The 181,335-nt window shown below is 71.1% G+C and carries 167 protein-coding genes and 1 pseudogene (1 of these 168 running past the window's edge); 68 read left to right on the top strand and 100 right to left on the bottom strand.

Annotation, left to right across the window (positions count from 1 at the left end; genetic code table 11):
• The 3 genes from AB0H56_RS20145 to dmpG form a co-directional block, all read left to right on the top strand.
• The coding region (locus AB0H56_RS20145) for a fumarylacetoacetate hydrolase family protein (RefSeq protein ID WP_357165223.1) at window positions 1-445 on the top strand (445 nt) is incomplete at its 5' end.
• Between the two features lie 22 nt (window positions 446-467).
• Window positions 468-1,373, top strand: a complete 906-nt coding sequence (locus tag AB0H56_RS20140; protein ID WP_357165220.1) for an acetaldehyde dehydrogenase (acetylating) — start codon at window positions 468-470, stop codon at window positions 1,371-1,373.
• Window positions 1,374-1,385: 12 nt separating this feature from the next.
• Window positions 1,386-2,420, top strand: coding sequence for a 4-hydroxy-2-oxovalerate aldolase (gene dmpG, locus AB0H56_RS20135; RefSeq protein ID WP_357165217.1), 1,035 nt, complete (start codon window positions 1,386-1,388; stop codon window positions 2,418-2,420).
• 51 nt (window positions 2,421-2,471) lie between these two features.
• Here the strand turns inward: dmpG and AB0H56_RS20130 are convergent, their stop codons facing one another.
• Complete coding sequence (locus tag AB0H56_RS20130; RefSeq protein ID WP_357165214.1) at window positions 2,472-3,254, bottom strand: SDR family oxidoreductase; 783 nt, start codon at window positions 3,252-3,254, stop codon at window positions 2,472-2,474.
• 45 nt (window positions 3,255-3,299) lie between these two features.
• Here AB0H56_RS20130 and AB0H56_RS20125 point away from each other — a divergent pair, with 45 nt between their 5' ends.
• Both AB0H56_RS20125 and AB0H56_RS20120 read left to right on the top strand, forming a co-directional pair.
• A complete protein-coding gene (locus tag AB0H56_RS20125) occupies window positions 3,300-3,650 on the top strand; it encodes a helix-turn-helix domain-containing protein (protein ID WP_357165211.1) in 351 nt (116 codons plus the stop codon).
• A 96-nt stretch (window positions 3,651-3,746) separates the two neighbouring features.
• The gene (locus AB0H56_RS20120) at window positions 3,747-4,610 is read left to right on the top strand and encodes a LysR family transcriptional regulator (protein ID WP_357165208.1); all 864 of its coding nucleotides are present in this window, start codon (window positions 3,747-3,749) and stop codon (window positions 4,608-4,610) included.
• 8 nt (window positions 4,611-4,618) lie between these two features.
• Here AB0H56_RS20120 and AB0H56_RS20115 read toward each other — a convergent pair whose 3' ends face one another.
• A complete protein-coding gene (locus AB0H56_RS20115) occupies window positions 4,619-4,807 on the bottom strand; it encodes a hypothetical protein (protein ID WP_357165205.1) in 189 nt (62 codons plus the stop codon).
• Window positions 4,808-5,046: 239 nt separating this feature from the next.
• Between AB0H56_RS20115 and AB0H56_RS20110 the strand changes: the two genes are divergently transcribed.
• On the top strand, window positions 5,047-5,592 hold the full coding sequence (locus AB0H56_RS20110; protein ID WP_357165202.1) for a hypothetical protein: 546 nt from the start codon (window positions 5,047-5,049) through the stop codon (window positions 5,590-5,592).
• Between the two features lies 1 nt (window position 5,593).
• Here AB0H56_RS20110 and AB0H56_RS20105 read toward each other — a convergent pair whose 3' ends face one another.
• The 3 genes from AB0H56_RS20105 to AB0H56_RS20095 all read right to left on the bottom strand — a co-directional run bounded on the left by AB0H56_RS20105 (window position 5,594) and on the right by AB0H56_RS20095 (window position 9,422).
• The gene (locus AB0H56_RS20105; protein ID WP_357165199.1) at window positions 5,594-8,002 is read right to left on the bottom strand and encodes an MFS transporter; all 2,409 of its coding nucleotides are present in this window, start codon (window positions 8,000-8,002) and stop codon (window positions 5,594-5,596) included.
• A 176-nt stretch (window positions 8,003-8,178) separates the two neighbouring features.
• On the bottom strand, window positions 8,179-8,556 hold the full coding sequence (locus tag AB0H56_RS20100; RefSeq protein ID WP_357165196.1) for a DUF5655 domain-containing protein: 378 nt from the start codon (window positions 8,554-8,556) through the stop codon (window positions 8,179-8,181).
• Window positions 8,553-9,422: an NAD-dependent protein deacetylase gene (locus AB0H56_RS20095; RefSeq protein WP_357165193.1), complete on the bottom strand. Its 870-nt coding sequence runs from the start codon at window positions 9,420-9,422 to the stop codon at window positions 8,553-8,555. Before AB0H56_RS20095 ends, AB0H56_RS20100 begins: the two co-directional genes overlap by 4 nt.
• A 131-nt stretch (window positions 9,423-9,553) precedes the next feature.
• Between AB0H56_RS20095 and AB0H56_RS20090 the strand changes: the two genes are divergently transcribed.
• Window positions 9,554-10,009: a hypothetical protein gene (locus AB0H56_RS20090; RefSeq protein WP_357165191.1), complete on the top strand. Its 456-nt coding sequence runs from the start codon at window positions 9,554-9,556 to the stop codon at window positions 10,007-10,009.
• Between the two features lie 3 nt (window positions 10,010-10,012).
• Here the strand turns inward: AB0H56_RS20090 and AB0H56_RS20085 are convergent, their stop codons facing one another.
• Window positions 10,013-11,245, bottom strand: coding sequence for an MFS transporter (locus AB0H56_RS20085; protein ID WP_357165188.1), 1,233 nt, complete (start codon window positions 11,243-11,245; stop codon window positions 10,013-10,015).
• Between the two features lie 394 nt (window positions 11,246-11,639).
• On the opposite strand from AB0H56_RS20085, the gene AB0H56_RS20080 reads away from it, so the two are divergent.
• Window positions 11,640-11,942, top strand: a complete 303-nt coding sequence (locus tag AB0H56_RS20080; RefSeq protein ID WP_357165185.1) for a hypothetical protein — start codon at window positions 11,640-11,642, stop codon at window positions 11,940-11,942.
• Between the two features lie 9 nt (window positions 11,943-11,951).
• Here AB0H56_RS20080 and AB0H56_RS20075 read toward each other — a convergent pair whose 3' ends face one another.
• Window positions 11,952-12,806 carry an acyl-CoA thioesterase domain-containing protein gene (locus AB0H56_RS20075; RefSeq protein WP_357165183.1) on the bottom strand — a complete coding sequence of 285 codons (855 nt, stop codon included), beginning with the start codon at window positions 12,804-12,806 and terminating at the stop codon, window positions 11,952-11,954.
• Window positions 12,807-12,887: 81 nt separating this feature from the next.
• Window positions 12,888-16,532, bottom strand: coding sequence for a cobaltochelatase subunit CobN (cobN, locus tag AB0H56_RS20070; RefSeq protein ID WP_357165180.1), 3,645 nt, complete (start codon window positions 16,530-16,532; stop codon window positions 12,888-12,890).
• Window positions 16,533-16,877: 345 nt separating this feature from the next.
• Between cobN and AB0H56_RS20065 the strand changes: the two genes are divergently transcribed.
• Complete coding sequence (locus tag AB0H56_RS20065; RefSeq protein ID WP_357165177.1) at window positions 16,878-17,093, top strand: ester cyclase; 216 nt, start codon at window positions 16,878-16,880, stop codon at window positions 17,091-17,093.
• A gap of 30 nt (window positions 17,094-17,123) precedes the next feature.
• Here the strand turns inward: AB0H56_RS20065 and AB0H56_RS20060 are convergent, their stop codons facing one another.
• The 3 genes from AB0H56_RS20060 to AB0H56_RS20050 all read right to left on the bottom strand — a co-directional run bounded on the left by AB0H56_RS20060 (window position 17,124) and on the right by AB0H56_RS20050 (window position 20,016).
• Complete coding sequence (locus AB0H56_RS20060) at window positions 17,124-17,612, bottom strand: hypothetical protein (protein WP_357165174.1); 489 nt, start codon at window positions 17,610-17,612, stop codon at window positions 17,124-17,126.
• 383 nt (window positions 17,613-17,995) lie between these two features.
• Complete coding sequence (locus AB0H56_RS20055; protein ID WP_357165171.1) at window positions 17,996-19,309, bottom strand: MerR family transcriptional regulator; 1,314 nt, start codon at window positions 19,307-19,309, stop codon at window positions 17,996-17,998.
• Between the two features lie 38 nt (window positions 19,310-19,347).
• A complete protein-coding gene (locus AB0H56_RS20050) occupies window positions 19,348-20,016 on the bottom strand; it encodes a hypothetical protein (protein WP_357165168.1) in 669 nt (222 codons plus the stop codon).
• 175 nt (window positions 20,017-20,191) lie between these two features.
• On the opposite strand from AB0H56_RS20050, the gene cobG reads away from it, so the two are divergent.
• Window positions 20,192-21,388: a precorrin-3B synthase gene (gene cobG, locus AB0H56_RS20045; RefSeq protein WP_357165165.1), complete on the top strand. Its 1,197-nt coding sequence runs from the start codon at window positions 20,192-20,194 to the stop codon at window positions 21,386-21,388.
• An 83-nt stretch (window positions 21,389-21,471) separates the two neighbouring features.
• Complete coding sequence (locus tag AB0H56_RS20040) at window positions 21,472-22,563, top strand: RNA ligase (ATP) (RefSeq protein WP_357165162.1); 1,092 nt, start codon at window positions 21,472-21,474, stop codon at window positions 22,561-22,563.
• Between the two features lie 40 nt (window positions 22,564-22,603).
• Here the strand turns inward: AB0H56_RS20040 and AB0H56_RS20035 are convergent, their stop codons facing one another.
• Both AB0H56_RS20035 and ddaH read right to left on the bottom strand, forming a co-directional pair.
• The gene (locus AB0H56_RS20035; RefSeq protein WP_357165159.1) at window positions 22,604-23,644 is read right to left on the bottom strand and encodes a low temperature requirement protein A; all 1,041 of its coding nucleotides are present in this window, start codon (window positions 23,642-23,644) and stop codon (window positions 22,604-22,606) included.
• A 36-nt stretch (window positions 23,645-23,680) separates the two neighbouring features.
• Window positions 23,681-24,562 carry a dimethylargininase gene (gene ddaH / locus AB0H56_RS20030; RefSeq protein WP_357165156.1) on the bottom strand — a complete coding sequence of 294 codons (882 nt, stop codon included), beginning with the start codon at window positions 24,560-24,562 and terminating at the stop codon, window positions 23,681-23,683.
• Window positions 24,563-24,699: 137 nt separating this feature from the next.
• On the opposite strand from ddaH, the gene AB0H56_RS20025 reads away from it, so the two are divergent.
• From AB0H56_RS20025 to AB0H56_RS20010, 4 genes are all read left to right on the top strand, one after another.
• The gene (locus tag AB0H56_RS20025; protein WP_110041299.1) at window positions 24,700-25,137 is read left to right on the top strand and encodes an Lrp/AsnC family transcriptional regulator; all 438 of its coding nucleotides are present in this window, start codon (window positions 24,700-24,702) and stop codon (window positions 25,135-25,137) included.
• 49 nt (window positions 25,138-25,186) lie between these two features.
• Window positions 25,187-25,822, top strand: a complete 636-nt coding sequence (locus tag AB0H56_RS20020; protein WP_357165153.1) for a precorrin-8X methylmutase — start codon at window positions 25,187-25,189, stop codon at window positions 25,820-25,822.
• Window positions 25,819-27,549 (top strand): precorrin-3B C(17)-methyltransferase, encoded by a 1,731-nt coding sequence (cobJ, locus tag AB0H56_RS20015; protein WP_357165150.1) that lies wholly within the window; start codon window positions 25,819-25,821, stop codon window positions 27,547-27,549. Before AB0H56_RS20020 ends, cobJ begins: the two co-directional genes overlap by 4 nt.
• 90 nt (window positions 27,550-27,639) lie before the next feature.
• Window positions 27,640-28,182: a PadR family transcriptional regulator gene (locus AB0H56_RS20010; protein WP_110041297.1), complete on the top strand. Its 543-nt coding sequence runs from the start codon at window positions 27,640-27,642 to the stop codon at window positions 28,180-28,182.
• 15 nt (window positions 28,183-28,197) lie between these two features.
• On the opposite strand, the gene AB0H56_RS20005 is transcribed toward AB0H56_RS20010, so the two are convergent.
• From AB0H56_RS20005 to AB0H56_RS19990, 4 genes are all read right to left on the bottom strand, one after another.
• A complete protein-coding gene (locus tag AB0H56_RS20005) occupies window positions 28,198-28,950 on the bottom strand; it encodes a cobalt-precorrin-6A reductase (protein ID WP_357165256.1) in 753 nt (250 codons plus the stop codon).
• On the bottom strand, window positions 28,947-29,543 hold the full coding sequence (locus tag AB0H56_RS20000) for a hypothetical protein (protein ID WP_357165147.1): 597 nt from the start codon (window positions 29,541-29,543) through the stop codon (window positions 28,947-28,949). Before AB0H56_RS20000 ends, AB0H56_RS20005 begins: the two co-directional genes overlap by 4 nt.
• Before the next feature lie 171 nt (window positions 29,544-29,714).
• The gene (gene cbiE / locus AB0H56_RS19995; protein WP_357165253.1) at window positions 29,715-30,950 is read right to left on the bottom strand and encodes a precorrin-6y C5,15-methyltransferase (decarboxylating) subunit CbiE; all 1,236 of its coding nucleotides are present in this window, start codon (window positions 30,948-30,950) and stop codon (window positions 29,715-29,717) included.
• 245 nt (window positions 30,951-31,195) lie between these two features.
• The gene (locus AB0H56_RS19990) at window positions 31,196-31,948 is read right to left on the bottom strand and encodes an SDR family NAD(P)-dependent oxidoreductase (RefSeq protein WP_357165144.1); all 753 of its coding nucleotides are present in this window, start codon (window positions 31,946-31,948) and stop codon (window positions 31,196-31,198) included.
• Between the two features lie 306 nt (window positions 31,949-32,254).
• On the opposite strand from AB0H56_RS19990, the gene AB0H56_RS19985 reads away from it, so the two are divergent.
• Complete coding sequence (locus AB0H56_RS19985; RefSeq protein ID WP_357165141.1) at window positions 32,255-32,653, top strand: PPOX class F420-dependent oxidoreductase; 399 nt, start codon at window positions 32,255-32,257, stop codon at window positions 32,651-32,653.
• Window positions 32,654-32,668: 15 nt separating this feature from the next.
• On the opposite strand, the gene AB0H56_RS19980 is transcribed toward AB0H56_RS19985, so the two are convergent.
• The gene (locus tag AB0H56_RS19980; RefSeq protein ID WP_357165138.1) at window positions 32,669-33,796 is read right to left on the bottom strand and encodes a Xaa-Pro peptidase family protein; all 1,128 of its coding nucleotides are present in this window, start codon (window positions 33,794-33,796) and stop codon (window positions 32,669-32,671) included.
• A 131-nt stretch (window positions 33,797-33,927) separates the two neighbouring features.
• On the opposite strand from AB0H56_RS19980, the gene AB0H56_RS19975 reads away from it, so the two are divergent.
• Window positions 33,928-34,902, top strand: a complete 975-nt coding sequence (locus AB0H56_RS19975; protein ID WP_357165135.1) for a 5'-3' exonuclease — start codon at window positions 33,928-33,930, stop codon at window positions 34,900-34,902.
• Window positions 34,903-34,959: 57 nt separating this feature from the next.
• Here the strand turns inward: AB0H56_RS19975 and AB0H56_RS19970 are convergent, their stop codons facing one another.
• From AB0H56_RS19970 to AB0H56_RS19920, 11 genes are all read right to left on the bottom strand, one after another.
• Window positions 34,960-35,685 carry a DUF4333 domain-containing protein gene (locus AB0H56_RS19970; protein WP_357165132.1) on the bottom strand — a complete coding sequence of 242 codons (726 nt, stop codon included), beginning with the start codon at window positions 35,683-35,685 and terminating at the stop codon, window positions 34,960-34,962.
• A 119-nt stretch (window positions 35,686-35,804) separates the two neighbouring features.
• Window positions 35,805-38,501 (bottom strand): RNA helicase, encoded by a 2,697-nt coding sequence (locus AB0H56_RS19965; RefSeq protein WP_357165129.1) that lies wholly within the window; start codon window positions 38,499-38,501, stop codon window positions 35,805-35,807.
• 3 nt (window positions 38,502-38,504) lie between these two features.
• Window positions 38,505-39,458, bottom strand: coding sequence for a twin-arginine translocase subunit TatC (gene tatC / locus AB0H56_RS19960; protein ID WP_357165126.1), 954 nt, complete (start codon window positions 39,456-39,458; stop codon window positions 38,505-38,507).
• Between the two features lie 99 nt (window positions 39,459-39,557).
• Complete coding sequence (tatA, locus tag AB0H56_RS19955) at window positions 39,558-39,821, bottom strand: Sec-independent protein translocase subunit TatA (protein ID WP_110041288.1); 264 nt, start codon at window positions 39,819-39,821, stop codon at window positions 39,558-39,560.
• 92 nt (window positions 39,822-39,913) lie between these two features.
• Window positions 39,914-40,942, bottom strand: a complete 1,029-nt coding sequence (locus AB0H56_RS19950) for a 2-dehydropantoate 2-reductase (protein ID WP_280302912.1) — start codon at window positions 40,940-40,942, stop codon at window positions 39,914-39,916.
• Entirely contained in the window at window positions 40,939-41,922 is a 984-nt protein-coding gene (locus tag AB0H56_RS19945; RefSeq protein WP_357165122.1) for a YafY family protein, read from the bottom strand. Before AB0H56_RS19945 ends, AB0H56_RS19950 begins: the two co-directional genes overlap by 4 nt.
• The gene (locus tag AB0H56_RS19940; protein ID WP_110041285.1) at window positions 41,919-42,914 is read right to left on the bottom strand and encodes a YafY family protein; all 996 of its coding nucleotides are present in this window, start codon (window positions 42,912-42,914) and stop codon (window positions 41,919-41,921) included. The genes AB0H56_RS19945 and AB0H56_RS19940 overlap by 4 nt, the downstream gene beginning before the upstream one ends.
• A 112-nt stretch (window positions 42,915-43,026) precedes the next feature.
• Complete coding sequence (locus AB0H56_RS19935; RefSeq protein WP_357165119.1) at window positions 43,027-44,520, bottom strand: long-chain fatty acid--CoA ligase; 1,494 nt, start codon at window positions 44,518-44,520, stop codon at window positions 43,027-43,029.
• A gap of 11 nt (window positions 44,521-44,531) precedes the next feature.
• A complete protein-coding gene (locus AB0H56_RS19930) occupies window positions 44,532-45,689 on the bottom strand; it encodes an acyl-CoA dehydrogenase family protein (RefSeq protein ID WP_357165116.1) in 1,158 nt (385 codons plus the stop codon).
• Between the two features lie 16 nt (window positions 45,690-45,705).
• Entirely contained in the window at window positions 45,706-46,458 is a 753-nt protein-coding gene (gene fabG / locus AB0H56_RS19925; protein WP_357165113.1) for a 3-oxoacyl-ACP reductase FabG, read from the bottom strand.
• A 16-nt stretch (window positions 46,459-46,474) separates the two neighbouring features.
• The gene (locus tag AB0H56_RS19920; RefSeq protein ID WP_357165110.1) at window positions 46,475-47,626 is read right to left on the bottom strand and encodes an acyl-CoA dehydrogenase family protein; all 1,152 of its coding nucleotides are present in this window, start codon (window positions 47,624-47,626) and stop codon (window positions 46,475-46,477) included.
• Between the two features lie 140 nt (window positions 47,627-47,766).
• Here AB0H56_RS19920 and AB0H56_RS19915 point away from each other — a divergent pair, with 140 nt between their 5' ends.
• Window positions 47,767-48,402, top strand: coding sequence for a TetR family transcriptional regulator (locus AB0H56_RS19915; RefSeq protein WP_357165107.1), 636 nt, complete (start codon window positions 47,767-47,769; stop codon window positions 48,400-48,402).
• Window positions 48,403-48,494: 92 nt separating this feature from the next.
• Here the strand turns inward: AB0H56_RS19915 and pafA are convergent, their stop codons facing one another.
• The 5 genes from pafA to dop all read right to left on the bottom strand — a co-directional run bounded on the left by pafA (window position 48,495) and on the right by dop (window position 53,437).
• On the bottom strand, window positions 48,495-49,853 hold the full coding sequence (pafA, locus tag AB0H56_RS19910; RefSeq protein WP_186817494.1) for a Pup--protein ligase: 1,359 nt from the start codon (window positions 49,851-49,853) through the stop codon (window positions 48,495-48,497).
• Window positions 49,854-50,019: 166 nt separating this feature from the next.
• The gene (gene prcA, locus AB0H56_RS19905) at window positions 50,020-50,787 is read right to left on the bottom strand and encodes a proteasome subunit alpha (RefSeq protein ID WP_357165103.1); all 768 of its coding nucleotides are present in this window, start codon (window positions 50,785-50,787) and stop codon (window positions 50,020-50,022) included.
• Complete coding sequence (gene prcB / locus AB0H56_RS19900; protein WP_357165100.1) at window positions 50,784-51,629, bottom strand: proteasome subunit beta; 846 nt, start codon at window positions 51,627-51,629, stop codon at window positions 50,784-50,786. The genes prcA and prcB overlap by 4 nt, the downstream gene beginning before the upstream one ends.
• Window positions 51,626-51,820 carry a ubiquitin-like protein Pup gene (locus tag AB0H56_RS19895; protein WP_067492090.1) on the bottom strand — a complete coding sequence of 65 codons (195 nt, stop codon included), beginning with the start codon at window positions 51,818-51,820 and terminating at the stop codon, window positions 51,626-51,628. The genes prcB and AB0H56_RS19895 overlap by 4 nt, the downstream gene beginning before the upstream one ends.
• 117 nt (window positions 51,821-51,937) lie before the next feature.
• The gene (gene dop, locus AB0H56_RS19890) at window positions 51,938-53,437 is read right to left on the bottom strand and encodes a depupylase/deamidase Dop (protein ID WP_110041276.1); all 1,500 of its coding nucleotides are present in this window, start codon (window positions 53,435-53,437) and stop codon (window positions 51,938-51,940) included.
• Between the two features lie 135 nt (window positions 53,438-53,572).
• Here dop and AB0H56_RS19885 point away from each other — a divergent pair, with 135 nt between their 5' ends.
• Window positions 53,573-54,751: a DUF418 domain-containing protein gene (locus tag AB0H56_RS19885; RefSeq protein ID WP_357165096.1), complete on the top strand. Its 1,179-nt coding sequence runs from the start codon at window positions 53,573-53,575 to the stop codon at window positions 54,749-54,751.
• A 1-nt stretch (window position 54,752) separates the two neighbouring features.
• On the opposite strand, the gene AB0H56_RS19880 is transcribed toward AB0H56_RS19885, so the two are convergent.
• On the bottom strand, window positions 54,753-55,481 hold the full coding sequence (locus AB0H56_RS19880) for a TetR/AcrR family transcriptional regulator (RefSeq protein ID WP_357165093.1): 729 nt from the start codon (window positions 55,479-55,481) through the stop codon (window positions 54,753-54,755).
• A 74-nt stretch (window positions 55,482-55,555) separates the two neighbouring features.
• Here AB0H56_RS19880 and AB0H56_RS19875 point away from each other — a divergent pair, with 74 nt between their 5' ends.
• The 3 genes from AB0H56_RS19875 (at window position 55,556) to AB0H56_RS19865 (ending at window position 57,372) form a co-directional block, all read left to right on the top strand.
• Window positions 55,556-55,855 carry a DUF6412 domain-containing protein gene (locus AB0H56_RS19875; RefSeq protein ID WP_357165091.1) on the top strand — a complete coding sequence of 100 codons (300 nt, stop codon included), beginning with the start codon at window positions 55,556-55,558 and terminating at the stop codon, window positions 55,853-55,855.
• Between the two features lie 82 nt (window positions 55,856-55,937).
• Window positions 55,938-56,813 (top strand): membrane protein insertase YidC, encoded by an 876-nt coding sequence (yidC, locus tag AB0H56_RS19870; protein ID WP_357165088.1) that lies wholly within the window; start codon window positions 55,938-55,940, stop codon window positions 56,811-56,813.
• Between the two features lie 28 nt (window positions 56,814-56,841).
• Complete coding sequence (locus AB0H56_RS19865; protein WP_357165085.1) at window positions 56,842-57,372, top strand: NUDIX domain-containing protein; 531 nt, start codon at window positions 56,842-56,844, stop codon at window positions 57,370-57,372.
• Between the two features lies 1 nt (window position 57,373).
• Here the strand turns inward: AB0H56_RS19865 and AB0H56_RS19860 are convergent, their stop codons facing one another.
• Complete coding sequence (locus AB0H56_RS19860) at window positions 57,374-57,682, bottom strand: hypothetical protein (RefSeq protein WP_110041270.1); 309 nt, start codon at window positions 57,680-57,682, stop codon at window positions 57,374-57,376.
• Window positions 57,683-57,778: 96 nt separating this feature from the next.
• Complete coding sequence (locus AB0H56_RS19855) at window positions 57,779-58,147, bottom strand: arsenate reductase family protein (protein WP_357165082.1); 369 nt, start codon at window positions 58,145-58,147, stop codon at window positions 57,779-57,781.
• Between the two features lie 69 nt (window positions 58,148-58,216).
• Between AB0H56_RS19855 and AB0H56_RS19850 the strand changes: the two genes are divergently transcribed.
• Together AB0H56_RS19850 and AB0H56_RS19845 are read left to right on the top strand one after the other, a co-directional pair.
• Entirely contained in the window at window positions 58,217-58,714 is a 498-nt protein-coding gene (locus AB0H56_RS19850; RefSeq protein WP_357165079.1) for a hypothetical protein, read from the top strand.
• 123 nt (window positions 58,715-58,837) lie between these two features.
• Window positions 58,838-59,527 carry a peptidylprolyl isomerase gene (locus tag AB0H56_RS19845; protein WP_357165076.1) on the top strand — a complete coding sequence of 230 codons (690 nt, stop codon included), beginning with the start codon at window positions 58,838-58,840 and terminating at the stop codon, window positions 59,525-59,527.
• 314 nt (window positions 59,528-59,841) lie between these two features.
• Here AB0H56_RS19845 and arc read toward each other — a convergent pair whose 3' ends face one another.
• Window positions 59,842-61,602 carry a proteasome ATPase gene (arc, locus tag AB0H56_RS19840; RefSeq protein WP_280346864.1) on the bottom strand — a complete coding sequence of 587 codons (1,761 nt, stop codon included), beginning with the start codon at window positions 61,600-61,602 and terminating at the stop codon, window positions 59,842-59,844.
• Between the two features lie 187 nt (window positions 61,603-61,789).
• On the opposite strand from arc, the gene AB0H56_RS19835 reads away from it, so the two are divergent.
• The gene (locus AB0H56_RS19835) at window positions 61,790-62,320 is read left to right on the top strand and encodes a hypothetical protein (protein WP_280216560.1); all 531 of its coding nucleotides are present in this window, start codon (window positions 61,790-61,792) and stop codon (window positions 62,318-62,320) included.
• Window positions 62,321-62,412: 92 nt separating this feature from the next.
• A complete protein-coding gene (locus tag AB0H56_RS19830) occupies window positions 62,413-63,693 on the top strand; it encodes an acyltransferase family protein (protein WP_357165072.1) in 1,281 nt (426 codons plus the stop codon).
• A gap of 33 nt (window positions 63,694-63,726) precedes the next feature.
• Here AB0H56_RS19830 and AB0H56_RS19825 read toward each other — a convergent pair whose 3' ends face one another.
• Window positions 63,727-64,560, bottom strand: coding sequence for a tRNA (adenine-N1)-methyltransferase (locus AB0H56_RS19825; protein ID WP_280216562.1), 834 nt, complete (start codon window positions 64,558-64,560; stop codon window positions 63,727-63,729).
• A 117-nt stretch (window positions 64,561-64,677) separates the two neighbouring features.
• Here AB0H56_RS19825 and AB0H56_RS19820 point away from each other — a divergent pair, with 117 nt between their 5' ends.
• Complete coding sequence (locus tag AB0H56_RS19820) at window positions 64,678-65,583, top strand: RecB family exonuclease (RefSeq protein ID WP_357165068.1); 906 nt, start codon at window positions 64,678-64,680, stop codon at window positions 65,581-65,583.
• A gap of 36 nt (window positions 65,584-65,619) precedes the next feature.
• Here AB0H56_RS19820 and AB0H56_RS19815 read toward each other — a convergent pair whose 3' ends face one another.
• The 10 genes from AB0H56_RS19815 to metH all read right to left on the bottom strand — a co-directional run bounded on the left by AB0H56_RS19815 (window position 65,620) and on the right by metH (window position 78,370).
• Complete coding sequence (locus AB0H56_RS19815) at window positions 65,620-66,747, bottom strand: putative sulfate exporter family transporter (RefSeq protein ID WP_357165065.1); 1,128 nt, start codon at window positions 66,745-66,747, stop codon at window positions 65,620-65,622.
• A complete protein-coding gene (locus AB0H56_RS19810) occupies window positions 66,747-66,881 on the bottom strand; it encodes a hypothetical protein (protein WP_357165062.1) in 135 nt (44 codons plus the stop codon). The genes AB0H56_RS19815 and AB0H56_RS19810 overlap by 1 nt, the downstream gene beginning before the upstream one ends.
• A 181-nt stretch (window positions 66,882-67,062) precedes the next feature.
• Window positions 67,063-67,914 carry an ATP phosphoribosyltransferase gene (gene hisG / locus AB0H56_RS19805; protein WP_357165059.1) on the bottom strand — a complete coding sequence of 284 codons (852 nt, stop codon included), beginning with the start codon at window positions 67,912-67,914 and terminating at the stop codon, window positions 67,063-67,065.
• Window positions 67,915-67,975: 61 nt separating this feature from the next.
• Complete coding sequence (locus AB0H56_RS19800; protein ID WP_110041330.1) at window positions 67,976-68,239, bottom strand: phosphoribosyl-ATP diphosphatase; 264 nt, start codon at window positions 68,237-68,239, stop codon at window positions 67,976-67,978.
• Window positions 68,240-68,319: 80 nt separating this feature from the next.
• Window positions 68,320-70,140 carry a choline/carnitine O-acyltransferase gene (locus AB0H56_RS19795; RefSeq protein WP_357165055.1) on the bottom strand — a complete coding sequence of 607 codons (1,821 nt, stop codon included), beginning with the start codon at window positions 70,138-70,140 and terminating at the stop codon, window positions 68,320-68,322.
• A gap of 9 nt (window positions 70,141-70,149) precedes the next feature.
• Window positions 70,150-70,965, bottom strand: coding sequence for a class I SAM-dependent methyltransferase (locus AB0H56_RS19790; protein ID WP_357165052.1), 816 nt, complete (start codon window positions 70,963-70,965; stop codon window positions 70,150-70,152).
• Window positions 70,966-70,977: 12 nt separating this feature from the next.
• Entirely contained in the window at window positions 70,978-71,841 is an 864-nt protein-coding gene (locus AB0H56_RS19785; RefSeq protein WP_357165049.1) for an arpA protein, read from the bottom strand.
• Window positions 71,842-71,995: 154 nt separating this feature from the next.
• On the bottom strand, window positions 71,996-72,691 hold the full coding sequence (locus tag AB0H56_RS19780; RefSeq protein ID WP_357165046.1) for an HAD family phosphatase: 696 nt from the start codon (window positions 72,689-72,691) through the stop codon (window positions 71,996-71,998).
• A 75-nt stretch (window positions 72,692-72,766) separates the two neighbouring features.
• Window positions 72,767-74,560, bottom strand: coding sequence for a serine/threonine-protein kinase (locus AB0H56_RS19775; protein WP_357165044.1), 1,794 nt, complete (start codon window positions 74,558-74,560; stop codon window positions 72,767-72,769).
• Window positions 74,561-74,773: 213 nt separating this feature from the next.
• Window positions 74,774-78,370 (bottom strand): methionine synthase, encoded by a 3,597-nt coding sequence (metH, locus tag AB0H56_RS19770; RefSeq protein ID WP_357165041.1) that lies wholly within the window; start codon window positions 78,368-78,370, stop codon window positions 74,774-74,776.
• 138 nt (window positions 78,371-78,508) lie between these two features.
• Between metH and AB0H56_RS19765 the strand changes: the two genes are divergently transcribed.
• Window positions 78,509-79,393: a PAC2 family protein gene (locus AB0H56_RS19765; protein WP_232999327.1), complete on the top strand. Its 885-nt coding sequence runs from the start codon at window positions 78,509-78,511 to the stop codon at window positions 79,391-79,393.
• A 152-nt stretch (window positions 79,394-79,545) separates the two neighbouring features.
• Here AB0H56_RS19765 and AB0H56_RS19760 read toward each other — a convergent pair whose 3' ends face one another.
• Entirely contained in the window at window positions 79,546-79,851 is a 306-nt protein-coding gene (locus AB0H56_RS19760) for a hypothetical protein (protein ID WP_110041252.1), read from the bottom strand.
• A gap of 333 nt (window positions 79,852-80,184) precedes the next feature.
• On the opposite strand from AB0H56_RS19760, the gene AB0H56_RS19755 reads away from it, so the two are divergent.
• The 4 genes from AB0H56_RS19755 (at window position 80,185) to AB0H56_RS19740 (ending at window position 88,736) form a co-directional block, all read left to right on the top strand.
• Window positions 80,185-81,324 (top strand): XRE family transcriptional regulator, encoded by a 1,140-nt coding sequence (locus AB0H56_RS19755; RefSeq protein WP_357165037.1) that lies wholly within the window; start codon window positions 80,185-80,187, stop codon window positions 81,322-81,324.
• A gap of 140 nt (window positions 81,325-81,464) precedes the next feature.
• The gene (locus tag AB0H56_RS19750) at window positions 81,465-82,964 is read left to right on the top strand and encodes a TIGR02677 family protein (RefSeq protein ID WP_357165250.1); all 1,500 of its coding nucleotides are present in this window, start codon (window positions 81,465-81,467) and stop codon (window positions 82,962-82,964) included.
• On the top strand, window positions 82,961-84,328 hold the full coding sequence (locus AB0H56_RS19745) for a TIGR02678 family protein (RefSeq protein ID WP_357165034.1): 1,368 nt from the start codon (window positions 82,961-82,963) through the stop codon (window positions 84,326-84,328). The genes AB0H56_RS19750 and AB0H56_RS19745 overlap by 4 nt, the downstream gene beginning before the upstream one ends.
• 4 nt (window positions 84,329-84,332) lie before the next feature.
• Entirely contained in the window at window positions 84,333-88,736 is a 4,404-nt protein-coding gene (locus AB0H56_RS19740; protein WP_357165031.1) for a TIGR02680 family protein, read from the top strand.
• Window positions 88,737-88,749: 13 nt separating this feature from the next.
• Here the strand turns inward: AB0H56_RS19740 and AB0H56_RS19735 are convergent, their stop codons facing one another.
• Both AB0H56_RS19735 and AB0H56_RS19730 read right to left on the bottom strand, forming a co-directional pair.
• The gene (locus AB0H56_RS19735) at window positions 88,750-89,466 is read right to left on the bottom strand and encodes a hypothetical protein (RefSeq protein WP_357165028.1); all 717 of its coding nucleotides are present in this window, start codon (window positions 89,464-89,466) and stop codon (window positions 88,750-88,752) included.
• 345 nt (window positions 89,467-89,811) lie between these two features.
• Window positions 89,812-90,774 carry a YafY family protein gene (locus AB0H56_RS19730; RefSeq protein ID WP_357165025.1) on the bottom strand — a complete coding sequence of 321 codons (963 nt, stop codon included), beginning with the start codon at window positions 90,772-90,774 and terminating at the stop codon, window positions 89,812-89,814.
• An 84-nt stretch (window positions 90,775-90,858) separates the two neighbouring features.
• On the opposite strand from AB0H56_RS19730, the gene AB0H56_RS19725 reads away from it, so the two are divergent.
• On the top strand, window positions 90,859-91,992 hold the full coding sequence (locus tag AB0H56_RS19725) for an epoxide hydrolase (RefSeq protein WP_357165022.1): 1,134 nt from the start codon (window positions 90,859-90,861) through the stop codon (window positions 91,990-91,992).
• Between the two features lie 16 nt (window positions 91,993-92,008).
• Here AB0H56_RS19725 and AB0H56_RS19720 read toward each other — a convergent pair whose 3' ends face one another.
• From AB0H56_RS19720 to AB0H56_RS19695, 6 genes are all read right to left on the bottom strand, one after another.
• Window positions 92,009-92,527, bottom strand: coding sequence for a M15 family metallopeptidase (locus AB0H56_RS19720; protein WP_357165019.1), 519 nt, complete (start codon window positions 92,525-92,527; stop codon window positions 92,009-92,011).
• Between the two features lie 67 nt (window positions 92,528-92,594).
• Window positions 92,595-93,881 carry an MFS transporter gene (locus AB0H56_RS19715; RefSeq protein ID WP_357165247.1) on the bottom strand — a complete coding sequence of 429 codons (1,287 nt, stop codon included), beginning with the start codon at window positions 93,879-93,881 and terminating at the stop codon, window positions 92,595-92,597.
• 47 nt (window positions 93,882-93,928) lie between these two features.
• Window positions 93,929-95,032, bottom strand: a complete 1,104-nt coding sequence (locus tag AB0H56_RS19710; protein WP_357165016.1) for a PLP-dependent cysteine synthase family protein — start codon at window positions 95,030-95,032, stop codon at window positions 93,929-93,931.
• A 99-nt stretch (window positions 95,033-95,131) separates the two neighbouring features.
• Window positions 95,132-95,518: a hypothetical protein gene (locus AB0H56_RS19705; protein ID WP_357165013.1), complete on the bottom strand. Its 387-nt coding sequence runs from the start codon at window positions 95,516-95,518 to the stop codon at window positions 95,132-95,134.
• Window positions 95,519-95,617: 99 nt separating this feature from the next.
• Complete coding sequence (locus AB0H56_RS19700; protein WP_357165010.1) at window positions 95,618-96,991, bottom strand: AarF/UbiB family protein; 1,374 nt, start codon at window positions 96,989-96,991, stop codon at window positions 95,618-95,620.
• Between the two features lie 121 nt (window positions 96,992-97,112).
• Window positions 97,113-98,789 (bottom strand): fumarate hydratase, encoded by a 1,677-nt coding sequence (locus tag AB0H56_RS19695; protein ID WP_167456474.1) that lies wholly within the window; start codon window positions 98,787-98,789, stop codon window positions 97,113-97,115.
• Between the two features lie 219 nt (window positions 98,790-99,008).
• On the opposite strand from AB0H56_RS19695, the gene AB0H56_RS19690 reads away from it, so the two are divergent.
• Complete coding sequence (locus tag AB0H56_RS19690; RefSeq protein WP_357165007.1) at window positions 99,009-99,548, top strand: MarR family winged helix-turn-helix transcriptional regulator; 540 nt, start codon at window positions 99,009-99,011, stop codon at window positions 99,546-99,548.
• Window positions 99,549-99,817: 269 nt separating this feature from the next.
• Here AB0H56_RS19690 and mftD read toward each other — a convergent pair whose 3' ends face one another.
• Both mftD and mftE read right to left on the bottom strand, forming a co-directional pair.
• Window positions 99,818-101,032, bottom strand: coding sequence for a pre-mycofactocin synthase MftD (gene mftD, locus AB0H56_RS19685; protein WP_357165004.1), 1,215 nt, complete (start codon window positions 101,030-101,032; stop codon window positions 99,818-99,820).
• Window positions 101,029-101,733 carry a mycofactocin biosynthesis peptidyl-dipeptidase MftE gene (gene mftE / locus AB0H56_RS19680; protein WP_357165001.1) on the bottom strand — a complete coding sequence of 235 codons (705 nt, stop codon included), beginning with the start codon at window positions 101,731-101,733 and terminating at the stop codon, window positions 101,029-101,031. Before mftE ends, mftD begins: the two co-directional genes overlap by 4 nt.
• Window positions 101,734-101,796: 63 nt before the next feature.
• Here mftE and mftR point away from each other — a divergent pair, with 63 nt between their 5' ends.
• The 6 genes from mftR to AB0H56_RS19650 all read left to right on the top strand — a co-directional run bounded on the left by mftR (window position 101,797) and on the right by AB0H56_RS19650 (window position 107,167).
• On the top strand, window positions 101,797-102,396 hold the full coding sequence (mftR, locus tag AB0H56_RS19675; protein ID WP_357164998.1) for a mycofactocin system transcriptional regulator: 600 nt from the start codon (window positions 101,797-101,799) through the stop codon (window positions 102,394-102,396).
• Between the two features lie 119 nt (window positions 102,397-102,515).
• The gene (locus AB0H56_RS19670; RefSeq protein WP_110041241.1) at window positions 102,516-103,421 is read left to right on the top strand and encodes an STAS domain-containing protein; all 906 of its coding nucleotides are present in this window, start codon (window positions 102,516-102,518) and stop codon (window positions 103,419-103,421) included.
• Window positions 103,422-103,432: 11 nt separating this feature from the next.
• Window positions 103,433-103,816, top strand: coding sequence for an STAS domain-containing protein (locus AB0H56_RS19665; protein ID WP_110041240.1), 384 nt, complete (start codon window positions 103,433-103,435; stop codon window positions 103,814-103,816).
• Window positions 103,806-104,219 carry an ATP-binding protein gene (locus AB0H56_RS19660; protein WP_280344165.1) on the top strand — a complete coding sequence of 138 codons (414 nt, stop codon included), beginning with the start codon at window positions 103,806-103,808 and terminating at the stop codon, window positions 104,217-104,219. Before AB0H56_RS19665 ends, AB0H56_RS19660 begins: the two co-directional genes overlap by 11 nt.
• Entirely contained in the window at window positions 104,212-104,835 is a 624-nt protein-coding gene (locus AB0H56_RS19655; protein ID WP_110041238.1) for a SpoIIE family protein phosphatase, read from the top strand. The genes AB0H56_RS19660 and AB0H56_RS19655 overlap by 8 nt, the downstream gene beginning before the upstream one ends.
• Before the next feature lie 10 nt (window positions 104,836-104,845).
• Window positions 104,846-107,167: a SpoIIE family protein phosphatase gene (locus tag AB0H56_RS19650; protein WP_357164993.1), complete on the top strand. Its 2,322-nt coding sequence runs from the start codon at window positions 104,846-104,848 to the stop codon at window positions 107,165-107,167.
• Window positions 107,168-107,182: 15 nt separating this feature from the next.
• Here the strand turns inward: AB0H56_RS19650 and AB0H56_RS19645 are convergent, their stop codons facing one another.
• The 15 genes from AB0H56_RS19645 to hutC form a co-directional block, all read right to left on the bottom strand.
• Window positions 107,183-108,646: an NAD(P)/FAD-dependent oxidoreductase gene (locus AB0H56_RS19645; RefSeq protein ID WP_357164990.1), complete on the bottom strand. Its 1,464-nt coding sequence runs from the start codon at window positions 108,644-108,646 to the stop codon at window positions 107,183-107,185.
• Window positions 108,643-110,142: an NAD(P)/FAD-dependent oxidoreductase gene (locus AB0H56_RS19640; RefSeq protein WP_357164987.1), complete on the bottom strand. Its 1,500-nt coding sequence runs from the start codon at window positions 110,140-110,142 to the stop codon at window positions 108,643-108,645. Before AB0H56_RS19640 ends, AB0H56_RS19645 begins: the two co-directional genes overlap by 4 nt.
• Window positions 110,143-110,151: 9 nt before the next feature.
• Window positions 110,152-111,324, bottom strand: a complete 1,173-nt coding sequence (locus AB0H56_RS19635) for a hydroxymethylglutaryl-CoA synthase (RefSeq protein ID WP_357164984.1) — start codon at window positions 111,322-111,324, stop codon at window positions 110,152-110,154.
• Window positions 111,321-112,370 carry a hydroxymethylglutaryl-CoA reductase gene (locus tag AB0H56_RS19630; protein WP_357165244.1) on the bottom strand — a complete coding sequence of 350 codons (1,050 nt, stop codon included), beginning with the start codon at window positions 112,368-112,370 and terminating at the stop codon, window positions 111,321-111,323. Before AB0H56_RS19630 ends, AB0H56_RS19635 begins: the two co-directional genes overlap by 4 nt.
• A 1-nt stretch (window position 112,371) precedes the next feature.
• Window positions 112,372-113,469, bottom strand: coding sequence for a type 2 isopentenyl-diphosphate Delta-isomerase (fni, locus tag AB0H56_RS19625; RefSeq protein WP_357164981.1), 1,098 nt, complete (start codon window positions 113,467-113,469; stop codon window positions 112,372-112,374).
• A complete protein-coding gene (locus AB0H56_RS19620; protein WP_357164978.1) occupies window positions 113,466-114,776 on the bottom strand; it encodes a phosphomevalonate kinase in 1,311 nt (436 codons plus the stop codon). Before AB0H56_RS19620 ends, fni begins: the two co-directional genes overlap by 4 nt.
• Before the next feature lie 278 nt (window positions 114,777-115,054).
• A complete protein-coding gene (mvaD, locus tag AB0H56_RS19615) occupies window positions 115,055-116,089 on the bottom strand; it encodes a diphosphomevalonate decarboxylase (RefSeq protein WP_357164975.1) in 1,035 nt (344 codons plus the stop codon).
• Complete coding sequence (gene mvk, locus AB0H56_RS19610) at window positions 116,086-117,135, bottom strand: mevalonate kinase (RefSeq protein ID WP_357164972.1); 1,050 nt, start codon at window positions 117,133-117,135, stop codon at window positions 116,086-116,088. Before mvk ends, mvaD begins: the two co-directional genes overlap by 4 nt.
• A gap of 76 nt (window positions 117,136-117,211) precedes the next feature.
• On the bottom strand, window positions 117,212-118,015 hold the full coding sequence (locus AB0H56_RS19605; protein WP_357164969.1) for an isoprenylcysteine carboxylmethyltransferase family protein: 804 nt from the start codon (window positions 118,013-118,015) through the stop codon (window positions 117,212-117,214).
• Complete coding sequence (locus tag AB0H56_RS19600; protein WP_357164966.1) at window positions 118,006-118,998, bottom strand: fatty acid desaturase; 993 nt, start codon at window positions 118,996-118,998, stop codon at window positions 118,006-118,008. Before AB0H56_RS19600 ends, AB0H56_RS19605 begins: the two co-directional genes overlap by 10 nt.
• 58 nt (window positions 118,999-119,056) lie before the next feature.
• A complete protein-coding gene (locus AB0H56_RS19595) occupies window positions 119,057-120,328 on the bottom strand; it encodes a hypothetical protein (protein WP_357164963.1) in 1,272 nt (423 codons plus the stop codon).
• On the bottom strand, window positions 120,325-121,302 hold the full coding sequence (locus AB0H56_RS19590) for a polyprenyl synthetase family protein (protein WP_357164960.1): 978 nt from the start codon (window positions 121,300-121,302) through the stop codon (window positions 120,325-120,327). The genes AB0H56_RS19595 and AB0H56_RS19590 overlap by 4 nt, the downstream gene beginning before the upstream one ends.
• Window positions 121,303-122,015: 713 nt before the next feature.
• On the bottom strand, window positions 122,016-122,618 hold the full coding sequence (locus AB0H56_RS19585) for a hypothetical protein (protein ID WP_357164957.1): 603 nt from the start codon (window positions 122,616-122,618) through the stop codon (window positions 122,016-122,018).
• A 9-nt stretch (window positions 122,619-122,627) separates the two neighbouring features.
• A complete protein-coding gene (locus AB0H56_RS19580) occupies window positions 122,628-122,951 on the bottom strand; it encodes a hypothetical protein (protein ID WP_357164954.1) in 324 nt (107 codons plus the stop codon).
• A gap of 282 nt (window positions 122,952-123,233) precedes the next feature.
• Window positions 123,234-124,013 (bottom strand): histidine utilization repressor, encoded by a 780-nt coding sequence (gene hutC, locus AB0H56_RS19575; protein WP_357165241.1) that lies wholly within the window; start codon window positions 124,011-124,013, stop codon window positions 123,234-123,236.
• Window positions 124,014-124,154: 141 nt separating this feature from the next.
• Here hutC and hutU point away from each other — a divergent pair, with 141 nt between their 5' ends.
• The 3 genes from hutU (at window position 124,155) to AB0H56_RS19560 (ending at window position 127,025) form a co-directional block, all read left to right on the top strand.
• Window positions 124,155-125,834, top strand: coding sequence for a urocanate hydratase (gene hutU / locus AB0H56_RS19570; RefSeq protein WP_357164951.1), 1,680 nt, complete (start codon window positions 124,155-124,157; stop codon window positions 125,832-125,834).
• Between the two features lie 94 nt (window positions 125,835-125,928).
• On the top strand, window positions 125,929-126,498 hold the full coding sequence (locus AB0H56_RS19565; RefSeq protein WP_357164948.1) for a TetR/AcrR family transcriptional regulator: 570 nt from the start codon (window positions 125,929-125,931) through the stop codon (window positions 126,496-126,498).
• Window positions 126,495-127,025: a hypothetical protein gene (locus AB0H56_RS19560; RefSeq protein WP_357164945.1), complete on the top strand. Its 531-nt coding sequence runs from the start codon at window positions 126,495-126,497 to the stop codon at window positions 127,023-127,025. The genes AB0H56_RS19565 and AB0H56_RS19560 overlap by 4 nt, the downstream gene beginning before the upstream one ends.
• 288 nt (window positions 127,026-127,313) lie before the next feature.
• On the opposite strand, the gene AB0H56_RS19555 is transcribed toward AB0H56_RS19560, so the two are convergent.
• Window positions 127,314-127,838: a GNAT family N-acetyltransferase gene (locus tag AB0H56_RS19555; protein WP_357164942.1), complete on the bottom strand. Its 525-nt coding sequence runs from the start codon at window positions 127,836-127,838 to the stop codon at window positions 127,314-127,316.
• A gap of 69 nt (window positions 127,839-127,907) precedes the next feature.
• On the opposite strand from AB0H56_RS19555, the gene AB0H56_RS19550 reads away from it, so the two are divergent.
• Window positions 127,908-128,477 (top strand): TetR/AcrR family transcriptional regulator, encoded by a 570-nt coding sequence (locus tag AB0H56_RS19550; RefSeq protein ID WP_357164940.1) that lies wholly within the window; start codon window positions 127,908-127,910, stop codon window positions 128,475-128,477.
• 20 nt (window positions 128,478-128,497) lie between these two features.
• Here AB0H56_RS19550 and AB0H56_RS19545 read toward each other — a convergent pair whose 3' ends face one another.
• The 3 genes from AB0H56_RS19545 to AB0H56_RS19535 form a co-directional block, all read right to left on the bottom strand.
• Window positions 128,498-129,109, bottom strand: a complete 612-nt coding sequence (locus AB0H56_RS19545; RefSeq protein ID WP_357164937.1) for a dihydrofolate reductase family protein — start codon at window positions 129,107-129,109, stop codon at window positions 128,498-128,500.
• Between the two features lie 161 nt (window positions 129,110-129,270).
• The gene (gene hutH, locus AB0H56_RS19540; RefSeq protein ID WP_357164934.1) at window positions 129,271-130,836 is read right to left on the bottom strand and encodes a histidine ammonia-lyase; all 1,566 of its coding nucleotides are present in this window, start codon (window positions 130,834-130,836) and stop codon (window positions 129,271-129,273) included.
• A complete protein-coding gene (locus AB0H56_RS19535; RefSeq protein WP_357165238.1) occupies window positions 130,833-132,272 on the bottom strand; it encodes an amino acid permease in 1,440 nt (479 codons plus the stop codon). The genes hutH and AB0H56_RS19535 overlap by 4 nt, the downstream gene beginning before the upstream one ends.
• A 235-nt stretch (window positions 132,273-132,507) precedes the next feature.
• Here AB0H56_RS19535 and AB0H56_RS19530 point away from each other — a divergent pair, with 235 nt between their 5' ends.
• The 3 genes from AB0H56_RS19530 to hutG are packed head-to-tail and all read left to right on the top strand — an operon-like array spanning window position 132,508 to window position 136,063.
• Window positions 132,508-133,944 carry a cytosine permease gene (locus AB0H56_RS19530; protein ID WP_357164931.1) on the top strand — a complete coding sequence of 479 codons (1,437 nt, stop codon included), beginning with the start codon at window positions 132,508-132,510 and terminating at the stop codon, window positions 133,942-133,944.
• A gap of 12 nt (window positions 133,945-133,956) precedes the next feature.
• On the top strand, window positions 133,957-135,132 hold the full coding sequence (hutI, locus tag AB0H56_RS19525; protein ID WP_357164928.1) for an imidazolonepropionase: 1,176 nt from the start codon (window positions 133,957-133,959) through the stop codon (window positions 135,130-135,132).
• 1 nt (window position 135,133) lies between these two features.
• Complete coding sequence (hutG, locus tag AB0H56_RS19520; RefSeq protein WP_357164925.1) at window positions 135,134-136,063, top strand: formimidoylglutamase; 930 nt, start codon at window positions 135,134-135,136, stop codon at window positions 136,061-136,063.
• Here hutG and AB0H56_RS19515 read toward each other — a convergent pair.
• The 3 genes from AB0H56_RS19515 to AB0H56_RS19505 are packed head-to-tail and all read right to left on the bottom strand — an operon-like array spanning window position 136,054 to window position 138,073.
• Window positions 136,054-137,337, bottom strand: coding sequence for an ArsB/NhaD family transporter (locus AB0H56_RS19515; protein ID WP_357164922.1), 1,284 nt, complete (start codon window positions 137,335-137,337; stop codon window positions 136,054-136,056). The genes hutG and AB0H56_RS19515 overlap by 10 nt on opposite strands.
• 10 nt (window positions 137,338-137,347) lie before the next feature.
• Window positions 137,348-137,806, bottom strand: coding sequence for a CBS domain-containing protein (locus AB0H56_RS19510; RefSeq protein WP_357164920.1), 459 nt, complete (start codon window positions 137,804-137,806; stop codon window positions 137,348-137,350).
• Window positions 137,807-137,812: 6 nt separating this feature from the next.
• The gene (locus AB0H56_RS19505) at window positions 137,813-138,073 is read right to left on the bottom strand and encodes a hypothetical protein (protein ID WP_357164917.1); all 261 of its coding nucleotides are present in this window, start codon (window positions 138,071-138,073) and stop codon (window positions 137,813-137,815) included.
• Window positions 138,074-138,249: 176 nt separating this feature from the next.
• Here AB0H56_RS19505 and AB0H56_RS19500 point away from each other — a divergent pair, with 176 nt between their 5' ends.
• The 6 genes from AB0H56_RS19500 to AB0H56_RS19475 all read left to right on the top strand — a co-directional run bounded on the left by AB0H56_RS19500 (window position 138,250) and on the right by AB0H56_RS19475 (window position 143,985).
• A complete protein-coding gene (locus AB0H56_RS19500) occupies window positions 138,250-139,236 on the top strand; it encodes a sensor histidine kinase (protein WP_357164914.1) in 987 nt (328 codons plus the stop codon).
• The gene (locus AB0H56_RS19495) at window positions 139,233-139,886 is read left to right on the top strand and encodes a response regulator transcription factor (RefSeq protein WP_357164911.1); all 654 of its coding nucleotides are present in this window, start codon (window positions 139,233-139,235) and stop codon (window positions 139,884-139,886) included. Before AB0H56_RS19500 ends, AB0H56_RS19495 begins: the two co-directional genes overlap by 4 nt.
• Window positions 139,887-140,091: 205 nt before the next feature.
• The gene (locus AB0H56_RS19490) at window positions 140,092-141,102 is read left to right on the top strand and encodes an iron ABC transporter permease (protein WP_357164908.1); all 1,011 of its coding nucleotides are present in this window, start codon (window positions 140,092-140,094) and stop codon (window positions 141,100-141,102) included.
• A complete protein-coding gene (locus tag AB0H56_RS19485) occupies window positions 141,099-142,130 on the top strand; it encodes an iron ABC transporter permease (protein WP_357164905.1) in 1,032 nt (343 codons plus the stop codon). The genes AB0H56_RS19490 and AB0H56_RS19485 overlap by 4 nt, the downstream gene beginning before the upstream one ends.
• Entirely contained in the window at window positions 142,127-142,942 is an 816-nt protein-coding gene (locus AB0H56_RS19480) for an ABC transporter ATP-binding protein (RefSeq protein WP_357164902.1), read from the top strand. The genes AB0H56_RS19485 and AB0H56_RS19480 overlap by 4 nt, the downstream gene beginning before the upstream one ends.
• Before the next feature lie 38 nt (window positions 142,943-142,980).
• The gene (locus AB0H56_RS19475; RefSeq protein WP_357164899.1) at window positions 142,981-143,985 is read left to right on the top strand and encodes an iron-siderophore ABC transporter substrate-binding protein; all 1,005 of its coding nucleotides are present in this window, start codon (window positions 142,981-142,983) and stop codon (window positions 143,983-143,985) included.
• Between the two features lie 53 nt (window positions 143,986-144,038).
• On the opposite strand, the gene AB0H56_RS19470 is transcribed toward AB0H56_RS19475, so the two are convergent.
• The 3 genes from AB0H56_RS19470 to AB0H56_RS19460 form a co-directional block, all read right to left on the bottom strand.
• On the bottom strand, window positions 144,039-145,232 hold the full coding sequence (locus tag AB0H56_RS19470; RefSeq protein WP_357165235.1) for a cation:proton antiporter: 1,194 nt from the start codon (window positions 145,230-145,232) through the stop codon (window positions 144,039-144,041).
• A 10-nt stretch (window positions 145,233-145,242) separates the two neighbouring features.
• Window positions 145,243-145,725 (bottom strand): TrkA C-terminal domain-containing protein, encoded by a 483-nt coding sequence (locus tag AB0H56_RS19465; protein ID WP_357164896.1) that lies wholly within the window; start codon window positions 145,723-145,725, stop codon window positions 145,243-145,245.
• A 64-nt stretch (window positions 145,726-145,789) separates the two neighbouring features.
• Complete coding sequence (locus AB0H56_RS19460) at window positions 145,790-146,269, bottom strand: TrkA C-terminal domain-containing protein (protein WP_167456116.1); 480 nt, start codon at window positions 146,267-146,269, stop codon at window positions 145,790-145,792.
• A gap of 271 nt (window positions 146,270-146,540) precedes the next feature.
• Here AB0H56_RS19460 and AB0H56_RS19455 point away from each other — a divergent pair, with 271 nt between their 5' ends.
• A complete protein-coding gene (locus AB0H56_RS19455) occupies window positions 146,541-148,196 on the top strand; it encodes an ABC-F family ATP-binding cassette domain-containing protein (protein WP_357164893.1) in 1,656 nt (551 codons plus the stop codon).
• Here the strand turns inward: AB0H56_RS19455 and AB0H56_RS19450 are convergent.
• Window positions 148,193-148,717 carry a pyridoxamine 5'-phosphate oxidase family protein gene (locus AB0H56_RS19450; protein ID WP_280344158.1) on the bottom strand — a complete coding sequence of 175 codons (525 nt, stop codon included), beginning with the start codon at window positions 148,715-148,717 and terminating at the stop codon, window positions 148,193-148,195. The two genes, AB0H56_RS19455 and AB0H56_RS19450, sit on opposite strands and share 4 nt — an antisense overlap.
• A gap of 188 nt (window positions 148,718-148,905) precedes the next feature.
• Between AB0H56_RS19450 and AB0H56_RS19445 the strand changes: the two genes are divergently transcribed.
• Window positions 148,906-149,241 (top strand): STAS domain-containing protein, encoded by a 336-nt coding sequence (locus AB0H56_RS19445; protein WP_357164890.1) that lies wholly within the window; start codon window positions 148,906-148,908, stop codon window positions 149,239-149,241.
• A gap of 60 nt (window positions 149,242-149,301) precedes the next feature.
• On the opposite strand, the gene AB0H56_RS19440 is transcribed toward AB0H56_RS19445, so the two are convergent.
• Entirely contained in the window at window positions 149,302-150,339 is a 1,038-nt protein-coding gene (locus tag AB0H56_RS19440; RefSeq protein WP_357164887.1) for an LLM class F420-dependent oxidoreductase, read from the bottom strand.
• A 150-nt stretch (window positions 150,340-150,489) separates the two neighbouring features.
• Between AB0H56_RS19440 and AB0H56_RS19435 the strand changes: the two genes are divergently transcribed.
• The 3 genes and pseudogenes from AB0H56_RS19435 to AB0H56_RS19425 all read left to right on the top strand — a co-directional run bounded on the left by AB0H56_RS19435 (window position 150,490) and on the right by AB0H56_RS19425 (window position 153,055).
• Window positions 150,490-151,149, top strand: a complete 660-nt coding sequence (locus tag AB0H56_RS19435) for a cyclodeaminase/cyclohydrolase family protein (RefSeq protein WP_357164884.1) — start codon at window positions 150,490-150,492, stop codon at window positions 151,147-151,149.
• Window positions 151,150-151,455: 306 nt separating this feature from the next.
• Window positions 151,456-151,833, top strand: a pseudogene (locus tag AB0H56_RS19430) (L,D-transpeptidase); the annotation flags it as partial.
• A 235-nt stretch (window positions 151,834-152,068) separates the two neighbouring features.
• Window positions 152,069-153,055 carry a hypothetical protein gene (locus tag AB0H56_RS19425; protein WP_357164881.1) on the top strand — a complete coding sequence of 329 codons (987 nt, stop codon included), beginning with the start codon at window positions 152,069-152,071 and terminating at the stop codon, window positions 153,053-153,055.
• Between the two features lie 25 nt (window positions 153,056-153,080).
• Here AB0H56_RS19425 and AB0H56_RS19420 read toward each other — a convergent pair whose 3' ends face one another.
• A complete protein-coding gene (locus AB0H56_RS19420; RefSeq protein ID WP_357164878.1) occupies window positions 153,081-153,932 on the bottom strand; it encodes a bifunctional 5,10-methylenetetrahydrofolate dehydrogenase/5,10-methenyltetrahydrofolate cyclohydrolase in 852 nt (283 codons plus the stop codon).
• A 170-nt stretch (window positions 153,933-154,102) separates the two neighbouring features.
• On the opposite strand from AB0H56_RS19420, the gene AB0H56_RS19415 reads away from it, so the two are divergent.
• Window positions 154,103-154,975 carry a YdcF family protein gene (locus tag AB0H56_RS19415; RefSeq protein ID WP_357164875.1) on the top strand — a complete coding sequence of 291 codons (873 nt, stop codon included), beginning with the start codon at window positions 154,103-154,105 and terminating at the stop codon, window positions 154,973-154,975.
• A gap of 34 nt (window positions 154,976-155,009) precedes the next feature.
• Window positions 155,010-155,816 carry a putative protein N(5)-glutamine methyltransferase gene (locus tag AB0H56_RS19410; protein ID WP_357164872.1) on the top strand — a complete coding sequence of 269 codons (807 nt, stop codon included), beginning with the start codon at window positions 155,010-155,012 and terminating at the stop codon, window positions 155,814-155,816.
• Between the two features lie 97 nt (window positions 155,817-155,913).
• On the opposite strand, the gene AB0H56_RS19405 is transcribed toward AB0H56_RS19410, so the two are convergent.
• On the bottom strand, window positions 155,914-156,741 hold the full coding sequence (locus AB0H56_RS19405) for an SDR family NAD(P)-dependent oxidoreductase (RefSeq protein WP_357164869.1): 828 nt from the start codon (window positions 156,739-156,741) through the stop codon (window positions 155,914-155,916).
• A gap of 34 nt (window positions 156,742-156,775) precedes the next feature.
• Window positions 156,776-158,350, bottom strand: coding sequence for a succinic semialdehyde dehydrogenase (locus AB0H56_RS19400; RefSeq protein ID WP_357164866.1), 1,575 nt, complete (start codon window positions 158,348-158,350; stop codon window positions 156,776-156,778).
• A gap of 135 nt (window positions 158,351-158,485) precedes the next feature.
• Here AB0H56_RS19400 and AB0H56_RS19395 point away from each other — a divergent pair, with 135 nt between their 5' ends.
• Window positions 158,486-159,166, top strand: coding sequence for a TetR/AcrR family transcriptional regulator (locus tag AB0H56_RS19395; RefSeq protein ID WP_357164864.1), 681 nt, complete (start codon window positions 158,486-158,488; stop codon window positions 159,164-159,166).
• A gap of 4 nt (window positions 159,167-159,170) precedes the next feature.
• Here AB0H56_RS19395 and AB0H56_RS19390 read toward each other — a convergent pair whose 3' ends face one another.
• Both AB0H56_RS19390 and AB0H56_RS19385 read right to left on the bottom strand, forming a co-directional pair.
• Entirely contained in the window at window positions 159,171-159,455 is a 285-nt protein-coding gene (locus tag AB0H56_RS19390) for a hypothetical protein (RefSeq protein WP_357164861.1), read from the bottom strand.
• On the bottom strand, window positions 159,452-160,372 hold the full coding sequence (locus AB0H56_RS19385; RefSeq protein ID WP_357164858.1) for an EamA family transporter: 921 nt from the start codon (window positions 160,370-160,372) through the stop codon (window positions 159,452-159,454). Before AB0H56_RS19385 ends, AB0H56_RS19390 begins: the two co-directional genes overlap by 4 nt.
• A gap of 262 nt (window positions 160,373-160,634) precedes the next feature.
• Between AB0H56_RS19385 and AB0H56_RS19380 the strand changes: the two genes are divergently transcribed.
• Both AB0H56_RS19380 and AB0H56_RS19375 read left to right on the top strand, forming a co-directional pair.
• Entirely contained in the window at window positions 160,635-161,333 is a 699-nt protein-coding gene (locus AB0H56_RS19380; RefSeq protein ID WP_357164855.1) for a response regulator transcription factor, read from the top strand.
• Window positions 161,330-162,349, top strand: a complete 1,020-nt coding sequence (locus tag AB0H56_RS19375) for a HAMP domain-containing sensor histidine kinase (protein ID WP_357164853.1) — start codon at window positions 161,330-161,332, stop codon at window positions 162,347-162,349. Before AB0H56_RS19380 ends, AB0H56_RS19375 begins: the two co-directional genes overlap by 4 nt.
• Before the next feature lie 863 nt (window positions 162,350-163,212).
• On the opposite strand, the gene AB0H56_RS19370 is transcribed toward AB0H56_RS19375, so the two are convergent.
• A complete protein-coding gene (locus AB0H56_RS19370; protein WP_357164850.1) occupies window positions 163,213-163,602 on the bottom strand; it encodes a hypothetical protein in 390 nt (129 codons plus the stop codon).
• A gap of 259 nt (window positions 163,603-163,861) precedes the next feature.
• Here AB0H56_RS19370 and AB0H56_RS19365 point away from each other — a divergent pair, with 259 nt between their 5' ends.
• Window positions 163,862-165,031 carry a DUF4173 domain-containing protein gene (locus AB0H56_RS19365; RefSeq protein WP_357164847.1) on the top strand — a complete coding sequence of 390 codons (1,170 nt, stop codon included), beginning with the start codon at window positions 163,862-163,864 and terminating at the stop codon, window positions 165,029-165,031.
• A gap of 1 nt (window position 165,032) precedes the next feature.
• Here AB0H56_RS19365 and AB0H56_RS19360 read toward each other — a convergent pair whose 3' ends face one another.
• The 3 genes from AB0H56_RS19360 to recC form a co-directional block, all read right to left on the bottom strand.
• A complete protein-coding gene (locus AB0H56_RS19360; protein ID WP_357164844.1) occupies window positions 165,033-167,030 on the bottom strand; it encodes an AAA family ATPase in 1,998 nt (665 codons plus the stop codon).
• Window positions 167,031-167,172: 142 nt separating this feature from the next.
• Window positions 167,173-170,538 carry a UvrD-helicase domain-containing protein gene (locus AB0H56_RS19355; RefSeq protein WP_357164841.1) on the bottom strand — a complete coding sequence of 1,122 codons (3,366 nt, stop codon included), beginning with the start codon at window positions 170,536-170,538 and terminating at the stop codon, window positions 167,173-167,175.
• Window positions 170,535-174,122, bottom strand: a complete 3,588-nt coding sequence (gene recC, locus AB0H56_RS19350; RefSeq protein WP_357164838.1) for an exodeoxyribonuclease V subunit gamma — start codon at window positions 174,120-174,122, stop codon at window positions 170,535-170,537. The genes AB0H56_RS19355 and recC overlap by 4 nt, the downstream gene beginning before the upstream one ends.
• 190 nt (window positions 174,123-174,312) lie before the next feature.
• Between recC and AB0H56_RS19345 the strand changes: the two genes are divergently transcribed.
• The 4 genes from AB0H56_RS19345 to AB0H56_RS19330 all read left to right on the top strand — a co-directional run bounded on the left by AB0H56_RS19345 (window position 174,313) and on the right by AB0H56_RS19330 (window position 178,020).
• Window positions 174,313-174,519: a hypothetical protein gene (locus tag AB0H56_RS19345; protein WP_357164835.1), complete on the top strand. Its 207-nt coding sequence runs from the start codon at window positions 174,313-174,315 to the stop codon at window positions 174,517-174,519.
• Window positions 174,520-174,609: 90 nt separating this feature from the next.
• A complete protein-coding gene (locus AB0H56_RS19340; RefSeq protein WP_357164832.1) occupies window positions 174,610-175,488 on the top strand; it encodes a tat pathway signal sequence in 879 nt (292 codons plus the stop codon).
• Window positions 175,489-175,620: 132 nt separating this feature from the next.
• The gene (locus AB0H56_RS19335) at window positions 175,621-177,045 is read left to right on the top strand and encodes an NAD(P)/FAD-dependent oxidoreductase (protein WP_357164829.1); all 1,425 of its coding nucleotides are present in this window, start codon (window positions 175,621-175,623) and stop codon (window positions 177,043-177,045) included.
• 165 nt (window positions 177,046-177,210) lie between these two features.
• On the top strand, window positions 177,211-178,020 hold the full coding sequence (locus AB0H56_RS19330) for a hypothetical protein (RefSeq protein WP_357164826.1): 810 nt from the start codon (window positions 177,211-177,213) through the stop codon (window positions 178,018-178,020).
• A gap of 57 nt (window positions 178,021-178,077) precedes the next feature.
• Here the strand turns inward: AB0H56_RS19330 and AB0H56_RS19325 are convergent, their stop codons facing one another.
• The 4 genes in view from AB0H56_RS19325 to AB0H56_RS19310 are tightly spaced (at most 47 nt apart) and all read right to left on the bottom strand, a layout consistent with a single transcriptional unit that may run on beyond the window.
• Window positions 178,078-178,767 (bottom strand): urease accessory protein UreD, encoded by a 690-nt coding sequence (locus tag AB0H56_RS19325; protein WP_357164823.1) that lies wholly within the window; start codon window positions 178,765-178,767, stop codon window positions 178,078-178,080.
• Complete coding sequence (gene ureG, locus AB0H56_RS19320; protein WP_357164820.1) at window positions 178,757-179,464, bottom strand: urease accessory protein UreG; 708 nt, start codon at window positions 179,462-179,464, stop codon at window positions 178,757-178,759. Before ureG ends, AB0H56_RS19325 begins: the two co-directional genes overlap by 11 nt.
• Before the next feature lie 36 nt (window positions 179,465-179,500).
• Window positions 179,501-180,148, bottom strand: a complete 648-nt coding sequence (locus AB0H56_RS19315; RefSeq protein WP_357164817.1) for an urease accessory UreF family protein — start codon at window positions 180,146-180,148, stop codon at window positions 179,501-179,503.
• Window positions 180,149-180,195: 47 nt separating this feature from the next.
• Window positions 180,196-181,335 carry the 3' portion of an MFS transporter gene (locus AB0H56_RS19310; protein ID WP_357164814.1) on the bottom strand. The gene runs 366 nt beyond the window's last position, so only the last 1,140 of its 1,506 coding nucleotides appear in the window; its start codon lies off the right edge, out of view; it ends in the stop codon at window positions 180,196-180,198.

Genomic DNA, 181,335 nt, shown 5'->3' with positions numbered 1-181,335 from the left:
CGCCGACCTGCCCGGCGAAGACTGCACCGAAGCCGACGTGCTCGCCGCGACCGTGGCCTATGCCCCCTCGATCGAGTTGATCGATTCCCGGATCAAGGACTGGAAGATCGGTTTGGCCGACACCATCTCCGACAACGCGTCCTCGGCCGGGTTCGTCCTCGGTAAGGAACGCGTCGCCCCGGACGATATCGACATCAAAGCCATCGACGCCGTGCTCACCCGCAACGGCGAAGTCATCGCCGAGGGCCGCAGCGACGCCGTGCTCGGTGATCCGGTGATCGCGGTCGCGTGGCTGGCCCGCAAGGTCGCCACCTTCGGAGTGCGGCTGCGTGAAGGCGACATCGTGTTGCCCGGTTCCTGCACCCGGGCGATCGATGCCCGTCCCGGTGACGACTTCCATGCCGAGTTCTCCGGGCTCGGTTCCGTCCGCCTGAGTTTCCGCTGACCTTCCCCCTAGGAGAACCACTGTGACCAGCAAAGTCACCGCCGCGATCGTGGGGTCCGGCAACATCAGCACCGACCTGCTCTACAAGCTGCTGCGCTCGGACAAGATCGAACCGCGTTGGATGATCGGCATCGACCCCGACAGCGAAGGGTTGAAGCGGGCCCGTGGACTGGGTCTGGAGACCTCGGCCGAGGGCGCGGACTGGCTACTGGCCTTGGACGAGAAGCCGGATCTGTTGTTCGAGGCCACCTCGGCCTACGTGCATCGCGAATACGCGCCGAAGTACGAGGCCGCCGGGATCCGTGCGGTCGATCTGACCCCGGCCGCGGTCGGTCCGGCGGTGATCCCGCCGGTGAATCTGGATTCGTTGCGGGACGCGATGAACGTCAACATGATCACCTGTGGTGGCCAGGCCACCATCCCGATGGTCGCGGCCGTATCCCGGGTTGTTCCGGTGGCTTACGCCGAGATCGTGGCGTCGGTGTCGTCGGTGTCGGCCGGACCGGGTACCCGCGCCAATATCGACGAGTTCACCAAGACCACCTCCAAGGGTGTGGAGACCATCGGTGGGGCGCAGCGGGGTAAGGCGATCATCATCTTGAATCCGGCCGAGCCGCCGATGATCATGCGCGACACCATCTTCTGCTCGATCCCCGAAGACGCCGATCGGGACGCGATCGCGGCGAGCATTGTGGCGATGGAGAAGTCGATCCAGGAATACGTGCCCGGTTACCGGCTGCTCAACGATCCGCAGTTCGATGATCCGTCGGTGGTTTCCGGGGGTATGGCGAAGGTGTCGATCTTCGTCGAGGTCGAAGGCGCCGGCGATTTCCTGCCCCCGTACGCGGGCAACCTCGACATCATGACCGCCGCCGCCACCCGTGTGGGTGACGTGCTGGCCGACCAGATCATCTCGGCTCGGGTGTAAGGAGCGCACATCATGGTCTACTCAGCAGAACTCGACATCCGGATCACCGATACTTCGCTGCGCGACGGATCGCATCACAAGCGTCACCAGTTCACCGCCACCGAGGTGCGCGACATCGTGACCGCCCTCGACGCCGCCGGTGTGCCGGTCATCGAAGTCACCCACGGCGACGGCCTCGGTGGTTCCTCGTTCAACTACGGTTTCTCGAAAACCCCTGAGCAGGAACTGATCACGATCGCCGCGCAGACCGCGCGCAACGCCAAGATCGCCTTCCTCATGCTGCCTGGTGTCGGCGTCAAGGAAGACATCAAGATCTCCCAGGACAACGGCGCGTCCATCTGCCGCATCGCCACCCACTGCACCGAAGCCGACGTCTCCATCCAGCACTTCGGCTACGCACGCGACCTCGGCCTGGAAACCGTCGGCTTCCTGATGATGTCGCACACCCAGCCGCCCGAGGCGCTGGCGAAGCAGGCGCGCATCATGGCCGACGCGGGCTGCCAGTGCGTGTACATCGTCGACTCGGCCGGCGCCCTTGTCCTGGAACAGGTTTCCGATCGCGTCGCCGCCGTTGTCGCCGAACTCGGGGCCGACGCCCAGGTCGGTTTCCACGGCCACGAGAATCTGGGCCTCGCCGTGGCGAATTCGGTCTACGCGGTGCGCGCGGGCGCGACCCAGATCGACGGCTCCACCCGCCGCTTCGGCGCGGGCGCGGGCAACACTCCCGTCGAGGCGTTCATCGGTGTCGCCGACAAGCTCGGCATCAAGACCGGCGTCGACTTCTTCGCCATCGCCGACGCCGCGGAAGATGTCGTCCGCCCCGTCATGCCGAGCGAATGCCTGCTCGACCGCCAGTCGCTGATGATGGGCTACGCCGGCGTCTACTCCAGCTTCCTCAAACACGCCGAACGCCAAGCCGAGCGCTACAACGTCTCCGCCGCCGAAATGCTCGTCCGCGCGGGCCGACGCAAGCTCGTCGGCGGCCAGGAAGACCAGCTCATCGACATCGCCCTCGAACTCCAACGCGAAACCAAGGCCTCAGCCTGACCCCCCAACGGCGTGACCCCACCGGGTCACGCCGTTGCCGTTTCCAGGCCCCTACCTCGTCGCTGCCTGCACCAGGTAGTCGTCCCCACCGACGAAATACGTGTGCCCGTCGGCGACCCGGTCGGTTCCGGCCCGCACGATCACCCGCGCGAAATCCTCGACCGTGGGCAACGGCCCAGCGGCACGCCGTGATTCGACACTGGCCGGATCACGGCGTTCCAACAGCCGGACGATGATCGTCCCGTCGATCATGTCCCCGGAGACCACCGTGAATCCCACGCCACGCTCCCGGAATTCGGGAATCATCGCGCGCAGCGCGTCCTCGCCCGCCCGCTTACTCAGGGCGATCGGAACGTAGCCGGGCGGCACGTCGTCCTGCTCGTGAATGAAATGCGCCTGATGGCTGGTGACGAACACGATCCGGCCACCCCTGGGAACGATCGGCAGCACCGCTGCCGCGAGCTGCACCTGCGCATCCCGGTTGATCCGCATCGCGTACCCGGCATCGGCATCCCGCTCCAACCCGCCGGAAGCATTGAGCACCACCACATCCAGCCGTCCGAAGGTCTCGGCGATCTCGTCCACCATCACCCGCACCGCGGCCGCATCGGACACGTCCGCGCCGAGCGTCGAGGCGCTACCGCCCGCCGCGACGATCGCGTCGACCACCGCCTGCGCCCGCTTGCGCTTCTCGCGGTAGTTCACGACGACGTGCGCCCCGTCCGCCGCGAACCGCGCCGCCGTCTCCGCACCGATTCCGCGAGACGCGCCGGTCACCAGCACGATTCGTCGTTCCCGCTCCCCTACCGGATTCACCCTCGACCTCCCGGCCATCGCCCCACGCCGCTTCTGATTCAGAAGCAACTATGGTGCTTCTGAATGAGAAGCGCAACAGGCGACGGCCAACCCCCGGGCACGATCCTCGACGCGATCGATTTGCTCGGTCAGCGATGGATGCTGCGCGTGATCTGGGAGCTCGAACCGGGCGCTCTCGGATTCCTCGACCTGCGTCGCCGCATGGGCAACTGCTCGTCGAGCATGCTGTCCGACCGCCTTCAACAGCTCCAGTCGGCCGGCCTGATCCGCAAGAACGGCCCCCGCGGCGCCTACGAACTCACCACCGAGGGCGCGCTGCTCGCCGAAGCGCTCCAGCCCCTGTGGGACTGGTCCGAACAGTGGACCCCCACCGGCGACGGCAACGGCCGAATTCCCTGGCGGCCCGCCCGCTGACCACGACGCCCGCGGGCCGGCGCGGTCTGGTGAGCGAATGCCTAGGAGCGGTCGGTTCCGGTGTGTCGAGCCTGAACCCTCGCCTAGGATCGTGCGATGGAGTTCCGTCAGGTGGAGCATTTTCTGGCGGTGGCGCGGGCGGGGAGTTTCACTGCCGCGGCTCGGGAGGTGCACATCGTGCAGTCGGCGTTGAGCGCGTCGGTGCGGCGGCTCGAGCGCGAGCTGGGGGCGCCGCTGTTCGAGCGGACGACGCGGCGGCTGCGGCTCACCGAGGCCGGGCAGACGTTCCTGCCGCGCGCGCAGCGGCTGCTGGCCGACGCGGAGATCGCGCGCGACGAGGTCGCCGCGCTGGCCGAACTCACGCGGGGGCGGGTCGCGATCGGCACCATTCAGACCTTGACCATGATCGACCTGCCCGGCCTGCTCGGCCGATTCCGTGTCCGCTACCCGGGCATCCACCTCTACGTGCGGGACGGGACCGTACCCGCGCTCGCCACCGCGGTACGCGACGGCGAACTGGACCTGGCGTTTCTGGCGGGTGATCAGCCACTCGCCGACGGGCTCGTCAGCTTCGCCGAGTGGACCCAGCACCTGGTGTTGCTCTGCCCGCCCGGGCACCGGCTAGGCGACTGGCGGACCGTCCCCCTCGCCGCACTCGATGACGAGCCCTTTCTGGTGTTCAGCCGCAGCGGCATCCAGGCCATGGTCGACCGGCACGCCGACGCGGCGGGGGTGCGCCCGCGTCGCGTCTGCGAAGCGACCCATGTCCCCTTGCTCGTCGAGCTCGTCGCGGCCGGGCTCGGGGTGACGGTCCTGCCGCGCGATGTCGCCGAACACTCCGGCCTCCCCTTCGCCGAGTTCGAGCATCCCGGTCTCCACCGCCGGGTCCATCTTGCGGGCCGCGAACGCGTCCCCGCCAACCCGGCGGCCGTCGCCCTGCTGACCCACCTGCTCCCCTGACGGCGCGTTCACGCCACCCGGAATCGCGCCGCCCACACCCCGAGGCCCACCAGCGCCAGACATCCCGCCACCGTGGCCTCGCCACCGAGCCACATCACGACGGCGAGGACCATCGCGTAGGTCCCGAACCGCCCCAGCAGCCGGGCGACGGCATCGTCGTCGCGAGGGTCCGGCCGCGTGGCCCCGGGGTGTTCCACCGACCCGTCAACCAGCCCAGCCCCCAGGCGCTCGCTCGGATACCAGTGCACACCCCCATGGTCGACGGTGCATTTCCCCGCGTCCAACACCGATAATCGCTGCGATTCAGCTGTCACAGCGATGAATCGACCGCGCCGTTCTCCGGGAACGCCCCCGACCCGATTCAGGGCTGACGCCGGATGTGCCGCGTTCCGCTCCGCCCTACATTCAGGGAATTCCAACGACACAGGGGGCTCCCATGCGGAAACTCACCACCTCACTGACCGCCTCGACCGTATACGCGGTCCTCGCGACCTTCTTGTTCTGCACCATGGTCGCGGAGACGGTCTTCCTGTACCCCAACTATTTTCACGACATTCCGCACTCGCTGGCCGCGGGTGAGGAATTCACCGTGGCGGTGTCGGTCGGCGATGTGATGCGCCCGCTCGGCATGGTCCTCACCCTGAGCGCGATCGTGGCGACCGCGGCGAGCCTGTGGTCGCGCACCGCCCGGGGCTGGCTCGCGGCCTCGCTGGCGGCGTTCGTGCCGGGGATGTTCCTGCTGTCGCCGCTGTACCTGTGGGAACGCTGGACGATCCTGTTCGACGACCGCGACCGCTACACCCTCGCGGAACTCGAACGCACCGTCCGCGAGATCGAGATCGCCCACTCGATCCGTATCCTGACGGGCGCGCTGACCGCCGTGTTCGCCGTGATCGCGGCCCTGCGCACCTACCGCCGCCGCATCCTCCTCGACGCCGAACTCACGACCCGAGCGGCCGCCGGGGAGAAGATCGCCGCCTGACTCACCGGTGGTGCACCGACTCCTCCGAGTCGTAGCCGAGGGTCACATCGTGGGTGATCTCGCCGCGGGTCACCGAGACCCGGCTCGACACCGGCGGATAGCCCCGCGCGACCACCGTGTACTCCCCCTCGGGGAGGTCGGGCACCAAGTAATGGCCCTTCTCGTCGGTGCGGGTGGTGGCCGCCGGGTCGCCGCCCGCGTCCAGGACGGTGATCTGGACGTCGGCGACGGGCCGGTCGCCGTCGACCCAGGCGGAACCGACCAGGATGGCCATCGGTTCGAGGTCGATGTCGTGGTGCAGCGACCCGGTCTCCGGGATGGTGAGCGCGAACGCCGCCGGTCGCATGTGATCGGCGACCGCGACCAGCGTGTAGGTGCCGCTCACCACGTCGCGGCACACGTAGGCGCCGTCCTCGCCGGTGATCGCCGCACCGACCACGTCGCCGCCGGGGTCGGTGAGGGTCACCGTGGCGCCGAGCAGCGGTTCGCCGCGCCGGGCCGAGCGCACGATGCCGGTGAGCTCGCCCGCGCCGGCGAGCATCAGGTCCACGTGCAGCGCCCGCTCCCCCAACGACACGCTCACCGCCTCCGGCTGATGACCGGCCGCGGCGGCGATGAGGACGTAGTTGCCCGGCTCCGGCGCCTCGATGACGTAGGCGCCGTCGGCGTCGCCGTTGCCGCGCGCCACCTGGTGCCCGTGCTGGTCGATGAGGGTGAGCGTGGCGGCGGGGACCGGGCGGTCGTCGTCGCGGCGCAGCAGTCCCGCGATCACCCGGCCGGTGGCCGCGGGGTGCAGCCGGTCGGCCATCTCGTGCGCGTCGTGCAGGCTCACGTCCCGCAGCAGCGTGCCGTCGGCGGCCTCCTCCGGCGCCGGATCATCGCGCAGCGGAATCTCTTTCATGAAGACCAGGACCAGGCAGGCGACGATCGCCAGGTCGGCGGCAAGCAGGAACACCCCTTGCATGGCGTCGGTGAAGCCCGCCAGAATCGGGATCCGCAGCTCGTCGGCCAGGCCGGCGATGCCGGAGGTGTTCTGTTGCAGCGCGGCCAATCCCGCCTCGTCGAGGCCCGGGGGCAGTGTGCCCCCGAACGCGGCCAAGATCGAACCGGGCAACCGGTCGAACAGGACCGTGAGGAAGACCGCGACCCCCAGGGTGCCGCCGAGCTGCCGGAAGAAGGTGGCCGAGGCCGTCGACACGCCCATCTCCGAGTTCGGCACCGCGTTCTGCGCGGCGATCACCAGCGTCTGCATGCAGCCGCCGAGGCCGAAACCCATGATCGCGCTGTAGGCCAGCGGCTGCCACAGCGGCCCTTCGAAGCTCACGTGCGCGAACAGGCCGCAGCCGATCGCCAGGATGAGCGCCCCGAGCACGGGCAGCACCTTGTAGCGCCCGGTGGCCTTGGTGATCAGGCCAGACAGCTGCGCGCCGACCATGATCCCGAGGACCAGCGGCAACATCAGCAGTCCCGCCTCGGTCGGCGAGAAACCGCGCACGACCTGCAGGTACTGCGGAACCATGGTGATCGCGCCGAACATCGCGACACCGACGAGGAAGCCGCCCAGGATCGCGATGCTGAACGTCGAGCTGCGGAACAGGCGCAGCGGGATCAGCGCGGCGTCCTTCATCACGAACTCCACCACGAGGAACAGCAGCAGCCCGCCCGCGCAGATTCCGTAGCACAGCAACGCCTTCGATGAGGTCCAGCCCCACATCCGGCCCTGCTCGGCCACCAGCAGCAGCGGCACCACCCCGACGACGAGGGTGAGCGCGCCGAACCAGTCGATCCGGCTCGGTCGCCGCACATGCGCCACGTCGAGCACCTTGGCGACGACGAGGAACGCCAGGACCCCGACCGGCACGTTCACCAGGAACACCCAGCGCCAGCCCTCGATGCCGCCGAGGCTCTCGTACTCGGACAAGAATCCGCCGACCACCGGGCCGAGTACCGTCGCGATGCCGAAGACCATCAGGAAGTAGCCCTGGTAGCGGACCCGTTCGCGGGCGGGCACGATGTCGCCGACGATGGTGAACGCCAACGACATCAGCCCGCCGGCGCCCAGGCCCTGGAAGGCGCGGAAGGCGGCGAGTTCGTACATGGTGGTCGCGAAGCAGCAGGCGGCCGAGCCGAGCACGAACAGGGCGATCGCCAGCAGATAGAACGGTTTGCGCCCGTAGATGTCGGCGAGCTTGCCGTAGAGCGGCGTGGTGACGGTCGCGGTGATCAGGTACGCCGTTGTCGCCCACGCCTGTTCGTCGAACCCGTCGAGACTGTTCGCGATCCGGACGATCGCGACACTGACGATGTTCTGGTCGAGCGCGGCGAGGAACACCCCGAGTAACAGGCCGGACAGGATCGTGAGCGTCTGGCGATGCGTGAGGCGTGGTTCGGCGACAACGGTATCGGTCATGGAAAAGCCCTGGTTCTGATCGGCTGGCAAGTGGGGGTCGATCATGCGGCCCACACGAGGGCCGACAACCCCGCTGCGAGGAAAACTTTGCGCCGCGGGTGGAACTCTTCATGCACTGGTGCGCCGAGCTTACCCACGTCGAATCCGGCGCCGTCACCGAGGGATCAAGTGACCGATCATTTCGCACCGAAACGAGAGGCGGCGGCGATCAGCACTGCCAGTTCCGGAGCGCGCGCTTCGGCCAGGGAATGCACCACGACCAGGTGATTCCATCGCGATCGGCCCACCTGGGTCACCCGGTACACCGGGTCGCCCGCCATTTCCTCGTCGATGGCGAGCATGATTTGCACGGTGCCTTCCGGATTGCGTCCGGTGACGTTGTAGAGCGATACCCACGCGAACTTCCTGGCGTTGCCGAAGCTGATCTGGGAGGCCACCGTGACGCGGGCCGGGCCGCACGCGTCGATCAATTCCCGGAGCACGGTGAAGATCTCGCGGGAATGCGGTTTGCCCGCGAACCAGGCGTCGATCGCGGCGTCGGCGGAATCGTTCATCGCGCGGGTACCGCGTCGGCGGTGACGAGCCGATCGGCCAAGGCGCACAGCACATCCGAGCAGCCCGCGTCGATCCGGAGTTCGGCCACGTCGTCGCCGCGGGTGCGGCCCCGGTTGACGATCACCACCGGCACACCGTTCTTCGCCGCGCGGCGCACGAAACGCAGTCCGGACATGACCGTCAGCGAGGACCCGGCGACGAGCACCGCCCCGGCGTCCTCGACCAGCTCGAAGGCGGCCGTGACCCGGTCGGCCGGGACGGTCTCACCGAAGTAGACGATGTCGGGTTTGAGCAGGCCGCCGCAGTGCGCGCAGTCGACCATGCGGAAGCTTCCGGTGTCGGCGACCACGGCGTCCGCGTCGGGCGCGACTTCGATGCCGGTGGCCGAAACCTGCTCGGCGAAACCGGGATTGGCGGCCTCCAGCCGGTCGGCCAGGGTCATGCGGGAGATCAGCGCGTGACAGCGCAGGCAGCAGACCCTGGCATAGGTGCCGTGCAGGTCGATCACGCGGCGCGCGCCCGCCTTGGTGTGCAGCAGGTCGACGTTCTGGGTGATCACGCCGGTGACGACCCCGCCGCGTTCGAGGCGGGCTACCGCCCGGTGACCGGCGTTGGGGCGGGCGGCGTCCATCCGCCGCCAGCCGACGTGGTTGCGCGCCCAGTAGCGCTGCCGGAACGCGGCGTCGCCGACGAACTGCTGATAGGTCATCGGATTGCGCGGCGGCGAGCCGGGGCCGCGATAGTCGGGGATGCCGCTGTCGGTGCTCAGCCCGGCGCCGGAGATCACCACGACGCGGCGTCCGGCCAGCAGGTCGGCCGCGCGCGTGACCGCGTGGGCGGTGTCGTCCGTGGTGGTGTCCACCATGGATCCACTGTACGAGCGGCGGGCGGGCGCGGTGCCGCGGGGGCGGACACGCCGGGTGGAGTTGCGTGGCGTCGCGGTGCGGCGACATGATTGCTCATCCGCCCGGAGATCGATCGTCCAGAGGAAATCCTGTGTCCGACAACGACGAGTACGGCCGTACCGCGCTCAACGCCGCCGTCGACGCGACGATCGTCGCCGTCCGCCGGATGTTCTACGTCCTCGGCGACGACGTCGACCGCTCCGAGGGGCCCATCGAGTTCACCTTCCACGACGGTTCGACGCTGCTGCTCGATGCCGGGGTCGACGGCGCGGAGCTGCGGATCGGCGCGACGCCGTGGCGTGATCCGTTCGAGCCGCTCGTCGATCCGGTGAACATCGAGTATGTCGCCGATTCGGGCAAGTACACCGCGTTCGACGTCACCGACGAACCACCCTACGACGCCCTCGCCGGGCGCCGCGTCGACGCCGTGTCGGTGCTGCCGCTGCCCGACGGCAGGCCCAGGGCCGCGACGCTGTATCTGGGTGAGGGCATGGTGAAGGCGGAGTCGATCGCCGACGAACTGATCGTGACGCTCGTGTCCGCGTGACCGCTACGCCACGTTCCGGTCCCCGCGGTACGGTCGGGAGTCCTTGTCCCGGTGCGGTTTCGCCGCGTCCGGCACCAGATGATCGAGGAATGCGCCGACGACGGTGAGGGCAAGGGCGACCAGGCCGCACACGACGAACGCGCCCGCCGCTCCGCGCGCGGCGGCGGTCACCCCGGCCACCGCGGCGCCGAGTCCGGCTCCGGCATTGCACGCCACACTCGCGAGGATGGCGCCGTGCGTGCGGTCGGCGCCTGCGACGAGCTGGTCGGCGAGCAGGTAGCCCGTCATCACCGCGGGGCCGAGCGCGAGGCCGATGGCGACGAGCATCGCGAGCGCGGCGAGGGTGCCAGCGCCGAGGCCCGCGGCCGCCGTCGTCACCGCGAGCACCGCCGCCACCGCGCGGAATCGGGTCTGCGCGGACCTACGCCAACCGATCCGGCCGTAGATCAGTGCCGAGCTCGCGCTGGCGAAGGCCATGAGCGCGAACAGCAGACCCGCCGCGTCGGGATGTCCGGCCGCCGCGGCGGCGGCCGGGATGCCCACTTCGAGTCCGCCGATGGTGAAGCCGACGCCGGTGAACGTCGCCAGCAGCCACGCGAGCCGCCGCCCGACCGACCGCACCGAGGAGGCCGCGGCCTGCCGGTCCGGGCGGGCGGGGCCAGCCGCGCGCGCTATCACCAGACCGCCTGCGAGACAGATGATTCCGGTCGCGACCACCACCTGCGCCGCGCCCGTCGCCCAGAGGGCGAGGGCGGCCAGCGCCGGACCGAGGACGAAGGCCGATTCCTCCATAACGGCGTCCAGGCCGAAGGCCCGGGGTACCCACTCCGGCGGAATCCGTTGCGCCCAGCCCACTCTCAGCAGCGCGCCGAAGGGTGGCACCGCGAGTCCGGCGACGGCGGCGGGCAGGATCGCCCACACGGGCCCGGCCCGATCCGCCATCGCGGGCAGCACCACCAGTGCCGCGCCGCTGATCAGCGCGAAGGTAAGGACCGCGCGGCCGTGCCCGACCCGGACGGTCCACCAGGACCTGGCCGGTCCCGAGACCACCGAACCGAACGCGTAGGCCCCCATCGCCACCCCGGCCACCCCGAACGCGCCGTGCGTCACCCCCAGCAGCGTGACCACCCCGATCGGCCCCATCCCGAACGAGACCCTGCCGAGCGCGGACCCCGCGAACAGTAGTCGTACCCCGGAGGGAGCAAGGAGCGCACGGTAGCTCGGCGGGCTGGTCATCGCAGCAGTCAACCCGCTCCACACCGGTCACGCCACGGGATTTCGACCCCGAAGCCCAACAGCCGCCCACCAAGGTGTGGGGCTTCGGCAGACAGGGTTGATGACGGCCGACCATCGCCTGGGGTTCGCGCGAGGGCGAGGCGACAATCGGTGACGGCGAGCGTGTTCCACTTCGGGGGTCGCTGACCAGCGAGGACGGTGGGGCGAGGTCGCCTGGCCGAGTCGGGAGCCGGTGAGAGTCGCTCGACGTGCGCTGCCCCGGGACACGGCCTCGTGGTTGGCCGGTGGTGGGGCTTGCTCGAGGCAGCATGGGGCGGGGTCGAATCGGGTCGGGAAGGTGGGTGGGCAGGTGGCGGCGGTGCCGGGGCAGGTCAGGTGGCGAGCGGGTTGGGGTGTGGCGGCGGGTTTGTTCGTAGCGGTGTTCGTGCTGGTGCCCGCCACGTTCGCGGTGCAGAACGCGTGGGAGGTGCCGGTGCCGCGCACCATCTCGTTCGCGCGGATCGAACCGATCCCGACCTCGTACTGGCTCAGCTGGGCGCTCACGCTGGCCGCCCTGCTGACCCCCACCCTGTTGCTCGCGGTACTCCCCGCCGCCCGGCTGATCGCCGTCGGCTATCTGCTGACCACCACCGCCGCCGGCGCTCTACTGTGCGCCACGACCGTCGGCCTGGCGTTCACCGGCCTCGACCCGGCCTGACGGCCTGCGTCAGCGCTCTCGGTCCACGGTGGCCGCGACGAACTCGTCGGTCTTGCGGTCGATGGCGGTGCCGCTGAGCTGGCGGTGCTCGTTGGCCAGCGCGGTGGTCGTGCAGATGCCGAAGGCGCCCTCGGCGTCGTAGAGGACCGCGGCGCCGGCGGCGATACCGTCGTCGCTCAGGTGTGACTCCGCCTCGATGCCCATCTCGACGCTGATCGGCATGCGCGAGAACGTGATCGAGACATCGGTGTTGATGAACCCGATGCCCTCGGTGCCCCAGTTGGTGACCAGGCTGGTCTGCTCGCCGGTCATGGCCGCGAAGCAGAACGGCGACGACTCCTCCCCGGCCACCACGGGGATGTTGCGCATCCACTTGCGCTTGCGGGTGTCGTTCTGATGCTCGGTCATCCGCACCGACCAGCCCTGCGCGTGACCGTCGCTGCCGAACAGGTGCAGCGCGTCCTCGACCGTGGCCAGCGCCTCCGGCGGCGGCAGCGGGCGGTCCCGGTCCGGCCGCCACACCTCGCCCGGCGGCTGGGTGGAGCGCTTGAGCAGCAGCGCGCTCCCCCGCGCGACAACCTCGCCGCCGGAACGCAGCACCAGGGCGACCGCGCGGACCCGCTTCCCGTCGCGGGTCACCGAGCTCTCGGCGGTCAGGGGCACGGCGGGGACCGCGCGATGCAGGTCGACGGTCAGGCGCGAGGGCACGAACCCGTCGGTGCAGTAGTGCGCCTCGACCTCGCGGGCCATCAGCCCGCACACGGGCGGCCCGGACAGCGTGTTGGGCGCCCACAGGCTCAGCGCGAATTCGGTGGGCTGGAAGACCCCGTCCGCCTGCGTGAAGTACGCCGGTTCGGTATTCATGACAACCCTTTCCTGCCCTGCCGCGCCGGGACGCGCGCCCGGCACCCCTGAGATTAGAACCTGTTCTAGTTTCTCGGCAAGCTATTCCAGCTCGCCCTCGGTCTCCAGATAGACCTGCCGCAGCTTGTCCAGCGTCGCGGGCTCGGGATGCTCCCAGAGCTTGCGCTCGGCCGCCTCGAGCAGCCGTTCGGCGATGCCGTGCAGCGCCCACGGGTTGGACTGCTCCATGAACTTGCGGTTCACCTCGTCGAACACGTAGCTCTCGGACAGCTTCTCGTACATCCAGTCGGCGACGACGTTGGTGGTCGCGTCGTAGCCGAACAGGTAGTCGACGGTGGCGGCCATCTCGAAGGCGCCCTTGTAGCCGTGCCTGCGCATCGCCTCGAGCCAGCGCGGATTCACCACGCGGGCACGGAAGACGCGGGCGGTCTCCTCCGAGAGGGTGCGGGTGCGCACGGCGTCGGGCCGGGTGGAGTCGCCGATGTAGGCCTCGGGGTTCTTGCCGGTGAGCGCGCGCACGGTGGCGACCATGCCGCCGTGGTACTGGAAGTAGTCGTCGGAGTCGGCGATGTCGTGTTCGCGGGTGTCGGTGTTCTTGGCGGCCACCGCGATCCGCCGGTACGCGGTGCGCATGTCGTCGGCGGCGGGGGCGCCGTCGAGATCGCGCCCGTAGGCGTAGCCGCCCCAGGTGGTGTAGACCTGCGCCAGGTCGTCGTCGGTGCGCCAGCTCTTGGAGTCGATCAGCTGCAGCAGGCCGGCGCCGTAGGTGCCCGGCTTGGAACCGAAGATGCGGGTGGTCGCGCGGCGGGCGTCGCCGTGCGCGGCCAGATCCGACTGGCTGTGCGCGCGCACGTAATTCGACTCGGCGGGCTCGTCGAGGTCGGCGACGAGGCGGACCGCGTCGTCGAGCAGGGCGAGCACGTGCGGGAAGGCGTCACGGAAGAACCCGGAGATCCGGACGGTGACGTCCACGCGCGGCCTGCCGAGTTCGGCGAGGGAGACGACCTCGAGCGAGGTGACGCGGCGGCTGGCCTCATCCCAGACCGGTCGCACGCCCAGCAGCGCGAGCACTTCGGCGATGTCGTCGCCGGAGGTGCGCATGGCCGAGGTGCCCCACACCGACAGGCCGACGGACTTCGGGTACTCGCCGTGATCGGCCAGGTACCGGGCCAGCAGCGATTCCGCCATGGCCTGGCCGGTCTCCCAGGCCAGCCGCGAGGGCACGGCCTTGGGGTCGACGGAGTAGAAGTTGCGGCCGGTGGGCAGCACGTTGATCAGGCCGCGCAGCGGGGAGCCGCTGGGGCCCGCGGGGACGAACCCGCCGTCGAGGGCGTGCAGGACGCGGGCGATCTCGACGCCGGTCTCGCGCAGCCGGGGCACGACCTCGGTGGCGGCGAACCGCAGGATCGCGGCGACCTTCGCCAGGCGCTCGGCGTCGGCGACCGGCACGTCCTGGGCGCGGTGCCCGTCGAGGATCGCGGTCGCGAAATCGGCGACGAGACGCTCGACCACCTCGGCGGACCAGTCCTCGGCCTGCAGCGCGGCCAGCAGCTCGCGGGCGCGGGCCTCGACCACGTCGACACGCTCGCGGGCCTCGTCGCCCGCCTCGCTGAGACCGAGGGCCTCGCGCAGGCCGGGCACGTTCTGCTCGCCGCCCCAGAGCTGGCGGGCACGCAGCATGGCCAGCACGAGATCCAGTTCCGTCTCGCCCGCGGGGGCCTGGCCCAGGATGTGCAGGCCGTCGCGGATCTGCACGTCCTTGATCTCGCACAGCCAGCCGTCGACGTGCAGGAGCATGTCGTCGAAGACGTCCTCCTCCGGACGTTCGGCCAGGCCCAGATCGTGGTCCATCTTGGCGGCGCGCATCAGCGTCCAGATCTGCTGGCGGATGGCGGGCAGCTTGGCCGGGTCGAGCGCGGAGATGTTGGCGTGCTCGTCGAGCAGCTGCTCGAGCCGGGAGATGTCGCCGTAGGTCTCGGCGCGTGCCATCGGCGGGATCAGGTGGTCGACCAGGGTGGCGTGCGCGCGGCGCTTGGCCTGGGTGCCCTCGCCCGGGTCGTTGACCAGGAACGGGTAGATCAGCGGAAGGTCGCCGAGAGCGGCGTCGGTGCCGCAGGAGGCGGACATGCCGAGGGTCTTGCCGGGCAGCCATTCCAGGTTGCCGTGCTTGCCGAGGTGCACCATCGCGTCGGCGCCGAACCCGTCGGGGGCCGACAGCCAGCGGTAGGCGGCCAGGTAGTGGTGGCTGGGCGGCAGGTCGGGGTCGTGATAGATGGCGACGGGGTTCTCGCCGAAGCCGCGCGGCGGCTGGACCATCAGCACGACGTTGCCGAAACGCAGTGCGGCGATGACGATCTCGCCCTTCGGGTCCGCGGAGCGGTCGACGTAGAGCTCGCCGGGCGGCGGGCCCCATGCCTCGACGACGGCCTCGAGCAGATCCTCGGGCAGCGACTCGAACCAGCGGGTGTAGGTGGCGGCGCCGATGCGGATCGGGTTGCCCTCGAGCTGTTCGGCGGTGAGCCAGTCCGGGTCCTGCCCGCCCGCGGCGATCAACGCGTGGATGAGGGCATCACCGTCGCCTTCCTCGAGTCCGGGGATCTCGCCGGGAGCGCCGAGATCGTAACCGGCGGCGCGCAATTCGATGAGGAGCCGGATCGCGCTCGCGGGGGTGTCGAGGCCGACGGCGTTGCCGATGCGGGCGTGCTTGGTGGGGTACGCGGAGAGCATGATCGCGATCCGCTTGTCGGCGGCGGGGATGTGGCGCAGCCGCGCGTGCCGCACCGCGATCCCGGCGACGCGGGCGGCGCGCTCGGGGTCGGGCACATAGGTGGACAGGCCGTCGGCGTCGAACTCCTTGAACGAGAACGGCACCGTGATGATGCGCCCGTCGAACTCGGGCACCGCGACCTGGGTGGCGACGTCGAGGGGCGAGAGGCCGTCTTCGTTGGCCTCCCACTGCGCGCGACCGCTGGTCAGGCACAGGCCCTGCAGGATCGGCACGTCCAGGGCGGCCAGCGCGGCCACGTCCCAGGCCTCGTCGTCGCCGCCTGCCGCGGCCGTCGCAGGCTTGCTGCCGCCCGCCGCGAGGACGGTCACCACGAGCGCGTCGGCCCGGCCGAGCAGGGCGAGCAGCTCGGGTTCGGCGGTGCGCAGCGAGGCGCAGTACACCGGCAGGGCCCTGGCGCCCTTGGCCTCGATCGCGGTGCACAGCGCGTCGATGTAGCCGGTGTTGCCCGCCAGGTGCTGGGCGCGGTAGTAGACCACGGCGACGGTCGGGGCGTGCGGTTCGAGGATGCGCGCGGACCGCTCGAGTTCACCCCAGGACGGCAGTTCCACCGGCGAGGCGAAGCCGTGGCCGGTGAGCAGCACCGTGTCGGAGAGGAAGTGGTGCAGTTCGCGCAGGTTGTCGGCGCCACCTGCGGCGAGGTAGTTGTGCGCGTCGGCCGCCACGCCCACCGGCACCGTGGAGCACTCCATGAGCTCGGCGTCGGGCGCGATCTCGCCGCCGAGCGCCACCATCGGCACCCCGCTGGCCCGCACCGCGTCCAGGCCCGCCTCCCAGGCCCGCTTGCCGCCGAGGATCCGCACGATCACCAGATCGGCGCCGTCGAGCAGCTCCGGCAGATCGTCGACCAGCAGCCGGGCGGGGTTGCCCCACCGGTAGTCGGCGCCGCTGGCGCGGGCGCTGAGCAGATCGGTGTCGGAGGTGGACAGCAGCAGGATCACAGGGTGTGGCCTTCCTCGGGTGACGCGCCCATCGGGGGTGGTGGTGCTCGCCGGAGAGGGTCTGGCTGTTCACAGTGGCGCGACCGCACCGGATTTCCACCGGTTTCCTCGACGCCCGCCGAGCATCCCGATCGTACTGTCCGCCCGGAGCCCGCAACTTTCCAGCCCACATCCCTGTGACCGGGTGGCCGGGTCTCAGGTGAGCGCGGCGACGAGCGTGCGCGCCACCCAGTCCGCGTAGCGCTGCACCGACCAGCCCCTGGCCAGCACCAGCCGCTCGTAGGTGTCGATCGCCAGGAAGTTCCACAGCACGTCGCGGACCTCGTCGAGCTCGATCCCGGGGCGGTGGACAATGCCTTCCCGCCGACCGGCCGGACCTTCGCCATGACCGAATCGCACTGGTTCCGGATGCGCGAGGGGAAGATCTTCGAGCACTGGGCCAACCGCGACGATCTGGGCATGGCCAGGCAGCTCGGCTGGTTGCCGCCCTCGCCGTGGTATCTGCTGCGGTCGATGCGGCTCAAGGGTCGTGCGGTCCGCGAAGTGCGTTCGGGCCGTTGACCTTTCCCGACGACAGGCGTCTCCGCGCGGTCAATGGGTGGGGCGCCGGGTGGTGTCGTGGGCGGCGATCATGGTGGCGAGTTCGGTGACCGCGGTGCGGATCAGGGTGCCGTACTCGTCGTCGGGCAGGATCGAGAGGTGATCGCGCGCGGCGTCGAGATGACGGGTGGCGGCGGGGAACGCGCCGAGGCGACGGAAGTTGTCGGCGAGATTGAGGTGCAGCGACGGGTAGAAGCCCGCGACCCGCAGGTTCGCGTAGTCGTCGCGCAGGCGGGCATCGGTGAGGGCGTCGGCCGCGTCGAGGGCGCGCACATCCCAGACGAGCGCTTCGGCGGGGTCGTCGTAGGCGTCGGCGAGGTAGTGGGCGAGGGTGCAGCGGTGCAGGGGGTCGCCGGTGACACCGATCTCGGACCACAGCGCGAGCAGCGCGGTGCGGGCGGAATCGGCGTCGCCCGCACGGAATTCGGTGACGGCGTCGGTGATGCGGATCATGGTGGGATCGGCGGGTGGGGTGGTCATCGGGGTTCCTTTCACAGGGCGGTGGTGCGTTTTCGCGGCGACTGGGCGAGCCGAGTGACGCGCGTTCGCCGGCCCCCACCGAAAAGGTGCGATCGAGGGTCTCTGTCAGGTCATCGGCCGATTGGCCTCAGCCAGGCGCCTTCAGTTGGCGGTGGTCAGGACAGCCGGTCGGTCGCAGGTGCGCGGTTCCGGCCTGGCCAGCGCGAGCCAGGCACGGTCGCTCCACGTTGCGGAACTGCGCGGGCTCGGATCCGAGGTGCGCAGGTGGCAATACCCGCTCGCGGATCGGGGTCGGCACATGCGGCAAGACCAGGGTGAGCAGGTGACAGGATCAGTCCGCTCGCGGATCGAGGCCGGCATGACCAGGGCGAGCAGTTGGTGGATCAGTCCGCTCGCGGATCGGGTTCGGCGCGGCGCGGCATGACCAGGGTGAGCAGGGTGCCCTCGTCGGCGGCGCGCAAGAGGGCCGGTTGGTCCGCGGCGCTGAGGTCGAGGAGGAGATCGGGCCCGAAGGAACACGCGACGGCGGGATAGAGCGTCGTCACGGCGAAGTGGATCGTGTGGGCGGGACCGGTCGCGGTCGCGGGTAGCCGCCAGGTTTCGGAGCCGAACGTCGCCCGCACCGCCCCTGTCGGCTCGACGTGCAGAGTGATCGTCGGCGCGCCGGAGCGCTCGAGGACGTCGAGCAGCACGGCCCGGGGCACCACGACGCGGGTGGTGACGGCGGGCAGGGCGGCGAGCATCGCGCGGTGGTCCGGGAACGGCTCGGTCGAGCGACGGCACCGCCCCGAGGACGATCCCGCGTCGTACGGGTCGGGGCGATCGTGGGGAGTGTCAACGGATTCCACGGCGGTGCACTCGAGGTGAGTGGCGGTCGGCCGGAGGGCGACGGTGTGTTCGCGGCGAAGCCACGAGGCGAGGGCGCGGAGGTCGTCGGCGTCGATGGTGGCGGACCAGGGGGTGCCGGACGGGCGCGCGGGACGCAGGGTGCGGGTGGCGAGGCGGTAGCGATCGGTGGCGGTGAGGATCAGGTCCGTCTCGGTCGATTCGAGGTGAATGCTGTTGAGTACCGGCAGATTCGGGTCCGCCACCGTCGCCGTCGCGATCTGGTCGATCGCCGCGGCGAGGTGCGGGCCGCGCACCCACACGACCTCCTCACCACGCGGCTGGGCCGGGGACGTGGAAAGACCGGGATCGTGCTCGCGGCCCGGCGATTCCGCCCGCGAGAAGCCGGCGGCATCGGCTCCGCGAGCCGCTCGCACCACACGATCGAAACCCTTCGCCGTCGTCGGCGCCCGATCGGCCGGTGGCTTCGCGAGGTCCTCGGCGCCGGGCTCGACGCGCGAGGGGGCCTGCGGTGCCTGGAAGGCGGCGCGGGCCGCCGTCGCGGCGGCACGGACCGTGTCCAGGTGGCGATCCAGCTCGGCCAGGTGGGCCTCGACCAGGGCCAGGGCGCGGGCGGAATCGGGTTCGGCGAGGACGGCGGCCACCAGGGGCAACGGCATGTCCACGGCGCGGAGGTGGCGGAGCAGACCGGCGGTGACGGCCTGCGCGGGCGCGTAGTACCGGTAGCCGGTGCTCTCGTCGACGAGGGCAGGCACGAGCACGCCCGCGTCGGCGTAGAAGCGCAGCGCGCTGGCGCTCAGTCCGCAGGAACGGGCGAACGCGCCGATGGTGAGGAGGTCGGATTCGGGCACCGGCTCATCCTCGGGGTTCCAGCGACTCGAAGGTCAAGTCAGTCGCGCACGGTGCCCGCGGCGACCATCTCGGGCGAACCGGTGCCCAGGTTGCGGTACACGTTGGCCACCACCATCCGGCCGAGCGCGTTGTTGCCCGCACCGCCGATCACCGCGCCGATCCCGGCGGGGATCAGGGTGCCGAACAGCAACAGCGTCCGTTTGACCAGGTAGTTGACGATGAACCGCTTGGCCGGGGAGTCGGGCATGCTCGCCAGGCCGGGGATGTGGTCGGTCACCACGCCCAGCCACTGGCCGGTCTTGTGCCCCGCCGTCTCGTCGAGCAGCTTGGTGCCCGCCTCACCGAGGACCACCTTCGACACCAGCTGCGCGCGGCGCGGATCGTCGTCGTCCACGTCGTAGGCGGCCGCCGCGCCGACCGACAGCACCGACGACGCCTCCAGGAACACCACGGTGTCCACACCGGTCGCCGCCAGGCCGAGCAGGGTGCCGACGCCGGGGACCGCGGCGGTCAGCCCGACCAGCACACCGCTGGAGGTGACGACCACCAGATACTGCCTGGACAGCCGCCGCAGCGTGTCCACCGGCGCGTCGTCGGGGTGCCTGCGCTCGAGCCAGTCCACGTATTTGCCGACCACGCCGGTCTGCGCGAGCGCGACCTTGTCGAGCGCGGGAACTACTCGCTTGTCCACGAATTCACGCAGCATGCGGCGATCTCTCCTGTCGTCGAGCGGGCCGGGCGAACAGCACCGCCCAGCCTAGGCGACGAACGACGACCCCGCCTCCGGCGCATCCGGCGGCGCGCCGGAGCCCCCGCCTGCGGCCGGACCACCACGGCCGGGTCAGCGCGAAGTGCGGCGCGGGTCGTAGGCTGGTCGGATCATGACCAGGAGTGCTCCCGACGCGTGCCCCGGCGTGCTGCGATTGCATCAGGCGGCAGACGGTCCGCTGGCACGGATTCGCGTGCCGGGCGGACGGCTGGCACCGGCCCAGGTCCAGGCGCTGGCCGAGGCGGCGCGCGAGCTGGGCAACGGCGATCTCGAACTCACCTCGCGCGGCAACATCCAGCTGCGGCAGGTCCACGACGCCGCGGCGCTCGCCACGCGGCTGGGCGCGGCGGGCCTGCTGCCGAGCCCGACCCACGAGCGGGTGCGCAACATCATCGCCTCGCCGCTGTCCGGGCGGATCGGCGGCTGGGCGGAGGTGCACGAGCTGGCCGCCGGGCTCGACGCCGGACTGCGCGCCGACCCGCGCCTGGCCGAGTTGCCGGGACGGGTGCTGTTCACCCTCGACGACGGGCGCGGCGACGTCAGCACCCTGCGCGGGGACATCGGCATCCACGCCCTCGGCGCCGACACCTTCGCGCTGCTGCTGACCGGCGCCGACACCGGACTTCGCGTCTCGGCGAGCGAGGCGGTCGAGGTGATGCTCGACGCGGCTCGCGGCTTCCTCGACCTGCGCGGCGCGGGCGCGGACGGCCAGTGGCGCCTGCACGAGATCCCGGGCGGGGTCGAGCGGGTCACCGAGATCCTGGAGCGCTCCCCCGCCGGCGCGCCGCTGGAACTCGGTGCGACACACGATATCCCGATCGGCTGGCTCGACCAGGACAACGGCCTGGTGAGCCTCGGCGCCGGGGTGCCGCTGGGTATCCTGCCCGCGCGGACCGCCGAATTCCTCGCCGCCGTCGACCATCCCGTCTTCCTCACGCCGTGGCGCAGCCTGGTGATCGCCGACCTCGACGAGGGTCCCGCCGAAACGGTCGTGCGGGTGCTGGCGCCGATGGGACTGATCTTCGACGCTTCCTCGCCGTGGCTGCGAGTCAGCGCCTGCGCGGGCAGGCCGGGGTGCGCCAAGTCGCTGACCGATGTCCGCGCCGATCTCGCCGCCGCCGTCGACACCGGGCGGGTCCTGCCGGGCGACCAGCACGCGGGCGAGGCGGTGGTCCGGGCCGAGGACGTGACGGTCGCGGGCCGCCAGCACTGGTCGGGCTGCGAACGCCGCTGCGGGCGGCCCACCGCGCCCGTCACCGACGTCGTCGCCACCCCGGACGGCTACCGCGTCACCCCGCCCGCGCCGTAGCGTTCGCCTGTCCCGCACCGAAATTCGATCGACGCTGCCGGTGGGCGCTCGTACGCTGAGCTCCTCACTACGAGGGGGATCTCATGTCGACTCTGCGGGTGACGGCCGAACAGCTGGTCGTCCTTCCACATCCGAACGCCGACCGGCTCGAGCTGGCCCAGGTCGGCCTGTACCGGGCCGTCGTCGCCAAGGGCCAGTTCCGCACCGGTGTGCACGCGCTCTACATTCCGGAGCAGGCGGTGCTGCCCGAGGCGCTGATCGGCGAACTCGGCCTGACCGGGAAACTGGCGGGGTCCCGGCACGACCGGGTGAAGGCGGTGCGGCTGCGCGGTGCGGTGTCGCAAGGGATCGTCTGCGTGCCCGCCGCGGTGGCCGGGGTGGATCTCGCGGCGGCGGCCCGGGAACGCACCGATTTCGCTGAGCTGCTCGGGATCGTCAAATGGGTTCCGCCCGTACCGGTCTCGATGTCGGGTCAGGTCGAGCCGGCGCCGGAGCTGCTGCCCTGGATCGACGTCGAGAACATCAAACGGTTCCCGGACATCTTCGCCGCCGGGGAGCCGGTGGTGGCCACGGAGAAGATCCACGGCACCGCCTTCCTGCTCACCCACGTGCGCGCCGAGGACCGGATCCTGGTGTCGTCCAAGGGCGTCGGCGGCAAGTCGCTGTCGCTGACCTTCGCCGAGGGCAACCTGTACTGGCGGGCGATGCGCGCGCACGGGGTGGACGAGGCCGCCAGGAAGATCGCCACCGCACTCGGCGCCGACCGGGTCGGGCTCTTCGGCGAGGTCTACGGCGCGGGGGTGCAGGATCTGCACTACGGCGCGTCGGCCGCCCACGACGCCGCGCTCGGTTTCGGCCTGTTCGACATCGCCGTGGACCGCGACGGCGAGCCGGTGCGCTGGCTGGACCATCACGAGATCGGCGCCCTGCTCACCGATCTCGGCCTGACGGTGCCGCGCGTGCCGGTCCTCTACGAAGGACCCTACGACGCCGACCGGCTGGTGGCCCTGGCCGAGGGCACCGAAACCGTCAGCGGCACCGGCGCGAACATCCGGGAGGGCCTGGTGGTGCGTCCCCTCGCCGAGCGGCACGCGCCGGTCCTCGGCGGACGGGCGATCGGCAAGATCGTCTCGAACGCGTACCTGCTGCGCGACGGCGGCACCGAATTCGAATGAGTGCCGCAGGTCTGCGCGCGCCACCACGACGCGCGCAGACCTACCGCTCGCCCGCGGTCCGGGCGCGGACAGTTTCCGAGACGACCGCGGCGGCCAGCAGCGTTACGCCGATCACCAGCCACACGCCGCCCAGCCGCGGCGCCGCCCAGGCCAGCGCCACCGCGACCACCAGGCACGGCACCGGCCGCCGCAGCAGCCAGCGCGCGCCCGCGCTCGGCAGCCCACCGAGCCCGCACACCAGGAAGAACGCCGCCGCGCCACCACCGAGCACCCAGCCGATCCCGGCGGGCAGATGGCCCGACGGGTGCGCGGCCACCAGGCCGAGACCCGCCGCCACGGTCGCGACCGTCCCGCTCAACGCGCAGTGCGTGCCCATCACCCGATGCCGGCCGACCTCGACGCTGTCGGCTCGCGCCGACATCATCCGGGGCACGAAACCGAAATGCGCGGGATCGGCGCGCACCGCCCGCACCCGTGGTGCCGCGCTCGGCTCTCGCCTGCCTCGTGCGGAGCCGGCGCGCCGACGGCGCAAGCGGGCGCGGACCCGCCGTTCGGCGTCGGCCAGCAGGCGATCGGCGTCGACGGCGAACATCACCCACAGATCGAGCCCGAGGCCCACCGCCCACAGCACGAACTTCCAGGGCGCGGGCACCCACAGCGAGACGATCCAGGGCAGCGTCCCCGCGCCCAGCTGCGCCCGCGGCCAGTCGACCAGTACCTGGCCGCGCCCCCACGCTGCCGACGACGCCACCCGCACCAGCACGTAGATCGCCGCGAACACCGTCGCGTGCTCGTCGGGCATCCCGGCGACGGCTGCCATCATCACGCACAGCCCGAACATGCAGCCGAACACCAGCGTCGTGCGCGCCTGCTCGCCTGCGACGTTGCTGTACACGGTCACGCAGGCCCATAGCACCCAGAACGCCAGGTAGAGCACGACATACAAGCCGAACTCGCCGAGCGAGGGACCGCGATGCAGCAGGTGGGTGAGCTGACCGATCCCGGCGACGGCGACGAGGTCGAAGAACAGCTCGGTCCAGCTGGCGCGGCGTTCCTCGGTGCTCTCCTGCGTGGCGGCCATCCGCCGAGTATGCGGTCGGCAGGCTACCGGTCCCGGCTAACCTTTGGTCGTGTCGCTGCGGTGGTGCAGTTCCAGGACACAGCACTTCACGCCGCCACCGCCCTTGCGCAACTCGGACATGTCGACCGGGACGGGCGCGAAGCCGCGGGTGCGCAGTGCCTCGATCAGGCCGGTCGCCCCGGGGTCGAGGAAGACGTGGTGACCGTCGCTCACGCCGTTGAGCCCGAACGCGAGCGCGTCGTTCTCGTCGGCCAGGATCGCGTCGGGGTACAGGGCCGCCAGCACGTCGCGGGCGGCGGGACCGAACGCCGGCGGGTAGTAGGCGATGGTGGCCTCGTCGAGCACCATCAGCGCGGTGTCGAGGTGGTAGAAGCGCGGGTCGACCAGTTCCAGCGACACCACCGGCAGGTCGAAGTACCGCTCGACCTCGGCGTGCGCCGCCGGCGAGCACCGGAAGCCGACGCCGGCCAGGATCCGCTGCCCGGCGAAGGTGAAATCGCCCTCGCCCTCGTTGGTTTCGTTCGCCGCGGCCAGCGACCGCAACTCCCTGGCCGCGAACCAGCGGTGGAAGGCCGGACCCTCGGCGGCGCGTTCGGGGTGGGCGAAGCGCGCCGAGAGCGCGTGCCCGCCGATCACGATGCCGCTGTTCGCGGCGAACACCATGTCGGGCAGGCCGGGCTCGCCGGGGACCGTCTCCACCGAGTGGCCGTGTTCCTCGAGCACCGCGCGCAGGATCTCCCACTGGGCCAGCGCCCGCGCCCGGTCGACCGGGGCGGCGGGGTCCATCCACGGGTTGATCGCGTAGGTGACGTCGAAATGGTCGGGCCTGCACATCACATAGCGGCGCGGCGTCGCCGCGCGCGCCGGCGCCGGGGCCGCGAGCGGAGTGGTGGCACGAAGAGGGGCTGCGGCGGTCATCAGGGCTCCCGGTGGCTGCGCGAGAAATGTGTTCCTACGACGGTAAATGCCCGTCCGTTGCACCAGGAACACCGATCTGTTGCGCATATCGATGCAAGAATGGCGAATCATTGCGTGACTACGACAAGGGGCACGACATGGACGACATCGATCGGCGCATCCTGGCCGAACTGCTCACCCACGCCAGGGCCTCGTTCCAGGACATCGGCACCGTGGTCGGGTTGTCGGCGCCCGCGGTGAAACGGCGCGTCGACAAGATGGTGGCCAGCGGGCAGATCACCGGCTTCACCGCCCAGGTCAATCCGGCGGCGCTGGGCTGGACCACCGAGGCGTACGTGGAGGTGTACTACCGCGACAACATCTCCCCCGCCGAACTGCGCCGCACGCTCGAACCGATCCCGCAGATCGTGGGCGTGTGGACGATCGCGGGCGAGGCCGACGCGCTGGTCCACGTGATGGCCACCGACATGGCCGAGATCGAGGTCACCGTCGAGCGGATCAGGGAGAACGCGCGGGTCGGCCGCACCCGCAGTTCACTGGTGATGTCACGCATCCTCGAGCGCCCACGCACCTGAGCCACCCGCGACGGCGGCCACGTCGGGCACAGGTTCTAGGGTTGACCGCATGTCCGACGTGCGTGCCAGCTACCTCACCGACGGGGCCGAGATCTATCGGCGCTCCTTCGCGACGATCCGCGCCGAAGCCGATCTCGCCGGTTTCCCCGCCGATGTCGAGCGGGTGGCCGTGCGGATGATCCACGGCTGCGGGCAGGTCGACCTGGCCGGCGACATCGCCTACTCGCCCGGCGTGGTCGCCGCCGCGCGCGCCGCGCTGCACGCGGGCAAGCCGATCCTGTGCGACGCGAACATGGTCGCCTCCGGCGTGACCCGCAAGCGCCTGCCCGCCGACAACCCGGTGCTGTGCAACCTGGCCGACCCGCGTGTGCCCGAACTGGCCGCGCGCCTGGGCAACACCAGGTCGGTGGCGGCGCTGGATCTGCTGCGCGATCAGCTCGACGGCGCCGTCGTCGCGATCGGCAACGCCCCGACCGCGCTGTTCCACCTGCTCGACATGCTCGACGCGGGCGCGCCACGACCGGCCGCGATCATCGGCATCCCCGTCGGCTTCATCGGTGCCGCCGAATCCAAGCAGGCGCTGATCGACTTCGGTGGGGTCGAATACCTGACCGTCCGCGGCAGGCGCGGCGGCAGCGCGATCACCGCGTCGGCGCTCAACGCGATCGCGAGTGAACAGGAGTGAGTGAGATCAGCACCGGCAAACTGTGGGGCATCGGCCTCGGCCCCGGCGACCCGGAACTGGTGACGGTGAAGGCGGCCCGGCTCATCACCGCCGCCGACGTGGTCGCCTTCCACAGCGCCCGGCACGGCCGCAGCATCTCGCGCGGCATCGCGGCACCGTACCTGCGGGCAGGCCAGATCGAGGAACACCTCGTCTACCCGGTGACCACCGAAACGACCGATCACCCCGGCGGATACCAGGGCGCGATCGACGAGTTCTACGAGCAGGCCGCCGCCCGGCTCGCCGTCCACCTGGCCGCCGGGCGCAGCGTCGCGCTGCTCGCGGCCGGTGATCCGCTGTTCTACAGCTCCTACATGCACATGCACCGGCGGCTGGCCGATCGGTTCGAGGCCGAGATCGTCCCCGGCATCACATCGGTGAGCGCGGCCTCGGCGGCGCTGGGCACCCCGCTCGTCGAGGGCGAGCAGGTGCTCACCGTGCTGCCGGGCACCATGCCGGTCGAAGAGCTCACCGAGCGGCTGCGCACCACCGACGCCGCGGCGATCATGAAACTGGGACGTACGTATCCCGGTGTGCGCCAAGCGCTCTCGGATTCCGGACGGCTCGCCGACGCCTACTACGTCGAGCGCGCGAGCAGCACCCGTCAGCGCGTGCTGACCGCCGCCGAGGTCGACGACGCGGACGTGCCCTACTTCGCTATCACCATCGTTCCCGGTCCGGAACCGACCACTCCGATCGTCACCACCACCGGAGAGCGCGACGCCGCTCGCCGAGTCGACAGCGACGCCGTACCCAGCGTCACCGAATCGGCCGCGGGGAGCGTCGCGGAGAACCGCGGGCCCGTCGCAGCCCCGGCGACGATCGGCGCGCAGACACCTCCGATGGACCGCGCCGGAGCCGAATCATCCGACGCCACACAGGGTCCCGATCATCTTACCGAGGGCACGACCCCGGCATCGCCCGGGCGGTCCACACCCCCGGGAGGCGAGGTCGTCGTCGTCGGACTCGGCCCCGGCGACACCGCCTGGACCACCCCCCAGGTCACCGCGGCACTGGCCGAGGCGACCGACCTGGTCGGCTACACCACTTACATCGACCGGGTGCCCGCCCGCCCCGGCCAGCGCAGGCACGCCAGCGACAACAAGGTCGAATCGGAGCGTGCCGCGATGGCGCTCGACCTGGCCCGGCGCGGCGCCAGGGTCGCGGTGATCTCCTCCGGTGATCCGGGTGTGTTCGCCATGGCCGCCGCGGTGCTCGAGGTCTCGGCCGAACCGCAGTTCAAGGACGTACCGGTGCGGGTGCTGCCCGGGCTGACCGCGGCCAATGCCGTCGCCAGCCGGGTGGGCGCGCCACTGGGCCACGACTACGCGATGATCTCGCTCTCGGACCGGCTCAAGCCGTGGGACGTCGTGGCGCGGCGGCTGGCGGCCGTCGCCGCGGCGGACATGGCGATCGCGATCTACAACCCGGCCTCCTCCCAGCGCCGCTGGCAGGTGGGCGCCATGCGAGAGGTCCTGCTCGAGCACCGCGATCCGGAGACTCCGGTGGTGCTCGGCCGCGATGTCGGCGGGCCGACCGAAACCGTCCGGGTCACCACCCTCGGTGAGCTCGATCCGGAGCAAGTCGACATGCGGACACTGCTGATCATCGGCGCCTCCACCACCACCGCGTTCGACACCCCCGAGGGCACCCGCGTGTTCACCGCGCGCCGCTACGGCACCGACTAGCGGACACGCCGCGACGGCCACGGTCCTGGTCGACGACACACCCCGGGCGTAACATTCCACTTAGGAATGTAGTTCGAAGGGAGTTGACCGTTGACCGACACCGTGACTCGACGCCGCCCGCTGAACTCCACCGCGGCCTCGCTTCTGGGGTTCCTGCACGAGGGTCCGATGTCGGGCTGGGACCTGGCGACCCAGGCCCAGCAGCGCATCGGCGACTTCTGGACCATCACCCAGAGCCAGGTGTACCGCGAACTGTCCGCCATGGACGCGGCGGGACTGGTGACCAAGGGCGAGCGTGGCGCCAGGGAACGCACGCCCTATCGGATCACCGACATCGGCCGGGACGCGTTCGCCGAGTGGATCGCCCGTGATCCGGGCGTCGAGACCATCCGGGTCCCCCTGCTGCTCACCCTGTCGTTCGGCGAGCATCTCGAGCCCGCGCACCGCGACCGGATCATTGCCGCCAACCGCAACATCCATCAGGACCGGCTCGACCGCTATCTCGACGAGGATCCGACCGCGCTCGCGCCCAACCAGCGCGCCACGCTCGAATTCGGCATCGCCTACGAACGCGCGGTGCTGGACTGGTTCGATCAGCTGCCGCGCATCTTCGCGGGGCCGCGACCGGGGTGACGCGTGCCGGGCGGGTCAGCGCACGCGGTGCGCGGCAGCGTCGTGCAGCCACTCCAGGGCGGCGCCGACCTCGTCGACCGCGACCGCGTCGACGGGCAGCGGTGGCCGATCGATCATCACGACCGGCAGCCCGGCGGTGCGGGCGGCGAAGATCTTGGCCTCGGTCTGCTCGCCGCCGCTGTTCTTGGTGACGAGCACATCGATGCGGTGCCGCGACATGAGCACCAGCTCGTCGTCGAAGGTGAACGGTCCGCGGGCGAGCAGCAGTTCGTACCGCGACGGCAGTGGCGCGGTGGGCGCGTCGATGGCGCGGATGACGAAACGGTGCCGGTCGCAGCCGGCGAACACGCCGACGCCCTGGCGGCCGATGGTCAGCAGCACCTGTTCGTCGTGCGCGGCCAGCGCCTCGGCGGCCGCGGCCAGGTCGGGGACGCGGGTCCACAGGTCACCGGGACGCTGGATCCATTCCGGTCGCCGCAGGTGGACCGCGGGAATGCCGAGATCGGCCGCGGCGGTGGCCGCGTGGGCGCTGACCTGCGCCGCGAAGGGGTGGGTGGCGTCCACGACGGCGTCGATCGCGTTCTCGCGCAGCCAGGTTCGGAGGCCCTCGACACCACCGAACCCGCCTATGCGTACCGGACCGACGGGCAGGCGCGGATGCGCGACGCGTCCGGCGAGCGAGGACACGATGTCGAGTCCGCGCTCGCCCGACGCGATCCGGGCCAGCTCCCTGGCCTCACCCGTGCCGCCGAGGATCAGGACTCTCAGGGCTGCCCACTGAAATAGGCCGTGCCCGCGTCGATCAGCGACGGGCCACCGGCGATGAGCAGACCGATCACGCCACCGATGATGGCGCCGGGAATGATGGTGACGATGCCGATCGCGCCGAGCAGGGCGCCGATGATCGCGCCGACGAGCGCGCCGGTGGAGGCCCGCTGCAGCTCGGCCATGAACCACTGCTGCGAGCTGATCGCCTCGGCGGCGGCGACCGTCTTCGGGGTGAGGGTCAGGCGCGAGCCGTCGGCCTCGACGGCGGCCGCGATCTCGGTGGGGGCTCCGTTCACCGTGCCCGCCAGCGGCAACTGGGCGACGACGGCGCCTGCCTCATTGGTCAGGGTCACCGACTTCTGGTCGGCGGCGAGCGCGAAGCGACCGCCGGTGACCGAGGTCACCACGGACTTGCCCGCGTCGGCGATCTGCGCGAGATAGGTCACGCCACGGTCGGTACCACGCACCGCGGGCGCGTCCTGGCCCGCGACGGCGGGGGCGGGAGCGGCGGGGTCGGCGGCCACCGGGGCGGCGGCGATGCCGGTCGCGGCGATGGCCAGCAGCGCGGGGGCGGTGAACTTCGAGAACTTCATGTAACTCCCCATCATGGATACATCGAACCGGGGGATCACCCGGAACGGCCCCGACCATACCCCCGAGTCACTCGTTTTACACGTTCGGTTCGTAACGATCGCGAAATCGCACGTGCTGCGTGGACGGATTTGTCGTGATTTGCGCGTGATCTTTCCGTGATCGGCGCGGCGTCAACCAGCGGGTTTTCGGACGATCCATTGCGCGACCGGCAGATGGGGGCGCCACGCGGTGAAGCCACCGAGCGGTTCACCCCGGTAGATCTGGAATTTCCGCAGCGTGCCGCCGTGCCGCGCGGCCCAGTGCAGCAGCTGCGCTTCCGATTCCGCGGTGACGGCGTTGGCGACGAGACGCCCGCCGGGGCGCAGGCGTTGCCAGCACTCGGCGAAGACACCGTCCTGGGTGAGGCCGCCACCGAGAAATATCGCGTCCGGCGCGGAGAATTCTCGCTCGGCAAACTCCGAGCGCACTTCCCCGCGAATCGTAATTCCCGGGACGCCGAGCGCGGCGGCATTGGCCGCGATCTGCGCGCGGCGCGCGGGCAGGCGTTCGAACGTGACGGCGCGACAGCGTGGATGCGTGCGGCACCATTCGATGGCGACACTGCCCGAGCCGCCGCCGACGTCCCAGAGCAGCTCACCAGGCGCCGGGGCCAGCGCGGTGACGGTGAGGGCCCGGACCTCGGATTTGGTCAGCTGACCATCGCCGGTGAAGGCGGTGTCGGCCAGACCGGGCAGGCGGGTGTCGCGGCGGGCGCCGGGGTCGGCGACGCACTCGATCGCGACGATGTTGAGCGGGTCGCCCTGTGGATACGCCCAGGTCGCGGCGGTGCCGGTCCGCCGGTCTTCGGCCGGGCCGCCGAGCTGTTCGAGGACGGTCAGCGTGGAGGCGCCGAACCCGTGGTCGCGCAGCAGCGCGGCCAGCAGCGCCGGGGTCCGCTCGTCCTCGCTGAGGACGAGCACCCGGCGACCGTCGGCCAGCTCGGGCAGGACGGTGGGCAATGGCCGGGCAACCACGCTCACGACCGGGGTCTCGGCCAGCGGCCAGCCCAGCCGCGCGCACGCCAGCGACGCCGACGACGGCTGCGGGAACACGCGCAGCGCCTGTGCGCCGAACCGGCGGGCCAGGGTCGCGCCGATGCCGTAGAACATCGGGTCGCCGCTGGCCAGGACGCCGATCCGGCGCTCGGCGTTGCGCGCGAACAATGCGGGCAGGGCGGGCAGCAGCGGGCTCGGCCACGTCACCCGCTCGGCCGCTCCCGGCGGCAGCAGGTCCAGCTGCCGCGGTGATCCGAAGACGACCTCGCACTCCCCGATCGCCGCCCGGGCGGACTCCCCGAGCCCGGCCCACCCGTCGGCCCCGATCCCGAGCACCACGATCGGCGCGCCCCTCCAGGGGGATTCCTCGATACCCGGCCCGCCCGCCGCGCCAGGCGCCGCACCGTGCTCGGCCACCACCCGCGGCGGGGACGGCTCGGCCCTGGACGCGCCCCGGGTCCCCTCATCCCCCCGCGAGCCGTCTTCGGGCACCACAGCGGCGGACGCGGTCGTGCCACGCCCAGCCGACGCTACGGTCGCGGCTGTCGTGCGCGCTGCGGTCACCGACGCCCCATGACCGGCTGACGTCCCGATTGCAGACTCCGTGCGCGGTGTCGTCACCGGGGCATCCGGCGCCAAATGAACTGCGGGATAAGGCGCATCACGACGAAGGCCGCGTTCAGGCGGCCGGGGACCGCGACTCGGGTGGCGCCCTTGCCGAGGGCACGGACGACGGCGTCGGCGACCTGGCCGGGTGTGCTGGACATGGGCGCCGGGTCCATGCCGGTGGTCATTCGGCCGATCACGAAGCCGGGGCGCACCAGCAGGAGCTGGACGCCGGTGCCGTGCAGGGCGTCACCGAGGCCCGCGGCGAAACCGTGCAAGCCTGCCTTCGCGGAACCGTAGACGTAGTTGGCCCGCCGCACGCGCACGCCGGCGATGGAGCCGAACACGACGATCTGGCCCGACCCTTGCGCGCGCAGCAGGGTGGCCAGTGTCGTCAGGACGCTCACCTGGGCGACGTAGTCGGTGTGCACGACCGCGACCGCGTGCGCCGGGTCGGTCTCGGCCCGGTCCTGATCGCCGAGCACACCGAAGGCCAGCACCGCGGTCCCGATACCACCGTGCTCGGCGGCGAGCTTCTCCAGCAGCGGCGCGTGGGTCGCGGTGTCGTCGGCGTCGAATTCCACGGTGTGGACGGCGGTCGCGCCCGCGGCGCGCACCTGCTCGCTCTCGGCGTCCAGTGCGTTCGCGCGGCGGGCGGCCAGGATCACCACCCGTCCGGGCGCCAGCCTGCGCGCCACCTCCAGGCCGATCTCGCTGCGCCCACCCAGGACCAGGACCGGTCCCTCACTCGTCTGCGTACCCATGCGCCCAGTCTGTCACCCCGGTCACCCCCGAGATCGCCGTCCCCGGCGCCGGGCCGGGGCGACCCTGCGCGACCGCTGTGTCCGCCGCCTCTGTGCCGCGGGCTGTCGCCTGGCGACCGGCCATGGGTGTCGCTCGGTCGGGCGCGATGCACAGTTCTGCCCGGGGGCGCTCCACGGCTCGGCGGCGGCACGTACCGACCACCGCGGCGGTCACCCCCGGCCTGCACCGCACGGCGCACCGGCACCTGGTCGGGCTCGGGTGACCTCGGCAGCGATGGCACTCGACGCGGCGGCTAGCGTCGACGCATGCCGACCACCACCGCCTCGCTGTCCCCCGCCGCGCTCGACTTCGTCACCGAGCGGCACCTGGCCACCCTCACGACCCTGCGCGCGGACGGGACCCCGCATGTGGTCGCGGTGGGCTTCACCTGGGATCCCGAGGCCGGAATCGCGCGCGTGATCACCGACGGCGCGTCGGTGAAGGCGCGCAACGCGGCACGGGGCGGGTACGCCGCGGTGAGCCAGGTCGACGGACCCCGCTGGTTGACCCTCGAGGGCCCCGCCACGGTGCTCGCCGACAGCGACGACGTCGCCGAGGCGGTCCGCCGCTACACCGAGCGCTACCGGGTGCCCCGGGAGAACCCGACGCGCGTCGTCGTGGCGATCCAGGTGCGCCGGGTCCTGTCGTCGAGCACGCTGAAGTAGCTGCCCGCGAACGGCTTACAGCGGCGTGAGACCGTGCGGCCGGTTGTTCATCGACTCCACGCCGTCGGCGGTGACCACGACGATGTCCTCGATGCGGGCACCCCACTCGCCGCGGAAGTAGATGCCCGGTTCGATGCTGAACGCCATGCCGGGCTCGAGCACGAGGTCGTTGCCCGCCACGATGTAGGGCTCCTCGTGCACCGACAGACCGATGCCGTGGCCGGTGCGGTGCACGAAGGCGTCGCCGAGGCCCGCGTCGGCCAGCAGGGTGCGCGCAGCGGCGTCGATGGACTCCGCGGTCACCCCGGGGCGCACGGCGGCGACAGCGGCGGCCTGGGCCGCCTCCAGCAGCGCCATCCGCTCGGCCACCCGCTCGCTCGGCGCGCCGAGCACGTAGGTGCGGGTGGAGTCGGAGAAGTAGCCGGGTTCCACGGGGCCGCCGATGTCGATGACCACCACATCGCCCGGCTCGATGACGCGGTCGGACACGGCGTGGTGCGGATCGGCGCCGTGCGGCCCGCTGCCGACGATGACGAAGGCCGCCTCCGTGTGGCCCTCCTCGATGATGGCGGCGGTGATGTCGGCGGCCACGTCGGCCTCGGTGCGGCCCGCCCGCAGGAAATCGCCCATCCGCGCGTGCACGCGGTCGATCGCCGCGCCCGCCCGCCGCAGGGCGTCGATCTCGGCCTCGTCCTTGATCATTCGCGACTGCCGCAACACCGGGGTCGCCGACGCGGGCAGACCGGTGGTCGATTCCGCGAGCGGGATCAGGTGCAGCGCGGGCATGGCGTCGGCGACGGCGATCCGCGATCCGGCGTGCAACGTCGACCGCACCAGCTGGTACGGGTCGACGCCGTCGACCCAGTCCAGGATCTGCAGGCCGAGTTCGCCCGCGGCCGAGCCCTCCAGGGCGGCCAGTTCGAGTTTCGGGATCACGACCGACGGCGTCGCCCCGTCGGCGGGGATCACCAGGCAGGTGAGCCGTTCGAAGGACTCCGCGGCCGAACCGATCAGGTACCGCAGATCGGGACCGGGAGTGATCAGCAGGGCGTCCAGATGCGCTGCGCGCATCAACTCCACCGCCCGCTCCAGCCGCTGACCGTAGACCTCCGCCGAAAACCTGGCATCCGTGTGCGCGCTCATAGGATCCGACGTTACCCGGCAGGACGCGGCCCGCGCAGGAACGGTTGCCCGATCGTGGCCTTCCGCGACATCGGCGGGCACCGCCGCGGCGCTCGGGCGCGGCGTCGGTGGCACGGGGCACAATCGAGCCCGTGACCGATGACCAGAATCCCCGTGGCCCCCTGCTGATCCTCGACGGCGCCAGCCTCTGGTTCCGCGCCTACTACGCGATCCCCGACAAGCTCAGGGCCGCCGACGGGCGCTCGGTGAACGCGCTGCGCGGCTTCACCGACATGGTGGCCTCGCTGATCACCAAGCACCGGCCGAGCAGGCTCGTGGTCGGCCTCGACCTGGACTGGCGGCCGCCGTTCCGGGTCGCGCTCGTGCCCTCCTACAAGGCGCACCGTCTCGACACCAGCGTCGGTGCCGCGCCCGGCGCCGAGGAGGTGCCCGACACGCTCACCCCGCAGGTCGAGATGATCATCGAGGTCCTCGCGGCCGCGGGCATCGCCACCGGCGGCGCCGAGAGGCTCGAGGCCGACGACGTGCTGGGCACCCTCGCCAGCCGGGAACGCCGCGATCCGGTGGTTGTGGTCAGCGGTGACCGCGATCTGCTGCAGCTGGTGCGCGACGACCCGGCCCCGCCGGTGCGCGTGCTCTACGCGGGCCGCGGGCTGGCCAAGGCCGAACTGTTCGGGCCCGCCGAGGTCTCGGCGAAATACGGTGTGCCGCAACAGAACGCGGGCCCCGCCTACGCCGACATGGCGACCTTGCGCGGCGACGCCTCCGACGGGCTGCCCGGCGTCGCCGGAATCGGGGACAAGTCGGCGGCGCAACTCATCTCGAAGTTCGGTTCCCTCGGCGCGCTGATGACGGCCGTCGACGATCCGGACGCCGACCTCGCCAAGGGTCTGCGGGCGAAACTCGTGGCGGCACAGGACTATCTGAAGGCCGCGGCGCCGGTGGTGCAGGTGGTACGCGACGCGGAGGTGATCCTGTCCGGACCCGACACGCTGCCGATCACCCCGGCCGACCCGGACCGGTTGCTCGCGCTGGCCACCGCCTACAACGCGGAGAGCCCGATCACCCGCCTGGTCACCGCGCTCACCGCGGTGCACCGCGCCTGAAACGACGCCGGGCCGCCCGCGAGTACGCGGGCGGCCCGGAACAGCTACGGCCCCAGCCTAGTTCGGGCGACCGACCTCGTAGGTGCCGTCGTCCTTGGTGATCTTGATGCTGACCTTCTTGGCCTCACCGCTGACCTTAAGGTCGCAGGTGAAGGTCGCGTCGACCTCGACCTTCTGACCCGACGGGCACGACACGTCGGAGACGTCGGCGATGCCGTAGGAGTCCTTCAGCACGCGCGAGACGCCGTCCTGGACCGCGGTGTTGTCGAGTTCGTCGGAGGAGAACACGACGAGCAGCAGGCCGATCACGGCGGCGAGCACCAGCACACCGGCCACGACGAGGCCGATCACCAGCCCCTTGCCCTTCTTGGCGCCGGGCGCCTGCTGGGGCTGCTGGCCCCACTGCTGCTGCGGCTGCTGCCCCCACTGCTGCTGGGGCTGCTGGCCCCACTGCTGGGCGCCGGCCTGCTGGGCGTTCCAGTCCTGCGGCGGCGGCTGGGTCTGACCCCACTGCTGCTGCGGTCCGGTCGGCTGCTGCGGCGGCTGCTGACCCCACTGCGGCTGCTGGGCGGGCTGCTGCGGCTGCTGTCCCCACTGCTGCTGCGGCTGCTGGCCACCCCAGTGCTGGGTGGGTTGTGCCTGTTGCGGGTCCTGCGGCGGTTGCGCCGCACCGCCCCAGTGCTGCGTGGGTCCGGCACCGCCGGCCCCCTGCTGACCTCCCCAGTGCTGGGTGGGATCGTTGCTTCCCTCCCCTGGGCCATTCGGTCCGTACGGGCCGCTCATCCACTCGCCTCCACTCGCATCGTTGTACATACGGTAGCCCCCCGCGCCAGGCCAGCCGCTTTCGCACGACTCCGCCATCACGGTCGGTACGCCAGGAAATCAAATCACAGACGAATCCACTACGCGGCGTCCACTGCGACGACACCCCGCCGCACCGCGCGTACGGCCTTGGCCGCGGTACCCGCGATCTCGGTGTCGTCGGCGGTGTTGTGGATCTGGTCGAGCAGGTCGATGACCTGTCGGCACCAGCGCACGAAGTCGCCCGCCGACAGCGGCGTGCCCTGATCGCCACTGGCCAGCAACGCCTCGGCCAATGCGTCGCCACGCGCCCACTTGTAGACGCCGGTGACGAAACCGAGGTCGGGTTCGCGGGTCGGCGGCAGCTTGTGCCGCGCCTCGTCGGCACGCAGTTGCGACCACACCTCGATGGTGGCGCCGACGGCCCGCCGGATGGGTTCGGTGGGCCCGGACGCGGTGAGGAACCCGCCCTCGGAGCGGGATTCGTACACCAGCGTGGACACCACGGCCGCGAGTTCGGCCGGGCCGAGGCCGCGCCAGATCCCCTGCCGCAGCGCCTCGGCGACGACCAGATCGCTCTCGGCGTAGATCCGGGCGAGCCTGCGGCCGTCGGCGGTGACCTCACCGTGCTCGACGAACCCGCGCTCCTCGAGCAGGCCGACGATGCGGTCGAAGGTGCGCGCCAGCGAATTCGTCGTCGCGGCAACCTTCTGGCGCATCGACTCGGTCTCGCGGGCCAGGCGCGCGTAGCGTTCGCCGGTGCGGCTCATCTGCTCGCGGTCGGGGCGGCTGTGCGCCGGATGCGAGCGCAGACTGCGCCGCAGCGTCGACAGTTCGCGGTCCTCGCCCCCGCGGGTGTGATCGTTGCGCCTGCGCCTGCCCGGCGCGGAGATGCCGGTGCTGCGCAGGGCCGAGGCCAGATCTCGGCGGATGCGCGCGGTGCGGTGGTCGACGCGGCGCGGCAGCCGCATGTGCCCGAGCGCCTCGGCGGGCACCGGGAAGTCGGCCGCGGAGATCCGGCCCGCCCAGTGGTCCTCGGTGAGCACCAGGGGCCGCGGATCGCCGGGCGTCTGATCGGGTTCCAGGATGACGGCCAGACCGGCGCGGCGGCCCGACGGGATGGCCACCACGTCGCCCCGGCGCAGCCCGATCAACGCCTTGACCGCCGCGCCGCGCCGGTCGGCCCGCCCCTGCTGCTGGATCTCACGCTCGCGCTGCTTGATCCGGTCGCGCAACGACAGATACTCCATGAAGCCGCCGTCGACACCGCCGAGCTGGCTCTCCAGCTTGCGCAGCGCGCCCTGGTTGCGTTCGATGCCGCGGACCAGGCCGACGACCGAGCGGTCGGCCTGGAACTGGGCGAAGGAGCGCTCGAGCAGGCCGCGCGCCTCTTCCGCGCCCAACCGGTCGATCAGGTTGATCGACATGTTGTAACCGGGCCGGAAGGAACTGCGCAGCGGGTAGGTCCTGGTGGAGGCCAGGCCGGCGACGGCGCTGGTGTCGACCTCGGGCTGCCACAGCACCACGGCGTGGCCCTCGACATCGATGCCGCGCCTGCCCGCGCGGCCGGTGAGCTGGGTGTACTCCCCCGGTGTGAGCTCGGCATGCGATTCGCCGTTGAACTTGACGAGGCGCTCGAGCACCACGGTCCGGGCGGGCATGTTGATGCCGAGGGCCAGGGTCTCGGTGGCGAACACCGCGCGGACCAGGCCCTGGACGAACAGTTCCTCGACGGTGTGCCGGAAGGCGGGCAGCATGCCCGCGTGGTGGGCGGCCAGGCCACGGTGCAGCGCCTCGCGCCACTCCCAGTAGCCGAGCACCTCGAGATCGCCCTTGGGCAGATCGCCGGTGTGCTTCTCGATGATCTCGTCGATCCGTTCGGCCTCGCCCGGCCTGCTCAGATCGAGCCGGGCGCGCAGGCACTGGGCCAGCGCGCCGTCGCAGCCCGCGCGGCTGAAGATGAAGGTGATCGCCGGGAGCAGGCCCTCCTCGTCGAGGCGGGCCAGCACCTCCGGACGCGGCAGCGGCCGGAAGTTGCCGCGACCGCCGCGACCGCGCGGACCGCCGTAGCTCTGCATGCGGTCGGCGGCCTCGCGCTGACGGATGAACCGCACCAGGTCCTCGTCGACGAGGACCTTCTGGTCGCTGGATTTCGTGTCGAACAGATCGAACATCCGCTTGCCGACCATCACGTGCTGCCACAGCGGCACCGGCCTGGTCTCGTCGACGACGACCGCGGTGTCGCCGCGCACGGTCTCCATCCACGCGCCGAACTCCTCGGCATTGGACACCGTCGCCGACAGGCTCACCAGCCGCACGTCCGGGGACAGGTGCAGGATGACTTCTTCCCACACCGCGCCGCGGAACCGATCGGCCAGGTAGTGCACCTCGTCCATCACGACGTAGGACAGACCGCGCAGCGCGTCGGAGGACGCGTAGAGCATGTTGCGCAGGACCTCGGTGGTCATCACGACGACCGGCGCGTCGGGGTTGATCGACTGGTCACCGGTGAGCAGGCCGACGCTGTCGCGGCCGTAGCGCGCGGTCAGGTCGGCGAACTTCTGATTCGACAGCGCCTTGATCGGGGTGGTGTAGAAGCATTTGCCGCCCGAGGCCAGCGCCATGTGCACCGCGAACTCGCCCACGATCGTCTTGCCCGCGCCGGTGGGCGCGCACACGAGCACGCTGTGCCCGTCCTCCAGGGCCGCGCAGGCGGTCCGCTGGAAGGGGTCGAGTTCGAAGGAGATTTCGCTGGCGAACTGCGCCAACTCGTTGGCCCGCGCGGGAGAATCGGTCACCCGTCAGAGGGTATCGGAGTAGTCCGACACCGGGCGGGTGGTTTTCTCCGGGGGCGCGACCGGGTCGGCGGGGGCCACCGGGTCCGGCGTGTCCAGCGGCGAGGCCTCCTCGTCGGAGAGCGCGCCCCAGCCCTCGGCGGCCGCGCGACGGGCCCGGCGCGCGTCGTTGAACCGGGCGAACTGCACCGCCAGTTCGAACAGCACCGTCAGCGCGAGCGCCAGCGCGAGCATCGAGAACGGGTCCTGCGGCGTCACGACGGCCGCGAAGACGAACAGGCCGAAGATGAGCCCGCGCCGCCACGCCTTGAGCTTCTCGTAGGGCAGCACGCCCACCAGGTTCAGCCCGATGATCACCAGTGGCGTCTCGAAGCTGACGCCGAAGATGATCAGCAGCTGGATGATGAAGCCGAAGTACTGGGAACCGCTCAGCGCGGTGATCTGGACGTTGTCACCGATGGTCAACAGGAACGACAACGCGTGCGAGACCACCACGTAGGCCAGCACCGCACCCGCCACGAAGAGCACGCTGCCCGCGGTGACGAACCCGACCGCGTACCGGCGTTCCTTGGCGTAGAGGCCCGGGGTGATGAACGCCCACAACTGGTAGAGCCAGAACGGCGCCGCCAGCACGACGCCCGCGGTGAAGCCGACCTTCAGGCGCAGCATGAACTGCTCGAACGGCGCGGTCGCCAGCAGGCGACAGGCGCCGTCGGGGCTCAGGCTGGCGCGGGCCGACTCGGGCAGCGCGCAGTAGGGGCCGCGCAGGATCTCGCCGAGGCTCTCGATGCCGAGGAACGAATGCGCGTACCAGAAGAAGCCGATCAGCGTGGTGACCGCGATGGCGGCCAGCGCGAGCAACAGCCGCGTGCGCAGTTCCTGCAGGTGCTCGACCAACGACATGGTGCCGTCGGGATTCGTCCTGCGCTTGCTGCGCCGTGGATCGAACGGAATACGCATGGTGGGTGGTGGCCTCTAACCCTCGGTCCGGCGGATGCTCGACGAAACAGCACTCAGCCCCGGAGCTCCTTCGTCCGCGCTCCGGGGTGCACGCCGGGGTCAGACCGACTTCTGGCCCTGCTGCGGGTCGGCGATCGGCGCCTGCGCCTGCGGCGCCGAGGCGGACAGCTGCTGCTGCGGCGCCGGCGCGGCGGGCTGGGCGGCCGGTGCGGCCGACTCCGACTGCATCTGGCCGACCTCACTCTTGAAGATCCGCAGCGACCGGCCGAGCCCGCGCGCCGCGTCCGGCAGCCGCTTCGCGCCGAAGAGCAGGACGAACAGCACAGCGATGATCAGCAGGTGCGTCCAGCTGAAAGCGCCCATTTTCAGATACCTCCAAAGACCGTGGTGACTACCGATGCTACCTGCCGACCGCGCGTCGCGGTCCCGCGCCCGAGGCGGTGTTCGCCACGCGTTCAACCACGGACGGCGGCCGCCGCCGCGGTGAGTTCGGCGAACAACCGGCTGCCGCTGAAGCGGCGCGCGTCCCCGGACTCCGCCTCGCGGATCAGCTCCGTGAGCCGTCGATTGACCGGCGTCGGGTGGCCGACCATCTCGCCCAGACGCACGATTTCGCCGCACAACCACGCGATTTCGGTGCGCCGGCCCAGCGCGAGGTCGTCGGCCATCGACGAGCGCGCCAGTGGGTCGATAGCCAGCACCTTGCCGAACACCCGGCGGAAGATCGGGTCGGGCACCCGCAGCAGATGCACCATCAGTTCGGGGGGCACCGGCGTCAGCTGGGCGGGCCGAATTCGCGCAGTGTTCATCACCGCGAGCGCTTCGGCCTGCGCCAGCGCGAGGCAGCGCCGGTAGTCACGCTCGGCGAGTTCCTCCCGCAGCGGGCGCCCCGATAGCGCGTTGATGGGGTTGTTCAGGTTGAGCAGCAGCTTGGCCCACTGCACCGGGCGCAGGTCACGGTGCCTGCGCAGCGGCAGCCCGGCGGCGCGGAAGCGCTCGGCGAACCGGTCGACCACCGGATCGTCCTGCACGGCGACGACACCGTCGCTGGCCCGGTGGAACCGGCCGTTGCCGTTGTGCACGACGTTGAACATGACCATGCCCGCCAGCACGATGCTGGTGGGCAGGATCTCCCGGATCAGGGTGTCGTTGCCGATGCCGTTCTGCAGGCTCACCACCGGTGTGCCCGGTCGTAGCCTGCCCGCGACCGTGCGGACCGCGGCGGCGGTGGCCGCCGACTTCACGGTGACCAGCACGAGGTCGGCCAGTTCGGGCTCGTCGGGCTCGAGCGCCAGCCCGAACCGGTCGGGTGTGACCTCGGTCGATCCGCCGTCGAGGTCGCTCAGGCGCAGGCCGTGTTCGGCGATGTCGTCGAGGATGCGCTGACGGCCGACGAAGATGACGTCCATGCCCGCGGCGGCCAGGTGACCGCCGATGAAGACCCCGATGCTGCCCGCACCGAGGACCAGTACTCGCTGGTTCACGCCGGTTCGGTCTCCCCTGACAAGCCCGCGGCCGCGTAGGCGGCCAGTGCCGCGTCGGCGCGATCACGCACCGCGGCGACCAGTTCCGTCGGGCCGAGCGCGCTCACGCCCGTCCCGAAGCCGAGCAGCAGCCGCGCCATCCAGTCCGCCGACGCGAACCGCATGCCCGCCTCGATGCTGCCGTCGGGGCGCGATTCGATGCGGTGCATCGGGTACTGGTCGAGCACCCAGGCGTAGTCGGCGCGGATGCGCAGCCGGGCCAGCGGCACGTCGGGGTCGTCCTGGAACAGGTCGAGGGCGGCCGCGTCGGCGGCGGCGTGGCTCGGCGGCCGGGCCGGTTCGTCGAGTTCGGTGGCGTCCTCGATCCGGTCGAACCGGAACAGCCGCACGCCCTCGGCCTGCCTGCACCAGCCCTGCAGGTAGCTGTTGTTGTCGACGAGGATCACCCGGATGGGGTCGACGATGCGCTCGGACACCTCGTCGCGGCTGGCCGAGTAATACACCAGCCGCACGGCGCGCCCGTCGGCGAGCGCGGCGCGCACGGTGGCCACGACCGGCTGTTCGACGGGCACGGTCATCGGCCTGCCGGTGATCTCGGTGTCGCTGCTGGCGATGGCGGATTCGATCTTCGCGATGGCGGAGTGCGCGGCGGTCGGGTCGACCATGCCCGGCATCTCCACGATCGAGCGCAGCGCCACCAGCAGGGCGGTGGCCTCGGTGGAGGTCAGCCGCAGCGGCCGGTCGATGCCGGCGGAGAAGGTGACCTCGATGCTCTCCTCGGAGAACGACAGGTCGATCAGATCGCCGGGGCCGTAGCCGGGCAGCCCGCACATCCACAGCTGGTTGAGGTCGCTCATCAGCTGCTTGGTGGTCACCCCGAGTTCGGCGGCGGCCTCGGCGGCGCTGATGCCCGGATGCGCGAGCAGGTACGGCACCATGTTGAGCAGGCGCGAAAGGCGCAGGGACAGGCGCGAACTCACGACGTCACCTCCGTGTGGTCGAGTACCGACCGTAGCCGGTTCATCACGTCGGCGCGCAGTTCCGGTGGATCGAGCACGAGCACGTCGGGTCCCAGACCCGTGATCAGCCGGGCGACCCAGTCGCGCGAGCGCACCGGAACCTCGACCACATCGCCCGGCCTGCCGCCGAGTTCCCTGGTCTCGAGCTCGGTGCCGATCCGGCGCAGCTCCCGGCCACGGCCCTTGGCGACCCACACCGTCGCCGAGCCGGTGACGGGCGCGTCGCCGGTGACGCGGTCGACGATGGCGCGCAGGTCCGCGTCGGCCGGTTTGCGGACGGCGTTGTGCGGCCCGTACGGGACCACCTCGCCGCCGATGCGCGAGAGCCGGAAGGTGCGCACGGCGTCGCGTTCGCGGTCGTGCCCGACCAGGTACCAGCGCCCGTGCCGGGTCACCACGCCCCAGGGCTCCACGTCACGGGTGACGAACGGGTCGGTGACGGCGCTGTGGTGCCCGAAGCGCACGGCCTGGCCCGCGTCGATCGCCGCGAGCAGTTCGCGCAGCACGGGTTCGGAGCCGCGGGTGCGGGCGGGCACCGCGGGCACCGACACCCCGACGTTCTCGGTTTCGACCGTGACCCCGGCGGCGCGCAGCTTCAGCAGCGCGCCTTCGGCCGCACTCGCGAGCTCAGGGGAGGCCCACATCTGCACAGCGACGGCGACCGCGGCCGCCTCCTCGCTGGACAGGTCGATATCGGGCAGTTCGTAGGCGTCCCGGTTGATCCGGTAGCCCTCGAGCGTCGAGAACCGCCCGACCGGACCCACTTCCAGCGGAATGCCCAAATCGCGCAGTTCGTTCTTGTCGCGCTCGAACATCCGGCTGAACGCCTCGTCGGTCGCGGAGTCCTCGTAACCGGCCACGCTGGCGCGAATGCGCTCCGCGCTCAGGAACTGCCGGGTCGACAGCAGCGCGATGACCAGATTCATCAGCCGCTCGACCTTGGATATCGCCACCCGATAGAGGGTAATGGGCGCGGTACGGTCGCGGCGCGTCGGCGCACGGTTGGGCGAGGAGCGCGACACCGCCGCACCGCGACCCATCACCGGGCGCGTCGGACGGTGACGGTCAGCCCGCCGCGCCGAAGCGTGCGCGCAGTTCCCGCTTGAGCACCTTGTGCGTGGGACCGAGCGGGAGCTCGGTGACGAACTCGACCCGGCGCGGGTACTTGTACCTGGCCACCTGCTGCTTGCCGAACTCGATCACCTCCGCGGCGGTGAGCTCGCCGTCGGGCACCACCACGGCCAGGATCTCCTCGCCGTAGTGCTCGTCGGGCACGCCGATCACCGCGACCTGCGCGATCCGCGGATGCCGCAGCAGCGCGCCCTCCACCTCGGTGGGATACACGTTGAATCCGCCGCGCAGGATCATCTCCTTGACCCGGTCGACGATGCGGATCCGGCCGGTCTCGTCGCGGGTGCCCAGGTCGCCGGTGCGGAACCAGCCGTCGATGACGGCCGCCGCGGTGGCTTCGGGCCTGCCGGTGTAACCGCTGAACACGTTGTGCCCGCGCACCACCACCTCGCCGGTCGCGCCGACGGGCAGCAGCTCGATGCGGTCGGGGATGTCGGGATCGGCGATCTCGACGTCGACTCCCCACACCGGATGCCCCACCGAGCCCGCCACCGCGCCGTAGGCAGGCTGGTTGACCGCCGCGGTCGGCGAGGTCTCCGACAAGCCGTAGCCCTCCAGGACCTGGGCGCCGAACGCGCGCTCGAAGTCTTCCAGCACGGTCGCGGGCAGGGCGGCGCCGCCGCTGATGCACAACTTCAGCGCGGGCAGCGCGGGCGCGTCGGCGGCCGCGGCGATCAGCGCGTGGTACATCGTCGGCACGCCGTGGAAGACGTTCACCCGTTCCGCCGTCATGAGCGAGATCGCGGTGGCGGCGTCGAATCTCGGCATCAGGACCAGGGTGGCGCCGATGCGCCAGTGCGAGTTCATCGACACCGTCTGCCCGAAGACGTGGAACAGCGGCAGCGCGCCGAGCGCGATGTCGTCGGGCCGGATCTCGTTGGCGTCGAAGGTGTTCACGGTCGCGCACATCACCATGTTCAGGTGGCTCAGCTCGGCGCCCTTGGGCGTGCCGGTGGTCCCGCTGGTGTAGAAGACGACGGCGGTGTCGAGGGGACCGCGGGAGACGAAGGCGGGGATCGCCTCGCCGGCCAGCGCGGCAGGCTCGACGCTGTCGATACCGGCGGCGCGGGCGGCCGCGGCCCCGGTGTCGGCCACCACGGGGTGGCAGATCAGCAGGGACGCGCCGCTGTCGCGCAGCACGTACTCCATTTCCGGCGCGGTCAACAGCAGGTGCACCGGCACGACCGTCGCGCCCGCGGCGAGGATCGCGAAGTAGGCCCGGGGGAAGTCGGCGGTGTTCGGGCAAAGCAGTGCCACCCGGTCACCGGGCCGGACACCACGGGCGATCAGCGCGCCCGCCTGTTCGCGGGCCTGGCGCCACAACTCGGCGAAGGTGATGCGGGTCTCGCCCTCGACCAGGGCGAGATGGTGCGGACGGCGGCGGGCGGGTTCGGCGAGGATGCTCGCCAGGGACAGCGTGGCGTTCATAGTGATTCCCTTCAGAGCCCCATGTTCTTGGCGATGATCATCTTCATGACCTCGCTGGTGCCGCCGTAGATGCGGTTGACCCGGTTGTCGGCGTACAGGCGGGCCACCGGATATTCGGTGATGTAGCCGTAGCCGCCGTGCAACTGCAGGCAGCGGTCGATCACCCGGGACGCGACCTCGGTGCAGAACAGCTTCGCCGAGGCGGCGTCGGCGGCGGTGAGGACACCGTTGTCGAGGGCGTCCAGGGCCCGGTCGACGACCGCCTCGGCGGCGTCGACCTCGGCCTGGCAGGCGGCCAGCTCGAACTTGGTGTTCTGGAAGTTCGCGACCGGCTGCCCGAAAACGGTGCGGCCCCTGGTGTATTCGAGGGCGAACCGGATCGCCGACTTGGCCTGGGCGTAGGCGCCGACCGCGATCGAGAGCCGTTCCTGGGGCAGGTTCTGGCCCAGGTAGTCGAAGCCGCGGTGCGCTTCGCCGAGCAGGTCGGTGACCGGGACGCGCACGTCGGTGAAGGACAGCTCGGCGGTGTCGGAGACCTTCAGCCCGAGCTTGTCGAGCTTGCGGCCGACGGCGTACCCGGGCGCGGCGGTGTCGACCACGAGCAGCGAGATGCCGTGGCGGCGATCGGTGTCCGAGGGCGGCGCGGTCCGCGCGCACACGATCACCCGGTCCGCGTGCACGCCGCCGGTGATGAAGGTCTTCGCGCCGTTGAGCACGTAGTGGGTGCCGTCCTCGGACAGCTGCGCGGTGGTGCGCATGCCCGCCAGGTCCGAGCCGGTGCCGGGTTCGGTCATGGCGATCGCGAACATCGTCTCCCCGGTGACGAAGCCGGGCAGCCAGCGCCGCTTCTGCTCCTCGGTCGCCAGCTTCTTCAGGTACGGCAGGCACAGGCCCACGTGCACACCCGAACCACCGAAGGACACACCGGCGCGGGCGGTTTCCTCCATCAGCACGGCCTGGAACTTGAACGAGTCGATCCCGGCGCCGCCGTACTCCTCGGGCACCTCGATGCCGAAGACACCCAGCTCGGCCAGGCTGCGATAGAACTCCCTCGGCACGATCCCCGCCTCGTACCACTGGTCGTACACCGGGACGACCTGGCTCTCGATGAAGGCACGCGCGGTCTTGCGGAACGCGTCGTGCTCGTCGGTGAAAACTGTGCGCTGCATGTGTTGTGCTCCGAAATCAGAGACGGCGTCCGCCGTCGACGTACAGGGTCTGGCCGGTGACGAAACCGGCCTGGTCGGAGGCCAGGAAGGCCACCACGTTCGCGATGTCGTCGGGGGTGCCGACCCGGCGCAGCGGCGTGATCGCGGCCGTCTTCGCCTGCAGCTCTTCGGCACTCACCCCGACGCGCGCCGCGGTGGCTGCCGTCATCTCGGTGGCGATGAAGCCGGGCGCCACCGCGTTGACGCGGATGCCGAACGGGCCGAGCTCCATGGCCAGCGTGCGGGTGAGTCCCTGGATGCCCGCCTTCGCGGCGGCGTAGTTGGCCTGGCCCCGGTTGCCCAGCGCCGACACGCTCGAGGTGTTGACGATCGCGCCGCCGCCGTGGTCGACCATGTGTTTCTGCGCGGCCCGGCTGCACAGGAACGCGCCGCGCAGGTGCACCGCCATGACGGTGTCCCAGTCGTCCACCGACATCTTGTACAGCAGGTTGTCGCGCAGCACGCCCGCGTTGTTCACGAGCACGTCGAGCGCGCCGAGATCGGTGACCGCGCGCGCGACCGCCGCGGCGACCGAATCCTCGTCGGCGACATCGCAACCGATGCCGACGGCGGTGCCGCCCGCCGCGGTGATCCGGCCCGCGGTGAGCACCGCGGCATCGGTGTCGCGATCGACGACGGCCACGGCACAGCCGTCGGCGGCCAACCGGGCGGCGGTGGCGGCGCCGATGCCGCGGGCGGCGCCGGTGACGAAGGCGGTTCTCCTGGTCATGCGGGTACTCCTGGGGTCAGACAAGGGCGTTCACGCCGGTGAGGGCGCGGCCGATGAGCAGTTTCTGGATCTGGGTGGTGCCCTCGTAGAGGGTCAGCACGCGCGCGTCGCGCAGATACTTGGCGACCGGGTACTCGTCGATGTAGCCGTAGCCGCCGAACACCTGGATCGCGTTGTTGGCGGCCTTCACCGCGGCCTCGGAGGCGAACAGCTTCGCCATCGAGGCCGCCGTGCCGAACGGTTCCCCGCGATCGACGAGATCGGCGGCGCGCCAGGCCAGCAGCCGGGCGGCCTCGGTGTCGACGGCGATGTCGGCGAGCAGTTCCTGCACCAGCTGGTAGCCCGCGATCGGCTTGCCGAACTGCTCGCGCTCCCCCGCGTACCGCACGGACGCCTCGAGGCAGGCGCGCGCCACCCCGACGCACCCCGCGGCCACGCCGATCCGACCCTTGTCCAGGGCCGCCATCGCGATCCGGAAGCCCTCGCCCTCCGCGCCGAGGCGCAGGGCGTCGGGGATTCGCACCTTGTCCAGGACCAGTTCGGCGGTGGCCTGGCCACGCAGCCCGAGCTTGCCCTTGATCTCGGTCCGGCCGAATCCCGGAGTCTCGGTGGGCACCAGGAACGCGGTGACCCCCCGCGGTCCGGGGCCGCCGGTCCTGGCGAAAACCAGCGCGACATCGGCCCAGGTCCCGTTGGTGATGAAGATCTTGGTGCCGTCGATGACCCAGTCCGAGCCGTCGCGCGTCGCGCGGGTGGTCAGGTTCGCGGCGTCGGAGCCGGTCCCCGGCTCGGTGAGCGCGAAGCAGCCCAGCTGCTCGCCCGCGCACAGGCCGGGCAGGAAGCGGTTCTTCTGTTCCACGCTGCCGTAGCGGGCGATCGACTTGCCGACGAGGCCGAGCGACACCGACACGACGCCGCGCACCGCGCTGTCACCGCGCCCGAGCTCCTCGAGCAGCACGCAGTAGGCGAGCATGTCGCCGCCGGAGCCGCCGTACTCCTCGTCGATCCCGATGCCGAGGAAGCCCAGCGCGCCGAGCTTGCCGACGATGGCCGGGTCGACCGATTCGTCGCGATCCCAGCCCGCGGCGAACGGGACGACTTCCTTGTCCACCCAGGTGCGGGCGAGCTCGCGCAGGTCGCGATGCGCTGGCGTGAGTTGGAGATCCACGGGACCACTCCTGAACCGAACGTTGTTAGGTTTACTCGGGCACCGTATCCTAACGCCGTTCGGTTAATCAAGAGCCGAATCGGAGATCGGTGATAGCGTTCGAACCCGCACCGACCCCACCGACCAGACAGGAGTGGCGCATGGCCAGGCCCCGCGTGCCGCTGTTGAGCCGCGAGCGCATTCGCGAGGCCGCGCTGACCCTGATCGACCGGGACGGCCTGGCCGAGGTCTCCATGCGCAAGCTGGCCGCCGAACTCGGCGTGCAAGCGGCCTCGCTCTACGGCCACTACCCCACCAAGGACGACCTGTTCGACGACATCGCCACCGGCATCATGAGCCACGTGGACACCTCGGCGTTCGACACCGCGCGCTGGGACATCGCCCTGGCGGACTGGGCGCGCAGCTACCGATCGGCGCTGGTCGCGCACCCGAACTTCGTCCCCTATCTGGCCGCGGGCCCCGGCCGGCGCGCGGAGAACCTGCGCGCCGCCGACGCCGTGCACGGCGGGCTGGTCGGCGCGGGCTGGCCGCCGCGCTACGCCACGATGATCGGCGCGGCGACGCGCTATCTGGTGATGGGCTCGACCGTCGGCTCGTTCGCGAGCGGTTTCGCCGACGACGTGCAGGTCTACCGCGACCGCTACCCGCACCTGAACCAGGCGCACCTGCTGCGCGCGGTCGCCGACGAGATCGACGACGACAGCTTCGAGCTGGCGCTGAGCGCGTTCATCGCCGGGCTGGGCGCCACCTACGCGACGGTCGTCGGCGCCGGCTGAGTCCGCGAACGACGACGGGACCGGTGGCGCCTACGCCTTCGCTCCCATGCGCCGCCGGTCCCGTCATCTGTCCCCCCGTCCGGGGGTGTCGCCTACATCGAGGCGATCAGGCGGTCGACGCGCTCGTCGACCGACCGGAACGGATCTTTGCACAACACGGTGCGCTGCGCTTGATCGTTCAACTTCAAATGCACCCAGTCGACCGTGAAATCGCGCCCGGCCTCCTGGGCGGCGGTGATGAAATCGCCGCGCAGCTTGGCCCTGGTGGTCTGCGGCGGGGTCTCCACCGCGGCGTCGACGGCCTCGTCCTCGGTGATCCGCTTGGCCAGGCCCTTGCGCTGCAGCAGGTCGAACACGCCGCGGCCGCGCTTGATGTCGTGGTAGGCCAGGTCGAGCTGGGCGATCTTCGGGTCCGACAGCTCCATGCTGTAGCGGTCCTGGTAGCGCTGGAACAGCTTGCGCTTGATCACCCAGTCGATCTCGGTGTCGACCTTGGCGAAGTCCTGCGCCTCGACCGCGTCGAGGGTGCGGCCCCACAGGTCCACCACCGCGTCCACCTGCGGATCGCGGTCGCGGTTGCGCAGGTGCTCCACCGCGCGGGCGTAGTACTCGCGCTGGATCTCGAGCGCGCTGGCCTGCCGCCCGCCCGCCAGCCGCACGGGACGGCGGCCGGTCAGATCGTGGCTCACCTCGCGGATCGCGCGGATCGGGTTGTCCAGGGCGAAGTCGCGGAAGGACACGCCCGCCTCGATCATCTCCAGCACCAGCGACGCCGTGCCCACCTTGAGCATGGTGGTCGGCTCGGCCATGTTGGAGTCACCGACGATCACGTGCAGGCGCCGGTACTTCTCGGCGTCGGCGTGCGGCTCGTCGCGGGTGTTGATGATCGGGCGCGAGCGGGTGGTCGCCGAGGAGACGCCCTCCCAGATGTGCTCGGCGCGCTGCGACAGGCAGAACGTGGCCGCCTTCGGTGTCTGCAGCACCTTGCCCGCGCCGCAGATGAGCTGGCGGGTGACCAGGAACGGCAGCAACACGTCGGAGATCCGGGAGAACTCGCCCGCGCGGACCACGAGGAAGTTCTCGTGGCAGCCGTAGGAGTTGCCCGCGGAGTCGGTGTTGTTCTTGAACAGGTAGATGTCGCCGCCGATGCCCTCCTCGGCGAGCCGCTGCTCGGCGTCTATCAGCAGGTCCTCGAGGACCCGTTCACCGGCCCGGTCGTGGGTGACCAGCTGCACCAGGCTGTCGCATTCGGCCGTCGCGTACTCGGGATGCGATCCGACGTCGAGGTACAACCTGGCACCGTTGCGAAGGAAGACATTAGAGCTACGGCCCCAGGACACCACCCGGCGGAACAGGTACCGGGCCACCTCGTCGGGGGACAGCCGACGGTGACCGTGGAAGGTGCATGTCACACCGAACTCGGTCTCGATCCCCATGATTCGTCGCTGCACACTATCGACACTACAGCCATGACCAGTGCCCGCGCGGCGCTCCGGACAACCCATTCGCATACGTGTTCACAACGATTCGGACAGCGAACGACCCGGTGACCTGCACGCGGAAGGGCCCGCGAACCGTGCTGGTTCGCGGGCCCGACCATGATCGTGACGGCGGTGTCTACTCCCCCGCGCCGTCCTCGGGTTCGGGCAGCGTCACCTCGGTGACCTGCTGGCCCGCGGATCCGGCCAGCGCCTGCTCGAGCGGGGCGCCCTGCAGCCTGCGGAACGCCCGGCGCGGGCGGGACTGCTCCAGGGTGGCGACCTCGAGCGAGGCGACACCGAGGGTGCGCTTGTCCTTGTCGGCCTCCGGCTGCCCGGCCTGCAGGGCCCCGATCGCCACCTTCAGCGCCTCGTCCAGGCTCAGGCCCGGCTTGTAGGCCGCCTTGAGCGCGGTCAGGATCGGCTCGGTGGTGCCACCCATGACGACGTACTCGCGTTCGTCGACGATGGACCCGTCGAAGGTGATCCGGTACAGCACCGCGGCCGGCGCCTGTTCCGGATACCCGACCTCGGCGACGCACAGCTCCACCTCGTAGGGCTTGAGCTGATCGGTGAAGATCGAGCCCAGGCTCTGCGCGTACAGATTCGCCAGCGAACGACCGGTGACATCGCGCCGGTCGTACTGGTAGCCCTTGAGGTCGGCCTGCAGGATGCCGCCCCGGCGCAGGGCCTCGAACTCGTTGTACTTGCCGACCGCGGCGAAACCGATGCGGTCGTAGAGTTCGCTGATCTTGTGCAGGGTCGCCGACGGGTTCTCCGCGACGAACAGCACACCCTTGTCGTACACCAGCACCACCACGCTGCGGCCACGGCCGATGCCCTTGCGGGCGAGCTCGGTCTTGTCCCGCATGATCTGCTCGGCGGACGCGTAATACGGCAGCGTCATGCGCTGGCACCCCCGTTCTGCGCGGCGCTCCGGTCGGCCGCGATGGCCGTGGCGACCGCACCGAGTCGTTCCTCGTCCACCTCGATCGCGCCCTCGGCGTCGATCAGCACCACCGTCGGGTAGATCCCGCGCAGCGGGTCGGGCCCACCGGTGGCGGTGTCGTCGTCGGCGGCGTCGACCAGCGATTCGACCGCGATCCGCAGGGCGAGATCCTGGTCGAGGCCGGGGCGGTAGGTCTTCTTGAGCGAGGACTTGGCGAACATCGAGCCCGACCCCACCGCGGTGTAGCCGAACCGTTCCTCACTGCGCGACCCGACGACGTCGAACGAGACGATCCGTCCGGCCTTGTCGGGGTCGGTGACCTGGTCGTCGTACCCGACGATCAGCGGCACCACCGCCAGTCCCTGCATCGCGGCGGGCAGGTTGTCCCTGACCATCTTCGACAGCTTGTTCGCCTTGCCGTCGAAGGTGAGCGGAACGCCCTCGATCTTCTCGTAGTACTCCAGTTCGACCGCGAACAACCGCACCATCTCCACGGCCAGCCCGGCCGTGCCCGCGATGCCCGCGGCGGAGAAGGTGTCGGTGATGTACACCTTCTCCATGTCGCGCGAGGCCACCAGGTTGCCCTGGGTGGCGCGGCGATCGCCCGCGATCAGCACACCGCCGCGGTAGCTGACCGCGACGATGGTGGTGCCGTGCGGCGCGAAGTCCGCGCCGGCGGTGAGATCGCCCGCGCCGAACCTGTTGGCGGGCAACAGGTCCGGCGCGTGCATACGGAGATGTTCGGTGAACGAGGACAGCGCCTGTCCGGCATGGAGGCGCAACGGGTCACCTGAGGTCACTGGCCGCCCTTCTGCACATAGGCCCGCACGAAGTCCTCGGCGTTCTCCTCGAGCACGTCATCGATCTCGTCGAGCAGGTCGTCGGTCTCCTCCGCGAGCTTCTCGCGGCGCTCCTGTCCCGCCGCGCCGTCGCCCTCGGGCCCCTCGTCCTCGTCGCCACCCCCGGCGCGCTTGGTCTGCTCTTGTGCCATGGCAGCCGACCTCCTCTTCCACTCAATGATCGTGCTCGTCCTTCAACCCTACCGAGCGGATCCGACAACATGGTCGATTAGCGATCGGATTGTCGCCCGGTCGTGCCGGTATCCGCGTCAGTGGGTGAGCTGGTCGACCAGCTCGGCCGCCGACTCCGCGGCGTCGAGCAGCTTGCCGACGTGGGCTTTCGTGCCCCGGCGCGGCTCGAGTGTGGGGATGCGCACCAGCGAGTCTCCGCCGAGGTCGAAGATCACCGAATCCCAACTGGCGGCGGCGATGTCGGCGCCGAACCGGCGCAGGCACTCGCCACGGAAGTACGCGCGGGTGTCGGTGGGCGGGTTGGTCATGGCGTCGAGCACGTCCTGCTCGCTGACCAGCCGCTTCATCGATCCCCGCGCCACCAGGCGGTTGTAGAGGCCCTTGTCCAGGCGCACGTCGGAGTACTGCAGGTCCATCAGGTGCAGCTTGGGCGCGGCCCAGCCGAGGCCCTCCCGGCTGCGCATGCCTTCGAGCAGGCGCAGTTTGGCGGGCCAGTCGAGCAGGTTGGCGCACTCCATCGGATCGCGCTCGAGCAGGTCGAGGACCATGGCCCAGTTGTCGACGATGTCGCGCACGCGCGGGTCGTCGTTGCCCTCGCGGTCGACGAACTTCGCGACCCGCTCGTGGTAGAGCCGTTGCAGCGCAAGGCCGGTCAGCTCCCGGCCGTCGGCCAGGGCGACGGTGGCGCGCAGCGACGGGTCGTGGCTGATCTGGTGCACGGCGGTGACGGGACGGGCCAGCTGGAACTCCGAGAGGTCCTCGCCCGCCTCGATCAGGTCGAGCACCAGCGCGGTGGTGCCGACCTTGAGGTAGGTCGACATCTCGGCCAGGTTGGCGTCGCCGATGATCACGTGCAGGCGCCGGTACTTGTCGGCGTCGGCGTGCGGCTCGTCGCGGGTGTTGATGATGCCGCGCTTGAGCGTGGTCTCGAGACCGACCTCGACCTCGATGTAATCGGCGCGCTGGGACAGCTGGAAGCCGGCGTGGTCACCGGACTGGCCGATGCCGACCCGACCGGAACCACAGATGACCTGGCGGGAGACGAAGAACGGGGTCAGGCCCGCGATGATGTGGCTGAACGGGGTGTCGCGGTTCATCAGGTAGTTCTCGTGGGTGCCGTAGGAGGCGCCCTTGCCGTCGACGTTGTTCTTGTACAGCTGCAGGCGCGGGGCGCCGGGCACGCTGGAGGCGTGCCGGGCGGCGGCCTCCATCACCCGCTCGCCCGCCTTGTCCCAGATGACGGCGTCGAGCGGGTCGACGACCTCGGGCGCGGAGTACTCCGGATGGGCGTGGTCGACGTAGAGCCGGGCGCCGTTGGTGAGGATCATGTTCGCCGCGCCGACCTCGTCGGCGTCGATGACCGGGGCGGGCCCGCTCATCCGGCTCAGATCGAAACCGCGCGCGTCACGCAGCGGGGATTCCACCTCGTAGTCCCAGCGGGTCCGCTTGGCCCGCGGCACCCCCTCGGCGGCCGCGTAGGCGAGCACGGCCTGGGTGGAGGTCAGGATCGGGTTGGCCGTCGGCTCCGTGGGGGTCGAGATGCCGTACTCGACCTCGATTCCGATGATGCGCTGCATGCCGTCGAGCCTAGGCGACGCGTCCGACCCGCACCCGCATCTCCGTCCAGTGGACCCCGGGTCCCCCTCCCGGCGGACCCGGGATGGTCCTCGCGGGCGATCCGGCCGCGCCCCCGCGGTCGCGATACTCGGTCCATGAGCGAATCCGTGCAGCAACTGGCCACCGGAACCGCCGCGCGAGGGGGCCGATTGATCGCGCTGGACGTCCTGCGCGGTATCGCCATCCTGGGCACGCTCGGCACGAACATCTGGATCTTCACCGATCCCGCCGGGTTGGTCGGCTACATCGAGCATCTGGGTGGGGCAGCCGAGAACGGCTGGGCGTGGACCGAGCGGGTCTTGCAGCAGCTGGCCCAGGGCAAGTTCCTCGGCTTGCTGACGGTGATGTTCGGCATCGGCCTGGCCATCCAGCAGTCCTCGGCCCGCCGTGGCGGCCGCGCCTGGCCGGGGAAGTACCCGTGGCGAGCGGGACTGCTGTTCCTGGACGGCGTGCTGAACTTCCTGCTCGTCGCCGAGTTCGACGTGCTGATGGGCTACGCGGTGACCGGCCTGGTGGTCGCCTACCTGCTGGCGACGAGCGAACGGGCCCAGCGGCGCTGGCTGATCGTGGCCACCTCGATCCACGTCACGATGCTCACCCTGATCGCGGCCGCGCTGGCCTTCGCGCCCGAGGGCGAGCGGGCCGCCTCGGCGCCGCTGGATCCGAATCCCTACGCCGACGGCTCGTTCTGGGATCTGGTGCTGTTCCGGCTCGACCATGTGGCGGCGTTCCGGCTCGAGGCGCTGCTGGTGTTCCCGATGTCGGTGGCGCTGTTCCTGCTCGGCGCGCGGCTCTACCACGCCGGGGTGTTCCGGCCCGAGGGCGCGCGAATCCGGCAGCGGCTCATGGTGATCGGTTTCGCCGTCGCCGCGCCGCTGGACTTCGCGGTCGGCGTCTTCGGCGGCGGTGGCCTGATCATGCTCACCCGCTACGGGACCGCGCCGTTCGTGGCGCTGGGCATCCTGGCCGCGGTCGCGGAGTTCTATCTGCGCCGACCGCGCGTCGGGTTCGCGGGCGCGCGGCTCGGCGAGGTCGGCCGAACCGCGCTCAGTTGCTACATCCTGCAGAACCTGATCGCCGGAATCCTGTGCTACGGCTGGGGCTTCGGGCTGGCGGCACGGACCTCCGAAGCCGCGCGTGTCCCGTTCACGATCGGGATCTACCTGCTGGTGGTCGCCCTGATCACGCTGTTCGCGCACCTGTGGCTGCGCCGCTTCCAGCGCGGGCCGGTGGAGTGGCTGTGGCACCGCACCTATCAGCTGGTGGCGGGCTGAGTCAGCGGAACCGCTCCGCGGGCGGCGGAGCGGCGTCCGGCGCGACGAGCAGGTCCGACACCAGCGAATCCCGTTGCAGCGGAACACCGAGACTGCGGGCGTTGCCTTCGAACAGCGACAGCACCGATTCGGTCAGGATGCCCTGGATCTGTTCGGTGGACAGCACCGGCTGCGCGTCGGCCCGCCAGCTGGCCACCACCCCGTCGACGAGGCCGACCATCCCGAAGGCCATCGGCCTGGCCCGGGCGGAATCGATACCGAAGCGGGCCAGACTCGCCGCGAACATGTCGGCCAGCTGTCCACCGACCTCGCGGCCCGCGCCACCGAGACTGGCGCCGCTGCCCTCGGGCGCGGCGTCACCGAGGAAGCGGTGCAGATTGGGATGCCGGTCGATCCAGCCGAGATAGGTACCGATGGCACCGCGCACCGCGTCCTTGAGGGTGCCGTCGGGGCGCAGCGCGGGCAGCAGCTCCGCGAGCAGCAGTTCCAGGATGCGCTGCCGGGCCAGCGCGTCGAGCTCGGCGCGGCCGCCGACGTGGCGGTACACCACCGGTCGCGGCAGGGCCAGGTGCTCGGCGATCAACTGCACCGAGATCTCGACGCCGTGTTCCTCGATCACCTCGACCGCCGCGTCGATCATCTCCGCACGGCGTTTGGCCTTGTGTCCCTGCCAACGGGTGGCGCGCCCGTCGCCGACGGGCTGCGGGTGCTGAGCGGATGGTGCGGTCACAGTGGTCACGATACGCGTGCCGCAGGTGCGCGAGACACATCGTCGCAGTTACCGGGCTCGGTATGCTCGTCGGCATGCGGTCTCCGGCGATGGTCACGGTCTACGCGGTTCTCGCGTACCTGCTGCCCGCCGTCGTGCTCGTCAGCACCCCCGGCGGGGAGACCGCGCATCTCGTCGCCGCGGGCGCGATCGCCGCGACCATGGCCTGCGCGCTGGTCGCGCTCACCGGCCACCGGCTGGTCCCCGTCCGGGTGGCCGCGGTGGGCCCACCGCGCTCGGCGCAGCGCCGTCTGCGCGGCGCCTTTCTGCCCCAGAGCAATCCGGACGCCGCGGGGCGGCCACGACCTCGAGCACCGGGAGACGACCACCTCTGACGGGCCGCGCGCCTGTCGGATCCGGTGATCCCCTTCCTCTCTCGTGCGTTCGCGCACGCCCTTCCGGACAGGTCGTTCCGTCATGCTCGATATCGTCTATTTCCCGGTGTCCGCCGCGCTCTGGTGCTGGCACCGGCTCTTCGCCCTCCCCCTCGGTCCCGCCGACGGGCTCGCGTGGCTGCTGGCCGTGGTCGCGCTCGTCGTCACCGTGCGGGCACTGCTGATCGGGCCCGCCCTGCGCCAGGCCCGCTCCCAGGCGCTGCTGCGCTCCCTGCAACCCGAGATCGACAAGATCCGCCGCCGCCATGCCGACGACCAGCGCGCGCAGGCCGAGCATCTCCGGGCCCTGCACCGCGAACACGGCGTCCGCCTGTTCGCCGGCCTGGTCCCGCTGTTCGCCCAGGCGCTGGTCTTCCTCGGCCTCTTCCACGTGCTGCGTTCGTTCGACCGCACCGGCGCGCACGCGGTCGGCCCGTTCACCTCGACCGACACGCCCCTGTCGGCGGAGGTGAATCGGGAGACTGCGAACTATCTGCTCGGCGTCCCCGAGGTGCACGCCTTCCTCGACGCCCGGAACTTCGGCGCACCGCTGTCGGCGACCATCACCGCCGCCGGCGACCACCTCGCGGTGGTGGCCGCGCTGGCCGTCCCGCTGGTGCTGCTCACCGCGCTGGCGACCCACCTCACCGCGCGGCTCACGCCCCCGGCCGCGGACGGCACCGCGGCGATCATGCGGCGGCTGTCGCTGTGGGTGTTCCCGGCGGGCGCGCTGGTCAGCGGCGCGATCCTGCCGATCGCGGTGCTGGTCTACTTCGCCACCAACGCGGCATGGACCTGCGGCCAGCAGTACCTGATCCGCCGCAAGCTCGACGGCGAGGCCGCCCTCGCCGCGGCCGCGGCCGCCGCACGGGCGAGCGCGTCGGCGCCGCGTCCGGGGGCGAAGCCACGGCGGCGGTGAGGGGCGCCGCCCGGGTTACCCTCGGGCGGTGACCGCGAATCCCGAGTCGGAACTGCTCGCCGTCTACGATGCCGCGGGCCGGGTCGTCGGCGCGGCCGAGCGCGGCCTCGTCTACCGCGACGGACTCTGGCACGCCAGCGCCGGGGTGCTGGTGCGCTCGGGCGATGGCGCCCGGATCTACGTGCACCGGCGTACCGACAGCAAACTCGTCTTCGCGGGGATGCACGACTGCCTGGCCGGCGGCGTGGTCGACGCGGGCGAGGACCCCGCCGAGACCGCGGTGCGGGAACTGCGCGAGGAGCTCGGCATCGACGGTGTGGCACCGGTTCTGCGCGCCACCGTGTCCTGGGACGGGGTCTGGGCCGGAAAACCGTTGCGCTGCCACCTGTTCGGTTACGAGGTCCGCTACGACGGGCCGATCCGGCACCAGCCGTCCGAGATCGCGGACGGCTGGTGGTGGCGCGATGACGAACTGCGGGCCCACCTGCGCGATCCGGCCTGGCCGTTCGTCCCCGACACCCGCGTCCTCCTCGACGGCCTGCTCGACGGCCGCGGCTGACTCAGTAGACGATCACCTGCCAGGTCTGCATGCTGAACGGCAGGTCACAGGCTGTTTCGGAGTGGAATCCACCGAAGGCGGGCTGACCGTACCGCTCGTAGCTGCTGAACCAGTTCCACCAGGCCCAGCAGGTGACCCGCACCTGGTGCCAGACCGGATCGCCGCACTGGGAGAACGCGCCGGTGCCCGCGATGGGATTCACCGAGCAGTGCCCCGGCGGCTGGGCCTGGGCGGGTGCGGCGAGCAGGGTCGAGGCACCGATGAGTCCGGCGGCGGTCACGCCGACGGCGAGCTTGCGAAGCGATTTCATGTCAACCTCCCATGTCCCGATGATGTGATCTACATCATGGGAATCGCTTCGCCCGTTACGGCCGTGCCCGAATAGTTACCGGCGAGCTATCGCGGATCAGCCCAGTTCGCGCAGGGATTCGTCGTCGCGGGCCACGACCGCGCCACCGTCGGCGGTGAGCACGATGGGCCGCTGGATCAGCTGGGGATGCTCGGCGAGCGCGGCCAGCCACCGGTCCTCATCGGCGTCGGTGCGCCCCCAGCCCGGGATCCCGAGTTCCTTGGCGATCGCCTCACCGGTGCGGGTGATGTCCCACGGTCGCGCGTCGAGCCGGGCCAGCACGGCGCGCAGTTCGGCGACCGTGGGCGGGTCGTCGAGGTAGCGGCGCACGGTGTAGGCGACCCCGGCGGCGTCCAGGTGCGCGGTGGCGTTGCGACTCTTCGAGCATCGCGGGTTGTGCCAGATCTCGGTCGGTTCGGAAGTCATCGTCCCAGCGTAATGGGTTCGCGATCGGCGGCAGTGGCGCCCGCGCGGCGACGGGCTGATACTGGAGACATGACCTCCACTTCGGAAAACCCTTACGGCACACCGACAACCACCGGCCCCGAACCGCTGCGGCCCTATCAGCACAGGGTCAACAGCGTCGTGCGCGGACTGCTGAAAGTGCCGGTGCTGTCCGGCATCGTCGGCAAGCGGCTCGCGACGCTGCACGTCACCGGACGCAAGTCCGGCAAGGTCTACGACGTTCCCGTGGCCTACACGAAGCACCAGGGCACGCTGCTCGTCGGCACGGCGCTGCGGCCCTGGGTCAAGAATCTGACCGGCGGCGCCGAGGTGACCCTCACCCGCGGCGGCGCGCCCGAGACCTTCCGCGCCACCGTGCATTCCGACGAACAGGCCGTCCTCGAGCTCTACGCCGTCATCGCGCGGGACAACAAGCAGAACGCCAAGTTCAACGGCATCGGCTACACCCCCGACGGCGAGCCCGCCAAGGCCGACATCTACCAGACCTGGCAGCAGGGCGGCGTCGTGGTGCAGCTGACCCCGCGCTGAATCCCCACCGCCACAACCACCTCCGGCCGCGGGAGTGCCGGGGTCTGGCTCCCGGCGCCCGCGACTGGCAGGATGCGCGATACATCGTCCGGCAGCACCCCATCTCGAGGAGACACCGTCCAGGTGAGCAGTCACACGCAGGACCGATCCATCGTCGCCACCGCCCGCCGCGCGGCCTTCGGCCTCACCGCCGCCGTGGCCGCCGTGGTGGCGCTCGCGCCCACCGCGCCCGCCGCGCCCGTCCATCAGACAGTGCCCGGCTGCGCCCCGGCGCTCGCGGGCGCCCCCAACGGCAAGCAGTGGCCCGTCGAGCCCGCCCTCACGATCGACCAGGCCGCCACGCACACCGCGACGCTGGAGACCACCTGCGGCACCATCTCGATCGCGCTCGACGCCGCCGCAGCGCCGCGCACGGTCAACTCGTTCGCCTTCCTCGCCGGTGAGGGCTACTTCGACCACACCCGCTGTCATCGCCTCACCACCGACGGCATCTACGTGCTGCAGTGCGGCGATCCCACCGGCACCGGCACCGGCGGCCCCGGCTACCGCTTCGGCGACGAGAATCTCGCCGGCGCGGTCTACCCGGCGGGCACCGTCGCGATGGCCAACGCGGGCCCCGGCACCAACGGCAGCCAGTTCTTCCTGGTCCACCACGACACCCCGCTGCCGCCGAACTACACCCCGTTCGGCCGGGTGACCGCCGGGCTGGACGTGCTCACCACCGTCGCCGGCGCGGGTGTCGTCGGCGGCGGCCCCGACGGCAAGCCGGTCGCCGACGTCGTCCTCAACGCCGTGACGGTCGCCCAGGGCTGACCCCCGACGAGCGAGGGCCGCGTCTCCCGGGTGGGAGACGCGGCCCTCGCCGTGCGGGTGGGTGGATCAGCCCGCGCTGATCGAGCTGAACAGATTCTGGATCGTCTGCAGGATCACTTCGGTCAAGAACTCAGCAGCTGAACCGGCCATGGGGCACACTCCTCGGTTACGCGTCCTCATCAGGTGTGACGAACAAGTGAAGCATGCCCTATTCACTCTTTGTCGCGCGGCGTTTTCGCGAAAAACCCGCACCGAACCCCGCGACGCGCGGAGGCCGCGTCCCCAGGGAACGCGGCCTCCGCCCGGACGTGGACCTACAGGTACTGACCGGTGTTGGACTCGGTGTCGATCGCGCGGCTGGCCGAGGCGTTCTTGCCTGTGACCAGGGTGCGGATGTAGACGATCCGCTCGCCCTTCTTGCCCGAGATCCGTGCCCAGTCATCGGGGTTGGTGGTGTTGGGCAGGTCCTCGTTCTCGGCGAACTCGTCGACGATCGAGTCGAACAGATGCTGTATCCGCAGACCCGGGTTGCCGGTGTCGAGCACGGACTTGATCGCGTACTTCTTCGCCCGGTCCACGATGTTCTGGATCATCGCGCCGGAGTTGAAGTCCTTGAAGTACAGGACCTCCTTGTCACCGTTGGCGTAGGTGACCTCCAGGAACCGGTTGTCGTCGCTCTCGGCGTACATCCGCTCGACGACCTTCTCGATCATCGCCTCCACGCACGCGGCCTTGTCGCCGTCGAACTCGCGCAGATCGCTCTCGTGCAGCGGCAGCGTCTCGGTGAGGTACTTGGAGAAGATGTCCTGCGCCGACTCCGCGTCCGGCCGCTCGATCTTGATCTTCACGTCCAGGCGGCCGGGCCGCAGGATCGCGGGGTCGATCATGTCCTCGCGGTTGGAGGCGCCGATCACGATGACGTTCTCGAGGCCCTCCACGCCGTCGATCTCCGAAAGCAGCTGCGGCACAACGGTGGTCTCCACGTCGGAGGAGACACCCGACCCACGGGTGCGGAAGATCGAGTCCATCTCGTCGAAGAACACGATCACCGGGGTGCCCTCGGAGGCCTTCTCGCGCGCCCGCTGGAAGATGATCCGGATGTGGCGCTCGGTCTCGCCGACGAACTTGTTGAGCAGCTCGGGGCCCTTGATGTTGAGGAAGAAGGACTTGGCCTCCTTGGCGTCCTCACCACGGGCTTCGGCGATCTTCTTGGCCAGCGAGTTGGCGACGGCCTTGGCGATCAGCGTCTTACCGCAGCCGGGCGGACCGTAGAGCAGCACGCCCTTGGGCGGGCGCAGCGCGTACTCGCGGAACAGATCCTTGTGCAGGAAGGGCAGTTCCACCGCGTCGCGGATCTGCTCGATCTGCCTGCCGAGACCACCGATGTCGGTGTAGTCGACGTCGGGAACCTCTTCCAGGACAAGGTCTTCGACCTCGGCCTTGGGGATGCGTTCGAAGGCGAAGCCGGCCTTGGTGTCGACCAGCAGCGAATCACCGGGGCGCAGACGGCGAATCGGGGCGTCCGGGTCGTCGAGGTCGTCGAACTCGGCCAGCTTGCTCAGCGGGCCGGACAGCCACACCACGCGCTCCTCGTCGGCGTGGCCGACCACCAGGGCGCGACGGTTGTCGTCGAGAATCTCGCGCAGCGTGCCGATTTCACCGATGGCGTCGAAGGTGCCCGCCTCGACGACGGTGAGCGCCTCGTTGAGGCGAACGGTCTGGCCGTACTCGAGGGTGGCGACGTCGATGTTGGGCGAGCAGGTGAGGCGCATCTTGCGACCGGAGGTGAAGACGTCGACCGTCTGGTCCTCGTAGGCATGGATGACGATGCCGTAACCGCTGGGCGGCTGCCCGAGCCGATCGACTTCCTCCCGCAGTGCGATCAGCTGCTGACGCGCTTCCTTGAGCGTGTCCATCAGCTTGCCGTTGCGGATGGTGAGCGAATCGATCCGTGCTTCCAATTCGCGTGTGCGATCCGGCGAGTCGGCGAGTTGCCTGCGGAGAGCAGCCGCCTCGGCGCGTACCGCCTCGAGCTCTCGCCAGGCCGCCGAATCCGAATTCTCGTTGGGGCTCATGATGCTGCTCCTCCCAGTCCCGGTCTTTCAACGCTACCGGGCGCGGTCCGTTCTCGCTTTCCGACATGGTTTCGTCGTGATCACATCTTGTACGGTCGGTACGACATCCAGCGACGAATATTCTCCTGTTAGGCTCCCCTAACACCCCGACCGGGGCACTCGCCGTCGAACCGAAAGGTTGCTGAGCATGCTCCTTCCTCCCCGCACGATCCGTGTCACCGTCGCTACCGCCGCAGCGGCGCTCGCCGTTACCGTCGGACTGACCGGTTGCGGCGGCTCCGACGATTCCTCGACGAACGCCACCAGCAGCAGTACCAGTATCTCGGCCGCTCCGTCCAGCATTTCGGCAACTCCGGCTCCGTCCGGTGACAACGCGGGCGCCCCCACTGCCGATTCCCTGAAGGCGACGCTGGTGCAGTTCGCCGATCCGGCGCTGTCGACCGACGAGAAGTCGAAGCTGATCGTCAACGGCGAGGCACGCAAGGCCAACATCGATCAGATGAACGGCATGCTCGCCGGCTACACCCTGTCCTTCGCCGTCGCCAACGTGGTGCCCAGCGGCAACAGCGCCACCGCCGACGTGACCATCACCTCGCCGCACGGCACCGCGCCCGCCTTCCCGGTCACCTGGGAGAACGTCGACGGCACCTGGAAGCTGTCCGACGCGAGCGGCTGCCTGCTGCTCGGCTTCGCGCAGGCGCCCTGCACCCCCGCCTGAGGGCCGGGCACCGGCGCGCCTGAGTAGTTCCCCGCGCCGGACGCGTAGATCCGCGGTGGGCGCGCTGGGCGGGGTCTGCGATGGTCTCCGGTATGAGTGTCGTTCCCGGGGTCGCGGTCGTCGCGGCGAACACCCCCGCCGATCGCGACCGGGTGCTGGATCTGCTGCGGCTGTCCTCGCTGCTGGTCGTCGTGGTCGGCCACTGCCTGATGCTGACGGTCACGGTGCGCGACGGGCAGGCGCAGTTCGGCAACGTCCTCGCCGAGCTGCCCGTCCTGCAGCCGCTGACCTGGCTGTTGCAGGTGCTGCCGCTGTTCTTCTTCGCGGGCGCCGCCGCGGGCGCGCGTGGGCTCGGCCCCGGGACGGCCTGGGGCCCTTGGCTGTTCCGGCGCACTCAGCGACTGGTCCGGCCGCTGGTGTACTTCCTCGCCGCGTCCACGATTCTGGTGCTGATCGCCGGCCGGGTGCTGGGACCGGGCTGGGATCGTCCGCTCGCGGTGACGAGTGTGCAGTTGCTGTGGTTCCTGGGCACATATCTGGTGGTCCTGGCCTGTGTGCCGGCGCTCGCGGCCGTCGTCACCGACGGTCGCCGGTTGTTCGCCACCGTCGCTGTTCTCGTCGGGCTGACGGCGATCGTGGACGGGGTGCGCCTCAACGGCGGCCCGGCCGCGCTCGGGTACCTGAATCTGCTCGCCTGGCTGATCCCGGCCGTGCTCGGCATCGGCTACCTGCGCGGGCTGCTCCCGCGCCGCGTCGCGGCGGCGGTGGCCGTCGCCACGCTGGTCGTGGACGTGCTGCTGGTGGCGCTCGGCCCCTACGAGACGAGCATGGTGACCGTGCCGGGCCAGCGGCTGTCGAATCTGGCGCCGCCGTCGCTGCTGCTGGCCGGGCACGCGGTGGTGCTGTGCTGTGCGGCCGTGGCCGTCGTGCCCTGGCTGCGCCGGCTCGCCCAGCGGCCGCGCGTGTGGTGGGTGACGGTGATCGGCAACACCGGCGCCATGACGCTGTATCTGTGGCACATGCCCGCCCTGCTCACCGTGATCGTGCTCGGGCACCTGGCCGGCGTCGAGCGGTCCGGCCCGGACCACCCCGGATTCTGGGCGCAGACCGCGGTGCAGCTCGGTGCCACGCTCACCCTGACCTGCGTGCTGTTCCTGGCGCTGCGCGGACGCGAGAACGCGCCGCTGCGCTGGTGGGACGGAGCGGTCGCGCCGGTCCGCGGGGCGCGCTCGGCCCTGACCGTGGGCGCTGTCGCGGTGGCCGGGTCGGCGATCCTGCAGGCGACCCGATTCGGCCTGACCGCGGACGGATGGCGCTGGTTCGCCGTGGCCGCGACGGCGCTGGTGGCGGCGCGGCTGCTGACCCGCCCGTGAGCGGTGCGGGCGAACACGCCCGCACCGCCCCGCTCAGCCCTTGGACGGACGGCGCTGCGGCTTGGGGGTGACGGTCCCCTCGGCCAGCCGCCGCGCGCTCACCAGGAACGCCGTGTGCCCCTGCATCCGGTGCTCGGGCCGCACGGCCAGGCCGACCACGTGCCAACCACGGACCATCGACTCCCACGACCGGGGTTCGGTCCAGCACTCCTGCTCGCGCAGCGCCTCGACGACCTTCGACAGCTGAGTGACGGTCGCGACGTAGACGATCAGCACACCGCCGGGCACCAGCGCCTTCGAGACCGCGGGCAGCGCGTCCCACGGCGCGAGCATGTCGAGCACCACCCGATCGACCGGGTCGCCCTCGTACTGCGCGACGTCGGCCACGGTGAGCGACCAGTTCGACGGACGCTCACCGAAGAAGGTCTCCACATTGCGCACCGCGTGCTCGGCGTGATCGTCGCGGATCTCGTACGAGATCACCTCGCCCTCGGGCCCGACCGCGCGCAGCAGCGAACAGGTCAGCGCGCCCGAACCGGCGCCGGCCTCGAGCACCCTGGCGCCGGGGAACACGTCGCCCTCGTGCACGATCTGCGCGGCGTCCTTGGGGTAGATGACGGCGGCGCCGCGCGGCATCGACAGCACGTAGTCGACCAGCAGCGGCCGCAGCGCCAGGTAGGGGGTGCCGTTGGTGGATTTCACGACGCTGCCCTCGTCGGTGCCGATGAGCTCGTCGTGCTTGATGCCGCCGCGGTGGGTGTGGAATTCCTTCCCTTCCTCCAACACCACCGTGTAGAGGCGCCCCTTGGCATCGGTCAGCTGCACCCGGTCCCCGATGGCGAATGGACCGGTCCGTCTGGCCGTCATGGATCTCCGTTCTTCGAATGGACTCCCCAGCCTGCCAGGTCGCCACCGACCACCCGAAACGGGGTGAGTCCCGCCGATTCCCCGGACGTGTCGGTGGCGGCCGATACCCTGCGCAGTATGTCAGTGCCCGTACCCACGCCCCTCGCCGACGACGCCGCCGACGAACCGGTCGCGCGGTCGCGTCCGGCGCTGTCACCTTCGCGGGCAAGCGATTTCAAGCAGTGCCCGCTGAAGTACCGGTTCCGGGCCATCGATCGGATTCCCGAGCCGCCCACACGCGCCGCGGTGCGCGGGACGGTCGTGCACGCGGTGCTCGAGGACCTGTTCGCGCTGCCCGCCGAGCAGCGACATCCCGGGCGGGCGGCCGAGCTGGTGCCCGGCGCGTGGGAGCGGGTGCGCGCGGACCGCGACGGCCTCGACGAGCTGGTCGCCGCAGGCGGTCCGGAGGCGCTGTTCGAGGAGGTGCGCCGCCTGGTCGCGAGCTACTACGAGCTCGAGGATCCGACCGCCTTCGAGCCGCACGCGCTGGAGGAACGGGTCGAGGTCGACCTCGACGGCGCCGTCCCGCTGCGCGGCTTCGTCGACCGCATCGATGTCGCGCCCAACGGCCTGCTCCGGGTGGTCGACTACAAGACCGGCCGCTCCCCCGGCCCGCTGCACGAGGCGCGGGCGCTGTTCCAGCTCAAGTTCTACGCGCTGATGATCCTGCGCACCCGCGACATCGTGCCCGCGCAGCTGCGGCTGATCTACCTGGCCGACAAGGTGCTGCTCACCTACGCCCCCGAGCGCGCGGAACTGGAGCGCTTCGCCCGGATCCTCACCGCGCTGTGGGAGGCCATCCTCGTGGCGGGCCGCACCGGCGACTTCCCCGCCAATCGCAACGCGATGTGCCGGTACTGCGAATTCCAGCACCTGTGCCCGGAGTTCGGCGGCACACCGCCGCCGTATCCGGGCTGGCCGCACGAGGAGCCCGCACCGACCGAGCTGGGTATCCCCGACGTGCGCGCCGACGAGGACGTGTGAGCCGTCGCGCCGTCCGCCCGGCACGACGGCTCACCCTCACACCGTGAAGTCGCGGAACACCAGCACCGAAAGGCCGAGGCCGACAACGAGATTCACCACGACGGCAGCGCCGAACACCGCGATCGGCCGCCACCCCGCCGCGCGCAGGCCGCGCAGGGAGAACTCGAGGCCGATCGAGACGAACGCCAGGATCAGGAACCAGGTCCGCAGGTCGTTGATCACCGCGAGATGGGCGGCGCCGGTCTTCTTGTCGACCGACTGCAGGTAGAGCGTGCCGATGATCGAGGCGGCCAGGAAACCGAGCACGAACTTCGGGAATCTGGACCAGAATTCGCCGAGGCTCGGGCGGGCCGCGTCCGGTGTGCGGTCGACACGGAAGGCGAACCAGGCGGTCAGCGCGATCGCGACGATGCCGATGAGCGCGTTCTGCGTGGTCTTGACGATGGTGGCGATCTTGAGCGCGTCCTCCCCCGCGAGCGCGCCCGCCGCCGCCACCGCCGCCGTGGTGTCGATGTTGCCGCCGATCCACGCCCCCGCGACCGCGGCCGACAGCCCGAGCACGTCGGCGAGCCAGGGCAGCAGGAAGATCGACGGGAGCGCGAAGATGATCACCAGCGAGGCCGCGTAGGCGATCTGCTCCCGGCGGGCCTGCACCGCTCCCGCCGCCGCGATGGCCGCGCTGACGCCGCAGATGGACACCGCCGAGGACAGCAGCGCCCGCAGCTTGTCGTCGAGCCCGAGCAGCCCGCCGAACCACCAGGTGAACCCGAAGACGATCGTGATCAGCGCCAGCGCCTGCACGATCGCCGGCGCGGCGGCCGTCACCAGGATCTTCAGATTGATCGACGCGCCGAGCAGTACCACACCGGTCTTGATGAAGAACTCGGTCCGGAACCCGGCCGAGAGCCGGTCCCGCAGCCCCAGCTTGCCCAGCACGACATTGCCGAGCAGGCCGATCGCGATCGCGTACACCGGGTATTCGACCGTCTTGGCCACCCGCTGGAACGGCGTGCCCTCCGCCCAGCGCGGCGCCTGGGTGTCGAAGAAGCGGGCCAGCGCGCCCAGCGCGAGCACCAGCGCGATCCCGGCCACCACGTCGGTAGCGGTCGGTCTCGGATTGGCTTGCAGCGCGGCGGTTTCGGTGGTGGTCCGAGGTTCGCTCATCACGGCACCAGCCATCCGGGAATCGCGCCGATCAGCACCAGGCCGATCAGCGCGAGGCCGACGACGGTCGCCAGCCAGTCCTCGTTCCAGGTGAACGCGCTACCCGGGCGCGGCTCGGATGGTGTCTGCGACACGGTGACTCCTTGGTTTCCTCATCGAGAAACCGCAAGGTAGCAACGCGCACCCCCGCCCCACACCGATTGCGTTCAGCCTGAGCCGATCTCGTGGATCACGGTGCCGTGAGCGCGACAATGGCCCACGCACGGCGACGGCCCGGCGAGCTGTCGGGCTCGCCGGGCCGCCGGGCGCACCGGATCAGAAGGCGCGGCAGGACCGGATGTCGGTGGCCAGAATGGCCTTGGCGCCGAGGTCGGCGAGGCGGTCCATCAGGTCGTTGCCCTGCTTGCGCGGGACCAGCGCGCGCACCGCGACCCAGTCGGGGTCGGTCAGCGGCGACACCGTGGGCGACTCGAGGCCAGGGGTGATGGCGACGGCCTCGTCGAGCAGCGATTTGGGGCAGTCGTAGTCGAGCATCAGGTACTGCTGGGCGAACACGACGCCCTGGATGCGCGCGACGAGCTGGTTGCGGGCCCGGTCGTCGCGATCGGAGCCGGTGCGCTCGATGAGCACACCTTCCGAGTCGCACAGCGACTCACCGAAGGCGACCAGATTGTGCTGGCGCAGGGTGCGACCGGAGCCGACGACATCGGCGATCGCGTCGGCCACACCGAGCTGGATGGAGATCTCCACGGCGCCGTCGAGCCGGATCACCTCGGCCTCGATGCCGAACCGCGCCAGATCCGCGCGCACCAGGTTCGGGTAGGAGGTGGCGATCCGCTTGCCCGCCAGATCCTCGACCTTCCACTCGTCCCCGGCCGGGGCGGCATAGCGGAACGTCGAGCGGCCGAAGCCGAGCGAGAGCCGCTCGGTCACCGGCGAGCCGGAGTCCAGGGCCAGGTCACGGCCGGTGATGCCGAGGTCGAGCTCACCGGAGCCGACGTAGATGGCGATGTCCTTGGGCCGCAGGAAGAAGAACTCCACCTGGTTGACGGGATCGAGGACGGTGAGCTCGCGGGAATCGGTGCGTTTGCGGTAACCGGCCTCGCTCAGGATGGAGACGGCCGATTCCGACAGCGAACCCTTGTTGGGAACAGCGACGCGCAACATGGGATGGGGACCTTTCGGGGAGAAGCGGAGGGGACGACGTGTCGACGGGACGGATCAGCCGTCACAGATGTCGGTACACGTCCTCGAGCTTCAGCCCGCGACCCACCATCATCACCTGGACCCAGTACAGCAACTGGGAGATCTCCTCGGCGAGGGCTTCGTCGCTCTCGTGCTCGGCGGCCAGCCAGATCTCGCCGGCCTCCTCGAGCACCTTCTTACCCTGGAAATGGACGCCGGCGTCCAGTGCGGCCACGGTGCCGGACCCCTCGGGGCGGGTCTGGGCACGCTCGGTCAGCTCGGCGAACAGGGATTCGAAGTTCTTCACGATGAGTGATTGTTTCACATCGTGTACACCGGTTTTCCCGCGCACCGTGGCCGTCCCCGGCCACGGTGCGCGGGGACCGGTCAGGACGGGTCGGCGAGGAGTTCGCGCAGGTCGGCCACCGCGGTGCGCAGGTGGTCGGCGAAGGCGTACATCTCGTCGGCCACCGACTTCGGGGTGGCCAGGTAGATGTTCCAGCGGTCGGGCAGCAGCACGTAGGCGATGCCGATGCACCGCGGGCTGGTGGACCCGAAGCCGAAGTAGCGGATGTGCACCGACGGCGCCGAGCTGGTGCTCAGGTAGTCGTCGCGCATGATCGTCCAGCCGGGGCTGTCGAACAGCGCGATCCGCTCGTCGGCGAGGCCGAGTTCCGGGCCGCGCCTGCGCTGGATCCACTCCAGCTCCCACAAGTGCTGTTCGGGCGCCTGTCCCGCCTGACACTCCTTGGCCCGGCCGACGTGGGCGCCGGCCGCGGCGCGGGCCGCGGCCAGCTTGGTGTCGCGGTCGGCGGTGTCGTCGACCATCGCGTCGACGAAGGCCACCATCTCCGGAGTCACCACGCGCATGGCCTCGGTGCGGCCGTTGCGGAACTGCCTGGTCGCGATGGACTCGTAGGTGGCGCCGGTCAGGCCCTTGCTGCGCCGGTGGGCGAGCTGGTAGGCCAGCTGGGCGAAGGCGTCGGGCGAGATGCCGAGCTGCTTGGCCGCCGCGGTCCCGAAGTCGTCGAAGGAGACCAGCGAGGTGGCGGTGTCGGCGGCGAAGCGCGCGAAGTCGGCACCCGCCGCGGCGATGTCGGCCCGCGCGGCCGAATCGAGGACGAACTCGATCGGCTCGACCGAGGGCAGCCCCTGGGCCCGCGCGCCGCTGGTGGCGGCGTGGTCCTGCGCGGTCCGCTCGAGCAGCGCGTCCACGAACGACAGCACGGTGGTGCCGTCGAGCCCGCAGTGCTCGATGTTGATGCCGGCCTGGCCGTCGGCGAAGACGATGAACGACACCGACTTGTCGAAGTACCGGTTGGCGCTGTCGCCGTGCAGCAGCTGATCGCAGGCGTGCAGTTCGTCGCGCGGGGCGAAGTCCTCCAGGCACACCGCGAACAGCGCGGTCTCGATCTCGTCGAACGCGGCGATGTTGGCGGGCTCGGTGCGCAACGCGGCCCGGCTGCGCGCCCACTCCGCGCGCGCCTTGGTGGTGAGGTGGCCGACGGCGGTGTCGGTGGCGGCGGGCTTGGTGCCGCCCTTGATCACGGCCCGCAGCCCGTCGACGACGTCGGAGAACGCGTAGGGCGCGCCGTCGGCGCCGATGACGTCCATCCGGAAGGCATTGCCGCGGTAGAAGACCACGATGTGGCGAGCGTCCGAGGGGCCCGGCCATTCCGGGCTGTACGGCTTGCGCACGGAGTCCTGGATCTCGCCCGGGATCCGGGTCTCGGAGAACAGGTACTTGTTCTGCCACATCGACAGCTGCTGACCACGCTGGGTGACCGGCGGGATCTTCTCCTGGTCCAGTGCCAGCTTGTAGTCCACGGCGGCGCCGACGAGTGCCGCGGCCCGCTCGGTCTGCCCGGCCACAGTCGAGGCCGCGAGCGGGGTGTCGTCGCGGAACAGGAACACGAAGTTGGCGTTCAGCGCGATCCGGTCGCGGCGGCCCAGGTAGCGCGAGGGCCAGAACTCGTCGAGCCAGCTGCCGACCCCGGGCGTCGCGTCGTATTCCGCGAGCGCGGCGTGCAGGGTCCGGCCCGCACCGCCGGGCCGCAGCAGCTCGGCTACTGCGGCCTCGGTGGTGGCGAGTTCGTCGGCGTCGAGCAGCGGTCGGCACCACTGCAGGAACCGCGCGCAACTGTCCTCCAGTGTCGGCAGCGGTACCCGGGGCAGGGTGTCTTCGGCGGCGAACGTCGGTTGGTTCAATCCAGATCCTCAGGTCTCGGTGGGATGCGGGCGGGAGACGAACAGGTTGGCGTAGAGCCAGCCCTCGGCTTCGTGGTCGGTGGTGTCGATTCCCTTGGCGGCCAACGCATCCAGCACCTGAGCGCGTTCCTGGTCGGAGGCGAAGCGACGCTGCTGGAACATACCGGGACGTTGCTCGCTGCGATAGCCGAGCGCGGCGAGTTCCTCGGCGATGGGACCGAAATCGAACATCCGCAACACGAAATGCGCCATCCACGGTCGCTTGTGTGGATCCGCTTGGGCGACCCTGGACAGGGTTTTCTCGGTGATGTAGCCGACGCAGCCGGTGGAGATCACCAGATCCGCGGAGGCGAGCACACGGCGTTGCGCCTCGGTCGGCTCGGTGGCCTCGAGGTCGGCGTGCACGTAGTCGTGCAGGAATCCGGCGGCGTGAGCGTAGGCAAGCGCCGGGCGTGCGGCGTCCATCCCGACGAAGCGTACGTCGGGCAGCAGGTCGGTGCGTAACCGCTCCCGGTCCGCCGCGATCAACCCGACCTTGTCGGTCTCGGCGTGGTCGCGATAGTGCCCCGCCAGCTCGTCGACCGTGGTGCCGGTCCGCAGCAGCGCCGCGTTCACCCCGTAGGAGCAACCCAGGTCGAGCACCGTCGGGATCCGGTCCGGCCGGGCGGCGCGCAGCTGGCGCAACTGCTCCTGGAAGTGCGGCTTGGCCAGTTCCGGAATCCGGTAGTCCAGCTCGTTCATCCGCGCGAAGTAGGCACGCGGATCGGGACTTTCGTAGATGTCGTCGAAGGATGCTTTGCCGGTGGTGTGCAACGGAACGGACATGGGCGGTTCCTCTCAGTCGAGCAGTCGGTCACCTCGGACGGCGTCGGCCGCGGCGGCCACGTGGTCGGGCAGGACACGGCCGAACAGCTGCCTGGTGCGTTCGACAGTGCCGATCACCCCTGGCCGGTCCGTGTAGGCGAAGATCGCCGAATGTCGTTGGCCCGCACCGGCCACCTCGGTGACGCGGTGCAGGGAGAAGCGGCCCTTGAACAGCTGCAGATCACCGGGACGCAACTCCAGCGCGCGGATGAACCGCTCGCCGTCGCCGGTGAGCACGGACCGCACGTCGTCGAGATGCTCGGCGCGCGGATCACGGATATTGGGGCAGTACTCGAAGACGCCGCCCGCCTCGGGGCGCCGGGTGAGCATGCTGACGGTGAACTCGTTGGTGTCGAAATGCCACGGGTGCGACATGCCCGGCTCGACGACATTGAGGCACAGCCCGGCCAGCGGGTCGGCGAATTCGTGCAGCTCGTCGAGTTCGAAGCAGTCGGCGACGAAACGCTGGAAGACCGGGTCGGTGTAGAGGCGCTGGATCAGCGCGTCGGCGGGGATGCGGTCGCGGGCGACGAAGGCGTTGCCGCGATCGAGCACGATCCGGGCCGGATGGTCCTCGGGCAGATCGGCGTCGAGCGGGATGTTGTAGGCGTTGACCCGCTCCACCTTGTAGTGGGCGTGCGGGGCGATCTGCTCCCCCTCCACACGCAGCGTGTCCCACAGCTCCGGCCGGATGAATCCGCGCAGGACCGTGCAGCCGTCCTCGGCGAGTTCGGCGCGCGCGGCCGCCACGGCGGCGCGCCTGCCGTCACCACCGAGTTCGGTGAGCGGATACCGTGCGATGTCGACGATTTCGTCAAGCCCCCGCATGCCTGTCATGCGTTCATTTTGCGGGAACTTTCCGCGACACGCCCGCGTTTCGCCGAATCCCGCCTATCCCGAACAGATCACAGTGCGATGAATTCCACTGTGCGGCAAGAGTTTTCGTAAATTCAACCGCGATAGCGGAATTATCACGGTAAGCTATTACGCCCTATCTCGCTGCGCCGCCGAGATGTTCGTCGCGCACCGCCGTCGCGGCCCGCAGATCGTCGACCGACAGACCCACCAGTGTTTCCCGGAATACCCGTCCCGGCACCTCGGGAACCGCGATTTCGCAAGGAACCACGATCAGCGCGCAGCCCGCCCCCTGCGCCGCGAGCGCGCCGGTGGGCGAATCCTCGACGGCCACGCAGTCGCCGGGCGCGAGGCCGAGCAGCTCGGCGGCCCTGCGGTAGATGGCCGGGTCGGGCTTGCCGTGCGCCACCTCGTCCCCGCAGACGGAGATGTCGAAGAAGTCGCGGCCCAGGGTGTCGAGGCCGTACTCGGCGAGCGAGCGCTTGGTGTTGGTCACCAGGGCACAGCGCAGGCCGGCCTCGCGCACCATGGCCAGCGCGTCCTTGGCGCCGGGACGCCACGGAATCGGGCCGAGCATCAGCTCGGTGACCCGCTCCTCGAGGAAGTCCCCGGCCGCGGCGATCACCTCTGGCGTGGCGGGCACGCCGATGCCGTCGAAGAGGATCCGCAGCGCGTTCGGCCCCGCGGCGCCGATCAGCGCGTGGCGGATCTCGTCGGTCAGTTCCCTGCCGTGTTCGCGGGCGAGCTCGCGCACCGCGATGTCCCACAGCTTCTCCGAATCGAGCAGCGTGCCGTCCATGTCCCACAGCACCGCGGCCGGTCGCGCGCTCACCTGGTTCTCGCCTCGTTCTCGTCACGTCGGTTCGGACCGGTGATCACCGGTCCGGTCCAGCGTAGCGGGTGCGGCTCAGACCCCCGACGCGGTGATCTGCAGCCCGCTCCCGGTGCCGCCGACCTGGATCCAGCGATTCTCCGAGGTCACCGAGCCGTTGGTGAGGTGGTAGGTGAGCGAAACGACCGCGCGGTTCTCGCCGCTGGGTGTGATCGCGCCGACACTCACCGAGCGCACGGTCGACCAGAACGACGAGTACTGGCCGAACCCCCCGGTCTGGGCCTGGTAACCCGGGGCGAGCTGCGCCCACGCGCCGCCGACGTTGCCCGGCAGCATCCCGTAATACCCGGCGATGAACTGGCCGATCCGTTCGGGCGTCGGTGGTCCCGCCGGTGTGGTCGTCGCCGTCGTGGTCGGGGCAGGCGTGGAGGTGGGCTTGGCCGAGGTGCTGGTCGCCGGGGCCGTCGTGGCGGCCTGCCCGCTCGGCGTGACGGTGACGGGCACGGTGACCGTCTCCTGGTCGGGCACGATCACCACGGTGCTCACCTCGCCGTCCACCACGGCGGTGACGGTCACAGGGTCCGCGGCCCGCTGACCGGGATCGGCGCCGCGGTCGCGGGTGAGCACGAGGACCACCAGCATCACTGTGAACGCCGCGACGGCCGCGGCGAGCAACAGAATGGCGCGGCTGTTGTTCGCGGACCCGGTCCGCGCGGGCGGATTCGGGCCGACGGGCGGCGGGCCGGCGGGCGTTCCCACGGCGCCCGTGCCGTTCCCCGTGGCCCGTGTGTCCGCCGGTGCCGCGTTCGGCCCGGCGGCACCCTGGTCCCCGTTCGGGGCAGCAGGCAGGCCGGCCGCGCCGGTGCCCGTCGACGACGACCCGCCCGTGATCGCCGATCGGGCCGCCTTGGCCAACGCCAGTCCGCCCCCGAGCAGGCCGGCGGCGCCGGACTTCGCGCCCGCACCCGGCGTGCCCGGCTGCGGCAGCAGGGTGGTGGCCGCATCGCTCAGCGGCAGCACCTTGGTCGCGGTCGCAGGCAGGGCCGGAACACGGCCCGCCGCAACGTCTTCCAGCGCCTTCCTGGCCTGCGCCATGGTCGGGCGCTCCTCGACCGACGCGGTGAGCAGCCACTTCAGCACCGGCCCGAGCGGTCCGGCCCGCTTGGGCTCCGGCACCACGCCACGGGCGACCGCGTGCAGCACGGCCAGGGGGTTGTCGCCCTCGCCGAACGGCGGGGCGCCCTCCACCGCGGCGTAGAGCGTGGAGCCGAGCGCGAACACGTCGGCGGCGGGTTTCGGGTTGTCACCCCGGGCGATCTCGGGCGCCAGATAGGCCGGGGTGCCCGCCAGGAAACCCGTGGCGGTGACGGTGACGTCGCCGGTGGCGTGCGAGATCCCGAAGTCGGTGAGTTTGACCGTGCCGTCGTCGCCGACGAGCAGGTTGGCCGGTTTCACGTCGCGATGCATGATCCCGGCGTCGTGGGCCGCCGACAGCGCCGCGGCGGCCTGCGCGCCGATCCCGGCCACCTCGATCGGCGGCAGGGTCGCGCCGCCCGCCAGTTTCACGGCCAGGCTCGGCGCGTTCATGTATTCCATGACCAGCCACGGCTGGCCGTCTTCCTCGGCGACGTCGAAGACGGTGATCGCGTTCGGATGGTGCAGGCGCGCGGCGATGCGGCCCTCGCGCATGGCGCGCAACTTCGCCTCCAGCGCCTGGGTTCCGGTGAGGCCCGGCGCGAGCAGCAACTGCTTCACGGCCACGGTACGGCGCAACCGGACATCGGTGGCACGCCACACGACCCCCATCGCGCCCGTACCGATCGGGTCGGTGAGCCGATAGCGACCCGCGATCAACCGATCCGATGTCATAGCTTGTGCCCCTCCTGCAATACCGCCGAGTCGTCCAGCCCTCCGCGCCACAGCGGGATGAAACTTTCCGAAAATCCTACGTGCTGAACTGCTTTGCCCTCCGCCGAGGGCGATCCGCTCCAGGCACTCCACACCGCTTCGTGACCGGACTCACAAACGACGCCGGACCGGCCCGCACGGGACCGGTCCGATCAGCCGAGAACTGTCAGTGTGTCAGGCGTTGAAGTACTTCGCCTCCGGATGCAGCAGCACGAACGCGTCGGTGGACTGCTCGGGGTGCAGCTGCAATTCCTCCGACAGCGTCACCCCCACCCGGTGCGCCTCCAGCAGGTCGACCAGCTTGGCCCGGTCCTCGAGTTCCGGGCAGGCGCCGTAGCCGAAGGAGTACCGGGCACCGCGATAGCCGAGCTTGAAGTAGTCCTGGATGTCGGCGGGATCGTCGTCGGCGACCGAGTGGCCCTCCAGGGTCAGCTCCTCGCGTACCCGGCGGTGCCAGTACTCGGCCAGCGCCTCGGTGAGCTGCACGCCCACGCCGTGCACCTCGAGGTAGTCGCGGTAGTTGTCGGCCGCGAACAGGGCGTTGGCGAAGTCGGCGATCGGCTGCCCCATCGTGACCAGCTGGAACGGCAGCACATCGACCTGCCCGGTCTCGCGGGCCTTGTCCCGCGAGCGGATGAAGTCGGCGATGCACAGGAACCGGTCGCGCTGCTGACGCGGGAAGGTGAACCGGTACCGTTCCGGCGCATCGGCGTCCGGCTCGGTGAGCACGATGACCTCGTCGCCCTCCGACACCGCGGGGAAGTACCCGTAGACGACGGCGGCATGCTGCAGCACGCCCTCGGTGGCGAGCCGGTCGAGCCAGGCCCGCAGCCGCGGACGGCCCTCGGTCTCCACCAGTTCCTCGTAGGTGGGTCCGTCGCCGCTGCGCTGGCCGCGCAGGCCCCACTGGCCAAGGAACAGCGCGCGCTCGTCGAGCAGGCCCGAGTACTCCTGCAGCGGAAGGCCTTTCACCACGCGGGTGCCCCAGAACGGCGGCGTCGGCACCGGCAGGTCGGCGGCGACGTCGGAGCGCGCAGGCACCTCGATCGGCACCTCGGCGGCCTTGCGCTCGGCGGCGATCCGCTTGGACCGCTCGTGGCGGGCCTTGCGCTCGGCGGCCTTCTCCCTGGCCGCGATGGCCTCCGGGCTGTCGGGGTCGAGGCCACCGCCGCGCTTGACGGTCATGATCTCGTCCATCAGGCGCAGGCCCTCGAACGCGTCGCGGGCGTAGTGCACCTCGCCGTCGTAGACGGCGGTGAGGTCGTTCTCCACGTAGGCGCGGGTCAGCGCGGCGCCGCCGAGGAGCACGGGGAACTGCTCGGACACGCCCTTGGCGTTGAGTTCCTCGAGGTTCTCCTTCATCACCACGGTCGACTTCACCAGCAGGCCGGACATGCCGATCACGTCGGCCTTCTTGTCCTGCGCGGCGTCGAGGATGGTCGCGATCGGCTGTTTGATGCCGAGGTTGACCACCTCGTAGCCGTTGTTGGACAGGATGATGTCGACGAGGTTCTTGCCGATGTCGTGCACATCGCCCTTCACCGTGGCCAGCACGATCCGGCCCTTGCCGGAGTCGTCGGTGGCCTCCATGTGCGGTTCCAGGTGCGCGACAGCGGTTTTCATCACCTCGGCCGACTGCAGCACGAACGGCAGCTGCATCTGGCCCGAGCCGAACAGCTCGCCGACGGTCTTCATGCCGGACAGCAGGGTCTCGTTGATGATCTGCAGCGGCGGGACCGACTTCATCGCCTCGTCCAGGTCGTCGCCGAGACCGTTGCGCTCGCCGTCGACGATGCGCTGCTCGAGCCGCTCGAACAGCGGCAGCGCGGCCAGTTCCTCGGCGCGCGAGGCCTTGGACGAGGCCGTGGACACGCCCTCGAACAGGGCCATCAGCTTCTGCAGCGGGTCGTAGTCCTCGCTGCGGCGGTCGTAGACCAGGTCGAGGGCGACCTGGCGCTGCTCCTCGGGGATCCGGCTCATCGGCAGGATCTTGGAGGCGTGCACGATCGCCGAATCCAGGCCGGCCTCCACGCATTCGTGCATGAACACCGAGTTCAGCACCTGCCGGGCAGCCGGGTTCAGGCCGAAGGAGATGTTGGACAGGCCGAGGGTGGTCTGCACGTCGGGGTGCTTGCGCTTGAGTTCGCGGATGGCGTTGATGGTCTCGAGACCGTCGCGCCGCGACTCCTCCTGGCCGGTGCCGAGGGTGAAGGTCAGCGTGTCGACGATGATGTCGGACTCGAGCAGGCCCCAGTTGGTGGTGATGTCTTCGATCAACCGTTCGGCGATGGCCACCTTGGCCTCGGCCGTGCGGGCCTGGCCCTCCTCGTCGATGGTCAGCGCGACCACGGCGGCGCCGTGTTCGGACACCAGCCGCATGATCTGCTGGAAGCGGGAATCCGGGCCGGCGCCGTCCTCGTAGTTCACCGAGTTCACCGCGCAGCGGCCACCCAGGTGCTGCAGACCCGCCTGCAGCACGGGCGGTTCGGTGGAGTCGAGCATGATCGGCAGCGTCGAGGAAGTGGCCAGGCGCGAGGCCAGCTCGTTCATGTCGGCGGTGCCGTCGCGGCCGACGTAGTCGACGCACAGGTCGAGCATGTGGGCGCCGTCGCGGGTCTGGTCCTTGGCGATCTCGAGGCAGCGCTGCCAGTCCTCGGCCAGCATCGCCTCGCGGAACGCCTTGGAGCCGTTGGCGTTCGTGCGCTCGCCGATCATCAGGATCGACGCGTCCTGCTCGAACGGGACGGCGGTGTACATGCTCGACACGGCCGGCTCGTGCTCGGGCGCGCGCCGCGCCTCGATCGGCGGCAGCGTGGTCTCCACCGCGCGCACCGCCTCGGCGACCTGGCGGATGTGCTCGGGCGTGGTGCCACAGCAGCCGCCGACCAGCGAGAGCCCGAACTCGGAGACGAACCCGCTCATCGCGGCCGCGAGCTCCTCGGGGGTGAGCGGGTACTCCGCGCCGTTCGCGCCGAGCACCGGCAGACCGGCGTTCGGCATCACCGACACCGGGATCTGCGCGTGCCGCGACAGGTGCCGCAGGTGCTCGCTCATCTCGTCGGGGCCGGTGGCGCAGTTCAGGCCGATCATGTCGATGCCGAGCGGTTCCAGCGCGGTCAGCGCCGCGCCGATCTCGCTGCCGACCAGCATGGTGCCGGTGGTCTCCACGGTGACGTGGGTGATGATCGGGATCCGGCGGCCCGCGGCCAGCATCGCGCGCTTGCTGCCGGTGACCGCGGCCTTCACCTGCAGCAGGTCCTGGCAGGTCTCGATGAGGATCGCGTCGGCGCCGCCGTCGAGCATGCCGAGCGCGGCCTCGGTGTAGGCGTCGCGCAGCGCGGCGAACGGGGCGTGGCCGAGGGTGGGCAGCTTGGTGCCGGGGCCCATCGAGCCGAGAACGTAGCGCGGGGTGCCGTCGGCGGCGGGGCCCATCTCGTCGGCGACCTCGCGGGCCAGGCGGGTACCGCGCTCGGACAGGTCGCGGATGCGGTCGGCGATGTCGTAGTCGGCGAGGTTGGGCAGGTTGCAGCCGAAGGTGTTGGTCTCGACGGCGTCGGCGCCCGCCTCGAAGTAGGCGCGGTGGATCGCGCGCAGCACGTCGGGCCTGGTGTCGTTGAGGATCTCGTTGCAGCCTTCGAGGCCGCGGAAGTCGTCGAGCGTGAGATCCGCGGCCTGCAACATGGTGCCCATCGCGCCGTCGCCGATGACGACACGCCGTCGCAGCGTGTCGAGGAGCGTGGTATCGAACCCGGCGGGCGAGGACGCAGACATGAATCAAGACTAATGGGCGGCACCGACGAACCGGACCACTGTGGGTGATCGGAGTGGCCTGCGACACAGCGCGCGCCGGAAACACGCAACAGCGCCGGTCACCGCAAAACAATTCGCCACAGACACTAGGCTGACCGGGTGGATGCCAGTGAAACCCCCGAGACGGAACTGCCGACGTTGCGCAATCCCGTGCTGGTTGCTGCCTTCGAGGGCTGGAACGACGCCGGTGACGCGGCCAGTGGCGCGGTCGAACATCTGGAGTTGATCTGGGACGCCGAGCCGCTCGCCGAACTCGATTCCGAGGACTACTACGACTACCAGGTGAACCGTCCGACGGTGCGGCAGGTCGACGGGGTGACCAGGGAGATCCAGTGGCCCTCGACCATGCTCTCGGTGTGCTCGCCGCCCGGGAGCGACCGTGACGTGGTGCTGCTGCGCGGCATCGAACCGAACATGCGCTGGCGCAGCTTCTGCAACGACCTGCTCGAGTTCATCGAACAGCTGGGTGTGGAGACCGTCGTGATCCTCGGCGCGCTGCTGGCCGACACTCCGCACACCCGGCCGGTGCCGGTGACCGGTTCGGCCTACAGCCCGGAGGCGGCCGAACGATTCAACCTGGAACAGACCAGGTACGAGGGCCCGACCGGGATCACCGGTGTGCTGCAGGACCAGTGCGTGAAGGCCGGCGTGCCCGCGGTGTCGTTCTGGGCGGCCGTGCCGCACTACGTCTCTCAGCCGCCGAACCCGAAGGCGACCATCGCGCTGCTGCACCGGGTGGAGGACGTCCTCGACATCGAGGTCCCGCTGGGCGAGCTGCCCAAGCAGGCCGAGGAGTGGGAGGCCGCGGTCAACGAGATGACCGTCGGCGACGAGGAGATCAACGAGTACGTGCGCTCGCTCGAGGAGCGGGGCGACGCGGCGATCGACCTCAACGAGACGATGTCGAAGATCGACGGCGACGCCATCGCGGCGGAGTTCGAGAAGTACCTCCGGCGGCGCGGCCCAGGCAGTTTCGGTCTGTAGTTGTCACCGCTGGCCTGAGAGTCTTCGCTCACGCGAGCGAAGGCGACGGCGGTTCGGCAGCGGCAGAGATCGTCAGCGCCGTGCTGCTGACCGGTGGCGGCCGGAGCGCGGCCGCTACCGAGATGGTGGTTCGGATCCGGTACCCGCCATGGTCAGCGCTCCAGGGTGAGCACCTGGGCGGCCGCCTCGTGCGCCAGCTTCGCGATCAGCAGGTCGCGCGGAATCGTCTGGCCCGCAAGGTGATCGAGCGACGGCACCACCACGTGGTGTGCGTCGGCCCGCTTCAATTCCTGGGTGAGCTCGGCGAACGCCGCACCGTCACCCGCGGTCGATTCATGGAACGTCGCGGCGAAACACATCCCCGCGGTACGCGCGAGGCTGCGTAGCGCATCCTCCAATTGGTCGCCCTGGCCTTCGGCCAGATCGTCCCGCAAGTATCCATAGATCAACGCTTCCACCCGAACCTCCGTTGGATTGGGATCGCTGTTCTGTTGTCGGATCCCCCCGCGCCGCGCCGTGCGCCGCGCGGGGGTACTGCGTTGCCCTGCAAGCTCTCCCACAGGGCGGGTGTCCGGTCTGCGGGCCGGGCACCTACTTACAGCATGCGGATTCGGCGCCGTTCGCAGCAGATGTCAAGCCGATGACATCTACATGCCCTATTCGGGACGCCGAACGTTAACTGGTGGGATACTACCGCCGTGACCGCAACTGATGATCGACCCGTCTGGGCTGTCCGGATGCGCTCGGAACGTGACGCGAGGGGGTGGTCGCAAGCCGATGCCGTCCGCGCGATGCGTGCCAAGTCCTCCCACAACCTGCCGACAGACAGTACTCTGCTCCGCAACTGGCGCCGCTGGGAGTCCGGCGAATCGCGCCCCGACGAGTTCTACGCGCCGATCATCGCGGCCGCGTTCGACACCGTCCCGGCCGCGTTCTTCCCCAAGTCCCGGCCCAACCGCGATGACGAGCTGTTATCGGCGACCGGTATGGACACCCTCGAGTTCATCGGCAGGCTCCGGATGTCCGATGTCAACAGCGCGACGCTGGACGCGGTGCGGATCACCGCCGAACGGCTGTGCTGCGAGTACGCCTACGCCGACCCGCACGACCTGCACGCCGAGGGCACCGCCTGGCTGCGCCGGATCACCTCGCTGCTCGACGGCAGGCTCACCCTGAGCCAGCACCGGGAGATCCTGGTGCTCGCGGGCTGGGTGGCGTTGCTGGTGGGTTGCGTCGATTACGACCTCGGACACCGGGCCGGGGCCGAGGCCACCCGGCGGGCCGCCGATTCGCTGGGCCGCGAGGCGGGCAGCGTCGAGATCTCCGCCTGGGCGGCCGAGATGTCGGCCTGGTTCGCGCTCACCCAGGGCAATTTCCGTGGCGCGATCGATGTGTCCGAGAAGGCGATGTCGGGGACCTCCGCGCTGGGCGTCGGCGTGCAGCTGGCCGCGCAGCGCGCCAAGGGCTGGGCCAGGCTCGGCGACCGCAGGGCGGTGCAGACCGCGCTCGACGAGGGCAGGGCGATCCTGTCGCGCACCGGTCATCCGGCGGATCTGGACAACCACTTCGTGGTGGACGCCACCAAGTTCGACTTCTACGCGATGGACTGCTGCCGGGTGGCCGGACAGGACCGGCTCGCCGAGCGCTACGCCAACCAGGTGATCAGCGACTCGACCAGGCCCGACGGCACGATCCGCAATCCGATGCGGGTGTCGGAGGCACGGCTGACGCTGGCGGTGGTCGCGGTGCGCGACCGCGATCTCGAGCGAGCGGTCGAGGAGGGAGTCGCGGCGTTCACCGCGGGCAGGCGTTCGCTGCCGTCACTGGCCTGGATCGCGGGCGAGGCGGCGCGCGAGATCATCGAACGCTACCCAGGAGACCCGCGCACCCAGTCGTTCCTCGAGCAGCTGCGCTCGCTCAACGTCGGGTGAGCGGCGCCTACCAGACGGGCGAGGCACGCCGTCGCGGGACGGGTGCCCCGACCGCGTCGGTCCCCACCACTACCCTCACTCCGGTGACCGACCTCGCCGACGGCCTGCCCAGCGCCGTACCCGCCCTGTGGGACGAGCGGCTGCGGTTGTTCTCGTTCGCGACCGCCGAGAAGCGCGCCGACTACCTGCGGGTGCTGCGCGCCTTCGACAGCGCCCGCGCCGCCTACGTGGTGCTGCTGCACGCCGACGACGTCGCCGAGTGGATCGCCAGGGCCGAGACGGGCACGCACGCCGGGCCTGCCGGGGTGCCGCTGCCCGCCGCCGAGATCGGGCCGCTGCTCGAGCAGCTGCATCGCTGGGGCGTGCTCGAACGCAGCTACGACGGCACCCGCGCGGCCACCCTCGCCGAGTACCGCAACCGGCACTACGTCTACCAGTTCGCGCAGGCCGGTTTCCAGGCCTACCGGGCGGTGGCCGGTGTGCTGACGGCCAGGATGGACGACGCGTCGCTGTCGCGGCTGGTGCTGCCCGAACTGCTCGCCGATCTGGGCACCCTCGCCGCCGCCAATCGCGACGCCGACGCCGAACGCGTCTACACCACGCTGCGCAGGCTCGACGCGGCGCTCACCGACATGGCCGCGCGGGCCGCGCACTTCTACCTGTCGCTGGGCGATCTGGTGCGCACCACCGAGATCACCCCGGAATCCTTTCTGGCGCACAAGGACGCGCTGCTGGCGCACATGCGCGAATTCAGCATGGATCTGGCCCGGTTCGCGCCGCGCCTGGCCGCCGCGATCGGCGAGGTGGAGGACACCGGCGTCGATCGGCTGATCGCGCGCGCGGCGAGCTGTGACGAGCGGGTGCTGCTCAGCACGGTGGAACGCGAGGCGGACTGGCGGGCGCGCTGGGACGGCCTGCGCACCTGGTTCGTGTCGGCGGGCGGGGACGCGCCGGAGACGTGCGAGGCCGATCGGCTGCGCGAGGCGACGATGAGCGCGATCGCCGCGGTGCTGTCGCTGCTGCGGCGGGTCACCGAGACCCGGCGCGGCGGGGTCAGCCGGGAGTCGGCCCTGCGGCACCTGGCCGCCTGGTTCGTCGACACCCCGACCCTCGGCAGCGCGCACGCGCTCTACGACGCGGTGTTCGGCCTCGGCAAGCCGCGCCATCTCGCGCTCGAGCACCCCGACGCCGACCTGATCCCGGCGAGCCGATCCTGGTGGGACGCACCGCCGTTGGAGATCTCGCGCACCCTGGCCGAGACCGGTCGCGCGCCCAGCGCGGGCGCGCCGGCCCGGATCGCGCGCAACGACGCGGGTATCCGACGCCTGCGCGAGGCCCAGCTGGCGGCGCAGCGTGACCGGGCGGCGGCGGCCGCGTCGCTGGCCACCGGCGCGGTGCACGAGCGCGTGCTCGACGCCCGCGAGACCGAGGTCCTGCTGCGCCTGCTCGACGCGGCCTCGACGGCGTGGGTGCCGGTGAGCGGACGGGTCGACGGCACAACGGGTTCCGACAACGGCGTCACCCTGACGGTGCGGCCGTGCGACGGGTCGACGGTGATCCGCACCGCGGCGGGGTTGCTGCATCTGAACAATCGCCGCCTCGAGGTCACCGCGACCACCCGCAGGGGGGCGAAGCGATGAGACAGCGGCGCCGCATCGACGCGCTCGCCCTGGACAGCTATCAGCGCGCCGCCAGGGTGATGCTCGCCAACCACCTGGTGACCAGGGTCTATCCCGACCGGATCGCGCTGCCGCTGGTGCGGCGCTGGGCCACCGAACTGCGCGAGGACCTGGCCGAACTGTTCGGGTACCGGCTCGAGGTCACCGAGACCACGGCCCGGTTGTATCCGGTGCACGACCGGCTCGACGAGACCGTCCCCGCGCGCAGCGTCAACGATCGGGTCTTCGATCGCCGCCGCTACGCCTATCTGTCGCTGGCGCTGGCGGCGCTGGGCCGCGCGGGCGACCAGATCACGCTGTCCGAATTGGCCGAGCACGTGGCCGATTACGCGAGCCGGATCGAGGGCCTCGAGCTGTCGACCGACCGGGCCGCCGATCGCGACGCGTTCGTCGACGCGGTCGGCTGGCTCGGCGCGCGGGGCGCGCTGACCCTGGCCGACGGCGACGCGGGCGGCTGGGCCTCGGACCCCGAGGCCGGTGAGGCGCTCTACGACATCGACCGCCCGGTGGTGTTCGCGCTCTTCCGGCCGCCGCGGGCGCTGCAGCACCTGCACAGCGTGCGCGGCCTGCTCGCCGACGCCGAGCCCTCGCCCGCCGAGTCGGCGCGCCGGCTGCGCCGCGCCCTGGTGGAGCGGCCGGTGGTCTACCTCGAAGACCTGCCGCCCGCCGAGCGCGCGCTGCTCGCGCAGGACCGCCTGGTCGGCGAGGTCGAGTACTGCACCGGTCTGCGCGCCGAGCGCCGAGCCGAGGGCGTGGCGCTCATCGATACCTCGGGCCGGTTGTCCGACACCAGGTTTCCCGGTACCGGCACGCTCGCCCAGGTGGCCCTGCTGCTCATCGGCGAGATCGCCGACATGGTGCTCGACATCGATCACCCGCTCCCCCGGCGCCCCGATCCCGGCCCCGACGACGAGCTGCTCGACCGGCTCGACGAGGCCATTCCGGCGGCAGGCGTGTTCGCCCCGCTCGCCGAGGACGGTGAGGTCCCCGACCTCGACACGGCGGACGCCGAGGACGACGACACCGAGCCCGTCACCTATCCGTTCCTGACCACGGAGTGGGTCCGCGAGACGGTCACCGCGCTCACCGACCGCTACGGCGCGACCTTCGCCGCGCAATGGCAAGCCGATGTCGGCGGCCTCACCATCGAGGTGCTGGCGCTGCTGGCCCGGCTGCGGCTGATCCGGCCGGTCGCGGACGGGCTGCTGGTGCTGCCCGCGCTGGCCAGGTATCGCGGCGCCGTGGTCACCGTCCGGGTGCGCCGCGCCGAGGAATTGTTCGTCACCGCCGCGGAGACCAGCGGCGCCGCAACGGGAGGGAACTGAGCAGATGTCGCTCATTCACGGCGGAGTGCGTTTCGTTCCGACCCGCGCCGGGATCGTCAACCTGTGGGACTACCGCGACCAGGAGTTCTGCTTCGCCGACGGTCGCCTGGTGCTGCGCGGCCCCAACGGCTCGGGCAAGACCAAGGCCCTCGAGGTGCTGTTCCCGTTCGTGCTCGACGGGCGGATCGAGCCGCGCAGGCTCAACCCGTTCGCGGGTGAGGAACGCACGATGAAGTCGAATCTGCTGTATCGCAAGCAGGAGTCGGCGTACTCGTACGTGTGGATGGAGTTCGCGCGCGGCGACTGGGACGATCCCGAGGTCGTGACGGTGGGGATCGGGATGCGCGCCACCCGTTCCTCGGACAAGGTGACGCGCTGGTACTTCGTCGCCGACGGGCGCGCCGGTGTCGACTTCTCGCTCATCGGCCCCGACGACCGGCCGCTGACCCGCAAGCAGCTGGCCGAGCAGATCGGCAGCGACGCCATCGTCGACCGGCCGGTGGAGTACCGGGCCGCCATCGACGCCAGGATGTTCGGGCTCGGCGTGCAACGCTACGACCAGCTGATCAACCTGATCCTCACCCTGCGCAGGCCCCAGCTCGCCAAGAACCTCGACCCGCGTGGGCTCTCGCAAGCGCTGACCGACGGTCTGCGCCCGCTCGACGAGCAGCTGATCCTCGACGCGGCACGCTCGTTCAGCGACATGGAGGAGGTCGGGCGCACGCTCGACGGGCTCGTCCAGGCCGACACCGCCACCCGCCGCTTCGTCGACGTGTACCGCAAATACCTCGCGGTGCAGGCGAAGTCCGATGTCGACCAGGTCAGGACCCGCCTGGACGCGGTGACCAACGCCTCGACCGCGCTGTTCGCGGCGACGGCCCTGCGCACCCGCCGCGAGGCCGACCGGACCGCGGCCGAGACCAGGGCCGAGGAAGCGGACCGCGCCTACGAGCAGGCCATCGCCGACCGGGAGAACCTGCAGCGGTCCAGCGCCTACGAGGGCAAACAGCAGCTCGACGACCTCGCCGACGCCGTGCGCAGGCTGGAGACCTCCGCCGCCGTGCACCGCGACAAGGCCGCGGAGGCGGGCCAGACCCTGCAGCGCCGCGCCGAGGAGGCCGAGCGCGCCGCCGAGGCCGTCCGCACCGCGGCCGCCGCCCTGGTCCGTGGCGAGGACGCGTTGCGCGCGGCCGCCGAGGAGGCGGGCATCGAGTGGGTCGCGCCTGGCACCGACGGCCGCGGCGACCAGATCACCGCCGCCGTGCGTGGGCACGCCGAGGAACGCGACGCCGACGTGCGCGCCGTCCGCAAGGCCGTGAGCCGCTGGGAATCCCTCGCCGCCGAGCGCACACGCGCCCAGCGGCTGGCCGAACGCGCGGTGGAACTGCGCGACGCCGCGGCCGCCGAGGTCGCCCACGCCGAAGCGGCGGTCGCGCTGGCCCGCACGGAATCCACCGCCGCCCTGCGCGCGTGGTGGAAGGACAACGCCGCCGTCTTCACTCCGGCGGCACCCGGTGTCGCTGCCACCGATCGGGAAAGCGCCGCACCGGGTTCCGCGCGAACCCCCGGTGCGTCGGGTCGCGACGGCTCGGCAGCCGGACATGCCACGGCCGGGGCCGACGCGGTGACGACCGCCGCGGACACCGTGCCGAACGGATCGGACAGCGACGGGCCATCGCGGGCCGACAGTTCCGCGACCGGGCACGATCTGTTCGCCGCGCTGGCGGCCGCGGTGACAGCGGCGGGCACCGACGACGCGGCGACCGCCACCGAGGTGCTCACCGAGTACTGCGAGCCACTCCAGGAACAGATCCGGACCAGGCGGCAGGAGGCCAAGGCCAGGGCGGCCACCGCGACCGCCCGCCGCGAAAGCCTGGTCGCCGAACGCCGGCGCGTGGCGGCCGAGCGCGAGGACGCGCCCCCGCCGCACCCGACCGATTCCGGCGAGCACGCCGACCGCCCCGGCGCGCCGCTGTGGCGCCTGGTCCGCTTCGCCGACACCGTGACAGCGGATCAGGCGGCGGGCGTCGAAGCCGCTCTGCAGGCCGCGGGTCTGCTCGACGCCTGGATCAGTGGACCCGACCTGCCTCCGCAGGCCGACGGTGTGCGTTACCTGCTACCACTCGCTCCCGGTGAGCGGCCCACCGGACGCACCCTCGCCGACGTCCTCGCCGTCGAGGACGATTCCGCCGACCTGCCCGTCCCCACCGAGACGGTCGCGGCGGTCCTCGCCTCGATCGCCCTTACTGACGCCGACCCGACCACCGAACCCGTCGTGGCCCTCGGTGCCGACGGAACGTTCCGGCACGGCCTGCAGCGGGGTCGCCACACCAAGGCGGAAGCCGAATTCCTCGGCGCGACGGCACGGGCGCGGCGCCGGACGGCCCGCCTGGCCGAACTGGATGCCGCGATCGACGCCGCCGCGTCCGAGATCGACGCCGCGAAAGCCGAGGAGTCCACCGCCGCAGCCGAATTGACAGCGATCAGCGCTGCCACCAAGACGCTGCCGCGACCCTCGGCCATCACCGCCGCCTTGCGCGCGGTCGCGGAGACGGCGGGGCTCATGCGGTCCAGGACGGAGGCGGTGGCCCAGGCCGAGCGCGAACTCGATCAGGCCGTCGCCGAGGCCACCGCGGCGGACAAGAAGCTGCGCACCACCGCGCAGGCGCACCGCACGCCGACCGAGGCGCGTGAACTCGACGCGCTCGCGGCCGCGATCAGGCACTTCGAGAACACCGGGACCGGCCTGCTGCGATTGCGCGCCGAACACGAGCGCGAACGGGAACGCGAACGCGAGGGCGCGGATCGCCACGACGAGGCCCGCGCGCTGGCGGAGGCGTTCGCCGAGGAGGCCGAGGCCGCCCGGCTCGGGTTCACCGAGCAGCAGCGCAAGCTGGAAACCCTGCGCGAGGCACTGGGCGCGAGCGCCGCCGACATCGACCGCGACCTCGAGGCGGCCCGCGCCGCCATCGAGGCCGCCAAGGCCGAGCAGCGCGCCGCCCGCAAGGCGGCCAACGCGGCGATCGAGGCGGTCGGTGACGCCGAGGCCGCGTATCGCACGGCCAACGAGGCACTCGCCACCGCGCTCGCCGAGGTCCTGGCCGAGGTGCGCTGTCTCGCCCCATACGCCCGGCCCGATCTGCTGAGTCTGCTCGGCGCGTCCGTGGAGCACCGCTGGCCCAGTGCCGACGCCGCCTGGTCGACACCGGAACAGCTGCAGTACCGGATCGTCGCGGCCGGTCCGGAGACCGATCCGGTGGTGCTGCCCGAGGAGGTCGCGGCGCTGTTCGCCGACCTCGACGCCGCCACGGCGTCGGTGAAGGCCACCGAGGCCGGACGCAAGTCGACCCGCTCGGCCGTCACCAGCGCGCTGCAGGAGTTCGACGCGGCGCTCACCGCGTCGGGCCGCGACTACCGGCTGCACTGGGACGCCGCCGACGGACTCACCGTGGTCGCCGTGCACGACGAGAACGGGCAGGCCGCCCTCGCCGACTTCGCTGCCCGTATCGACGCGGCCCGCCGCGATCAGGAACTGCTGCTCACCGACGCCGAGCGCCGCATTCTCGAGGACGCGTTGCTGACCGGACTGGCCCAGCAGATCCACGAGAGAACCACCGACGCACGCGAACTCATCGCCAGGATGGGCGCGGAGATGAAGCAGCGGCGCATGTCCTCGGGCAACACGATCGGTGTGCACTGGGTGCTGGCCGACGGTCTGTCCGAGGCCGCGCGCGCGATGTGCAAACTGCTCGATCGCGACACCGCCGCGCTGAGCCCCGAGGATCTGGGGGCGGTGCGCGCGCATTTCGCCGCCGAGATCCGCGCCGCCCGCACCGCGCACCCGGAACGTTCCTACCCCGAGATCCTCGCCGCCACCCTGGATTACCGCACGTGGCGGGTGTTCTCGTTCACGCTGATCAACGGCGACGGCAGCGAGGACAAGCTCACCGTGGCCAGGCACAGCGCGCTCTCCGGTGGCGAGCAGTCGGTCTCGCTGCATCTGCCGCTGTTCGCCGCCGCGCACGTGATGCTCGACTCCGCCGATCCGCAGGCCCCGCGCCTGCTCGCGCTGGACGAGGCATTCGCCGGCGTCGACGACAACGGCCGCAGCGAATTGCTCGGCCTGAGTGTGCAATTCGACCTCGACCTGTTCATGACCGGCTACGACCTGTGGATCACCTACGCCCACGTCCCCGGCTGCGCCCACTACGACCTCGCGCACTCCACCGCCGAGAACACCGTCAGCGCGACCCTGCTCGTCTGGGACAGCGGCGAACTCCTGGCCGAACACGACGGCGGCGACCTCACCACCGCTCTCGGCTCCCCCAACCGCCGCCGTGTCCCCAACACGATCGAGGGCGGCCTCACCCTGGAGGGCATGCCCGGCGAACCTGCCCCCGTCGGCTGAGCCGGTCCGAGGCCTACTCGGCAGCCGACGGCCGAGCCCCCTCGAGCACGTCGTGTGTCGCGGCGAGCAATTCGAGCGACTCGGCATCGTCGACCCGGTCGAAGGCCGAATTCACCGCAGCCGGGAGACGGCCGAGCCACGCGACCAGTTCGCCATACGTCGCCCACCTCCGATCCCAGTAGGAGTTCCTCGGTACCAGTCCGCCCCCGCGGCGACGGCACCCCCGCACGACGAATTCGTGCAGGTTCCGTATCGACCGCGCGGAATCGAGCCGCTCCCAGGCCACGAGCCGCCCGGCGATCGAGGGCTCGGCAGCGCCCAAGGCGCACAGTACGGTGTCGACACCCGTCCGCGGGGCCGCGGCGGCAAACATGCTGTCCCACAACGCGTCGAACACCTCGGCGAGCGCCGCGGCCTGTGCCCAGGACTGCCAGTCCGCTCGCCGGAGCTTGCCGTACACCACTTCCATGTCCGGCATCCGCTGATCACCCCCATGGACGAGCTGCAGGATGCGCCCGGCGAAATACCGCAGCTCCGCCGCTGAACAGACCGTATTCATGACACGAAAGGCGAAGCTGCCCAGTTCGATTCCGGTGAGCTGATGGCGCGGCGTACGCAGCAGTGCCGCGTAATCGGCAGGTTCCGGACAGCACGGGCACGCCGCGATCGACGCGGGCGAGGCCACCGAGGCGAAGGCGTCGTCGAGGCGCAGGAGCGCGCCGGCGAACACGCTGTCGACTCCGACATAGGTCAGTTCCGCGCGGGGCACCCACCCGTATCGGTGGCGCAGCGACATGCCGGGCCACGTCCCGACTTCCGCGCGATCACCGACGTGGTGGATGAACGCGCGATCGGGCCGGTCGACCCAGATCTCGAATGGTTCCCCGCGCCACCTGCACGGCACCCGCGTTTCGCAGATCACCGGGTGACTACCGAACGCCCAGGTCCGTTACTGGTTCGCACCGGGGGCACGCCGCGCATCGGTCCGGACGTCCAGGTATCGCGGCGGTGACCATGGATCGACTGTAGGCGGCGACGGCACGTTTCGCTCGCGCGTCGTGACCGGCTGCGTGGGTCACTCCTCCAGCGCGTACTCGACGCGTGCCGCCATCTGCCGCAACCGATTCCGCAGCTCGGGGGAGGCGTGGACGCGGAACGGGACGGCCAGGGCGAGGAGTTGGGTGGCGAGCCATTCCGGGTCGTCGTCGCGGGTTTCGACGAGGCGGCAGGCTGTCGGCCCGGTGGCGACGAGGGCGGCCGGGTGGGCGCCGAGTCTGCCGGCGACGCGGCCGATCGGGGCGTGGATCGTCACGTCCACCCGGTATTCCGTTGTGGCCCAGTCGGTTCGGCGGCCCGCGACGTAGTCCGCCGCGTCGGCGGCGGGCAGTGTGCGGGGGAGGCAGCGCGCGCCGGTCGGCTGCGGGGCGGTGATCCGGTCGGCGCGGAAGCTGCGCCAGCCGTCGCGGTCGAGGTCGTAGGCGACCAGATACCAGCGCCGCCCGGACGCGACGACGCCGATCGGCTCGACGTGGCGCCGCGACTCCGCGCCGTCGGCATCGTGGTAGCGCAGCCGCACCCGTTCGCGGTTGGTCACCGCGGCGGCGAGCACGGTGAGGACCTCCGGGTCGACCGTCGGCCCGGAACCGGCCCGCACGGCGACGGCCGCGCCGAAGACCCGGACCCGGCGGCGCAGCTTCGCGGGCAGCACCTGTTCGAGTTTCGTCAGCGCGCGCACCGAGGCGTCCTCGATGCCGGCCACCGACTGCCCGGCCGCCACCCGCAGACCGACCGCGACGGCGACCGCTTCGTCCTCGTCGAGCACCAGCGGCGGCAGCGCCGAGCCGGCGGTGAGCCGGTAGCCCCCGGCCGCGCCCATCACCGCGACCACCGGATAGCCCAGCTCCCGGAGCCGGTCGACATCGCGGCGGACGGTGCGGTCGGTGACCCCGAGCCGGTCGGCGAGCTCGCTGCCCGGCCATTCGCGGGGCAGCTGCAACAGCGAGAGCAGGCGGAGCAGGCGCGCGGCGGTATCGGTCATGTCGTCATCCTGCCGGAGAAGTAGGACCGAATCTGTCCTATATGCCTTCTAGGGTCGAAGACACCACCGACCGAGGAGTTCCCGATGACCGTTCGCCCGTTCCGCATCGACATCCCGCAGGCCGATCTCGACGACCTGCGCGACCGCCTCGCCCGGACGCGCTGGGCCGACCAGCTGCCCGGCGCGGGCTGGGAGCGCGGTGTCCCGGTCGACTACCTGCGGGAGCTCGCGCGCTACTGGGCCGAGGATTTCGATTGGCGCGCACAGGAATCCGCGTTGAACGCCTTCCCGCAGTTCGTCACCGGGATCGACGGCCTCGACGTGCATTTCGTGCACGTCCGCTCCCCCGAACCGGACGCGGTGCCGCTGCTGCTGACCCACGGCTGGCCGAACTCGTTCGTCGAATTCACCCGCACCATCGGCCCGCTCACCGATCCGCGCGCCCACGGGCTCGACCCGGCGCTCGCCTTCCACGTGGTGGTGCCGTCGGTTCCCGGCTTCGCCTTCTCGGCGGCACCGCGCGAGACCGGAATGAGCACGGCCAGGGTCGCGCGGATGTGGACGACGCTGATGGCCCGCCTCGGCTACGACCGCTACGGCACCCAGGGCGGCGACCTCGGCGCCTACATCGCCCCCGAGATGGCCCTTGCCGCACCGGATCACGTGCTCGGTGTCCACCTCGACGGCGGCATCGGGATGCCCACCGAGTCCGATGTGCCGGCCATGTCCGCGCAGGACCTGGCCCAGTGGGAGGAGATGCAGCAGTGGATGACCGGCGGCGTCGACCACCACACCCTGCTGCGCGCGGCACCGCAGACCTTCGCGCTCGGCTGGAACGACTCCCCGGTCGCCCTGCTGGCGTGGATGATCCAGAAGTTCCAGGAGTTCACGCCCATGGCCGAGCTCGCCGAGGACGTGATCGACCGCGATCACCTGCTGACCAATATCGCGATCTACTGGTTCACCCAGACGACGGGCTCGTCGTCGTGGCCGATGTACAACGGCCTGCGTGACGGCGGTTTCGGCTGGCCGACCGGTCAGAACCTGGTGCCGACCGGTGTCTACGGTGGCGGTTCACCGCTGATGCGCACGCTCGCCGACCGCGACAACAAGATCACCCACTGGCCCGCGGGAAACCCCGGCAACCACTTCGTCGCGATGGAGGAACCCGCGGCCCACGTCGCCGACATCCGGACCTTCTTCGGCGCGCTGCGCTGAACCGGCCCGCCCGGCGTCAGCGCAGGCTGGCGTCGGGCACGCGGGGTGGGCAGGGTGCGCCCGGCGCGGTGACCAACTCGAAGTGCCACCACTCGTTGTCGAACGTCCGGCAGAGCCCCCACCGGTTGCCGTTGGCTTCCAGCCACTGGGCGCCGACCTGGGGGCCGACATCGATCGCGTGGCCGGAGACGTGCGTGGACTCCTCCGGGGGCAGCACCCAGCGGCGGGCCTCCTCGGGGCTGCCGTAGGTGGCGAGTCCGTCCTGCCAGAGCAGGTCCTGCTCGGCGTGGGTGCGGTGGCCCGAGGTGATCGACAGCGGCACGTCTTCGGCGTGCGCCTGCTGTTCGGCGAGGGTGTAGGCCAGGGCCAGCGCGGGGTCGAGGCCTTCGGTGCCCGCGGCCGACTGGAACTGTTCGCGCTGGTCGGTCCCGCTCGGCTGGGCGGTGGCGAGGCCGACACCGACGGCGGTCACGGCCGCCGCGGCCGTGACCGTCACCAGCATCCGGTCGGCCACGCGGCCGAGCACAGTAGTCATGCCGGAATACTATCGGCGCCCGGTGCCCGAGCCGACCCACGGTGGCCGGGCTCGGACACCGCCCAGCTCACCGCATGATCCGGTCCGTACCGACGGCCGGTTCGGCCCACGACTCGCCACCGGTGCGGACCGGCCACCGGCCCGGCGGCGCCGTGTAGGGCGCCAGGTCGGCCCGCAGCCGGTGCCGTCCCGACGCGGGCCGGATCGCGCGGTGCACGGCGGCCGCGGTGAGCGCCCCGATCAGCACCAGCCCGGCCCAGACGAACCGGTCCGCCCCGGCCGCTCTGGCAGCGCCGAAGACGGCTCCCGTCGCCAGGTTGCCCGCCAGGATCGCGACGCCGACGATCGTGTTGTAGAACCCGTAGTGGGTCGCGACGAGCTTGCCCTCGGCCATCGAGACGACGGTGTCCATCTCGAACGGGAACACCGCGGCGGTCCCGACCGCCAGCACGGCGGCCGCGAGCAGCAGTGCCACCGCGGCGGCCACCGTACCGAAGGGACCGGAACCCGGCACCAGTACCAGCGGAACGAACGCCGCCGCGAGCACTCCGACCCCGATGACCAGGCCGCGAGCGGTTCCCCAGCGCGCGCGGAACCGGGCGGTGATCCGCACCTGTCCGGCCACCGCGACGACGCCGGACACCACGAACACCAGCGCGGTCAGCGTCTGCGCACCCGCGCCGGAGATGACCTGTGCCTGCAACGGCAGCGCCAGATACACCTGGAACGAGAGCACATACGACCCGCCCATCGCCACCGCGAAAGCCACGAACCGACGGTTCCCGGCGATCGCCCGCCAGTCGCCGAGCACCGACCCCGTCGCGGCGGCGCCACGGCGCTGCGGCAACGCGCACAGCTGCGCCACCGACAGCACCGCGAACACCACGGCGGCCGCGCCCGCGACCCACCGGAAGTCCACGCCGAGCAGGGCGATGCCGACCAGCGGCCCGGCCAGGATGCCCGCCTGATAGAACACGTTGAACACCGCGAACGCCTCGACCCGCCGCTGCTCCCCGGCCTCGGCCGCGAGGTAGGCCCGCACCGCCGGGTTGAACAGTGCTCCGGCGAATCCCGTTGCCGCCGAGGCGATCACCAGCATCGGCAGCGAGGTCGCGAAGATCAGCGCCGCGAACCCGGCCGTGCGCAGCAGACAGCCGGCGACGATGAGCGGCTTGTACCCGAGCCGATCGGCCAGCGTGCCGCCGACCAGGAACATCCCCTGCTGGGAGAAGTTGCGCACACCGAGCACCAGGCCGACGGCCCACGCCGCCAGCCCGAGCGGCCCCGACAGGTAGCCCGCCAGATACGGCATCAGCATGTAGAAGCCGAGATTGATGCCGAACTGGTTGATCATGAGCAGGCGGGCCGGGGTCTCGAAGCCGGCGAAGACCCGCAGTGTCTTCACACGATCACCGGCCCCGGTGCGACGGCGGGCGCCGCCGGATCGACGACCGTCGCGCAGCGGGTCCACGACTCGACCACGCGCTCGGCCGGGTGCGCGATCGTCGCGGGTTCGGCGGGCGGCGGGCCGGTGAGGAGATCGTGCGCACGGCAATAGGAGTCGTTGTAGACGGTGTCGAAGTAGCGGTGCGGTCCGTCCGGGAACACCGCCGCGACCGTCGTTTCCGGCTCGCTGGTGCGCGCGACCCAGCCCGCGACGAGCGCGACCGCGCCGACACTCCACCCACCGGTGGCGTAGTGCGTGGCCGCCAGCGCCCGGCAGGCCCAGACCGCTTCCGCCGGGGCGACCCAGTGGACCTCGTCGAACGCGGCGTAGTCGACATTGGCCGGGTGGATGTTCGACCCGAGCCCCCGCATGAGGCGCGGGCCCGCGGGTTGACCGAAGATCGTCGAGGCGACGGTGTCGACCCCGATCAGGCGCAGCGCCGGGTGGTGGCGCCGCAGGGCGCGGGCGACACCCGCCGAATGCCCGCCGGTGCCGACCGCGCACACCAGCACGTCGACGCGGCCGAGTTGTTCGAGCAGTTCGCCGGCCAGTCCGGCGTAGCCGTCGGAGGCGTCGGGATTGCTGTATTGATCCGGGCACCACGCGGTGGGTTCGGCCGCGAGCAGGGCGGCGACGCGGTCGCGGCGCGCCTGCTGCCAGCCACCGACCGGGTGTGGGCGGTCCACCAGGTCGACCCGCGCGCCGAACGCCGCCAGCATGCGGGCGACGATGGGTTCCAGACCGGGATCGGTGACCACGGTTACCGGGTGGCCGTGCTCGAGACCGGCCAGGGCCAGGCCGAGTCCGAAGGTGCCACTGCTGGATTCGACGATAGCCGCGCCGGGGCGGAGGTCACCGCGTTCCTTCGCGCGCCGCACCATGTGCAGGGCGGGCCGGTCTTTCATCCCGCCGGGATTGAATCCTTCCAGCTTGGCCCAGAAACCCCGGTCGCCGGTGGCCAGCGGCGCACCGACCCACATCACCGGGGTGTTGCCGACCAGCGCGTGTGGCCGGGCGGCGAGCGCGGGCAGGGTCCTGTCGAGCGCGTATTCCTGCATGTCTGTCGCTTCCTGTGGGCTCCGCCGGGCACGGCGGAGCGGACGAGAACGGGCAGCGGACACCGGCCCACCCACGGCGGGCGGCCTGGCGCTGACCGATCAGCGCCGACAGACGCAGAACCGGCAGAGAATGTCGCGGCCCCGGCGACACAGCGGGGCGGAGTGCGGCGGCGCGCGCGGCGCGAGCGCGGGATGGCCGAGGCTCGCCAGCAGCACGAGCACCAGCCCGGCGAACAGGCCGAGCGCGGGCAGGACGAGACCACTGTCGGACACCGCCGTGTCGGCGAGACAGTGGTCGGGCAGCGGGTGGTCGGGGGCGACATGATCGGCCGTGGCGACGACCGCGGCGACGAGCCCGGCGTCGTGGTGCTCGTCGTGATGCACGGTGGTGCAATCGATCACGAGCGCGCACAGCAGGGCGACCACGAGCGTCAGCGCGCGCACGATTCCCGGGTGCGCGGCGGAACGGCCGGTCGACTGTCCCACCGCACCTCCCTTCCGCACACCGACGACGAACTCCGCCGACCAAGCTACTACGTCGATGCGTAGACGCAGGTCAGGGCGCCGTCACGGTGCGCAAAGCGCTCAGTCGCCGCGCCGCCACCGCGCGATCGCCCGGCCGAGGTCGGTGCGCGGCGGCTCGTCGTAGAGCCATTCCCTGGCCAGGTGATGCCAGTTGGCGCTGGCCCGGAGCTGGCCGATGGTCGCGAACGTGAACAGGTCGGCCCGGCGGGAGAAGACGTGTTCGGGTGGGAGCAGCTGGCGGTGCATGCCCTGGAATTCCACCGCGCGCGGGTCGACGGCGAGCAGGACCGCGCTGGTGGCCAGCTCCGGGGTGATCGTCACCTCCTCGTCGAGCAGGTGCCACCCGCAGGCGGCCCACACGTACGCCAGGCATTCCTCGACGGTGACGCCCGCGTCTGGGTCGATGATGCCGCGCCCCACCCAGGCCGCGTACAGATCCTCGGGCCGGTTCTCCCCCGCCGCGCGCAGACAGGACCGCTCGAATTCCACGTGCTCGGGCGCCATCCGGTGGTAGAGCCCGAAATCGACGAAGGCGAGCTTGCCGTCCTCGGCGAGCAGCACATTGCCCGGGTGCGGGTCGCCGCAGAACTCGTTGTCGGTGAACAGGGTGCCCAGATAGAAGCGGTAGATGAGCTCGCCGTAGTGGTCGCGTTCGGCGGCGCCCAGCTCCTGCAGGCGGGAGAACGGATGGCTCGCGACGTATTCGGTCACCAGCACGTGCCGCGAGCAGTATTCCTCGATGGCGTCGGGCACGGTGATGAAGGGGTGGCCCCGGTAGCGCTGTGCCACCCGGTGCTGGGTGCGCGCCTCCCGCGGGTAGTCGAGTTCGCTGCGCAGATTGTCGGCGATCTCTTCCAGCACGCCGGTGTCGGCCATGGACGGCAGCACGGATCTGGCCATCTTGCTGAGGAATTCGAGATTGCCGATATCGGCGTTGACGGCGCGTTCGACCCCCGGGTACTTCACCTTCACCGCGACTTCGCGCCCGTCGCGCAGGCGCGCGCGGTGCACCTGCCCGATGGAGGCGGCCGCGAGCGCGGTCTCGTCGAACTCGGCGAAGACGCTCGACAGCGGTCCCAGATCGTCTTCGACGACCCGGCGCATCGTCGCGAACTCCACGGCGGGCGCGCGATCGCGCAGGGCGGCGAGCTGGCGCGCGAACTGTTCGCGGTGGGACTCGGGCACGAAATCGAGGTCGAGCACCGAGAGCATCTGACCCAGCTTCATCGCCGAGCCCTTCATGCTGCCCAGCACCGCCACGATCTGCTGGGCGGTCTTCATCGCCGACCGTTCGGCCAGCACCTGCCTGGCCTCGTCGGTGCGCGCGAGCATCGACAGCCGCGTGCCGAGACCGCGCACAGTCTGCGCCGCGGCCAGCCGCCCGAGTTCGGCGCCACGGGCCGCGCGTCCCTCTGGCACTCCGCCGGCCGCCATCGCCACCCCCGTCGAGCCGTCCAGCGTCTATCGCGGGTCACCCTACCCCGGGAATCGATCAAGCGCCCAGTAGACGACCGAAGACCCCGGCGGCGCCGGGGTCTTCGGGGGAACTCGGTGGTTACACGCGTTCCTTGGACCGGGTGCGCACCCGCAGGGCGATGGGCTTGGAGGTCTCAGCGAAGAAGTCGTTGCCCTTGTCGTCGACGACGATGAAGGCGGGGAAGTCCTCGACGTCGATCTTCCAGACCGCCTCCATGCCGAGCTCGGGGTATTCCAGGACCTCGACGTTCTTGATGCAGTCCAGGGCGAGGCGGGCCGCGGGGCCGCCGATGGAGCCCAGGTAGAAGCCGCCGTGCTCGTTGCAGGCCTTGGTGACCTGGGCGGAGCGATTGCCCTTGGCCAGCATGACCATCGAGCCGCCCGCCGCCTGGAACTGGTCGACGTAGGAGTCCATCCGGCCCGCGGTGGTGGGGCCGAACGAGCCGGAGGCGTAGCCCTCGGGGGTCTTGGCGGGACCGGCGTAGTAGACGGCCATGTCGCGCAGGTACTGCGGCATCGGCTCGCCCGCGTCGAGACGTTCCTTGATCTTGGCGTGCGCGATGTCGCGGGCGACGACCAGCGGGCCGGTCAGCGAAAGGCGGGTCTTCACCGGGTATTTCGACAGCTCGGCGCGGATCTCGTCCATCGGGCGGTTCAGGTCGATCTTCACCACGTCGCCGCCGAGGATCTCCTCGGTCTGCTCCGGAAGGTACTGGGCCGGTTCGGTTTCCAGTTGCTCCAGGAAGATGCCGTCCTTGGTGATCTTGGCCAGCGCCTGGCGGTCGGCCGAGCAGGACACCGCGATGGCGACCGGGCAGGAGGCGCCGTGGCGGGGCAGGCGGACCACGCGCACGTCGTGGCAGAAGTACTTGCCGCCGAACTGCGCGCCGATGCCGAACTCGCGGGTGAGCTGGAAGACCTCTTCCTCGAGCTCGAGATCCCGGAAGGCGTGGCCGGTGATCGAGCCCTCGGTGGGCAGGTTGTCCAGGTAGTGCGCGGAGGCGTATTTCGCTGTCTTCAGGGCGAATTCGGCGCTGGTGCCGCCGATGACCACCGCGAGGTGGTAGGGCGGGCAGGCCGCGGTGCCCAGCGAACGGATCTTCTCGTCGAGGAACTCGAGCATCCGCTCGGGGTTCAGGACGGCCTTGGTCTCCTGGTACAGGAACGACTTGTTGGCCGAACCGCCGCCCTTGGCCATGAACAGGAACTTGTAGACCGGGTTGTCGGCGTCGCCCTCGGTCGAGTACAGCTCGATCTGGGCGGGCAGGTTGGAGCCGGTGTTCTTCTCGTCCCACATGGTGATCGGGGCGAGCTGGGAGTAACGCAGGTTCAGCGTGGAGTACGCGTCGAAGACGCCGCGGCTGATCCACTCGGCGTCGTCGACCCCGGTCAGCACGCCCTCGCTCTTCTTGCCCATCACGATCGCGGTGCCGGTGTCCTGGCACATCGGCAGCACGCCGCCCGCGGAGATGTTGAGGTTCTTGAGCAGGTCCAGCGCGACGAATCGGTCGTTGCCCGAGGACTCGGGGTCGTCGATGATCTTGCGCAGCTGGCGCAGGTGCGCGGGGCGCAGGTAGTGGCTGATGTCGTGGATCGCCGTCTCGGTGAGCAGCCGCAGCGCCTCGGGCTCGACCTGCAGGAAGGTGCGGCCGTTGTGCTCGAAGGTGCTGACCCCTTCGGTGGTGAGCAAGCGGTACGGCGTGTCGTCGGCGCCGATCGGCAGCAGATCGGAATAGCGGAACTCCGGCGCGGTCACGAATCGCACTCCTCGGGTGGCTGGTCACAAAGCACTCGGAGCCTATCGAGCACCGCCACCCACCCGCTGGTTAGGCAACCCTTTGTGACGCGAAGAACGAAATCCGAACAATGGTCGAGGTTGCACGTTCAACACAAACGGTGCTACCCATTCTCCGGACGGTGGCGGGGTGTGCACCGTTCCAATCCGAAGCCTGCACTTTCAGACTGGAGCTCGATCGTGACCGATCCACAGTGGCTCGATGATGTCGAAATGCGTGCCTGGCTGGGCTATGTCCGGACCCGCGACCTGATCGCCGCGGCGATCGGGCGCGACGCCGTCCGGGCCGCCGACCTCAGCTGGGTGGAGTACTCGGTCCTCGTGTACCTCGCCGACGCTCCGGGCCAACGGCTGACCTTCGCCGATCTGGCCGGCGCGCTCGAATGGTCGCAGAGCAGGCTCTCCCACCAGATCACCCGCATGCAGAAGCGCGGACTGGTGACCAGGGAGACGATGCCGCACGACCAGCGCCGCACGGTGGCCCGGCTGACGCCGGCGGGCGGGCAGTTGCTCACCACGGCGGCGCCCGCGCATGTACGCAGCGTGCGCAAGCACATGATCGACGTACTCGATCGCGGCCAGCTCGCCGCCCTCGCCGAGATCTACGACGTGCTGATCAACCATCACCGCAGTGCGGCAGGGGGATTCGGGCCCACCGGGCGGGGCAGGGCCGCGGACGCGGCGGCCGAGGAGCCCGCCGCCGACATGGCGGGCGGCTAACTCCCCGCGCTGCCGCCACCACCGCCGCTGCCACCCCCACCGCTGCTGTCCGGGCGCTGCCCCAGGCCTCCGCGCAGCACCTTGCCGCCCGCGGCGGGCACACCGAGACGTTCCCGCCGCTGTCTCCCCCACTCACGATTCCCCCTCGGGCACTGCGTCTTTCGACCGGACAAGATCGGTCACCGATGGTAGCGGTATGCCCGGGCACGTGGACGCGAAAACACCCGTGGACCCCGCCTGCGCGGTCCACGGGTGTTCGACGAGAACGGCTACCGGGCGAGATCCGCGGTGGTGAGCGGACGTTCGTAGCCCGCGGGCACGCCGAGGGCGCGCTCGAAACCGGCAGGCACGATGATGTCGCCGCGGTCGAGGTCGGCGATCGAGGTCTTGCGCAGGCCGAGCAGCGCGGAATCGATGCCGCCGCGCAGGATGTCGAGCACGTTCTCCACGCCCGCCTGGCCGTTGGCGGCCAGGCCCCACAGGTAGGCGCGGCCGATGAGCACCGCGCGGGCACCCAGCGCCACGGCCTTGACCACGTCGCTGCCGCGCCGGATCCCGCCGTCGAGGACCACCTCGATCTGCTCGCCCACCGCGTCGGCGAGCACCGGCAGCGCGCGGATGGCGGCCGGGGTGCCGTCGAGGTTGTTGCCGCCGTGGTTGGACACCGAGATGCCCGCCACGCCCGCGTCGACCGCGCGCAGCGCGTCGTCGACCCGCATCACGCCCTTGAGCAGCACCGGACCGTCCCACTGGGCGCAGATCCAGGCGACGTCGTCCCAGTCCGGGGCCGGGGTCTGCATCCACTCGCCGTAGGCGCCGAAGAAGCCGGGCGCCGCGCCGCCGCCGACGGCCATGTTGGGGGCGGTGAGGTCGGGGATGGAGCCCGAGCGCAGGTAGGTGGCCAGCCAGCGCGGCCGGGCCAGGGTCTGCGGCGCGAACTTCATCATGGTGCGCAGGTTCAGCGATTCGGGGATGACCGGGCTGCCCCAGTCGCGCCCGTGCGAGAACGACCAGTCCAGGGTGAGGATGAGGCCCACCGCGCCCGCGGCCTTGGCCCGCGCCATGCGCTCGAGGATCTGGTCGCGGTTGCCACACCAGTACAGCTGGAACAGCGTCGACGGATTGGCCGCGATCACCTCCTCGATCGACTTGCTCGCGAAGGAGCTCAGGCCCATGGCGATCCCGCGCGCGGCCGCGGCCCTCGCGACGGCGACCTCGCCGTCGGGGTGCACGGCCTGCACGCCGGTGGGCGAGATCAGCACGGGCATCGAGACCTGCTGGCCGAGCACGGTGGTCGACTGGTCCCGCTCGCCGATCGGGCCCGCGCAGTGCGGGGCGAAGCCGAGTTCGGTGAACGCGGTCTGATTGTCCTCGATGGTCTGGCCACGTTCCGAGCCCGCGATCAGCGCGCCGTACACCGACTTCGGCAGGCGCTTGCGGGCGCGGCGCTGCGCCTCGGCGACGGTCTCGAACCAGGGGTTCATCGATGTGATCCTTCCTCACGATCCTGCGGCCACCAGCGGCCCAGGTCTGTCCGTAACGCGGTGGTCGACGCGCGCAGCAGCGCGGCGCCTTCGTCGGCGTTCGCCCCGGTGGGGTCGCCGAGAATTCCGTTGGAGCTGACCGCCCGCACGCCGCCCGCACGCAGCAGCGGCAGCAGTTCGGTCAGCGGGCGCCGGTCGCCCGGTTCGGCCAGCTCGGCACGCACCCGGTCGGGAGTGAGCGCGAGCTGGATCGCGGTCTCGGTGCGGCCCGCGTGCGGGTCGCCGCCGTAGCCGGGCGTGAACAGCCGGACATCGCGCGATTCGGTGCGCAGCAACGCGACCGCCCGCCGCAGCGCCTCGACATTGCCGCCGTGCCCGTTGACCAGCACGATCCGCGAGAACGTGTCGGTGGCCGAGCGGCACAGTTCGACGACGAGCAGTTCCAGCGCGGCCTGCCCGATCGACAGGGTGCCCGCGAACCCGGCGTGCTCACCGCTGGCGCCGTAGGGCAACGCGGGCGCGACCAGCACGTCGGCGCGCTCGGCGGCGACGCGGGCGCACACCGCCGCGGCGATGTCGGTGTCGGTCGACAGCGGCAGGTGCGGGCCGTGCTGCTCGGTGGCGCCGAGCGGGATGAGCAGGATCACTCCCGTGGCGGCACATGCGCCCGCCTCGGGCCATGTGAGATGAGCCACGAACATGGACCGAACATTAACGACAGTCACTGACATAATCAAGGGCCCCGCGCGCCCTACTCTGTATCCATGTCCGCCCCGACACCGCGCGCGCACCGCGGTCGCCCGCCGCGCACCACGCGCCGCGAACTCGAAGTCATCGCCATGAAGTTGTTCGCCGAGCACGGCTTCGACGACGTCACCGTCGAACGGATCGCGGCGGCCGCCGGAGTCAGCGAACGGACCTTCTTCCGGTACTTCCCGAGCAAGACCGAGGTGCTGTGGCACCAGTTCGACGACGAGGTCGCCGACCTGCGCGCGGCGTTCGCCGCGGTACCCGACGACGAGCCGATGATGGCCGCGGTGCGCCGGATCGTGGTGGCGGCCAACCGGTATCGCGCCGAGGACATCCCCGAACTGCGCACCAGGATGCGCCTGGTCTCCGGCGTTCCGGCGCTCTCGGCGGGCGCGGGCGCGCACTACGACGCCTGGGAACGCGCGGTCGGCGAGTTCGCCGCCCGCAGGCTCGGGACCGGCGCCGACGACCTGATCCCGCTGGCCGTCGGGCGCACCACCCTGGCCGCGGCGCGGGCCGCCTTCGACGCCTGGCTGACCCGCGGCGACACCGACCTGACCGAGTACCTCGACCGCGCGCTACGGGCTCTCGAACGCGGGTTCGCCCCGTCGTAGCGGGAGGGCGCCGGGCAACCCGCACGTTTGCGCGGCACGGGGGGTGGGGTATGAGTAGGCTCGAGTCGATGCGCGCCGCGCGTCCGAACCGATGTCCGTCGAAAGGGGCAGGAGTTTCCATGTCCGAGGTGTCCACGAGTCTTTCGACGGATTCGGTGCCAGCGCGCCCTGTCGACAACCTCCTGCCGCAGCTGGTCGAGCACCTCAGGCAGAACCGCACCGCCCTGCGTGAGGAATGGGCCCGCCGCATCACCGAGGCCCAGCTGCTCACCGCGATGACCCCGGAGGAGATCTTCTCCGAGGCGACCTCGATCTTCGACAACTACGTCGAGGTGCTCGAGACCGGTAGCGTCGAGGCCCTGCAGGCCTACGCCCGCGATCTGTCCGAGCGCATCATTCCGCGAGGCGTCGAGACCGACGAGGTCCTCGGCATCGTGCTGCTGCTGCGCGACGTGCTGGCCCGGTCGCTGTTCTCGAAGTACCAGTCGAACTTCGAGATGCTCAACCAGGTGCTCGACGCCTACGAGCCCGCCGCCAACCGCATCGCCAACACCGTGGGCGTCTCGTTCGTACAGGAACGCGAGCGCGTGATCAGCCGCCAGCAGGAGGCCATCCGCGAGCTGTCCACCCCGGTGCTGCAGGTGCGCGAGCAGCTGCTCATCCTGCCGATCATCGGTGTGCTCGACTCCCAGCGCGCCCGCCAGCTCACCGAGCAGCTGCTGCGCGCCATCCGCGCCAACCGCGCCAAGGTCGTCGTCATCGACATCACCGGTGTGCCCGCGATCGACTCCGTGGTGGCCAACCACCTCGTGCAGACCGTCGACGCCTCCGGCCTGATGGGCGCCAACGTCATCATCACCGGCCTGTCCTCGGAGATCGCGCTGACCCTGGTGACCATCGGCCTCGACCTGTCCAAGATGAACGCCGTCGGCGACTTGCAGGGCGGTATCGAAGAGGCCGAGCGCCTGCTGGGTTACGAGGTCTCTCGGGTCACCGAGCGCCTGGTCGAGCGAGACGGGCGCTGATCAGGCCCACCATGCCGGTACCTATTCTCAAACAAGGCACGTTCCTCATCGCCTCGGTGCAGTCGGCCCTGACCGACGCCGACACCGAGCGATTGCAGGACGACCTGATGAAGCAGGTCAGTCGCTATCGCGCGACCGGCATCATCGTCGATGTCACCGCCATCGACGTCATGGACTCCTTCGCCGCGCGCTCGCTGCGCACCATCGCCCACATGACCCAGCTGCGCGGCGCGGAGACCGTCATCGTCGGTTTGCAGCCCGAGGTCGCCTTCGCCATGGTGCAGCTCGGGCTGACGTTCGAGGACATGCACACCGCGCTGGACCTGGAGGAGGGCTTGGCCTGGCTCAACCGGCACCCGCGCAGCCGAAGAGACGGTCGTGACAGTGGCCGCTGAGCAGGTTGCGATCGCGGTCAAGGTGTCCGAGGACATCGTGACCGCACGTCAGGCTGGGCACGAACTGGGTGCACAACTCGGCTTCACCCTCACCGACCGCACCATGATCTCCACCGCCATCTCCGAAATCGCCCGCAACATCACCAGTTACGCGGGCAGCGGGGAGATCCGGCTGCTCGTGGATCTCAGGGAGGGCAGGCGAGCCCTCGTCGTCCAGGCCGAGGATCAGGGTCCCGGCATCCGGGACATCCCGCGTGCTCTGGAGGACGGTTACTCCACCGGCCGCGGACTCGGTCTCGGTCTGCCCGGAGCGCGCCGGCTGATGGATGGGCTCACCATCGATTCCGCGCCGGGCCGTGGGACGTTGATCGAGATGTGGAAGTGGGTACCCGACGGTGCATGAAGACGGGATCATCGGCCGCACGGAATGGTCGACGGCCGGTCGGGCACTGCCCGGGCAGGACGTCTCCGGAGACCGGGCGGTCGTCCTCGACACCGGCGACGGCGGGGCGCTGTTCGGCGTCCTCGACGGCCTCGGGCACGGTGCGGCCGCAGCCGACGCCGCCGACCGCGCGATGGTCATCCTGTCGGACAACCGCGGCGAACCGCTGGATGTCCTGATGGTGCTCTGCCATCGCGCGATGGTCGAAACCCGCGGCGCCGCGGTGTCGTTGGCGCTGATCGGCCCCGGCGAGACACTGCAGTGGCTCGGCGTGGGCAATGTCGAGTCACGCCTGCTCACCCGCGGCCCGGCCGGTCCGGAACTGCGCGCGACGATGCTGCTCACCGGCGGCATCGTCGGCTACCGGCTGCCCTCCCACCTGCAACCGCAGACGCTGCCGATCCGGCCGGGCGATCTGCTCCTGATGGCCACCGACGGCATCGTCGCGGTCGGCCCCGAATCCATCGATCTGGCACGCCCCGCCGCCGCCATCGCGAGCGATCTGCTCGCGCGCGACGCCAAGGACACCGACGACGCCCTCGTGCTCGCCGCCCGGTACCGCGGAGCCTGCCCATGAGAGGCCGCCGATGAGCGCTGTCCTGGCCGCATTCCTCGACGACTATTCGGCGGCGTTACGCCGTCACGTCGCCGCGCCCGGCCAGGCGGGCCTCACCGAGGGGTACGACCTCGGCAGGCGAGCCCTCGTGGAGGACATCAGCCTGCTCGATCTCACCGAGCACCACTACCGCACGGTCGCCGACTTCGCGGGCACGCCCGCCGACCCGCGCGGCGCCGAGGTGGCGCTGGAGTTCCTGCTGCAGACCATGGCGGCGCTCGACATCGCCACCCGCGGTTATCTCGACGGCACCCGCCGCTACGAGCAGCAGCGCTCGCGCGCCGAGGATCTGGCCGGGCGCGACGCGTTCCGCACCGCGCTGGTGGAATCGCTGCAGGACGGCTTCTTCGTGGCCGACTCGCACGGGACCATCGTCGAGGTGAACTCCGCGTTCGGGGTGCTCACCGGCTACGACGCCGATCAGGTGCCCTATCCGCTGCCGCATCCGTGGACGCTGTCCGAGCGCGCGGGATATCCCCAGATCGGTACGGACGCTTCCCGTTTCGTGATGCCGATCCGGCACCGCGACGGGCGCGAACGCTGGCTGGCGGTGAGCGCGAGTTCGCTGGTGAAGCAGGAGAACAACGAGCAGATCTTCGTCGGCACCGTGCGCGACGTGACCGCCGAACACGACGCGCAGGCCCGCGATCAGGCGGCCTCGCGGCTGGCGACCGCGGTGGGCGCCGCGACGAGCATGGTGGAGGTGCTCGCCGTCGGGCTCGACGAGCTGCGCCGTACCATGGGCGCGCGCACCGCGCTGGTGGCGGTGTGGCCGAGCCGGACCGGGCAGCCCGATGTGTACTCGTGCGGTGAGCCGCCGTCCGACGAGCCCGAGACCGCCGACGGCGCACCGCGATTCACCGCGGCGCCGGTGCCCGACCCGTCCGGCCGGGTCTCCCTCGACGAGGGAACGCGCGGCCTGCTCGACCGGGCGCGCAGGCAACCGGCGCGCGGGCTGTCGGCCATCACCGGCGAGGACAGCGGGGTCGACGCGGTGGTGGCGCCGCTGGGCGAGACCGGTGACGCCGCGCTGTGGGTGCGCTTCGCCGCCCCGCGCGTGATCAGCGCGGCCGACTGGGCGCTGTATTCGCTGCTGGTCGGCCATCTCAGTGTCGCGTTGCAGCGTGCCCGCAACTTCGACCAGGCCCGCGCCACCTCGCTGACGCTGCAGCGCGCGATGCTCGGCCCGATCGAGCTGCCGCCGCGGTTCTCGGTGCACTACGAACCGGCGCTGCCGCCGCTCGAGATCGGCGGCGACTGGTACGACGTGGTGCCGCTGCGCGACGGCACGATCGGCGTCGTGGTGGGCGACTGCGTGGGCCGTGGCCTGTCGGCGGCGGTGGTGATGGGCCAGTTGCGCACGGCCGCACGGGCACTGCTGCTGCGCGGGGCCGGACCGGCGCAGCTGCTCAGCGAGCTCGACGCCGTGGCCGCGCGGATTCCGGGCGCCATGTGCACCACCGTGTGCGCGGCCGTGCTCGATCCCGAACGCGGCATGGTGCGCTACTCGAACGCGGGCCACATGCCGCCGATCCTGGCACCGCCCGGCGGACCGGGGCGGATCCTCGAGGGCGGGCGCGCGGTGCCGCTGGCCACCTTCGAGACCCCGCGCAGGCCCGAGGCCACGACGGCGCTGCCGCCGGGGGCCACGCTGGTGCTGTTCACCGACGGCCTCGTCGAACAGCGCGGATACGACATCGAGGAGGGCTTCGTCAAGATCGCGGGCGTGCTCAGCGAGACCGGCGGCGCCCTCCCCCGCGATGTCGCCGACGCGGTGCTCTCCCGCCTGTGCCCGCCCGCCGGATACGACGACGACGTCGCGATGGTGGTCTACCGCCAGCCGCCCGAGCCGCTGCACCTCGACATCCCCGCCGCCGCGGCGGAACTGACCGGCCTGCGCCGGGACCTGTACCGCTGGTTCGCCACCGCCGCTGTCCCCCACGACCTGGCCGCCGACCTGGTCGCCGCCGCCAACGAGGCGTGCAGCAACAGCGTCGAGCACGCCTATCGGGACGCCGAGCCGGGGCGGGTCACCCTCACCGCGACGTGCGAGGGCGACCGGGTGGTCATCGAGGTCGCCGACACCGGCCGCTGGATTCCCACGCCCACGGACCCGGGCTTCCGTGGCCGCGGCGTGGAGATGATGCGGGTGCTCACCGAGGATCTGGAGTTCGGCCACGACGAGAACGGCACCCGCGTGCGCATGTGGGTGACGTTGCCGTCGATCACGTTCCCGACCGCCAATCCCCTGCGCGGTTCCACCCGCCCGTCAGCGTTGCACGCCCGCACCTGAGGACCGGCGCGGGCGTCAGGTCGTCGCGTAGGCGTCGAGGTCGAAGCGCCGGAGGAGTCGGCGGAAACGGAAGCTGAAGTCGGGCCAGAGCCGGGAGTGTTCGCCGCGCTCGTCGACGAACCAGCCCGCGCAGTCGCGGGCCTGCCACACGGTGCCGTCGAAGCCCTCGCGCAGGGTCCGGTTGTACTCGGCCTGCGCCGCCACCCTGACCTCGACGGTTCGGACCCCGGTGGCCGACATCGTCGCGAGCGCGTCAAGGAGATACGCGATCTGGGATTCGACGGTGAACACCGCCGAGGTGTAGCTCAACACCGCGTTCGGGCCGATCATGAGGAACAGGTTGGGGAAACCGGCGACGGTGGTGCCCTTGTAGACCGCCAGTCCCTCGGTGTCGAACACCTCCGCCAGGGTGCGCCCGTCCCGGCCGCTGACCACGTCGTAGACCGGGGAGTTGGTGATCCGGAACCCGGTGGCCAGCACGATGGCGTCGACCTCGCGTTCGGTCCCGTCGGCGGTGACGATCGAGTGCTCGGTGACCTCCGCGATCCCGTCTGTGATCACCTCGACGTTGTCGCGGGCCAGCGCCGGGTAGTACTCGTTGGAGATGAGCATGCGTTTGCAGCCCAGCCGGTAGCCCGGAATCAGCTTGCGGCGCAAGGATCTGTCGCGGACCACCCACCACAGGCGCAACCGCGCACCGGCCGCGAAGAAGTCCGCCAGGGGCGGACACTTGACCTGCCAGAGCACGAACGATTCCCGCAACCAGTACACGCCCGTGCGCGCCACCCGGGACGCACCGGGAAGGTACCGGTACGCCAGGCGTTCCGGCGCGGAGTACCGATGACCGAACCGGGGCAGCACCCACGGAGCGCTGCGCTGATAGAGATCGAGTCGCCCGACCGTGCCTGCGATCGACGGCACGATCTGGATGGCCGAGGCGCCGGTCCCGATGACCGCGACCCGTCGACCGGTGAGGTCGAGCTCGTGGTTCCAGTGCGCCGAGTGGAACAGCGCACCGCGAAACCCACTGAGGCCCTTGATGTCCGGCAGTTTCGGTGCGCTCAGCGGACCGGCCGCCGAGACCAGGACGTCGGCGGTGAATTCGCCGCGGCAGGTGGCGATGTCCCAGCGGGCGGTCGCGTCGTTCCAGCGCGCGGCGCGCACGTCGGCGCCCAACAGGATCGACTCGCGCACCCCGAACCGGTCGGCCACCTCGTGCAGGTACCGCAGGATCTGTGGTTGCGTCGAGAACGAGTGTGTCCACCGCGGATTCAGCGCGAACGAATACGAGTACAGCTGCGACGGGACATCGCAGCCGGCGCCGGGGTAGGTGTTGTCGCGCCAGGTGCCGCCGATGTCGTCGGCCCGTTCGAACACGACGACGTCGGTGATCCCCTGCTGTCGCAGGCGGATCGCGGTGCCGAGTCCGGCGAAGCCGGCGCCGATCACCGCGACCCGGGTGTGCCGGGCCTCGGTCATGCGGGGCGCGAGGTCGTCTCGTAGGCGGCCAGGTCGAAGGCGCGCAGCTGACGGCGGTACCGGAAGCTGAAGTCCGGCCACAGCGCCGAGTTGCGGCCGTGCTTGTCGAGGAACCAGCTGTCGCAGCCGCCGGTGACCCACACGGTGCGGGCCATCTTCGGCTCGAGCGCGCGGTTGTAGGCGCGCTGCACGTCCAGCTTCACCTCGAAGGTGCGCAGCTCGCGCGCCGCCATAGTGGTGATCGCGTCGAGGAGGTAGGCGATCTGCGACTCGATGACGTAGATCAGCGAGGTGTAGTTCAGCCCGGAGTTGGCGCCCAGCATGAGGAACATGTTGGGGAACCCGGCCACCGTCACGCCCTTGTAGAGCTGGTAGCCCTCCTCGTCGGCGGCCTCGGCCATGGTCCGGCCGTCGCGGCCGGTGTAGAGGTTGTAGGTCGGCGAATCGGCGACGTGGAAGCCGGTGGCCAGGACGATGGCGTCGACCTCGCGTTCGGTACCGTCCTCGGTGACGATCGAACCCGCCCGCACCTCGGCGATACCGTCGGTGACCAGGTCGACGTTGTCCCGATCGATCGCGCGGTAGAACTTGTTGGACACCAGCATCCGCTTGCAGCCGATGGGATGCCCGGGCATCACCTTCCGGCGCTTGGCCGGATCGCGGATCTCGAGCCACATCTTGGCCCGCCCGACCAGCTCCAGCGACTTGCCCGTCCAGGGCGCCTTCACCTGGGTGATGACGAAGAACTCACGCATCAGATAGATCAGCGCCCGCAGCGTCCGCTGCAAGCCCGGCACCCGCTTGAACGCGAAGCGCTCCACCGCCAGGTACGGCCGGTTGAACTGCGGCATCACCCAGGTCGCCGTGCGCTGGTACAGATCCAGGCGCGCGACCTCGGGGGCGATGGACGGGACGATCTGCACCGAGGAGGACCCGGTACCGATGACGGCGACCTTCTTGCCCGCCAGGCTCGCCTCGTGGTCCCAGCGCGCCGAATGGAAGATCTGGCCCTCGAAACTCGAAAGGCCTTTGATGTCGGGCAGTTTCGGCTCGGCGAGCACGCCGGCGGCGGAGACCACGAAGTCGGCGGTGAACGCGCCGCGGGAGGTGTCGACCTCCCAGTGCCCGGCGGTCTCGATCCAGCGCGCCCCGGTCATGGCGCAGTCGAACAGGTGCTTGTCGCGCACGCCGTACCGGTCGGCCAGCCCGCGTAGATACTGTTCGATCTCGGCCTGCGGGGAGAACGACCGCGACCAGTTCGGGTTCAGCGCGAACGAATACGAGTACAGGTGCGAGGGCACGTCGCAGCCCGCCCCGGGATAGGTGTTGTCGCGCCAGGTCCCGCCCACGTCGGGGCCGCGTTCGACCACGACGTAGTCGGTCAGGCCGCGCTGGCTGAGCCGGATCGCGGTGCCCAGGCCGGACAGGCCGCTGCCGACGATCAGCACGCGCACGTGCCGCCGGGCCGGCGCACTGGCTGTATTGCTACTGCTCATGGCGTGACCTCAGCGGGCTTCGTAGATGCGTTTGTGGCCGGACACCGCGGCGAGCCGGAACGGGCGACGCGTCTCCTCCGGCATGGCGTGGTAGGCGCCGTCACTGGGCGAGGTGGCTTCGTGCAGCGCGCGATAGTGCTCGTAGCCGATGAGCTCGCGCGAGTCGATGGCGGCCCGGTTGGCCTCGGTGCGCAGGTGTTCGCGGTAGCCGGAAACGACTGTGCCGCTGAAGAATTCGGCCACGCTGCCGGAGCCGTAGCTGATCAGGGCCAGCGCGCGATCGGTGAGGTCGTCCGCGTGGTCGAGCAGTGCGGCCAGGCCGAGGTAGAGCGAGGCGGTGTAGCTGTTGCCGACCGTGCGGTTGTAGTGCGTGGTCGCCCCGATCGCGGCCTCGATGGCGGCGGAATCGGCGGTGTGGCCCTGGCTTTCGAGCAGATGCCGGTGCGCTTTGTAGGCCATCTTGGTGAAGGGCTGGTGATAGCAGAACGCGGCGAATTCCGCGAGGTCGCGCCCGCCCTGGCGCCGGTAGTCGCTCCAGGCCTCCTGGGCGGCCTTCTGGTAGGCGTTCACCGAGGTCTTGCCGTCGACGATGGCCTCGGAGCGGTAGTTGGGCCGCCAGAAGTCCATGATGTCGGCGCTGTACAGGCCCGAGTGCGAGTCCAGCGCCAGGATGGCGGGATCCGCGGTGACCAGCATCGCGACCGCGGCGGCGCCCTGGGTGGGCTCGCCGGGGGTGTCGAGCTCGTACTTGGCGATGTCGGCGGCGATGACCAGCACCCGCTGCGCCGGGTCGCGCGCGATCAGTCCGGCGGCGAACTGCAGCCCGGCGGTGCCGCCGTAGCAGGCCTGCTTGAGCTCCACCACCCGCGCGGCGTTGGGCAGCCCGATCAGCGAATGCAGGTACAGCGCGGCGGCTTTGGACTGGTCGACGCCGGTCTCGGTGGCCAGCAGGACGGTGCGGATGTGGTCGGTGCCGTGCCGTTCGATGATGGGCGCCGCGGCCGCGGCGGCGATGGTGACGATGTCCTCGTCGGCGGCGGCGACGCTCATCTTCTCCTGGCCGATGCCGAGGTAGAACTTGTCGCGGTCAACGCCGAGTCGCTCGGCGAGCACGGCGTGGTCGAGGGCGTAGTGGGTGGTGGCGAACGACAGGTCGTGAATGCCTACGGCGAGTGTGTTCATCGTTGTGTTCCGTTGCTCGTGGTTGACCGCTCGAACTGGGTGTGCGCGCGCATCAGTTCACCGCGGTTGGTCTGGGCCGCCATCAGCGACAACTCGCCGCACAGCACGGTGGCCGCGGCGATGACGGCGAGGCGGCGCGCGTTGGCGCCGGGCTCCCGCTCGGCACGGCAGCCGAGGCGCTCGAGGTTCTCGTCCACGAAGCTGGCGTGTTTGCCGTTGCCGACGGTCCCGACGATCAGGTTCGGCAGCGTGCACGAGAAGTAGAGGTCACCGTCGCGGTCCTCGGCGTGGGTGACGCCCTGCGAGCCCTCGACGATATTGGCCGCGTCCTGGCCGGTGGCCAGGTAGAACGCGAGCAGCATGTTGGCGTAATGCGCGTTGGCGGAACGGATTCCGCCCGCGAGCAGGGTGCCGATCAGGTTCTTGCGGATGTTGAGCTCCACCACCTGACGTGCGGTGGTGTGCAGGCGCGCCTCGACCACCTCGCGCGGCACCAGCAGTTCGGTGACGACGTTCTTGCCGCGCCCGAGGATGCCGTTGACCGCCGTGGCCTTCTTGTCGGTGCAGTAATTGCCCGAGATGGAGCCGTAGCGCACGCCGGACACGGTGGTCAGGATGTGGTCCATCAGGTGGTCGCTGGCGAGGGTGGCCATGTTGTGGCCCGAGGCGTCGCCGGTGCTGAACTCGAAGCGAAGGAACAGCAGGTTGCCGTTGATCTGGTGGTGCAGGTCGATCAGGCGGGCGAAGCGGCTGCTGCCCGCGACCACCTCCTGCAGCTCGGCGAAGCGGTCCTGCAGCTGCCGCACGGCCGTGAGCGCGGTGTAGGCGTCGTCGGCTTCGAGCAGGATCGAGCGGGTCATCCGCTCGTCGATCAGGGTCGCGACGATGCCGCGCTCGGACAGCGTGGAGATCCGGGCGCCGCGGCCGACCGAGGGCCACAGCGGTGTCTCGTAGGTGGCCAGCGGGACGTCGACGGCGTCGTCGACGATCGTGCCCGTGATGCGTATCGGGCCCACCCACTGCAGCGGGACCGCCGCGTACGACATGTCATTCACCGATGACTCCTCCTCGGTCTCTCGATTCGCGCCACCAGGGACTCCGGTGGGCAAGGGCGGCCGCGTCGATGCCGCGCAGTGCGCAGAAACTCGCCACCTCCCCGGTGATCAGCAGGTCGCACCCGGCCAGGTCCGCGGGGGTGCGGGCGCCGAGCACGGTCAGGATCTGCCGCAGCTGGTCGAGCCAGGTGCGGATCTGGGTGATCAGCGCGGCGGTGTCGGCGCGCACCACGGTGTCGAGGAAGGCGCCTGCGACGCCGGTGGCGCTCGCGCCGAGGGCGAGCGCCCTGGCGATGTCGAGCGGCGAGCGGATTCCACCCGAGGCCGCGATGTCGATACCGTCCAGTCCCGCGCAGTCGAGCAGGCAGGTGGGGGTGGACTGGCCCCAGCTCTCGAGGAACGCGAAATCGCCCGCGGGGCGGCGCGAGTTCTCGATGCGGGCGAAGTTGGTGCCGCCGCGGCCGCCGACGTCGGCCACCGAGACCCCGGCGTCGCGCAGCCACGCGACGGTCTGCCTGCTCAGGCCGAACCCGACTTCCTTGACGATCACCGGGATCGGGACATGCGCCACGAGGTGCTCGATCTGGCGCGGCCACGCGCCGAAGGAGCGATCGCCCTCGGGCATCACCACTTCCTGCACCGCGTTGAGGTGGATCTGCAGCGCGTCGGCCTCGAGCAGTTCGATCGCGCGCAGCACCTGCTCCAGCGAGGCCGTCGCGTTGACGTTGGCCATCACGAAGCCGTGCGGATTCTCCCGGCGCAGCACCCGGTAGGTGTCGGCCACGGCGGGATCGCGGAAGAACGCGCTCATCGACCCGGCGGCGATCGGGATGCCGGTCTCGCGGGCGGCCTCGGCCAGTTTCCGGTTGATCTCGCCGGTCTTGGCGCTGCCACCGGTCATCGCGTTGACGTAGAGCGGTGTGTCCCACTGCTTTCCGGCGACATCGACGGCGAGCGAGACCTCGCCGCTGTCGATCCCGGCCAGGGCGTGGTGCACGAAGGTGACGCAGTCGAAGTCGTTGCCGCCCTGATCGGTACGGCGCTGGTCCACCGCGTGCCGGACGTGGTCGTCCTTGCGGTCGGCGATCATGCGTCCTCCTCGGCGCGCGGATGGGTCCGCAACGGGAGCGGCCGGATGCCCGCCGCGACCCAGCGGTCGGTGAGTTCGACGAGGGCCGCGGTGCCGGTGTCCTCGATGACGGCGATCCCGCAGTCGCCGCCGCCCGCGCCGGAGGGTTTCGCCGCCGCGCCCACCGCCGCGCCCGCCGTGCACAGGGCGTGCAGCTGGGGCGTCATGATGCCGAGCTGGTCGGCCTGGTCGAGTTCGAGCAGAAGCTCACGCGCGCAGTCGATTTCCGCGCGGATCGCCGCGACGTCGGCGGTCTCGACGGCTGCCGTCAGGCGCTGGACGCATTCGTTGCTGCGTGTGTTGAACTCGGTCCGGTCCCCGCGCGCCCCGGCGGCGGCCCCGACCAGAGCCGGGGTGGAGGCGGGGTTCCCTGTCCAGCCGACCCGGAGGGCGAGCCCGGCCGGCGTGGGCAGTGGGCGAACCGACAGCCCCGGCCACGGGGCGCGCAGGGCGGCGTCGATCCCGTCGCCGGCCGCGATCTCGGCAACGACCGCGCGATCCGGCGACCCGTAGGCGAGCCAGCCGCCCCAGGTCCCCGCGGCCACGTCACCACCGGAGGCCCGGGGGTTGACGCTGATCGTGGCGAGCATGGCCAGCCGGTACCGTTCCATCGCGGTCAGGTCCAAGCCGTGGAAACGGCCCAGCGCGGTGACGGTCGCCACGGTGACGGCCGCGCTCGAGCCGAGACCGTACTTGCGTCCGTCGGCAGCGCCGAGGTCCGTGGAGACCGCCACGTCATAAGGGCGAGAGGGGATCTCACGTTCGGCGCGGAGCCGCTCGACCACTGACACGGCGGCGAACACGTACGCGAACGCGGCGGGGACCGCGCCGTCGGGTGTCACCGGGACGAGCCGGTCGCCCGCGCGAGCGCAGGCCAGCGACACTCCCCCGTCGAGATCGGAGTGCAGCGTGATGCCGGACGACGCCAGGCCACTGTCACCGCCGGCCGTCACCACCGCGTGGCGGGCGCCATCGGCGCGGTGCGTGATCGCCGCGTGGCCGTCGCCATCCGTCATCGACGCCGGGTCACCGGCGCGGGGCGTGATCGCCGCGTAGCCGTCGCCATCCGTCATCGACGCGGGGTCACCGGTGCGGGGCCACGCGGTGGTGCCGGAGGCGTCGATCACCGTGGCGGTCGCGTAGCGGTCCACGGCGGTGAGCACCGCGAGATTGCCCGGCTCGACGACGGCGTACTCGCCCGCGATGAAGAGCTTGCCCGGTGCGCGGCAGGTGACCGACGGCCGTGCCCCGTCGAATACCGGATCCACTTGCGGCCCACCATGACCCGCCGACATCGGCCGATCGGGAGCACCCCTCGGGCTGGTTCCCTCCGGGCCGGTTCCCTCAGCGGACCCGCCCACCGGTGGCCGGTCGTCGCGGCATGTCGACGATGGCGGGTCGTCGCGGCCCGCCGACGATGGCCGGTAATCGCGGCCCACCGACGATGGCCGGTCGTCGCGGCCCACCGACGAAGGCCGGTCGTCGCGGCCCGCCGACGAAGGCCGGTCGTGCGCGAGCACCGGCACTGTTCGAGCTTCGTGCCCGCTCACCGGTCGTCGCCTGTCGTGCGGCGCACGCCCGGGCCGATGTGCGCGGTGCGGGTGGTGACGAACTCGCCGAGAGCCTCGATCCGGGCGGCGACGACCGGCGCGTCGGCCCTGGCGCACAGCACCTTCACGTTCGGGCCCGCGTCGATGGTGGCGTAGGCGGCGATGCCGTCGGCGCGCAGGGCCAGCACCTCGTCGAGGACGGCGAGCGAATGCGGCGAGAGGTAGCGGACGGCGGGGCGCGCGGCGAGCATGGTGGCGTGCATGCCGAGGGCATTGCGTTCGGCGATCTCGCCGATGACCGAAAGCTCTTGACGGGCAACGGCTTCGCGCATCTCGGCGAGGTCGAGCCGAGAGGACTCGGCCCAGGGCCGGTAGAGCGGTGAGGTCTCGGTGGTGCGGCGCATGGCGTCGCGGCTGGACACCGCTTTCGCGCCCGCCGCCACGATCCCGAGAACGAGCGCGGGTTCGAGGTCCTCGCCACCGATCGGTTCGGCGAAGGAGCTCAGATCGCCCGCCTCGCCGTCGCCGTCACCCGCATGCCACACCACGAATCCGCCGAAGATCGAGCGCGCGGCCGAGCCGGAGCCGCGCCGGGCCAGCCGCGAGAGCGCGCGGCCGTCGAGGTCGAGCCCGTAGGCGGCCGCCGCGGCCGTGGCCAGGGCGGCGAACCCGCTGGCCGAGGACGCCAGACCGGCGCCGGTCGGGCCCGCGTTGGTGGTCACCACCGCCGCGCGTTCGGTGCGGCCCGCCTTGGCGCGAACGAGGTCGAGGAACTTCTCGACGCGGGTCAGCGCGGCGCCGGTGGCCGGGGCGGCGTTGAGTTCCACGGTGTCGGCGGGCCCGTCGATCAGCTGGACCGAGGTGGTGGTCGGGAAGACGTCGAGGGTCATCGACAGGCTCCCCGTGACGGGGAGGAACAGCGTCTCGTCCCGCTTGCCCCAGTACTTCACCAGGGCGATGTTCGGGTGGGCGACCGCCGTGGCGGCCCCCTCCCGCGCGGGCGCGGCGGGGAGTGTGGCGGGGGAAGTCATGGGTGTGTCTCGCGATCCGGGGTCGAGGCGGTGGAGGACGGTGCGGGCGAACGCAGACTGCGGGCGGTGACGGTCCAGGTCCGCACGGCGCCCGCGGCCCGCAGCGCCGCGCTCACGGCGGGGGCGGTGCCGGTCGCGGTGAGCGCGAGCACGCAGCCGCCGAACCCGGCGCCGGTGAGCTTGGCACCGAACGCGCCGGCGTCCCGCGCGGCGGTGACCAGGGCGTCGATCCGCGGTGTGCTGACGCCGAGTTCGGCCAGCAGGTCCTGGAAGTCGAGCATCGCGGCGCCGAGTTCCGCGGCGCGACCCTCGGTCAGATCGGCGGCGGCCGAGCCGATCAGTTCGGTGGCCCGGTGCAGGACGCGGCGCGCCGACCGCGGATCGGCGTCGAGCGTGCGCCGGACCCCGGCGACCGCCTCGTGGGTCGATCCGGGGACGCCGGTGTCGGCGATCACCAGGTCGGCGGCCACGGTGATGCCGATCGGCCGGGCGGTGCCCTGGTGGAACAGGATCGGCCCGTTGGCCAGCACGGCACTGGCGTCGATCCCGCTGGCCCTGCCGTGCGCGACCTGTTCGCCGCACTGCACGCAGTCGTAGAGGGTGGCGGCGTCGAGCACGCGCCCGTACAGGTCCGCGACCGCGCGGACCGCGGCGCCCGCGCAGGCGGCACTGGAGCCGAGGCCCCTGGCCAGCGGGATGTCGCACTCGACGACCACGTCGACCACCGCACCGGTCATCCCCCACCGGCGCAGCGCTTCCTCGACCGCGACGCGGGGGCCGGACGGCGGACCGGCCTCGCCCGTTTCCCCGGCGAGGAAACGGAAGTGTCCCTCGGCGGCGACCTCGGCGCGCGGCCCGGACCGGCCGGGACGGGCGATGGCGCGGACCGGCAGCGCGGGCAGCGGGAAGGCGATGGCCGCCGTGCCGTGGACCACGGTGTGTTCGCCGAGCAGAATGGCCTTCGCGTGCGAATGGCCGACGCCCACCGCCGGTTCCGGTGCCGCGGCGTCGTCGCTGACGCGCTCTCGAACGGGCTGACCGTTCACGTCGATTCCTCTCCCGAACTCGGGCGGCGCCGCCCAGGGTGCCGAGCGATGCCGGAACACACTGGGCGGCAAGCCCTCACGGTTGCCGAGTCGATCGGCCGAAACTGCGGAGCACGGACGGGAAGAACGCGGGGACCTGCGCGGCGTAGGCACGGTAGGACGCACCGAAGCGCGCGATCAGGTCACGTTCCTCCAGATAGGTGCCCAGCAGGATGTAGCCGGTCAACCCCAGTGCCCAGACCAGATGCCCGACGGTGAACGTACTGGCGAACCAGAACGAGACGAGCAGGCCGGTCATCAGCGGATGCCGCACGAGGCGGTAGACGCCGTTGACCTGCAACCGGTCGACGGTCGCGTCGGGCACCTGGATCACGTATTCGCGATAGGCCTGGCTGATGCCGAGCAGGTGGAAGTGGTTGAGCAACAACGTGGCCGCGTAGACGAGCACGAAGCCCAGCCAGAATCCGGCGTCGATCACCAGCCCGACCGTGCCGTCGGCCGACCAGAGTTCGGCCGGGATGGGCTGCCACGCCAGCATGATCACCCACATGACCAGGCACACCATCACGATGTAGACGGTCCGCTCCAGCGCCTCCGGTACCCAGCGGGTGACGAAGGCCTTGAACGCGGGCCTGGCCATGCCCGAGTGCTGCAGGCCGAACAGCGCCAGCAGCAGCACGTCGATGATCAGCGCCGGCACGGTCGACAGGTGCGGGCCCTTGTCGATCGTCTTGGGCAGGAACCACCCACCGGCGAACAACAGCATCAGCGGCACGGTGATGCCGGCGACGGCGTAGACGGCGAAGGCGAACAGGAACGGGACCAGCCGGGTGCGGCTGGTCACGACCGCGCGCGCCTGGGTGGGCGTGATCAGATCCATGCGAACCACGGCAGGTACCGCGAGCGCACGGTGCCCTCCTCGATACGCTTCTCCAGCTTGGCCTTCCACTGGTTGCCGTAGCGCTCGTTGAGGAAGCCGCCCGGCCAGAACAGGCGCCAGCCCGACTGCGCGACCATCCAGTACGGGACGATGACGCCGGGGTTGACATCGCGCATGTAGTCGAGCTTGTCCGGGATCTGGCTCCAGTGGATGCCCGGGTAGCGGTGGTGCACGCTGTGGTAGCCCTGGTTGAAGATCAGGAAGTTCAGCACGTTGCCCGCGTTGTTCAGCGAGGTGCTCGGGTCGTCCTCGAAGCCCTTGGCTGGCGCGTGGCTCAGCCACGCGAAGTAGCCGGCGTTGACCTGGGTGATCAGGAACGGCACCCAGTAGAACAACACGAAGCGCTCGAAATCGACCAGGTACCAGACGGTTCCGATGACGACCACGTACAGCGCCATGTCGAGCAGGAACTGGTGGCGGGTCCGCTTGCGGCGCGGTGCCGGGTCGGCGGCGGCGAGGGTGCGGATCGTGTGGATCTTGACGACGGCGCCGTAGCGGACCCAGTACCAGATGGCGCCGAGGCCCTTCTCCATGCCGGTGGTCGAGGTGACGTCACCGGGACCGTCGTTGAAGCGATGATGGTTGAGGACGTGCACCTCGCGCATCTCGGCGGCGGTGAGGTTGCCGGGCAGGCAGCACAGGAAGTCGACGACCCGGTTCGGGAACTTCGACACGAACAGCGGCCGGTGGGTGTGCATGTGCATCACGCCGATGGTGAGCGAGAGGTTCAGCAGCGACAGCACGATGATCAGCGGCACCGCCAGGTACCAGTGGGTGGCGGCGGGCACGAACAGGCCCAGCGACAGCATGCCGATCCACAGGGCGATGTGCAGCAGCGGACCGACGTTGGAGGCGTGCTCGAGCTTGAGCACGCGTTTGCTGAACGGGGTCTGTTCGGGCGCGACGGGCGTTCCGGTGCTCATGCGAGAGCTCCTTCGCTAGTGGTGTCGGGGACGATGAGCGCGGATCTGGGGCGAGTGCTCATGGGCGGCTCCCTGGGGTGCTGGTGTCGAGGGCAGCGAGTTGAAGTCTCGTGGCGAGTGCGCGCAGCGCCGCGGGTTCGTGCGGCGGCACGCGTTCCATCGCGCCGAAGGCCAGGTGATCGGCGATCATCATGGTGCGCACCTGGGCGTCGGGCAGTTCGCCGGTGAGCGGGCCCTCGGGCAGGGTCCGCACGAGCGTGAAGGTGGTGTCGACGATCAGCGGAACCAGCGAGGTCGGCATCGTGGCCGGGTCGCCCGCGCCGAGCACCTCGGTGGTCCGGTTGGCACCGTCGGCGAAATCCGGTGAGGCGTCGAGCATCCGGTGGATCGCCAGGTCGGCGCTGCGGCGCACCCGGTTGAGCATCCTGGTCCAGTACGTCGCCGAGGATGCCGCGAGCAGGGCGGCGCCGACCTTGCGCCGGTAGGGCGCGGGCGCGTCGACGACCGCGCACAGGAACGCGGTGGTGGTGATGGTCATGTACGCCATCGCCGCCCGCGCGCCCAGGCTCGGGGTCCCCGGGCCGAGCCTGCCCAGCAGGGCGAAACCGCCGAGGGCGGGGCCGAGCAGTTGCAGCATCACCCGGCGCTTCAGTTCCTCGCGGTCGGCCACGCCGTAGATCTCGAGTTCGCCGTCGCGCAGGTCGTTGGCGGACTGGGCGATCACGGCGACGCAGCCGGTCAACTCGCGCAGGTCGGCGTCGGACAGCACGCCGTCGGCGACCAGGGCACAGGCGTAGTGGGTGACCCGGCCGAGCACCCCCTCGCTGTAGGCGACGCGCGAGAGCGGGCTCTCGATGTTGCGCGCCATCACCGCGGCGACATCGGTGATCACGGCGGCGACGCGCTGTCTGCCCGCCGGGGCCAGGGCGCTCACCAGGGCGCGGATGTCGTCGATGCGCGCGGCGAGCAGCCGGTCGACCGCCTCGCTGTCGCGGGCCGCACTGGTCACCGCGGGCAGGGCGGGTGGCGCGATATCGTCGGTGCCGTCGAGGTAGCGCGCGGCGGCGAGCACCGCGGTGCCCGCGACCGCGCGGTCGCTGAGGTCCTCGAACGCGTCGAGTACCCGGCAGGCCAGCAGCGCCGCGGTCGCCTCCGCCCGCAGGTGCGCGGGCAGGAAACTCACCGAGATGCCCAGGTTGCGCCCGGCCGGGATCAGGGCGAGCCGCGCCAACTCCTCGGGGGTCGACGCCGCCCGCAAGGCCGCGAGGTCCGGTGCCCGGCGCAAGGTGCGCAGGCCGTGGGCCAGCGCGCCGATTCTGGTCTGTCTCATCGGTTGATCACCTGCTGCAGGAGTTCGCGAAGGTCGTCGCGGGCGGGCGAGGGCGGGAAGATCTCCAGCGCGGCGGCGGCCTTGTCGGTGGCGCCGAGCGCGACCGCGCGGGCGGCGGCGGTGGCCCCGGACTCGACGAGATCGGTTTGCAGTGTGGCGCTGGATGTTTCGTCCGACAGCCACATCTGGACGGCGCCGGGCCTGCTGGCCAGCCATTCGATGACCGGCCAGGTCGGCACCCGGCGTTCGAGGTCGCCGCCCGCGTCCTTGCCCAGTTCGGGGCCGCCCTCGATGTCGCGGACGTCGTCCATGATCTGGAAGGCGAGCGCGAGCTGATCGGCGTATTCCATCAGCGCGTGCAGCCGGTCGTGGTCGGCGCCGCCCGCCGTCCCGCCGTAGGAACAGGACAGCCGGAAGAGCGTGCCCGTCTTGGCACCGGCCACCAGCTCGTAGTGGCGGCGCAGCGCGGACGCCTCCACGGCCGGCGGCAAGGTCTCGATGAGCTGGCCGAACGACAGGTCCGAGAGCCGGTCGGCGTAGGTGATGCCGGGCGCGTCGCCGAGACCGGCGAACACCGCCGGATGCTCGGCCAGCACCTGCGCCACCACCTGCATCGCGGCACCGGCCAGGTGGAACCCGGCTCTGGCCGCGACGCGCACGCCGAACGCGGCGGGGACCGAGGCCGCGCCGCGACGCAGCAGCGAGCCGTCGCAGATGTCGTCGTGCAGCAGCGAGGACTCGTGCAGCATCTCCATCGCGCAGGCCAGATCGATCGCCGCCGACCGCGGCGCGGCGGCCGCGTCGGGCAGCAGCCCGGCGCAGGCCAGCACCAGCCTCGCCCTGACCCGCTTGCCGGGAGCGGCCAGCACGTGCCGATAGATGTCGTCGAATTCGCCACCGGTGAGCAGGATTTCGCGCAGACGCTCGGTGACCAGTGGGATCAGCTCGACCGGTCCGGCGGACGGTCTTGGCATGACCGCCACCTGGTCGCCCTGGTGCTCCGCCGAGTCCCGGCGGTGGGTGGAAGGTAGCGCGAGATCGTCCATGGCGCTGGTCTCCTTTGGTGTGGTCACGGTGGCAGTGCGGTTCACCCCGACGGTGCGCAGAGGTCACGGGGGTCAGGCGGCGGTCTGTCGTGGTGACGTCTCACAACTACCGGGCCCGAGCTTCCCGATCGCTGGCTACCGACGGGTAGTTTTGTAGAACCGTCACGGAATTGTCAAGCGCGACAACATGTTTCAGACCTGTTTCGCGAATCACGTTGTGCCACACAATTACTCGAGGCAGAAGTCAGCTTCACTCGCTGCGGACAGCACTGGTCACGGAAGTGAAGGAAGCGCGAAAACAGCTGTGTCTCAAGCGCTTTGGTGAGTGCGGGCCGGTTCGGGCCACGTGTGTGTTGCGAGGGGATCGAGATGGGGGCGGCGGGGACCACCACGATGTGGACCACTCGAACAACGATGCCTACTGGCGAGTACGACGCGACTCTACGTCCATCACCGCGCGCTCGCGAATCGAGCGTCTCGCTTCGTGAGATCCCCACGGATCCCGCCCCGGGATTTCGGCGAAGTTCCCAATTCGCGGCCACGGGTGCGCGAGTACCCTACTCCCGGTTGACATTTCACCAGAAGATGTCACACACACGGCATCGTCTGACCAGATCGGGAGCAGTTCGCCGCGCCGGGACTCAGCGCGCCGCGCTCCCGCCGAGGACGAGCAGTTCGGGCAGGGGCCGGTCGAGGACGGGGGTCGAGGGACGCGGCGCGGGACCACGCCGGACCACGGTGCGGTGATGGGCCACGACGACCCCGCAGGCCCGCACCGTCGTCGAGATCAGCGCCTCGGCCAGCGGCAGATCGTCCTCGCGACAGGCGAAGACGGAGAAGCGCACCGCGCCGGCCTCGGCCGGGCCGTCCTGCGGGATCGCCTCGGCGGGGCAGCTGGACAGGAGCATGACCGCGGCGGCGAAATCCCGGAACGGATCACCTGTGGCGAGGTCGTCGCCCGCCGCCACCATCGCGAAGACGCTTCGCAGGCAAGGCCTTTCGGGGATCTCCTCGGCCCGTTCGATACGCGACCAGCGGCACAGCGCTGGATGCTCGGCGATGTCTGGGCGGCCCGCCCAGCGGCGCGCGCCCGCGGCCAGCAACCGATCGACGGTCGCGCGCCAGCGGGCGGAATCGTCGATCCTGGCGACGACGCGCAGGCGCCGGCAGTCGTCGGCACCGGGAGCGAGGAACGGTTCGATCGTGGGAACGGCGGGACCGGCCGCCGGACGTTGCGTCTGCACGGTGACCCCCTAGCGAATGCCGGATCCCGGTGACGGCGGCGCGGCGGCGGCACCCCGCCGCCAGGCCAACCGGAAGGCCGTGATCGCGGCCAGCACGGCGCCGAGCAGCACGAGCGTCACGGCCGCCAGGACCACGATCCCGGACGCGCCGACGCCCGCGTAGCGCGCGATCAGCGCCGATGCCAGCACGGGGCCCGCGGTGACGAGCACCGGAATCAGCAGGAGCAGGCCGACGGTGACGAGCGTGGCCGGCGCCATGGTCGATTTCACGACGGAAAAGCCCTGCCGGGAAGTCAGCATCTGCGGCCCCGACTGCCGCGTGACTGTAGCCATTTCCGCCCTCTCCGTTACCTGAAGGGAACCCAGCGAACCATGGGCTATTCAAACTACATCGCACGCCACGCCACTCCCGTGATTCGTCACGAAAAGGTGATAACCCGAGATCGTCGCGATTCGCGCCAGAGAAGGAAAGCCTAGGTCAAGGCGGCAATTTCGATTAACTACAAGTTTGCTGACAATTCCCCGTATTCAGCTTCGATAACAATTCCGAGGGACCTCGGCGTGGCGCAATTTGTCACCGGCCGGTGTGTACACCGGCCGGAACACCTACGGCCGTCAATCGCCGAGGGCGGACGTGGAACCGAAACTGCCTTCGAGACGATTCCGCGATCCGGGATGAATCAACCGGGCGGCACTGACCAGGCCGCCCGAGGACCACGTCCGGCGCCGGATCAGCAGGCACGGCTCGTCCGCCTCGATGCGCAACAGCGCGCACTCCTCCCGCGTGGCGCGCACCGCCTCCACCACGTGCTCGCCGCGGATCAGCGGCGCCACCTCGCTGAGGTAGGTGTTGGGCGTGACGGTGGTGAAATCCTGGGCCAGATACTCGGGCGCCTGCGCCGGGTCGACGTAGCGGTCCTCCACCTGGATCGGCACCTCGTCCTCGATGTGCACCAGCAGTGAGTGGAACACCCTGCCGCTCATCGCGTTTCCGAGCACCGGGTGACGGGCATCGGCCTCCTCCGCGCGGACGAAGACCACCTCGGTGCGGTGGCGATGACCGCGTCGTGAGATCTCGTCGGCGATGTTGCGCACCTCGAACAGCGGGGAGGCGGCCTTGGTCGGCGCGACGAAGGTCCCCACGCCCATCACCCGGTTGAGCGCGCCGTCGGCGGTGAGATCGCGCAGGGCGCGGTTGATCGTCATCCGGGACAGGCCCAGCGCGTTGACCAGCTGATTCTCCGACGGGATCTGCTCGCCCTCGACCCAGCGCCCGCCCTTGATCTGCGCCATGATCAGCTGCTTGACGCGTTCGTACGCCGCGAATTCGGTCCCCAGTTCGCTGTACAGCGCGGCCAGGTCCGCATCGACCACTTCGATCGCCACCACCGGTATCCGTTCCCTCAGTTTCCCCAGAGAATACGTTGCCCCCGAGCGAGGCAGTGCGCTTGACAACGCACTTGTATATACAGGACTATACCACTACTCTGGATTTCAGTGACCCAGGACACAGCCGTCTTCTCGAGGAGTGAACCGATGACCGACGCCCCCATCCAGCCCGCCGCCGGACCACGGCCCGTGTCCGCCCCGCGCGGCTCTCAGCTGCGCACGCTGGGCTGGCAGCAGGAGGGCGCGCTGCGGATGCTGATGAACAACCTCGATCCCGAGGTGGCCGAGCGCCCCGACGATCTCGTCGTCTACGGCGGCACCGGCCGCGCGGTCCGCAGCTGGGCGGCCTTCGACGCCATCGTGCGCACCCTCGAGACCCTGGCCGACGACGAGACGCTGCTGGTGCAGTCGGGCAAGCCGGTCGGCGTGTTCCGCACCAACGAGTGGGCCCCGCGCGTGCTGCTCGCGAACTCGAATCTGGTGGGCGACTGGGCGAACTGGGCCGATTTCCGCAAGCTCGAGCAGGCCGGGCTGATGATGTACGGCCAGATGACCGCGGGCTCGTGGATCTACATCGGCAGCCAGGGCATCCTGCAGGGCACCTACGAGACCTTCGGCGCGGTGGCGCGCAAGCGATTCGGCGGCACCCTGGCGGGCACCATCACGCTCACCGCCGGGGTGGGCGGCATGGGTGGCGCGCAGCCGCTGGCGGTGACCATGAACGAGGGCGTCGCGCTGTGTGTCGACTGCGATCCCGCGCGCATCGATCGCCGCATCGCGCACGGCTACCTCGACACCAGGGCCGAATCGCTGGAGCAGGCACTGGAACTCGCGATCGCCGCCCGCGACGAGCGCAGGCCGCTCTCGATCGGTCTGGTCGGCAACGCCGCCGAGGTGTTCCCGCGGCTGCTGGCCATGGACGCGCCCATCGACATCGTCACCGACCAGACCTCGGCCCACGATCCGCTGTCCTACCTGCCGATCGGGGTCGCGCTCGAGGACTGGCACACCCTCGCCGAGAAGGACCCGGCCTGGTTCACCACCGAGGCGCAGGCCTCGATGGCCAAGCACGTGGAGGCCATGGTCGGCTTCATGGACAAGGGCGCCGAGGTGTTCGACTACGGCAACTCGATCCGTGACGAGGCCCGCAAGGGTGGCTACGACCGGGCCTTCGCGTTCCCCGGCTTCGTGCCCGCCTACATCCGCCCGCTGTTCGAGGAGGGCCTCGGCCCGTTCCGCTGGGCCGCGCTCTCGGGTGATCCGAAGGACATCGCCGCCACCGACCGCGCGATCATGGAGCTGTTCCCGGAGAACGAGCACCTGAAGCGCTGGCTCACCATGGCCGGGGAGAAGGTGCAGTTCGAGGGGCTGCCCGCGCGGATCTGCTGGCTCGGCTATGGCGAACGGCACCGGGCCGGACTGAAATTCAACGAGATGGTCGCCTCGGGCGAGCTGTCGGCGCCCCTGGCCATCGGCCGCGACCACCTCGATTCCGGTTCGGTGGCCTCCCCCTACCGCGAGACCGAGGCGATGGCCGACGGTTCCGACGCCGTCGCCGACTGGCCACTGCTGAACGCCCTGCTCAACACTGCCTCCGGCGCCTCGTGGGTCTCGATCCACCACGGTGGCGGCGTCGGCATGGGCCGCTCCATCCACGCCGGCCAGGTGTGTATCGCCGACGGCACCGACCTGGCGGCGCAGAAGCTCGAGCGGGTGCTGACCAATGATCCCGGCATGGGCGTCATCCGGCACGTCGACGCCGGCTACGAGCACGCGGCCGAGGTGGCGCGCGAGCGCGGGGTGCGAATCCCCATGCGGGAGAGCTGATCTCCCCCGCCGCCCGCATCCGCACCGGTGCGGGCGGCGGCCATGCCTTGGAGTCACTCTTGTTTATGACTGACCAGTCAGCCATAATCGGACCATGCCGAAAATCGTCGATCGGGTCGCGCGGCAGGAGGAGATCCTGCGCGCCGCCGCCGCGGTGTTCGCCCGCAAGGGCTTCGCCGCGACCCGTGTCGAAGATGTCGCCGCCGCAGCGGGTATCGCCAAAGGCAGTGTGTACCTGTACTTCCCGAGCAGGGACGCGCTGCTCGCCGGGGTGTTCGACAGCTTCGCGCGGCGCTCGGCGCTGGCACTCGACGAGCTGGGCGACGGCCCGGCACTCGAACGCCTGGAGCGCCTGGTCCGCGGTGCGCTGACGATGCTGGCCGAGCACCCCGATCACGCGCGGGTGCTGCTGGACGTGTGGGCCGCGAAGCCGCCCCTCGACATGGCCGCGGTCTACCGCGAGTACCGCGCGGCCGTCACCGGACTGCTGCGCGAGGCCGTGGCCGACGGCACCGTCCGCGACGAGGTCGACGAGCGGTACGCGGCCGTGATCATCGGTGCCATCGAGGGCTGCCTGATCCAGACGGTGGTCGACCCGAGCCTGTCGCTGTCCGACCTCGCCGAACCGGTCCTCGCGGTGTGCCTGACGGGAATCCGGCGATGACGGTACTCACCGACCGCCTCATCGCGCCGGGCGCGACCCGGGCCGAGATCACCCTCGGATTCGGCGTCGCCACCTGCGGCGCCGCCGGTGCGGCCGCGCTCGCGGTGCGCGCCCAGCACCCGTGGTTCGCCGTCGCCGTGATCGCGGTGCTCGCCTTCGACCTGTTCGGCGGAGCCGTCGTGAACGCGATGGGCTCGGCCAAGCGGTGGTACCACCGGCCGGGCCGGCACGCCGGGCACCATCTGGCTTTCGTGGCGATCCACATCCAGCCGTTCCTGCTGGCATGGGTACTGCCCGCGTTCAGCTGGCCCGCCGCCGCGACCGTGTACGCGCTGCCCCTGATCGCCGCGGTAGTCGTCACCGCGACCCCCGCTCCGATGCGCAGGCCGGTCGCATTCGCCGTCACAACGCTCGGACTGCTGGCGATCACCGGACTGCTCACCGTCCCCGCGGAAGTGGGCTGGTTCGCACCGGTCCTCATGATCAAACTGCTACTCGCACACCTCCTTCCGGAAGACACGGCGTAGTGGCAAGGTCCGCCCGCACCGAAACCGGCGCGGGCGGACCTGGTCAGTCCCCCTGACGTTCGCGAAGTTTCGCCTCCATCGCCGCCGTGAGGAGAGGACGCTCGGCCGACTCACTAGACGACGAGGCGCGGCGTTTCACTCGCTGTAGCGACGGCCGATCAGCGTGGTTCATGGCCGGTGAGGCAGGCACCGAAACCAGCACCGCTCCAGGAGTGGGCGCCGCGGCAGCACCGAAGCTCGCGGTGGGGCTCACGGCCGGCTGCTGCCGGTAGTGCGGAGGGGCGGTGGCTAGCCGTGGGTGGCCGTGGTGGACGGGGTCAGGTCGAGGGTCCAGTCTTGGCCGCGGACCTCGTGGCCGAAGCGGTGGTGGGGCTCTTCGCTGATTCGGGTGAAGCCCGCTGCCTCGTAGATGCGGTGGGCCGAGGATTGGGCGTCGGTGGTCCACAGCGTGATCTGGGTGTTGCCGGTGGCGCGGGCGAAGGTGAGGACCCGCTCGACGAGCGCGGTGCCGACCCCGAGACCGCGGGCGGCCGGGGTGACCAGCAGCGTGCGCAGGGTGGCGACGCCGGGCTCGGCGCCGCGCACGCAGAGCACACAGCCCGCGCGGACGCCGTCGACCTCGGCGATCCAGGCGGCGTCGGTGGCCGGGTCACGGCGGGTCGCGTAGTCGCCGACGATGCCGGCGACCAGCGCCTCGAAATCGGTGTTCCAGCCGAACTGTTCGGCGTAGATCTCACCGTGGGCCTGCACGATCCAGCCCAGATCGCCCGGCCGATCGGCCGCGCGGATCACCACTCTCGCCTCGTCGCGCATCAGCCACCTCGCCTGCCGAACGATCCCGAACCACTGAAACGAGCGTTTCAGTAGCTGTAGGCTACCGGCATGGCCAGCGCGTCGACAACCCCCTCCGCCAGGCAGAACGAGCTGCTCGAGGCCGCCTACCGGTACGCGCTCGAACACGGGCTCGCCGACCTGTCGCTGCGCCCGCTCGCGGCCGCCATCGGCTCGAGCCCCCGGGTGCTGATGTTCCTGTTCGGCAACAAGGACGGCCTGGTCCGGGCGCTGCTCACGCGCGCACGCGCCGACGAGCTCGCCTTCCTCGACGAACTGACCGACAGGCCGGCGTCTGCCGACCTCGCGGCCGCCGTCGACCAGGTCTGGCGCTGGCTCGCCGCGCCCGGCCATCGCCCGCTGCTGCGACTGTGGTCCGAGGCTTACGCCCGCTCGCTGGTGGAACCCGACGGCCCCTGGTCCGGTTTCGCCCGCGCGACCGTCGACGATTGGCTGACGCTGCTCGCCCGTTTCCAGCCCGCCGGGGACAGCGCCGTCATCGACCGCACGCTCGCCCTGGCCGTCCTGCGCGGCTGCCTGCTCGACCTGTTGGCCACCGGCGACGAGGCTCGCGTGACCGCCGCCGTCGACCGTCACCGCGCCACTTTGCGCGGGCAGTGACGCGCCGCGGTAATGCGCGGCTACCGGTAGTAGTGCAGGGACAGCGCGCCGGTGTCGGGGAACGTGGTCGCGGCGGCCAGCCGCCAGCTCGCGGCGTAGCCGTCGGGCAGGACGCGCACGCCGCCGCCGAGCGTGCGCGGCACGACGGTGAGATACAGATCGTCGACGAGTCCGGCCGTGAGCAGACCTCGAATGATGCTGGCGCTGTTGAGGACAAGGATGTCGCGCCCCGGCCTCGCCTTGAGCGTGCGGACCTCCGCCTCCAGGTCGCGGCCGATCCGCGCGTTGGTCCACTTGGCCTCGTCCAGATCGGCCTGCTCGAGCGTCGTGCTGAAGACGACCTTCTCGACCGTCGCGAGCCAGCGGCCGAGGTCGCGGGTACGGGCCGAGCTGTCCGGGTCCTCGGTCAACCCCGGCCACACCGCGGTGAAGCCTTCCCAGTTGGTGCGCCCGAGGAGCGCGGTATCGACGCCGCGCCAGATTCCCTCGTAGTAGAGCTCGCTCTGCGGGCTCACGATGTGGTCCATGCACCAGCTCATGTCGTCGTCGGGTCCGGTGCCGCTGTATCCGTCCATCGACACGGTGACCTCGGCGGCGACTCTGCGACCGGTGCTCTGCGGGCTGTTCGACATGGGTGACATCCGTTCCTCGCTGGTGGGTGGCTCAGCGGAAAGGACGCCATGGGAGCGTCGAATTCATCGCCGGCACGGTTGACAGCTCGGTGGAAGGGCGGTGTCCGATCCACAGACGAAGCCCCCGGCCAGGTCGTCGGGGGCTTCGCCGAGGGAGGTTCTCAGCCCAGCGGGCCGGTGATCGATTCCGCCGCGGCGAGCAGGGCGCCGGTGGCGGCGAGTTCGACCGCGGCCTCGATCTCGGGCGCGAGGTAGCGGTCGGTGCCGGGGCCGGGGACCCGGGCGCGCAGGGCCTCGCGCACCGCCGCGGTGGCCGGTGCCGGGGTGAGCGGCGCGCGCAGGTCCAGCGCGCGGGCCGCGGTGAGGGCCTCGATGGCCAGCACCCTGGTCAGGCCGTCGATGGCGCGGCGGAGTTTGCGGGCCGCGGACCAGCCCATGGAGACGTGGTCCTCCTGCATCGCCGAGGACGGGATGGAGTCGACCGAGGCGGGCGCGGCGAGCCGCTTGAGCTCGGAGACGATCGCGGCCTGGGTGTACTGGGCGATCATGTGACCGCTGTCGACGCCCGGATCGTCGGCGAGGAACGGCGGCAGCCCGTGGTTGCGGGCCTTGTCCAGGAAGCGGTCGGTGCGCCGTTCGCTGATGCTGGCCACATCGGCCACGACGATGGCGAGGAAGTCCAGGACATAGGCCACCGGGGCGCCGTGGAAGTTGCCGTTGGATTCCACGCGCCCGTCGAGGGTCACCACGGGATTGTCGACGGCACTGGCCAATTCGAAGCCGGCGACCCGCTCGGCATGGGCGAGCGTGTCGCGGGCGCCACCGGCCACCTGCGGTGCGCAGCGTAGCGAATAGGCGTCCTGCACGACGGTGCAGTCCGGCGTCGCGTGGCTGGCCACGATCGCGGAATCGGCGAGCAGGCGGGTCATGTTCGCGGCGGCGACGGCCTGGCCGGGCTGGGGCCGCAGGGCCTGCAGGTCGGCGGCGAAGACCTTGTCGGTGCCCAGCAGGCCCTCGACGCTCATGGCCGCGGTGATGTCGGCCAGGCGCAGCAGCGCGCGCAGGTCGTGGCAGGCGAGCACGAGCATGCCGAGCATGCCGTCGGTGCCGTTGATCAGCGCGAGGCCCTCCTTCTCCTCGAGCTCGACCGGCGCGATGCCCGCGGCGGCCAGCGCCCGCTCGGCGGGCATCAGCTCGCCGTCGGCGTCGCGCACCGCGCCCTCGCCGAGCACGGCCAGCGCGACGTGCGCCAGCGGCGCGAGGTCACCGGAGCAGCCGAGGCTGCCGTACTCGTAGACCACCGGGGTGATGCCTGCCGAGAGCAGCGCCGCGTAGGTCTCGGCGACGACCGGGCGCACGCCGGTGCGGCCGGTGGCCAATGTCGACAGGCGCAGCAGCATGAGCGCGCGGACCACCTCACGCTCCACCTCGGCACCGGAGCCCGCCGCGTGCGAGCGGACCAGGCTGCGCTGCAACTGCTTGCGGAGTTCGAGCGGGATGTGGCGCACGGCCAGCGCGCCGAACCCGGTGGACACGCCGTACACGGGCTTGGGGTCGGCCGCGAGCGCCTCGATGCGACGGCGGCTCTCCCCGATGGCGGCGAGCGCCTCGGCCGACAGCGACACCGCGGCGCCGTCCCTGGCCACCCGCACCACGTCACCGGGCGTCACCGCGCCGGTGCCGACGACGACCGGGGCCACCGCGGTCAGATCCGAGTCGATGCTCACTGGGCTTCTCCATTCCGAACAGCACTGGGGGACAAAACTTTTCCGTCGTCTTCCGGGACGGGCACCGGTTCGGGCGCGGCAGGCACCGGGCGCACCCAGAGGCGGAACGCCAGGCACAGCAGCGCCAGCCACACCGCGCCGACGACCAGCGCGACCCGACTGTCGGCGTCGAAGGCGATCACCGCGATCACGAAGATCAGGAACGCGATGGTGATCAGCTGCCCGTAGGGCCACAGCGGCACCGGGAACTTCAGCGCCGCGACCTGCTCGGCCGACATCCGGCGCCGCGAGCGGTACTGCGAGAACAGGATCATCAGCCAGACGAAGATGGTCGCGAAGGTGGCGATCGAGGCGATCACCAGGAACACCTTGTCCGGGATCAGGTAGTTGAGCAGCACACCGACCAGCAGGGTGACGGTCATGACGACCACCGTCATCCAGGGCACGCCGTTGCGCGAGACCCGCCGCATCACCGCGGGCGCCTGACCACGCTGGGCCATGCCGTACATCATCCGCCCCGCGCCGAAGATGTCACTGTTGATCGCCGACAGCGCCGCGGTGATCACCACGACGTTCAGCACCGCCGCGGCGGGACCGAGGCCGAGGCTCTGGAAGATCTGCACGAACGGGCTGCCCTCGTCGCCGATGGTCTGCCACGGGTTGATCGCCATGATCACCGCGAGGGTGAGCACGTAGAACAGGATGATCCGCACCGGCACGGTGTTGATCGCGCGCGGGATGGTGCGCTGTGGGTCCTCGGCCTCGCCGGCGGTGATGCCGATGATCTCGGTGCCGCCGAAGGCGAACATCACGATGGCGAAGCAGGCGACGAAGCCGCCGAAACCGGTCGGGAAGAAGCCGCCGTCCGACCACAGGTTCGTCACGCCCGTCGTTGTGTCGTGGATGCCGAAGCCGAAGATCAGCACGGCGATGCCGCCGGCGATCATCGCGACGATGGCCACGATCTTGACCAGGCTGAACCAGAACTCGACCTCGCCGAAGACCTTCACGCTGAGCAGGTTGATCGCACCGATGAAGAAGATGATCGACAACACCCAGATCCAGCGCGGCACGTCGGGGAACCAGAAGCCCATGTACACCCCGAAGGCGGTGACATCGGCCAGGCAGACGATGAGCATCTCGAAGGTGTAGGTCCAGCCGGTCATGAACCCGGCCAGCGGGCCGAGGTGCTTGCTGGCGTACTCGCCGAACGAGCCGGCCACGGGATTGCTCACCGCCATCTCCCCCAGCGCGCGCAGCACGAGGTAGATCGCGGCGCCGCCGATGAGGTAGGCCAGCAGGACCGAGGGACCGGCGCGGTGGATCGCTTCCGCGGAGCCGTAGAACAGGCCGGTGCCGATGGCGGAGCCGAGCGCGATGAAACGGATGTGGCGCGCGGTGAGTCCCCGCGTCAGCACAGCGACGGGTTTGTTCAAACCATTACTCCCGGGATCGGAAAGGCGCACGGCGGGTGTGATCACTCGACGGATCACCCTGTGGGGCCGGTCACAACGACGGTACATGTATAAACCTGTATATACAGCCTTGTCAACGCGCGCGACGACGGCCGGCAGCCTACCGCTTGACGAACCTGTCTATACAGGCATATACATATCGGACGTGACCCAGCGCACATGCCCGGTCACGCGTCACGCAGAAAGACAGGCCGCCATGACCACCACCGGCAGCACCGAGGACCTCCTCGTCCCCGAACGACGCACCATCGATGTCGTGCCCGACAGCGAACGGCACGGCACGCCGCGCAGTCAGTTCACCCTCTGGTTCGGGGCGAACATGCAGATCACCGCCGTCGTCGACGGCGCGCTCGCGGTCGTGTTCGGCGCCGACGCGCTGTGGGCGATCATCGGCCTGCTGCTGGGCAATGTCTTCGGCGGCGCGGTGATGGCGCTGCACTCGGCACAGGGCCCGCGCATGGGTCTGCCGCAGATGATCTCGAGCCGCGCGCAGTTCGGCGTCAAGGGCGCGGTCGTGCCGCTGGTGCTGGTGATCCTGATGTACCTCGGCTTCGCCGCGACCGGCACGGTGCTGGCCGGGCAGGCGGTGAACAACATGCTGCACGTGGACAATCCGGTGATCGGCATCCTGATCTTCGGCGCGCTCACGGCCTTCGTCGCCGTCACCGGGTATCGGCTTATCCACGTCGTCGGGCGGGTGGCCACCGTCGTCGGGATCATCGGATTCACCTACCTGACGGTCCGGCTGTTCGCCGAGTACCCGGTGGCCGACTTCGTCGGCGTCATCGGCTTCGACGTGACGACGTTCCTGCTGGCGATCTCGCTCGGCGCGGGCTGGCAGCTCACCTTCGGCCCCTATGTCGCCGACTACTCGCGCTACCTGCCGCGCAGCACCAGTGAACGCACCACCTTCTGGTCGACGTTCCTCGGCAGCGTTCTCGGCTCGCAGTGGGCCATGACCTTCGGCGCGCTGGTGGCCGCGGTGGCGGGCAAGACCTTCCTCGCCGACCAGGTCGGCTTCCTCGGCACACTGGCCGGGCCCGCGGTGCTCGCGTTCTGCGTGTACCTGGTGATCGTGGTGGGCAAGCTGACGGTGAACGTGCTCAACGCCTACGGCGGCTTCATGTCGATCCTCACCACCGTCACCGCCTTCGACGGCCGCTCGCAGATCTCCACCCGAGCGAGGACGCTCTACATCGTCGGCTTCGTCGGGGTATCGATGGTGATCGCGATCGCCGCGAGCGCCGACTTCCTCGACAACTTCAAGAACTTCGTGCTGGTGCTGCTCATGGTGTTCACGCCGTGGAGCGCGATCAATCTGATCGACTACTACCTGATCTCGAAGGAGCGGGTCGACCTGCCCGCGCTCTACGATCCGCACGGGCGCTACGGCGCCTGGAACGTGCCCGCGCTGGTCTGCTACGGGCTGGGTGTGCTGGCGCAGATCCCGTTCCTGGCGCAGAAGCTCTATACCGGTCCGGTCACCGAGTTGCTCGGCGGCGCCGACATCTCGTGGATCGTGGGCATCGTGTTCACCGGCGCGATCTACTACCCGATCGCGCGCCGCACCGCGAACCCGCCCGACCGGATGATCTACCCCGCCCACACCGACATGGTCGACGCCCGCGTCTAGGAGGACACCGCAGTGCCAACCACCGCACTGACCGCCATCGGCACCCTGGTCACCAACGATCCCGCCCTCGGCGACGGTCCGCTGGGGATCCGGCGCGACGCCGCCGTCGTCTTCGAGGACGCGACCGTCGTGTGGGTCGGTGACAGCGCCGCCGCGCCCGCCGCCGACATCGGCGTCGACCTCGGCGGCCGCGCGGTGCTGCCCGGCTTCGTCGAATCGCACTCGCACCTGGTCTTCGCCGGTGACCGCGCCGAGGAATTCGCGGCCAGGATGGCCGGGCGCCCGTACGGCGCGGGCGGCATCCGCACCACCATCGCGGCGACCAGAGCGGCCACCGACGACGAGCTCGCCGCGAACGTGCGGCGGCTGCTGGACGAATCGGTGCGGGCGGGCAGCACCACGGTCGAGTGCAAGAGCGGATACGGCCAGACCGTCGAGGACGAGTTGCGCAGCGTGCGGATCGCGGGCCGGTTCACCGACGAGGTGACCCTGCTCGCCGCGCACGTGCCACCGCCGGAGTACGCCGGTCGCGCCGACGAGTACGTGCAGATGGTCGTCGACGAGATGATCCCGCGCTGCGCGCCGCACGCCCGCTGGATCGATGTGTTCTGCGAACAGGGCGCCTTCGATCGCGAACAGGCCAACGCGGTGCTCTCGGCGGGCATCGCGCACGGACTGGTGCCGCGGGTGCACGGCAACCAGCTGCACCAGGGTCCGGGGGTGCGGCTGGCGGTGGAGCTGGGCGCGGCGTCGGTCGACCACGTCGTGCACATCGACCAGGCCGACATCGACGCCCTCGCGGGCAGCGACACGGTGGCCACCCTGCTGCCCGGCGCCGACTTCTCCACGCGCAACAGTTATCCCGGCGCCAGGGCGCTGCTCGACGCCGGCGTCACCGTGGCCCTGGGCGCCGACTGCAATCCGGGCACCAGCTACACCACGAGCCTGCCGTTCTGCATCGCCCTCGCGGTGCGGGAGATGCACATGACGCCCGACGAAGCGGTGTGGGCCGCGACCGCCGGCGGCGCGCGCGCCCTGCGCCGCACCGATGTCGGCGCGCTCACTCCCGGCGCGCGAGCCGACGCCGTCGCGCTCGACGCGCCCTCGTACCTGCACCTCGCCTACCGTCCCGGTGTGCCGCTGATCAGCCAGGTGTGGCGTGGCGGCGCCCTCGTCCACCCGAACTGAGATGCCGATGAGCCTCGAATCCTGGACCGGCCGCGCCGACGGCGACACCCCCGAGCATCTGCGCTGGCATCAGGCCGTCACCGAGTACACCCCGGGTGGCGAGCCGGGCGCGTGCGTGTTCGTCGGGTTCGCCAGTGAGGCCGGAGTGCGCCGGAACAAGGGCCGTCCCGGCGCGGCGCAGGGACCCGACGCCTTGCGGCGGGCGCTGGCGCCGATGGCACTGCGCACCCCGCTGCGCGCGTGCGACGCGGGCACCGTCACCGTGACGGGTGACGAGCTGGAGGACGGCCAGCGCCGGCTCGGCGAGCGGATCTCGGCGCTGCTGGACGACGGCGCCTTCCCGGTCGTCCTCGGCGGCGGCCACGAGGTCGCCTACGGCACCTACCTCGGCGTCGCCGGATCGGCCCGCCGGACACCCGGCACGACCGTCGGCATCCTCAACCTGGACGCGCATTTCGACCTGCGCCCCGATCCGGTCCCGAGTTCGGGCACCCCGTTCCGGCAGATCCTCGAGTCCGACGCGGACGTGCGCTACGCCGTCCTCGGCATCAGCCAGCCGAGCAACACCACCGTCCTGTTCGACACCGCCGAGCGCTTCGGGGTGCGGTACCTGCTCGACGACGACTGCGACCCCGAGCGCGCCAGGGCGTTCGTCGCCGACTTCCTGGCCGGGATCGACCTGCTGTACCTGACCATCGACCTCGACGTGCTGCCCGCCGCGGTCGCGCCGGGCGTGAGCGCGCCCGCGGCCTACGGTGTCGCGCTGCCGACGATCCAGGCGGTCTGCGATCAGGTCACCGCAGGCGGGAAACTGGCCGTGGTCGACGTCGCCGAGCTCAATCCCGAGCTCGACATCGACCAGCGCACGGCCAGGACCGCCGCGCGGCTGATCCACCGGATCGTCACCGGGCATCGCCGGGATCAGAAGTAGCGCAGCCACACGTAGCTCCAGGCCATCGTCGTGCTGACGAGGGTGACCAGCATGCCGTACCGGGTGAACTGCCAGAACGAGATCCGCTGCCCGGCGCGCGCGGCGATACCGAGGGCGACGACTTTCGCGCTGGCCGCGACCGCCGTGCCGTTGCCGCCGAAGTCGGCGCCCAGTGCGAAGGCCCACCACAGCGAGCGGCCGGTCGCCGGATCGGGCGCCCCGGCGACGAGGCCCTCGACCACCGGCGCCATGGTCGCGGTGTAGGGAATGTTGTCGACGAACGCGCCGAGCAGCGCCGAACCGAACACCAGCGCGGTGGCGGCCAGGAAGTAGTCGTCGCCGACCAGGTCGATCGCGGCGGCGCCGATCGCGGCGATCACGCCGGTGTGGACCAGTCCGGCGACCATCACGAACAGGCCCATGAAGAAGACCAGGGTCGGCCACTCCACCTCGTGCAGGATGTCGCCGATGTCCAGGCCCGAGACCAGCACCATCGTCCCGGCACCGACCAGCGCGATCACCGACGGCGACACGTGCACGATGCCGTGCAGGCAGAAGCCGAGGATCACCCCCGCGAGCACGATCAGCGACCGGACCAGCAGTTTCGGATCGCGGATCGCCCGTCGTTCCTGCATCGCCATGACCGCGTCCACCGAGCCGGGATCGGTGCGCAGCGCCGAGCGGAACAGCAGCCGGGTCATCAGGACGAACACCGCGAAGGTGAGCACCACGATCGGCGCCATGTGCGCCAGGAAGTCGTTGAACGTCAGCCCGGCCCGGCTGGCGATGATGATGTTGGGCGGATCGCCGATCAGGGTCGCCGCGCCGCCGATGTTGGCGGCGAGGACCTCGGCGATGAGGAACGGCTGGGCGGCGATGCCGAGCCGCTTGCACACCACCACGGTCACCGGGGCCACCAGCATGATGATGGTGACGTTGTCCAGGAACGGTGAGGCGCCCGCGGTGATCAGCATGAGCATCACCATCAGCCGGTACGGCTTGCCACGCGAGCGCTTCGCCGACCAGATCGCCAGGTAGTCGAACAGGCCGGTCTGCTTGACGACGCCGACGATGATCATCATCCCGAGCAGCAGGAAGATGACGTTCCAGTCGATGCCCTCGTGCGGGGAGAAGAACACCTCCTCGCCGGGGATCAGCCCGAGCACCGCCATCAGACCCGCCGCGATCAGGACGGTCTTGACCTTGTCGGCGCGCTCGGTCGCGATGAAGAAGAAGGCGACCACGAAGATCAGGACGGCGAGCGTGGCGGCCATCGCCGGGTCCTCAGTCGCCGGGGCCGGTGACGGCCAGGCTCGTCAGCAGCCGCTCCAGGGTGATCGCGCCGCGCAGCACCCGGGCGCGGTCGACCACGGCGAGCAGCGGACTGTGCTTGCGCGCCATCAGGATCGCGATCTCGAGCAGCGTCGCGTCGGGGGTGACGGTGGCCGGTGAGGGCGCGCCGTCGGGCAGGCAGTCACCGACGGTCAGGCTGCCCGGTTCCTGCCAGAACAGGTCGGCGTGGACCTCGTCGATCGTGCGCACCAGCGTCGGGTCGTTCTGGTAGGAGCCCGGAATCACCAACCGCAGCACCTGGGTGCCCGGCAGCACGGCGACCGGCCGGTCGGCGGTGTCGACGACGATCAGGCCGGGCAGCCGGTTGACGACCATCAGCCGCACCGCCTTGGCGACCGGGTCTGCGGGCCGCACGGTCGGCAGGTTCATCGCGATGTCGCCGGCGCGCACAGTGCCTCACGCCCCGTCGGCGCCGAGGCGCTGCTCGAGCCGCGTCAGCCGGTCGTGGACGGAACGGGAGTGCAGGAGCTCGGCGATCTGATCGGCCTCCTCGGGTGCCAGGGCGATGTCGACGGTCGGTTCGTCACTGCCCGCGACGTAGGTCAACAGGTGGCGGGTGCCGGTCGGCTCGGTCAGCAACGCGAAGCGGGCCCCGCGGCCGGTGCGGAAGTGGTGCAGCACGCCGGTGCCGGGGATCGTGGTGCGATCGGTATCCATCCCGAGCGGGTCCTTCCTGACGTGATCGACTGCCTGCACCGAGTCTCGGTGCGCGCGGCCGTCGCCACCATCGGCCGCGACACCCATTTCCCGCTGCTCAGCGGCCCGCGGCCAGGGTGTGGAATGGGTGTCGGACCCCATGGACACACAGGAGGCGCGCCAGCATGCTGGGTGGTATGAACCGTCGATCGGCCCGTACCCCGGTGACGGCGCTGTTCTGGCGGGTCTGCCTGCTCAACGGTGTGGTGTTCACCCTCGGCACCCTGGTGCTCGCGCTCTCCCCCGCCACCGTCTCGACCCGGGTGCGGCTGACCGAGATCCCGGTCCTGCTCGTCGGGCTCGCGGTGATCCTGACCGCCAACGCGATCGCGCTGCGCACCAGCTTCGCCCCGCTCGACGAGCTCGTCACCACGATGCGCCGGGTCGATCCCCCGCATCGCGCGGCCCGGCTGGACCGGCACCTCGGCGGGGATTTCCACCAGCTCATCGAGACCTTCAACGCCATGCTGGACCGGCTCGAATCGGAGCGGTCGGTCGCGGGCGCCACCGCGCTGGCCGCCCAGGAGGGCGAGCGGCAGCGCATCGCGCGCGAGCTGCACGACGAGATCGGGCAGAGCCTGACGGTCGCGCTGCTCCACCTCAAACGCGTCCTCGATCGCGCCCCCGCCGACCTGCGCGACGAGGTGGAACAGGCGCGGGAAACCGTGCGCGGCTGCCTCGACGAGGTGCGCGGGATCGCCTCGCGGCTGCGCCCCGACGTGCTCGAGGATCTCGGCCTGCACAGCGCGATCAACGCGCTGTGTCACGAGTTCGCGCGCTCGGCGGGCATTCCGGTGCACCGGCACCTGGACCCGGAATGGAGTCGCCTCGACCCCGACATCGAGCTCGTCTGCTACCGGATCGCCCAGGAGAGCCTGACGAACGTGCTGCGCCACGCGGGCGCCGACGAGGTCCACCTGCGCCTGGTCGCCGGCCCGGACCGGGTGCTGCTGCGGGTCACCGACAACGGCCGCGGCGGGGTCGTGGAGACCGGCGCGGGCATCCGCGGGATGCGCGAACGCGCCATCCTCATCGACGCGACGCTCACCATCACCTCCCCGGTCGCCGGGGGCACCTCGGTCGAACTCGCCGTGCCCGCGCGGGGGAACGGAGCCCACCCGTGAGCGAACCGACCCGGATCCTGCTGGCCGACGACCACGCCCTGGTCCGCAGCGGCCTGCGGATGATCCTGGACAACGAACCCGATCTGCGCGTGATCGCCGAGGCGGCCAACGGCTTCGACGCGGTGACCGCGCTCGCCGACGACCGCATCGACCTGGTCATCCTCGATATCGCCATGCCGAGGATGACCGGCATCCAGGCCGCCAGGGAGATCCACCGCACCCGGCCCGGCGTCCGCATCCTGATGCTGTCGATGTACGACAACGAGCAGTACTTCTTCGAATCGCTGAAGGCCGGGGCCTCGGGATACGTGCTCAAATCCGTGGCCGACCGCGATCTCATCGAGGCGTGCCGGGCCACCATGCGCGGGGAGTCGTTCCTGTATCCGGGCGCGGTCACGGCGCTGGTGCGCGACTACCTCCAGCTGGTCAGGCAGGGCGCCACGCTGCCCGAGACGATCCTGACCCCGCGCGAGGAAGAGGTGCTCAAGCTGATCGCGGAGGGCAATTCGGCCCGCGACATCGCCGCGACGCTGGTGATCAGCGTGAAGACCGTCGATCGGCACCGCGCCAACATCCTGCAGAAGCTCGGCCTGCGCGACCGCCTCGACCTCACCCGCTACGCGATCCGCGCCGGATTGATCGAGCCCTGACGGCGTTCCCGCGCACGATGTTGCAGCTTTAGGGTTGCCTACCCTAAAGTTCTGCGTGATCCGGTTCGCAACCCTCGCAGCTCGGCGGGTGGTGACGACCGCGCCGTCGTCTCGTATCCGCACGTCGACCGATCCGCATGCACCACAGCGCTTCTCGCCTGCCCGACGGCCAGGCGCGCCGGGTCGTGCGCGATGAGGAATGCTGGTGACAACTCTCGCCCCGCGCGCCCCGGCGCTCCGCCGGGCCGCCGTGTTCGCGCTCGGTCTGGCGGCACTGCTGCTGCTGATCGTGCTGAGTCTCGCGTTCGGATCACGCTCGGTACCCGTCGGCACCGTCGTCGAGGCCGTCCTCGGCCAGGACGTGGGGCGCGACGCCGCGGTCGTCACCGGGATGCGCTGGCCGCGCACCCTGGTCGGGCTCGCGGTCGGCGCGGCGCTCGGGCTTGCCGGCGCGATCACGCAGGGCGTGAGCCGCAACCCGCTGGCCGCGCCGACGACCCTGGGCATCAACGCGGGTGCCGCGCTCGCCGTGGTCACCGCCATCTACGCGCTCGGGCTCAGTCAGCCGGCGCAGTACGTCTGGTTCGCCTTCGCCGGCGCCGCCGTGGCGGCCGCGTTCACCCTCGCGCTCGGCCGGCGCGCCGGTGATCTCGACCCGATCCGGCTGGTCCTCGGTGGCACTGTCGTGCAGCTGGTCCTGGCCTCGTGGACCTCCTCGGTGCTGCTGTTCAGTGAGCGCACCCTCGACGAGGCGCGGTTCTGGCTGGTCGGCTCGATCGCGGGCCGCGACCTGTCGGTGCTCGTGCCGCTGCTGCCCTTCCTCGGTCTCGGCGCGCTGCTCGGGCTGGCGATCACCGGCGGGCTCAACGCCCTGGCCCTCGGTGACGAAGCGGCCGCGGCGCTCGGTGTCCCGGTCACCCGGATCCGCGCGATCGGCATGGTGGCCGTGGTGCTGCTGGCCGGGTCGGCGGTGGCGGTGGCCGGGCCGATCGCGTTCATCGGGCTCGCCGCGCCGCATCTGGTGCGGCTGGTCGCGGGCAGCGATCACCGGATCCTGCTGCCCGGCTGCCTGCTCGCGGGCCCGCTGCTGCTGTTGGGGGCCGACATCGTCGGCCGGGTGATCATGCGGCCCACCGAGATCGAGGTCGGGATCATCACCGCGTTCCTCGGCGCGCCGCTGCTCGCGGTGCTCGCCACCAGAAAGGTCCGCCGATGACCGCACTCGCCGTTCCCCCGGCCCGGTCGACGTCCGCGCGGGTGCGCGGGCTGACTGTGCTGCTCGTCCTCGCCCTGATCGGCATCGTGCTCGCCGCCCTGGCCACCGGCGAGGTGCCGATAAGCGCGCTCACCGCCGCCCGCGCCGTGTTCGGGCTCGGTGACCGCGGCGAGGTGTACATCGTGCAGGAGTTCCGCGCGCCCCGGGTCGCCGCGGGCGTGGTCGCCGGCGCCGGGCTCGCCGTCGGTGGCGCCGTGTTGCAACGGCTGTTCCGCAATCCGCTCGCCTCACCCGACGTGATCGGCGTGACCGGCGGCGCCTCGCTCGGCGCGGTGGTCGTGCTGGCGGCCGGGGTGAGCCTGCAGGCGATTCCGCTGGCCGCGCTGGCGGGCGGACTGGTCGCGGCCGTGGCGCTCGGCGCCATCGGCTGGCGCACGCAGGTGTCGACCGCGCGGCTCGTGCTGGTGGGCCTCGCCATCCAGGCCGGGCTGGCCGCGGCCGTGAACCTGGTGATCGTGCGGTTCCCCCGCGAACTGGCCGGCTCGGCGATGCACTGGACCGCCGGGTCGCTCTACGGGCGGACCTGGCCGGAGGTGACCGGTGCCGCGCTCTGCTCGCTGATGGTGCTCGCGGTGCTGTGCACCCAGTACCGCACGCTGGCCGTGCTCGATCTCGGCGACGAATCCGCGGGCGGGCTCGGCGTCGGAGTCTCGGGCGCGCGGCTGCGGCTGCTGCTCACCGCGGTGGCGCTGGCGGCGCTGGCGGTGGCGATCTCGGGGCCGATCGTGTTCGTCGCGCTCGCGGTGCCCCAGCTGGTGCGCCTGCTGTGCGGGCCACCGACGGCCGGATCGCTGGCCGTCACCGGACTCGCCGGGGCGACGCTGCTCACCGGCTGCGACTACATCGCGCAGCACCTGCTCCCGGTGGAGGGGCTGCCCGTCGGCCTCGTCACCACGACCGTCGGCGCGCCGTGGCTGCTGTGGCTGCTCGTGCGCGACAGCGACCCCGCGAAACGGAGAAACGCATGACCGGGCAACCGAGGAACGAACTCGCCACCCGTGAACTGGCCCTGCGCTACGGCGAACGCACCATCATCGACGGGCTCGACCTGGTGCTGCCCGGCGACGCGGTGACCGCCATCGTCGGCCCCAACGCGTGCGGCAAGTCGACGCTGCTGCGCGGGCTGACCCGGCTGCTGCGGCCCGCGGGCGGCACCGTCACCCTCGACGGCGCCGACATCCACCGGATGAGCGCCCGTGCGCTGGCCCTGCGGCTCGGGCTGCTCCCCCAGCAGCCGATCACGCCCGAGGCCATCACCGTCGAGGCGCTGGTCCGGCTCGGGCGCTACCCGCATCAGAAGATGTTGCGGCCCTGGTCGTCCGACGATCAGGCGGCGGTGGAGGACGCGATGGCGCGCACCGGCACCACGGCCCTGCGCGAGCAGTCCGTCGACCAGCTCTCCGGCGGGCAACGCCAGCGCGCCTGGATCGCGCTGGCCCTGGCCCAGGACACCGACCTGCTCCTGCTCGACGAACCGACCACCTTCCTCGACCTGCGCCACCAGCTCGACGTCCTCGACCTGGTCGCCGACCTCAACACCGAGGCGGGCCGCACCGTCGTGATGGTGCTGCACGACCTGGGCCAGGCCGCCCGCTACGCCGACCACCTGGTGGTGCTGCGCGACGGCGAGCTGGCCGCGGCAGGCCCGCCCGCCGAGGTGCTCGACGCCGAGCTGGTGCGCAGCGTGTTCGACGTCGAGTGCCGGGTGATCCCCGACCCCGAAACCGGTACCCCGCTGGTGATCCCGCTCGGCCGCGCTGCCCGCGCCGTGCGCGCCTGACCTCCCGACCCTTTCTCCCCGACCAGAAAGTGAATCCCATGTCCCTGTCACGACTCCGCAGCCGCGGATTCGGCGCCGCCGCGGGCGCCCTGATCGCGCTCACCGCGCTCGTCGGCTGCGGAACCGATTCCGGCACGGCCGAATCGGCCAACTCCGCCGCCGACTCGGCGAGCTTCCCGCGCACCCTCGACACGGTGATGGGCCAGGTGACCATCCCCGAGGCGCCCCAGCGCGTGGTCGTGCTCGACACCGCCGAACTCGACTCGACCACCCTGCTCGGGGTCACCCCCGTCGGCGCGGTCGTCCCGCACACCAAGACCCAGGGCGGTTTCCCCGACTACCTGAAGGCCGGGCTGGGCGACGTCGTCGACGTCGGCCCGCTGCTGGAGCCGAACCTCGAGCGGATCGCCTCGCTGAAGCCGGATCTGATCCTGTCCTCGAAGATCCGCCACGAGAAGGTCTACGACAAGCTCAGCGGCATCGCCCCGACGGTGTTCACCGAGACCACCGGCGGCCCGTGGAAGGCCAACCTGGCCGTGCACGCGAAGGCCCTCGGTCTCGATCAGCAGGCCGCCGACGCCCTGCGCACGTACGAGGCCCGCGCGCACGCGCTCGGCGAGCTGATCAAGACCAAGAACAACGGCACCGTGCCCAGCGCCTCGGTGGTGCGCTTCCTCGCCGGTCCGACGCGGCTCTACACCAACCAGTCCTTCAGCGGTGTCGTGCTGGCCGATGTCGGCCTGGCCCGTCCGGAGGCGCAGTCGAGCACCGACCCGAAGAAGATCATGATCGAGGTGAGCCCGGAGCAGATCGATCGCGCCGAGGCGGACATGATCTTCGTGGCCACGATCGACGACCCGGGCAAGACGCCGAAGAACGCGGTCACCAGCGGCCCGGTCTGGCGTGATCTGGCCGCCGTCAAGAGCGGCAAGGTGTACGAGGTGCCGGACGAGACCTGGATGTCGGGCATCGGTGTGCAGGCGGCGCAGCGGATGCTGGCCGACATCGCCCAGGCGAACGGTGTGGCCCTGCCCGCCGAGTGATCAGCGCGCGAACAAGGCCCCGCCGGTGACACCGGCGGGGCCTTTGCGCTGTCCTACTCCGCGACCGGGATCTCGCGCACCCGCGACTTGCGGCCGCTGATCCCCCGCATGACCGGCTCGACGATCCGCGCCGCGATCGGCCCGATGATCGCCATCAGCAGTACATACGTGGTGGCCAGGGCGGCGAAGCCGTCGGGCACCGCGCCCGCGGCCACGGCCAGACCGGCGATGACGATGGAGAACTCACCGCGCGCGACCAGCGCGGTGCCCGCTCTGGCCCGGCCCAGCTGGGACGCGCCTGCCCGCTTGGCCGCCCACCACCCGGTGGCGATCTTGGTCGCGGTGGTGACCACGGCCAGCAGCACCGCCCAGCCCAGCACCGGCGGGATCGTCCGCGGGTCGGTGCTCAGCCCGAACAGCACGAAGAACATGGCCGCGAACAGATCACGCAGCGGCTCGAGGATCTTGGTCGCCTCGTGCGCGGTGGAATCGGAGATCGCGATGCCGAGCAGGAACGCCCCGACCGCCGCCGACACCTGCACCGCCGACGCCACTCCGGCGACCAGCAGTGCCGAGCCGAGCAGCTTGAGCAGGAAGATCTCCCGATCCTCACTCGCCACGATCGCCGAGACGTACTTGCCGTAGCGCAGCGCGACCACCAGCACCAGGGTCACCGCGACCAGCGCGATGCCGACCGTGGTCATCCCCGCCACGAAGCCGACCCCGGCCAGCACCGCGGTGAGCACCGGCAGGTACACCGCCATCGCCAGGTCCTCGAACACCAGGATCGACAGCACCACCGGCGTTTCCCGGTTGCCCAGCCTGCCCAGGTCGTTGAGCACCTTCGCGACGATGCCCGAGGACGAGATGTAGGTGACGCCCGCCATCGCGATCGCCCCGGTGGGGCCGAGGCCGAGCATGAGCGCCACGATCACGCCCGGTGTCGCGTTGAGCACCAGGTCGAGCAGGCCGGCCGTCCACGATTTGCGCATGCCGGTGACCAGTTCCCCGGCCGTGTACTCGAGCCCGAGCAACAGCAGCAGCAGGACGACGCCGATCTCACTCGCGAGGTGGATGAACTCGTCCACCTCGTGCAGCTCGACCAGCCCGCCCGTGCCGAACACCAGTCCGCCGAGCAGATACAGCGGAATCGGTGACAGCCCGACCCGCGCCGCGATCCGGCCGAGCACCCCCAACCCGAAGAACACCGCCCCCAGCTGGATCAAGGCCAGCGCGGAATCACTGATATGCACGCGCTCAGCCGTCGGACAGGATCACGGCCGCGGCATCGAGCCCCGCCTGCGTGCCGACCACGACCACCATGTCCCCGCCGAGGAACTCGAACTCGGGCCCCGGGGAGGCGTGCACCCGGCCCGCGCGCAGGACCGCGACGATCGAAGCGCGGGTCCTGGTGCGCATCTCGGTCTCGCCGAGGCGCCTGCCCGCGTAGGCCGAATGCGCGGGGACCGGCATCGAGCGGGTGCTCACCCCGTCGAGGTCGCGGTGCTCCTCGCTCAGCTGAGCGACGAGCTGCGGTGCCCCGAGCAATCCGGCCAGGGTGCGGGCCTCCACGCTCGACAGCGGGATCTGCACGGTGGCGTCCGGGTCGCCGACCTTGGTGAAGATCAGGTCGGTGCCGCCGTCCTTGTGATCGACGACGCCGATGCGGCGGTCCACCTTGGTCAGCGAAAACTCTTTCCTGACACCGATTCCGGGCAGGGAGGTCACATCTACATTCATTGTTGGATCACCTAACGTCAGCTAGGCGATACCTTACCTGCCCTTTACTATTCGCAGGGCCCGGTCAGCCCTGGTCGAGCAACCGCCCGGCGGCTTCCAGGCCCTCGTCGGTGCCGACCACGACCACGAGATCCCCGGCGATGAAGGTGAAATCCGTACCGGGCGAAGGAGTCACATCACCCGCGCGGACCACCGCGACCACCGAGGCTTTGGTCCTGGTACGCATCGCGGTGTCGCGCAGCGGACGTCCGTCGAACGGGCTGCCGCGATCGATGGCGAACTGCCTGGTCGTGAGCTCGCCGACGCCGTGCACCTCGGGCGTCTTCTGCACCACCTGCGGGGCGCCGAGCAGCCCGGCGAGCACGCCGATCTCGGTGCCCGACAAGGGAATCGACGTGGTCGTGTCGTAGTCCCCGGCCCGCGAGACCACCAGATCCACCGAGCCGTCGCGGTGTTCGACCACGCCGATCCGGCGCCGGGCCTGCGCCAGCGGGAAGTCCTTGCACACGCCGATCCCCGGGAGTGGCGTCACATCGATGTTCACGCCCTCACAGTACGACGACTTCGGAATAACGCCAGCCCCACCCTGTTCGGCCGCTCCGGAGAGGCATCGGCCATATTCGCTTGCCGCGCCGGTGCCGTCCTGGCTACCGTCGAGGGCATGTGTGGACACACCGCGATGACGAAGCCCTGGTCGCGCCGCTGACGGCGGCGACAGGGATTCCTCTGCTCTTCCGAGGCCGCCGTCCGAGCTGTCATGCCGGGCGGTCGTTCGCGTTGTCCCGGCTCCCTCCTCGTGGCACGGAGCCTCACTCATGTCTGTATCCCCTCTCGCACGCCCGGCCTCGCTCGACGAGTTGCCCGCGGGCGCGCACGCCCATGTCCGGGCGAGCGGCGTCCGCCATCGCCTCGGTGATCGGCCGGTGCTCACCGATGTCTCCGTCACCGTCTCGGCCCGGTCGCGGCTGGCCGTCGTCGGCGAGAACGGGCGCGGCAAGACCACGCTGCTGCACGTCCTCGCGGGGGTGATCCGGCCCGACGCGGGCACCGTCACCCGGGCGGGCACGCTCGGAATCGCCCAGCAGGCCATCCCCTTTCGCGCCGGTGAGACCGTCGGCACGCTCGTCGCCGAGTCGATCGGACCCGCCCTGCGCGCGCTCGGGGCGCTCGACGACGCGACCGAGGCCCTCACGGCCGGTACACCCGGCTCCGACGACGCCTACGCCGCCGCACTCGACACCGCGACCCGGCTCGACGCCTGGGACGCCCAACGGCGCGTCGACATCGCGCTCGCGGCCTTGGGCGCCTGCCCGGACCGGGACCGCGCGCTGGACACGCTCTCGGTCGGCCAGCGCTACCGGGTTCGCCTGGCCTGCCTGCTCGGGGCACGCCCCGATCTCATACTGCTCGACGAACCGACCAATCACCTCGATCGCGCGGGTCTGGACTTCCTCACCCGACGCCTGCGCGAGCACGCGGGCGGGGTGGCCGTGGTCAGCCACGACCGGGCGCTGCTGCGCGACATCGGGACCGAATTCCTGGATCTGGACCCGAGTCCCGACGGCAGGCCGCAGTGGTTCGCCGGTGGCTACGCGGGCTGGCAGGACGGTCGGCGCCGGGCGCGGGCGCAGTGGGAACAGGAGTACGCCGATCAGGTGGCCGAGCGCGACCGGCTGCGCCAGTCGGTGGCCGAGGCCCGTGATCGGTTGAACACGGGCTGGCGGCCCGACAAGGGGCATGGCAGACATCAGCGCCAATCCCGGGCGCCCGGCGTGGTCCAGGCCCTGCACCGCCGCGAGTCGGCTCTGGAAGCACACCGGGTGACGGTGCCGGAACCGCCGCTGCGCCTGCGCTTTCCGGAGCCCGAGGTCCGGGCGGGGACACCGCTGCTGCGCGCCGCCGGCCTGACCGTGGCGGGGCGGCTCGACGGGCCGGTCACGCTGACGATCGACGCGGGCGACCGGCTCCTGGTGACCGGTGTCAACGGCGCGGGCAAGTCGACACTGCTCGATGTCCTCGGCGGCGCGCTGACACCCACCACGGGCTCGGTCGACCGGCGCCCCACCGCCCGGATCGCGCTGATCGGCCAGGAGGTGCCCTCGTGGGAGCCGGAGCAGACCGCGCAGCAGGTCTACGACCGGCATGTCAGACGCCTCGACTCGCGTACGGGCACCGACCCGGTCTCCCTCGCCGCGACCGGCCTGATGGAACGCCAGGCCAGGCACACCGCGGTCGGCAGGCTCTCGCAGGGCCAGCAGCGCAGGCTGCACCTGGCGTTGCGGCTGGCGGACCGTCCGGGACTGCTGCTGTGTGACGAGCCGACCAATCACCTCTCGGTCGCCCTCGTCGACGAGCTCACCGAGGCGCTCACCGGCACCGGTGCCGCGGTCGTGCTGGCCACGCACGACCGGCAGCTGCTGCGCGACCTGGCGGACTGGCCGCGCCTGGAACTCACCCCGGCGGCGGGCTAGTGCGCGAACTTCCAGCGGGTCGCGCCGTGCGGGTCGGTCAGCGCGACGCCGACCGCGAAGTGCGGCACGAACCGGTACAGCCACCAGGGGGCAGGCCCGGCGCTCTGGGCACTGAACGGCGCGGTCACGGCGTCGCCGTCGCGTTCGGCGGGCCAGCCGCTCGCCCGATAGCTCTCGGTGACCCGGTCGAGTTCCCCGTGGTCGGTGGTGCGCGTCGCCACACCTTCGAAGACGACATCGACATCGTCGACGAACCGGAACGACAGCGTGCACGCCGGGTTCCCCGCCAGATAGCGGGACTTGTGGCTGTCCGGCCCGCTGGTGAAGTAGAAGTGCTCGCCGACCAGGCAGGCGCCGATCCCGGCCGAATGCGGCCGCCCGTCGGGGCCGACGGTGCCGAGGAACTGGGTGGTCTCCAGCGCGGTGAGACCGGTCTCGACGGCGGTGCGCACCCGGCTCCACGGCAGCGTGTCGTCGTTGTAGATGTTCAGGTCGGTGGCCTCGACCGGATCGGGCAGCATCGGCACTCCTCTACATCGAACAGCCAGGCAGCGGGGCCGGGCCCGAGGGGCAACGGAGGACTCACAGTGCCTCCCGAGTATAGGTGCGCACCGGCGGGCGAAGCCGTTGGCTTGCGTATTCGGGCGAAGTTGTGTGTTGTTGAGTCGTGACCAACTCATCCGGAGACGCGTATCCACTCACGGACACGATGACCACCACGACGGCGGTACACGACGGCGTCACGGTGCTGACGGTGACCGGCGAGGTCGATCTCGCGACCGCACCCGCGCTCGACGCCGCGATCGAGGCCATCCTGGCCGACAAGCCCGCGACGCTGGTGATCGACCTGACCGCGGTCGGGTTCCTGGCCTCGGCGGGCATGGCGACGCTGGTCGCCGCGCATCAGCGTGCCGGTGACACCACCAAGATCGCGGTCGTCGCCGACGGCCCCGCCACCAGTCGTCAGCTGAAGATGACGAGCCTGGACCAGGTGTTCGCGATGCACACCACGCTGTCCGCCGCCCTGGCGTCCTTCACCGCCTGACCTACGACAACACGCCGCCGCCCGGGATCTCCCTGGCGGCGGCGTGTCGCGTCGTGGGTGTCAGCAGAGGCCGCGCAGCTGCTCGATCAGCTTGACCCGGCCCGCCGCGTTCTCCGCCAGCGGCGTCACGTTCAGGGTGGTGACGCCCGCCTCGGCCATGGCCGCGACGCGGTCCTTGACGAAGCTCTCCGGGCCGATCAGCGACACGTCGCGCACCAGCTCGTCGGGCACGGCCGCGGCGGCGGCCTGCTTGTCACCGGCCAGGTACAGCTCCTGGATCCGGTTCGCGGCCTCGCCGTAGCCGTACTTGGTGGCCAGCGTGTGATAGAAGTTCTTGCCCTTGGCGCCCATGCCGCCGATGTACAGAGCCAGGTGCGGCTTCACGAACTCCAGCAGCGGGGTCACGTTCTCGCCGATGGCCAGCGCGGGACCGGCGAAGATGTCGAGCTCGCCCAGCGCGGGGTCGCGCTTGGCCTTGCCCGCGGCCAGCGCGTCGCCCCACACGTCGTTCGCCTTCTCGGGCAGGAAGAAGATCGGCTGCCAGCCCTCGGCGATCTCGGCGGCCAGCTCCACGTTCTTCGGCCCCAGCGCGGCCAGCAGCACCGGGATGCGTTCGCGCACCGGATGATTGATCAGCTTGAGCTCTTTACCGAGGCCGGTGCCGCGGTCGGCGGGCAGCGGGATCTGGTAGTACTTGCCCTGGTAGTTCAGCTTCTCGCGGCGCCAGACCTTGCGGCAGATCTCCACCAGTTCGCGGGTGCGCCCGATCGGGGCGTCGTAGGGCACACCGTGGAAGCCCTCGATGACCTGCGGGCCCGAGGCGCCGAGGCCGAGGATGAACCGGCCGTCGGAGACGAAGTCCAGACCGGCCGCGGTCATCGCGGTGAGGCTGGGGGTCCGGGTGTAGAGCTGCAGGATGCCCGAGGCGAGCTGCACGCGTTCGGTGCGGGCGGCCAGGAAGCCCAGGGCGCTCACCGCGTCGAACGAGTACGCCTCCGGCACGAAGACGATGTCGAGTCCGGCGCGTTCCAGGTCGGCGACCTCGGCCGCGACCTCCTTGAACCCGCCCGAGTAGTTGATGCTCAATCCGATCCGCATGGCACCCAACATAGCCCCGCCGCCCGCGACCACCCCGACCGGTCGGTCCGTCGGTGCCGGTGCTGGTCGGGCGGGGTGCGCGGGGCGGCACGCGGTAGCGTTGACGACGATTCCCGCCAGTTTCTCGCCGCATCGAAAGGCCACCACGTCGTGTCGCAGCCCACCGCCTCGCCGCAGCAGATCGCTCCCTCCTTCGGCACGGCGACCCTGGAGCACTATCTGTCGGAGCTGGGCGCCAAGGTCCCCGCACCCGGCGGCGGCGCCGTGGCCGCGCTGCACGCCGCCCAGGCCGCGGCCCTCATCGCGATGGTCGCGCGCTACACGACCAGGGCCAAGGACGCCGAGCACCGCCCGGTGATCGATCGGATCATCGAGGCCGCCGACGCCGCCGGGGCGCGCGCGCTGGCGCTGGCCGACGCCGACGCCGCCGCGTTCACCGCCGTCGGCGCGGCCTACAAGCTGCCCAAGGACACCGACGACGAGCGCGCCGCGCGCACCGCGGCGATCAACGCCGCGCTGGTGGAGGCGGCCAGGGTGCCCGCCGCGGTGGTCGACGAGGCCGACGAGATCCTGTCGCTGGCCGCCGAACTGCTGCCCATCGGCAACCCGAACGTGGTCACCGACATCGGCGCCGCCGCCGACGCCGCGCGCGCGGCCGCCATGAGCTCCCAGCTCAACATCGAGATCAATGTCGGCTCGCTGCCCGCCGAGCTCGGCGACGCCTTCGCCGCGGCCCTGCTGCGCGTCGACACCATCGCCGCCAGGGCCGACGCCCTGCACGCCGACGTCCTGCACGCCGTGCGCGGCTGAGGCCGGTTGTCCACGGCGCGCCCGGTCTCGAAGTGAGAAGACTTCGGCAAGGGCCCGACCTGCGCGAACGCAAGACGACACTCCGATACACCCACTGGCCGTTATCACTTCGATAGATCGAGTTGATCATGGCGGCCTAGACTTGGACTCCGCCTACGAGTGAGTGAAGGGGTGGCGTTTATGAGGAGAGCAGTCCGTTTTCTGTTCGTCGCGATCATGGCGGTGTTCCTGGCCGGAGCATGGTCGGGTGCCGCGTCCGCGGACCTGATCGGAGGTCAGCGCACCCAGTACAGTGGCGGCACGTACGCCGAGGCGAATCTGTCGGCGCACACCTTCACCGTGTACCAGAACGGTCAGGTCGTCCGGGTGATGCCCGCCTCGATGGGTAAGCCCGGTTTCGAGACCCCCACCGGCACCTTCAGCGTGCTGGAGAAGCAGCGCGCGGTCGTGTTCGACTCGCGCACCATCGGCATCCCGCTCGACGATCCCGAGGGCTACATCATCGACGGCGAGTGGGCCGTGCGCCTCACCTGGGGCGGGGTGTACGTGCACTCGGCGCCGTGGTCGGTGGACTCGCAGGGCAACGCGAATGTCAGCCACGGCTGCATCAATCTCGCGCCCGACGACGCGGCCTGGTACTTCGAGAACGTCGGCATCGGCGACGAGGTCTACATCCACTGGTGAGCAATTCCTCGTGGCATTCGGCGATCCTGTCGTGCGCGCAGTATCGTGCCCGTAACGAAATCGTTGCGGGGACGAACCTGACGGCAACTCCCCTGATGAAGGTGGGGCGATGGATCGACCGGAGGCACACAGACCGACCGGGGCTCGACAGCACGACCCGGGATCGGTCGGTGGTCCGTTCACCGCTGCCACGCCGCGGCGTGGCGGTCGTGAGCTGGGCGCGCCACCTCGACGGGTGAGCGAATCCGCCGCGCCCACCACGGGTCCGCGGCATCGCCTCGGTGGCGGACCGCGCACTCCCGCGGGCATTCCGGTGATCTCGCTGCCCGCCGCGCACACCCTGAACCTGCCTCCGCAGGACGGCTACGCCACCGACCGGCTGCCCATCGTCGGCGGGCCCTTCGATCCCGGTGCGCGCCACGCGCTTCCGGATGTGCCGTTCCGGATCGGCAACGCCGACAACGGCCCCGACACCGATCGGCTGCCGATCATCACCCGCGACATGCTCGCGCCCGCGGCGGAACCCCTCACCCCCGCACCGCACACCCCCGCGTCCGCACCGGACATCGGAGTGGCCCAGCACGCTCCGGCATCCGTGGCCGCGCGGCCCGATCCGGTCCCGCCGCGCCCCGCGCCCGACTACTCCGGTGACGACGAGGTCTTCGCCAGGATGATCAACCGCAAGCAGCGGCGGCGCCCGCCCCGCTGGGCGGCGCCGCTCGCCGCGTCGATGGCGGGCGCGCTGCTGATCGGCGGCGGATACTTCCAATTGCGCGGTCCCGCACCGGAATCCGCGGCGGCGAGCACACCGATCGAGTCGAGTCAGGCCGATGCCACGCCGGCCGCAGGGAACTGCCCCGCCGAACAGGTCGGCAGCAAGATCCAGGGCAACGGCCCCGGCGGCACCGAGAACGGCGTCGCGGCGATTCTGGCGTTCCAGCACGCGTATTACGTGGCGCGCTCCGGCGATCAGGCGCGCACGCTCGTGTCCGGCGATGCCGCGCTGCCCTCCGGCGCCGACATCCAGGCCGGGATCGACACCATTCCGGTGGGCACCACGCACTGCCTGGCCATCACCCCGGCGGCCACCGCCGGACAGTACTTCGTGGTGATCACCGAGTTCCGTCCCGACGAGGTGCCGATCATCTACAACCCGCAGCTCGTCGGCACCGCCAAGGTGGGCGGCAAGTACCTGATCACCTCGATCGGGCCGGTGCGCTAGACCCGATCGAGGGCACGAAACCCGCTCAGGCGCGGGCCTTCTCGGCCGCGACGACCACGTGGCGCATCAGCAGCGCGGTGGTCACCGGGCCGACACCGCCGGGGACGGGGCTCAGGGCGGCGGCCTTGCCCTCGACCGTGGCCGCGTCCACGTCGCCCACGATGCCGCCGTCGGCCGACTCGTTGGTGCCGACGTCGATCACGACGGCGCCGTCACCGACGTGCTTGCCGGTGATGAGCCCGATCCGGCCCGCGGCCGCGACCACGATGTCGGCGGGGGTGGTGACCGCGGCGAGATCGGCGGTGCGCGAATGCGCCACGGTGACAGTCGCGTTCTCGGCCAGCAGCAGCTGCGCGAGCGGCTTGCCGACGATGTTGGACCGCCCGACCACGGTCACCAGGCGGCCCTGCAGCGCGATGCCGTGATGCTTCAGCAGTTCCACCACGGCCTCGGAGGTGGCGGGCACGAAGCCGTCCAGCCCGGAGGCGAGCAGACCCAGCGACAGCGGACTGACGCCGTCGACATCCTTGTCCGCGGCGATCGCCGAGCTCACGTCGTCGAGCACCACGCCGGCGGGCAGCGGGGTCTGCAGCATGATCGCGTCGGTCGCCGGGTCGGCGCTGCGCGCGGTGAGTTCGGCGCGGATGGTCTCCGCGCTCGCGTCGGCGCCGAGATCGATACGCTCGCAGGCGATTCCGAGGCGCTCGGCGGCCTTGCGCAGCGAGTTGACGTACCAGGCGCTGGCCGGGTCGTCGTTGGCGACGATCAGCGCCAGCGTGGGCGCCGAGCCCGTGGCGCCGAGCGCGGCGGCGCGGTCCTTCGTGTCGGCGTTGATGGCGGCGGCGAGTTCCTTGCCGGTCAGCGAAGCGGTATCCACGGTGGGTCAGCTTATCCGTCGCTACCGCGTGCCCGGTCCACCGGGCGGCGACGCGCGGAACGTCGTCGAGGTCCGTGGCCCGCGCCGGGTGCGGTCGTAGGGTGTTGGCTGCTCTGTCATCAGCGCTGCCAGCACGTACCGAACCGTTCGCGGGAAGGGTGTCGACTGTCGTGAAGATCTCGAAGCAATGGAAACAGGCGGCCGCCGCGGTCCTCGCGGCCGCCGCGGTCACGACCGCGGGCATCGGCCCCGCGACCGCCGAAGCGGACGTGACCGCGCTCTACAACTCCGCGCAGCGCCATTTCACCGACGGTGACGACGCCGCGGGCCGGGCCGACCTGCGCGCCCTCATCGCCGCCGACCCGAACGACGCCGAAGCGCTGGCACTGCAGGCCATCTGGTCGCACTACGCGGGCGACCCCGGCGCGGTCGGTGCGGCGATGGCCCGGCTCGGCGCGGTCGACGCCGGGATGGCGGCGGGTACCGCCAATGTGCTGCGCGCGGTCACCGCGGCGGCCGCCACCCTGCCCAATCCCCTCCCCGCCCTGGTCGGTCCGCAAACCGGCATCGTGGTGCTCGGCTACGGCCTGCTGCCCGACGGCGCGCTGCGCCCCGAGCTGGAGAACCGGTTGACGGCGGCCTGGTTGCAGGCGATCGCCGCGCCGTTCTCGCCGGTGATCGTCACCGGCGGCAATCCGCAGAACGGGATCTCCGAGGCCGAGGCGATGCGTCGCTGGCTGGTCGGGCGCGGGCTGCCCGCCGACCGGATCCACGTGGAGGACCGCGCGGGCTCGACGGTGCAGAACGCCCTGTTCAGCACCAGGATGCTGCGCGATCTCGGCGCGCACAGCGCCGTGGTGGTCACCTCGCCGAACCACATCCGCCGGGCGGTGGCCGACTTCATCGTGGCCGGAACCACGGTCGTCGGCGCGATGACCTCGCTGGAACAGCTGGTCTCGCAGCTGCCGCCGCCCGCGCGGGCCGCCCAGCGCGGCATCTACCTCGACGCGACCCGCACGTTCGAGCTCGACACCGCGCGCTGATCAATTCGGTTGCGCGGTCGGGGACAATCTCCGCATGACTGTTCTCGCCTCCGCCGACGTGGTCCTCGCGCTGCGCGCCGCCGGGTGTGTCTTCGCCGAAGACGAGGCCGCGCTGCTGCTCGAGGCCGCCGCGGGCGACGCGTCCCGCCTCGAATCGCTGGTGGCGCGGCGGGTGGCGGGGACACCGCTGGAGTATCTGCTCGGCTGGGTGGAGTTCCGCGGACAGCGGATCGGGGTGCGGCCCGGCGTCTTCGTCCCCCGGCAGCGGACCGCGTTCCTGGTCGAGCTGGCGGTGGCCGGGGCTCCTTCCGGCGCGGTGTGCGTGGTCGATCTGTGTTGTGGCTGCGGGGCGCTGGGACTGAGCGCGGCCACCGAACTCACCGCGCGCGGCGCGGTGGTCGAGCTCGTCGCGGCCGACATCGACCCGGTCGCCGTGGCGTGCGCGCGGGAGAACCTGACGCCGTTGGGCGCGCCGGTGTTCGCCGGCGATCTGTTCGACGCGCTGCCGCGTGATCTGCGCGGCCGCGTCGATGTGCTGCTCGCGAACACCCCCTACGTGCCGAGCGAGCGGGTCGCGGACATGCCGCCCGAGGCGCGCGAGCACGAACCGCTGGTCGCGCTGGACGGCGGGCCGGACGGGCTCGCGGTGTTCCGGCGGGTCGCCGAGGGCGCGGCGCGGTGGCTGGCGCCCGGCGGCACGGTCCTGGTCGAAACCTCCACCGGCCAGGTCGAGACCGCCTGCGCGATCCTGGCCGAGCACGGCCTCGTGGCCCGGGTCGAACGGTCCGAGGAGCACTACGCCACGGTCGTGCTCGGCACCAGGACGGGCGATCCGTGCTGATCCGAGCTTTTCGGCAGTCGATGCATGTTTGCGCTGATCGCCGAGACGGCACCGCTCCCGCCGGCGAGACGTCGGCGGGGGCGGTGTCGTCGAGCGCTTACTTGCGTCCGGTGAACTGATCCATCGAGTGGTAGACGCCGACGGCGTTGAGGTAGAAGTCGCGCACCTTGATCGGCAGCAGGCCCGTGAGCGCGCGGTTCATCCGCGAGGTCCACGGGAGCACCACCAGGGCGCCGCCGTTCTTCATCTCCCGCCACGAGGTGTCGACGACATCGTTCTGCTCGAGCATCGGCGTGAACAGGATGCCCTTGGCGCCGTCGAACATGCCGGTGTTGATGTAGGTCGGGCAGACCGTGGTCACCTTCACGTGCGCGTGGCCCGCCTGCTCGAGCTCGAGCCGCACCGAGTCCGACCAGCCCAGCGCCGCCCACTTCGAGGCCGCGTACACGGCCATGCGCGGGTTGGCGACCAGCCCGGCCGAGGACGCGATGTTGAGGATGCGCGCCTCACCGGCCCCGGCGACCATGCCGGGCAGGAACTCGAGGGCGACGTACATCGGGGCCAGCGAGTTGATCGCCATGGTCTTGTCGATGTCGGCGCGGTTCTCGGTTTCCCAGAAGTAGGTGTTGCCGCGCACGATCCCGGCGTTGTTCACCAGGATGTCGATCCCGCCGATCTCGTCGCGCACCGCGTCGGCGGCCGCGCGGATCGAGTCCTGCGAGGACACGTCGACGACGTGCTGGTACACCTTGCCACCCTGGGCGGTGAGCTGGGCGGCGGTCTCGCGCAGCGCGAGCTCGTTGACGTCCCACAGCACCACCGCGTCGGCGCCCTCGCGCACCGCTCGCTCGGCGAACAGCTTGCCGAGGCCCATGGCGGCGCCGGTGACCAGCACCCGCTTGCCCGCGACCGTCTCCAGTTTCATGTCCTGCCTACCCCTGCTTCGTCGATCCTGGTCGCTACTTCTGGCGCAGCGTCTTCATGACGCCGAAGACCAGCGTCATCGTCTTGGCCCACATCTGCTCGGACATGCCGGGCAGCGGCGCGATCGGGAGGACCCGCTGGACCGCGACCGTCTGGGTGTCCACGTACTTGAGCAGGCCCTCGGGACCGTGCCTGCGGCCCTGGCCCGAGATGCCGAGGCCGCCGGAGGGCGCGTCGATGCTGCCCCACGCGGCGATGAAGCCCTCGTTGACGTTCACCGAGCCCGCGTTGATCCGGGCGGCGACGGACTTGCCGCGCTCCACGTCCTTGCTCCACACGCTGGCGTTGAGGCCGTAGGCGGTGTCGTTGGCGGCGGCCACGGCCTCGTCGTCGGAGTCGACCTTGTAGATCGAGACGACCGGGCCGAAGGTCTCCTCGCGGTAGACCGTCATGCCGGGCTGGACGTCGACGAGCACGGTGGGCTCGTAGAAGTACTGGCCGAGGTCGGGCCTGGCGCGGCCACCGGCGAGCACCTTGGCGCCCTTGGCGACGGCGTCGTCGACGTGCGCGCTGACGGTGTCGAGCTGACGCTGGAAGGTCAGCGACCCCATGTCCCTGCTGTAGTCGAGCTCGCCACCCAGGCTCATGTTCTTGACGTTGCCGACGAACTCGGCGACGAACTGGTCGTAGACGCTCGCGTCGACGTAGATGCGTTCCATCGACTCGCACAGCTGCCCGGCCGAGGAGAAGCACGCGCGGACCGCGAGCTTGGCGGCCTTGGAGACATCGGCGTCGGCGAGCACCAGCAGCGGGTTCTTGCCGCCGAGCTCGAGGGAGTAGCCGATCAGGCGCTCACCGGCCTGCTGGGCGATGGTGCGGCCGGTGGCGCTGGAGCCGGTGTAGTCGACGTAGTCGGCGCGGGCGATCACGTCGCCGCCGATCTCGCGGCCACGGCCGAGCACGGCCTGCCACAGGCCGCGCGGCAGCCCGGCGCGTTCGGCGGCGTCGATGGCCCACAGCGCCGAGAGCGCGGTCTGGTTGTCCGGGCGGGCGATCACGGCGTTGCCCGCGATCAGGGCGGGCAGCGCGTCGGAGGCCGACAGGGCCAGCGGGTAGTTCCACGGCGAGATCACCGCGACGACACCCTTGGGCCGGTTGTGCACCTCCACCGAGGTGAGCACGGGCAGCACGCCGCGCGGCTTGCGATCGGCCAGCAGCTTGGGCGCGACGGCGGCGTAGTAGCGGGAGTTCAGCGCGACGTCGCCGACCTCGTCGAAGGCGTGCGCACGGCACTTGCCGGTCTCGGTCTGCACGATGTCGAGGATCGTGTCCTGCTCGGCCAGCACGATGTCGTGGAAGCGGCGCAGGATCTCCACCCGCTGCTTGACCGGCACCTTGGCCCAGTCGCGCTGGGCGTGCCTGGCGACGGCGAACGCGCGGTCGATGTCGTCGACCGAAGACTGCGGCAGGTCGCCGATCTTGTGGCCGGTGGCCGGGGCGAAGACCGGCACCGACGCGGCACCGCCCGCCACCGCCCGGTCGAACAGGGGCTTGACCAGCGCGGCGGGCAGCGCGGTCGGTTCGGCGGTCAGCTCGGGGGCTGTCGTCATTGTCGGCCCTTCTCCTCAACAGATGGCTCACGCGCGACGATCGCGCCGGGTTCGGCTATTTGCTGAACACTAGTGTTAGATTAATGGTTGCGGCCCGTACCGTGTCAAGCTTTCTGTGGTTGTGAGGGAGGTGTGATGTCCGAGGATCCGGCTGTGGCGCGCCGTGGGCGTCCGCCCCAGACCCAGGAGCAGGCCGAGGAGGTCCGCGCCAGGATCGTGGAGGCGACCGCCGCCGTGTTCGCCCGCAACGGGTCGCGCGGTCTGAGTGTCGCCCAGATCATCGAGCAGGCCGGGTTGGCGCGGCCGACGTTCTACCGGTATTTCGGCAATGCCTCCGAGCCGCTGCACGTGGTGCTCACCGCCTCCAACGACGGCCTGGTCGGCGGCATCAGGGACGCGCTGACCGGCACCGACGAGCCGGTGCAGCTGGGCATCCGGCTCATCGACGCCTATGTCGACTGGGCGCGCGGCCACGGCGCGATGCTGCGCCCGCTCTTCGCCGAGCTGCACGATCCCGGCTCCCCCGTCTCGGCCTATCGCGAGCGCGCGCTCGACGACATCCGCGATCTGGTGCGCAAGACCTTCGGCGAACTCGGCCGTCCGGCGCCTGCGCCCCTGGACCTCGACGCGGCGCTGCACGTCTGCGAGTACGTGGTCTACCGCCTGAGCGCGGGCGCCGACCCCGGCCACGATCCGGCCCCCGACCTGGTCACCGAGGCGCGGGTGACGATGATCCGGATCCTGCTGGTGACCCTCGGCACCAAGGACGACCTGGCCTACGCCATGGAACTCCCCGGCCTGTTCCCCGACGCCTGACCGGTCAGCCGGGCGGCATCTCGCCGCGGACCAGCGCGACCGCCCCCACGACGAGCAGCACCGTGAGGATCGCGCTGACCGTCCCGGCGACCACGGCAGGCGTGCCGATCGGCGCGCCGGCGCGCCGGGCCCGCGTCACCGACAACACGCTCCCGGCGACACCCCCGGCCCAGCACAGCAGGAACGCGACCCCGCCGCCCAGCGCCCCCGCGGGAACCGCGAGCAGCGCGGCGGCGCATCCCCCCACGGCTTCGCGGTGCCCCGCGCGCGGGCCCGGGTCGGCGGTCATGTCGTGACGCTACCGCGGCGGGGCGTGGTCGACGTCGTCGCCGTCAGGATCAGTGCGACGGCGAGCAGCGCCGCCCCGGTCCAGGACAGCGGCGTCAGGCGTTCCCCGAGCAGGGCGACGGCCAGCACGGTGGCGGTGAGGGGTTCGAGCAGGCTCAGGACGGCGGCGGTCGCGGCACCGGCGCTGAGCAGACCGTGGAAGAACAGGGCGTAGGCGAGCGCGGTGGGCGCCAGGCCCAGCAGCGCCACGGCGAGCAGGTCGGCCGGTGCCGGGCTGAAGGTCAGGCCGGTCGCGGCGGCGGGCAGCGCGAGCAGCGCGGCGCCGCCGAGGAACCCGAAGCCGGTGGCGGTGATGGTGTCCAGGCCGGGCACGGGGTCGGCGGTGATCAGCGTGACCGCCGCGAACGCCGTGGCCGCGGCCAGAGCCAGTGCGGCGCCTGCCAGGACACCGGAGGCGTCGTCGGCGGGCACGCCGACGAGGACGGCCAACCCGGTGATCGCGAGCGCAAGGGTCGCGACGCGGCGAGGGTCGAGCCGGGCGCGGCCGGTCACGTGGTCGAACACGGCCACCAGCACCGGGGCCGCCCCGATCGTGACCAGCGTCGCCAGCACGACGGAGGAGACGCTCACGGCGGCGAAGTAGCAGGCCTGGAACACCGCGGCCAGCGCACCGATCGCGCCGATCCGGCGCAGGGCCGCGCGCCCACGGGGCACCGCGCGCCGCGCGGCCAGCGCGACGACTGCCAGGATCGCGCCGCCGACGCCGAGCCGGTAGGCCGCGACCGCGATCGGCGAGAGCCCGGTGCGGTCGTGCACCAGCGCACCGAGCAGACCGCCGGTGCCCCAGAGGATTCCGGCGACGACAAGGGGAAACAGTCCGGCACGGGTGCGCGCGGACACAGCGGAAGAGACAGACATGGGGGGATCGCTCCTGCGACAGCGGGGACGGGGGTCGCGGAAACGAGGTGCGTACAGCGGCCGTACGGGCGCGCGCCATCGTCACCCGAGCGAATCGGCCGTGCCTACCGGGTCGGCGGCACGTGCTCTCGGGGCACCTCGCTCAGGAGGCGGGCGGCGGCGTGGAGCGGAAGCGCTGATGCACGCCGTCATGGTATCGGCGCACACAGAATCTCCACAATTGACCCCGGAACGCTCCACACCCACTCGCTAGGGTCTGACCATGGAATGCAGTGGCGGGACCGGGCAGCCGGGGCGGCGCGTCCTCGTCGTGGACGACGAGGTGACGATCGCGGAATCGGTGGCGGCGCGGCTGCGAGCCGAGGGATTCACGGTCGATGTGGCCCACGACGGTCCCGGCGCGGTCGCCGCGGCCACGGCGGGCGAACCGGATGTCGTCGTCCTCGACGTGATGCTGCCCGGCTTCGACGGGCTGGAGGTGTGCCGCCGCATCCAGGCCGAACGGCCGGTGCCGGTGCTCATGCTCACCGCGCGCACCGACGAGACCGACCAGCTGATCGGGCTCGGGGTCGGCGCCGACGACTATCTCACCAAGCCGTTCTCGATGCGGGTCCTCGCGGCCAGGGTGCACGCGCTGCTGCGGCGCGTCGACCGGGCCGCCGCGCGCGGCGACAACACCATCGTGGTCGGCGATCTGCGCATCGACCTCGACGAGCGGCGGGTGTGGCGCGGCGCCACCGAGGCCAGGCTGACCCCGCTCGAATTCGACCTGCTGGCCCGGCTCGCGCACCGGCCGCGCGCGGTCCTGGCGCGCGAGCGACTGCTGGAGGACATCTGGGACTGGTCGGACGCGGCGGGCACCCGCGCGGTCGACAGTCACATCAAGGCGTTGCGCCGCAAGCTCGGTGCCGATCTGATCCGGACCGTGCACGGTGTCGGCTACGCCCTGGACGCGCGATGAGCACCTTCCTCGGCCGGGTCGCCGAGCTGATGCCGCGCCCGCTGGATCCGCTGCGCTCGATCAAGCTGAAACTGGCTGTGCTCATGGTGTGTTCGGGCGCGGTCGCCTTCGCCTACTTCTGGTTCCGGATCGGCTGGCTGCCGACGTTCACCACGCTCACCGCGATGATCATCGCCCTGGTGACCTCGCAGTTCCTCGCCCACGGCATCACCAGGCCGCTGCGCGAGATGACCGCGGCCGCGCGGCGAATGGCGCACGGCGACTACAGTTTCCGGGTGCGCGCGAGTTCGCGGGACGAGGTGGGCGAGCTGGCCCAGGCGTTCAACCAGATGGCGGCCGATCTGGCCGCCGCCGACCGTCAGCGGCGCGACCTCATCGCCAATGTCTCGCACGAACTGCGCACGCCGGTGACGGCGCTGCACGCGGTGCTGGAGAACATCGTCGACGGTGTGAGCGACCCCGATCCGGCGACGCTGCGGACCGCGCTGGCCCAGACCGAACGGCTCGGCCTGCTGGTCTCGGAACTGCTCGACCTGTCCAGCATCGAAGCGGGCGCGTTCACCCTCGACCGCGAAAAGGTCCCGCTCGCACCGCTGTTGGCGGAGGTGATCGCCGAGGCCGAGGTGATGACGGCCGCGCTCGGCCGCGGCGTGCGCTTCACCACCGTGATCGAACCGCCCGGCGCGACCGTCGACGCCGACCGCGCCCGCCTGCACCAGGTGCTGTTCAACCTGCTCGACAATGCCGCCAGGCACGGCCCGGCCGGCGGGGAGGTCCGCGTGCACGCCGCGGCCGAGCCGGGTGGCACCGTGCTCGAGATCGCCGACGACGGGCCGGGCATTCCGGAGGCCGACCGCGCCACCGTGTTCGACCGTTTCACGCGCGGCGGCCGCACCGACGGCGGCGGCACCGGCCTCGGCCTCGCCATCGCCCGCTGGGTCATCGACCTGCACGGCGGCACCATCGCCGTCGCCGACCCCGGCTCCCGCATCCGCCTCGTCCTGCCGACGACCTGACCCATCTCACCCATCTCGCCCCGGACCCCAGGGTCACGGGACGATCCCGCACACCTTCCGGAGGGGACCATGACCGACCACACCAGCGCGGCACCACAACCGCCGATACCCGACGAAACACCGACACCGACCCCCGGCACACCCGCCGAATCTCCGACTTCGGCCACCGGCACCACCCGGACACCGAACACAGGCGCGGACACGACCGACCGCGCCCCGAATGCCGGTACCGCCGAAACCCCGGCGCCACACGCGGGAACCACCACCGAGGCACCGAACCCGCAGGCGGCCACCGAATCTCCGACTCCGGCCACCACCCAGACGCCGAGCACGGCCGCCACCACCGACCGGGCGCAGGGCACAGGCACGGGCGCTGGCACTGCCGGCGAGGCGCCGGGCACGGGGACAACCGCCCGGACTCCGAACTCAGATAGCGCCGAAACCCCGGCGCCACACGCGAAAACCACTACCGAGTCACGGAACCCGCAGGCGGCCGCCGGGACCTCGGCGGATACAGGTGCCGCCGTGGCAACCCCGACGAGCGCCGGCACGACTACCACAGTTCCGCCGAGTGGCACCGACGCAGCAGACCCGCCGACGGCCGCCGGGCCGATACCGGCTGCGGCACAGGGTGGTTCGGCCTCGCCGTGGACCGCTGGTTGGCAGGCTCCCCCGCCTCCAGGCCCGTGGCCGACGTCCCCTCCCCCCGCTCTCCGTGTGATCCCCCGCTGGCAACGGGTGGCTCACCCACCGCGTGCCCTCCCGGCCGCCGCATTGGCCGGAATCCTCAGTGCGACAGTGATTCCGATCGACCGCCCCGGCATCGGCTGGCTCGTCGCGGGCACCGCCGTCGCCGGCACCCTCTACGCGGTGGACCGCCACGCGCGAACCCGCCCCACCGCGACGAAGCAGACCGAGCCCGCGACGACAGACACCGCTGGTGCACCAGCGGCGGCCGAAAAAGCTTCGGAGAAGGGCGCGTCGACGCCGCCGAGCACGGCAGCCGCCACCGCCGTGTCCCCTCTGCCCAGCGGATCCGACGCGAAGGACCCGAACGGGCGAGCGGTCGCGTCGGCATCGACGAGCACGCCCTCCATGCATGACGTCGACGCGGACGACCCGGCTGCACGCGAAGTCACGGCAGAGGCGAGCCCGGCGCCGACGAACACCCGGCCTTCGGGTAGCGATGACGCGAACGACTCGCTCGGCCAAGGCGACACGACAAAGACGGCGAGCCCCACGTCGACCGGCACACCACCTTCGGACCGCAGTGGTACCGAGGACTCGATCGGGCGCGGAAGCACTCCCGAGGCGCCTGGCTCGACCTCGAGGAACACGCCGCCTACGGGCCGCGGCGACGCGCAGGATTCGATCGGGGGCGGGAACGCCACCGAGCCGCCGGCGACAACGACCACGACACCTGCCGGCCATGGCGATGCGCAGGACTCGGCGGAACACCGGGAAAGCTGGCTGTCCGGGTCGGCTCGGTGGTGGTGGGCCGCGGCGGCACTGGTGTTGCTCGGGGTCGGTGCGGTACGGGCGGCCGGGTGGTTGTTCGTGCTGTGTGTGGTGGCCGCGTGTGTGGCGGGGTCGCTGGCGGTGTTGGGGCGCAGGACCCGGTGGGGTGTGGTACACGACATGGTCGCGGTGCCGCTGGCGACGCTGGAAGCGGTGCCGTGGGCGTGGTCGGGGCTGCGGGAGGCGCGGCCCAAGGGCGCGTCGAGCATGCGGCGCTACGGGGTGTCGGTCGCGGCGACGGCGGCATTGCTCGTGGTGTTCGTGCCCCTGCTCGGCGGCGCGGACGCCACCTTCGCCGACCTGCTGAGCAGCCTGGTGCCCGCGGTCGACGGCGCCTCGGCCTGGCACTGGATCCTGCTGTTCGGCGTGGTCGGAGTCGGCGCACTGGCCGCGCTGTACCTGCTGGCCGGGCCGCCTGCGGCCGCCGAGGAGGGCAGCCGTCCGGTGCGGCAGTGGTCGCGCAGCGAGTGGGTGCTGCCGGTGAGCGCGCTGACGGTGCTGTTCGGCGTGTTCGTCGGCGCCCAGTTCGTGGCACTGTTCGGCGGCGACGACTACGTGCAGCGGACCGCCGGACTGACCTACGCCGAGTACGCGCGCAGCGGGTTCTGGCAGCTGTCTGCGGTGAGCATCCTGACGCTGGCCGTGATCCTGGCGGTGCTGCACTGGTCGGAACAGGACTCCGCGGCCGACCGCCGCTGGCTGCGAGTGCTGCTGACCGCGGTGAGCGTGCTGTCGCTGGTGATCGTCGGATCGGCGCTGGCGCGCATGTGGACCTACCAGCAGGCGTACGGATTCACCGTGCTGCGCGTGCTGGTGGGCGTGTGCGAACTGTGGGTGGGGCTGGTGTACCTGCTCGTGCTGGTGGCCATCGCGCTGCTGCGCTGGACCTGGGTGTCGCGTGCCGCGGTGGGGACGGCACTGGGCACCCTGATCGCGCTGGCGGTGCTGAATCCGGAACACCTTGTCGCCGACCGCAACATCGATCGGTGGGAGCAGGGCAAGCGGCTCGACACCGGCTACCTGAGCACGCTGTCCCCCGACATCATCCCGGCCCTGACGCGCCTGCCCGATCCGCTGCGCACGAAGATCGAGGACCCGATCCGGGCCGACCTGGACGAGGACTCCTGGTGGTCCTGGAACTGGTCGCGGGAATCGGCCCGCTGAGCTACGCCGGGGTGCCGCGGGACAGTCCGCTGGCCCGCAGCACCCGGCGGCCGATCGCGGCCCGGATCGACTCCTCGGTGCCGATGACGCGCACGTGCGAACGGGCGCGGGTGATCGCGGTGTAGAGCAGTTCCCTTGTCAGCAGCGTGGATTCGGGTTCGGGCAGCACCACCGAGACGGTGTCGTACTGGCTGCCCTGACTGCGGTGGATGGTCATCGCGAACACGGTGACCACGGCCGGGAACTGGGTGGGGTGCACCAGGTAGGGCTCGCTGCCCCGCTGCAGCGCCGCCCGCAACGACCCGTCGGGACGGCGCACGATGACGCCGGTGTCACCATTGTAGATGCGCGCCTCGTGGTCGTTGGCGGTCACCAGCAGCGGCTGGCCGGGATACCAGACCGATTGCGGCCCTTCGGGTCCCGCGCCCGCGGCGGCGGCCCACTCCCCCGCCATCCGGTCCCAGCGTTCCACGCCGAAGGGCCCCTGGCGATGGGCGCAGAGCAGGCGGTGCGACTCCAGCGCGGTGAGTGCCCCGACGGCGTCCCCGGCCTCGGCGGCGGCCGTCACCGCGAGCGCCGCCGCCGTGACATCGGCACGGACCGCCGCCACGTCCTCGGGCCCGCACAGCGAGACGTCCTCGCCCCCGGCGCGCAGAATCGCGAGGGCGGCATCGGCGTCGCCCGCGCGCACGGCGACAGCCACATCGGCGATCCGTCCGCCGAACCGCCTCCCCCGCGTCAATCGCACGATCCCACCGCCGAGCCTGCGCCGTTCCACCGGCGACAGTGCCAGCGAAACATCCTGGGCCCCAGCGGAATCTACGGGCGACGAGGTCGCGCCGGACCGGCCGTGCTCGACCGGCACGAGGTCGTCGGGATCGATCGCCGTCGCACCGACGACCTCCCTCGACCCGGGCGCCGGGTCCGCGTCGAGGAGTTCCCGCAGCGCCGGATTCGGGGCCGCCGCGATCGGTCCGGCGACCAGGTCCGCCAGTACCGCGCCGGCGTCGACGGAGGCGAGCTGGTCCGGGTCGCCCACGAGGACCAGCCGGGTGTCGGGCCGCAGCGCGGAGAACAGGTGGCTCATCATCGTCAGCGACACCATGGAGGTCTCGTCGACAACCACCACGTCGTAGGGCAGCCGATTGTGTTCGTGGTGGCGGAATCTGGTGGTGCGGCCGCGCTGCCAGCCGAGCAGCCGGTGCAGGGTGGCGGCGGTCAGCTCGGGAAGTCCCAGCTCGGCGGCCTGTTCCCGGACGGCTTCCTGCAATCGCGCGGCGGCCTTGCCGGTCGGCGCGGCCAGGGCGATGCGCAAGGCGGGCAGTTTCGGGGTGGCCCGGCGATGGGCGGTGAGCAGGGCGAGGATGCGCGCGATGGTGTGCGTCTTGCCGGTACCGGGACCGCCCGCCACGACGGTGGTCCAGTGCGTGGCGGCGAGCGCGGCCGCCAGCCGCTGCCGGTCGGGACCGTCCCCCGGGGGATCGGTGAAGAGCCGATCCAGCTCCGCGCGCACGAGAGCGGTGTCGATCACCGGGTGATCGACGCTGCGTTCGGTGAGCACGCGGCGCAGTGTCTGCTCCTGCCGGTGGTACCGGTCCAGGTAGAGCAGTGCGCCCCCGTCGGCGTCGGCTTCGACCAGGCGCAGCGGGCACAGCGGTCCGGCGGGTCCACCGCAGACCAGCGGGCTGCGCCGCAGCGCCGCGAGCACGCGATCGACATCCGGCCACGGCAGCGTCGCCGGATCGATTCCCGGTGCCGCACCCCGGGTTTCGTCGGCATCGATGCCGATCTCGCGCATCCGCGCCACCTCGAGGCACACCGACCCCGACCGCACCGCGCGCACGGCGAGCGCCGCCGCGAACAGCACGTCCTCGCTGTCCTCGCGGCCCATCCGCCCCAGCCGGACCGCGACGTGCACATCGGCGGCCGAGAGCACCCCGGCCTCGTTGAACACCCGCAGCAGCCCCGTGCCGCGCTGCGCCACCTGGATCGACGTCATCGTCTACACCCCGCTTCCGCCGTCCACGCCACCCGGCCGCGCGCCGGCACATCGCGCGACTCGTCGCCACGAACCGGTCCGCGCCGCATGACCGCGCCGACGGACCACGCCGGACCGCCCGGGCCGCACGCCCGTCCGGCCCTCATCGCTCGCCGCCCGCGAGCAGATCCGACAGGGCGACAACGAGTTCGGCGGGCGGATGCCAGTCGAAGACGCCGTGTCCGGGTGGCGTCGCGGGCCCGATCATGCCGCGCACGAACAGGTATCGGGCGCCGCCGAGGTGACGCGCCGGCTCGTAGCCGGGCAGCCGCCAGCGCAGATAGCGGTGCAGCGCGACGGCGTACAGCAGGGCCTGCAGTGGATAGTGCGAGCGGATCATCTCGGTGACCATGTGCTCGCGCCGGTAGTGCTCGACGGTGAGATCGCCGGTGCCGAGCCGGTTCGTCTTGTAGTCCACGATCAGGTAGCGGTGGCCGCCCGTCGCGTCGGGGACCCGGAGCACGGCGTCGATGCTGCCGGTGAGGTAGCCGCGCAGGACGGTGTCGGGCAGGGCCGCGAGATGATCGGCGTAGCCGGCCAGCGCGTCGTCGGCGGGCAACCGCTCGTGCAGCAGCGCGGCGACGGCATGCATGCTCGCCGGGCGCGCGGCCGGGCTGTCACCGCCGCCGAGCGGCAGCTCGAATTCCAGCTCGCACAGTCGATCCCGCGTGGGGATCGCCGCCAGCGAGCCGAAATCGGCGGGCGTGCGCAGGACTTCGAGCAGGGCGGTCGCCAGGACGTCCACCTCGAGTTCGGCCATGGTGTGTTCGACGGCGGCCAGGCAGCGGGCGTGTACCTCGGCGGCGAGGTCGGGCACCGAGGTGTCGACGGTCTCGAGTACGCCGTGCACGAGGGTGCCGAATTCGGCGCCGTAGGGCAGGGCGTTCATGAGCGAGGGCGCGGCCGCGCCGCCGACCGGGGCGTCCAGCGGCGGCTCGGTGGGCTCGTCGTCGGGGCCCGGCCCGTCCTCGGGTTCCTCCGCGGTGACACCCGAACTGTCATGGGCGCCCGCGGTGAGCGCGGAGTAGGAGGTGCGCCGCCACTGCTGGTCGAGCGACCGCGTGAAGTCGGCCGCGGCCAGCTCACCGGTGGGGAGCTCGGCGCGGACCCGCCGGGGCGCCACATCGTCGGGACGGTCGACGGCGGTCACCGAGATCACCTCGGCGGCGGGCGCGGCCCACTCGGTGATCCGTTGTACCGCGGCGGTATCCGCCGGAATCTCCGCGCGGCGCGGGACCTGTGCCGAGCCGGGCCTGCGCCCCAGCATCATCCGGTGCAGCGGGGCCGCGCCGGTGGTGACCGCGGGCGCCCACCAGGTGACCACCTGGCACATGGCGCGCGTCAGCGCGACGTAGAGCAGCCGCAGCTCTTCGCCCGATTCCTCGGCCTCGCACCGCAATTGGCGCTCGCCGTAGCCGGGCGCCTCCTTGCCGCCGATGTCGAGGACGCGGGTGCCGTTGTCGTCGTGGAACAGCAGCGTGGCCGGATAGGGGTTCTTGGCACTGTCCCACGCGAAAGGCACGTAGACGAGCGGGAATTCGAGTCCCTTGCTGGCATGCACGGTCGCGATCTGCACGGCCGCCGCGTCGCGGTCCAAGCGCCTGCTGCGGCCGCTGACACTGCCCGCCTCCGGGTCGCGGACGCGGTCGGCCAGCCAGCGGGTCAGCGCGGTGAGCCCCAATCCCTCGGCGAGGGCGACTTCGTCGAGCAGCTGGGCGAGGTGGCGCAGGTCGGTGAGTTCGCGTTCGCCGTTCTCCACCGCGAGCAGCCTGGGCGCGAGATCGGTGTCGGTGGCGAGCTTGTCGAACACGGCGGCGAACCCGGCGCGGCCGAACAGCCGCGCCGCCTCGCGCAGCTGGGTGGACACCCGGCCGACCAGATCGGCACCGCCCGCGTCGATCTCGGCGACGGTGACGCCGAGGATCGGGGTGCACGCGGCCAGTCGCACCCGGTCGCCGCGATGCGGTTGTTCCAGCGCCCGCAGCACCCACAGCCAGTCGGTGGCGGCGGCCGTGGCGAACACGCTGGTCCCGCCCGCCAGCACCGAGGCAACGCCCACCCGGTCGAGGGCGGCGCGCACCACGTCGATCTGGGTGCGGGTGCGCACCAGCACGGCGATGTCGCCGGGCCCGATCGGCCTGCGGACCCGGCCGTCGCCCGCCTCGGCGAGCGAATGATCCGCGCCGCGTTCGGGTTTGGCGTCGATGGTGGTTCCGGATTCGAGCAGGGTGACGATGTCGGCCGCGAGATCGTCGGCCACCTTGGCCCGCTGCCTGCCGACCGAGGGGAATCCCGACCGGTTCCGCGGGCCCGCCCCCGTGCGCGGGAGGACCCGCACCCGCAGCGGCGTGATCACGGCCGGGTCGCCGTGCAGGCGGGTGTCCGGCCGGGTCGGGGTCACCGGGTACACGCTGATCTCGGGATGCCCCAGTTCCGCGCCGCCGCACAGATGATCGAGCGCGCGCAGCAGACCGGCGTCGCTGCGCCAGTTCCGCGTCAGTTCGCTGCGCCGCTGGGCGTGCGCCACCGCGTCGAGGTAGCTGAGCACCTCGGCGCCGCGGAAGGCGTAGATCGCCTGCTTCGGATCGCCCACCAGCACCAGGGTGGCGTGTTCGTGGAAGGCCAGGCGCAGGATGTCCCACTGCAGCGGATCGGTGTCCTGGAACTCGTCGACCAGGGCGACGCGGTAGCGCTGCCGGATCCGCGCGCAAGCCCGCGGCCCGTGGTCCGGGTCGGCGAGCACGTCGTGCAGCAGCACCAGCAGATCGTCGAAATCGCGCAGGCCCGCACGGCGTTTGCGGCGCTCGGTCTCCGCGCGGACCGCGGTCGCGAAGGCCACCCGCTCGCCCGCGGCGCCCTCGATACGCGGGGCCAGCTCGGCGTGCCGGTCGTGCACGGCGGCCAGGGCGAGGGTGTGCGCCTCGCGCAGGGTGAACGGGGCGCGGTCGCGGGCGTAGCGGGCCAGGTACAGGTCGTCGGCGACGGTGGCGACGAGCTCGTCGACCGATTCCACCAGCCGGGCCCCCGGATCGTGTTCGCCCGCGAGCCCGAGTTCGTCGAGCATCCGCTGACAGAACGAGTGCGTGGTGGCGATGGTGCCCGCGTCGAAATCGGCCAGGGCCGTGAGCAATCGGTGCCTGCGAAGCCGCAGCGTCGCGGGATCGGTGGCGGCCAGCGCGCGCACCAGTTCGTCGGGATGGGCCCGCGCGAGGTCGTGGTCGGCCAGCGCCGTCGCGACGGTGACGAAACGGTCCCTGGTGCGTTCGCGCAGTTCCTGGGTGGCGGCGCGGCTGAACGTCACCAGCAGCAATTCGGTGATGGCGATGCCCGCTTCGGCCACATAGCGCACGGCGAGGCCGACGATGGCGTGGGTCTTGCCGGTGCCCGCGCTCGCCTCGAGCACGGTGGTGCCCTCGGGCAGCGTGCCCGCGGCGTCGAAGGCGGCGGGTGCCGTCACGGTCCCGGTCACGGCTGCCCCTGACTCTCGGCGGCCAGCAGCGGCCCCCACCAGCGGCGCGCGACCGCGCCGAAGCGGGTGCTCTCCGGCTCACCCGGCCTGGCCTGCTCCGCGGCGAGACTGCCGAAGCGTGGGGCGCGGCCCCACACGTAGCGCAGGTAGCGATCGGTGTGGTCGCCGAACTTGTCGGGACCGTTGGGACCGCCGTCGAAGGCGTGCTCGGCGGCCAGCAGCGCGTCGGCGACGCCGTCGCCGCGGAAGCGCCGCTCGGCGTAGGCGGCGGTGGCGGCGGGCGCCACAGGCAGCGGTGCGCGCAGCCCCTCGTCGCGCGAGCGCACCAGATCGCGCAGGATCTCCCGCGCGGCGGGCGCTTCCGGCGCCACGATCACCGAGCGTGCCACCGGCCTGCTGCGGAACTGTCCGCGCCCGGTGCTGATCGCCCGCCACGAGCGGTCCTCGGTGGCCGCGAGCGCCAGCAGCGACACCCAGGCCGCCAGCCGGTGTTTCGGGGCCAGCCGGGAGTAGGTCGTGCGCACCAGCGTCTCCCCGCGCACCTCGGGGACGGTGCCGGACAGGGTGCGGCCGCCGCCGAGGTCGATGGCGATGTCGACGGCCCGCGCGGGCGCCTCGTAGTCGGGCAGGGCGGTGCGCACGATGGTGTCGACCGTGCTCTCCACCTCGTCGAGCACCGCGGCGCCGAAACCGAAGGGCGGCAACGTGCCTCGTCGCCATTCGGCCGCGCGCAGCCCGGCCGGGTCGGCGCCGGTGAGCCGCGCCGACAGCATCCGCTCGCCGAGATCCCACTTGGCCAGCCCGTCGAGTTCGATGGGCAGCTGGTCGGCGATGTCCTCGGACTCCTCGGGCACCCGAAGTCCCAGCCGCTGCCACAGGAAGGCCCGCACCGGGTGTTCGGCGAAGGCGATCAGTTCGGCCAGCGCGACATCGGCGAGCGGCGCCGGGGGCAGCGGTTCGGTGAGCAGCGGCGGCCGGGGCCGGGCAGGCCGGGCGGCGGCCCTGGCGCCGGCCAGGGCGACGGTGTCGAAGCTGCGCGGCCGCGCGGGGTCGAAGTTGCGGCGATCGAAGGCCTGCAACGGATGTCGCACCCGCACCGCGTCCATCGCCGCCCGGCCGACGTGCACGGTGAGCACGTCGAGCAGCTCGGCCACCGGCACCGCGGGCGGGCGCGCGGCACCGGTCACGGGGTCGGCGCCGGAGTGCACCACGAGCAGCTTCTCCCCCGCCGCCATGATCGCGTCGAGCAGCAGCTGGCGGTCTTCGCTGCGGGCGTCGCGCTCGCCGAGCAGCGGGTCGCGGGCCAGCAGATCGTCGCCGTCGACCGAGCCCGGCCGCGGGAAGACGTCGTCGTCGAGGCCGAGCAGCACGACCACCTTGTGCGGCACCGACCGCATCGGCACCAGCGTGCACACGGTCAGTTCGCCGGTGCGGAAGTTCGCGCGGCCCGGCCCACCCGCCAGGCGGCTGGTGAGCAGGACCGCGACGTCGGCGAGGCGCAGCGGCGTCGCGCCCGCGTGTTCGGTGGCGGCGACGATCTCGCGCCGCGCCTCGGTCCTGATCCAGGAGTGCGCGTCGGGAACGTCGGTGAGCAGGTCGACCGCGCGCAGCAGCACCGCCGTCCACTCCGCGGCGGGACGCGGGCCGCGCAGGTCGCGCAGGCACACGGCCAGCCGGTCGACGAACTCGGCGAACCGGCCCGCCAGGTCGACGTCGTTGGAGTCGACGTCGTCGAGGGGCAGCGCCAGATCGAGCCAGTCGTCCCCGGATTCGTCGGCGGTGACGCCGAGCAGGATGCGGTCGACCGCGGCGTTGAGGGTGTTCTGGGCGAAGTCGGCGAGGCCGAACGCCTCGCGCTGGCGCAGGCCGATGCCCCAGCGCGCGCCGGACTCGGCCGCCCATTCGCGCAACCGCTCGATGTCGTCGTCATCGAAGCCGCACCGCCTGCGGACGGTCTCGCTCGCGGCGAGGTCGAGCACCTGCGTCACGGTGACGCGACCGTCGGCCAGTTCCAGCAGGTCGATCACGACAGCGAGCATCGGGTTGGTCACCGCGCGCCCCCGGTCGGCGAGCCGCACGCGCAGCTGGTGGGCGGGATGTTCGCCCGCCGCGGGAACATCCACGGCTCCCGGCACGCGCTGTCCGAACGCGGCGCGGACCAGCGGGGCGTAGGCCTCGACATCGGGGCACATGATCAGCACGTCGCGCGGCTGCAGCTCGGGATCCGCGGCGAACGCGCTCAGCAGCAGATCGCGCAGCACCTCGACCTGCCGGGCGGGCCCGTGACAGGCGTGCACCTCGACCGTGCCGTCGGGTCGCGCCCCCGGCTCGGGCACCCGGTCGTCCCGGATGGCCGCCTGCACCGCGCCAAGCAGGGAGGCCGGCATCGGGACGCCGGGCAGGTGGGTCTCGCTGTCCAGCACGGGATTCAGCCGCTGCTGTAATTCCCGCACGTCCCTTGCCAGCCCGGCCAGCAACGGGTGACGCACGAGGTCGGCCGTGGTGTCCGCCGCACGCGGAAGCACCGGCCCGACGAGCGAGGACCCTGGCGTTCGGTCGTCGCCGGACGAGCCTGGCGACGTGGCGGCGCGGTCGGCGTCCGATCGGTCGTGCGCCCCCGATCGCGGCGAGGCGTCCGCTCGCTCCGGCGTGGCCTGCTGGGTGCCGTCATCGAGAGCCGGGTCGCTCGCCGACGGCGACAGCGCCGCCCACATGGCCGGGCTGGGGTGTGCCAGCCACAGGTGGACGTCGCGGTGTTCGGCCAGGGCGGTGAGGACGGCGAGTTGATCGGCGGGCAAGCGCGTGAGACCGAAGACCGACAGCCGGTCGGGCAGGTCGACGGAGCCCGGCTCGGCACGCAGCCGCGCGCAGGCCGCCGCGAGTCGTTCCGCCGGGCTCGGCGAGCCGATCGCGGCGCGCAGCGCCCGCCACAGCCGGGGCTGCCAGGCGAGGTCGTCGGGGACCCGCCCGCCCGCGCCGTCGGTGTCCGCACCGGCGGTCCAGTCGAGCAGCACTCGCGGCCGCTGGGCGGCGTAGGAGTCGAAGAGCGCCGCCAGATGGGCCGCGGTGGCATAGCGGCGGCCGACGCGATGCCCGTCACCGGGCAGCCCGAGATGCCGGGCCAGCACCGCCGCCCACGGCTCCCCCGCGACCTCGTCGATCACCCCGAGCAGCGTCCACACCAGCCGCTGCCCCGCCCATGGATCGTCCTCGGGCGCGACCCCGCTCGCCGCCGACAGCGCCTCGGCCACCAGGGCGGCCGGCGCCGGGAACACGATGTTGGCGGCGATACCGTCGCCGGGTCCCCGGATGCCGCGCCCTACGCTCACCACCCCGTCGGCCGCCTGCGCGCGGGCGGCCGGGTCGCCCGCACCCGAGCCACCGCCCGGTGGCTCACCCGCGCCGGCGGGAGCGCCCACCCCGAGGACACCCGACAGGCGCTGCGCCAACCATCGCTCGATCCCCTTGGCCGGGACGGCGACCACCTCGGTGGTGAACGGGTCGGCCGGTGCGCCGCCGAGCAAACTCCCCAGTCCGTCGGCCAGCGCGTCGGCGCGTTCGGCGCGATGGAGGTGCAACGGCATCCGTCGTTTATACGCCCAGCGATCGACCCGCAATCGTGCGGCCCCGCCGCCACCACCGCACAGGGCGAGTGAAATAGGCCACACTGCAACGCGTTACCGGCCGCGTCGACCGGGCCACGGAAATCGCCCGTGAGATCGTTGCCGTTCGGGTGGGACAGTTCGGCCGCAGGCGAAAGGCTGGTCCGGTTAGATGATCGCGCAGGTGATACCTCTGGTTCCCGGTGGCGGTTTCGTCGTCCGTCGCGTGGGTGACCGCTGGGAACTGATCAACCGCGGGCGCTACGGCGCCGACACGGTGCTGCACACCTGGCCGCTCGATCAGCACGGCGAGGCGTTCGAGCACTGCCATCGCCTCAACGGCTGTCCGATCGCGACGCCGCACGCCGCGCACCACTGACCGCAAAACCCGTGTGGCGCAACGGCGCTTGCCACCGAATTTCGACCGGAGTAGTGCGCCGCGGCCTCAGGTGTGCCAGGGTGGTCCCTCGTGCGTGACCGTTCCTCTTCCTCCCGTGTCGTCACCCGGGTCGCAGCGACCGCCTGTCTCCTCGCCGCGGCGGGCGTCCTCACCCCGGGCGTCCCCGTGCTGTCGGCCTCCGCCGAGGCCGCGCCCCCGGCGCTCACCCAGGTGTCCGGCTTCGACGGCGACATGAACGCGCGGATCGCGCGGGTGAACTCCTACCTCGCGGGCCGTCCCGGCGTCGTCGGCTACGTGCTGCGCGACCGGCAGACCGGCGGGACCTACGCCAACGAGCACGCCGAGAACCAGGTGTGGACCGCGTCGACGATCAAGCTGGCCATCGCGGCCGACCTGCTCAACCGCGCCAGGGTCGGCGCCATCGGCCTGTCCCCCGAGGACCGCACCAACATCGAGTCCATGCTGGCCACCTCCAACGACCAGGCCACCGACGTGCTGTGGAACAAGTACATCGGCTTCGACCGGATGGCCTACAACAACGCGTTCCGCGGCTACGGCATGGTCAGCCTGATCCCGCAGCCGACGACCTCGGCGATGTTCCCCGACTGGTCCTTCCAGAAGTGCACCGCCGCCGACCTGGACCGGCTGATGAACACCATCCTCGACACCATGCACCCCGACGACCTCGCCTACCTGCTCGACCGGATGCGCTCGGTCGACTCCAACCAGCACTGGGGCGTGTGGGGCGCGGGCTCGGCCATGCGGCCCGGCCTGAAGAACGGCTGGTCGGCCGAGGCCGACGGCTGGGTGGTGAACTCGGTCGGCGTCGCGGGCGACGGCGAGCGCTACACCCTGGCCATCATGAACGCGCTCGGCGCCGAGGGCGGATACACCGAGGGCGCGGAGACCGACACCGAGGTCGCCAGAATTCTGCTTGCCGGGCGCTGACTCGCCCGTCCCGTATTGTCGATCTTGTCGTTCGGATCCGGGATCTCGTGGCGACGTCGCCTCCGGAGCCGACTACGGTAATCCCTGTCACCACCGTTGCGGGGCCACCCCAGTCTGTCGAGGAGCAGGACGATGAGCACTCAGTCTGTCGGGAACCAGCGACACCGTGTGGTGGTGATCGGTTCCGGGTTCGGCGGCTTGTTCGGCACCAGGCATCTGCGCAAGGCCGACGTCGACATCACGCTGATCTCCAAGACCTCCACCCACCTGTTCCAGCCGCTGCTGTACCAGGTGGCCACGGGCATCCTCTCGACCGGCGAGATCGCGCCCGCCACCCGGCTGGTGCTGCGCAAGCAGAAGAACGCCCAGGTGCTGCTCGGTGACGTCCACGACATCGACCTGGCGAACAAGACGGTCACCTCGCGACTACTCAACCGCGACACCGTGACCCCGTTCGACAGCCTCATCGTCGCCACCGGCGCGCAGCAGTCGTACTTCGGCAACGACCACTTCGCGACCTTCGCGCCCGGCATGAAGACGATCGACGACGCGCTGGAACTGCGCGCCCGCATCCTCGGCGCCTTCGAGCAGGCCGAGCTGGCGAGCACGCAGGAGGAGCGCGACCGGCTGCTCACCTTCATCGTCGTCGGCGCCGGCCCGACCGGCGTGGAGCTGGCCGGGCAGATCGCCGAGCTGGCGGACCGCACGCTCGACGGCACCTTCCGCACCATCGACCCGCGCGACGCCCGCGTCATCCTGCTCGAGGGCGCGGGCGCGGTGCTCGGCCCGATGGGCCCGAAGCTGGGCGCCAAGGCCGCCAAGCGGCTCGAGAAGATGGGCGTGGAGATCCAGCTCAACGCCATGGTGACCGATGTCGACGCGCACGGCGTCGTCGTCAAGGACGCCGACGGCAGCACCCGCCGGATCGAGTCCTCGTGCAAGGTGTGGTCGGCCGGTGTGCAGGCCAGCCCGCTGGGCAAGATGATCGCCGAGCGCTCCGACGGCACCGAGGTCGACCGGGCCGGGCGCGTCGTCGTCGAGCCCGACCTCACCGTCAAGGGGCATCCGAACGTGTTCGTGGTCGGCGACCTCATGTCGGTGCCCGGGGTGCCGGGGCAGGCGCAGGGCGCGATCCAGGGTTCCACCTACGCGGCCAAGGCGATCAAGGCCGGGCTCAAGGGGCAGACCCCCGAGCAGCGGACGCCGTTCAAGTACTTCAACAAGGGCTCGATGGCCACGATCTCGCGTTTCGACGCGGTCTGCCAGATCGGCAAGTTCGAGTTCAGCGGGTTCATCGCGTGGCTGGCCTGGCTCGCGCTGCACCTGTACTACCTGGTCGGCTACCGCAGCCGGATCGTCACGGTGATCGGCTGGTTCGTGTCCTTCCTCGGCCGCAACCGGGGGCAGATGGCCGCCACCGAACAGTGGGTCTTCGCCCGCTTGGCGATCGAAGAGGTGCAGTCCGATCAGCAGGACGCCGACGAACTGCACGCCGCCCTCGGCGCGCCGCCCGGCAACGCGAAGGCGGGCGCGCGCCCGCAGCGCGAAGTCGGCTGACACATCGTCACGACGGCCGGGTGGTTTTCGAACCACCCGGCCGTCGGCGTTTCCGCACCTCGATCCCTTTCCGGCCAGTTCCCGTTTCGGACCCATCCGTCTCCGGCACCGGTCCGAATGTCGGAGGTCATATGTGTGACCAATCCCCTGGATGAAAGGTGATCTATGGCGACGGGGAAACACAGGGCGCCGAGCCCGCAGCGACAGAAGGTGGGTTCGGTCGTCGCGGCAGGAGCGGTACCCCTGGTCATGGCCCTGATCGGCACGGGCACCGCGAATGCCGATCCCGCGCAGGCGGCGGTGACCCAGCACGATCAACCGGCCGGGCCGGAGTTCGACGCGGTGGCACCCAATGCCACCCCTTACGTGGGCAAGCAGATGCCGGAGAACACGCGCAGCTCGCTGCAGTGGTCGCGCACCGGCCCGGAAACGGACTACCTGTCTCCGGTGGGCACGTTGCACGCACCGACCGCGGTCGCGCCGGTGCCGCCGATCCTGCCGCCGCCGGGGCAGTTCCGCTTCGGTGACCAGCAGGTCCCGGTGCCCGAATTCGTTCCGGTGGACACGTCGATCCAGATCAACGACGCCGCGGCCAACACCGAGGCGAACCTGGCGACCTTCCTCGACTCGGTCGGGCTCGAGCGCAGCCGCTCCGACCACATCGCGGCCTCCACCCTGGGCAGCGCGGCGCGCGGCGCGGTGGTCGGGTCGACGGTGGCGATCCCGTTCGCGATGGCGGCGAGCACGGGCGGCGCGATCGCCGGGCTCGTGGCCGGTGTGCCGTTCCTGCCGGTCGGGCTGGTCGCCGGTCCGATCCTGGGCGGCATGGCCGGCTACATGGCGGTGTCGGTGCCCGCGACCGTCGTCGGCGCCGGAGTCGGTGCTGCCGTGGGCGCGGCCAGTGGTTTCCTCACGCCGCCGCGGGCCGCCGCGCCGGAGTCGGTCGCCGATCAGGCGGAGCTCGTCAGCGCCTGATCTCCGTGGAACGACAGTGGGAGCCGGAATACCGGCTCCCACTGTTGTTTTCGCCGCTCAGCCGACGGCGACCGCCGGTGCCGCGGCGTGCGGTTCCGCGGCGCCGAGCCGGATGGCCGTTCGCGTCGCGAGCGATCCCCCGGCGGCCAGTGGCAGCCGCACCGCGTCGACACCGCCCGTCCAGGCGGGCCGGTCGTCGGGGTAGACGAGTTCGCTGTCGAGTGCGCGGGGCGCGCGCAGCCGGTCGTCGGTGTGCGACCCGGCGCCGAGTTCGAGCCGGTGCCGCAGCAGGGGGACGTCGTCGAGGTCGGCGATCAGGTCACCGCGCCAGCCCCCGTCGTCCTCGCCGCTGCGGCCGATTTGCACGCGTTCGCGCAGCCGCAGCCGCGCGTCCGGTGCCAGCCGCACCGTGGTCACGGTGTGGTGCCGGGCGCCCCCGGCCACGATGGTCGGTTCCGGGTCGAAGTCGAGGCAGGCGCCCGGTCCCAGCTCGAAGTGCCAGTGCGCTACCGACAGCGGGGTGCGGGTGCTCGGCAGCGCGATCGTCGCCGCCACCGAACGCACGGTCAGCCGCGCGCCGGGGAGCACGGTGACGCGGATGTCGAGTTCGTCACCACCGAGCGGGGTCGCGGCGGTGCCGATCAGGTGCACCGTGTCGGCGCCGGTGTACCGCCCGGCCAGGCCGCCGACCGCATCGATGCGCGGCAGCCTGCCCGGGGCAGCGACAATGCTCAGTTCAGTGCGCAACGCCGGTGGCCGCGTCCTGCTCGGCGACGAGGCGCAGTTGCTCACGCACCCAGGCCAGCACGGGGGTGGCGGCCGGGTCGTCGGTCAGCGACACCAGGGCGGTCGGGCGACCCTCGCGCACCTTGGCCGCGTCGCGCTCCATCACCCCGAGATCGGCGCCGACCATCGGCGCGAGGTCGGTCTTGTTCACCACGAGCAGGTCCGAGAACGTGACGCCCGGTCCGCCCTTGCGCGGCACCTTGTCGCCGCCCGCGACGTCGACGACGAAGATCTGCACGTCGATCAGGCCGGAGGAGAACGTGGCGGTGAGGTTGTCGCCGCCGGACTCCACCAGGATCAGGTCCAGCGGCGGATTGGCCGCGACCAGGTCGTCGATGGCGTCGAGGTTGGCGGTGATGTCGTCGCGGATGGCGGTGTGCGGGCAGCCGCCGGTCTGCACGGCGGTGATCCGCTCGTCGGGCAGCACGGCGTGGCGGCGCAGGAAGTCGGCGTCCTCGGTGGTGTAGATGTCGTTGGTCAGCACGGCGAGGGAGAGTTCGTCGCGCAGCTGCCTGCACAGCGCGGCGACGAGCGCGGTCTTGCCGGAGCCGACCGGGCCGCCGATGCCGATCCGCAGCGCCTCACCCGGCGCGCGGTGACGCTTGGGCCGGTCGTGGCTGTGCGAGTGCGGTTCGCCATCGATCAGATGGGGCGGCATGGGTACTCCTTCTCGTGGGGACGGGGATTCGGGTGCTCAGGAGGCGAACAACGGCATGTCGCGCAGCAGATGACGTTCGGCCATGGCGTCCTGCAGCGGGTCCGACAGCGCGGCGAGCCCCTCCGCGGCCTCGGCGGCGAGCGCGTCGCACAGCGGCGCGAGGCGGATCGTGGCGTCGGCGATGGCGGCGGGGTCGAGGGCGAGCAGTCGTTGCGCGGCGGTGGCGGCGCCGGTCAGCGTGGTGTAGACGACCACCCCGGCGAGCTGCTCGGGGTCCGCCGCGCAGGCGCGGCCGACCAGGCCGAACACCGTCGACAGGTGCGGTCGCGCACCGGCGCGTGTCCAGTCGTGGTGCGGCCACAGCTGTTTCGCGAGCCGCAGCAGGCCGCGGCCCTGCGCTCGCGAGGCGGCGCGCGCGGCGGGCGCCGGCGTGCGGGCGTCGGCTTCGAGCTCGGCACGCTCGGGCGTCAACGTGCCCGCGCACACTGCCGCCGCGAGCGAGGCGGCCACCAGCCCCGAGGTCGCGACGCGCCGCCGCAGATACAGCTCGACACCGCCGGTGTCACGCACCAGACCCGACGCCACCGCTTCCTCGACGCCACCGGAGTGCACGTGCCCGCCGATCGGCAGGCGCGAGTCGGCCAGCGCGAGCAGGGTCGCCAGGCCCGCACCCTCGTTTCGCATCCGCCGATCCTATGCAACCGGCCGCGGCATCCACCCTGCCAGGGCGCTCAGTGGTGCAGCTCACCCCGGGTCTCGGTCGTCATCGCGCGGGCGCCACGCGCCGACCGCCAGGCCAGCGCGGCCATGGCGAGGAGCAGCAGGGCGCCACCCGTCGTGGCGACGTGCATGCCGGTCACGAACGACTCGCGCGCCGCGGCCACCAGGCCGCTGTCGCCGTTCGCGTGCAGGATCGTCTCGCCGAGGGTGTCGCCGAAGTCGCCACCGGACCGGAAGACCAGCGCGGCCACCGAGCCCAGCAGTGCCAGGCCGAGCGAATTGCCGAGTTCGAAGCTGGTCTCGGAGATGCCCACCGCGGATCCGGCCCGCTCGGCGGGCACCGCCGACACCGCGACGTCCGACACCAGCGTGAACGAGATGCCGTAGCCGATGCCCGCGATCATCGAGCCGAGGATGTACCAGGGCAGCCCACCGTCGACGCCGACGCCGAGCAGCATCAGATTGCCCACGGCCGACATCACCAGGGCGAGGGTGAAGGTCGCCCGGACCCCGAGCACCCGCCCGACGGTCGCGCCGCTCATCGAGAACACGAACACCGCGACCGCCATCGGGATGCCGAGCAGGGCGGCCTGCAGCGGATCACGCCCGGTGACCGACTGCAGGTAGATGCTGGTCAGGTAGCTCATCGCGGCCAGTGACATCATGCCGACCAGGCTGGCGCCGATCGCGACCCGGAACAGCGGCCGGGTGAACAGGCTCAGATCCAGCAGCGGTTCGGCCAGGCTGCGCTGCCTGCGCACGAACACCACCAGCACGACGACGCCGATCGCGGCGATCACCACCGAGGCGAGGTCGAAGCCCTCGGCCGCCAGGTGTTTGATGCCGTAGACCACCGGCAGGATGCCTGCGATGGACAGCGCGACGCTGGGCAGATCGAGCGGACCGAGCGTGGCGGAGCGGTGCTCGGGCAACAGGATCGGGCCGAAGATCAGCAGGATCGCCAGCACGGGGATGTTGATCAGGAACACCGAGCCCCACCAGAAGTGGTGCAGCAGCAGCCCGCCGATGATCGGGCCGACCGCCGAGCCGCCGGCGAAGAACGCGGTCCACACGCCGATCGCGGTGGCGCGGCGGCGCGCGTCGGGGAACAGGCTCGAGATGAGCGCCAGGCTCGACGGCAGCAGCGTCGC

Source organism: Nocardia sp. NPDC050717 (assembly GCF_040654275.1).
Taxonomy (GTDB): Bacteria; Actinomycetota; Actinomycetes; order Mycobacteriales; family Mycobacteriaceae; genus Nocardia.
Note: the sequence above shows the minus strand (reverse complement) of the source record. Positions and strands in the feature narration are given on the sequence as shown.

Coding starts and splice junctions, on each gene's coding strand:
- AB0H56_RS19405 (WP_357164869.1), bottom strand. CDS start 156,741: ATGAAACTGGAGACGGTCGCGGGCAAGCGGGTGCTGGTCACCGGCGCC.
- AB0H56_RS19630 (WP_357165244.1), bottom strand. CDS start 112,370: ATGTCGTACGCGGCGGTCCCGCTGCAGTGGGTGGGCCCGATACGCATC.
- AB0H56_RS19385 (WP_357164858.1), bottom strand. CDS start 160,372: ATGTCTGTCTCTTCCGCTGTGTCCGCGCGCACCCGTGCCGGACTGTTT.
- AB0H56_RS20060 (WP_357165174.1), bottom strand. CDS start 17,612: ATGACCACCCCACCCGCCGATCCCACCATGATCCGCATCACCGACGCC.
- AB0H56_RS19850 (WP_357165079.1), top strand. CDS start 58,217: ATGACCTCCACTTCGGAAAACCCTTACGGCACACCGACAACCACCGGC.
- AB0H56_RS20075 (WP_357165183.1), bottom strand. CDS start 12,806: ATGAATACCGAACCGGCGTACTTCACGCAGGCGGACGGGGTCTTCCAG.
- AB0H56_RS19730 (WP_357165025.1), bottom strand. CDS start 90,774: ATGACCGATACCGCCGCGCGCCTGCTCCGCCTGCTCTCGCTGTTGCAG.
- fni (WP_357164981.1), bottom strand. CDS start 113,469: ATGATCGCCGACCGCAAGGACGACCACGTCCGGCACGCGGTGGACCAG.
- AB0H56_RS19500 (WP_357164914.1), top strand. CDS start 138,250: ATGAACCGTCGATCGGCCCGTACCCCGGTGACGGCGCTGTTCTGGCGG.
- AB0H56_RS19360 (WP_357164844.1), bottom strand. CDS start 167,030: ATGACGTCGATCCAGGTGGCGCAGCGCGGCACGGGGCTGCTGCGGGTG.
- AB0H56_RS19815 (WP_357165065.1), bottom strand. CDS start 66,747: ATGAGCGAACCTCGGACCACCACCGAAACCGCCGCGCTGCAAGCCAAT.
- AB0H56_RS20120 (WP_357165208.1), top strand. CDS start 3,747: ATGGAGTTCCGTCAGGTGGAGCATTTTCTGGCGGTGGCGCGGGCGGGG.
- AB0H56_RS19475 (WP_357164899.1), top strand. CDS start 142,981: ATGTCCCTGTCACGACTCCGCAGCCGCGGATTCGGCGCCGCCGCGGGC.
- AB0H56_RS19755 (WP_357165037.1), top strand. CDS start 80,185: ATGCGTGCCAAGTCCTCCCACAACCTGCCGACAGACAGTACTCTGCTC.
- AB0H56_RS19825 (WP_280216562.1), bottom strand. CDS start 64,560: ATGACGGCCAGACGGACCGGTCCATTCGCCATCGGGGACCGGGTGCAG.
- AB0H56_RS19970 (WP_357165132.1), bottom strand. CDS start 35,685: ATGAGCGGCCCGTACGGACCGAATGGCCCAGGGGAGGGAAGCAACGAT.
- AB0H56_RS19745 (WP_357165034.1), top strand. CDS start 82,961: ATGAGACAGCGGCGCCGCATCGACGCGCTCGCCCTGGACAGCTATCAG.
- AB0H56_RS19885 (WP_357165096.1), top strand. CDS start 53,573: ATGAGCGAATCCGTGCAGCAACTGGCCACCGGAACCGCCGCGCGAGGG.
- AB0H56_RS19600 (WP_357164966.1), bottom strand. CDS start 118,998: ATGAGCACCGGAACGCCCGTCGCGCCCGAACAGACCCCGTTCAGCAAA.
- AB0H56_RS19640 (WP_357164987.1), bottom strand. CDS start 110,142: ATGAGCAGTAGCAATACAGCCAGTGCGCCGGCCCGGCGGCACGTGCGC.
- AB0H56_RS19720 (WP_357165019.1), bottom strand. CDS start 92,527: ATGACTACTGTGCTCGGCCGCGTGGCCGACCGGATGCTGGTGACGGTC.
- AB0H56_RS19935 (WP_357165119.1), bottom strand. CDS start 44,520: ATGAACGCCACGCTGTCCCTGGCGAGCATCCTCGCCGAACCCGCCCGC.
- AB0H56_RS19390 (WP_357164861.1), bottom strand. CDS start 159,455: ATGACCGCCGACCCGGGCCCGCGCGCGGGGCACCGCGAAGCCGTGGGG.
- AB0H56_RS19455 (WP_357164893.1), top strand. CDS start 146,541: ATGTCTGTATCCCCTCTCGCACGCCCGGCCTCGCTCGACGAGTTGCCC.
- AB0H56_RS19860 (WP_110041270.1), bottom strand. CDS start 57,682: ATGAAATCGCTTCGCAAGCTCGCCGTCGGCGTGACCGCCGCCGGACTC.
- AB0H56_RS19395 (WP_357164864.1), top strand. CDS start 158,486: ATGTCCGAGGATCCGGCTGTGGCGCGCCGTGGGCGTCCGCCCCAGACC.
- AB0H56_RS19725 (WP_357165022.1), top strand. CDS start 90,859: ATGACCGTTCGCCCGTTCCGCATCGACATCCCGCAGGCCGATCTCGAC.
- AB0H56_RS20050 (WP_357165168.1), bottom strand. CDS start 20,016: ATGCTGCGTGAATTCGTGGACAAGCGAGTAGTTCCCGCGCTCGACAAG.
- AB0H56_RS19400 (WP_357164866.1), bottom strand. CDS start 158,350: ATGACGACAGCCCCCGAGCTGACCGCCGAACCGACCGCGCTGCCCGCC.
- AB0H56_RS19440 (WP_357164887.1), bottom strand. CDS start 150,339: ATGCGGATCGGATTGAGCATCAACTACTCGGGCGGGTTCAAGGAGGTC.
- tatA (WP_110041288.1), bottom strand. CDS start 39,821: ATGGGCGCTTTCAGCTGGACGCACCTGCTGATCATCGCTGTGCTGTTC.
- mftE (WP_357165001.1), bottom strand. CDS start 101,733: ATGTTCGTGGCTCATCTCACATGGCCCGAGGCGGGCGCATGTGCCGCC.
- AB0H56_RS19480 (WP_357164902.1), top strand. CDS start 142,127: ATGACCGGGCAACCGAGGAACGAACTCGCCACCCGTGAACTGGCCCTG.
- AB0H56_RS19930 (WP_357165116.1), bottom strand. CDS start 45,689: ATGCAGCGCACAGTTTTCACCGACGAGCACGACGCGTTCCGCAAGACC.
- mvaD (WP_357164975.1), bottom strand. CDS start 116,089: ATGACTTCCCCCGCCACACTCCCCGCCGCGCCCGCGCGGGAGGGGGCC.
- AB0H56_RS20110 (WP_357165202.1), top strand. CDS start 5,047: ATGCGGAAACTCACCACCTCACTGACCGCCTCGACCGTATACGCGGTC.
- AB0H56_RS19670 (WP_110041241.1), top strand. CDS start 102,516: ATGTCCGAGGTGTCCACGAGTCTTTCGACGGATTCGGTGCCAGCGCGC.
- recC (WP_357164838.1), bottom strand. CDS start 174,122: ATGCCGTTGCACCTCCATCGCGCCGAACGCGCCGACGCGCTGGCCGAC.
- AB0H56_RS19790 (WP_357165052.1), bottom strand. CDS start 70,965: ATGTCCGTTCCGTTGCACACCACCGGCAAAGCATCCTTCGACGACATC.
- AB0H56_RS19375 (WP_357164853.1), top strand. CDS start 161,330: ATGAGCACCTTCCTCGGCCGGGTCGCCGAGCTGATGCCGCGCCCGCTG.
- AB0H56_RS19565 (WP_357164948.1), top strand. CDS start 125,929: ATGCCGAAAATCGTCGATCGGGTCGCGCGGCAGGAGGAGATCCTGCGC.
- AB0H56_RS19555 (WP_357164942.1), bottom strand. CDS start 127,838: ATGCGCGACGAGGCGAGAGTGGTGATCCGCGCGGCCGATCGGCCGGGC.
- AB0H56_RS19855 (WP_357165082.1), bottom strand. CDS start 58,147: ATGACTTCCGAACCGACCGAGATCTGGCACAACCCGCGATGCTCGAAG.
- AB0H56_RS19315 (WP_357164817.1), bottom strand. CDS start 180,148: ATGCGAAACGAGGGTGCGGGCCTGGCGACCCTGCTCGCGCTGGCCGAC.
- AB0H56_RS19875 (WP_357165091.1), top strand. CDS start 55,556: ATGCGGTCTCCGGCGATGGTCACGGTCTACGCGGTTCTCGCGTACCTG.
- ddaH (WP_357165156.1), bottom strand. CDS start 24,562: ATGACCGCCGCAGCCCCTCTTCGTGCCACCACTCCGCTCGCGGCCCCG.
- AB0H56_RS19740 (WP_357165031.1), top strand. CDS start 84,333: ATGTCGCTCATTCACGGCGGAGTGCGTTTCGTTCCGACCCGCGCCGGG.
- cobG (WP_357165165.1), top strand. CDS start 20,192: ATGACCAGGAGTGCTCCCGACGCGTGCCCCGGCGTGCTGCGATTGCAT.
- AB0H56_RS19580 (WP_357164954.1), bottom strand. CDS start 122,951: ATGGCTACAGTCACGCGGCAGTCGGGGCCGCAGATGCTGACTTCCCGG.
- AB0H56_RS19820 (WP_357165068.1), top strand. CDS start 64,678: ATGTCAGTGCCCGTACCCACGCCCCTCGCCGACGACGCCGCCGACGAA.
- AB0H56_RS19410 (WP_357164872.1), top strand. CDS start 155,010: ATGACTGTTCTCGCCTCCGCCGACGTGGTCCTCGCGCTGCGCGCCGCC.
- AB0H56_RS20100 (WP_357165196.1), bottom strand. CDS start 8,556: ATGAACGATTCCGCCGACGCCGCGATCGACGCCTGGTTCGCGGGCAAA.
- AB0H56_RS19985 (WP_357165141.1), top strand. CDS start 32,255: ATGCCGACCACCACCGCCTCGCTGTCCCCCGCCGCGCTCGACTTCGTC.
- AB0H56_RS19560 (WP_357164945.1), top strand. CDS start 126,495: ATGACGGTACTCACCGACCGCCTCATCGCGCCGGGCGCGACCCGGGCC.
- AB0H56_RS19330 (WP_357164826.1), top strand. CDS start 177,211: ATGGCGACGGGGAAACACAGGGCGCCGAGCCCGCAGCGACAGAAGGTG.
- AB0H56_RS19485 (WP_357164905.1), top strand. CDS start 141,099: ATGACCGCACTCGCCGTTCCCCCGGCCCGGTCGACGTCCGCGCGGGTG.
- AB0H56_RS20125 (WP_357165211.1), top strand. CDS start 3,300: ATGAGAAGCGCAACAGGCGACGGCCAACCCCCGGGCACGATCCTCGAC.
- dop (WP_110041276.1), bottom strand. CDS start 53,437: ATGCAGCGCATCATCGGAATCGAGGTCGAGTACGGCATCTCGACCCCC.
- AB0H56_RS19645 (WP_357164990.1), bottom strand. CDS start 108,646: ATGACCGAGGCCCGGCACACCCGGGTCGCGGTGATCGGCGCCGGCTTC.
- AB0H56_RS19550 (WP_357164940.1), top strand. CDS start 127,908: ATGGCCAGCGCGTCGACAACCCCCTCCGCCAGGCAGAACGAGCTGCTC.
- AB0H56_RS19785 (WP_357165049.1), bottom strand. CDS start 71,841: ATGACAGGCATGCGGGGGCTTGACGAAATCGTCGACATCGCACGGTAT.
- AB0H56_RS19545 (WP_357164937.1), bottom strand. CDS start 129,109: ATGTCGAACAGCCCGCAGAGCACCGGTCGCAGAGTCGCCGCCGAGGTC.
- AB0H56_RS19515 (WP_357164922.1), bottom strand. CDS start 137,337: ATGGCCGCCACGCTCGCCGTCCTGATCTTCGTGGTCGCCTTCTTCTTC.
- AB0H56_RS19830 (WP_357165072.1), top strand. CDS start 62,413: ATGAGTGTCGTTCCCGGGGTCGCGGTCGTCGCGGCGAACACCCCCGCC.
- AB0H56_RS19465 (WP_357164896.1), bottom strand. CDS start 145,725: ATGAATGTAGATGTGACCTCCCTGCCCGGAATCGGTGTCAGGAAAGAG.
- ureG (WP_357164820.1), bottom strand. CDS start 179,464: ATGCCGCCCCATCTGATCGATGGCGAACCGCACTCGCACAGCCACGAC.
- AB0H56_RS19450 (WP_280344158.1), bottom strand. CDS start 148,717: ATGCTGCCCGATCCGGTCGAGGCCACCGACCTGAACATCTACAACGAC.
- mftD (WP_357165004.1), bottom strand. CDS start 101,032: ATGAACCCCTGGTTCGAGACCGTCGCCGAGGCGCAGCGCCGCGCCCGC.
- mftR (WP_357164998.1), top strand. CDS start 101,797: ATGTCCGCCCCGACACCGCGCGCGCACCGCGGTCGCCCGCCGCGCACC.
- yidC (WP_357165088.1), top strand. CDS start 55,938: ATGCTCGATATCGTCTATTTCCCGGTGTCCGCCGCGCTCTGGTGCTGG.
- AB0H56_RS19990 (WP_357165144.1), bottom strand. CDS start 31,948: ATGGGTACGCAGACGAGTGAGGGACCGGTCCTGGTCCTGGGTGGGCGC.
- AB0H56_RS20035 (WP_357165159.1), bottom strand. CDS start 23,644: ATGGCCGCCACGCAGGAGAGCACCGAGGAACGCCGCGCCAGCTGGACC.
- AB0H56_RS19775 (WP_357165044.1), bottom strand. CDS start 74,560: ATGACATCGGATCGGTTGATCGCGGGTCGCTATCGGCTCACCGACCCG.
- AB0H56_RS20085 (WP_357165188.1), bottom strand. CDS start 11,245: ATGACCAGCCCGCCGAGCTACCGTGCGCTCCTTGCTCCCTCCGGGGTA.
- AB0H56_RS19715 (WP_357165247.1), bottom strand. CDS start 93,881: ATGATCAACCAGTTCGGCATCAATCTCGGCTTCTACATGCTGATGCCG.
- hisG (WP_357165059.1), bottom strand. CDS start 67,914: ATGTTGCGCGTCGCTGTTCCCAACAAGGGTTCGCTGTCGGAATCGGCC.
- metH (WP_357165041.1), bottom strand. CDS start 78,370: ATGTCTGCGTCCTCGCCCGCCGGGTTCGATACCACGCTCCTCGACACG.
- dmpG (WP_357165217.1), top strand. CDS start 1,386: ATGGTCTACTCAGCAGAACTCGACATCCGGATCACCGATACTTCGCTG.
- AB0H56_RS20105 (WP_357165199.1), bottom strand. CDS start 8,002: ATGACCGATACCGTTGTCGCCGAACCACGCCTCACGCATCGCCAGACG.
- AB0H56_RS19530 (WP_357164931.1), top strand. CDS start 132,508: ATGACCACCACCGGCAGCACCGAGGACCTCCTCGTCCCCGAACGACGC.
- AB0H56_RS19665 (WP_110041240.1), top strand. CDS start 103,433: ATGCCGGTACCTATTCTCAAACAAGGCACGTTCCTCATCGCCTCGGTG.
- AB0H56_RS19980 (WP_357165138.1), bottom strand. CDS start 33,796: ATGAGCGCGCACACGGATGCCAGGTTTTCGGCGGAGGTCTACGGTCAG.
- AB0H56_RS19710 (WP_357165016.1), bottom strand. CDS start 95,032: ATGCAGGAATACGCGCTCGACAGGACCCTGCCCGCGCTCGCCGCCCGG.
- AB0H56_RS19915 (WP_357165107.1), top strand. CDS start 47,767: ATGGCCAGGCCCCGCGTGCCGCTGTTGAGCCGCGAGCGCATTCGCGAG.
- AB0H56_RS20095 (WP_357165193.1), bottom strand. CDS start 9,422: ATGGTGGACACCACCACGGACGACACCGCCCACGCGGTCACGCGCGCG.
- arc (WP_280346864.1), bottom strand. CDS start 61,602: ATGAGCCCCAACGAGAATTCGGATTCGGCGGCCTGGCGAGAGCTCGAG.
- AB0H56_RS19895 (WP_067492090.1), bottom strand. CDS start 51,820: ATGGCACAAGAGCAGACCAAGCGCGCCGGGGGTGGCGACGAGGACGAG.
- AB0H56_RS19605 (WP_357164969.1), bottom strand. CDS start 118,015: ATGGATCTGATCACGCCCACCCAGGCGCGCGCGGTCGTGACCAGCCGC.
- fabG (WP_357165113.1), bottom strand. CDS start 46,458: ATGACCAGGAGAACCGCCTTCGTCACCGGCGCCGCCCGCGGCATCGGC.
- AB0H56_RS19635 (WP_357164984.1), bottom strand. CDS start 111,324: ATGAACACACTCGCCGTAGGCATTCACGACCTGTCGTTCGCCACCACC.
- AB0H56_RS19595 (WP_357164963.1), bottom strand. CDS start 120,328: ATGAGACAGACCAGAATCGGCGCGCTGGCCCACGGCCTGCGCACCTTG.
- AB0H56_RS19505 (WP_357164917.1), bottom strand. CDS start 138,073: ATGGATACCGATCGCACCACGATCCCCGGCACCGGCGTGCTGCACCAC.
- prcA (WP_357165103.1), bottom strand. CDS start 50,787: ATGACGCTGCCGTATTACGCGTCCGCCGAGCAGATCATGCGGGACAAG.
- AB0H56_RS19700 (WP_357165010.1), bottom strand. CDS start 96,991: ATGGCGGCCGGCGGAGTGCCAGAGGGACGCGCGGCCCGTGGCGCCGAA.
- AB0H56_RS20020 (WP_357165153.1), top strand. CDS start 25,187: ATGTCCGACGTGCGTGCCAGCTACCTCACCGACGGGGCCGAGATCTAT.
- AB0H56_RS19445 (WP_357164890.1), top strand. CDS start 148,906: ATGACCACCACGACGGCGGTACACGACGGCGTCACGGTGCTGACGGTG.
- AB0H56_RS20040 (WP_357165162.1), top strand. CDS start 21,472: ATGTCGACTCTGCGGGTGACGGCCGAACAGCTGGTCGTCCTTCCACAT.
- AB0H56_RS19335 (WP_357164829.1), top strand. CDS start 175,621: ATGAGCACTCAGTCTGTCGGGAACCAGCGACACCGTGTGGTGGTGATC.
- hutG (WP_357164925.1), top strand. CDS start 135,134: ATGCCGATGAGCCTCGAATCCTGGACCGGCCGCGCCGACGGCGACACC.
- AB0H56_RS20025 (WP_110041299.1), top strand. CDS start 24,700: ATGGACGACATCGATCGGCGCATCCTGGCCGAACTGCTCACCCACGCC.
- AB0H56_RS19650 (WP_357164993.1), top strand. CDS start 104,846: ATGAGCGCTGTCCTGGCCGCATTCCTCGACGACTATTCGGCGGCGTTA.
- hutU (WP_357164951.1), top strand. CDS start 124,155: ATGACCGACGCCCCCATCCAGCCCGCCGCCGGACCACGGCCCGTGTCC.
- AB0H56_RS19835 (WP_280216560.1), top strand. CDS start 61,790: ATGCTCCTTCCTCCCCGCACGATCCGTGTCACCGTCGCTACCGCCGCA.
- tatC (WP_357165126.1), bottom strand. CDS start 39,458: ATGCGTATTCCGTTCGATCCACGGCGCAGCAAGCGCAGGACGAATCCC.
- AB0H56_RS19345 (WP_357164835.1), top strand. CDS start 174,313: ATGATCGCGCAGGTGATACCTCTGGTTCCCGGTGGCGGTTTCGTCGTC.
- AB0H56_RS20000 (WP_357165147.1), bottom strand. CDS start 29,543: ATGAAGTTCTCGAAGTTCACCGCCCCCGCGCTGCTGGCCATCGCCGCG.
- AB0H56_RS19590 (WP_357164960.1), bottom strand. CDS start 121,302: ATGCCAAGACCGTCCGCCGGACCGGTCGAGCTGATCCCACTGGTCACC.
- AB0H56_RS20130 (WP_357165214.1), bottom strand. CDS start 3,254: ATGGCCGGGAGGTCGAGGGTGAATCCGGTAGGGGAGCGGGAACGACGA.
- AB0H56_RS19380 (WP_357164855.1), top strand. CDS start 160,635: ATGGAATGCAGTGGCGGGACCGGGCAGCCGGGGCGGCGCGTCCTCGTC.